We start from the raw sequence: 230,686 nt of genomic DNA, 5'->3' as shown, positions 1-230,686 counted from the left end.
CATTCTGATCTTTGAAATGACGGACCGGCATTCAGCGCTGTTTCCCATGATGCTAAGTTCAGCCATTGCGGTGGGAACATCGCGAATCTTCCATAAGAAATCGTTCTATGATCTGGTGAAAGAGGATTTCCTGCATCAGCATCACAAAGCTTCAAAGTAGAGGACCTGAAGAAATAAAAAAAGGGCCCCTTAACGGAAGCCCTTTCAAGTTTCATTTTTATTTCCATTAGAAGATAAATCCAACTGTCAGCATCGGGAAGGTCTCTGTGACCTTATAGCTGTCCAGGGCCGGATTCGTGTCGCTCTTTTTATAGTCAATGCTTCTGTAAGTCAGCTCCACGCCGACAAAGAAGGAACTGGTCACATTGGTCATGTACCCAAAGTCAGCCTGAATTCCCGTGCCCTCTTTCAGCTCGTCGTATTCAGCTGACAGAAGATAGTGACCCTTCACATAAAAGCCGCTGGCTCCCACATACCCGATGGAGGCCCCGAGCGCATTTCCGTCCACAGATCCTGAATCTGTTTCTGTCTTGCGAAGAGTGTAAATACCCCCCAGATACAAACCATTGCCGCCGACATATCCCAGCTTGATATCATATATGCTGTTATTCGATTTACTTTCACCACCCGGGGAAGCCTCAGTGTTATTGTTGTACATGAAGATATTTGCATTCACCAACACCCCATTGGATGTCGCCGCCTGCGACTGCCAAGAAAGCACACTGCCTGTCATGAATACGGCCAAAGCCAGAATCATCTTGTTCATTCAACACTCCTTGTTTTCGGTTTATGCAGGAACGCCTTTGATTATATCGCCATTAATCAACTTCCTTGATTATATCGTCACCGACCAGTGATAAAAACTTTTTTTCAAGTGTCTCGGATGATGGTTGGGGTGTGGCTTTTAAGCTGATCGCGGCCATTTCCAGCAGTTGTTTTTTTGAATACTTCCTATCTTCCTGTAACAAGTCGATGAATAGCGAATCCACCACGTCCAGTGGTCTTTCCACCACAGTATTCTTTGCACCACTATAAACAAAAGCGTACATACCTTTGTCCCGATTCAAGACGAGATTGTCTCGGGATAATATCACCACCTGCAGACTGGGATTCAGTGCCAGCACACCGGGTTCTTCCGAACTGTCGCCGTCAAATGGCTGAACCTCAATCCATGCCTGCACCCATTCCCAGTGAGCCAGCTCCAGAATATCGGCCTGCCCCGGAAACTTCTGTCGCAAGTACCCGACAAAGTAGCGCCAGTGATCCTGTAAAAGCCAACTGCTCCACTCCATGTTTTCCAGATACTCATCACGCAGTCGATTCGCCGCCACACCCAAATGCTTTCGTGTGCGCGGGAAAAGACTTTCAAACAGGCGCTCTTGTTCTGCGCGCAGATTCAAACGCTCGCCTTCTTCAACGCGAAAGGGGCGAAGCCATTCCAGCGTGCGCAAAAGCTCTGCCTGATAGATGGAACTGACTTGTTCGGGAATCTGCATGCCGTGGGTTTGCACAATCAGATTCTTGTTCTTCGACAGAATCTCAAGCTGATGCCTTCGGAAAGCCCCCACCCCCACAATATCGATATCACGCAGGGCGATCGCGTCCGCATCGGGAAGGACTCCGTTCCATGGAAAAACAAGCTGAGGGGTTCTGGTAGTGTCGGACATTTCATTCCATCCTACGGGTGGTGTTTGGAGGGAGCAAGCTTCGCCCCCACAAATCCCGAGCATTACTCTGGAGATACCCATAAATTGCTGATTTCTTTGGCAATTGACTCGCGCAGTCAAAAAATGGAGTCGGAATACTATTGACCGGAATTTCACCTCATGGAAAAAGGTGGGGCATGAGAATTCTGCTTTTCGTCCTCATTCTGATTTCAGGCTTCGCCGCGCATTCTGCTCGTCCGATTTCCGGCACAGTAGAACGTGATGCTTCTGGCGTTTATCTGAGAGCTGATTCCTCTTGCGTAAGATACTTGATCGACACCAAATCCACGGACGCTGAAATCAGCGTGCGCAAACTTTCCACGGGTGACACTTTGACGGCTTCGGGCGCGCTGGATTCCAGCACCTGCACAGCGGTTATTGAAAGTGTTGATTATGTGGGTTTGAGAAAAATGCTGGGTTACTGGCACAGCGCTGACGGCTTGATCACCGTTCGTGATTTCAATTCTTTAAGTTTTTACCCGATCACTTTGAATGACTTCCAAAATGGACAGTCTTACAGTGAAGTGGATCCGATCGTTTACCGTTACAGCATGACTCCTTCTGATGGCAAAGACTGGGTGCTTTTCCTGTCTGATTCCACCAGCACCACGTTCGCGACGATTCGTTTTAACAAATCCCGCGCGACCATGAAGATCTATGATTCTGACACGGGCAACGTGACTCGCACTCTTTACCTTAATAAGTGGGGCAACCTGAAATAATGAGCTGGTTTCATTCCATCGACAAACATCTTCTTTTCACCAAAAACGACAAAGAGGATCCGCGTCTTGGAGAATGCGTCCAGCTCCTTCATAAAGGTGACCTGAACACTCTTTCTGATCACACTTTCGACTTTGCTATTCTGGGTTTTCCGGACGACGAAGGCATTGGCCTGAACGGCGGTCGTGTCGGGGCTCAAGTCGCTCCGCGCGAGATTCGCACCTACCTGTACAAAATGACTCCGCACCTGCAAAGCACCCGTCTGCCACGAATTCTGGACATCGGAGATCTGGTCGATAAAGAAAAACCCCTGGCTGAACGCCATGAAAAAGCCCGCGAGGCGACACGCATGCTGGCCTCCAGTGGTCAGCACTGGATTTCCCTGGGTGGGGGCCACGACTATGGCTACTGCGACGGTGCGGGCTTTCTGGATGTCTTTAAAAACGATGCTGTTCTGATCAACTTCGATGCACATATGGACGTGCGCCCGACCGACAAGGGTTTTAATTCCGGCACTCCTTTCCACCGTGTTTTGTCCGAGTTCAAAGGTCAGGTGGATTTTGCTGAAGTCGGCATTCAAAACCAATGCAACAGCCAAGCCCACATTCAATGGGCCAAAAATCACGGCGCCGATGTTTTCACTTTGGATGACGTCAACGAGCACGGTCTTCAGTCCGTCCTTGCCGGCTATCTTAAAGGCAAAGAAAAGAAAAAGATTTTCCTGAGCATCGACATTGATGCCTTCATCTCCAGCGAAGCGCCGGGCTGCAGTCAGTCCTGGACAACCGGCCTTTTCACGAAAGAATTCCTGGCAAGCTTCCTGTGGATGATTGAAAAGTTTGACGTGCGCGGGATTGGTATCTACGAGGTGTCACCGCCTCTGGATCAGGACAACCGCACCAGCAAACTGGCGGCCTTGATCTGTCATAACTTTATCTTCGCCACTCTTAAAAAAGGCTAAGACATGAAACGCGGGTTTGGCAGCGACAATCATGCCGGTGTCCATCCACGGATTCTGCAATCAATCCTTGATGCCAACACCGAGCACGCTCCGGCCTATGGGACCGACGAATGGACCGAGCGCGCGGTGACTGAATTCAAAAATCAGTTCGGCAAAGAAGCTCAGGTCTTCTTTGTTTTCAATGGCACCGCCGCGAACGTCACCGCTTTACGAGCTATGGCTCGACCCTGGCAGTCGGTCTTCTGTTCGGACGTCGCTCACATCAATGTGGATGAATGCGGTTCACCTGAGTTTTTGAGTGGCTGCAAACTGCTGCCCCTGCCTTCCCACAACGGAAAGCTTTCGGTTGATGAACTTGAAAAAGCCTTCATCCGCCGTGGTGATCAGCATTACTCCCAGACGCAGGTGCTCAGCCTGACTCAACCCACAGAACTGGGAACTGCTTATTCTGTGGATGAAATGAAAAGCCTGATCGCCTGGGCGAAGTCGAAAAAACTGCTGGTGCATATCGACGGTGCCAGACTTAGCAACGCGGCCCTGTACCTGAAAAAGACCTTCAAAGAAATCACCACCGACCTGGGCGTGGACGTGGTTTCTTTCGGCGGCACCAAAAATGGTCTGATGATGGGTGAAGCGGTTGTGATCCTGAACAAGGACCTGGCTCAGGACTTTAAATACATCCGCAAACAAAGCGCCCAGCTTCCTTCCAAGACCCGCTTTATCGCCTGCCAGTTCGAAGCCTACTTCAAGGATGGTCTGTGGCAGCAGATCGCTGAGCATTCCCACCACATGGCGCTGTACCTTTATGACCAGTGCAAGGGCCTTGCGGGTGTGACCGTGCGTGAAGTTCCACAAAGCAATGCCGTCTTTGCGACCATTCCCAGCCACTGGGTGAAACCACTGCGGGAACATTATTTTTTCTATGTCTGGGACGAAAACACCTTTGAATGTCGCTGGATGACCTCCTGGGACACGCAAAAATCGGATATCGATGGTTTCGTCGCACTTTTAAAGGAGCAACGTCTATGAAATACCCTCCGGTTCACTATCACGACTATCTGGGCCTGAACCCACTTTTGAATGCCCAGCACCCGAAAAGCACCGAGTACGGAAAACCCGCTCACGACGAACTGCTATTCATTATCGTGCACCAGACTTATGAACTTTGGTTCAAACAGATTCTTTTTGAATTGGACTCCGTTCTTGCCACGTTCCAAAAGCCCACTGTGGCGGAATCCGAAATGGGCATTGCCAGCGCGCGCCTAGAGCGCATCGTCAGCATCCTGAAACTGATCATTGGTCAGGTGGATGTGCTTGAGACCATGACCCCTCTGGACTTCCTGGATTTCCGCGACATGCTTTACCCGGCCTCCGGTTTCCAAAGCTTCCAATGGCGTTTGATTGAAACCAAACTGGGTCTTCGCATCGGAGATCGTCTGGCTTACAACCAGTCCCCGTTTTATAAATCCTTGAGCGAATCCCAACAGGGCGAAATGATGAACATCATGAATCAGCCTTCCTTGCATGATTCCGTTGAAAAATGGCTGGAGCGCACACCGTTCCTGCAGGGTGAAAACTTCAACTTCTGGGATTCCTACAAAGAAGCCGTGAACAAAATGTTCCAGGACGACATCAACACTGTGAAAAACAATCCTCGTTTGCCAGACGAGGAAAAAACCCGCACGGTTGCCGGTCTTGAACAAACTCTGAAAAGCTTTGATGCCTTGTTTGACGAACAGGCGTTCAACAAACTTCGCGCCGAAGGTCAGTTCCGTCTGAGCTATAAGGCCATGCACGCAGCCCTGCTGATCCAGTTGCACCGGGACCAGCCGATTTTACAGACTCCGTTCCGTATCATCCGTGCACTTTTGGATATCGATGAAACGATGACAACCTGGCGTTACCGCCACGCTTTGATGGCGATGCGCATGCTGGGCCAGAAAATCGGCACCGGCGGATCCAGCGGTCACAAGTATCTGGCCGATGCGACCGCGAAGCACAAAATCTTTGGAGACTTCTTCAACCTGACCACGTTCTTCATTCCACGTTCTCAGGTTCCGCCCCTGCCGAAAGCGATCGCCGACCGCATGAGCTTCCATTACTGACTTGCCCTCCGGAGAAGCCGGAGTAGCTTACGCTGGCTTTAATTTCGGCGGCTGCCGAAATTAGCCGCTACGGCGACTTCTGCTTCTTTAGGTCTTTGGGGGAAATGGAGTGCTCAAGGCTTTGTTTGATCGCTTCGAAGAAACCGTTTTGAACGGACGACCAAAAGGCGCCCCATTTATCGATGCTGGGCGCTTTGGAAGCGCCCTCAAATTCGATCCGGGCGCCCAGTGTCTTACTGTCCCCATCCCGTAAAATCAGATTCACCAGGGCCAGCCCCACTTCGTTAAAAGCACGTCCCATGCTTTTAAAGGACTCTTTGTCATCAATGACATCCAGGTCTTTGATAAAAGGCTTTGCATAACCCTTGATCCGTCCATCACGACTGACACTTTCAACATACAAACTGAATTGCCCCTTGGTGAAGGTGAAAGGTCCATAGGCCATAAAAAACTCGTTCAAGGTTTGCAGCTTCAGATTCTGCAACTGGGCATCGGTATCAAAGCTGGGAACTTTGGAAAGCAGATTCAGACGGGCCTTGCCTTTCAAATCCGCATGTCCCTGCATGCGCGCGACCACCGCAGCCCGTGTCGGCAAAGGGTCTTTATTGTCTTCGGTATTGCGGATGTTGTCGATACGCCCTTCGATGCGGTCCACTTTCACATCCACGGGGACTTTAAAATCCCGGTTCAGAAAACGAAAAGAGCTGTCGGCAATTTTCACGGACTCCAGCGTGATGGGAATCAGTTTCTTAAAGACCGTTCGCCAGTCCTGCCCCTGACCAAGATCCTCTTTCTTTTCGTCTTTACTGTCACTCAGGCTGATCCTTGCACCGTGAACGGACAAATCCCCCAGAAACTCTTTTTTAAGAATCCCCCGCCAGGCAATAGACAAATCCAACTGATCCGCGGCAATCAATGCCTGGTCAGGACTGGCGCCTTTTTTCCAGATCTTCAGACCTTCGATCTGATAAGCTCCGCGGTATAAGGCCAGATCAAAATCCTCGATGCGGCCTTCATAGTTTTCCATTTTATTTCCCAGATACCAGTTGATGGCATACTTCATTCCCGTGGGCAGAAATATCCGCACCACAATCAGCACTAACACAACCCCCAGAATCACTTTCCCCGTCGGACCCAATCTGTTGATATACTTCATCGCCGCCTCCCAATCCCGGGACCAAGACCCAAAACATCATTATGACTTCCCCCGTCCCAATGCGAAAGAATCCGGTCCCGTTTTTGAGCATTGACACTACTTCCTGTCGCGAATTTCACTCTGCAACAGGGACAGCAATTCTTCAGACGACACACTTTGCGACGACTGCCCCCGTCGCTGCAGACTGAAGTGACCTGACTGCAGTTCCTTATCGCCGATCACCACGACGGAATGCACCTTCGCCTGCCAGCATTCGGCCACTTTGCGTGACAGGGCTTCGGCGCGATTGTCGACACTGACCCGCACAAAAGAATTATGTAACAGCAAGCGAAGACTTTCAGCCGCCTCCTGATGACGATCTGCCAGGGGCACAATGCGAACTTGCTCCGGTGACAGCCACAACGGAAAGGCTCCCTGATACTGCTCAATCAGCAAGGCCGCCATGCGCTCGTGAGAACCCAGCGGCGCCCGGTGTAAAATCACCGGGCGCTCTTTGTGGCCTTCTTCATTTATGAAGGACAAATCAAAGCGCTCGGCACTGATAAAGTCGACTTGCACAGTCGAGGCAGTTTCCTCTTTGCCATGCACGGACATAATCTGCACATCAATCTTGGGCCCATAAAACGCAGCTTCTCCCGGAGCCTCGAAAAACGACAGACCGCTTTCAAGCAAAACCTCTCGCAAAATCCCCTCGGCCCAATCCCATTGGGGATCGGCGACATATTTTTCCGAGGCCTCGCCCGCCTGCACTCCGCGCGACAGGCGCAGACGATAATTCGAGATGCCCAAAATCCGGTAGGCCTGCTGATACATGACAAGAACCTTGTGAATTTCTTCTTTCACCTGATTTTTTCGCACGTAAAGATGGGCATCATTCTGACAAAGCCCGCGCACGCGCATAAGACCGGACAGTGCGCCCGAGCCTTCGTAACGATACACCTGACCGTATTCAGCCAGTCGCAGCGGCAGATCACGATAACTGCGCAGTTTCGCAGAAAAGATTTTGTGGTGGTGCGGGCAGCACATGGGCCTCAGGCGATAGCGCACATTTTCAAGGTCCATGGACGGATACATGGAGTCTTCATAGTAAGGCAGATGCCCCGACTGATGATACAGATCCTCTTTGGCCAGATGCGGGCTGACCACGCGCTGATACCCGGCCAAAAACTCCATTTCCCGCGCCAGCTTTTCAAGTTCATCGCGAATCACCACCCCGGCGGGCAGCCACAAAGGAAGCCCCGCTCCGATAGATTCGTCACTGTGAAAATAGGAAAGTTCCTGGTTTAACTCACGATGATCTTTTTGGACATGACAGGCCCCGGCCTGTCCTTTTTTAAAGGAAGACATAAATAAATCTCTCTCCGCTTCTGCGGATTTTAAAATTTTAAAATAAATAAGGAAAAATGCGTCGGGGCCGCAAGTTGGGCGGCCAATAGAATATAGACCCCTACGGGGTGGTCACCGTGGTGGCGAAAGCAGAAATGAGGTTGAAAGACTGGTCAAAACTCATAAAAACGACGATAACACAAAGCTTCCTGGCCGGACCAATCGAACTTTTTTAGATTTCCCATAAGAAATACCCGCACCTGACCTTGCCAAACCCGCTTCTCGGCCCCAAATTGAGTGCATTATTAAGGAGAAACCATGGCCAAGCAGGTTCAAAACTTTAACGCAGAAATCAAACAACTTCTGGATATCGTGATCCACTCCCTTTATTCGCATAAAGAGATCTTCTTGCGCGAACTTCTGTCCAACGCATCTGATGCGATCGACAAACTGAAATTCAACTCTTTGACTCACCCGACTCTGCTACCGGAAAACTGGCAGCCCGCGATCCGTCTGGAACCAAACACCGAAAGCAAAACCCTGAAGATCATCGATAACGGTATCGGCATGACTCAGGAAGAAGTTGTCGAGTTCATCGGCACTATCGCGCGTTCGGGCGCAAAAGCCTTCATGCAGATGAATGCGGAAATGAAAACCAAACCGGAACTGATCGGTCAGTTCGGTGTGGGCTTCTATTCTGCTTTTATGGTCGCGGACCGCGTGACCCTGCACACTCAAAAAGCCGGCAGCAATGACGGCACCGTGTGGGAGTCCATGGGTGATGGCACTTATTCTTTGGACAACGTACCGCGCCCGGAAGGCACAGGCACAACCATCACTTTGCACATGAAAAACTTCAAAGAGGAAGACGAAGTTCAGGATTTCACCGACAAATGGATTCTAAAATCCCTGGTGAAAAAATATTCTGACTTTATCGCTCACCCGATCAAGATGATGGGCGAAACCGAGGAAGAAACCCTGAATTCGCAAAAAGCTCTGTGGTTGAAATCCCCTTCTGAAGTGAGCAAAGAGGAATACAAAGAATTCTATCAGCACCTGACTCACGACTGGAACGAGCCTCTGCGCACGGTTCACTATCGCGCCGAAGGCACGATGGAGTTCAATGCATTGTTGTACATCCCGGGCAAAAAACCATGGAACTACAACATGCGCGACATGGAATACGGCCTGAGCCTTTACATCAAGCGCGTGTTCATCATGGCTGACTGCAAAGACCTGCTGCCGCCTTACTTACGCTTTGTAAAAGGCCTGGTGGACAGCAGTGACCTGTCTTTGAACGTATCCCGCGAATTGCTGCAGCAGGACCGTCAGGTCACGCAGATCCGCAAGAACGTGACGAACAAAGCTCTTTCCACTTTGAAAGACCTTTTAAGCAAAGAGCGTTCTGCTTACGAAGACTTCTGGACTGAATTTGGTGCGACCCTGAAAGAAGGTCTGCCATCCGATGCGGCTAACAAAGAAAAACTGCAGGATCTGCTGCTGTTCCATTCCACGTCCTCTGACAAGATGACGACTTTGGATGAATACGTGTCGCGCATGAAAGAAGCGCAGAAAGACATTTACTACATCACGGGTGATTCCCTGTCCCAGGTTTCAAACAGCCCTTACCTTGAGAAGCTGAAAGAAAAAGGCTTTGAGGTGCTGTTGCTGGTCGACCCGGTGGATGAATGGGTTGTGGATGCTTTGAGCGAATTCAAAGGCAAAAAGTTGCAATCGATCATGCGTGAAGGTCTGGACCTGGACACGGCTGAAGAAAAACAGCAGAAAGAACAGGAAAAGAAACAGGCCGAAGTCACTTTGAAGCCGGTTTTGGAATCCATGAAAAAGACTTTGGAAAGCGACGTGAAAGACGTCGTACTTTCTGATCGCCTGACCAACACCCCGGCGTGCCTGGTGGCATCGTCCGCTGACCCTTCTGCGCACATGCAGAAACTGATGGCGCAAATGGGGAAAGAATACGCTGGCCAGCAGGTCAAACGCATCATGGAAATCAATCCGAACCACCCTGTGTTTGAAAAGATGCTGAAAGCTTCTCCGGAACAACAGACCAAATGGGCAGAAATTCTTTATGCTCAGGCTTTGTTGACCGAAGGCTCCAACCTTCCCGACCCAGTGAAGTTTTCTCAGCAAATCGCGGAGCTGATGGTGCAGGCCGCAGACAGCACGAAACACTAGCCCGCCAGGGGCAGAGCTGGAACGCCGCTACTCCGGCGAAGCCGGAGTGTAGATGGCCGCGCAAGCTGAAGTAACTAAAAGGGCTCCGTCAGGAGCCCTTTTTCATTTATGGATTTACAAATCTTTGATGAACTTCAGCATCTCGGCCGCGTGGCCTTGTGCTTTGATTTTACGAAACTCCCCGACAAGCTTCTGGTCCTCGTCGATAACAAAAGTGCTGCGCTCAATGCCCATTACTTTCTTGCCGTACATGTTCTTTTCTTTGATCACATCAAACAACTGACAAAGCTCTTCGTCTTCATCAGACAATAGTTCAAACTTAAAGTCATACTTGCAGATAAACTTGTCATGGGATTTCAAACTGTCGCGGGAAACACCAAAGACCACGGCATTTTGCTTTTTAAACTGCGCCAGCAGGTCATTAAACTCAATGCCTTCGGTCGTACAGCCCGGCGTGCTGTCTTTCGGATAAAAATACAGCACAACCTTTTTGCCTTTCAAAGAAGACAGACTCAACGTTTCTCCGCTGGAGGATGGGATTTTAAAGTTAGGGACTTTTTTACCAAGTTCAATTTTAGCGGCCATTCGGAATTCCTTGTGGTTGTTCTTGCGGTGGTAATTGTTGTTGCTGTGATTCATCCTGCGGCTCCGGCACCGGCGGATTGTTGGGATCATATCCTTCCGGGAAGCCTTCATTCGAAGGATCGGTGTTTTCCGGCACTTCAATCATGTCCATTCCTGGATTCTGACTGCGCTGACGCTGCAATAACACGTCTGGATCGACATCACGTCCTGCGGGCATTCCAAGTTCTGGATTTCCCGGATGCAGAGGTTCACTGCCAACCGGCGCCGGGCCTGACGGCATTGGCACGGGCCCACCCGCCTTTGGCGCCCCCGGAGCGGGAGAAGATCCCGGTGCTGGCGCTGGAGCCACAGGCGGCTCTTCCGGAGCGTACAGCTCTGTTTCCGTGACGGTGATCTTTCCTTCCATCGGAACATCAGCTTCAATCTTGCGGATGTCGGTCAGATTCTCATAAACTTTTCCGCGCAATTTGATCAGATTTTTACCGGACTTTTGGTAGTCGTAAACATCCAGGCGGATCATCTGTTCTTTGCTGCGATCCTGCGCCCAGTCTTTACAATTCAAGCTTTCCAGCTTTTCCTTCCCCTTCAGGGAACAGTGAATCTGCCTGTTCAGAATGCCGGCCCCCAGCCCCAGGACCTCCTGCAAATTTTCGGGATAGAAAACCAGATTCATTTCGCCCTCTTTCGGGACATCAAAGCTGGCAATGCGCTTGGCCTCGGCTTTGTCGCTGCATTTTTCAAAAACCTCGCCCTTTTGCGGGTAACCCAAAAGACCCAAAATATCACGCTTTACGACGTAGCGGTCGCAGCGAAACATTGATTTGTTCGTCAACTTGATGTTTTGTGAGGCCAACAAAGCTCTTTGAACTTTCCCGAAGGGGGATTTACTGATCGGTGGGCGCGCTGCGGTCAAAACCCACCACGCCTCACGGTGAATACCGTCGGCCTCAGCCAGATAGCGCACCAGAACATCCAGACTTTTATCTCTGTGCGAGGTGTCTTCTGCCTTCGGAGTAAGCACTTTGACGACTTTTTCTTTCTCGACAGGCGCTTCTTCTTTCTTCCCAAAACAGGAGGAAAGCCCCAATGCGGCAATAAGCGCGGCAGACAGAAGAATAATCAGGCGGCAAAGCTTCATATCTAGAGTCTTGCAAATAGGCCCTGTGAAAACAAGAATTTACTTTACCTCGTTTGAATCTTTACTCTAAACTTTCTAAGAATCAAATTGAAGCACTTTTGCAGGAGGTTCTCATGGAAAGAATTTGGCTTAAGAATTACCCGAAAGGCGTTCCCCACGAGGTGGATCTTTCCAAATATGGATCACTGGTGGATGTCTATGAAGAAGCCATCGGCAAATTCCAGTCCAAAAAAGCTTTCACCAGCATGGGAGTCAGCCTCACCTTCAGCGACCTGGATCGCAAAGTGGATCAGTTTGCCTCTTTCCTGCAAAACGAACTGAAGTTGAAAAAAGGCGATCGCATCGCCATTCAAATGCCGAATCTTCTGCAATTCCCGATCGTGGCCTTTGCAGCTTTGCGTTCGGGCCTGACCATTGTAAACACCAATCCGCTGTACACGGCCAAAGAAATGCGTCACCAGTTCAAGGACTCGGGCGCCAAAGCCATCGTGATTCTGGCAAACTATGCTCACCTGCTTCAGGAAATCCTGAAAGAGACAGACATTGAAAGCGTTGTGATCACTGAAGTGGCCGACCTGTTCCCGACTCCGAAAAGAATCCTGGTGAACTCGGTTGTGAAGTACATCAAGAAAATGGTTCCAGCTTATCACCTGCCACAAGCTTACACCTTCCGTCAGGCTTTGGAATTGGGCGCGATGAAGCCTTCTTCCAAAGTTCCGACAAACCTTGAAGACATCGCCTTCCTTCAGTACACCGGCGGCACAACGGGCGTTGCCAAAGGTGCGATGCTGACACACAGAAACGTCGCGGCGAACATGCTGCAGATCTGTGACTGGATGAAGCCCAAACTGCGTGAAGGTGAAGAAGTCGCGATTGCAGCCTTGCCGATGTATCACATCTTTGCTTTGACTCTGAACTGTCTGGGGCTTTTGCGCTACGGAAGCGAGAACGTGCTGATCCTGAATCCGCGCGACATTCCTGGCTTCATCAAAGAACTTAAAAACACTCCATTCACCGTGATGGCTGGCGTGAACACTTTGTTCAATGCATTGATGAACAATCCGGCCTTCACCACGATTGACTTCTCTCGCGTGAAAGTCAGCGTCGCCGGCGCGATGACCCTGCAAAAACCGGTGGCTGAAAAGTGGATGGAGCTGACCAAATCCGTGATCGTGGAAGGTTACGGCCTGACGGAAGCTTCTCCGGTTGTGTGCTGCAACCCGATTGACGGCACCGACCGCGTGGGCACGATCGGCCTGCCGTTCCCAAGCACTGACATCATGCTGATTGATGATGATGGCAAAGAGGTCCCGATGGGCGAACCGGGTGAACTGGTGTGCCGCGGTCCTCAGGTGATGGCGGGTTACTGGAACCGTCCGGATGAAACAGCGCAGGTTCTGAATGATGGCTGGCTGAAAACGGGTGACGTGGCTGTGGCTGACAATGATGGGTTCTTTAAGATCGTGGATCGCAAAAAAGACATGATCCTTGTCTCGGGCTTTAACGTTTATCCGAACGAAGTGGAAGAAGCGATTGCATCCCACCCTGGAGTTCTGGAAGTGGCGGCGATCGGTGTGCCGGATCAGCACTCTGGTGAAATCGTGAAAGCGGTTGTTGTGAAAAAAGATCCAAACCTGACTGCGGAAGATGTGATTGCTCACGCCCGCAAGAGCCTGACAAACTATAAAGTTCCACGCCTGGTGGAGTTCCGCACAGAACTTCCGAAAACGAATGTCGGAAAAATCCTGCGCCGTGCTTTGCGCGATAATGCAAAATAGATTCTGACGAAATTAAAAAAGAAAAAGCCTGATAAGGAAACTTATCAGGCTTTTTTTATTTTAAGCTGCTTCAGCTGAAGTGCCTGCTGGCACCTCAGCTCTGCCGGGCCAAGCCCGCTTACGCCTTTTTATTCCAGGATGCGCACCAAGCGTCGCCAAGAACCAATTTGCCAGCGAAGATGGTGCAAGTGCCGGCTTCTTTGCCGTTGCGAACTTCTTTTTTAGCGTAGAAACCGCAAGTCACACAGTGATTGCCTTTGGCTTCTGGAGCTTTTTTGTAGTCTTCAACGTACTTTACTGCTTTTGCTACAGAGTCGTTAGGATCAACCAATGCCATGCCACCAGCGGCCGCGCCACCTGCTGCAGGAGCTCCACGTTTTTTTTGAGCTTCAGCGGAAGAAGAGAAAATAGCGTTCAACATTGTTGGCGCAACTACAGCCACACCGGTGATTTTCGCAAGAGTCGTGAAGAAACCACGGCGATTCATATTCGTCTCAGTCATTGATGCCTCCATCATTTGGTTTTCAACTAGACACTACCTGAAATCACTTGGTTTTCAATTGGAAAGAAGGCAAATGACAGCCTTGCAGCGAAAAAATCTGACCTAAGTTATGAAAATCGCAACGAAATGCTGCATGGTCTGCCACAAATAGTGGCATTGACAGGGGCGACTTTGGACCATCGCCCGGTGAATGATTAAGCGTGCTTATGGCAAAGGCAGGCGCGACGATTCAGCACGTGCGCTGTGATCAAAACAAAGCTTCCGATGATGGTGACCGCATCGTGCTCCATCACTTCCACCCACTCATGCGGCAGAACCGAGGCCGCACAAATCATCGCCAAACCCAGCACTCCCAACGAAAGCACCTTCACCTGGCGGTGATGCTTGTAACCACTCCAGAACGCAAAAAGGCCCACTGGCAAAATCACCACCGCCATCAGGATGTGCACCCACTCTGCGTGAAAGACCTCTCCCATGACAGGCAAAAGCAGAATCAACAACGGCGTGGCCAGACAGTGAATCGCACACAATGAAGACAGCACAATCCCGATACGGTCCCAGGTCAGCGTCTTTTCTTCAAAGACCTCGTGCTGAGTGTGATCCACCTCGCAGCAGGAATCATGTGATTTGCCGGAGTTTACAGAATTTGGATTCAGGATTGTTTCGTCCACGGATACCGCCTTTGGAACCCCAGTTGTCTCCTAAATGCAAGTTACTGTCAACTAGATTACCTTTTGCGTTTCCCCTTGGAAAAGAAGATAAGGAACAGGTGAGCAATCCATTCATTCCTCCTATTTACGAACTGGGGCCTGATTTCTACGATGAAGTCCGCCCTGCCGCATTTCCCAAGGCCATACTGCGATATCGCAACCAGGACGCTGCTGAAAGCGTAGGATTGGGCCTGCTGACACCGCAGGAGTGGCAAAAGCACTTCTGGGCCTTTGAGAGCCTTCCTCAGAATATAAAAACACCGCTGGCTTTGCGGTACCATGGTCATCAATTCCGCAGCTACAATCCGGATCTGGGCGATGGACGGGGCTTTCTTTTTGCGCAAGTGCGCGATGACCATCGACTGCTGGATCTGGGAACCAAAGGCAGCGGCACAACCCCGTATTCCCGCCGGGGTGACGGACGTCTGACCCTGAAGGGCGCCTTCCGCGAAATCCTGGCGACAGAGCTTCTTCAGTCCTATGGAGTCAACACCAGCAAAACCTTCTCGGTCTTTGAAACCGGAGAAAGCCTGGAACGGCATGATGAACCGTCCCCCACACGCGCCGGCGTTTTGGTTCGACTCAGCCACAGCCATGTCCGCTTCGGAACTTTCCAGCGTCTGGCCTTTTTCAATCAGACCGACAACATCAAAAAATTAATTCAATATTGCGTGCGCCATTACTATCCAAGTCTTGCCGGCTTCAGCGAAGCCGAGCTTGCCGCAGAATTCCTGCGTGCTGTTTCCCAAAAAACCGCTGAAACAGTCGCCGCCTGGATGATGGCGGGTTTTGTTCACGGCGTATTAAACACCGACAACATGAACATCACCGGGGAAAGTTTCGATTATGGTCCGTACCGCTTCCTGCCGGTTTATGATCCGGCGTTCACGGCAGCGTACTTTGATCAAAGCGGCCTTTATTGCTTTGGCCGTCAGCCCTCGGCTGTCCTGTGGAATCTGCATCAACTGGGTGGCGCCCTGAAAGTCGCCTATCCTGAACTCCCCGTCCCGGAGCTTCTGGAGGAGTTCGGTGATGCCTTTAACGTTGAAGTGCAAAATCGGCTGTTGAAAAGACTGAACCTGAAAAATCCATTGCAGGAAATCACCGCCATTCACGAACTGAATGCGGAGCTTGTTTCAGGCGTTTTCCAGTTTATGGATACAGAAAAATGCGCCTTTGAACAGACCCTTTATGACCTGCATTCCGGGGCTTTACCGGAGCGTCTGCAAAGATCCGTGCAAAAAGACCTTTACCAGAAAGAGTCCTTTAAAAAATTAAGCGAAACCCTGTCGTGCTTTGAAATTGATGATGAAGACAAAGCCTGCCACAGCTACCTGCAAACCGGCAAAGCGTGTGCACTCGTCATTGATGAGCTGGAGGCTTTGTGGGCCCCCATCGCCACCCAAGACGACTGGGGACCGTTTGAACAGAAGCTGCTTGAAATACGCAGCTTCCGGGGACTTTACGGCTGATAGCCTGCCAGCTTAGCCAGCTTGGCGCGGAACCACGCTTTAAAGTCTTCCACGAAACCAAAGGCCGCAGGAACAATCAACAACGTCAGCAATGTTGAACTGATCAAACCACCGATGATGGCAACACCCATGGATGTTCTCATCGCCGAAGCTTCATTCAGTCCGATCGCAATTGGAATCATCCCGGCGATCAACGCCAAAGACGTCATCAGAATCGGACGAAGACGCGTGCGACAGGCCTTCAGGATCGCCGTATTACGCTCCATCCCCTCATGAATAAGTTGATTGGTGTAATCCACAAGCAGGATCGAGTTCTTCGCCACAACCCCCAGCAGTAACACAATCCCGATAAGCGAGAAGATGTCGATGGTCTTGCCAAAGATCAGCAACGCCAGGAAGGCACCGGTCATCGCCAGCGGCAATGCCAGCAAGATCGTGAATGGCGTGATGAAGCTTTCATACAAGCTCGCCAAAACCAGATAGATGAATGTCACACCCAGGATGATTGCCAGAAGCATGTTTTCAATCAGCTCTTTAAAGTCATCCGCCTGACCTTTGAAGGCAAAGTCCACACCCGGAGGTGGCGGCATTTCCTTTTTGATGATTCTTTCAACTTCCGCCGACACGTTCCCCAGCGCCCCGCCCTTGGCAAGGTTTCCGGAAATCTGGATGTAACGACCTTTGTTCATACGATTGATCTGAGAGAAGCCTGAAGCATTCTCCCCTTGAGCAATGCGTGAAAGCGGAATCATGTTGTAGTTCGCATTCGGCACCAGGGTCGTGTTGAACTGGCTGCGCAGATCACGGAACAACTCCTCGAAACGCACGCGGATTTTATAGTCGATACCGTTTTCACGATAGATCGCCTGCTCGTTACCCTCGGTGCGGTTGCGCAATTCGGCCCCCGCCGTCACCGTGGAAACACCCAAAGCCTCAGATTTCTTACGGTCAAACACCACATGGAATTCCGGCTTGCCGGAACGGAAATTCGTATCAACATCCACCAGGCCGGGGATCTTTTTCATGCGCTCAACCAATTTCGTGGCATAGGCATTCAACTGATCCAGATCCTCACCCTGAATATTCACATTCAGAGGTTTTTCACCCGAGTTCACCGCATCGATATCACCAATGGATACATTGGCGTCTTTTTCAAACTGCGGGAACTTTTTGCGCAGGGACTCTTTATAGTCTGTCGTGTTCATGCTGCGCTGTTTGCGCTCGACCAGTCTGATGAACATCATGGATTTGTTGGATTCGTTATTGGAGTTACCAACAATCGTCATCACCATGTCCACTGCCGGGTCATTTTCTAAGATCTTCTCCACTTTTTCCGTGAACGTGCTTGTCGCCATCAAAGAGCTTCCCACCGGAAGCTCCACATTCACCACGAACTCTCCGTTATCCGCCGCCGGAAGGAACGTCGCCGGGATGAAGGCCAACGTGCCCAAAGAGGCCACAAAGATAATCACACCTCCGGCCAGAATCTTTTTCGGATTCCCCAGGGTGTATTTCAAAGCTTTTTCATACCAGTCCTCTAACCAGGTCTGGAACTTGTCAAAGGCCGTCAGCATGCGGCCGACAATGCCGGTGCCTTTGACGTGTTCATTCGGGTGCGCCATATATGCCGACAACATCGGCGCCACCGTGAAGGCATCAAACAGGGAAATCAACATCGTAAAGACAACCGTCAAACCAAACTGCTTGAAGAACTGCCCTACGATCCCCTGCAGGAAGGAAATCGGACCAAACACCGCGATAACAACCAGAGTGGTTGCAATAACGGCCATCGCAACCTCTTTGGTTCCATCCAAAGCGGCATCTTTCGGCTTTTTGCCCATTTCCAGGTGTCGGAAGATATTTTCCCGCACCACGATCGCATCATCGATCAAAAGACCCACGGCCAAAGAAAGCGCCAGCAAAGTCATCAGGTTGATGGAAAAACCCATAGCCCACATAATGACAAAACCACCCAGCAGGGAGTTTGGCAATGCCATGGCCGTAATAAAGGTCGAACGCGCCGACCCCAGGAAGAAGAACACCACGATCACGCACAGAATGATACCGATGATGATGGATTCCTTCACGTCATACACGTTCATCTGAATTGGACGGGACGTGTCGCGCACCATCGTCACAGTGCCCTTCAGGCCTTTTTCCTTTAGCATCGCATTGACGGTTTCAATGTTCTTTTTTACCGCCTCAGCCACCGCCACCGTGTTGGCACCGCGCTGTTTGTACACGTTCATCAACAGGGCGCGCTTTCCTTTCACGCGACCCATGGTTTTCTGGTCTTCCAGACTTTTCACAACACGACCGACGTCCTTCACCAGGATGGCTTTGTCTGAACCCACAAAATTGACGTTCACCTCTTCAATTTGCTTCAGGGATTCAAACTCCCCGTTGGTTCTCAGGGTGGTTTCGTCTTTCGGGTTTTCAATTTTACCAATTGGAATGTCTTTGGAGGTGTCGATCACACGCTGGGACACCTGCAACATTGAGATCTTGCGATCCTGCAGTTTGTTCTTGTCCACCAGAACGTGAATCTCCTGCTTGCGACCACCGAAGATGTCCACCTGCCCCACGTCTTTGATACGCTCAAAACGCGGCTTGATGACTTCGTTGGCAAGATCATAGGCCGCGCCTTCATCCAGCTCCGTGGTCACAGCCAAAGTCACAATCGGCTGATCGGCCGGGTCAAATCGTCGGATCACAGGTTCATAGATCTCTGAAGGCAGGTCACGGCGGATATTGCCGATGCGGTTCCGCACCTCCTGCTCGACCTCTTTGATGTCTGTCCCCAACTGGAATTCCAGAACGATGACGGCAACACTGTCCAGATTGTTGGATCTGAGATTTTTCAGACCCGAGATGCTGCCGACTTCATCTTCAATAAGTTTTGAAACCTGCTTTTCCAGATCCAAAGGCGAAGCCCCTGGATAAGTCACCTGCACGAACAAAATCGGGAAGGTCACATCCGGGAACATATCCACCGGCATTTTGCGCAGCGAGAACGCCCCCAGAATCAGCATCAGGATCACAATACAGGAAATAAAAATAGGTCGTTTGATCGACAGACCAGGCAAATTCATATTATTTCTCCTCCCGGTTGTTTTCATCCAAAGTGACGAACAAGCGGGCCTGAGCTTCCATTTTTCTCTGCTCAGATTTCAGTTTGGTCAAAGTCAGTTCCGCATCGGCGGCATCTTCTTCGGCATTGATCACATTGGCTGTGATCGAACGGCCTTTGTTGAACAGATCAGCCTGCGCTTTGGCGGCATCCGTCTGCAGGCGCGCGATTTGTCCCGCGGACTCAATGCGTTTGTTCATTTCAGAATAACGACGATTCAGCTCGATCCACGCACTTTCGCTGTCCAGAATTTTTCTTTCACTCTGCAACTGGGCAGCCAAGGCATCCTTGCGCGCAGCGGATTTTGCCGAGCCCTTCACGTCCGTGTCGAACATATAAATCAGGTTCAACCCCACCTTCCAGGTCGGAAGCTTGTTGTCTGTCCATTTCGAGGTTGCATCCGGAATGCTCTTGTCCGGCTGAAAGTTGTTGGTGTTGTAGGCACCTGAAAGCACCAGATCCGGACGATAGACGTCCTCGGTCTCTTTTGCCACCAGGGACATCGCCTTGGCATTCAGGGAAGCCAGATAAGCTTCCAGCGCCACGACCTTGCCCCCGTTGCCATCCACCATGGAATTCAAAGAGCGCAAACGGGAAATATCACCGGAGATTTCCGGCATCGCTTCGTCATCACGAAGCTCAAGGTAGTCACGGATCTGTCTTTTTGCCGCTGCCAGATCATCTTCCGCAGACACAAGCTGCAACTGACGTGCAGCCACCAGGGCCTGGGCCGACAACAGGTCCGCACGGTCACTGATACCATCGTTCACACGGCGACGAGTCCAGGATTCAATGCGACGGGCGCGCTCCAACGAAGCCCGGCCGATACGCAGGTTTTCAGACTGATAGACGTAATCCCAATAAGCCGCTTCCGCACTGACCAGCAGAACTTTTTTCTGCAGGTCAAACTTGCCGACCTCCGCCGTCGCGACCGCTTCCTGGCGATCCTGGCGCAGCCGAGTGGCATTACCAAAAGAGTTCTTCCACAGCGACTGACTTAAACCCAAACCCAATGACCCATAAGAGAACTTCTGGAAATTCGGATTTAGCAGCGCCCCTTCATTTTCAACTTCCGTGGCGTTGGCCGTCAGGGCCACATCAGTGCCCGAAGAGAATCTTTTCGCCAGACCCAGTTTCAGATCTGTTGCGGTGGTCTGGGTTCCCCCCAACTGCGCGAACTGACCCAGCGGGCTTTTGTCATTCAGATAGCCCACGCCCGCAGTGAAAACAGGCACCAGCTCAATGTCACCGGAAACACGGCGGTCTTCCGCCGCCTCTTTGGAAACATCAAAAGCCTGAATGGATTTGTTTTTATTAACGACAGCCTGAAGATAATCCTGAAGATTCATCGCCAGTGCTTGCGGTTGCCACAGTCCGAGCAGAAGTCCTACAAGGGCGCCCTTTTTCATTTTTCAAATTCCTTCCGAAATACAAACTACGAAAGAAAACCTAATTTAGGGGCCTATCCAAATCAAAACATTTCATTATTTGGTTTCAATCCGACGGGGGTGCGTAAATTCATGGGCCTGAAAATGAAAAACCCCGCTACCAGCGGGGTTTTGAAAGCAAATTGAGATTTGAGCTTTCACTGCACTATTTTGCTGCAGCAGCCTCTTCCTTTTTTGCACAATCAGCACATCCACCTTTTTTCGTAGCGCACTCCGTGCCCGAGCAAGCGGACTTTTCAGCTTTCGCCCCACCACAGCCACAATTTTCGTGGTTGTGTGCTTTGTGAGCACAAGAAGCCAAACCCAAAACCAAAACAGATGACAGCAAAAGCATTTTCATGGAACCGATCCTCCAAAATAGTGAGCCTTAAGCTTAGCGAGAGCCTTCATCACAGGGCAAGCAAACACCCCGGCTTCTGGCCCTCAAACCGCAAAAACAGTGACAATTTGCGCCAAGTTTTTTCCATTTTTACCGCCTATTCAGACGAAAATTCCTTTAAAAATGCGCAAACTTACGGCATTTAAACGTCCCATCGGGAACTTAATGCAAGGTGGCTAGATTGAACCAAATCCTGACAAAATGAATTGTTGAAACTACCTCCGATCTGGGGCTTAATGGGTCCGATTCGCGGAGGGGGAACCGAGAATGAAACACTTAAAACTGAAGACAGTCAGCTTGCAGTTTGTGACCATGGTAATGGTCGCAATGTCCGCAGCACCTGTTTATGCAGCCCCCGCAACCGCCGCTCCCGCCCACGAATTCTTCACAGTGGATGAGGACAACCTGGAATCAGACACCACTCGCAGAAACGAATACTCTTTTATGGAGTACTCCCCTGAATTCGGACCTCAACAGTTCATTCAGGGCCTGAAAAAAGTGGTCATCAACCTTCTGAAATGGACTCTTCACGAAGAAGCTCCACCGGCTCCAGAAGAAAAGTACATGCGCAAACTTCACTTCGGCCGCTGGATCAATGATCCCACGGACGACACGTGCATGAACACCCGCGCAAAAGTTCTGGTTCGCGATTCCAATCAGGAAGTCACCTACCGCGGCAACAGGCAGTGTGTGGTGGACGCCGGCCACTGGAACGATCCTTACGCAGGCAAAGAAGTTGTCGTCGCCAAAGAAATTCAAATTGATCACATGGTTCCTTTGAAAAACGCCTACATATCCGGAGCGTGGCAATGGGATTACAAAACCCGCTGCCTGTATGCGAACTATATGGGCTACAAAAACCATCTGATTGCCGCAGACGCCAGCGCCAATATGTCCAAGGGTGACCGTGCTCCAGACAAATACCTGCCATCCAATCTTGCTTACCGCTGTCAGTACGTCCGTGACTGGCTGGCTGTAAAGCTGATCTGGAAACTGAATATGACCATGGATGAAGTTCAGGCGATCCACGACGTGGTGACCAACTATGGCTGCAAGGCCTCTGACTTCAAATTCAGCAAAGCCGAACTTGAGAGCCAGCGTGAATACATCAATGGCAATCTTGATTTCTGCATGATCAACAAAAGATGATCGAGATCCTTTTCGAAGACGATTACTTTCTTGCCGCCGCCAAGCCGGCAGGCATGCCTTCCCAAGCCACTGTTGATAAAAGCCGCTTGGACTTCTTTACGTCCCTGAAAAACCAGTTGCGCAGCGAACGAGGCAATGACTTCTATCTGGCCCTGCACCACCGTCTGGACCGGGACACTTCCGGGGTGATGATCTTTGCCAAATCCAAAGAGGCCAACGAACCTCTGGCAGATCTGTTCAAAACTCACAAGATTCAAAAAACCTATCTTTGCCTGACCAAAAGAACCCAAAAGGCGGCGGACGCATGGGAAGTCGACAATCATCTGGAGGAGATGAAGGACAACAAACTAAAAAAAACCAAGATGGTTCGCACCCAGTCCGGAGGCGATCGTGCCTACACCAAGTTCCGCAAGCTTGAGGTCTTTCCCGAAGCTTTACTGATCGAGGCGCAACCTTTAACTGGACGCATGCACCAGATCCGAGTGCACCTCGCTGATCGTGGCATGGGCATCTATGGGGACGACATCTATCAGGCACCGAAAAATCCCGTGGCGCCGCGACTGATGCTGCATGCTCATGCACTGGAATTCACTCACCCGTTCACCCAAGAATTTGTGCGTATAGAATGTGCAATGCCTGCGGATATGGCGCAATTCATGAAGACATTGACGTTTCACTCCAAAAATGATTGAGTTGACCCTTGTGCCCCGGTGGCGAAATCGGTAGACGCACAGGACTTAAAATCCTGGGCTTCGTTTAAACGGGCGTGCCGGTTCAAGTCCGGCCCGGGGCACCATTCCCTCTCCAAATTTCTTCGGACAGTCCTCGTTCTTTTTGTCTTCCGTTTCATTTTGTTTATTGATTGCTTCAATGATTTTTCATTGGCTTCGTGTTGGCTACAAAGGCCTGCGGAACTTGAAATTTGGAGAGGGAATGGCGCTTCCACTCAAGTTGCGAGTGGAAGGCGTGATGCTTGGTTACTTTGGGGAAGAGCTGCGCTTATAGAAATACATTGGCAGGGCTAGTGACAGGCCTACCATCAAATTAGCTGCCAGAATCATCCACCAGCCGTTGATATTGTTTTTCTTGGAATCAAAGAATGACCATAGCAGGAATGCTGCTGACGAGATGACCAGGTCAACTGCGAAAAATCTGGATACGCTGTTTGCAAATAATTGTTCTAGAAAAAGAGAAACGCTTGCTCCCGGCTCCATAAAGAACGGAACCAGATAGTAAAATGGAAGTACAGTCCCCAACACAGCAAAGAAAATCCATATTTTGCGCATACCTCATGCTATGGGGTTAACAATTCACAAACAAGATTAAAATCCGACATCACAGGCCAGACGTAATTTTAAACTCAACAAACTAAAGAATCGCATCCATGATAAGTTCTTAAAGAGGTCTTTGGGTGAATCTTAGGTTTTTGAATACTCAGAATATTTTCTTGATGGATGCACTCGGCGCTTTATTAAGCCTGGCTCTAACGGCGGGTTTTTTGCCGTTCTTGTCTAGCTGGACAGGGCTTCAGCCGAATGTTCTTTATTTCTTAGCGACGTTCCCGCTTATTTACTGTGTATTTTCGTTTAGATGCTACAAACTGCGAAGCCGAAAACCGTGGATGCTTTTAACCATCCTGTTTGCCAATGCTCTTTATATTCTTGTTTCAGGGGCTGTGATGATGACGGTGCAGGGAATCACCGTTTGGGGTTATTTATTCCTGTTGGCAGAAATTCTGGTCCTGCTTGCAGTCATCCTGATCGAGTGGTCGGTGTACCGCAGTTTCTTTGGAAAAACTGCAGTCTCGGCTAAGGCATCTTATAAATCATAAAATTCAAACGCGGATCCCGACTGCTCACAAAACCAAGGCTGTAACTTCCCGCCTTGGTGAACTCAAAGCGCAGTGCTTTACTCAAAGTGCCGCAATCGCGGATTTTGCCAAAATCCACTGGATTAAAAGAAGTTCCCGACGCCAGTTCGGTCACATCCATGCGTGGATAGGCATCCGATACAATGATATAGAAACCCGGCACAGAGACTTCGAATTTAACAAAACCACCAGAGCTGGCCTCGCCAGAGACCAACGACAAATCAATACGCTGACCGGTACCGACAGTGGGAGCCCCCGCCACGTCCTTGCTTGCTGCGGCCTTGATGCCACTGCTGATCCAGACTTTATAAGCTTCAGCGGAAAAATTACGGGAAGATGTGCAGCCCGCGGGAACATCTGCGGCCACAGCGCCGCCTCCCAACAACAAAGAAAAAACCAATGCAACCATACCTTGTATCCTCAACCAGCGCCAAGCTTATGCCCTGCATTTTCCCGACACAAGTGGTTGCTCAATGCCCCATCCTTTGCCTATAGTTTTAGACAGGGAGACCAACATGAAGACACAACACCTGCTGCTGATCGCGGCTCTGGCTCTAACTGCTTGCACCAAGGCTGAAGAAGAAGTCCCGTCCATCAAGGCTGAATTCCAGCAAAAGTATGAATTCGTCATGGCCACATTTGATTCCACCATTCGCACCCACGACCGCGAAAGCACTTTATCCCCAACCCAGCAGGAGTTCCTCAACCGCCAGTTGAACGAGCTTAAAGCCATCATCCCTTTGCGTGGCATGACGGAAGCCCACCGCTATGACTCTTTGACAGAAAACCAGACTCTGCGTGCTGACAGCTCGCAAGTGGGACTGGTGATCAACCGTGTGAACGTCTGGCAGATCTGCCGTCAGATGAGCTCTTTGGGTGTTGGAACTTTACAGATGGGCGGATACTCTTTGGCGATCAACGCCAACCCGAGTTCAGCCTATACAGTGAACTCCGATTACTTTAACTACGACACCTTTGCAGCCCAGTACCAGGCGCAACCGCAAAAGACGATCTCGGCTCCGGCTGTCATGCTGTGGGAAAACACGGTCAGCAATCCCGGGCAGTGTTACAGCGCCCGCGTGCTGGTGGAATACGGTCTGCCTCATGAAACCGTAAAAAAATCCCTGCTTGAATGGCGACAGAACATCGCAGGCATCCAGGGACGTCTGGAACAACTGACCCGCGAAAGATCTCCGGCGAACTATCCCCTCAGCCATCAGTTGATGGTGGAATCCCAGAAGCTGAAAGAAGCCTTCGACAAATTGCCTTAACAATAAAAGCCGCTTCAACAGCGGCTTTTTCTTTTTCAATCTCCGCCACCCACTCCCATTACAACAATCGCTGGAAAGCAAGTTTTCAGCCCGTTGCCCTTTTTGTCCTCCCCGCAAAAATCACCCTCTCAGATGCTGCTAAATGCAAAGCAGTTGGCCCAAAGCTTGAATATTTATCGCATTGGCAGAGAGAGCCCTCGTTCGTCTCATTTCGAGACAGAGAAAATAAGAACCTTAAAAAGGAGAGAAACCCATGAAAAGAACAATCACCCTGTCCGTCGCCGCGGTTATGATTTCCCAAAGCGTTGCATTCGCTCAGGTGGATCGTACAGCCGAAATTACCGGTCAAGCCATCAGTCAGGCGCAACAAAATATTTCGGCATTAAGAACGAATCTTGTTCAATTGGACACGGCTTTGGAGCAGACAGCAAAAACCATTGATGCCCGCGACAACTCTGGCGGTATCACCAATGCTTTGACCATTGCTGGTGCGGCTGCCGGCCTGGGTCTTTCTGTGATCTCTTACTTCTCTGTGAAATCCCGCACTGCTGGATCCGGACTGCTGGGAATGTTCACCGTGGCGGGCTCCCTGGTCGCTTCGATGACCTCCATCGTTACGGGCACAGGCAGCTCTCTGCTTAAAAAAGATGTCGACACCAAAGCGCTTGCGGACCAGTTGGATGCCATCGAAAAAGAAATTGCTGCAAACAAGGCCGGCCAAAGCAAAGAGGCGTCTGCAATTCTAAATCAGTTGTCTGATTCAGTCTCTGGCATGAAAGCCTCTCTGAAAGACTATCAACAGGACGAAAACAGCACCGACCGCACAAAGCTGCTGGCACACCTGTCTCAAGGTATCGGAACGGCTCTGCTGTTCTACTCCCTGACTCAAAAAGACAGCAACAAAGCTGTCGTCATCGGCGGACTTTTGCTGAGCGCCGGGAACCTGACCCGCATCGTGGCAGGCTTGAGCGATTCTCAGGCTGAATCCGTTTTGAAAGAAATTGAAGCAACCCGTATGAGTCTGCGCACGGCCGCCGCAGTTCTGGAATAATCCTGATGCTGAAGCGGACTCTGTGCTTTTTGCTGACGCTGTCTCTGGGCCTTCCGGTGAAGGCTCAAGGCGCAGCTATGCGTTGCGAGTCCGTTTTCATTCCCAGTCTTAAAGAGGTTCTGGAGACCCTTGACCGCGAAAATTCACAGTATTTATTCAATGGAAAATCCATTCAAGAACACACTTCCACACTGTCGTGGAGCCGTAAAAGAAAGATTCGCAAGATTCTGAATCAACTGGAAATCGAAAACATCCCGTCCCAGGCCACCCTGGAAAGACAGGCCGTGGAATTGGGCACCCTGTTATTTGGCGCCAAAGACGCCCCCTCCCGCTGGATAAAAAAGAACGGTCAGGAACGAATGGAAGAATCCGCTGTTCTGATCGTTAAAGAACAGATCCTGAAAGAAGGCCTGGTGAAAACCTGGGGTCAGACTCACGACCCGGCCACGTTAAGTACCCTTTCCAAAGTCATGGACCGGGTCTGGCGCTTTCAGCACAGCCGCCTCATGGAATTTGCCGGCATTCCGTACTGGTTGCCGAAAATGCCCAACAAAGCCATCAGCAAAGAACTGATGTTCAAGGTCATCCGGGATGGCTACACCACTCATCAAAAAGAAGTCGCCGTGGCTCTAAGATCCCAGAACTACCGGGACGCCTACAACACTTTTGCAAAGATCTATAAACCCGTGGTCTTTGCCTTGATTTTTATTTTTATTATCGAACGCTCTTACGACCAGTATCAGGACGAGATCAACAAGACGGTCGACACCATGATCAAGGATCTGCAACAACAGCGAGAGTCTCTGGATGAAGTCATGCCCCAGGTAAAACTGGAAGAAGGTAAAAATGCCTTCCGTCAGGCACTGGAAGGATTTAAGATGAAGTGGGGCGAAGAGCCCACGTCCGCAGAGCGCGCCCTGATGCAAACCCGCATCGAAAGCGCCCTGGGACTTCCACAAGGCAGTATCGGAGAATAAATGTCAGCTGGGGACTGGAAAGAAATGTACAACGCCGCCGCCACCGGCAATATGGAACTGGTTCAATACCATATCAAAAATGGTGTGGATCCCAACTATCAGCATCCTGAAATCCTTTCCACCGCTCTGGTCGCCAGCATTACCTATGGTCATCTGGAAATCGCCAAGTTCCTGCTTCAGAATGGAGCCAGCCCCACCTTGCTGTCCGAGTTTGATAACATGACCCCACTGCAGGCCGCCAAAGCCTTCAATCGACAGGAAATTATCGACATTCTTGTGAAATTCTCGCCTTCTGATACTTTGCTGGAACGCTTTCTTCGATTTCTGCGCCTGCGCTAGGGACCTTCTTCATAATTTCATAATCGTAATAGTCTCTCCCCCGAAAAAGGCAGTGACAACAGTCCGTGGCTGTATGACCTTAGCTTCATGAACGCATTGATGGCCTTGGCCTTCATTCTGATCCCGACATGTTCTTTGGCAAAATCTCCAGGGCCAAAGGCCGTTCGCTATGGCATCAACTCCAATTACGCCATGCCTTTGATTAATGTAGAGCGAGTTCAGAATACTCCGAAGCTTGAGGGCGGAGTGCTGCGGGACCTGGGATTGGCGATCTTCAAGGAACTTCATCTCAGCCCCACGTGGATACTTTTACCCAAAAGCCGGGTGGCTTCAAACCTGACCTCGGGGAACGTCCATCTGGTCTGTCACCTCAATGAAGTCTGGCAGCCGGCGATCCGGGAGGCCGTTGACTGGAGCCACGATCTTTATCACAGCTCCAATCTGATTGTGTACATCGGGGGAAAACCCATCGCGAAAGCCAAGGACCTTTACGGCAAACGTGTCGGCGGGGTTTTGAATTTCATTTACCAGTCCATGGACGACTATTTCAAAAAAGGTCTGATTCTGCGCGAGGACGGGCCCAACAATGAAAGCAATATCCAAAAGCTGCTGAATGGGCGCATCGACTACATCATCATGTCGAACCTGGAGTTCGACTACTACAAGAAGATCTATCCCAGCCTTGAATCCGCCGACCTGGGAATGGATGAAGTTATCACCAAGTGCGCTCTTTCCCGCAAAGCCCCCATCACTCTGGAAGAGCTGAACCGGGCCATCGACACCATCAAGAAAAACGGAACCTTGGAAAAAATCCTCAAATCCTACAATTAAACCCGGCACCCCCCGCCCCTTCTTGACTCATATGGAGCTTCCTGCGATCTAGGTCCCATGAAAGCCCTTTTGCTCCTGACAGCCCTCGTTCTGACCGTCGCCGGATCCGCCCGCGCCGAGGAGCTGAATTGGTGGGCTGCCACAGCCGAAGACGTGGAAAAAGCCCCCTGCAAAACACCAGGAGCCCCTTCGGCGCACGCCATGGAGTCCGCGCTGAGCCTGCCTGGCCCCGGGGTTTCCAGGACCCTTCACGGCATCAGCTTTAAGAATGAAAAGCCCGCACTGTTGGAGCTTTTCTCGGATCTGCACAAACTCGATATCAGCCTGCGGGGCCGTCCCGAGCTGACCTTCACCATTGCCTGCGACAAGGTTCTTTGCGCTGTTAAAAAAATCTATGGCGATAACGAAGGGGTGCAACTGCTGTATCTGCTAAAGACCTTTGGTTTTAACGGTTCGCACCTGCGCACCAAGCTGGCCTCGCCCTGGCGCTCTGATGAGCTGAACGAGATCCTGCAGGCTTTGGCCGACTATCCCTTGCATCTTTATCCGGTGGAATACAACAAACGCCTGATCCACTTCACGCGTGGCGCACGCTATGGCTTCGGTCAGGACGTGGTGGCCAACGCCAGTATGGAAGTCTTTGACCTGTGGAATGAACTTTCCGCCCCGGAACGGCAGCAGACCTTTTTGCATGAACTGGGACACACGCTGGCCTATCGTGGAAAGCTTGATACTTCGGCTGAATGGCTGCGCCTGGGAGGCTGGCAGGAAACCAACCGCACCGTGAAAGGCGTCCTTTACCGTGAATACACACTGCGGGATCCCTCCAAAGCTGTTTCTGAATACGGGAAGCTGAACCCGTCCGAAGACTTTGCGGAATCCGTGGTGGCCTATCGATTTACGGGGCGCCGATTGAAAGAGCTTCAGCCGCAAAAATACGAATTCCTGAAAAAACAGGTGTTTGCCTCCCAGGAATATTTGTCGCAAGATCAATGCAGTTCCTCACCTTAGGAGTTCCCGATGAAAGACAGCATTGAATTATCCATTAAGCTTAAAGCCAGCAGCGGCTGGATCTGGAATGCCCTGACGGATCGCGGGGAACTTGAAAACTGGTGGAGCGAATCTGTTGTGCTGGAGCCCAAAGTCGGCGGTGCCTTTAAAGAGCCGTGGATGGATGATGAAGGCGATAAACAAATGGCCTCCGGCAAAGTGGTTAAACTCAAGAAAGAGCAGTTCATCACCTTCACCTGGCGGGAAAAAAGCTGGCCCAAAACCGCCATCACTGAGTGCACTTTCACCATTGAAGACACAGGCAAAGAACGTGTTCTGTCACTGGAACACTCCGGCTGGGACACTCTGCCGGCAGAAATCCGCACCAAAACCATCAAGGACTTCAAGGTTGGCTGGGGTTATCACCTGAAAGAGCTTAAATCGTACCTGGATGATTGAAGAAAATTTTGAAACGTTTTCCAAACAAAATCCTAACTGGTAAATGGCCCCAAGGCCTCTTATAAAAGCCCCGAAACCAAGTCACTGCAAACAAGTAACAAGGGGCTTTTCATGAAGACTTTCGCCGTTATCGCAACTGTTTTGCTATCCTCTGTCTCTTTCGCAAAATCGAAATCCTGTTCCTGGCAGGTGGAAAATCACTTCCGTCAACAGGGATATCAGGTGCGTCTGATACAGTTCCAAAAAGAACTGGAGACCGGCGACAAGGTTTACCATGTGCGCACAAACTATTACGGTGGCGACGCGGCCTCTGAAGTGACCACCAGTCCAAAATGTGAAATCCTGGATGTTCGCGAACTTTGGTCAGAGTAATCCTTCCTGGGGCTCGGGTAAAACCCAGGCCTTTTTCATATCCTCGCAGAACTCTTCAAAGCTGCGAGGATCGTGTCCCAGAATCTTTCTCAGCACTCCGGACACTTCCGCCACAGCCCCTTCCCGGGCGGCTCTGTGCAGGCTCATCTGCGCCTCCATCATCCACGACGACTCTTCGCGATTGAAAGTCTTTCTGGCGGCCTCTTCGGTCACCGGAACATAGGACACCCGTCGTCGCGCATAGTGGGAAATGATCGACACGGCCTCGGCATTGGAAAGGGCTCGTTCCCCGGTCAGCACCAGCTCCCTTTTTTGATAGCGCCACGGGTCCTGCAACAGGAACGCCGCCACATCGGCCACATCACGGGCATCCACATAGGACGTTCGCCCTTCCCCTTGAGGCAGATAAAGCGTGCCGGCCATCAGGGATTCATAGTGCGATTTCAGGAAGCATTGCATGTAGATGTTGGGTTTCAGCAAACAATAGCGCAGCCCACTTTGAATCAGGATCTCGTCAGCTTCGCCCTGAATTCGCTGATACAAATACCGGGACACCGGGGATGCCCCCAAACCCGAGACTTTTAAGACAAACTGCACTCCGGAGGCTTTGGCAGCCCCGACGACATTTTCGGCCTGCTGAATCATATTTTCACAAAGAGGCTGGATAAACACCAAGACATCGACATCGCGGAAGGCCTGCTCCAAAAGATAGCGGTTCTCAAGTGGGACCTGCATCCCCTTGATATCCTTTGGCAAGCGTTCCAGATCCCGGCTGACAGCGACCACCTCTCGGCCCATGGAATGCAGTTGGCGAACCAACTCCGTCCCCATGGTTCCGGTGGCACCGGTCACCATAATTCGCAGTTCCATAAAGCCTCCCAGAGTCTTTATTATGACAAATTCTTGGGCCTGAACGTCATCTGTTTCTTAGCAAGAGTCCGCTTGACTCAAACAGGCTTTAGGGATGTAAATACTTAAGTGAATTTTTTTGCCGAGAACCTGAAGGTCTTTAAAAAAGTTTTCTTGCCCCTGTTCGCGCTGGTCGTTCTGTCGAGCAACATAGACCAGTATCTAAACCTCAAAATGGAAACCGCCCTTCGTGACCCCTTGGGAGTTCAAGCCCAGGTGATTTACTATGGCTTTTTCTCGATCTTAAGCAGCATCCTGTTCCCGGTTCTGCTGGTCAGCATCGCCCTGTACGCACTGAACAATCTGGATTCCTCCACCAAAACGCTTCAGGATTTCTGGGCGAAGAATCTGAATCAAATGTATATCGAAACCCTGCGCGCCTGGGGAAAGACCCTGCAGTGGACACTGCTGCTGATTCTTCCGGGAATCTGGAAATATGTGGAGCTTTCGATGGTGCCGTTTGTGGTGACCTCAAGCCCGCAATACGATGAGGGGAAAGTCGATGCCCTGAAGGGCTCAGCCCTTATTGTTCGTCGCCGCTGGTTTGTGATTTTGTCGATTCTGATTTTGTTCCATCTGTTTATTCCGGGAATTCTGACCACCATTTTTGATGCCTACCGCCTGCTGTGGAAAACCCCGGTGCAAAGCCTGATTCTTTCAGCGCTGGATACGTATTTGCTTTTGGTTTCAACTCACATTCTGTTCAATATTTTTAGAAGCGAGGTAAGACGTCATGACGCTCATGTTTAACTGGAAAGATATCAAGAATCGCGGCAAAGGCCTGACCTTCGATGACGTGCTGATCATCCCGGCAAGATCTGACGTGCGTTCCCGCCGTGATCCGCGCCTGACCTCCAAAGTGACCAAGAACTTCACAATTGAAACTCCGATCGTGAGTGCCAACATGGATATGGTCACTGAATATGACATGGCCTACGCGATGAACCAACTGGGTGGCTTGGGGATTCTTCACCGCTTCCTGGACATCGAAGAACAAGCTGCCCAAGCCCGCCGCCTGAAAGAAAACGGCGTGAAAGTGATTTCTGGCAGTGTTGGTGTGGGTGAAGAATTCAAGACTCGTGCAAAAGCCTTGGTCGAAGCCGGTGTGAACATCATCACTATCGACATCGCTCACGGTCACTCTGTGCAAATGATGGAAACCATGAAGTGGCTGAAGGACCAATACCCGCAGGTCGATCTGATCGCCGGAAATCTGGCAACTCCGGATGCGGCTCGTGATCTGATCGAAGCTGGTGCAGACGCCATCAAAGTGGGCATCGGACCGGGTTCGATGTGCACCACGCGTATCATCACCGGCTGTGGTGTGCCGCAACTGACTGCAATTGGCCTGTGCGCAGAGATCGGTGAATCTTACGGCGTTCCAGTGATTGCTGACGGTGGTATCCGCACTTCCGGCGACATGGTGAAAGCCTTCGCGGCGGGTGCAAGCACTGTGATGCTTGGTAGCATGCTGTCTGGCACGATTGAAACTCCGGGGGAAATCAAAAACGGTAAAAAACAATACCGTGGCATGGCCTCCAGATCCGCTCAGGATTCCTGGCGCGGTGGCGTGCCTGAGGGCATGGCTCCTGAAGGGGAATCGACTCAAGTGACCGTCAAAGGCCACGTTAAAGACGTGATCCTGGAAGTCACTGGCGGCATCCGCAGCGGCATGAGCTATATCAATGCGACAAGCATTGCTGAAATTAAAGACAAAGCCCTCTTTATGGAAATGTCTTCCAATGGTATTGCTGAGTCTCGCGCACACGGAGTGAAAAACTAAGAATGGCAGACCAGGATTCCCGTCCCATAGGTGTTTTCGATTCAGGCATCGGCGGCTTGACAGTTCTAAAAGAGCTGGCGCTGCAGTTTCCTCATGAAAGTTTCTTATATGTAGGCGACACCGCTCGCCTTCCCTATGGCTCGAAATCCCCACAAACCATTCGCAAGTATTCAGAACAGATCATCCAGTTCCTGGAAAAACAAAACGTCAAAGCCATCGTGATTGCCTGCAACACGGCTTCAAGCCAAGTGCCCGAACGCGAGATCGATGGCCTGCCGATTTACAATGTGATTGAACCTGGATCTCAGCGCGCACTGGAGCTTTCCTCCGGCAAACGCATCGGCGTGCTGGCCACCCGTGCCACCGTCAACAGCCAGGCTTACACTCACAAAATTCATTCCCTGGATCCGCAGGCGCAGGTCTTTGACCAGGCCTGCCCGCTGTTCGTTCCGCTGGCGGAAGAAGGCTGGGACGCAGATCCCGTCACCAATCTGATTGTCTTCCGTTATTTAAGCCCGCTGTTGCAGAACCATATCGACACGTTGATCTTGGGCTGCACTCATTATCCGATTTTGAAAAATTCCATTGCCCGGGTGACTGGAAGCTCGATTGAACTGGTGGATTCCGGCGAAGCGATTGCGCAGTGGCTGTCGCGCGATTTCAAGAGTGGCCGACTGGGCCCGAATAAAAGCAATGAACCCCGTCGCATTGACATCATGACGACGGATTCTTCCGCGCACTTCACTGAAATGGCCCAGCGGATATTAAAACCCGCCAAAGCCGATCAGTACGCGGTCGTCGACGTTTAAATACAAATCTCCAAAGGCAGCTCCTGCAGGTTATAGACGCTGGCCATGGAATAGCCGTAGGCCCCGGAATCCATAATCGCCACAAAGTCGCCTTCTTGCACTTTTGTCAGTGAAATTTCTTTCGCAAAGAAATCCGAAGACTCACAGATCGGTCCCACAACATCCACCACAAAGGCCGCGTCCGTTCTTTTCAGCGGTTCAATACGGTGAGTGGCTTCGTACAATGATGGACGAATCAGATGATTCATTCCCGCATCCACAATCACAAAAGTTTTCGCACTGGTTTCTTTGATGTACTGCACTTGCGTGATCAAAGCCCCGCAATGAGCCACCAGCCAGCGGCCAGGCTCGGCCTGCAGTTCACAATTCAGATCAGATAGATTTTCCAGAGTGATTTGCGCGTACTTCTGCAACAGGGATTCTTCCAGTTGAAGATCCACGCGATCGTAGAAAATACCCAAGCCCCCGCCGAAGTCGAATTTTTTCAAAGTGGGGAATTCTGCCTTTAACTCAAGGTACACGTTCTTCAGTCTTTTCAGGGCCTCATCGTAACCGGAGAATTCCAGCATTTGCGATCCCAGATGCAGACTGACGCCCACCAGATCAATTGAATCCGAATAGTTTTTTAGGCATTTCACCAGGGCCGGCACCATCGAGCGCTCCATGCCGAATTTATTGTCTTTCAACCCTGTCGCAATATAGGGGTGCGTATTGATATCCACATCCGGATTCAGGCGCAAAGCCACCTGAGCCTTCTTTTTCAGTTCACGACCCAGCATTCCGATGCGTTCAAGCTCCGGCAGGCTTTCCACGTTGATCTGATAAATGCCGAGCTTCAGTGCCTCGGTCAGTTCAAATTTGGTTTTCCCCACACCACTATAGACAATGTCCTGCGGAGAAAAGCCGCATTCCAGGGCGCGCTTGATCTCGCCCAAAGAAACTACGTCGGCTCCGGCGCCAAGGCTTTTCAGTTTTTGCAGAACACCAGGATTGGGGTTGGACTTCACTGCGAAAAAAAGACGAGTCCCCTTCAAAGCCTGAGACATCGCCTGATACCTTTGGGCGACAGAATCAAGATCGTAGACATAAATGGGGCGCATGTAATTGGCCACCAGGGGCAAAAGTGGCTTTTTTAACGGACCAAGACACAATTCATTATTGATGTATTCCACGAAAACCTCGTGCTAGTATGATGGCCCATGAAGGATGATTTGTCATGAAAACTTCTATTTTTACTTACACTTCCAAAGGTTTGCCGGTACCGGCCTGGCACTTCAACAACAACGGCCCTGAGGTTCTGATTCTGGGCGGCGTTCATGGCGACGAGGTCGAAGGTGTTATCGCCGCGCAAGAGCTGCTGAAGCACTTCATGAACTCCAATCCATACAAACTCAACATCACCCTGGTGCCGCAGTTCAACCTTGAAGGTGTGATCTTCAAAACCCGCGGCAACGGCAATGGTGTGGATCTGAACCGCAACCTGCCAACGAAGGACTGGTCACCGGAAGTGAAAACTCCGCGCTATCACCCGGGACCGTTTGCCGGCAGCGAAAAAGAAAACCACGGCCTGATGACTTATCTGGATGAAAAAAAGCCGGTGTATGTTTTGTCACTGCACTCGTGGCACCCGGTGCTGAATGTGAATGGCGACTGTCGCCCGGTGGCGGAAGTTTTGTCCCGTCTGACGGGTTACAAGATCGACGACGACATCGGGTATCCAACCCCCGGCTGCCTGGGCACTTACGCGGGCCTTGAAAGAAACTGCCCGACCCTGACTTACGAAATCGAACGCGGTCTTTCGGCTGAAAAAATCATCGAAATCCACGTCCCGGCAATCCTGGAATCTTTGAAAGTACTGGAATAAGGAAGGAACACCATGCAAGAACAAGTCTCAAAACTTTGGACCGAAATTCAAGGCGGAAAAACGATCGATCAACTTTCAACTGCCGAGTTGAAAACCGTTTTTGAAACCATCGAAGGCCTGGATTCCGGCACATTGCGCGTTTGCCAAAAGCAAGACGGCAAATGGATCACCAACGAATGGATCAAAAAGGCCATCCTGCTTTATTTCCGTATTCAGAAAATGGAACCAATGAATGCGGGCGACATTGCCTTTTTTGACAAAATTCCATTGAAACGCTGGTCGGAAGAAGACGGCGTGCGCGTGGTGCCACCGGCCGTGGCGCGCAAGGGCTGCTTCATTGAAAAAGGTGCGATCCTGATGCCCTCTTACGTGAACATCGGAGCTTATGTGGGTTCCGGCACCATGGTGGACACCTGGGCCACAGTGGGATCTTGCGCTCAGATCGGTAAAAATGTGCACCTTTCTGGCGGCGTGGGAATCGGCGGCGTACTGGAGCCGATTCAAGCCTCCCCGGTGATTGTCGAAGACAATGCCTTTATCGGCAGCCGTTGCATCGTGGTTGAAGGGGCTGTCATTGAAGAAGGCGCCGTTCTGGGTGCGGGTGTGACCATCACGGCCAGCACTAAAATCATCGATGTGACCGGCTCAACACCTGTGGAATACAAAGGCCGCGTGCCATCCAATTCCGTGGTGATCCCAGGCACCCAGATGAAAGACTTCGCAGCAGGCTCTTACGGAGTCCCTTGCGCGCTGATCATCGGTAAACGCAAAGCCAGCACAGACCTTAAGACCTCCCTGACCGATGCTCTTCGCGACCATCAGGTGAGCGTTTAGTTTTTAAATTATTTCATTCTTAAAGCATCGGACGGCTGCACTTCTGCAGCCGTTCTTGCTGGGATATAAGAGCCCAGCAGGGCAATCAATCCACTGACAATCAGAACCCCAAAGACCAGGCCATAGTTGACCAGCGCCGGGATGGAAGAGTCATAGTAGACATCCGAAGGCAGGAACTGAATCGGATTGGCCTGAATATAAAGACTCAACCCCGTCCCCAGCACAACGCCGCCCACAACACCTATGCCGGCCAGGAAAAAGCCGATCTGTGTGAACGTGCGCACTGTCTGCCGGGATGAAAAACCAATCGTGCGCAAAATCGCGATGTCGCGTTTTTTCTGCGACAACAACAGGGCCAACACCGTCAGAATGGAGCTTCCCGCAATCATACCGGCCAGCCCCAGGAAAATCCCAATGGTCAGCTTTTCAAGCTTCAGCGCATACAGCAATGCGGAATTGCGATCCATCCAGGTCTCGACACTGACACCTTCAAACTTCATCAGATCTTCTTTGACAGATTCGATGCGCCCCTCGTCCGGCAACCACACTTCGATCCCGTTTTTGCGCAAGCCCTCATTCACCAGGGCATTCAAAGCTTCACCGCGCTGATAGAAAATATACTGCCCATCCAGATCCGGCAAACTGGTGGTGACAATGCGCTTGATGCGCACCCTTTCAAACTTTGGAGTTTCCCCCGGAGGCAACAACAATCCCGAAGGCGACACCACGGTCAGGAAATCCCCTTCAAAGACACCCAGGGACTGAGCCAGATCCACACCCATCACCACTTCGCCACGCCCCGGAACATCCTGGGGATCCCAGAAGTAAGCAGGGGAACTCGTGTCGCTGGCTTTACGATCAATGCGCTGAAGCTGCTCAATGAAGTGCTCAAGACTTTCCCGGGTCACCCCACGTGCGATGCCACCGCGGAACTGTCCGTCCTGACTGCGAATGATGACATCCATGGTTTCATACACATAAGCGCGGTTGGCAGGATCTTCCTGCAGGCGCTGAAATGCGGGACTGGATTCAAGGCTTTGTGCAGTGTCGGCTCCGGCCACCTGCACATACAAGTGCGGCTCCAGACCCAGAATGCGTTTATGAATGCTGGCATTCATGCCATTCATGACAAATAAAACCACCAGGAACGCCGTCACACTGATTGTGATCCCAATCATGGACAACCAGGCGATGCGCTTCACCAAAGAACCTGCTCGCGGAGAAAAAATGAAATGACGGAAAAGGTGGCCGACTAACATTCCCCCATCATAGAGCCTGGGGACCTGGATTCAAGCGTCAATGGGCCTTGGGACCACTTTTAAGCATGGCGGCAAGGCGTTCACCCACGTAAATCCGCACAATACTGTCGTATTCCCCGCTTTGGCGCAGACGTTCAAGCTCTTTATCGAAAGCCGATCGCAACTTGGCATCCCTAAAGGCCACATAACTGTGATTCACCTCCGGGAATAAATCAAAGACATCAACATCCACACCCGTGTTTACCTGGGAGGACAAAGTCATTCGGAACCAGCCAAAAATATAGCGATCCATCACCAGAGCATCAATCTCTCCACTCCACAAGGCTCTGACCTGTTCCTCCTGGCGAACAAATTCGCGATAGTTATCAGGCAGTCGTCCGTTGGCTTTCGGAGAAAACACCCGGGAAAAATCTTTTCCCAGATCCTTCCAGGCATTATGCCAGGCCCCCACGCGCACGCCGGCCAAATCAGATATTTTCTTAGCTGCCATTTTTCGGGACCTTAAGGCAATCAGATAGTTTTCGTAAGCCACAAAAGGCTTGGAATAGTAATGACCGGCCCCGTCCCCATTTATCGGAACACCGACCACAACATCAAAAGTGTTGCCATGTTTGGCCTCAGCCTCGATACGATAAGGCGACATCACCTGAGGTTTCACCTTATATCCCAGACGCTTCAGAATCTCCATGGCCAGATCCACTTCAATCCCCCGGGTGTTGCCGCGTTCTGAAAAAGAATAAGGAGGACGACCCTTGCCAAAAGCCACCGACAATGTTTTGGAATCTTCAGCCACCGCGCCGGAGCAGAAAAACAAAAGCGCAAGAATCAATTTCATTTTTTACCCAACCCCGCCAGACGTTCTCCGGTATAGGCCTTTACCATGCGTGCATAATCCCCGCTGTCGCGCAAACGCTTCAGCTCACGATTGAAAGCATCACGGATCTTGTCATCACGGAAGGACACATAAGCCGGAATATTTTCGGGGAAGATCTCATGCACCTTCACGTCCTGCGTGAAGTGATTTCCCTCCTGCGGTATCAGGCGATACCACTCAAAGATAAAGCGGTCCATGACCAGAACATCAACTTCCCCCTTGTACAGGCTGGCGAAGCGGTCTTTGGTCTGCGGGTACTCCACAAGATTTACCGGCACCTTGCCGTTGAATCCCGGCTCAAAAATTCTTTTAAAGTCCGACCCCAGATCCTTCCAGGCTCCGCGCCACACCGCCACTTTCAGCGACTGCAAATCCCGGGGGCTTTTAATGGACATCTTGCGCGATTTCAGGCTGAAGGCACAGACTTCATGATCCATAAAGGCTTGAGAATAATAGCGACCACCCTCGCGGTTGCGAACCCCGACAACTATATCAAAGATGTCGCCGTGGTTGGCTTCGGTTTCAAGACGCAAATAAGACAGACTTTTGAATTCATGGGGCGTCTTCAGATTCTTTAAAATCTCCCGAACCAGGTCCACTTCTATTCCATGAACCACGCCGTTTTCCTCATAAATATATGGAGGCTTGCTTCTTCCAAAAGCAACCTTCAAAGTCTTGGCGTCCATTTGTACCGGCAATACGTTCAGAAGTAAGATTGTCAGGAAGCGAAAAACATTTCGCATGATCAACCATCCCCATGCTCAACATTGTGAGCAAAGGTATTATCGTGCGAATTGGAATATTACTGAAGAGTAATAAAGAATTTTTGATATGTTGTAATGTGCCTCAAAGTGAGACACATCACAACCCTGCGGAAACTACTTGCTGGCAGGAAGTCGATCTTGAGTTTCCTCGTCTTTGACTTCTTTAACACTGCTTCTCATAAAGAAGCTTTTTTGCATGGCCTTTAAAACAACGACGGTCTCATCCAAGGCCTGAACCAGGCGCACGCTGGCTCCTGGAAGCTCACCTTCAACCTGTTTCACCGCCGGTCCCAGTGCCTTGGTCATCACAGCCAGGTTCTGAGTCATCACCGCAAGGTCTTTGGCCATTTCGGGATTTTGTTCGTTCAGCTCTGGCAGAATCTTGTTGATCTCACGAGTGGTCACCGCAAGATTTCCAACCAGTTTCTGAACACCATCATCATGTGTGGCCTGCTTGGAAAGTTTGATCACTTCCACAGACATCGTGTTCAGGTTTTTCACCAGCGGATCCAGACGGTCAATCACACGAACCAGACTTTCTGCACGGCTTTTATCCGCAAACGCATCCACCAGAACCTGCACGCTTTCCAGAATACCGCCCAGTTTGCTCAGATAAGAATTCAGATGTTTGCCGCTCATCAAAGTCATCAAATCCACTGTTTCAATGGATTTCACGGCACTGTGATCCGGGATCATTTCAAACTCTTCGTTACCAACCGTCAGTTCCAGCACCCGCTCACCGATGATGAACGGACGAATCAACTGCACTGTGCTGTTTTCACGAATGCGGTTTTGGAATTTCCCCAGAACGTAAAAACCCACGCGAATACGGTTGTCACTTTCCAGCTCCACAGTTTCAACCGCTCCGGCCCGAAGACCCGCCATCTGCACCAGGGTTCCCTGATGAATACCGTCGGCATTCTCAAAGGTCGTGGTAAAGCGCACCTTTGGCTCGAACCATCCTTGCTTTACTGCCGCACTGATGGCCGTGACAATCACACCCACAATGGCCAGAACCACAAAAAGGCCGGCAATTCTTTCAAATTTATTGAACTTCACTTTCATCATAGATGAACAACTCTTTTCTCGGGATCCACAGCCTGGAAGTAAATCTGACCGTCATCCAGGTGGATGATCTGATAATTGAAAAGGTTCATGAACTTTTCATCATAGGAACTGATAAAGATGTGTTTCAGGTGTCCCTCTTTGCGCAGGCGGTGGATGTGATCGGCAAAGATATAAACGCTGTCCTGCCCCAGACCCACGCTTGGATCGTCCAGCAAAAGCATTTCCGGCTGCATCACCACCGCACGCATCAGACAGGTCAGTTTGCGGATGCGACCCGGAACATGGGCCGGTCTTTCATGCGCAAACTTCTCGATGCCAAATTCCTTGATCATCGCCTCGACGCGGGCCTTGCATTCATCCGGCGTCATGACCTTATGGTACAAAAGCGGCAGCATCAAATTGTCATACAAGGTGCGGTTGTTGATAAGACCGCCATAATCGAAGGAATATCCGATCTTCAGTCGGAACGGCAAAAACTCTTCAAAGGACATGTCCACCACGTTTTCACCGTTGATCAGATATTTCCCGGACTGGGGGATCTGCAGGCCTGCCAGAATCTGCAGCAGGGAGCTTTTCCCCGCGCCTTCATCGGCTTTCACCCACAGGATTTCATTCATGGGAAAATCAAACTCCACATTCTGAACTATTGGCTCCTGCCCTTCATGAGTGAAAGACACGCCTTCAAATTTTAGATTTTCGATTTTCATCACACCACCCCTAAACTGCGAAGTTGATTTAGATAAAACAAAGCTGTCACAATCAAATTAAACACGACCACAAAGATGATACTGTTCACCACGGCCTGGGTCGTGACCTGGGGAACCTCATGCGGGCTGCGCTTCACGGAAAGCCCCTGATAGCAGCACACCACAAAAATAATCATCCCGCTGAAACCGTTCTTCAGCAGGAAGATCAGCACGTCCTCTTTGGCAAAGGCGCGCATCAGTGAATCCGTATAAAAAGTCAGCGGCAGATCCTGCACGAATTTTGTGACCAGGAAACCACCAATCAAAGCAATGAAATTGAAATAAAATGCCAGTCCCAAGACGCTGATGATTCCACCCAGCACACGCGGGAACACGATAAAGCTCAGCGGGTTGATGCCCATGCTTTCCAGGGCCTCGATTTCACGATTGGCGCGCATGTTCCCGACTTCCGATGCCACAGCCGTCCCCGAGCGCGCAATCACCACCAGCGCCACCAGCAACGGACCGGCTTCACGCACGATCATGACAATCAGGAAGTTCCCGATCATCTGGGTTCCCCCCAAAAGGGACAGATTGGACAGTGATTGAAGCAGAATGATCGAGCCGGTTCCCAGAGCCAGAACCGAAATCAGCGGCAGCGCCTGCCAGCCCGTGAAATAGATTTGTGCAGAAATGACACCCACGATCTGGCGGAAGCCCTGAGCGCGGTCCAACATCGTTGCACGCAGAGAAAGGTAAACCATCAAGAGAACACGCGCCGTGTACTCCAGATTCTTTGTTACTGATCTTCCTAGCGAGTCAATTTGCGCCAGTAAAGAAGTCATGATTCACCCTCGATTTCTCAAGGATTTATCGGTTCATTTGCCTGAAATATGTCTTGGTCAAAGGTCTGGTTTTAGTAGGCCCAGATAGAGTAAAACAGCGATTTCAGAGCCTCAAACCCCGACTCCCAGACGGAAGACTCAAAACGCCCCCCGATAATCGCATGCTTTTCGATATAGATGTTTTCCGGGAACGTGGCCCGGAAGGTCCGGTACGACCGGTACATGTGAAGCCTTGATGTCACCAGCAGGATGTCCCGGCATTTCAAAGCCTCGACAATCGGAAGACTTTGCTGGGCATTTCCATAGGTGGTTTCTGAGCGGCGATCCAGAACCACGTCGTTTTCGCTCAGGTTCCCGTAAAAGGGCCACACGGGCATGATCTCACGCAGACGCGCGTTGGAATACACACCCGAAATAACGAGCTTCTTGACGTTCTGATTCGCCAACAGGTCAAAGCCCTCCCGCACCCTGCCCGCGCCGCCCGTCAGGACAACCGCGCAGTCAGCGGAAGGGGTTTTCGTCCAGGATTGAATCCGCTCTTTCTGCACTTTCTGATATTCGTCGGCGAAGCGGTAAAGCACCACCGCGCTCAGGAATGCCAGAGCCCAGAACGAGCGGGATTTCAACAGGGACTTAGCGATGCGCAATGACTTCGATCTCCACGTTCACGCCTTTAGGCAAAGCAGCAACCGCCACTGTCGAACGCGCCGGAGGAGCGTCAGTGAAGGCCTTGGCGTAGATCTCGTTCACAGTTGCAAAGTCCGACATGCTGGTCAGGAAGATCGTGGTTTTCACGATATTGCTGTATTTCATATTGGAAGCTGCCAGGACCGCTTCGATGTTTTTCAAAACCATTTCAGTCTGGGTTTTGATATCGCCTGTGAAAACTTCGTTTGTTTTTGGATCGATGGAAATCTGACCGGAGCAGAACAACATGTCGCCGATCTGAATTGCCTGAGAATAAGGACCAACAGCTTTAGGTGCGTTGTCTGTGTGAATAACTTTTTTCATAAATATCCTTTTTCGAGATTGGGAAATTGGTTGAGGATTAGAAGTAGAAAATGATTCCGGCGCTGAACGGACCATCACCGATGGTTCTGAAGCGCACGTTGTCGCCAGAGATCACACCCACGCCGCCTTCAAAAGTAAACGCCAGGGAATCCAGACCGGTGAAGAAAAATTCACCACCGAACAACGCATTCAGTTCGAAACCGGATTCTTTGTCGCCAGCCACTTCGTTATTCAGGATGCCCAATGTACCACCCATATAGAAGTTCATGTTGTCTTCTTTGAAAACGATGCGACGAATGCCTGCGTTGAATGCAAACTTGGAATAGTCTTCCTGAGTATCAATACCCAAGCCGCCCGCGATGGAAACATCCGGAGCAATATAGTAAACAGCAGCCAACTGAGCCAGATCCAGAGCAGAGTGACTTTTAACACCCACACCCAAACGGTTGGTCAATTCCTTGGCTTCACCTTGAGCTGCAAAAATAACTGTTACCAAGCATAGCGCCAACGCCACATTTTTAAGCACTTTGATCTCCTTGTGATCGATTTTTTAAGCCCTCTTATTAAAGGCAAAAGCTGGGAATGGGGCAAAGGATTTTCCTTCTTACGGACAGTGTCAAAGCTGCCAAAAGGCCCCTTGCGCAGAGCCGGCCTTCATGGGAAATCAGGGACATGAAATTCCTCTGGCTCGTACTTGTGATTCTTGCTCCCATGACTTCTTCTGCCATCATCAAGGGCGATGGGTTTGAAATGCTCAGCCCTGATGAAAGCCGCATGCTGGAAGTGGGCCTTGAATCCTCCGAACTTCCCAGCCTGTGCCCGCACACCAAGGATTTCGCCGAAAAGGCCCGCTGGGACCACGCCCCGATTTCACAAAAGCTGGATTTCGTTCTGGTGGATAAAAAGCGCCGCCTGTTGCATGTGATGCGCCACGGGCAGGTGCTTGCCACTTATGCCGTCGCCCTGGGTGGAAACCCGCAAGGACATAAAAAAACTGAAGGCGATCAGCGCACTCCGGAAGGACGTTATTTCTTTGATCTGAAAAAAGAAAAAAGTGAATACCATCTGGGTCTTCGCATCAACTATCCCAACGCCAAAGATCTTGCGGAGGCCAAAAAAAATGGCATCAAAAATCCTGGCGACAGCATTTTGATTCATGGTCTTCCCAACAGTTGGGTGAAACGCAAAATCATCCGCCATCCGCGCGATTGGACCAAGGGATGCATGGCCGTTCGTGATTATGAAATAGAGGAAATTTACGCCAACATGGATCTGGGCGGAATGATCGAGATCTGCCCTTAAAGCAGGGATTCTGCAATCGCCGCCAGGAACGCCGGAGGAAAAGCATCGGCCGAGTTGTTTTCAGCCTCCCAGATTTTTTCCTTCAGGAAGCGGAAACCCACACCATTTTTTTTCATGGTGGTCAAAACACCCTGATCAATTTTCTCAGCAAACTGCAAAATAAAAGCCTCTACCGGAATCTTGTCCGCCGGGACCTGATTCGGAAAGCCCTTCTCATCGAAGCGCTCATGGGTGCAGACCATCACGGCTTTGATCTCTTCTGACAGGGGCAGCCCTTTGATCAGACAGCGGTTCAACGACAGAATCGGATGGTTGCTGAACTCGCGCTGCTGCTCTTCCCGGACAGTTCTGCTTTCAGACGTCAGAAACTCGCGACTGACTTTATCGTCGATATCAAACAGCCCCACATCGGTCAGCAGGCCCGCCATCAAGACCGTCAATGGATCGCCCTGACCACTTTTCTTCGCAATCATGGCGCCATAAACGGCAATCCAAGGGGCGCGCCACTGTTCATAAAACTCGCCCTTTAAAACCTCGCGGAAAAGATCCCAAAGATCCTCTTCGGTCCCGAGAAGCTGCAACAGATCCGAGGCCGTTTTTTGCACAACCTCATAACGGGAACGGAAAGTCTCCGGTTCGGGAGATTTAAAATCAAACAGCAGAATTTCGTTCAAATGCAAAGCCCCGTGGCACAACGACAGAAAAAGCGCACGGGCGCGTTTCTTCAGACCGTGCCCGGAGGTGTCGTAATAGGTGGCGATGTAATCCAGATATTTTTCACTGTCACGATTCTGGATGTAGGTGCTTTCGGCCTTTCCAACCCGCTGGAAGCGCTCATCACTCAGGACCGAGTTGCTGTACACCACCGCCAGATAACGCTGATTCAGCGGCATGCGCACAAACACCGGGAAGGTCATGGTGGTCATCGGAAACAGATCCCCGATCTGAATTTCAAAGTACTGCGCCCGGCAACGATAAAGACAAATGTATTCAAATTTTAAAGTGCGGTTGAACTCACTTTGAGAAAGCGGCGTGACCCGCTGGTTCTGGGTTCCTTCCAGATTCTCCCGCGACAATGAGGCCGCCATAACGGTCACAATTCTGGAGCGCGGAAAAAGATTCAGGACCTGATCCACCCGCCCTGCGAATGAGGACAGCTCTTCATTTTCCTCCTGCACCATCAACACCATCTGGGCCCGCATCAAGTCCATGCGGGAGCCTTTATCCAACTCAGAGTACGGCATTTGTTTGAAAGTCAGAAAGTGGCGGGAGATGATCTCTTTGGCGCGGTTTAAAATCGCCTCATCCCCGGACAGGATCAGAAGTTCCAATTTTTGTCTGAATAAGGTCTGCGTCCGGGTGTCAGTCATTGCTCTAAAAATTCTAAACTTCCGCACGGGAGCTGCCAACAAAACTTTTCCCGGTTGACAATTAATCCCCCTCAACCAATCCTATCTGGACCAATACGAGAAAGGACCTGTATGAAACACCTTATCGCAGCCCTTGCGACTGTTCTTTTGTCTGTAAACTCCATGGCGGCCCTGCTGACTCCGGAAGGAACCGGCGAAAAAGTGGAAAAAGTAACCCTGTCCACTTCCGCCACCGCCAATGTGGAATCTGAATCCCTGAAGCTGACTTCCGTGGGTGCCGGCCTTCGCGCAAAAAAAGTGGTCTTTGTGAATGTGAAAGTATACGTGGGACAGCTTTTCGTAAGCTCCCCTGAAACTTTCAAAAAAACCGATGCCGAGGCTTTGACATCCCTGAAGGATCAGCAGGCCGTTGCGATCCAAATGCACTTCCTGCGCAGTGTGGATGCAGACAACGTGCAAAAGTCCTTCAAAGAAGCTTTGAAAGCCAATGGCGTCAGCTCTGATGAAGCGTCTGTAAAACAATTCCTGGATTCTGTTTCCAAAGGCGGCGAAGCCAAGGAAGGCAAGGCACTGACTGTTCTGGGTGCCAAACTGAAAGACGGCACTGAGGCTGTTCTTTACGAAACAACTTCCGGCAACGTTTCTGAAATCAAAGGCCCGGCGGGATTCATCGAAAAGATCTTCTCCATCTGGCTGGGCAAACCATCTGACGATGGCGTGGCCTCTTTGAAAAAATCCATCCTTAAAAAGTAGTAGTCTACAGATCCAAAAGCCGGTATCCAACGCCGGCTTCTGTGGCAATGATCTCGGGCAGATCCTCGCGCACATGAAGTTTTTTACGAAGCCCCCCGACATAAACCCGCAGATAGTGGGTGTGCTCCACCGAGTTCGGACCCCAAACTTCATTCAGCAGCATCCGATGGGTCACGACCTTTCCTTTGTTTTTGATAAGCACTTTTAGAATATTAAACTCTGTGACGGTCAGCTTCACCAGCTCCCCGTTCACGGTCACTGTGTGTCCGGGCACATCCACCCGCACAGGCCCGCTGATCAACTCTGATTTTTCCTGAAGACTCTGCCCCGCGTGGCGCAATGCCACTCGCATCCGCACCAGCAGCTCCGGCACACTGAAAGGCTTGGTGACATAGTCGTCGGCACCGCCATCAAGGGCTGAAATTTTATCCTGATCAGAGTCCTGCACCGTAAGGACAATCACCGGCACCTGCGACCAGCTGCGAACTTCAGACAGCACCGCCAGGCCGGTCATATCCGGAAGCCCCAAATCCAGCAGCAGCAGATCCGGCCTTTGTGATGCCGTTTCCACCAGACCTTCGCGCCCATTGACGGCCTCGACCACCTCATAACCATTGGCCTCAAGACTGACACGCAAAAGTTTACGGATTGAAGCTTCATCGTCAATCACCAGAACTTTTCTCAATCCCTCTTTCATTGCACACCTTCCAGCTCCACTGGCGGATTCACATAAGGAAGCTCAATGACGAACTCCGCCCCGGACATGTCCTTACGGTTCTGAGCATAAACCCGCCCCCCGTGAGCTTCAACCAATGCCTTCACAATGGCAAGCCCCAGTCCCACGCCCCCCGTGACACTGCCAGGGACGCGGTAAAAGGCATCAAAGATCCGCTGCAGATTTTCCTGGGGTATTCCCGGCCCCTCATCCAGCACACGCAACACCACCCGGTCCCCAGCCCTCTCCAGCCGCAGTTGAATTTCTGATTCCACCGGAGCATAACGAGCGGCATTTCCAATCAGATTCAACAACACATGCAAAAACAGCTTCTCATCAATCTGCACAAAGCAGGAACCCGCCTCATTCACGGTTGTCAAACGATGGTACGCCACCAGACGCCCCAGCTTCCCGGAAAGACCCGAAAGCACATCCTCCAGATCCACCCACTCTTTGTTCAGGCGAAGGACGCCGGAATTCAGGCGGGACATATCCAGCAGATTTTCAACCACCTGATTCAATCTCAGGGAGGCATCAACAATTTCCTGCGCGAGCTGATCCCGGACATCTTTTCTTTCCGAAACCTTTTCATCCAGCACCGCCGAAGCCGATCCAATGATCGCCGTCAAAGGTGTGCGCAGCTCATGGGAAACAGAATTGAGCAGCGCCTGATGCAGGGACTCTGAAGCCTCCAGCACCTTCACCTGTTCGGATTGTTTTTGCAGCCGCAGACGATCCAGAGCCAGACCCGTTTGAGCACAGATGTTTTCAAGCAGCGTCTGCTGATCCAAAGACAGAACGGTTTTTTCCCGCGGATAAAACAAAAGAACTCCCGCCAGAGCATCTTTCGTTTTCAGCGGCACACTTAATGCCCTTGACTGTGACAGAGTCTCGGTTCTCCATCCGGCATTTTTTGAATTTTCAAAAGTCCAGAGTGCCTGCGCCAGATCCTTTTCATCGAGCCGGCTTTCGTTGTACGGCTTTCTTTCCAGCCGCCCGTCTTTATCAACTCTCAGTATTTTCACCTTGCCGTTCAGAAGGCCCTCAAGGGCCTGCGAAGCCGCTTGGCAAACCTCCCACGGAGTGAGCGAAGAGGAAAACTCCCGAACCAATTCATACAAAGCACGCGTGCGTTTTTCCCGGCCCTCCAGATCACGATCCCGCGCACGGATTCGCGCTGCCAGCACTCCGCTGGCCAATGCCACCAGAAAATAGGCCACACACATCATCACATCTTCAGGAGCCGAAATCGCAAATGTCATGATCGGGGGAATGAAAAAGTAGTTCCAGATCAGGGCGCTGAGCCCCGCCGCAAACAAAATCGGCCCCTGCGTGGTCACAAGGCCGGTTAAAAGCATCGCGATCAAAAAGACAAAACCCACCGCACGATAACCAATCAAAGGCAGCAAAAGCCGGCTGACAAAACTGACACCCATCACAAACCAGAAGGTATTCCAATAAGCAGCTGCGCCCGCATCAAAGCCCGGCGGCACCCACCTCCAACGGGAGGTGCGGCGCACTTCCTCCTGACGAATGATGTGCACATCCACGGCACTGCTTTTGCGGACCAGCTGATCCAGTAAGGACCCCTGCCCGGAAAGACGCTCCCACCACCGGCGCTCCGGTCGCCCCATCACGATCTGTGTGATGTTTCGCTCATGCGATACCTGGTGGATGGATTCAGCAATGGCAGAACCGCGCACCGAGACCACCTCCGCCCCCAGTTCCCGAGCCAGGGACAGATTCTTCAGCAACATGCTTTTGTCTTCATCAGACAAAATTTCGCCGGTGTCGACATGCAAGGCGATCCACGGAGCTTCCAGCCCCGCCGCCATCCGCCGGGTGGCCCGGATCAGACGTCCGGAAAAAGGACTGTGACTGACAGCCACCAGCAGTCTTTCCTGCGTGTTCCACGGCCCTTGAATCTGCTGCACCACCATCTGGTTCTGCAGATCCTGATCGACCCGTTCGGCCGTATAGCGCAAAGCCAGCTCACGCAAAGCCGTCAGATGAGCCTCGCGGAAAAAGTTTTCTTCAGCTCGAACCGCCCGATCCCCCTGATAGACTTTCCCCTCTTTCATGCGCTTTAAAAGACCTTGAGCCGTCATATCCACCAGCTCTATCTGCGAAGCCAGATCCAGAATCGAATCCGGAATGCGTTCCTGAACTCTCACTCCGGTGATCTGCTGAACCAGATCCGCACGGCTTTCCAGGTGCTGAACATTGACCGTGGAATACACATCAATGCCAGCCTCCAAAATCTCGATCACATCCTGATAACGTTTGGGATGCCGCGAGCCGGGAGCATTGGTGTGCGCCAATTCATCCACCAGCACAACAGCCGGTCGGCGTTGTAAAATCGCATCCAGATCCATTTCAAGAAGGACTGTGTCTTTGTATTGGATGGCTTTTCGGGGTACAACCGCAAGATCGGCAAGAAGCTCTTCAGTTTCACGACGGCCATGGGTTTCAACAACACCAACGACAAGATCCGCCCCCTGACGGATTTGTTCCTGCGCAGCCTTCAGCATGGCATAGGTCTTACCGACTCCGGGGCACATGCCGAAGAAAACACGAAAGTGCCCTCGCTCTTGTTTGCCGGATTCCTTTTTCAGACTTTCTAAAATCCGATCCGGATCAGGTCGATGTTCGTCGCTCATAGATTTTTATCCAAGGCCAAGTTGAGTCTTAAGACATTGACTCGTTTCTCACCCAGGAGGCCTCCTTGACGGTCCTCAGTGTACTCCTGGATAAGACGATCAACCAGCGCTGTCTTTTCTGCTGACAAGGTGCGAGCCGCAACAATGCGGCGCATCTGATCTTTGGCAGCCTCCGGCGAAATATGCGGATCCAATCCACTGCCTGATGCAAACAGCATTTCTCCGCTCAACCCGTGTGCCTGCCGCTCTGCCACCGCTTTCTTCAGTACCACGCTGGTCGGAGCCACATTGGAGGCCCCGGACGCCACCGTCGCATAGTCCCCGGCTGAGGGTCTTGGCCAGAAGTATTTATCACTGACAAACCTCTGCGCGATCAACTCCGACCCCACAAGCACACCGTCTTTTTCAATCAAAGAGCCTGCCGCCTTTTTGGCAAACAGTCCCTGCCCCACCACGGTGACCGCCAAAGGATATAAAATCCCGGTCAGCAAACTCATGAACAAAAACATCTTCACGGCGACAATAAAATTTTTCATGACTACACCAACCCCAATCCAACAATCAGCCAATCAATAAGTTTAATTCCCGCAAACGGCACCAGAATACCGCCACCGCCGTACACCAGCAGATTTCTCTGCAGGATTTTATTTGCTCCCATAGCGCGATACTTCACACCCTTCAACGCCAGCGGAATCAACACAACGATAATCAGGGCATTAAAGATCACCGCACTCAACACTGCACTTTGCGGGGATGAAAGTCCCATCACATTCAGCGCCGCCAAAGGACCCTCTTGTCCCTGCAGGGCATACAGTCCGCCAAACAGTGCCGGGATGATGGCAAAATACTTGGCAATGTCATTGGCGATACTGAAGGTTGTTAAGGACCCACGGGTCATCAGCAGTTGTTTGCCCGTTTCCACAATTTCAATCAGCTTTGTCGGATTTGAATCCAGATCCACCATGTTCCCCGCTTCTCTCGCCGCCTGTGTTCCGGTGTTCATCGCCACACCGACATCCGCCTGGGCCAGAGCCGGAGCATCGTTTGTTCCGTCCCCGGTCATCGCAACCAAATGCCCTTTTTGCTGTTCTTCGCGGATCCGCTGCAGTTTCATTTCCGGGGTGGCCTGAGCCATGTAATCATCCACCCCGGCTTCGGCCGCGATGGCCGCCGCTGTCAGCGGATTGTCCCCGGTGACCATCACCGTGCGAATACCCATGCGACGAAGCTCCGCAAAACGCTCGCGGATGCCGCCTTTAACAATATCCTTAAGGAAGATAACCCCCATCACACGGTTTCCCTCACTGACAACCAGCGGAGTCCCCCCCTGGCGAGCGACCGCCTCAACAGTCGCCTGCACTTCCAGAGGGAAATGCCCCTGCTGGGATTCCACATGCTTGCGAACGGAATCCCCTGCTCCCTTTCTTAAGATCCGAACACCCTGAGGATATTTGATATCCACACCGCTCATGCGCGTCTGAGCCGTGAATGGAACAAACACCGCGTGATGCGGATCAAGGCTTGTCGCCCGCAAAGAGAACAACTGCTTTGCCAGCACCACAATCGACCGGCCTTCCGGAGTTTCATCACTGAGGGACGCCAACTGAGAAACCTCTGCCAATGCTTGAGCACTGACTCCCGGTGCGGGAAAAAACTCACTTGCCATCCGATTTCCCAGCGTGATCGTGCCCGTTTTATCCAGCATCAGAACATCGATATCCCCGGCGGCCTCAACCGCCCGGCCACTTTTGGCAATGACATTCTTGCGAATCAGACGATCCATCCCACTGATACCAATGGCGCTTAAAAGCCCGCCGATGGTGGTCGGGATCAGACACACAATCAAGGCAATCAATACCGGCAGTGTCACCACTCCGGAAAGATTCTGACCCGCACCTTCAGCAGCAAAGTCAGCAAAAAACTTCAGCGTGACCACGGCCAGAATAAAGACTCCAGTCAGGGCAACCAGCAAAATTCCCAAAGCAATTTCATTGGGAGTTCTCTGGCGCTTCGCCCCCTCGACCAGACTGATCATCCGATCCAGAAAGCTGGAGCCCGGATCTGCCGTGATACGCACCATAATCCGGTCACTGATCACCCGGGTGCCACCGGTCACAGCACTGCGATCACCACCGGCTTCACGCACCACCGGCGCGGACTCCCCGGTTATTGCGGATTCATCCACGGTGGCAATACCGTCCAGAACCTCTCCGTCCCCGGGTATCACGTCTCCGGTTTCACAAACCACGACATCACCTTTACGCAGGCCCACAGAGGCCACGGACTCTTCCCGGCCATTTTGAATCCGGCGGGCCATCGTGTGCGCACGGGTCTTTTTCATGGCATCGGCCTGGGCTTTGCCACGTCCCTCAGCCAGAGCCTCGGAAAAGTTCGCGAACAAAACCGTGAACCACAACCACAAAGCAATCTGCATTTCAAAAACAAAGCTTTCCCCCTGACCGGCGCGCCCAAAGGTCACCCCCGTCACAACCACGGCACCAAGCCAGGTGATAAACATCACAGGATTCTTCCACTGCACCCGCGGATCCAGTTTGACAAAGCTCTCAGCCAACGCCTGCTTCAAAATATTTTTGTCGGAAAATGTTGAAGTTGAATTCATAAAGTACTCCTAAAATCCACGCATCATCAAAAGATGCTCAAGAACCGGCCCCAATGACAGTGCCGGGAAGAACGTCAGCGCACCGACGATAAAGATCACCGCGATCAAAACTGCCGCAAACAAAGCACTGTCCGTGCGGAAGGTGCCGGGCCCCACGGGTGCTGTTTTCTTCCCCGCAAGACTTCCAGCCACAATCAGCACCGGAAAAATGATGGCAAAACGACCGATCAGCATCGCCAGACTCAAAAGCACATTATAAAAAGGTGTATTCACAGTCAGACTGCCAAAGGCGCTGCCGTTATTGGCCGCCGTGGAAGTGAAAGCGTACAAAACCTCACTCAGACCATGAGGTCCCTGGTGCCCCAACCCGGCAAGTCCTGCGGGCAAACGCAAAGCCAGCGCACTGAACACCAGGATGCTCACACACGGTGCAAGCACTCCGACCACCACCCAAACAATCTCGCGGGCCTCAATTTTTTTACCCAGATATTCGGGGGTCCGGCCCACCATCAGACCCGAGATGAACACCGTCAGAATGACAAACAAAAGCATCCCATACATGCCCGCTCCCACTCCGCCGAAGATCACCTCTCCCAACATCATGTTGACCATGGCAATCCCCCCGGAAAGAGGCGACAGGGAACTGTGCATGGCATTGACGGAGCCATTGGAGGCCGACGTCGTCAGCACCGACCACAGAACGCTGTTGGTGACACCAAAACGGGTCTCTTTTCCCTCCATCATGACTGGCTGGCCGATGGTGGCATTCGGAGTATATTCAGACCACAGTGAAAGACTTAGCATAACCACCAGCATGGCCATCATGGCGGAAAACAGAACCCACCCCTGACGTCGCGATCCCACCATCACCCCGAAAACACTGGTGCAGGCGGCCGCCAGTAAAACCAAAGAAATCATCTGCAGGAAGTTGCTCCAAGGAGTTGGATTTTCATAGGGGTGGGCACTGTTCAGGCCATAGAATCCACCGCCATTGGAACCCAGCTGCTTGATCGCGATCTGCGAAGCCGCCGGCCCCTGAGGAAGGATTTGCTCGGCTCCCTCGAGCGTCGTCACTTTGACATACGGGGAGAAGTTCTGCACCACTCCCTCACCAACCAGGACCACTGCCAGAACAAAAGAAAGTGGCAGCAAAACATAAAGGGTCGAACGGGTCAGATCGACCCAGAAATTTCCCAGGCCCGACACCTGCTTGCGCGCGATTCCGCGCGTGAATGCGAGAAAAACAGCAAAGCCCGTCGCCGCACTGACAAAGTTTTGCACTCCCAATCCCAGCATTTGAGTCAGATAGCTCAGAGTGCTTTCACCCGAGTATGACTGCCAGTTGGTATTGGTGACGAAACTCACGGCCGTATTCAAAGCCAGATGCCAACTGGTACCGGCAAACCCCTGAGGATTCAGCGGCAATACACCCTGCAACAGTTGCAGTAACCCCACGGCAACCAAGCCCAGCAGATTGAACCACAACAAGGCCAGGGAATAATCCTTCCAGTTCATCTCCTCTTCGGCCCGGACTCCGGCCAGTCGATAAGTCAGGCGCTCCAGCGGAAGAAGCACCGGCGTCAGCCAATTTCTTTCCCCTTGAAAGACCTTCGCCATGTAATGGCCCAGAATCGGTGTGGCCAGGGTGATAACACTCAATGTAAGAAGGATCTGAAGCAGATCCGCAGAACTAAATTCCATAATCACTGTCCTTTGCATGACAACAATTTAGAAGTTCCCGCCTCAAGACCGCATAAAATCGGCTCCGGTTCGCATAAAGAAAAAGTAAAAATCTGTATTTTGGAACATTCTTCGCAATTTCGTCGGCCCCCACTGGACAGAATGAGACACTGCTTTGGTCAGCGAGGTGCCAAATGAAGGTCTTTATGTTCGCGGCGTCTTTGCGCCAGGGCTCGTACAACAAAAAACTTATTCGCGTGGCGGCCGAGATGGTTCAGGATCTGCCTTTTTGTGAAGTGGACCTTTGTGAATTCAATGAGTTCCCTTTACCCATGTACGATGCAGACCTTGAAACCTCCAAAGGTGTCCCTCAAGGCGCCAAAGAGCTGGGAACGAAGTTCAGCGAAGCTGACGCCATTATCATTTCAAGCCCCGAGTACAATGGCAGCATTCCGGGCACCTTTAAAAACGCCATCGACTGGCTGTCGCGATTAAAACCTGTGCCCCTCGAAAAAAAGCACATTCTGCTGCTGGGGGCATCCCCGGGTGCCTTGGGGGCCGTGCGCGGCAACCTGCACGCCCGAGTGCCATTGCATGTGCTCAAGTCCTATGTTTATCCCGAATACTTTGGAGTGGCGAAAGCCGACGAGGCCTTTGATAAAGAGGGGAAGTTAAAAGATGAAAAGCAGATTGAAAAGCTACGGACTATGATTGCGGACTTTATCCACTTTGCAGCAAGAAAAGAAACTCCCTTTGAAAAGCTCACCGAGTTTGTGGATGAAAAAATCCACGAACGACACAACTAAAACTCTGACAGCAGGCGCGGCTGTGTCGCACAAACCGAAAGGGATGATCACCACATCCCTTTTTAATTCAACTCGACAAAAACTACTGACAGATAAAGATGCGCGGAGCGGTTCTCAACTGACCATCAGCCAAAGAAGCCGTGATCGGAGTTGAGGGAACAAACTCCCTGGTATTTCCTGGGGCCCCATGCTTCCACAAACCAAACAGAACCTCGCCCTTTTCACAGTTGGCTTCGCTGGAAGGCCATTCCCCAGCTACGACCACATAGTTATAAAGTTTGGAGTGACCATCATCATTGTTTTCAGTTCCGGCAGGCAGAATAACATGGGGGAAGCGAACACCCTCAGAGCCGCCACGCGCTTCAAATTTCAAATCATCAAAGATGGCCTGGCCGTATTCGCTGTACTCATCAGCCAGACCACTTTGGTCATTCAGAGCACGGAAGTAGTTTAAATCATAGCGCATCCCCAGTGGATACTGCTTGATGAAAGAAATCGGACTGGAGGCGCCCGTGGTGGTCGGAAAAATCCCCTTGGTGCAGACATAATAGGAAAAAGTCAGAGCGTCGACCGTCACATCCTTGATCAAAGGAAAAGCAAAGGTTCTAACCCCATCTCCGCCGAATTTATTTCCATACAGAGAGAACAAAGTGACGTTACTCATTAATTCAATGACGTGACCATCCGCCTTGGCCCACTTCTCAGAATTGGGCTGCACGGTGGACACGAAGGCTTTCACTTCCCCCAGATCACACTCATTGCGAAACACATCACTCCAGGCAAAAGAAACAGAAGACACCAGTTGCAAAAGAAGAAGTCCAGAGACAGTCAGAAATTTTGTTTTCATAAACACACCTTTGTGATGATTGGTATTGTCTAACTGAATTGCACAGCCGGTGCCAGTCAAATTACGGTCTCAAAACCATCACAATCCTTCTGAAGGCCCTGCTGCCGATTTCCCGACAGCCCCTTCTGCCGCCATTCCCGCACCTGCCGAAACCCCGACATAAAATAAAAAAGGAGTGGTCTTCGCCACTCCTTTGCATTTTTTAGAATGTAATTGCTGAAAAAACCTAACCCGCGTTGCGCGGAGCTGCCGAGGCAACGGGCGCTGCTGGCACCGGCACAACCACGGCCGACGGAATCGGCTCAATGTGTGTGGCTTCAACCTTGGCTACTTGCTCTTCGGTTTTTTTGCCTTCACCCAGGTTCAAAATAACGACACCAGCAATGATCAATGTTGTCGCCACCACTTTCTGCAGAGGCAAAGGCTCATTGAAAATAACCAGTCCCAGGAATGCCATCAAGGCTGTTCCCACTCCCGCCCAGATCGCATACACGTTACTGACCGGAAGATATTTAAGCGCCACAGTGAGGCTTATAAAGCAGATTCCATGACATGCTACTGTGAGCACGGATGGGAGCACCTTTGTAAACCCCTCTGAGTACTTCATCGTGATCGTACCGAAAACCTCGAATATAATTGCTGCTGCAAGATACACGTATGCCATAAGACACCCTGTCGCATCTCGACCCTTTCTATCGTATTAAATTGTGTTTACCCCGTGTCTCGGATGAACCTCCGAGAGATCTTTTTTTGAACCAGTCGACAAAAAAGACTTAAAAAGCGAACAGGAGAAAGCTCCTGTATTTGATATAACTAGAATACCACAGCCCTTTAAAAAAAGCTCTCATGACTCGACTCCAATGAGATTACGCAGTCATTTCATGGATTTAGTGGTGAGACACAGCGAATATTTTTAGTCCAAATTTTGTTTGATTACACATTTCTGTGTTTATAGAAATTCCCCTTTTGAAACAAAAAAGGACCTCCAAAGGGCAAGCTCAACGTCTCTGAATGATGTGAAAATGAAAGAAAAGATCCGAGCCGCTTCGCCAGCGGTCGCACTCGCCAACCCTGGTAAGCACCTTCACCAGTAAACTTTTGCATCTGATTGAGGCGATAAAGAGATTCAAGGGGCCATTGAAATGCCAGGAAAGCATTTCGAAGGGAAGTCCACGAAGTGGGTTTGCCGCAGTCTACTTCCAGATTTTAGACACAAAAAAACCCGGATTACTTTCGTAACCCGGGTTCAAGTAAAATAGAGCTGGCGTCGTGCTACTCTCCCACATGGTCGCCCATGCAATACCATCGCCGCAAGAGGACTTAACTTCTGAGTTCGGAATGGGATCAGGTGTGGCCCCTCTGCTATAAACACCAGCAAAGCGTTTATTAATCAAAGTGGTTAGCTTCTTACACTAACCTTCGTTCTTTGCGCAACTTACTTCCAATCCAAATGGAGAAGTTACTTTCTTTATTTAACAATCGAATGATTGATTTAATTGATTTTTAGCGAGTCGCTGTTAGTTCCACATTTCACTCTCTTACTTATTCAGAGAGCTAGTCTCTCGTTCCTGTTAAGGAAGTCTCTGAGACGAAATCTTCGTAACTTAAAAGTTAGAAGAATGTTTTTTAAAAAAGCCTCACGACCTATTAGTACTGATCAGCTCAATACATTGCTGTACTTACACCTTCAGCCTATCAACCTCGTAGTCTCCAAGGGGTCTTTAGGGGGCCGAAGCCCCAGTGAGATCTAATCTTGTAGTTTGCTTCCCGCTTAGATGCTTTCAGCGGTTATCAATTCCGAACATAGCTACCCTGCATTGCTCTTGGCAGAACAACAGGAACACCAGAGGTTCGTCCATCCCGGTCCTCTCGTACTAAGGACAGGTCTACTCAAATCTCATACGCCCACAGAAGATAAGGACCAAACTGTCTCACGACGTTCTGAACCCAGCTCGCGTACCACTTTAATTAGCGAACAGCTAAACCCTTGGGACCTGCTCCAGCCCCAGGATGTGATGAGCCGACATCGAGGTGCCAAACTCCATCGTCGATATGGACTCTTGGATGGAATAAGCCTGTTATCCCCGGAGTACCTTTTATCCGTTGAGCGATGGCCCTTCCACGCGGGACCACCGGATCACTTTGGCCTGCTTTCGCACCTGCTCGACTTGTAGGTCTCGCAGTCAAGCCCCCTTATGCCAATGCACTCGACGCCTGGTTTCCAATCAGGCTGAGGGGACCATCGCGCGCCTCCGTTACTTTTTGGGAGGCGACCGCCCCAGTCAAACTGCCCACCAGACAGTGTCCCTCTCCTCGTAAAGAGGAGCAGGTTAGATTTCAAAGGTGCCAAGGGTGGTATTTCAAGGTTGACTCCACAATGGCTAGCGCCACTGCTTCAAAGTCTCCCACCTATCCTACACATGCCAACTCTAAAATCACTGCCAAGCTACAGTAAAGGTTCACGGGGTCTTTCCGTCTTTCTGCGGGTACTCGGCATTTTCACCGAGAATTCAATTTCGCGAGGCATTTGGTCGAGACACCGGAGAAGTCGTTACGCCATTCGTGCAGGTCGGAACTTACCCGACAAGGAATTTCGCTACCTTAGGACCGTTATAGTTACGGCCGCCGTTTACTGGGGCTTCGATTCTCAGCTTCGCTTACGCTAACTAATCCTCTTAACCTTCCAGCACCGGGCAGGCGTCAGTATGTATACTTCGTCTTGAGACTTTGCACATACCTGTGTTTTTGATAAACAGTCGCTACTCCCATTTCTCTGCGACCCGAAAAAGCTTGGGGAGTAAATCCTTACACTCTCGCGGGCACACCTTTTCCCGAAGTTACGGTGTTAAGTTGCCGAGTTCCTTGACCAAAATTCACCCCATCGCCTTAGGATATTCACCCCACTCACCTGAGTCGGTTTACGGTACGAGCTAACAAAACTAAATTTACGAAACTTTTCTTGGATGCATGGCTTTTCACACTTCCGGGACAAGTCCCTCGCATTCACACCTCAGAGTTACGACCAGCGGATTTGCCTACTGATCCTCCTACATGCTTACACCTCAATCCAATAAGAGGCTGTGATATCCTACACCGTCATTCCTTAAACACATTTTGCTAGGTAACGGAATATTAACCGTTTTGCCATCGACTACGCCACTTGGCCTCGTCTTAGGGCTCGACTAACCCTGGGAAGATTATCTTTACCCAGGAATCCTTGAGTTTTCGGCGCCCGGGTTTTTCACCCGAGTTCAACGCTACTTATGTCAGCATGATCACTTCTAGTTCGTCCAGCTGTCCTACCGGTCAACCTTCATCCTACACTAGAACGCTCCCCTACCACTAAAATATAAAATATCTTAATCCAAAGCTTCGGTAACACGCTTAGCCCCGTTGTATCTTCCGCGCAGAGTCACTAGACTAGTGAGCTATTACGCTTTCTTTAAAGGATTGCTGCTTCTAAGCCAACCTCCTAGTTGTCAAAGTAACTCCACAACGTTCTCCACTGAGCGTGCATTTAGGGACCTTAGCTGTTGGTCTGGGCTCTTTCCCTCTCGACTCATGACCTTATCACCCTGAGTCTGCCTGCCAGGGAACATATCAATGGCATTCGGAGTTTATTTGGGTTTGGTAATCCGGTAAAGACCCCTAGCCCATTCAGTGCTCTACCTCCATGATATTTTTTACCTGACGCTATACCTAAATATATTTCGGGGAGAACCAGCTATCACCCAGTTTGATTGGCCTTTCACCCCTAATCACAGATCATCAAAAGAGTTTTCAACCTCAACTTGTTCGGTCCTCCACGAGGTGTTACCCTCGCTTCAACCTGTCCATGATTAGATCACCGGGTTTCGGGTCTATGCCTGCATACTAAATCGCCCTATTCAGACTCGCTTTCGCTACGGCTCCACCTGCAACGGCTTAACCTCGCATGCAAACATAACTCGCTGACTCATTATGCAAAAGGTACGCTATCGACCACTTAAGGGTCTCTAACTGCTTGTAGACTTACGGTTTCAGGTTCTATTTCACTCCCCTCTCGGGGTTCTTTTCACCTTTCCCTCACGGTACTTGTTCACTATCGGTCACTAAGGAATATTTAGCCTTATGAGGTGGTCCTCACAGATTCCCACAAGATTTCACGTGTCTTGTGGTACTCGGGATGCCGCTAGGGCCTTCGAAGTTTTCGAGTACGGGGCTATCACCCTATCTTGCCAGACTTTCCAGACTGTTACTCTAACTTCTCCGGTCCCACATTGCGGTCCCACGACCCCTCATTCAAATTAATGAATAAGGTTTAGGCTGTTCCCCGTTCGCTCGCCACTACTGGGGGAATCTCGGAATTGATTTCTCTTCCTGAGGGTACTGAGATGTTTCACTTCCCCTCGTTCGCTTCAAACAACTATGTATTCATTGAGTGATACCATAAATGGTGGGTTTCCCCATTCGGAAATCTCCGGATCAAAGTGTGTGTGCCACTCCCCGAAGCTTATCGCAGCTTACCACGTCCTTCATCGCTTCTTAGTGCCAAAGGCATCCACCGTAAGCCCTTTGTAGCTTAAAAAAATGGAACTAACCTCGCTAAAAATCAACTAAATCAATCTATTCAATTGTCAAAGAACGAAAACCGTTCAGCAAAACTCTAACTTACACCGCATTCCAGTACAGTAGAACTTGGTGGGCCTGGGAAGACTCGAACTTCCGACCCCACGCTTATCAAGCGTGTGCTCTAACCAACTGAGCTACAGGCCCGTTAGGCTTCACTCTCTCAAAACTAAACAGCTAGATAGATTTTTGGGACTCACTTACTCGGGAAGAGTAAGTTGACCTAAGATTGGGTCATTTTAACTTATCAAGAACAAGTCTTGATGAAGATTGACCGGATAATCCTTAGAAAGGAGGTGATCCAGCCGCAGGTTCCCCTACGGCTACCTTGTTACGACTTCACCCCAATCATCGACCATACCTTGGGCGCCTGCCTCCTTACGGTTAGCGCAGCGACTTCTGGTACAGCCGACTTTCATGGTGTGACGGGCGGTGTGTACAAGGCCCGGGAACGTATTCACCGCGGCATTCTGATCCGCGATTACTAGCGATTCCAACTTCATGATCTCGAGTTGCAGAGATCAATCTGAACTTAGATAGCTTTTAAGCGATTTGCTCTACCTCGCGGCTTAGCTTCGCTCTGTGACTACCATTGTAGCACGTGTGTAGCCCTAGGCATAAGGGCCATGAGGACTTGACGTCATCCCCACCTTCCTCCGGTTTAACACCGGCAGTCCATCTAGAGTGCCCAACTGAATGCTGGCAACTAAATGCAGGGGTTGCGCTCGTTGCGGGACTTAACCCAACATCTCACGACACGAGCTGACGACAGCCATGCAGCACCTGTGTACCGACCCTTGCGGGCGACGACATTTCTGCCAATCTTCCAGTACATGTCAAGCCTAGGTAAGGTTCTTCGCGTTGCATCGAATTAAACCACATGCTCCACCGCTTGTGCGGGCCCCCGTCAATTTCTTTGAGTTTTAATCTTGCGACCGTACTCCCCAGGCGGGATACTTAACGCGTTAGCTTCGTCACTGAAGGGGTCAATACCTCCAACAACAAGTATCCATCGTTTACGGCGTGGACTACCAGGGTATCTAATCCTGTTTGATCCCCACGCTTTCGGATCTCAGTGTCAGTGTTCGGCCAGTTACCCGCCTTCGCCTCCGGTATTCCTGTTGATATCTACGTATTTCACCACTACACCAACAATTCTAGTAACCTCTCCGACACTCAAGCTTCGCAGTATCAAATGCACTTCCAGGGTTGAGCCCTGGGCTTTCACATCTGACTTACAAAGCCACCTACATCCGCTTTACGCCCAATAATTCCGAACAACGCTAGGATCCCTCGTCTTACCGCGGCTGCTGGCACGAAGTTAGCCGATCCTTTCTTACAGGGTACATTCATTGTGTTATTCCCCTGCGACAGAGCTTTACGACCCGAAGGCCTTCATCACTCACGCGGCGTCGCTGCATCAGAGTTTCCTCCATTGTGCAATATTCCCTACTGCTGCCTCCCGTAGGAGTCTGGACCGTGTCTCAGTTCCAGTGTGACTGATCATCCTCTCAGACCAGTTAAAGATCGTCGCCTTGGTGAGCCGTTACCTCACCAACTAGCTAATCTTACGCGGACTCATCTTAGAGCGAAAAACCTTTGACCCCTTGAGCCGCAGCTCCTGTGGTCTTATGCGGTATTAGCTAATCTTTCGACTAGTTATCCCCCACTCTAAGGCAGATTATCCACGCGTTCCTCACCCGTGCGCCACTAGTACTCACCCGAAAGCTTTCCCCGTTCGACTTGCATGTATTAGGCACGCCGCCAGCGTTTGTTCTGAGCCAGAATCAAACTCTCCAGTTTAAATTCTGTTTAGAAGCAAACAGCTAGCTTTTACGCTATTGTTTGTTCGAATATTTTTTGAAATTGTGAATGATAATTACTCATCATTCAAAGAGCCCAAAAATCTATTTTATCTAGCTATTCAGTTTTCAAAGAGCGAATCTTGCTCGCCGTTAATCTTACTTAGCGGCGAGGTAGAGGTTTTATCGAAGAGCTAAGCTCTTGTCAACACCCTCTCAAACATTTTTTCGAAAATTTTCAAAAGAACTTTTTCGAAAAAATATTTGATCCTCAATCAACGTTCAAACGCGCCAAAAATAATTGAATTCAAATCAACTACTTAAGAACCCTGTCTGTGTTTGGAATCAAACATAACGTCGGTGAGGTCCTGATTTATAGGCCTATTGCCCTTTACTGGCAAGGCCTTTTTTAAATAAATAAAAGTGTAGAAAAATAGGGCAAAAATTGCGCTTTATGCCGTCTTAATGGGCACAAACCGGCTCCGCAGCGCTTCATGCCCGAAAAAGAGGAGCCCATTTATAGCGCATTTCAGAGGAAATCTCTGGATACTATCGCCTTTGGCACCCTCCAAAAACGAAAAAAGCCCCTTCTATATAAGAAAGGGCCTTTAAAAGCGCTCTTCTAAGTACGGCGGGACTTCTTATTGTCGTTCATGTGCTCAATCTTATCCCCCAGATCATGAATGGCCTGACCGGTTTTAGGGGCTTTTTCAGAGATCTTCTGACCGACCTTCTCAATTTTGTCCCCCACCTTATGGGAGAGGCTTTCTTTTTCACCCTGTTTTGAAGCCATAAAGAACCTCCTGGTTCGTTTTCTCTATTCTATTACTTAAAGAGACGGCTTCAGAAAGAATCCACCAACAGTGCCAGCTTACATTCAACAATCCATCACCTTGGTTTGGCGCCGATGAATTTAGACATAAAAAAAGCCGCCCCTAAGGACGGCTTCATTGTTTAGATCACTGTCTCATCATGTCCGAAGACTTTGCGATACTTCGCCATGAACCAGTTCTGGAATCTATCGACATACAGATGCACGGCGGGAATCACATACAAAGTCAGCAAAGTGGAACTGATCGTCCCGCCAATGACGACAATCCCCAGGCTTGTGCGGGATTTTGAAGCTTCATTCAACCCGATCGCGACTGGCACCATACCCGCAATCAATGCAAGACTGGTCATGATGATCGGACGAAGGCGGGTTTCCCCGGCTTTCAGCAACGCCTCCGTCGGAGAAGTGCCCTGCTTTTGTTGTTCCGCCGCTGAATCAATCAACAAGATGGAGTTCTTGGTTGCAAGACCCATCAACATCACACACCCGATCATCGAAAACAGATCGAAACTGGAGCGTGTAATAAATAACGACAAGAAAGCCCCGCAGGCTGCCAGTGGAATCACCGACATGATCGTCACCGGAGTGATGAAAGAGCCATACAAGCTTGCCAGCACCAGATAAATGAACATAACCCCCAAGCCCAACGACACCAGGATGTTGGTCATTAGTTCGGCGAAACGCTCCGCCTCGCCCACGAAGCTGAATGTCACCCCTGGTGGCGGCTTGAGCTCTGTCTTGGACAGGCTGTTGATTTCCGCAATCACCCCACCAAGGCCTTTGCCACCCGGAGTGATATCCGCAGAAAGCTGGATGTAACGGTTGCGGTTTTCACGCAGGATCACAGACGGCCCCTGAGCCTCTTTCAAATGAGCCACGTTGGCCAGAGGCACCAATCGCTGGCTTAAGTTCGGAACCTTCAGACTGGGGTACTGCTCCCGCAAATCGCGCTGATCCGGTTGCAGGCGCACGCGCACATCATAGTTCACGCCATTTTCACGATAGATGGCCGGTGTCTGACCTTCGATCAAAGTACGAAGCTCCATTCCCACACCCACCAGGGACACTCCGGAAGCCTGGGCATTTTCACGCTTTAGCTGCACCTGAAATTCAGGCTTGCCCGCACGGTAACTTGTATCCGGCTGGGACAGACCGGGTTCGGCCTTCAGCTTGGCCAGCACTTTTTCGGAATACTGAATCAGATCGTTCATGTTCTGACCCACGATATTTAAGTTGAACTGACGGCTGTTCTGCTGTCCCGGGTTGTCCGTCACGATGATGTTGTATTTTTCAAGGCCCTTATAGGCTTCACGCAAAGCCGCTTTGGTCTGTGTGGTGTTCAGGCTGCGCTTTTTAGACGGCACAAGACGGATATACAGGCTTCCTTTGTGAGGTTCGCCATTACCCGTACCCACGAAGGTCAGAATATCCTCAATCTCAGGGAACTTGCGGGTGCGATTTTCGATCTCTTTGGCGATCACATCAGTGCCATCAAGACTGGCTCCCGGAGAAAGCTCAAACTGCACATAGAATTCACCATTGTCCTGCGCGGGCAGGAATGTGAAGGGCACACGCGTGGCGATAAAGAGCGAGAACACGAAGATTCCCACCGAAGCCAGGATGGTTTTTGCTGGATGTGCCAGGGCCCAGCCAAGGGTTTTTACGTACCACTGCTCCAGACGGGTCTGGAAGCGGTCAAAGGCCTTAAGAGCTCTTTGATTCCAGATGCCGAACCGCGAGGTTGGGGGTTTGTGAGAATGCTCCCCTGCAACATACGCTGACAGAGTCGGCGCCACAAAAAGCCCGTCAAACAAACTGACAATCATGGCAAAGCAGATCGTCAGGCCAAACTGCTTGAAGAACTGTCCCACGATCCCCTGCAGATTTCCGATCGGACCGAACACCGCTAGAATGGTCAAAGTCGTGGCCACAACTGCAAGTGTCACTTCGTTGGTGCCAACCACTGCGGCCTTTTTCGGTGACATGCCGATTTCAAGTTTGCGGAAAATATTTTCCCGCACCACGATGGCATCATCCACCAGAAGACCCACGACCAAACTCATTGCCAGCAGACTCATGATATTGATGGAGAATCCAAAGATACCCATCATGATACACGCCCCTAACAAAGAATTGGGCAACGCAAATCCCGTAATAAGCGTGGATTTCATACTGCCCAGGAAGAAGTAGACCACAAGAATGGTCAGTATCACCCCGAAGATAATGGATTCATATACGTCATAGACGTTGGCGCGGATCTTGTTGCTGGTATCCTGGACGATCTTCATCCGGGCGTCCACACCCTGGGCTTTGAAGTCCTCGTTGATCTTGGCCACTTTTCTGGCGATGTCGTCGGCGACTTTGACCGAGTTGGCTCCGGACTGGCGATAGATGCTAAAATTAATAGCCTTTTTCCCATTCAGACGACTGCGTGAACTTTCGTCCTGCAAGGTGTCTTCAATCTTCGCCACCGTGCCAATGGTGATCGGGTGATATACGTCCGCCAGACGAAGCACTGTAGAGCCGATTTCATGCACGGACTGATACTGCCCCAGAGTCCGGAATGAAAACTGAGTCTCACCGACGTCGATTTTACCGGCAGGAATATTTCGTCCCCCACTGCGCAGGGCTTCGGCCACCGTGCTTGCAGAAATGTCCGTGCCATTCAGGCGGTCCCGATTCAGGCTGACATGAATTTCACGCTTGCGCCCGCCGAGGATCTCAACCTGCCCGACCTGATAAACCTGTTCAAACTGGGGGGAAATGATTTCCTTGGCCAGATCGTAAAGCTTCCCGTCCTCCATATCAGCCTGCAGGGAAATATACATGATGGGTGCATCCGAGGGACCGACCTTTCGAATAACAGGCTCATCCACATCCTCTGGCAGTTCGCGCATGGAGTTTTGCACTTTGGCGCGGACTTCCTGCTCAGCAAAGTTCAGGTTCGTCTTTAAAGAGAACTCGATACTGAGAATACTGACCCCCTCCATATTCTGGGAAGAGACCTTCTGAACCCCAGAGATGGTGGAAACCTGATCTTCCAGTACTTTGGTGATTTCAGTTTCAACTTCCTGAGGACCGGCACCGGCATACGAAGTCACAACCACGACTGTGGGAAGCGTGACATCGGGATACAGATCGATGGGAAGATTTTTTAAAGAGATGCCTCCGAGAGTCAGCATAAGGATGACAAGAGACATGATAAGAACCGGTTGGCGTACTGATAGTAAAGCTGGTGACATAGTGGCGGGAAATTAGCAGCTAGGCTGAAACCGGACAACTGGAGAGATATTCGAGGGGCGAAGGAGTCTTTTCGTAGGGATCTTTATACGATACTATGACCTTTTTATGAGCCATTTAGTGGCATTTTGGATCATTTTTTGATACCATCAGGATGATGATTGAGACTCCGAACCAAATGCTGCAATCTGGTTTCAGAAAGCAATGGGGCTTTCTGAAAAAGGCAGGTATCAAATGAAAAAAATCTTTTATGTGATGTGTGCACTGCTTGGTTTTGACAGTCTGGATGTGGATTACAGTCACATTTTGGAGCGCGAGTTCCGCAAAAACTTTAAAAGGTAGGATCTGATGAACGAGTTTAAGTCCCAGAAAATAAAAGCAGTTCTTAAAGTTCTTTTGAAAAAGAAAGGTCTTACCTACGAAGCCCTGGCCGAGCAGATGGAGTGCTCTGTTCCCACAATCAAAAGAATTCTGGGGCCCGAAGAACTTACCCTGAACCGACTTCTTCATCTGTGTGAAATTTTGGACACCAATCTTGCAGAGATTGAAACCCTGACTGCAGAAGAAGAAACCGGCAGCCCGTCGTTCACCGAAGAGCAGGACGCTTTTCTGGCGAAGAACAAGAATTACTTCGCCTACCTGATGAAGCTGTTTGACGGAATGACCCCAAAACAAATTGCTGACGAGTATCAACTCACCGCCAGAAGCACGGACAAGTACCTGATCGGCCTTGAAAAGCACGATCTGATCCGCGTGACCGGAAAACAAAAAGTCAAACCGGCCTTCAAAACGGTTCCAAATCTGGGGAACGGAGCCCTGGCGCGGGCCCATTCAGAGTCCTTCATCAAAAGCATCGCCTATTTCTTTATCGATCTGGTGCGTGAAGGTCTTTATTCACAAAAGAAAAAAGAAGAGCGCAACCAGGCAACATTTTCAACCCAGGTCGTGAAAGTCTCCAAAGCCAGCTATCTGGCCTGGATTGAAGAGCAGCAAAAGTCCATGCGCAGTTTTGAAAAACTGGCCACTTATGAAGAAAAAACCAAAGCCCCCGAAGAACTGATGTCAGCGGTGATTGTTTCTGCGCACACCCTTCTGAAGCACGACTACGAGGGTTTGAAAAAGATCAGCTCCACTTTCGGCGAAATCACCAACTTCTAAAAAGGACGGGGTGATTGCTTTTTGTCAATCACCTCGCTTGCTTCCAGCTCTCTTGACTGCTGTCATCGCAACCAGTTTTCCCTGTCCCTTGTTTGTGCGCATAAGGATAATGAACGCTTACGGAGGTCCTATGCCAGAGATTGCCGAAGTCGAAACCGTACGCCGTCATCTTGACAAAGCCCTGCGCGGCAAAAGAATCAAGGAAGTCATCTATGAAGAAAAAGACCGACACCTGTTTGCTTTTGTCTCCGCAAAAGCTGTGAAAAAAGCCCTGGAAGGAGCACGCATCACCGGGACCGGCAGAAAAGGAAAGTATTTCTGGCTGGAGCTGGATCGCAAACCCTGGCCTTTATTTCATCTGGGCATGAGCGGAAACGTCTCGCTGCTGACCGATCCGTCAGACGCCAAACATCGCAACATCTGGGGCGGCAAGAGACTGTGGAGTCTTGAGGATGAAAGTGAGCACAGCATGATCTGGTTTTGCCGCTTACTGCTTCGCTTGGAGAGAAAAATCGAGATGGCATTCAGCGATCCCCGCCGCTTTGGCCGGATGTGGCTGACGGAAGATCCCTGGCAGCACCCGCGCATCGCCAAGCTGGGCTTTGATCCTTTATTGGATTTTCCCACGGGAAAAGATCTTTACGCGCGTCTGCACAAACGAAAAAAATCCATCAAAGCGGTGATGCTAGATCAAGGCCTTTTTGCCGGCATCGGAAACTGGCTGGGAGATGAAATTCTGTTCCAGGCAAGAATATCCCCGCATCGCCTGGCCTCGGAACTGAGCCCCGCCGAAGTGGCGACATTACGCAAGGTGACCCTGGCGGTTGTTAAAAAAGCTGTGGCCGTCGACGCGGACTATGAACGCTTTCCCAAAACCTGGCTGTTTCATGAACGCTGGGGCAAATCGAAAACTGCCAAAACCCACAAAGGACACAAAATAAAACACGAAGAAATTGCCGGACGCACGACTGCCTGGGTTCCTGACTGGCAAAGTTAGGACCTTGGCCAAAGCCGCAGCTTGTTTTAAATCAGCAGGCAGGGGTTTTAATTTCCGTTCCTGTCGCCGCATCGGAAAATATCCAGACGACAGGAGGATCTTATGACTGAGAAGAAAAATAAATCGGTGCGGGGCCCGGATCTGCGAAAGAAAATCATCGACTCTCAGGAAAAGGGCGAGAACTACCGCTCCGAACATCAGGGAACGGACCTGATTGACACGAACACCGTTCACGAGGACCAGACCACACGAAATCGCAGCTCGTCCGAGCACAGCTCGAAAAAATAGCCCGGGAGTGACCATGATCCCTGATCACATTGACGTACTGAAGCGGCGCCAGACTCCCCTGCTTAAACACGGGGACTTGCAGGATGTGATTCTGCACATCAAGGATCGCAAAGTGGTGATGCTTGGGGAAGCCTCCCATGGGACTCACGAATATTATCACTGGCGCGCACAAATCACGCAGGAACTTATCAGTAAACACGGCTTTCATTTTGTCGCGGTGGAAGGCGACTGGCCTTCGTGTCAGTATCTGGATCGCTATGTCCGCTCCAGCACTCTGGACAAACTTCCTTTTGTTCATTTTGCACGCTGGCCGGCCTGGATGTGGGCCAATGAAGAGGTGCGTGATTTCACGACTTGGCTTAAATCGCACAATCATCTGAAAAATGAAAAGCCCGTGGGCTTTCATGGGCTGGATGTGTATTCGTTGTTTGAATCCATTGATGCTATTTTTAAAACGGTCGGAGAAATCGAACCGGATCTGCTGGCGCCCCTGAAGGAGTATTACAGCTGCTTTGCATCTTACCGGCACGATGAAAAGAAATACGTGAAGGACCTGATGCGAAACTATAAAGGCTGCCGGGACGAGGCCGTGTCGGCCCTGGAGGAATTGCTTGAAAAAAACATGACCCGTCCGGACAACTCTCTTTTTGATGCGATTCAAAATGCCCGGGTCATCAAGAATGCCGAAAGCTACTACAGGGCCATGACGGACTTTGAGGACAGTTCATGGAATGTGCGGGATCGCCACATGCTGGAAACTCTGGAGGCTCTGCTTCACCATTACGGACCCGATGCTAAAGCGATCGTGTGGGCTCATAACACCCATATCGGCGACTATCGCGCGACGGACATGGTGCTGGAAGGAAGCGTCAACATCGGCGGACTTGCCCGGGAGATCTTTGGCGAAAGGAACGTCGCCTTGGTGGGGTTTGGCAGCTATCAGGGAAGTGTTATTGCCTCTCCGGCATGGGCCGGCCCGGTGCGGGTGATGAATCTGCCGCGAGCGCAGAGTGGCAGTTATGAAGACCTGTTTCATCAAGTGGCCTATGCTTCAGGATACAAAAATTTTTCTTTGAATTTCTTCAAGGAGGATCGCTCCAAACTCTGGGCTCAATCCCGCGGTCACCGCGCAGTGGGTGTGGTTTACAATCCCCATCATGAACGCGGCAACTATGTTTCAACCAAAATTGCCGAGCGCTATGACAGCTTTCTGTTCTTCGATGAGTCGCGGGCTTTAAGCCCTCTCAAACAGGAGATTGATCGATCGGAAATACCCGAAACGTATCCTTCGGGCTTATAGCCCGAGGATCGAGTGCTTGAGTGCCTCGATGACAAGTTTTTCTGCCGGGATCTTGCCAAACTCGGGACGATAAACCAGAGAAATCTGATCCTTGAAGCTGGGAAGCTGGGGCAGAGACTTTAACGACAGACCCGACATCTCGACGGCACGGCCCGGGATGATTCCGTAACCAATACGTTCATGCACCATTTTACAAATCAGCTCCAGACTGTCGGTCGAGATCACCTTTTCCGGGCGGTCCTTCCATTTTTTCAAAATAGACTGAGTCTGGAACAGGTTCAGATTGCAGATAATGGTGTCGTGAGCTTCGTTTTTGGCCGACCAAACACCGACAGTGTCCTGAGCCATTTTATGAATCACCAAGTCCGGTACTTCGGCAGGATTGATGACCACTCCGATATCAATATTTCCCTTTTGAATCTCCATCTGAATACTGCGCGACAGATCATGACGAAGTTCGATTTTATAGTCCGGAGCTTTTTCCTTCAAATAGGTGACGGCCCTGGGAATCGAGTACTGGGCCACCGTCATGTGGCAGCCAATCGTCACTGTGCGACCCGCGAACACACGCTCATGATCAGCATCAAAATCAAGCTCTTGCAAAGACTGCAGGGCTCTTTGCGCCTTCCCCAGAAACACCCGGCCACTTGGAGTGAGCTGAATCCCGGAACGGGAGCGGTAGAAAAGCACAGTCCCCAGATCTGATTCCAGGCGCTTCAAGCTTTCAGAAAGAGCCGGCTGACTGATCTCCAGTTTCTGCGCGGCCTGAATAATCGTGGTGCAGGTGCTGGTGTGAACAAAGTTTTCGATATCGCGAATCTTGCATTTCATAAGCAAATACTTATCACAATTCAGCACACAATCCACATTTAACTATGTATTAGCGGCCTGACCTGCAAATTCTTTTCACTTAAGAACTGCGGATTAAAGACCTTTGATTGATAGCGAAGTGCAGAATCCCCCATCACCGTCGCAATTCGCAGACCCTGCCCCTGATTTTGCAAAGCATACTGATAAGCCGCAAAGATGTTCAACGCTGCAGAGGTTCCCACCAGCAACCCTTCGTGCTGAGCCAGGTAATAGAGCATGGAAAGCATCTGTTCATCTGTCACCTGAACGGCCTCATCGACGCGGGCTTTTTTGAAGTTTTCCGTCAGGCGCATAATTCCGATGCCTTCCGTGATCGAACTGCCCTGGGATTCAAACTTCCCGGTTTTCACAAATGAATAAAGGCCGGAGCCCATCGGGTCCGCCAATAAAGTGAAGATTTTTGCATCTTGCTCTTTCAGATAGGATGACACACCTGCCAGCGTCCCGCCTGTCCCTACAGAGGAAACAAATGCATCCACCCTGCGATCCATCTGAGTCCAGATCTCCGGGCCCGTGGTCTGAAAATGAATTTCAAAATTGGCGGCATTTTCAAACTGATTGGCCCAAAAACTATTGGGGCGGGCTTCAGCCAACGTGCGCGCTGTATGATAAAAATGATTGGGATTGGCGAACGGACAAGGTGGCACCTTTACCAGTTCCACCCCCAGAGCCTGAAGTGCATCATACTTTTCCTTGGCCTGATTATCGGGCATCACAATCACGCAGTGATATCCGCGTTGTGCAGCCAGCGTGGCAAGTCCGATGCCGGTGTTGCCTGCTGTGCCTTCCACAATGGTATAACCCGGTTTCAGCAGGCCCGATTTTTCAGCGTTTAAAATGATCCCCAGAGCCGTGCGATCCTTGACACTGCCTCCGGGGTTCAGATACTCAGCCTTGGCAAAGATCTCACACCCGGTGATTTGGGAAAGAGACTGAAGTTTGATCAAGGGCGTGTGACCCACAACATCTGAAACTGAACCCGCCTGCATAAGCACCTCGCAATTCAGCCTGAACTATATCAATGAAAAAGAAAAAAGCCAGGTCCTGAAAAGGGGGCCTTTCAGATCATTCCTCATTCTGACACCCGGCCATTCCGGAATAATCACCAGGATAATTCAACACCCGAGTGTAACCCCAGGTGAAGATTTGCCGGGCGATATCCGGAGCTCCCCCGCCTTGACTGCATACGACGATGATTATTGACTCCGGAGTCATGCCCTTGGCCGCGATCACTTTTGTTGCTTCTTCCGCCGCCAGGGGTTTTAACGTCGACGCCGGAATATTACTGACTGGCATTTTGGTGATGGGGTCCATACTCATGTTGAATTGGACAAAATCCGCTTCCCTGCGCACATCCAACACATGAGCTTTGAGTTTAGCCTGGCTAAATGGCATTCCGAAAGTGGGGGCCAATTGCTGACTGGGTGCCCGCCCCCCGAGGGAGCTCATTCTCGCCTTGGTGCTCCACTGGGCAACTTCATTTTTTTGGGACAAATAAGATTTCAATTGCGGCAAATCAATCTGAATGGGCCCCGGCCGGGTTTGGCATCCACAAGACAAGACAACCGTCAGCAGCATTAATAATTTTAATTTCATAAAATCATCTTATCGCGACTGCGGCGCCCTTACATATAGTCATTTCGAGGTCTCACAAATCACAAATCTGCCGAATTGCAAGGGGGCGCCCGGGATTCATCAGGTGTTATCTTAAAATACCCGTTGAAGTCATTGAATCAATGTCATCGATGTACATCAGCCGGAGGGTGAAGAGGTCTCCGGCGCTTAAACCACGGTCGTCCCATCTGCGGGTGTTACAATAACTCATGATCGAGTCTGCATCGTATTCTGTGTAGCCGAAGCCCCACTTCATACCTTCTTTCGTTTTGCCACCGATGGCGCAGGTGGAGTGAGGATGATCGTGTTCGTGATACAGACCTGCGATATGACCAAACTCGTGTACGACCGTGGACTTATTTAAGCCTCCGGCAAAGAAGTGCACGACCCCCGAAGCTCCCGGAAAGTCCTTGGATTGATAAATAAGCTGAACCCCCACCGATGCGGAGGCCCGCGTGCCACCCAACCACTTCAAAGCATTCTTCGGGCGATAGTTGATGACGACTTTACTTTTGTCACCCAAAACGCAGTCCTCAAATCCGACAAAATGAATGCCCGTGCGGGATGCGGTGAACTCATCCTCGATCCAACGACGAACTTGCTCTTTGTCTTGGGACTTCCAGGCGGATCGACGGTAGTCTTCTTTCGAGTTTTGCACTGGATTGGCAAAGCAAACTTTCACAGCTTCAGGGCGCCAACGACGCCAAGTAAACATGCCAGCCTTTGCCTGCAAAGCGGAGCTCAGAATAAGGAATACAAGCAAAACTCTATTTTTCACTGAACACCTGCCTGACCTAATCCATAAGAGCGATGCAAGGTCTTCGCCTCTCTGGGACGCAAATAGACTGGCCGAGGCGTCAGCCCGGAGCTTAGATCCTAGACAATAGGTTCCAAATCGCGTCAGCATACAGGGATCTGTTTGTTTTGAATGGAATATTAAAGAGAAGAAAATTGGGGTGAACGTCGTGAATCTTGTGAAATCAATACCTTACACCCACATTCAGCCTGTTATAGCCAAAAATCAAAATAGCTTAGAAAAACTCCCTATTCATCCCTTAGAGTCTTACTTCTTGTGACTCTAAAATCGTTCAAATTGACCAACTGTTTAACCTCCGATTCAGGACGGATAAAATTCAATTTCTCCGTTGCTCCTGACACATCGACACCCGCCAAGCGAATGTATCTGGTCATTACCTTCTCGTCGGTCCATCCACAAATCTTCTTCACCACTGGCGACGTTATACCTGCGTTTAGCAGGTGGGTCGCAAAGCAAGCTCGCAGAGCATGGAAATTCACTGACGTAATGCCAATACCTTCACAAAACTCTCGAAGTATTCTTGCCGCTTCTCCCCGTCTCCACTGATTGATTCGTGGAAGTACATGTTGATCCGTCGCGGTCGCACGAAGCTTTACTAAAAGCGCCTCGCACTCGCTGTTGATCGGAACCTTCCTCCAGTAGCCCGCTTTCGTGGACTTCACGAGTTTCATTCTCCCATTGTAGGATTTCGAAACCGTGAGGAGATTGTTCTCCATATCAACATCGTTCCACTCCAAAGCCATTAACTCCCCGGACCTCATTCCGGTACAAAGAGCCATAGCCCAAACTGGATACCACTCGTGATCCATTCCCCTCGCTATATCCAAGAGCTTTTGGATTTCCACCAAAGACAAAATCTGCGGTGGCTTTTCATTGACCATACGGCCAAGCTCAATTCCTACGGAAGGTGAATGGTGAACTCCTCTGATGATTCCTTCTTCGATTCCCCACTTAAACACGACGTTGACAGCCGACTTAACTGTCCTTAGGCGACCTTTAGAATAACCTTCATTCTGCATCGTCAACAGCGCATTACGAATGTCTGCGGGCGAAATTTCTTGGCAGGTCTTATCCAAAAGTTTTTCAGTAAACTTTCGTAAAGCTGCCACATTATCCCAAATTGTCGTTGCCTGTAGCTTTCGGGAACCAAGAATTCCTTTTTTATGGGCGAGTTCCCATTTTTCAATTGCCTCGCCCCAAGTGATCCCGGAACCTTCGCGTCTAGCCAACTCTGCCGAACATTCAATGAGTAGCTCCCGCTCAATAGCTTGAGCCTCTCGCATTGTCCTAATCCGGTTTCGCATCTTCTGAACGCGAAGTTCAGGAACGAGTTTACTTCTGATATTTACTGATACTTCATAGTAAGTTTTGCCATCTAGTTCTTTTGCTCTTATCGCCATCTTATCCTCCGTTTATCTGGATTGGAGGCTTCAATAAGACCGTCGATTTCCTCGCGGCTGAAGTAATTACGTCCGCAATACTTCCTTGCCTTCAATTGCCCCCGGTGTGCCATCACACGGACGGCACCTGGGGTGATTCCTAGATACAAACCAACTTCATCAGTTCTAAGCCATCTTTTAATTATCAAAGATCTAAGTTTAAACTCGGCATCGTCTCTCTGTATTTCCAGAGGAAGAGCCATAGCTTGGTCTAATATATTCATACATCTCTCCTGGGGTTCGGGCAACCTATGAACCCTGTTTTTTGCATTTCACTCTGCGAGTCAAAGATGCAAATTAAATGGGTGATCTTAGTTCCTATTAGCCGACACTTCTCCCTTGAGAAGCTTGCCAATAAATTGATCCATTGTAATTTTCCCATTTGTCTTCTGATACTCATCGTGAGCCATGTGAAGACGGTCCTTTTCACTCAAAGTTTGATTCTGTAAGTTTTGAATATGGTCCACACTGATGAGGGACAACCCAAGACTAATTACCTCCGAATCTCGCACCTTTCGTCCAAATGTCTTCTTGTTAGCTTTGTCCTTTAAAGCCTGAAGAAGCTTTGCAGCGTCAGCGTCGAGTTTTTTAAGAACATTCTTACGCTTTGCTTGGGATGATTTCTTCTCGGATGTCCTTTCTACTGTTTTTTGTTCTTCCATCTTAACCTCCTTTTGTTAGTTCACTGATTTTACTTGATCTAAAATAAGTACTTTTAAATTGAAGGGTCCCTTGATCTCTGAAAACTCGGGAACCTTTTTTAGCTTTTGTCGAAATCTGTCGGCGGTACTCAAGGCACCACTTGCAAGACCCTTTTTCACTGCGGTATCAACAGACGGATCTTCCACTACTTGCCCAAAGACATTTGTCTTTCTCGGAACAAGGCCATCAAAGTAACCGGCAGCGAAACTCGCAATGAAGTCACCCGTAAAATACTCCACCTCACGAGAGTGATACTCACCGCTAATCCCGGGTTGCCCGTTACTTGCTACACCGACACCTTTTACAGAGAAAATGTGATCCCCTTGGACGACCCTATTAAAATTGATAAATATTCTTCGACTATTGGGTTCCAGATAGGACTCACCAATAAATTTGAGTCCCCGCACTGATCCCGATTGGGCCTGCGCAACCACTGGGGCCTTTTCGTCTGGAAACGCGATCACTGAGTGATCTACATAAAGGTCAAAGCTATCGCCGACCTTTATACCCCTAAAGACTTCAACCGATCCTTTAACCGGAACAACCAACTCAGATGCTGTTGATTGTCTTCCAAAACTAATCTGATATTCCGAAGGAAGATTACCTGTTGTAACTTGAGGTTTAAGGCGCAAACCCCGAGCTTTAATTGGAGGCTTCACCAATTCGTTTTGTGGTTTACTCTCTTCGACTCTTGGAGCTACGAAAACCTCTTCACCGGGAAGATCTGCTGCAAGTACTGAGGAAACTAGAAATAGAAAAATCATTTGGAACTCCCTCTATCTATAAGGACGGGACTCTTCAAAACAAGACGTACTTTTACCTGCTCATTTTTAGATACTTCCGTTGGTTTACGATCCATCATTGATGGCCTCCCAAAAACATTTCGAATATCTACAAGGTCTTGATGCTGGCTCTTTGACGGAATCACATCGAAAACAAAAATGTTTCTCTCAGGTTCACACTTGGCGATCATATTTGTCGGAAGTGAGGAGTTGAGCTTTAAGTTCAAAAATAGAGTCTTCTTATCACTTGGTGATATCTGAGCCTTCAGATCTTCCCCACGACCTACGAAAACCTCCACTAGCGCACACGGGAAAAGCACTAGAGACCCCAACCCTGGCGCGAGATAGATTCGCATGACCCGGCTGCGATCAAATCTAGTGGATTGGATGCGCTCCACTTGACCCAATGCCGGCACGAAGAATAGCAAATTAGTTACGAATAGGAGCTTCTTCATAGGAGTCCACCTCCAGTCCGTAGGGGTTATCTTGAGTTCGCGGAACATTTTTGATTTTTATCGACACCTCAATACGATGATCTTGTTCATTCATACGAGAACGTTCTTTCACCAGAACCAAACCGTGATAAATGCCAGCATCATCGAGGGTTATTTTTTGAATCTGACCGCTGATTTGAATGCTATCGCGCTCCACTTTATTTTTAAGATCCAAAATTTCTGATCTTTTGGCCTTCCAGAGATCTTCGCTCATCATGGTAGTCGTTAGGCCGATTCGCTTCATAAAGTTTTCTGAATCAAAGTTGTAGACGTTAAAAATAAACTCTTGGATAAATGCGACAGCTTCGGTCTTATAGATTGGATCAGCTTGGTCCGTGACAATACGGGTTCCATTAGCATCAATCCCGATAATCATCGGACGACTTGATTTGGACAAAACTCTCAGGTTCACGACAACCGAGAACAGGCAAAGCGTTGCCGTGGCAATAAATAGAATAAACTGCGTATTACGCTTGAATATTTCGCGACTGTGGATTTTCATTTTTCTTTAATCCTTTCTTCTGAGATTGATATCGGGCTTTGTTAAGACGATCAGATTTTCCACCCCACCCATTTTTGCTAGTTGAGTTTCGGCTGTACTTAGATCGATTTCTTTCAAGATATGATGTTGAAGATGATTTCTTAGACCGAGCAAATGGCATCACTGAGGATGCTCCACCTAGTGCCGCACCACCGGTCCACTTAGCCACCGTGATCGCACCACTTGCAGCCTGACTGATAGCTCTCCCCGCCGGACTTTTTACAGCAAGACTGGCAAAACTCACGGGAGCAAGCCCCTTAAATAGAGTCACCAGAAGCTCAAGACATTTCGCTCCAAACGCATCTGTCTGGGCACTCACTAGGCTTGCATGAACTTGATCAAATCCATACCAAATGATCGGCCACGAACTTCCAACGATCAAAAGGCCCATAAAAATCTCAAGCCCCAGTCCCACACCCAAAAGAGCACTTAGTAAAAAGACAATCGGAGCCATGGAGCACATTAACAGCATGAAGAAGACGTGAAGGTAATATACGACCCAGTAAAGGCACGCCAAAATTACTTCGACAATTCGATCAAGGCTAAATGGAATTGAACTCAACTCCCACCCTGGGGCGCCATCAGTTAATGCTGCCATCGAATCAAACTTAGGCAGATAGGTCTCGGGAATAGAGAACAGCACTTCCACAATCAGAGGAAAGGCCGCAATCAACACGAAGTAGATCAGAGCACCTTTCAATGCTGTGAAAGCCTTAGATCCATCACCCATAATATTAGAAAAGACCACCCGCCCCAGAAACAGCGGCAGAATAAAAACTGTCGTGGTTCCCGCGACAGCCTCAAACACCTTTACGCAAATATTATGTAACTCGCTAAAGCTTTCCATTTACCGACTCACTCTTGCGAATACGACGTTGGCGATCTGAAAACTCTGCCCATTGGCGGGACTCTTCACTTTCTTTTTCTAACTGGCGCAGTCTTGCATCTTCATTCTGCAAAATGAGGGTCTGCTGATTCCTTTGCACCTCATTCAGAGCAACATTGGTTTCTGTAGTGTTAAGAGCAATCGCTCCTTCATTTCCCAAAATAGCGATGCGACCGATCAGACGTTTAAAGCGTCTAATATAGTCCGTAGTACTGCGGATATTTGTTTCAAGCCGCCGTGACGACCAATCAGGTCCATTAAGAACCGACTGAGTACTCCGACTGACGTAGCGAAGATTGGCACTTTCCCGACGGACAGCTTCAGATCTTTTCTGAATATCTTTAGCACCCGTCTGAATATCCTCATCTGGAGCAAGCTCTTGTGAAAGTTCAGATACGGCATCGGCATAAGCGGCCACCTCAGTCGCCTTCTTTGCCTGTTCTCCAATGAAATCTAAAAATGCATAACTTTTTGAGGAAAATAGAAGAATCACTACAAAGAAAGGCATCTTACAATCTCCTCAAGTCGAAGACTTGGACACGCTTTGCGAAGTTCTTGGTATTTCCTTCGATCTTCATCCTTAGAAGTGTATGACCAGTATTCCTCAGCACTGAGACGAACCTTCACCACCCGTTCGCCATGACAGTCTTTAAATAGAGCTTCGGAAAATTCACCCTGCTGCCGTCGAAGTGTTTTAATCTTTTCCACACTGGCGGGATTCAACTGCGTGCGGGCCATAAAAGATTCCTCATCACCGTCCAAGGAGAAGAATACCTTATTAGGAGAGTTGTCTAAAATACCGGTATCACCGTCTATTACAACGTGAGCTGACTTTTGCGCGACCGTTACAAAGCCGTGCCCCTCTTTACGAACATTGGCGATGGACAGATTAAAGAATGAAAAACACTTTTTAATGAAGAATGGTGTTTCGTCCGCGATAAACACAAGTCTCTTTCGATGCTCTGATGTTTTCAGCATCTCAAGATTGAATTGGGCCATCACAGCCGCAAGTCCACCTTGGGCATAATCCGGATCTAATGCCTGGCTAATTTTAGAGAAATTAAAGTACAAAAGCTTTGAATCCATCCAGTTTCGACTGCCCTCTAAATCTTTTGCTGCAAAAGCATTTCCGTAGACACCAGATCCAACCCAACGATTGAATAATTCTTTTCGCGGAAGATCTGCTGTCTTTGCGACAAAATCTTGAAGTGAATATTCACGTCGTTCTTTTTCGGCATAAATGCCGATAAGTCTCTCTAAATCAGACTTCATCGTTTTGGATAGTTTTGATTCCCCTTCCTCAAGAATTAGAACCTCGAGAAATCCCGCCATAATTTGCAAGGCCTCTTTTGTCGGTCCTAACTCTTTGATAACGTCAAACGGATTGATGCCCGTCGGCTCATTCAACAGAAGTGTCTTTTCGATGCCTCCCAACATTTCTGTCTCTCTGGAATGGCTGCCGCCGACGTCGATCTTGATAACCTTGATATTGGGATCGTTGATCAGCGCTCTAGTCAAAGCGTTGGTTAAAACAGACTTACCTGTGCCAGGCCGTCCGAAGATACACCACGAGAACGATTCATAGCTTGAATCAAAAACATCCAGAAATGTTAAGGATTCATCTTTACGATGAAGCGCAAGTGACCTTGTGCTCACTTTCACCTGTGACAGCGAGTCCCCTCTGCTAATAAGAGGCACATAAGTTACCAAGACCGAGTCTTTCTCCAAAAGAGTAAAATGCGGATTACTTCCCGGATAAAGACTTTTAAAGCTTTCAAGGGCGCCAACACTCTCAATATAGATTTCGCCCAATGGTTCCAGTCTTCGTTTAAGCTCTTCACGATCTGCGCGTAAATAGTCTTCAGAATTACGAGCAACTAAACACTGCCATTCAAATCTAAAGAGCTTTGAACCATTAAGGCTAATATCTTCTAAATCTATTTGTGCCTCTTCAAACTTACGGGCCTCCTGAAGATCACCACCGTTTACATTCTGCTTGGACCGACGGCGAAGAAATGTCTCTGCCGAACTATGAGGTACGGCCTCAATGGAGCAACAAATTGTATAAGGTAAAGCCAAGCCATCTTTGATATGCGATAGTGTTGAAAGGTCCATTCCGAATGCTGACTGACGGACCAACCTTAAAACACTCACCACCTCACTACCCAGGTCAAGAGTCTGAAATGAATGATTCACCTCTTCCCCAATTTTGGGCAAAATATCTTCGATAGCAGTTTGAGGCATAGGTCGAACTTGTACGCCATTGGACTTCAAAATTTGAAAATCTGTTAGAATAGCATTTTCGGATGGTGTTTTCTTTCTAAAGAGGAGCGAAAGATCAGTCTTAGCAGGCTTCTCTAAAAACACAAATGCACGGTTTTTGATAAAGCCGATAGATTTTAGAGCCTCACGGCGGGAGTGCTCAACATCTTGATCGATGGAGTACTCCGACTTAAAGTAAATGCGAAGAATTCGTCCTTCCGGCAAATCTCGCAATATGCTCTGAAGCATCGCCTCTGATTTCTCTAAACTATAAATCTCTTCATCTAAAAGATCGACTTCAAACCCAGCGATCAACGATCCATTTTCCAAAGTGTGAATTATCAAATCCTTAAGATGACTTGTTTCTACGATTTTTTGAAACATGATTTACTCCATTTGCGAAAATGTACTTAAGACTGTCGCGCAGAATTTTACGACGAAAATTCAGACGTATCGGAATTAGCATTACTAAAGATGTGATGGTCGCCATAAGGGCCCACAGCATCGACTTGATTCCAAGAACCTTACTCAGCAGAAGCAAGCCCAACAAAAGCAACCCCGCCCCTGTAATGTCGTTGTATGAAAGACCCAAAAAGTAAGACTCATCGTTTAGAACCCGGGAGGTTTTACGATCTCTCATCGAAAAACCTCTTTCAGCATATCAATGATTGCGGGACCTCCGAATGTAGCGGCCGCGCCAATCACCCCACTCATCAGAACCATGCGACCGAGGTTTGCCATCCCGATGGACATGGCAATGCCTCCTAGAACAATTCCAATAACCGCAGTGACTTGTCCGATTGAAATCACAATGCTTTGACCGCGTTGGGCCGCCTCTTCAAGGCGAGATGCCACTGCTGGATGACTCAGGAAAACGATCAAGGCCGAGCAAAGAACGTAATAAAAATATTTGAAACGATTCATACTTTTCTCCATTTCTACTTGCTAACTGGCGGGATGATCTCGAACATCTCAACTTGGCGATACCAAGTGTTGGATTGGTTAGGATCTTGAACCCATTGGTCCATTTTGTAGCGTTTCCATTCCCCAGGTTCGACCAGCCCCGCCATTTCCTTCGGCAAGGGCGAAGAAAATAAAGAACTTCCCTGCTGCACCAGTTGCGGCTGTAATTGCTTCTGGAAGTGATCAAGCTTTGTCTTCAATTGCTGATTTTCCATTTGCAAACCATCATCTTTCGAAACATTCACATACGTACTCACGGCACCAGCAATCGCCGCCCCGGCCCCGGCATACATTGCTGTATAGGTCATTCGATAATCGGTCTTGGTTTGAGCAACTAGAGCACCCGCCGCCGCACCAATCGCCATATCTCTAAGAACTCTATTTCTTGTCGACGTAGCACACCCGACCGTTAGTGTGAGGGCGGAAAGCCAAACGCTCACCGCCGTAATTAGTTTCAAGGTGTTCACTATTTGGCTTGGCATTTTCCTTCTCCTTGGCCGATGGAGATGCAAAGCGATTCAATATTTCCATCCAGCGCATTTGCGCCATCTGTTCCTTTGTCGCCAGCTTTGCCTTCAGGTCCTTGTCTTGAACCTGAACATTCTGAAGATGTTGGGTCGCCTCCTGGCCCACCGATTCCACCTAGCTGCCCAGGCCCACCTTTACCCGGATTGCCGGCAAGACCTACTGTCTGGAATGGCTCAACAACAAACTCGGTTTTCTCTTGAATCTCGACTAACAATGCTCCGGAGTTTCCGCCTCTACCTGCTCTTGTGCCATCACGTCCCTTGGCGCCAACTGCTCCCGCGCCACCATTATCGGGGTTGCGCGTACACCAGCACTTCAAAGGACCGCCAATGCCAATGCCTCCGACGCTCGCTCTTGCGCAGTCATGCGCGCCACCGCGCCCTCCGCCACCGGTAGCGGCTCTAATATCCCAAACTTTACCATCAACACCATCGCCGCCATTCTGACCTCGCAGATTAACGCGTAGATGTCCGATCGCTTCTTTGGCTTTAATTTCAACAGCGCCACCCGGAGCTCCATCAGTTTCGAGAGGAGCTTTCGCACCGATCATGAATGAATAGATTTCGGCATTATCAGAATAAAATTTGTCAGCTTTAACAGTAAGATTATAGCCATTGGTTTGAATCTTAGATTCGTTAGTAAAAAAGACGCGAGACGCTTCGATGACCAAGTCCTGCTTTAGATCTGTTGATGCTTCGATGGAATAGTCTCGAGGAGTAAGTCCCACGTACTCGCCAATCAACACCGGCTTATCACCATCGTATGAAAAAACGCGAAAGTTGAACTTAGTATTGTCTTTAATCGGATGCGTGTATTGACGAACGGAATCCGAATCAAAAATTCTTTTCCCTGAGTCTTCGATAACTACTTTCGTTACTTCAGCTGGCCATGAAACCAAAATTTGGTACTGGTGGGGAATGTCCAACTCTTGCAAACTGAACTTTGCATTTCCATCAGCCTGGCTGTGAGTGGATTTTTCAACCACAGGAGTGTTCTGTGTATTAGTCTCTTGTTGAATATCACCGCAGCCAACTTGGCTGGCGATAATTGTAGCTGCCAGGATTTTAAGTCCTGAAATTCTTTTTTTGGGCAAAGCACAGCCCTTGGCGATTGCGAATAGCATCGTCCCCTCCTCATAGTGGGTATTTTGGTTTATTTACGAACCCATCCCTTGAAGAGAGACTGCAAAGCGTGCTAAGAACCGTCCTAGCCATTCACGTGGCGCCTTGCCTGTCCTTGTCTTCCATTGCCGTGGAATCCTTCAAGGATGGGCTTTTTCTTTTCTGACGCATGAAATACCCAGCGTTAAAATCTTTGTAAATCTATTTTTCAGATTAATTACATATAGTTACGCTATACGTATTCATAAAATTCTATGCTTGGTTATAGAATTCTATGTTTTTAACTTGAAACTTATGTGCTTAAAAAGTAATCAAACGAACAAATTATGAGAAAAACGCTCAGCCTTGCAGAAAAGATCGCCCTTCTAGCAAAGCACTCTGGTGTAAGCCAGGCTGCTATTGCAGATGAAGTAGGAGTTCCCGCAAGCCACGTGAATCACTTTTTCCGTGGCAAGGGTGACGTGCGCTCTGAACTCTTCATTGAAATTTTGAAGACTCTGAATATTGATGTCGAAGCAATCATCAACAAAGAAGTAGCTCGAATTAATGATTTGGATCTTGAAGAAAAGAAGAGCGCTGGAGACACATTCGAAAGATTAGTTAAATCTTTCGACAAGACCGAGCGCGAAGCCATCGTCGAATATCTTGATGGCTTTGCGGTTGCTCACCTTGGCGCTAAGGCCAAGAAGCAAACTAAAATTTTGAGAGAGTTAATTTAACTGGGGGATACTTTGGAGATTCAAACGCAAGTCATCACAAGTGACGAAGCTCTAAAGCTCAAGTTCAGGAAGGATTACAAGTTCCTTCGCTTTTACCTCCTGCCCTTTCTATCAGACTTCTCAGCGGACGTTCGCTGGATGGCAGAAAAGGTAGGAGTTAATGTTGAACAAGCTTTTGAATATCAAGATTTGCTGATCGAGTCAGGCTATTGGGTACGCTCACCTAATGGCGGCATTTCTGCGAAAGAAAACTACGCAAGGTTCAAGGCGAACTTTGACGAGTTCTTAAATACAGCAGAATTCATGACCCTTAGTGCAAACATCAGCACCCGCATCACCGATAACGGTCAATGCTGGTACGAGACATTTACTATTGCGACAACAAAAGAGCTTGAAACGGAATTCATCGGAAAACTAGACTCTCTTTTGAAAGACTTCAGATCTAAGTCAGAACAAGTTCCTGGCGACATCATGATCTCTTGGTCACAGATCTACACTCACGCCCTGAATGGCACGAACGCCAACAAGGAGGTTCAACAATGAAATTCACTTTAATTATCCTTACAGTATTGGCACCATTCTTCGCCCATGCTGGCGGCGGCGGCGGACTTCGTCCTGGGATGCAGACTATGATGATGCAAAAATCTCCTGAGTTTATTTTTGCTCTAGGAGAAAAAAACGGCCTGGTAGAGTTTGTACGCGGCCAATACCATGGACAGACATGGATGGTTGAAAATGTATCGCTTCCAGTTGACGAATTACAGCTTGATCCCTCAACATCTTATGCACTCGATTCTTCGAAAATTCTGAATTCATGGATAGAATTGAAGTAGAAGATCACATATAAATATTAATTTTAGAATTGAAGGTCTCGAGGAGACAAAACCCGACACCTTCAATCGCCGCAATTAATAAGCATTCTTAAACTCATTAAAGTGGTTTTCCTCGCCTAACGTACCATTGTATAAGATCAACATTGAAAGTCCGAAAAAATCTAACATATCGATAGTACATTATCAATGTTACAAAAAGCCCAGCCAAACCAGCATATAAATCATTGTTAATACCATCCACACAAAAATTATAGATTTGATGAGCAGCGATGAGCAAGGCCACGAGGCAAATATTTCTGGAGAAGCCAAGTAGTCGACTCCAATGATTAAGTCTTTCCCCTTGACCAGACTCCAACCGAGCCTCTGTGAAAATGGTTGTATAAGTGAGCTTTAACATTTCGTCGTCATCTTTCGCCCCCAAATAACTTTTGTAAATTTTTATACTCTCTTCATGGAGAGATTCAAAATAACCAGGGAAGAAAAAACGTGTAATACAATTCCCTTTATACCGCCCCAACAAAACTAGTGCCGGCTCCCCCAAAAACCACTTTGTCCATCGCTCGATAGTCCATAATGATGTTTGGCCAACTATCTGCCCGACAATGTACGCAGCAGCGAGCAAAAACAAAGAGTGCATTGTATTATCAAGATTAAGGTTGGGAAACTGACCGTGAGAAATCACAGTAAACATTGTTAAAAGAAAACCAGGGACCAATATCGCTAAAAACTCATAAAAGGAAAGAGGCAGATCCTTCATTTGCATCCTCGCGTCAAAGTATTAAATCTAAACATGATGTAGTATAACATTCTTTTTCCCATCTGGAGGATGTTTTGTCTGAAGTACCCACATATTTTTCAAATTTCTTAGGCAGAATCAGACTGAGCGTGTCAGAGCAGGCTGAACTGAAGAGTGCACACACCAACCTAACAACAAAGATACAGGAAGATCCTCACTTAAAAGACCTCATAATTGGCACTTTTTTGCAGGGAAGCTACAAACGATCTACAATCGTTAAGCCAGCGAATGGCAAGCGATCAGATGTTGACGTAGTTGTTGTTACCAAGATAGGCCCTGATGTAACCCCTAAGAAGGCACTCGAACATTTTGTTCCATTTGTTCGTAAGCACTACAAAGACAACTACGAACCACAAAGTCGCTCCATTGGTATAGTAGATGGAAATGTAGATTTGGATTTAGTAATTACATCTGCCCCATCTGAAGCGCAAGTAGGACTAATAAAAGCATTTTCAATCGAAACAAATGACTCACTGGAAGAGTTTACATCAATTCGTTTATCTAAAGGCGAAAGGCGCAATGACGCGTACAATGATTTTTTGGAACCACTACTGAAATCATGGAAAGATGATCCGCTTCAAATCCCAGATCGTGACGCAAATAAATGGGAGCCAACTCATCCTATCGCACAAATAAAGTGGACCACCGAGAAAAATAAGGCATGCAATGATCACTATATTAACGTCGTAAAAGCAATTAAGTGGTGGCATCGTCAACAAAAAGATCTCCCAAAGTATCCAAAAGGCTACCCCGTAGAACATATGATTGGGCATTGCTGCCCCGATGGAATCACCAGTATTGCTCAAGGTGTAACACTGACTCTTGAGAATTTTGAAAAGGTTTTCTTAACTAATTTCCAATCCGGAACTCCTCCATATCTTAAAGACCATGGCGTGAACCAAAATGTTTTACATCGCATGGAGTATCCTGACTTTAAAAAATTTTACGAAAGGGTCCGGGAAGCAAATAAAATAGCACGACGTGCTTTAGATGCAGCTGGCGTTGAAGAAAGTGTAAACCTATGGCGCTCGTTATTTGGCTCAGAATTTGATCCGGAACCAGAAGACTCTGAAAAAAAGGGGGGATTTGTTCCTCCCATTCGTTCATCTGATCCAGTCGGTGGAAGATTTGGGTAACTGAATGCTCCCCGGCTTGCCAGAGCTTATACAAAAAGACCAATTAGCTGTTGAACACTTCACTGAAATACGAGTTCTGCTGGATTTTCAATGGTTCGCGGATGGAGAATGTTGGGCTCAACTAATTCAAATTAATCTTAACAATTCAGTAAATGATGACTTTCCAAAAGTATCAAATTGGTATGTCGTTCTAACAGAAAGCTACCCGTTAGGGCCGATGTATGTCTTTCCAGCTTCAGATGATGGAATCGAATATACAATGCCCCATCAGGAACTTATTGAACCCTATCGAAACAAGAAGGTTCCATGGAAACGCGGACACATATGCCTAAGTGGAGAATTTGACTCACTCACCAGATCTGAATTCACTATAGAACCTAAAGGAATCGGACGCCTCGCCTGGGTTTATGCAAGAGCAATAGAATGGGCTATTCAAGCTAGTCAAAACATGTTGCTAAAAGAGGGTGATCGGTTTGAACTTCCAAGTGTACGATCCAACGAACTCGATGGGCCTTTTGTTCTCACACAAGAAACAAATGAGACCTTTTTGAAGTGGGGATCAACTAGCGATCAAGACGGTCTCATTTATGGAGGGACTGGCTCCATAGATAATGCATTTTATATAACTTCTTTCCGCAACAAAAAAGATGAAGTTCTTGTTCACTACAAATGGAAGGATCTCGAAGATAAAAGATCTCTTCCATTGGGTATTTGGTTTAAAGTCCCTAATCTGCCAACTTTTCGGGCCTGGCACACGCCTCAAGATTGGTCCCAACTCATCAAAACACTGGAAGATTTTGGAATAGATCTGCCTACAAAAATCAGGCAGAAAATAAATAAACTTCATTGGAACAAATCTTTTATTTTAGGCATTGGCTTTCCTATACCTGAAACAATGGGTGATAAAGAAGTTAAAACTCATTGGTACTTTGCGAACATACCACAACTTTCCAAATCAGAATCTAATGGCTTTCGAAAGCAAAGCCTTAGAAAAGTCGCCTTACAGAATCTAATTTACCTAACGCAGCAATCACAAAAAGTTCATTGGCTCTCTACAAAAAACATTGACCAAGACAAAATGCTTTCGCGTGGTGCATATTCGGAATCACTACGTAAAAAAAAGATTCTGCTAATTGGGTGTGGTGCCCTCGGTTCTTGTGTGGCCGAACTATTAGCACGAGGCGGATGCCTCGATTTAAGCCTTGTAGACTTTGACAGAATGGATGTTGGAAACTTAGCCAGACACACACTTCTAATGAATGATCTTTTTAAGCATAAGTCCAAATCTCTTGCTATCCGCTTAAATAATATTAATCCTTTTTTAGAAGTTCGTTACCTTCCAGATATTTTCAACGGAAGCAATCACCAAATTATCGAGGATTGTGATCTTATCATCGATTGCACTGCAGAGGATGATGTGATCCGCGCACTTACTAGATACAAAAAAGAAGGAAGAATTATTGCATCAATATCACTTGGGTTTGAGGCTGAAAAGTCTTACCTCAATATTTCCAACCTCTGGGATCCGGAAGTTTTCCACATAACATTTAGAGATCTTATTTTGGAAGATTCTGACAAATTGAAACAGTTTTCGAGATCAGAGGGCATTGGATGCTGGCACTATGCCTTTCCTGCGTCATCCGGAGATATTTGGGCCCAGGCGTCTTCTTGTGTAGAGCTTCTTGACGATGCTTTAAAAAAAGGCAACCTTGATACTTCAATCGTCGTGGAAAAACATAGAGATCATTCTGGATATCATATGTTAAAGAAGCGAGTTCTTCGATGACACCAAAATTTTTCACCTCTTCGGACGGGCAGTTTGCAGTCCAATTTGAACAATTTTTACTAGATCATATTAAATCTATTTGCATAAAAAATCTTGAGCTAGAAACAGGGGGAATACTTGTAGGTAAGTATAGTTCAGATTTAACTACTGCAATTGTGCTACATATTGATGGACCCACCGAAGATTCAAAATCCGGATCCACCTGGTTTTTTCGTGGAGTAAAAGGCTTAAAGAAAAAATTAGAGATCTTCTGGAGGAAGGAGCAACTTTATTACTTAGGTGAATGGCACTATCACCCGCTCAGCTCTCCACAACCAAGCAAAACCGATGAGCAACATATGAAATCTATCACAAAAAATGAAAATACGAGTTGTGAAAATCCTATTTTACTAATCATAGGTGGAAACCCGAGAACTGAAGAAGTATTTTCTATTACCATCTACAGACGCGAGAAAGACCCAATATATATTTGTTAAAAAATTTGAATCTTTACTTTACACCCTTCCATGGCTCCCCTGGAATTCGAGCAATCAATCTCTGTAAAAGATCATCAAAGGCTTTATCTGGATCAAAAGCATTTCTATCACCCGCGAGAAGCGGCTCAATATCATCTCTAAAAGCTGAATCCTTTCGTTTCTCATGAATCGCCTTTTCAAACTCCGCGCGCGAAACTTTAACTCCCCCATGCTCCATGTACTTCAAAAAGCACTCGACAACTTTCGCATCATCTATTTTTTGAAAATGCTCAAAAGCTTTGGCAAAGTCATAGAGATCTCTGCCTTTTCTTCGCTGATACAAAGCGCGGAGCTTTGTACCCATGATTTCTTCCACATAAAATGTCGTAATCTCACAACTTCCCGTAAACCACTCTGAGTCCATCTTAAACGGAGTCTTTTGATAACCCATGACCGAGAAATGCTCGCCAGTATTGGTTTCAATTTTTAACTTCATGGATACCACTGGCTCTATCTCGGATTGATACCGATACCTCATCGTCAAGCGCCCCGTTTTTCTATCAATCTGAGGTTTGCCTAACCACGAATCCAATTTAGAACGGATCAGATCGATCATGTCCCCAAATGCTTCTTTTGGAATTTGCACCAGATCAATATCTTCTGAATACCTTGTGGGCTTATCGAAAAATATCTTTTGAAGTGCAGTGCCTCCTCGAAATGCTAATGCCTCTTGAATCTTTGGCTCGCTATAAAGCTCACAAAGAGCTCGTCCAATAATTAAATCCTGTTCAACCTGACTCGGTTGCGGCCATGGTGCTTGAGTTTTCCATGCTTGAATATACTTTTGACTGATCATACTTCGTCAGGCTCCACCGCTACATCGCAAATAATCATCCACTTATCATTAATCTCGATTTCGGGGCCATTGCGTTTTCCCGAAAGACGTTTGTACGAGCACCTTTGAAACTTTAGCCACCCGTGCAATGTCGCCAACCGCACACCTTCCACGAACTTATCGAGCAAATAACCGACCCTTTGAACTAAAGGTGCATCTCGATAAATCTCGGCGACTTTTACCAAGTCACCTGTTTCAATTCTTTTCCCCATCTCAACAAAGACAGTTGCGATATGAGAAAATCCTCCAGACTTTTTTCGAAAACGAACCAGATCCATCGCGGTAGCTCCAGCTGTTGAAATCGGCACAGGTCCTTGAGGTGTTTTTACTTGGGTCGTTGGAATCTTCTTGGTGTATTTATTCACGATAAATCGGATTCGACTTTTACCAACTCTAAGCAACTTCAGAGGTTTAGTTGTAACAACTTGAAGCTCCATCACAGCCTGATGTGTGGCCCCATGATATGCCGCTGCGGACAACAGCCCTACGTAATAGGGCTGCTCAAGAAACTTCATCAGAGCATCTATATACCAAATTGCAGGTGGCCCCCCTGAAGATCTATACTCAGGAGCAACAATCACATAGAAGCCCGAGAATGGCTTTAAAAGGGCCTGCTTCTTAATCAGCCTTAGAGCACTATTTAAAAATGCATTTTCCGTTATACCAAGATCTCTCACCGCCTGATCCTTGGTAAAAGTCAGCTCTCCTCTGGCCTGAAGACTGCCTATGTAATCTCGCAACTTTTCATGCTTATCTGTACTTACTTGCATTTTAATATTTTAGCACTTTTTGCTAAAAAATAACAATACATGCATTTTGATATTTTAGCATTTTTTGCTAATTTTAAATAATACGTGTTATCCTATGTATTTGATTTTACTATGTTATAGCTACTTATCCTCGGAAAGATGCTCTCAGCTATACTTAGGAAGACCTAAGTATAGCTGAAGATTTCAGCATATTCAAATATTTTCAAGTATGACGCTCCAGACATTTCAAAAGTAGGAGGCAGATTTTCCTGACATATCAACACCTTAAACGCCCCTCATTTTTGCTATTTTCAAACATTCTAAAATACGTTAGAATGTTAGTATGAAAAGAAAAGTCAAAGACCTTATTTACGATCAATTTTCTCGATGCCCCAAAGCCCTTTCCAATCCAAAACGCTTGGAAATCCTTGATTTATTAACCCAAGGAGAAAAAACGGTCGAGACTATTGCTGAGCAAGCCGACCTGGGAGTGAAAAACGCGAGTGCACAACTAAAAGAGCTTAGATCCGCTCTTTTAGTGAGTTCTCGAAGAGACGGAAAAAACATTTACTACTCCATCGCTAATGAAGGTATAAAAACGTTCCTTCTTCAACTTCGTAGGTTTAATGAGTTCCATTTTTCAGAAGTTCAAAAGATAGCATCGGACTATCTTGGCGAGGAAGTTAACTTAAAATCAACCTCTCGAAAACAATTGCTGGCAAAAGTAAAGAAGGGAGATGTCATTCTCCTTGATGTACGCCCTCCTGATGAATACGCTTACGGACACCTTCCTTATGCGGTTTCAGTTCCTATTTCAAAGCTCAGTAAAGAGCTAAAACTTCTACCGAAAGATAAAGAAATAGTCGCCTACTGTCGCGGTCCATACTGCTTCTTTGCAACAGAAGCAGTCGAACTATTACGCAAGAAAGGTTACAAGGTATCTAGATTAAGCGACAGCCTTATGGATTGGGCGGCCGAAGGCCTTCCAATAGAAAGTTCTAAAGTGTCACTATGAAAAATCAATCGCACACACGAACTCTTGGATTAAAAGAAAATTGGCAGCAATTCTCGTTGCTTGTCATCGTAAATGCTTTTGTAGGCGCAATGATTGGCCTAGAAAGATCTATACTACCAGAACTAGCTGAAAAAGAGTTCAACCTTGCCGCAAAATCCGCCATATTATCGTTCATCATGGTATTCGGCTTCACGAAAGCATTTCTGAACTACTTCGCAGGAAGGCTTTCAGATACGTTCGGAAGAAAAAAAGTGCTTATTGCTGGCTGGCTGATTGCAATACCCGTCCCATTTCTTCTAATGTGGGCTCCATCTTGGACTTGGATTTTAATTGCCAATGTCTTTTTAGGCGCCAGCCAAGGACTTACCTGGTCCACGACAGTCATTATGAAAATTGACCTCGTAGGCAGCAAACAACGGGGTCTAGCTATGGGACTCAACGAATTCGCCGGGTACTTTGCCGTAGCCGGCTCAGCCCTACTTACGGGGCTCATAGCTGCTGACTATGGCGTTCGTCCCGAACCATTCTTTCTGGGGGTCGTTTACATCATCGCTGGGCTTATCCTCAGTATATTCTTCATTCATGAAACCCGTCATCACGTTGCCATTGAATTAAAAGACCACCAGCATGAAGATCTTTCTCAAAAAGATATATTTCTGAAGACTACTTTTAAAGACCGCAATCTCTCCTCCGTCACTCAAGCCGGCTTTGTTAACAATTTAAACGACGGAATGGCCTGGGGTCTCTTTCCGATTCTTTTTGCATCGGCTGGAATGAGCCTTCGGGAAATTGGTTGGCTCGCAGCTATTTACCCCGCATCCTGGGGGCTTCTACAACTCTGGACAGGACATCTCTCAGATAAAGTTGGTCGAAAGTGGCTCATAGTTTTGGGTATGTGGACCCAAGCAATTGGCATTATCGTAACAGTAAGTTTTTTAAATAAATTTGGTTTTTCTGTCGGAGCACTTCTCTTGGGAACTGGAACTGCAATGGTCTACCCAACACTGCTCGCCGCAATCGGTGATGTTGCCCATCCGGCATGGCGAGCATCCTCTGTTGGAATATACAGACTATGGCGTGACTCAGGCTACGCCATCGGTGCGCTTATCTCTGGAGTCGTTGCAGACTACTTTGGAATTAATTCTGCAATATGGCTGATTGCAATGATCACATTTGCCAGTGGAGTGATCACAGCACTTCGACAGAGTGAAACCGCGCCCGACAAACTTCCTCTGCGGATCTCCGTCGAAGACCTCAATTCACTCATAGAAAAACAAAAAGTCATTGTCATCGATGTTCGCTCAAAAGAAGAGTTTGAGGATGGCCATATCTCGATAGCAATTCATAGAGAGAAGGCAACACTCCCTGACTCAATCTCTCAATTACCTAAAACAGCGCATATCGTAACAAACTGCGGAAAAGGTGGTGGCAGATCCATAGAAGCTGCAGAGTATCTCCGCAAAAATGGATGGACAAAAGCGCAATGGCTTGAGGGAGGTTACATTGCTTGGAAAGAAAGTTCAGATCGGAAAACAAAAGGCATTCAGATGACCTAGAATGCCCTTCTTTTTCAGTGATGGCTTCCTTGAACCACTTTCACCTTCATCAATTGCTGCAGAATAACCTCTACATCCTTAAGCGCAGACTCACTACCTGGCTTCAATGCCGGAGTGATACAAGAGGTGATATGGTCTTTAACAACGATCTGTTGGCATTCAGCAATTCGCGTTTGAACTCCCGCTAGTTGCTCGACCACATCAGTGCATGATCTTTGCTCATTGAGCATCGTTCTTACAAACTCAAGATGCTCAATAGCCGCACGCAATTTAACCATAACTTCTTCTGTACGATGATGAATGTGTTTCATATAAATATCCTTTCCTTAGACTTTAAAGTCTCAAATCAATAATAACTTCAATATTTCAACTGGAATAATCTATTTTATTGGCCAACCTCGCGATTCTCTTGACGCAGCCAAACCGTGAACGTCGCGAAAGAAACGCACACACAACCAATTGACAACAACACAAGATACTTGAAGTCAGCCGTCGACGGCAAGACAGCACCAAGAGCGAACAGAGCAAGCGTTGCAATTCCCGTTAAGGCATTTGCAAATCCATTCACCGCACCTCTAACAGTTGGATGAATTCCCTCTTGTCTAATTTGCATCTCTCCAAGACTAAATCCATAAAGACCAACTCGAGAAAGCAAAATTAACACCAGAAACCCAGTCTGCCCCCATTTGCCACCAATGACGAAGAACACCCCACCAATAAGCACCATCAACGCTTGAAATCCCAAAAAATAATGACTTGCAGACTTAACATCGAGACGCCTCAATGAAAGCGGGAATAACACCGTCGCGATTAGACCAAAAAATGCACCTGAGCCTCTAAAGATGCCGATAATCCACTCCGGCAACTTCCATCCATCCTGAAGAAAGCCTGTCAAAAGAACTCCATGAGGACTCAAAACCGAAAACCACAACAAAGCATAAGCAATCATTGAAAGCGCAACAGATTCCTTAAAGAAGGCCCTCCAACCAGAATGCAACTGCTCCCAAAAGGATTTTTTAGAATCAGCACCGGCTTGAATCGGTTTCATGTTTAAGTCAGGTCTTTCATTAAAGACAGACCTCAAAATTCCATACTCTGGAAAAAAGGATAGTAGATTCCAGAGGACGACAATAAAAAATCCGATAAGAGGATTATAATTGTCGCTCAAGGCAAGAAGTAAACCCGCAACAACAGGTGACCCGACCTCTGTCGCCAAATCAACCTGCCTGAAGCGACTATTGAAAGACGCTAACTCTTGCCCCTGGAAAACAGATGGAGCCAAATCACTGGCAATCGCAATATCCATAAGGCTTGCGCCTAAACTCCCCAAAACACCGCTAAGTGAAAGAAAAACAAAATAGATTAAAAACGTCGGATCACCGAATGACGGACTCATCAACTTCAAAGACCATATCAAATAAATACTAACTCCACCAAAAAGAACTCCCAGAAACTGAAGTCCCAATCCAATTGTAGTCGCTGTTCTTCTGTCCTTAGAGTCAATCAAAGATGCCAGCTTCGGTAACAAGAAAACGCCCGCTAGGCGTATCACCAAATAGTATATTGCCGCAATTCTCAGATGGTTTGGCAATATCTTAAGTAGGACAATTGGTACCGCAAAATCCCAGGCCTGATCACCTGATCTTGTCAAAAGTCTTCCCAACAATAATTTGAATGAAAGGGACATCTAGTACCCTTCCTCTTTCGTAGTCAGACTTTGCAGATCGGCGTGGAGCTTCATAATATTATAGTTAAGATCTATCGAACGCTCCAAAGTCTCATAATACTGCCTCACTGCACCCAACAAGTCCGGACCATTTTTGAGACCCCGAGCATACTCACTCTGAGTTAACTTTAATAGGTCTTGGGCTTTCGCCACACTCTTTTCATTCTCAACCAACAATCTTGTCGAGACATCAATTCCACGCCTAAGTTCTTTATCTAAAAGCAAGACTTCTCGTTCTTTCTGATCCGCTTTAAACTCAAGACCCTTGGCCTCAAATCTCTTTGCACTCGCCTCAGATTGCGAAGCCAACCCCTTTCCCAAATCAATACTCAATTTGATACCAAGGACAGCTTCTTTTTCATTCAAAAGAGCTATAGCCTCATCGTCGCTCAATGCTGGAATACCATAGCTGGCGTATAGGTCCAGTTGAGGAGTCCACCAGCGCCCCTCATGCTTGGCCTTAAGACTCTCTACAACTTGGGCCGTCCTCATACTTTTCAAATCCAGCTGTTCTTCTAGATTCAACTCGACACTTGTCACCGGCATCTCTTTAGGAAAGTCATCACCAACAATCAACTTATGTGAGGCTTCAATCGCCAAGATTGCCGCCAAACGACTTTTGGACTGATCAACTTTAAGGTGTATCTGCTCAATCTCTAGATCAATCTTGGATTTATTTAACTCAAATTGAACGGCATCGGCATTAGTGGAGATCCCAGCTCCAGCTCTTCTTTTCGCCGAAAGAAAGTTTTCATGATTGTTCTTCAGTTCTTCTTTTCGAAGCTCAATAACTTTTTCCAGAGCCACAATTTCCCAGTATGTCGATTGCGCTAGTAGCAGTCCCTGGGAGAAACTAAGAGCAAATTCAGTTTTTGATAAATTCAACTGCTTATCACTAATTTCACTGATCAATTGGTCTTTCCCGCCTCGGTACAGGTTAAGGGATGCTCCAACATTCCAATACCCTTGATACTTGGAACTACGACTCTCTACTTTATAATTTTCCTGTCCAATAGAGCCATATATCTGAGGCAAGAAAGAACGAGTCAAATGACCCGTTCTTTCTTCATTTGCTGAAATATTCATTTGTGCGGCTTTAACATTGCCACTTTTCTCTTTAAGCAATTTCGGTAAATCAGAAAACTGAATAGCAACTGAATCATTCTCTTTTGCCACTACTTTCTTCGTGTCCTTGGCGACCTCACCAAGGGCACTAAAACAGAACAATGGAGATACTATAGCAATCAAAAAACTCAGCACAAATTTCATAAGTCCTCTTTTAATCTAAGTTATCAAATGCCGTAAGAAGCTCACGGCCATTTTCTTTGACAGTGACGTCAATGTTGTATGGCTTACCTTCAGGCTTTGGCATTGTACCAATGAATGCGTTTTCTTTAACATTCAAAGCAAACACAGACTCTTTGTGCTTGCCTTTAACTTTTGCCGCCATCACCGCAGATCCTTTTGCCTCGAATTTCTTCAAATCAAGAGGAATCATTTTGGTATCGTAGAGGTATACACGTACCGTACCGTCCGCAGATCTAACAAGCTCAGCTTTATGAGTAAGATCAGCTTTTGAACCTTTTTTAGCATCTGCTTTCAATACAACACCAGATACGATACCGCCAAATTTTCCAGTATCCGAAAGTTTGGGGCCGTGCCCTTCATCGTGTGCAAAAGCAGCGCTAGACAACGCAAAAGCCAGTGCAAAAATTAATTTCTTCATTTCCATTCTCCTTTGTTTTGTTGTTGTTCCCGTTCCAAATACTTTTGAACGCCTTTTTTTCCAAATCTATAAAACACTGTCGGTGTGACAATCAGATCAAGAAGAGTCGATGAAATCAAACCGCCAACGATTACCACCGCCACTGGGTAAAGAATTTCTTTCCCCGGCTCTCCTCTTGAAAGAAGTAAAGGCACTAGCGCCAGTGCCGCCGTAGATGCCGTCATTAACACCGGCACCAATCTTTCCAAGGAGCCACGTATCACCATACTCTTATCGAAGTTCTCGCCTTCCTCTTTCATCAAATGCAGATAGTGGCTAATAAGCAAGATACCATTGCGAGTTGCAATACCGCACAATGTGATAAACGCAACCAAGGTAGCGACAGAAAGGGTCTTCTCAGTGATATAGATAGCAACGATACTTCCGATGAGGGCCAATGGGACATTTAACATCACCTGAATACTTAACCAGAAAGATCTAAAGTGAATGTACAGCACACAGAAAATCCCAACCAGCGAGAGAATACCGAGCCATAGGATTCGTTTCGAGGCCGTTTGTTGACTCTCGAACTGCCCACCAAGCTTAATAAAGTATCCTTCGGGAAGCTTCACTTTTTCCGCGATACGGTTCTGTATATCGAGGACAACCCCACCGAGATCTCTTCCTTGAGTATTCGCAGAAACGACAATTCGTCTCTGCATATCCTCACGATTGATCATATTCGGCCCTGTTCCCGAATACACACTAGCAACTTCACCAAGACGAATTCCCTGACCCGTCGGAAGGATCTTAACCAACGTCGACTCTATCTTTTCTGGCGTCTCGCGAGAGTTATCGTCCAGACGCATGAATACCTCATGCATCCTTTGGTTTTCCAGTAGTTTTGTCACCGACTCACCGTTAAGGGCAATTTCAAGGTCTTCCGCCAAAGTACCTGTTCGCATACCAAATTGAGCACTGGCCTCACGATCAATAGCAATTTTCAACTGTGGAATAAGCACCAAAGGTTCGGTCTGAAGATCCACCACTCCATTGACATCCTTAAGCACGTCATAGATTTCTCCGCCCAACCGTCGAAGCTCACCCAGGTCCGGACCAAAAACCTTTACCGCAATCTGTGCACGGACTCCCGAAAGTAAGTGATCAAGCCTATGACTGATTGGTTGTCCTAGATTTACATATACATCGCCTGTTTGTTCAATTTTGGTGCGAATCTCCTGAAGAACGATGTCTCGAGGGCGTCCTCCCTCTTTAAAATCCACGTCAATCTCATGCCAGTGCACACCCTCTGCATGCTCATCCATTTCAGCTCTTCCCGTTCTGCGAACGGTAGACTTTACTTCAGGAACAGACAGTATTGCTTCCTCTACTTTTTTACCTAGAGCGTCCGACGCCGGCAGAGAGATGCCTGGCGCACCCGCGACACCGATTGTCGCAGTCCCTTCATTAAAATCTGGCAGGAAGTTCCTTCCCATCAATGGCAATAGCAACAAACTCAAGACCAGCAAAACCCCTGCCGCACTCAAAACAGAAATTGGTCTTGGCAAGGTATATTCCAAAACCTTAAGTCCCTGTTTTTTTAGGTAGCGAACAAATGCTCCATCTTCTTCGTGATCAACAGCTTTAGAGCTCGGCAGAAGATACGAACAAAGAATTGGAGTCACGGTCAGCGACACCACTAAAGAGGCCAAAATTGAGATAATATAAGCCACACCAAGCGGAACAAAAAGACGTCCCTCAATACCACCAAGTGCAAACAGTGGGATAAATACCAAAACAACAATAATCGTGGACAGGACAATGGAGTTACGAACTTCGCTTGAAGCTTCGTAGATCACTCTCATATATCCCTTTGGCGATCCCCCAGCCTTGTTTTCCCGCAGCCGCCTGAAAACGTTCTCAACGTCGACGATCGCGTCATCAACAAGCTCACCGATAGCAATGGCAAGCCCACCTAAAGTCATGGTGTTGATACTTAGGCCAAAGACATGGAACACAATCACTGTTATGAGTAAACTTAATGGAATCGCAACAAGAGTGATCGAAGTTGTCCTAAAGTTCATCAAGAACAAGAAGAGAATCACCATAACCATGATAATTCCATCTCTCAATGCTTCTTCAACATTACCGATAGATGCTTCGATAAAGTGGGATTGTTTAAACAGATCGGTCTCGAGTTTCACACCTTCCGGCAGAACTTTCTCCATGTCTGCCACCTCACGCTCGACCGCTCGGGTCAGATCAGAAGTACTTGCATTTGGCTGCTTCTGAATCGTCAAAATAACAGAATGCTTACCATTGATGCTTCCCTCTCCACGTTTAATCCTGGCGCCGATACGTACCTCGGCAACATCCTTAACTAAAACGGGGTTCCCCAAATGCATGCCAACAAGTGAGTTCTCAATATCTTCTAGACTTGCAACTCGACCCATTGGGCGGATCAAATACTCTTTTTCACTGACATTGATAAAGCCGCCCGTTGTATTTTCACTTATTTCAGACAGAGCCTGCTTCAAATCGGACAACGACACAGACTTCTTTTGCAGCTTTTCACTGGAAACCAGGATTTGATACTGCTTAACCTCACCGCCCATAACCACAACTTGGCTGATTCCAGGAATTGTCATAAGACGCGGACGAATCGTCCAATCCGCAAGAGTTCTCAATTCCATGGGAGACACTTTTCCGTCAGGACTGGTCAGCCCAAGGAATTGAATTTCCCCCATGATAGAGGTCACAGGTCCCATCATGGGCTTCATTTCAGGAGGTAAAACCCCCTCCAACAACTGTAGTCGCTCTGCAATTAGCTGACGATTACGAAATATTTCCGTATCCCAATCAAACTCAACATAGATAATTGAAATGCCGATGCCACTACTGGAACGAAGCCGCAAAACCCCAGGAGTCCCATTTAAAACGGACTCAACAGGAAGAGTCACAAGCGTTTCGACCTCTTCGGGAGCAAGCCCATGTGCCTCTGTTAAAACAGTTACGGTTGGACGATTTAGATTTGGAAAAACATCCACCGGAATACCGGGCAATAGCCAAGCACCGTAAATACATATTGCTAAAGACGCAATTCCAATAAGAATACGCTTTTTCAACGAAAACTTAATCAAGTAATCGAGCATAGATTCCTTTCGACTCACGCGAACAAACAAAGACTCAGAAGGCCGCGTAAGCTTTCAAACACATTTCAAATAAATATTATTTTCAGGAACTATGCGAAGATCGGTGGCCTAAAGATAGACCCCAAGAATGGATCGACAGGAGGCTGAGCCTCACCACTAAAAAACTGAATTTCCAGATACTTAGGAACTAGCACACTAGATAGCACTTGCGGAACAACAACAGCAGCCTGAGCCACGACAACAATCGTGTGCGTATGAGTGTGACTGTCTTGAGATGATGCCGCTTGGCTTTCCGGAACAGCTTCATGATGCGACTCTGATTCCTCATGGGAATGGTCATCATGAGAATGCTCATGGCTGTGAGAAACTTCAACTTTACTTACTTTAGGAAAGGCCGACAGCCCACCTAACCCTAGGCAGGCAGAGACTAGCAGAATTACAACCATCAAAAAAGAAAGCATTCTCACTCTTTGAGGTCACCACATTTTAAAAATTCAGGCAAGAAAAAATCTTACTACTTCTTCTCCGGCGAAGCCATTTCCATATTCTTCATCATTTTTTGACAATCACCCTGCCCCATCATCTCCTTACACTTTCCCATGACCTCCGAGTTACACATTTTCCCATCCTTATGCATGGACATGCAATCCTGCATCATCGCATGCATTTCATGCTTATCCATTTTGCCCATCATCTCTTTCTGAGTTTTTTCCATGGGTGCTGGAGCCTGCGCCCCAGCAAAGATCGCCATAGAAAAGAAAGAAAACAAACCCAGGGCTAAGAGTCTTGCACTCATAAATCCTCCTATGAAATGAAGATACGCACCTAAGCTTGAACCCATCTATTCAGTACGCAACCGAAAAATCACTGATCCTCAGCAAAACTAAAATCCAAAGACCACTTTCATCTCCGCTAATTCAAGTATCCAGATCAATTTGAAGAAAAGAAAGAGTCTTGCCCCAAAAGCCTCAATGAATTCAAGATGACGAGTAATGTAGCACCAGTATCTGCCGCTATAGCCATCCACATACTCGAGTATCCACTTAGCGCCAAAAGTAAAAACACAGCTTTTAAAACCAAAGCAAATGCAATGTTAAAACGAATAATACCCAGAACCCTTTTCCCTAGAGCAATAGCCTTTGCGAGCTGACTGAGGTCATCATTCATCAAGGCAACATCTGCGGTTTCTATTGCCGCATCTGTACCAATAGCCCCCATTGCAATTCCAACGGAAGATCTAGCCAATGCCGGAGCATCATTGATTCCGTCGCCAACCATTCCAACGTGCTTATACCGCTCAACAAGCTCTCCGATCTTTTCGACCTTACCATCCGGCAAAAGCTCTCCATAAGCCTCGTCTATTCCAACTCTATCTGAAATTGCACGAACCGTTTTTGCATTATCACCACTAAGCATGACAACTGCTCGGCAACCAACCCGATGAAGACTCTCGATAGAATCCTTTGCATTCTCACGAATACGATCTCCAACACCCAAAATGGCCAACACCTCACCCTCGCAACCAGCATGTGGTTTGTGCCCCACAATAACGACAGAAAGTGCCTGCTCTTCTAATGATTGCAAATAACTTTCAACCTCTGGACTGCAAACCCCAAGCTCGTGAGCAAACTTATGATTTCCCAAGAAGTAGTCATGCCCTTCGATTGTGGCGAAAATTCCACGGGCAACAACCGTTTGAACATTCTCAATAGTCTTCAGCTCTATTCCCATCCCTTGAGCCTGAGTGACAATTGCCTTTGCCAATGGATGAGTCGATACCGTCTCAATAGAAGCCGCAATTTGTAATGCCTCAAATTCACTGACAGAGTCAGCCCAGTGCTTGACGGACACCACCCGAGGAACTCCCTCTGTGATAGTCCCCGTCTTATCAACAGCAACTGCCTGCAACTTGCCGAGTGCCTCCAGATACAGACCGCCTTTTACCAAAACACCGTTACGGGCCATGGCTGTTAAACCCGATACAATGGAAACAGGAGTTGAAATAACCAAAGCACAAGGGCAGGCAATAACTAACAAAACAAGAGCCTTGTAGATCCAGACATCCCAGGCGCCGGCAAATAAGACCGGAGGCACCACCATTATCAAAATCGCAAAAATAAAGACTACTGGCGTATAGATCCTGGCAAATTGATCAACAAAGGATTGAGAGGGAGCTTTTGACTTTTGCGCATCCTCAACCATACGGATAATCTGTGAAACCTTTGATTCCTGAATCGTGTGATTAGCGCGAACTTCCAATAAACCTGATAAATTTATCGTACCGGCAAACACCGAGTCGCCAACAGCCTTATCCACCGGTTTTGACTCGCCCGTCAGAGGCGCCTGATTAACCTTGGAATCACCAGTAATGACAATCCCATCGATAGGCAGAAGGTCACCAGCCCTGACAACCACGACATCGCCAGCTTTCAGGTCAGATACTTCAACTGATTCCAATTCTCCTGAGGCATTCTTTTTAAAAGCCGTTTTTGGAGTAAGATTCAAAACCTCTTGAATAGCGCGTCTTGCTCTCACAACACTAAAAGCTTCAAGAAGTTCAGAAAGTGCAAATAGGAAAACAACCGTTGCCGCTTCGGAATACTCCCGCAAATACAAGGCACCTAAAACAGCTACCGACATGAGTACGTTCATCTCGAGACTAAGCTTTTTCAAGGCTCTAAATGCTTTTGGGTAAATCAACACGCCGCCAAGCAAAATAGCACCCACAAAAGCTGCGTTAGAATATTCAAGCAGCGATGAGAAACCGTACTGCAAAACAAAACCTAGCGTAACTAATATTCCTGACAAAGATACAAGCACAATCCGACTGAGAGGAACTGCAGAAGACTTCTTTCCATCTTCAACAACCCTGACTCCGGATTTATTAATTTTCCCTGCAATTTGTTGTTTGGAAATAGTATCGGCATGAGCCACCTGTACGGTGGAGGCCATCAAATTGGCCTCCACTGAATATACACCATCTATTGCAAGAGAACTCTGAATGGCGGCAATTTCATCCGCACAATCCATCCCACTGACTTTAAACAGGGACATCGTCGCATCCAAGGGAACTTCTTTAGTTACCTTGACGCTCGTCTTCGAACTACAGCCATGATCTGAACACGCATGCGGCTTGTGACCACTTTTATGCATAATATACCACCCTAATGAGCAACTCTTCCTTTAAACTTATTCTCAAAAATTGAATAAAGAGTCGGCAAAACAATCAATGTCAGTAATGTTGAGGAAACTATGCCTCCGATAACAACCGAGGCCAATGGTCGTTGCACCTCTGCGCCAATACCTGTTGAAAGCATCATTGGCAAAAATCCGAAGATAGCCACCAAAGCAGTCATCAAGACCGGGCGAAGACGTATCAAAGTTCCTTTAATCACTAGCTCTCGACCACTCATTCCGCCTTGCTTAAGTTGATTGAAGTAGTTCACAAGAACAACCCCGTTCAACACAGCAATACCAGAAAGAGCAATAAACCCTACACCTGCCGAAATACTGAAAGGAAGTCCATTGGCAATCAATCCAACAACTCCACCAACCAACGCCATAGGAATGCAGGAGAAAATCAACAAAGTCTGCCCAAAACTGCGGAAGGCAAAGTAAATCATCATCAACACGAGGATCAACGCCAGTGGGGTCACGACCATGAGTCTATTTCTCGCCTCCTGAAGATTTTTAAAGTTCCCGCCCCATTGCAGATAGTATCCTTGTGGGATCTTTAACGACTTCTCAACCACCTGCTGAGCCTCATTTACAAAACTCTCCGTATCCCGACCGCGTAAATTAATCAGCACGGCCGAACGTCTGTTCGAATCCTCACGGTTGATCGAGCCAAAAGTTTCAGAGAATTTCGAGGTCGCCAGATTTGACAATGAGGTTGTTGTATTTGTGCCAATCCCAACTGGCAATGAGCGAATGGTTGCAAGATCTCCGCGCTCTTCTTCACCCAAACGAACTACAATTGGATATTTTCTTTCATTCTCATACAAGTGCCCCGCTTCCTGCCCGCCCAAAGCGATAGAAATAGTGCTTAAAACTTCAGAGATATCTGCGCCGTACCTTTCAACCGCTTCTGGCTTCGACTCAACGCGAAGAACCGGACTTGTTCCCGCCAGATCCACCTCAACGTCCCCTGCGCCAGGAACTTTAGAAACCAGCTCTTGCACTTGTTTTGCAAGATCCATGTTGGTCTGCAATTCTGGTCCGAATACCTTCACGGACACATCAGCTCTAGTTCCTTCCAGAAGCTCATTAAATCTCATCTGGATTGGTTGAGATGCCAGATAATTTTGACCCGGAAGCTCCTTCTCCAGACGTGCAACAAGTGCATTTACCAGAGATTCATAAGTATGGCGTCGGCCCTCGTTGGACTTCGGCCATTGATCACGATCTTTTAGCATTATGTATGTGTCGGAAATATTCACACCCATCGGATCAGTTGCTACTTCACTTGTTCCTATTCGAGAGAAAACATTTTCAACCTCAGGGAACTCTTTAACAATTTTTTCCGCTTTCAGCTGAAAACCAAGAGACTGATCCAGACTGATGTTCACTGGACGAATCATGTGGAAAGCAAATGAGCCTTCGCTTAATTGAGGTAAAAACTCGGCTCCTCTAGTCATGAAAAGTCCCACTCCCACCACCACAGCGGCAATGGCTGTACCGATAGTTACTTTTCTGTGAGTTAAAGTCAGCTCCAAGAATGGTTTATAGATATTTCTGATCCACACCATAAAGCGAGGCTCTTTGTCTTCGGCATTTCCCGCTAAAATCAGAGAAGCAAGGGCTGGGGCCATTGTGAAAGACAGTACCAATGCTACAGCGACCGCAATTGCGAAGGTACCCGCCATTGGTTTAAACATCTTTCCTTCAACTCCAACTAGAGCAAAAATAGGAAGGAATACAACGACAACAATCAACTCGCCAAAGCCAGCGGCGACACGAACCTCCACAGAGGCGTCGTATACTGCTTTCTTTAATTCCTCTTTCGAAAGCCGGCGCCCCAATAATTTACTTTTGTCATGAATAAAGCGCACGCAGTTATCAATTAGAATGACTGTACCGTCCACAATAATCCCAAAATCCAGAGCACCTAAACTCATCAAATTTCCGGACATACCGAGAGGCTTCATCACTAAAAACGTCACCAACAAGGTCAACGGGATTGTAATTGCAGTAATCACCGCCGCTCGAATATTGCCGATAAGCATGAACAAAATTACAATAACCAACCCCGCACCCATTGCTAGATTGTGTTCAACAGTCCCTAGAGTTGCATTTACAAGATCAGACCTGTTGTAAACAGTCGTCATGCGAACACCAGCGGGAAGTGTCTTTTGAATCTCGTCCACCTTATCTTTTACTCTCGTAGAAACTGTCCTACTATTCTCTCCTAGCAGCATCATCACAGTCCCTAAAACAGTTTCCTGACCGTTAAAAGTCGCTGCCCCAGTGCGAAGCTCACGTCCCAGACGAACTTTGGCAATATCTCCTATCTTAACAATTCGGAAGGAATCCAACTGCTTCACAGCAACTTTTTCAATATCAGCTGTTGATTTGAAGAGCCCGACACCCTGAACTAAAAATTGCTCTGCCGTTTGCGCAATATACCCGCCGCCGACGTTCTTATTGACCTTTTCAAGAGCTTCGACAATTTCTCCAAAGTGAATACCATAGGAAGCCATCTTTTTAAGATCTGGTTGGACGTGAAACTGCTTTTCATATCCACCCGTAGTATTGATTTCAGCTACCCCCTCTACCGTCAGAAGACGGGGCTTCACGAACCAGTCCTGCAAGGCCTTGATTTCCATCAATTGTTTGAGGCGTTCGGCACCATTTACAGCAGGCTTTTCAAAATCCAATGTGTATTGAAAGATCTCTCCTAGACCAGTCGAAACGGGTCCCAAACTTGCCTCTGCACCCTTTGGTAAGTCAGCAAGAACCCCTTGCAGTCTTTCCGTCACCATTTGTCGAGCTCGGTAAATATCAACCGCATCCTTAAACACAATAGTTACCTGGGAAAGACCAAAACGAGTAATTGAACGAACTTGTTCAACTCCTGCCAATCCTCGCATCGAAGATTCCACTGGAAAGGTAATAGTTCTCTCAATCTCTTCCGGCGCCAAACCTTCAATGGTTGTGTTAATTTGAACTTGATTGTTGGTAATGTCCGGAACGGCATCGATCGGCAAATACTGAAATGAAAACAGTCCTGCCACAGCCAAAATCCCGGTAAACAACAACACCAGCGCACGATTATATACTGAAAAATGTATTAATTTGTTAATCATATAAGAATCCTATATTCGAGTTAGTGTGAATGCCCCTCAGGAGCACCGCCAAAAGCGACCAACTCCGCAGTTCTCAAAAAACCGACACCATGAACAACAACTTCGTCTCCACCAGCAAGTTCTTTACCTTTGACCAAAACTGATCCGGATTCCTTGCTAAGGAGTATGAAATCGATACGTTTATAAAAACCGTCGCGAAGACGATAGATGTTAATTTCTTCGCCTGAATAGAGAATAGCATTTGGAGAGATAGTCCACGGTCCGGCACCTTGAAGCTTCACCGTCTTTAACTCAAAATTTCTGATTGCTTCAGCTGATAGTTTGATACCATTCACTTCGTCAGCAGCGGCAATACCCTTATCTATACCTACGCTGGAATTTTCTTCTTCACCATGACCATGCTCATCTCCATGTTCATCTTCTTTATGAACCTGTTCGTCAGCATGTCCCTCTTCGTCATGATTATGCTTATCTTCGTGCTCATGATCATGCTTACTATTTTCTTGATCGTGCATTTCCTCTTTATGATCATGACCTTTCTCACCTTCATGCGAATGATCAGACTCAGACGATTTATCATGATGATCTGATTCTGCTGGACTTTCAGCCACCTTAGCAGACCTACTCTCCTTGATTTGAAGAGAAACAACGGCAGCGGCTGCCAACAATGATGTTACTACTAATAGTTTACTTACTTTCATAAACTGAACTCCACGGTTTTTCCATCTATCAACTGAACACTCATATAGGATTCAATCGCCTTCAGTTCTCTCTCATTGCGAACTTTCTCCAACTCAACCAAAGATCGATGAGCTTCGATGACTAATGAACTTGGAACCAATCCTCTAACAAAAAGACTTTCTACTTTTTTGTGCTTATCTTCCAATAGGTGACCATTAGGCGCTTCCTTCAATGACGACACAGACTTAGTATAAGAACGCACTAATGCCTCTCGCTCCGCAAGAAGCTCCTTTAAAGCTAACTCCCGACGAACCTCAGCGGATTGCACAGCCGCCGCCGCGGCAGTACGCCCACCACGGTTCAAACTAAGTAGTGGAATCGGCAAACTGACATTTACTCCCCATAACTGAGAATTCTGATCTCCATCCTTGAAAAGCTTAACGGAAGGTCCTACTTTCACAGTTGGCCACGATTCACCTTTGGCTTGTTCCAAACCACCGCGAGCAATATCAATATCCGCACGATAAAGAGAAAGAATCGGAGACTTCTCTACAGAATCAGCTCCCTCGTTGATAGTTGGGAACTTAAGAAATTTAGGCGGCAAAGATTTTTTCACATCCGCCAGGGTTAAACCTGTCGCCACTTTAAAATACGACTCCATTTGTCCCAATTCTTCATCGTAATTCATTTTTCTAAGAGTATACTCGCCTTTTGTGGCCTTAAACACAGTCAAAGTGACTTCCTGCTCAGGAGACAAAGCTGGTCTGCGCTCATATTGATTTACCAACTTGGAAAAAGTCTCCAGCGACTCATCAACTAGATCCAACTCTTCATACATCTGCCTTAGACGAACCAAGTTCATCGTCATTAGCTTTCTTGCTGAACTCTTTGCTTGATAAAGATCCAATTCGGCTTTTGAAATTTCGGCATCAGCAATCTGCTTACGTGCCGCTCTCTTCCCGCCAAGTTCAATAGGAAATGCCAAGGCCAAATCTGTTTCAGTTTTATCTTGAGAATCAACAGATCCCGCAACCGACTCAGCCATCAACTCAGGATTCTGCAACTGCCCAGCCGCCTCACGCTCCGCTCTTTTTTGCTTTAAAGCGGCTTCGGCTTTCAGCACCTCTGGCGAACGTTGTTCAGCACATGTCACTAGGCCTTGATAACTACCATTACTAACACAGGACTCACTTTGAGCCATTGCCCATAGAGGACAAGCTAAGGCGAGCACAAACACAATCTTTTTAAAAGACATGGTTACACCTTCAATTTTACAAATTTAAATTTAAGAACGAAAAGATACGATTTTAGATAGACTTAGGTGGCTGGAAGGGACCTTCCAAAAAACGACTCACTATACTTTGTTCAAATCGAATATAAGATATATGCTGTTCACTCGCGAAAGTAAGGACAATCCAGGACGGAACAACGACAGAGGCACAATGACCCAAATGACAAAACCCTTGCGCGCAAGAGTCATCATGATCGCCATGGCCATCTTCCGCCTGACTAACATCCGCATGGAATTTAACAACATCACATTGAGTCAAGTGAGATCCGGTTGCCGCATTGTCCACATGAAAAGAGAAATAACTGCCCACCAGCACTGTGCCAAGTGACAGTATTAAGATCCAAAAAATAAAGAATCTATGCAGCTTTCTCACAGCCCCAATATAAGCTTTTTGGCAAGAATTAAACAACAAAATAATAAATCTCAAATAATGAAATTATCCAAATGCAAAAAGTTTGCTTTTGTTGTCACAAACTCGCCTCTGGCATCCTATTATGGGGCAACAAAGCCAGTCAGGCCGCCTGCCGGTATTCTTTTTTTTTAAAAAATGACTCTTTTTATCTATCCCGGACTGACACTAACAAGATAGGACCTCGCTTGCGGATACTTTTTCACACAAACACATCGCCCTACCTGCAATGATTTAATTACATTTGGATGAATCACGAACTCTTCAACTTCTCTAAGAGATTTATTACCCGTAGGGACATCCAACCACAGTATCTTTGAAGACTGCATTGTTTCCTTCCATGCTTTCCGAGTCCCCGCAATCGCGGAGATCATTTCCGCACTCTCTGGTCTCTTCTGAAGAAACGCATACAAAGTTGAGGTATTCCCCATCAGTCGACCTGCAAACTCCGGACTAATTCGCAACAAATCGCAAATCTCTTGGTGTGCAACGATCACGGACATTTTCGAACTTCTCGCGCGATCAAGGAAACCAATGAAATCTTCCTGAGCTAAATCAGCGAACTCATCCACGATCACAGTGAACGGGCGACGTTGCTCCTTGGGAACTTCAGCATCAACCCTTGCCGAGACCATTTTTAAATCTTGTAGAATAAAACGACCAACCGACTTTGCGGTCTCTCCATACCGGCGGGAGTCCAAAAATACAAAAGCGATCTTCCCATTGGATACTGTATCGTACAAATTAATTCCCGGCTCGTCGGAAGTAATCATATCGCCGAAATCAGAAAGAACCAGCGACTCAATTTGAGTTCGTAAACCTTGAAGTGACTTATAGTTATCCTGCGAATTGAGAAAATTAAAACAATCTTCCAGCGCAGATTTCACCCTACGCTCACTTTCGGGAACTTTTAAAGACAACCCCTCCAAAAATTCCGCATTATTGGCGGCCTCTAAAACAGTTCCCAAGTGAATTCTGAAATCCTGTTTATCCCGAAGATAACAAAGACCGATCAGCACCTTCAAAAGAAAACTAGCCGACTGATTTTTATAAAATTCTTCGGACCAATTCAGCGCCAGCATGATTTTGTCACGCAACTGCGTCGGCGTCCCGTCTTCAATCAAATTATAGGGAATCGACAACCTTTGGTCCGACAGAGAGAATATCTGAAGATCCTCAATTCGATCACTATCCGCGACGAACTTTGAAAACTTCATGATTGTCTCGATATCACCTTTCAGATCAATGAAAAGCAACCCCTTCCCCTGCTGAACTCGCTGCTTGATGATATGGGAAAGTAAAACCGTCTTCCCATAACCAGAGGCTCCGACAATATGAACATGATGATTAAGCTGACCTTCCGTCAACTCCTCTTTACGCCACAAGGAACCCCTGACTTTACCAAGAACGACACGATCACCAGGAACAGGTTTTCTTCCCGTAGTCTTTGAAGGTCTAAGATTGCCGCCGCCACCAGATACCAACTCTTGAGCAGAATTAAACTTTTCCATCATAAACCTCCCCCTTCTTTGCAAAGAAGTCCCCAACTGTCACGACTTCAAAAAGCTCCCCGTAAATCCGAGTCTCTTTACTTAAAAACTTCGCAACAGTATCCTTCGCGCAGACAAACTGAACACGATCAAAAACCTTTTGTTGCATATTCGCCGAACGCATAAGTTGAACATATTTTTTGATTTTGTCTTGATAGCGACTCTTCGCCTTCACTGCGATTTCAAGTTCAAAGGCAACTCTCACCCCGGCCGGAGTTACATAGATGGCGTCGGGAATATATTGAACCGACAGACCACCGACCAACTCCGTCGAAGACTTCAGTTTACGATCTGACAGCCAACTATTAACCAATCGCAAAGACTCTAGGTGCAACCGCGCACGCAAAACACCACGATCGTGCAAGAAGGTCCGTTGATCAAATCCCCCGCTTGGTTTACTCACAAATTTCTCGGGGTTAAATTGGGTCAATGCATAGTACGCCTTGAAAGTCGTGACGTAGTATCTTGTGCTCTCCGAAAAGGATCGCACCGATTTCAAGAAATTTGCCTTTTCAAGCTGACAAAGTCGTTTCCTCGCCCACTCCGAACTCTTCGCCGATTCATTGGACATGGTTATCTTGAAAAACCTTTCGAATACCTCTTCAATACCTGCGAATTTCATATCCATGATGAATTCTAAAATTTCGAAATCTCTCTCGGTTAATACAACCTTCGCTTCTAAAGTTCGTTTTACTGGGACTTCTGGAAATATCCCGCTAAATGCTGTTTGCACTCATTCCTCCCTAAAAAGTTTAAATCTGCCCGCCCTGTTGATAGCCATTCCTTGGCTATTGGTTTTGCTTGCCTTGCGAGCTCCGCTGCTGACCACCTGATCTCGTAGAGAGCGGGTGGTCAGCAGGAATAAGGAGCGAGCAAGGCAGGCTAAACCAAGTCACCTCGCTGACTTACAGGGCGGGCCTTGTAACGCGGGCAACTTGGTCTTGGGATGTGCTTAGGGATGAGTGGTTTGCATCAAAAAAAATCGTATAGCCAACGTATAGCCAGATATAGCCAAACAGGGTAATTCCCCGTAATTCGCTGTAACGGTACACGCGCGAAGAGACCCGTAACTTATTGAAACCACTTGATTTGAATTTTCAGCTATTTATGATTTTTGGAGGACCTTATTCAATTTCCTAGGAAAGGAAATTGGGGTGAGTAACGGGGCTTGAACCCGCGACACTCGGAATCACAATCCGATGCTCTACCAACTGAGCTATACCCACCACAAAGGAAGATCTTTTATAGGGCCTTGCCAAAGAAAGTGCAAGCAAGAAAATGGCCCCGAAATACAGATTTTAAAAAGTCCTAGTAATCACAAGGGCCTACGACCACCTGCGCCTTACAGGCACTGCCCCCTTTTTCGGCATCAAGGACAGTTTCCTCAGCCCATTCGCCATTGGCGTTACAGCGATGGCGAACACAGGAAACCCCCGGCACCGCCACGAGACAGGCTTTCTTTTCTTTCTTCGGGTTGTTGAAGCATGTCCAGGAACACTCGTTAAAACGGCCGGCCGGTTTTTCACAGATAGCGCCAGCCTTCTTGCTGTCCGCCTTGGCCTTGGCGGCCCGCGCCTGCTCAGAGGCCTGTTTTTTCAGGCGCATTTTCTCGGCCTCACTGGCTTTGGACAGCTCTTTCAAATCAATGGCCGTGACCGTGGTCAAACGACCGCGGGGGATTTTTCGGCCCTGCAGAAGGATGTCATAGGCAATTTCACCACCCTCGATCACACCTTGAAAACCGACCTGCTGACCGCTTTGAACTTTTGCCGAGTCTTCGCCGTTCAATGCCGAAAACTCCATGGAGCCCTCAAACATCTTCACTCCGGCAAAGGCTTTCCCCGGATCGATGCTTAAGACATAGTCGCCGGCAGGAGCGATAAACTCGAAAAGATCCGAACGCACAGCCACATTGTAGGGACCCTTGTCCTTCAGGGACTGGCGCCAGTGAACATGGCCCGACTTCAGATTCAGTACAGGGGCCTCGCCCCCTTCCCAACTGATCACAGGAATAACAAGTTCACTTCCACCCAGAACAGTGAAGCTGCGCTTTTCATCAAGTTGTACTTTAACTTCCCCATCCAATGAGGTTTCCAGAGTCGCTTTTTCCCGCAGAGTCGTTGGACCACGAAGAGACAGGCGCTTGCCGTCTTTCCCCGTCAACCAGACCTGACCACGAACTTCGCGCACCGCTGGGTATTTGGGGACTGTAGCCAAAGCATGGGAATCCACCCAAGTGATTCCCGCCAGCAGCAAAATCGCAAACAGAATGTTAAGGCTTTTTGTGAACACGTTCCATCTCCCACTGTTTGGCGAACTTCAAGAACAGCGAATAGGCGGCGCCGACTGCAATCACAAAACCCGGCATCCCGTCCATGAAGCCGCGCTTTACGAAATAGGTCTCAATGAACTTACCCCAGGGCTTAAAGATCAGCTTTAAGTAAGAGAATTTCTTGCCCGAAGCGGCAAGCTGCTTGGCGCCCAGCGTGGAATAGCGGTCGTTGGTGATAACCTGATCACTCAGGCCATCAAACACCCAGTGCAGCAGATCCCGCTTCATTTTCAGCATGCGCTTAACTTCCACTTTCTCGTGTACATCTGCGGAATTCCACTGGGAACGGGATTTATTAAACAATCTCAGTTGATAGTCAGGATACCAGCCACCGTATTTAATCCAGCGCCCCAGATGATAGGACTTGCGCGGAAACAGGTAACCCGCCTCCGGATCCAAAGAATGGAAACTTTCGTAAAGCTCGGAAGCAAGTTCGGGACTGAGAGCCTCGTCGGCATCCAAAGACAAGACCCAGTCATTTTTGGCCTGGGCGGCGGCAAAGGCCTTCTGAGGACCAAAACCCTTCCATTTTTCCTGGAACACCCGGGCGCCGCACTTTTGAGCAATCTCAACGGTGCGATCCGTCGAAAAGCTGTCGACCACGACAACATCGTCTACAAAGGCGGCAGAGCGAATGCAGCGCTCAATGTGCGCCTCTTCGTTCAAGGTAATGATCACGAGGGAAATGGGAAGTTTCGTCACGGAATCAGATTCTCTTTGGATCAAGGTCTTGTCAAACGATTCACGACTCGATACCATTTTTTGAATCGAAAGGCTTTTATCCATGAATTTTGCTAAATACTTCGTTTTAGGTCTGTTTCTAACCTCTCAAGCGCATGCTTACCTGAGCATCGCGGAATCCGGCGAATTGCTGGCTCCGGGCAAATATCAAGTGGGTGTTGAGCCTCAGCTTTTGACCAACAAAGGCAATGGTGCCAACTTCAACGTGTTCTTTGATACCGCACTGAGTGATTCTTCCAGCGCACGTATCAGTATGGGTGCCGGCGCGGTGGACTTTAACACTTTTGCCAGTGTTAAGTGGATTCCGATCCCTGACGTGGACAATCAGCCTGCAATGGGCCTTCGTGCCGGCGCGGGCATTGCCCGTGATGAAGATGAAAATCTGATCCAACTGCAATTTGCTCCGCTGGTCAGCAAACGTTTTGACACAGAATACGGATTGACCGTGCCTTATCTGGCGGTGCCGTTTACATTCCTGAATACCAAAGACGAGAACTTCGTTGCCTCCAATCTGGCATTGGGAAGCGAGTTCCACTATGTTGACTGGAAAGAGGTCAACATGGGGGCGGAAGTAGGTATCGACCTGAACAAGTCTTATTCCTACATCTCTCTTTATCTGACATTCCCTTTTGAAAGCCACAAAGGATTCGGGAAATAATATGTTTTCATGGTTCTTTAAGGACGAAACCGGAACAGCCGCAGATCTTTACGTAGATTTGGGGACTGCCAATACACTCATCGCAGCTCGCGGCAAAGGGATCATCCTGAATGAACCCTCGCTGATTGCCTACCAGCAGACCAGCCCCGGCAAAAAACGCGTGATCGCTGTGGGAAATGACGCCAAAGAAAAACTGGCAAACAATCCCGGCAGCATCTTTGCTCAAAAGCCGATTCGCGATGGCGTGATCGCCGACTTTGAAACCTCTGAAGTGATGCTGAAGCACTTCCTAAGTCAGCCAGGAGTCAAAGGCGCCTTTTCCCGCCCGCGTGTGGTGGTGTCACTTCCCTACGGTGTGACTGAGGTTGAAAAGAAAGCCGTGATTGAATCCTGTAAAGCGGCGGGCGCAAAAGAGGTTTATCTGATCGATGAGCCGATGGCGGCCGCGATTGGATCAGGCCTGAACGTAAAATCCGCAGAAGGCAACATGATCATCGACATCGGCGGCGGGACCACGGAAGTGGCCGTGATCGCTTTGGCCGACATCGTTTACTGTGAGGCCGCCCGCGTGGGTGGTCACCGTTTGGACGATGCAATCATCGATTACTTCAAGAAATACAAAAAACTGATCATCTCTGACACAACGGCGGAATACCTGAAGGTCACCATCGGAACTGCGGTTCCGAAAAAAGACATTCGCAGTGTCACCATTTCCGGGCGTGATGCCGATACCGGCATGAATCGCACTATGGAAGTCAGCTCTGAAGATGTCGGCCTGGCGATGAACGGTTGTATTCAAGAGGTCATCAATGCGATTCACCGTGCATTGGAACACACCCCGCCAGAGTTGGTTTCTGATATCATCGAAAGAGGTATCACGCTGGCTGGCGGTGGCGCTTTGATTCGCGACTTTGATCTGCGCATTCAGAATGAGGTTCGCCTGCAGGTTCGCATCGCGGAAGATCCGCTGACAGCGATCGCCAAGGGCGGCGAAGCAGTTCTGAGTGATCCAGAACTGCTCGATAAAATCCAACTGGAAGTTTAGAGTTTCGCTAGAATTTCACAGGGGTCGTTTTCGGCCCCTTTTTCATATCCTCACGCAAAAGCTGCAAAAGCTTAAACGCCAGCGGACCTTGTTTGCCCTCGCCGATCTGCTGACCTTCGTATTCAGTCACCGGCAACACATCCAAAGTGGTTCCGATCATCATCGCTTCCGAAGCACTTAGGATGTCCTGCTCGGTCAGATCCTTTTCCTGAATCGACTTTAACTCCCCGGCGGCCAGCAGACTTTCTGCCAGATCAAAGGTGCGCATCATGGTTGTGCCCTTTAGAATCTGACGCAATTTTGGACGAATCAGGTTTTTATCCTTATCAATCAGCACGATATTTTCTGTACTGCCTTCCGTGATAAACCCTTGCGGATCAATACCGATGGTGAAATCGATTTTACGATCCACACTTTCTTTTTTCATCATCACATTCGGAAGATAGTTGCAGGTTTTAATCCGCGCCAGCCACGGGTCCTTTGGAATGACCTGGCTGCGCCCGACCTTCACGCCCTTTAAGTATTTTTCATCAGTGAACGGTGTGAACGACGTCACGATCAAATACATTTGGGAACTGATGGAATCGTAAGGATTTGTCGTAAAATATCCCGGCCCCCGAGAGATATAAAGTCGCAAGACTGCATAGGGCGCCCCCGCAATGCGGGTGGTTTCCAGAATGATCTTTTTCATGTCTTCCAGACTGTGCGGCAGACTGATGCCGATCTGCTGAGCCGAGGACTGCAGACGCTCCAAATGCTCCTGCATCAAAAAGACCTGACCATCCACGACTTTGATCGCCTCAAAGACCCCATCCCCGCGGTGCACCAGGTGATCATCCACCGGAACCATCATCAACCCCGGATCCTTGATAACCCCTCCATACCAACTGCTGTACATGGCAAGATAGCTGCCTTGCGCCGGGTATTGGCGTTTTAAAAGTTGGGCCTGAACATCCGCAGAAGAAAGAATGGGTAGATTCATAAACGTCCTTAATAAAAAATCACCGTTTTATTCTAGATTCATGGCCTTATCAGAGTGAAGTTTTTTTTGTTTTTAATTTGACCATCCCCAAGGGAGGTCCTGACAATAAGACATCACGGAGGACGTCAATGCAATCCAATCTCATCATCGGGCTTCTTGCTCTGAACCTTACAGCCTGTGCATCTTTCACCAGCCATCGCGAACCCAATCAGGAAACGAAAGTAACCCTGAAAGACGGCAAAGGTGGCGTTAAAGAAGCCCCTGCTCAAGCCACCAGCACTGGCGGCGAAAAAGAAATGACCCGCGTTGAGGTTGGCAGCGATGCTGAAGCACAAGCCCACGCCACGGAAGTGAAAGAGGCCGTAGCCGCTGCTGCCCAACACATTCAAGACACCCATGGAAAAGCACCCCGTGAGGCCGGACCAGTGCCTGCGGAAAAAGCATATGGCTGGCTTAAAAACGGCAACACCCGTTTTGTGCGCGGCACCTTCCGTAATGACGGTGCCTCGGCTGCCGACCGCCGCCGCGTGAGCGCATTGCAGCGCCCGCATTCGGCTATTTACACTTGCAGCGATTCCCGCGTTTCGCCTGAAATCGTATTTGACCAGAAATTGGGGGAAATCTATGTCGTTCGCACGGGCGAGCTGATTCTGGATAAAAACGTTCAGGAAAGTCTTGAATATTCCGTAGGCACACTGGGCACGAATCTGGTGGTGATCATGGGCTCGGACTCTTGCGGTGACCTGACAGCAGCGGAAGGCCTTGCCAATGAACTGCTAGAACGCTCTGCAATCCTGCGTGACGCTGTGGCCTCGGGTGATGTAAAGGTAGTGAAGGCTGTCTACCATCTGGAAGCTGGAAATGTGGAGTTTCGATAAATGAACGACAAACGCAAGATTCTGATCACCTGTGCTCTTCCCTACGCAAACGGATACATTCACCTGGGTCACCTGGTGGAGTATCTTCAGGCCGACTTCTGGGCCCGTTTTCAGAATATGCGTGGCAATGAATGCGTCTTCATTTGTGCGGATGACACTCACGGCACCCCGATCATGGTGAAAGCCCGCGAACTGGGTATCACTCCGGAAGCACTGATCGCTCAAAGCTATAAAGAACACACACAGGACTTTGCGGATTTCCAGGTTCAGTTCTCGCACTTTGGTTCGACCAATTCAGAAGAAAACCGTCTGCTTTGTGAGTACTTCTATAAAAAAATGCAGGAAGGCAATCACACCCGCAGTCAGCCAATCCAGCAGATGTATTGCAATCACGACAAGATGTTCCTGCCGGACCGTTTTGTAAAAGGCACGTGCCCTAAGTGCGGCGCCAAAGAACAGTACGGTGATTCCTGCGATGTGTGCGCTTCAACTTATTCTCCGAGCGACATGAAAGATGTGCACTGTTCTCTTTGCGGGACGGCTCCGGTCATGAAAGATTCTGAGAGCATCTTCTTCAAACTGAACGACTTCAAACAGTACCTTGAAGAATGGATCCCCAAACACTGCTCCCCTGAAATTTCCAAAAAGATGCTGGAATGGTTCAACGAGGACCTGAAGGATCTGGATATTTCCCGCGATGAGCCTTATTTCGGTTTCGCAATTCCAGGCACGAACAATAAAAAATTCTTCTATGTGTGGGTGGATGCTCCGATGGGTTATATGTCCACCACCGAGCAATGGGCGAAATCCCAGGGTAAAACCCTGAAGGACATCTGGCAGGATCCAAACCGTGAAATTTACCATTTCATCGGTAAAGACATCGCAAGATTCCATACGATCTTCTGGCCGGCATTCCTGAAGGCTGCGGAATTCCGCTCGCCTAATCAGGTGTTCGTGCACGGTCACTTGATGGTCAATGGTGAAAAGATGTCCAAGTCCAAAGGGACCTTCATTGCCGCAAGAACGTATCTGAACCATCTGAACCCGGAATATCTTCGCTATTACTACTCCACGAAACTCAGCAGCTCTGTGGATGATATCGATTTGAATCTGGAAGATTTCACCAACCGCGTGAATTCTGAGCTTGTGGGTAAAATCACAAACCTGGGCTCCCGTGGCGGCCAGATGCTGAAAAAGAAAATGGACGGCAAAATGAGCGTGCCGGATGCGGAAGGTAAAAAGCTGATTGAGCACGCCCAGAAAACGGCTGAATCCATCGCCGCTCATTATGAAGCCCGCGACTTTGCCAAAGCACTGGGTGAAATCCGTGGCTTGGCTGATGACGCCAACAAGTACTTTGACGAAAAAGCCCCTTGGAAAACCCTGGAAGCTGATCCAGAGGGTACCAAGCAGGTGATCACCACCACTCTGAACATGTTCCGTTTGCTGGCGATCTACCTGAAGCCAATCTTGCCTTTCTATAGCCAGAAAGTGGCAAAACTTTTGGGCGAAAAAGACTATGTGTGGTCTGATCTGAACACGGTTCTTACCAACCGTGAGATCAATGACTATGAACATCTGGCAACTCGTATCGAGGCTGACAAAGTCAAAGCCATGGTCGAGGAAGGTCGCAAGATCAACGAAGAAATCCAGGCCGCAAAGAAAGCAGCCTCCACCGCTAAACCGGCGGCCGCCCCTGCGGCGACGGCGCCAACCGCAGCCGATCGTCCGGCTGAAATTGAGTTTGCGGATTTCGACAAAGTGGATCTGCGTATCGGTCAGGTCATTGAAGCTGAAGAAATCAAAGAAGCTGACAAGCTTTTGCGCCTGAAAATCGATATCGGAGAAGGCCAGATCCGTCAGATCATTTCCGGCATCAAAGCGGCTTATAAACCGGAACAACTGGTGGGACGAAAAGTCCTGGTTTGCGTGAACTTGAAACCGCGCAAAATGAAGTTCGGAATGTCTGAGGGCATGGTGCTGGCAGCCGGAACCGGCGGCAGCGATCTGTTCGTACTTTCTGCCGACGACGGTGCCCAGGTCGGCCAGAGAGTGAAATAATGAATCTTTCCATTCAGGATAAAAAATCCCTCGAAGAAATCCATCAGCTTTTTCTGAAGCTGGAGAAATCCTCGGGGGATTTTTCTTTTTCCGAGACAGAACTAAAAAAACTGAAAACTCTAATTTCGGCTTTGTCTGTTTGTGAGAATCCTGATGTTTCCCGTTTGGCGGCTTTGGAAAAGCACCTGACCCCGGGCATGACACTGAAACACTTTGTCAGCTATGCCATCCCTTTTGAGCGCCTTTTACATAAAAACCTGCAGGACGATGAATTCTTAGTGGTTGAAAACGACCGCGAACAGGCTGAAAGCAAATTACCGCTGGTGTTTGTTCTGGATAACATCCGCTCCGCCTTCAATGTTGGATCGATCTTCCGCACCGCCGAGTGCCTGGGGGCTGAAAAGATTTATCTTTGTGGCTACACCCCGCTTCCGACCCAATGGAAGGTCGAAAAGACCGCCATGGGGACTCAAAAGTATCTATCTTGGGAAGAAGCTCCCAAACTGCTGGAGTGCTTGGAAGAGCTGAAAGACGAAGGCTACCGGATCGTCGCTTTAGAGACCGCGGCCAGCGCTTCAGATCTGTTTGAAAAGTTTGAATCTGAACCCACAGCCTTTGTTTTGGGAAATGAACGCTTCGGTCTTGATCCGGAAGTTTTAAAGATCATCGACGAAGTCCGTATCATCCCTTTGCGTGGGCGCAAAAACTCCCTGAACGTCGGTGTCACTGCGGCGGTGGCAGGCTTTGAATGGATGAGACAATGGCGACTGAAATAAAACTCACAGCCATTGGCACCTTCAAAAGTCCCCAGGTGCATCCTTACGAAGCCGGACGCCAGCCTGATGAGTTTCACTCGCAAGGTGTGATTGAACTTGAAGCCGGTCACAACTTTGAACAGGCGCTGACCGGACTTGAGGGCTGTGAGCGCATCTGGGTGGTGTTCTTGTTTCATCATAACGACCACTGGAGTCCGATGGTGCTGCCCCCGCGCGGTGGCAATACCAAACAAGGCGTCTTTGCGACCCGGTCCCCCTATCGGCCCAATCCCGTGGGTATGAGCTGCGTAAAGGTGAAGTCCATCGATAAGCTGAAGATTCATGTCGAGGGCGCGGACCTTTTGCATGGCAGTCCGATTTTGGATATCAAACCTTATGTGGCCTATGCGGATTCATTCCCCGGTGTGGAGCCGGCGTGGCTGAAAAATGCCGAACGCTTCACGATTGATTATTCGCTGGAAGCCAAACAGGAACTGGAATGGCTGGAGCTGCATAATCTTCATCAACTGCGCGGATTTTTGCAGCATCAACTGGAATTCGAACCGGACAACTCCCGAAAGAAGCGCGTAAAACCCGAAGGCACTGGCTTTGTGATTGCCTATCGGACATGGCGCGCGCAGTTTGAAATTCAAGGACAGCACGTAAGCATCCTGAAAATCTTTTCCGGATACAGCGCTGAAGATCTTGCCACACCTGAAGATGTCTATCAGGACAAAGCCCTGCACCGTAATTTTCAAAAGAATTTTCCGGGAAAAACTTAAGTCCTGCTAGAAAAGACTTTTAAGCGCACGCCATACAGAGACCGGCGGCTTTCCACACAAGATACGCAGTTGATCACCGCGATGCAGCCGCCCCTGATAGAAGCGCTCGATCAAGGGCTCTGAAAACTGGTAAAATCTTTCAAGAATCACATATCTTTTTTCTGGCTCCGCCGCCAGGAACATCATCCGATTCAGAACACGAAGATAACGGGCCTGTTGATTGTACCTTTGTTGAATTTGCGAAAGCACCGCTCCCCAATTATCCAAAGAACTTTCAGCCAAAGCCTGCACACATGCCACAGTCTGTGGAAATGTGTATCCCGTCACCGGCTGATAAACACCGGAGGCCGCCCCCAACTGCAAAGGCCCGTTCCCCGTCATGGAAACGGCAGAGCCGTATAAATCCAGTGGTAAACAACCGATCTCCCGGCGTATCACCGATTCAACTTTCCACCCCTTGGTGGCAATGTACTTCATGATTTCCTGTTGAAGCTGATCCACATTCAAATCCGGAGAATTTGAATAATAGGTGTCTTCCACAAGCAGCTCGGTCTGACTCCACGGCAGAGTGTAGAAAAAACGGTAACCATCCGTCTGGGGAACCAAGGCATCCTTCAGAATCACATGATCAAGCCCATGAGGCTTTGCCAACTTCACATCCAGGCCCACGAACTTCTGGTAACCGCGAAGGGCTTCCTTCTTGGGCCAGCCTCGAGCATCGATGACTTGTCGGGCTTTAAAAACCCTGCCGTCCTGCAGGGTCACGGAATCTCGCCGAACCTCCTGAACAGAGGTTCCAAGACGAATTTGATCTGCATGGTGCCGCAGCAGTCGTTGATCGAAGTCTTCCGCCCTGATGGAGCAATAGACACTTTCTATTTTTCTTTTATATTTTGGAAAACGGACTTCATAAGCCGGCCAGGATTTCGATACCAAGGGCGTAAGCCATTTTGCCTGGGGTGGAACATCGGAGCCATGGAAGCTCCAGGTATGATTTCCTCCCAAACTGGTGCCCCGCTCCAGCAGCAAGACTTTCAATGCTGGTTGCTCTGTACGCAATGCTTGCAACAGCAAACCACCGGCCAGACCTCCGCCTACGATAAGGCAATCCCAAATATTATCTTCTGTCTGACCAAACATGTTTTACAAATATCGTGCTTTAAGATAGCAATCAATTATGAACCACTTTGAGAAGTATGAATCCTACATCCCCTTCGATCTTCTGGTGCCACAAAATTTCCTGATTGCCACGTTGGCACTGACATTGGTGGTTTTGGTTCGATATCTGGCTTTGACAGCCTGCTTCTATGCAGCCTTTTACAAGAAAAACTGGCCGTGGGCACAGCGTCGCCAGATCTATCCCGTTTTGCCCGATAAAAAGATGCAACTTTTTGAAATCAAATGGTCCATCATAAGCTCGGGGATATTCGGACTGGGCGGAGTTCTACTGGGCGTATTATGGCAAAGCGGATGGGCTCGCTTCTATCTGCCGCTCAATGAATACGGCTGGACCTATCTGGTGATCAGTGGTTTCCTGCTTTCGCTGCTGCATGACTTTTACTTTTATGTGACCCACAGGCTTTTGCATATCCCATGGCTGTACCGTCGCTTCCACTCTGTTCACCATGCTTCGTTGCAGCCTTCTCCCTGGGCTTCTTTTTCGTTCCATCCCGTGGAGTCCATCATCGAAGCCCTGCCGCTGCCTTTGATTCTGCTTTTCCTGCCGCTGCATCCCTTGGTTTTGCTGGTTTATCTGACCCTGATGACAGTATCGGCCATCATCAATCATCTGGGCTTTGAAGTTCTGCCGCGCGGGTCGGCCGTTCATCCCGTTGGCAAATGGCTGATCTCAGGGACTCATCATTCTGCCCACCACCGTTATTACAAATACAACTTTGGCCTTTTTTACACTTTTTGGGATCACCTGTTGAAGACCCAGCATCCCGCCTATGAAACTCAGTTTCGCAAAAATACAGGCGAATGGGATCAAAGCAAATGACCTCTCCTCTGCTGTCTATAACGAACCTTCGTAAAAGTTACGGCGCCAAGGTCGCCTTGCACAATGTGGGTTTTTCTGTCGAGCCCGCTCAGATTGTCGCTCTTTTGGGGCCTAATGGTGCTGGCAAAAGCACGACATTAAAGATTCTGCTGGGCCTAAGAAGCGCTGATCAAGGCGTCATCGAAAAGCCTGACAAGTCCCTGATCGGTTACTCGGGGCAGGAAATTTCCTTTCCCGCCCATTTAAAAACTGTCGAAGTCCTTCGTCTGGTAAAGGCGCACTATGACCGAGGCCCCTCGGTTGAGCACATGGCAACCCACTTCAATCTGCATTCATTCCTGCATCGTCAGATGGGGGGCCTGAGCGGCGGGGAAAAGCGCCGGGTTTCTTTGGCCTGTGCCCTGCTGGGAGCCCCCCATTTGCTTGTGCTGGATGAACCCACCACAGGGCTGGATGTGGAGTCCCGCATTCACCTGTGGCAGGAGATCCGTGATTTCGCCGCAGATGGCGGCGCCGTCCTGCTTTCCACCCACGACCTGAATGAAGTCTCTCAAGTCGCGCACCGGGTCGTCATCATCGATCACGGAACCGTGCTGTTTGATGGCCCCACCAATGAAATCACGCGCAGCCTGAAATTCAGAACCATCAAGTTTCGCAGTCCCAGAAAACCGCTGTCCTCTTTGATCGAGGATTGCACCACCGAAGGTGACAACCATCGTATTCTGACCCAGCACCCTGAAGAGCTTTTAAAAGAGTTCTTTGAAACCAGCTTCCCGCTTGAGGATCTGGAAGTGTCAACGGCGACCTTGGAAGAGGCCTTCATTCACTTAAGAAAGAAGCATCATGAAAAGACACCTTAAACTGACGCTGCTTCACACTTATTACCAGTTTTTGGAACTGATTCGTCAGCCCATGTACCTGCTGTCGACCCTGGTGTTTCCCGCGATGTTCTTCTGGTTCTTTGGAGTTCCAAACGCACAAACCGAGGCTGCCGCCGCCATGCTGACAGGCTCGTTTGCCTGCTTTGGCGTATTGGGAGTTGTACTTTTTCAATTTGCCATCGGCATCGCACAGGAAAAGGGCACGGCCTGGTCCCACTATCTGCACATTCTGCCTTTGCCTCATGTTCTGACTTTTTTACCCAGGGTTTTAAACGCCCTTTTTGTTTCGCTGCTATCCATTTTAACGGTGATTCTTGTCGCCGTGATCACGACACCTCTGAAGTGGCCGGAGATTCCGTGGCTGCACTTCTTCATCACTTTAATGCTGTCCTCGATCCCGTTTGCGCTACTGGGCGCCTGCCTTGGATATTCTGCCAGCGGCAAGTCGGTGGTCCCCCTGGCCAATCTGGTTTATCTGCCACTTTCTTTCGCTGGCGGACTTTGGATGCCACCGCAGGCATTACCAAAAGTCGTTCAGGAAATATCTCAGTATCTGCCGACACGTTTTATGGGAGAAGTGGTCTGGGCTGCTTTGCTGAAGCAGGACACAAACAGCAAGTATGTCTGGGGTCTTGCTATTTATGCCGTGTTGTTTTTTGCGGCCTCTTTGCTGTTATTTAGAAAAACCCAAGAGCAAGAGTTTCGTTAACCCCCTGATAGCCCTCGCTGTACCACTGCCACCAGGCAAGAATCATAATCAGATGACCCACGAAAATGAAAAAATGACTCCACATTTCGACCCGGTCAGAATGCTGGGCCAGATAGCGATACCAGTGCAACCCCTCATCGATCAGTGAATAAACGATGCTCAAAGCCACCAGCACCAGAGCTGGAATGCGCAGGAAGACCGGGAAATGGTACGCCAGACACAACACAAGCACACTGGTGATACCGGCAAAAATCGTGATGTGATGAACCAGGGCCTCGGCTTTTTGCAGGAACTCTTTATAAACCGTGCGGTGCCCGATAGTGTCGAAAGCAATCGCAGATGAAAAAATGAAAATCCCCAATGGAATGTTGTAAACATAGGCCGGGAACTGAACTCCGTTGAAATGCCCCACGCCGATAAACAGAGTGACCACGGCAAAGAGCCCGTACATCATCCCCACCCAAAGCACGTACACGATCCAGTCTTTCAGACTAAACTCACGAACACGGCTGGCATAAATCCATGTTTCTTTGACAAAGCTGGTACTCACTTTACACTCCAAACTCTTAGTGGCAAACGCACACTTTCCCTCGACCTCAACGCCCACCAGACCTGGGGGCCCAGATATTTTACGGTCGAAACGATCAAAATTATCTTCTTCCAAACACTCACATAAATTCGCCGGGTCAGACCGCGGTCAGAATCCCTGCGTATCAGCTCGCCAATATGAGAGTACACTTTAGCCGCAATCAAAACCGCCCAGCAAGAACGGAGTGATAAAAAACGAAGTCCCGCAAACCCTTCGCGGTACAGCTCATCGGCCCTTTGCAGCAGGCGCTCCTGAATACCCACCAGAGAGTTGCGGTGCTCAGGCAGGAACATTGTCGACTCGGTGATACCGGCCTGCTGCAACCAATCCTGAGGCAGATAACAGCGTCCGCGTTCAGCATCCTCGCGAATGTCGCGACAGATGTTCGTCAACTGCATGGCGTTCCCCATAGAGACTGCATATTTCAAAGCCTGGTCAGAACGAACCCCCATGATGTGACACATCATCAGGCCCACAACTCCGGCAACGCAGTAGCAGTAATCTTCCAACTCCTGCAAGTTACGGTAACGGCGGTTCTTCACATCCATTTCCATTCCCCGCAACAAATCCAAAGGGTACTGAACAGGAATGTTATTGCCGGACAGGATTTCGGCCAGCCCACGAAACTGAAAAGGCAGTCCCGCTTTGATCGCCGGCAGGGATTTTGTCAGACAAAGCAGCTCCTCCAGCCGCCGCGGAGCCTGATCCACCGAGGCCTCATCAATCTGGTCATCACAATACCGGCACCAGGAATAAAGCTTCCACGCGGCAATTTTTTGCTGTTTGGAAAAAAACAGCGAGGCCACCGCAAAACTTTTGGAGCCTTTTTGAATCGACTCCCTGTGCAGATCCAAATCAGAGGCCTGCTCCATCAATTAAGATCCTCGACGACCAGGCCCGCAGTGGCTTTGCCAGAGTTCACAACCCCCGGCACCCCTGCCCCCGGATGAGTTCCCGCCCCCACAAAGTACAATCCCTGAATCTGGGAGTCTTTGTTGTGCTGGCGGAAGTACGCACTTTGAGTCAGCTTCGGCTCCAGAGAAAACGCCGAACCATGGAAGGAATTCAGTTCGGTTGAGAAGTCTTCAGGTGTGAAAATTCTCTGGGTGACAATATTTTCTCTTAGACCCGGCATGTATTTTTCTTCCATGTATTTCAGGATCTTTTCTGCGTAAACCGGCCCTTCCTTTTTCCAGTCGATGTTCATTTTACCCAGGTGAGCCACCGGAGCCAGAACATAGAAACACTCATGCCCTTCCGGAGCCAGATTCGGATCCGTCAGGCTGGGCACATGCAAATACAGCGAAAAATCATCCGGAAGTGTGCCGTTACTGAAAATATCCTCAAGAAGACCTTTATAGCGAGGACCGAATAAAACGTTATGATGCGCCAGATTCGGATACTTTTTTCTGGTCCCGAAGTAGATCAGGAAAAGACTCATGCTGAAGTCTTTGTTTTGCATTTCCTTTGATTTCTTTGCCGCCAGGGGCTCCTTCCCCAGCAGGTCACGGTAGGTGTGAACAATATCGCCATTGCTGACCACGGCATCACAGTTCCAGACTTCGCCCTGAACCGTTTGCACCCCGGTCACTCTGCCACGGGTGGTGAGGATTTGTGCGATCTCGCTTTGGCAACGGATTTCTCCGCCCATTTCGGTGAAGTACTGAACCAAAGCCTGCACCAGAGCCCCGGTTCCGCCGCGTGGAAAGAAAACACCCCAATTGCGTTCCAGGAAGTGAATCAAGGTGTAAATGGCAGACGTGCTATAGGGGTTTCCGCCCACCAGCAAAGAGTGAAAAGAAAACGCCTGGCGCAAATGATCATCTTTGACGTACTTTGAAACCACGGAATAGACGCTGCGATAAGCCCCCAGGCGCAGAAGCTGCGGGGAAACTTTCACCATGCTCCAAAGATGCAAAAAAGGTGTCGCCACCAGTTTCGTGTACCCCTCGTTAAAGACCTCTTCTGAATACTTCAGAAATTTTTCATAGCCTTTGGCGTCTTCGGGGGACTTCTTTTTAATTTGGGAGTACAGCTCCTGGGTGTTGTTGCTGTAGTCGAACTTATACCCGTCATCCCAGAGCAGACGATAAAAAGGCGATACGGGGATCATCTCGACATAGTCGGACATCTTTTTATTTTTTAGGGCAAAAAGCTCTTCCAGACACTCGGGGGCTGTGATCACCGTGGGGCCGGCATCAAAGGTGAAACCTTTGTCCCGATAAACATAAGCCCGTCCCCCCGGCATATCGCGCTTTTCAAAAATTCGAACTTGAAAACCTGCAGCCTGAAGTCGAATGGCAGCACTCAATCCGCCGAATCCACTTCCGATCACGGCAACTTTTTTATTCATAGGCATGGACAATTCTCTCTGTCAGATTTTTTATAAGACCCAGGGTTTGAACATTTTCAAAACCGGCAAAAGACTTTTTCATTTTTTCTTCCATGTTCCGGTGAAGCCTCAAGGCCTCGGCATGGGCGCGCTTTTTCAGATCCGTGCTCTGCACGAAGGCCTCCAGAGCATGGGTTTCAGGAAGGAACTCCAGCGCCTCCTTGAAGCCTTGAATCTGGCTGCTGTCACCGCAAGTGGCCAAATACATCCAGATCCACGAGGGACGGCCAAGCTTGAGGTCTTCCAGGGCCTTGCTGTCAGCACAGTGGAACTTCAAATTCCCAAGATCATCAAAGCGCTGCAATGACGAGCCCAATTGCGTGCCGAGTTCCTGCAAAAGCAACAGATCCGGCTTTGGCTCTGCGACCAAGGCCCCCACTTGCAGAGCCAAAGCCACCAGGGCCCCGCTTTTAAGGCAATGACTTTTATGCACGACTTCCTGAATCTGACCGGCGTTGAGAGTCTTCATGCTGGCCCCCAGATCAAGCGCCTGGCCCAGATGGGCCTGGTGCATGGCCTCGTGAGTGCAGGAGATAATTTTAAGTTTCACCCCGTCATCCACCGCCAAACCATGCAAAGCTTTTAACGCTTCAAAATACATCCAATTTCCCAGATTCAGCGCCGGCCCGACACCATAAAGGCGATGGACGGTGGGGCCCCCACGGCGCTCCAGGCTGTCATCCTGGATATCGTCAACAATCAGGGAGCCGGCGTGGATCCACTCCAGCACCCGGGAAAGCTCTGCTATGATTGATTTTTGTTTTTCGCTGAACGGAACACCCTTCAGATACAGTCGGCAGCCAATGGACACAAGCTCCGCCCGAAATTCTTTTTTGGGGCGGGACATGAATTCCTGGGCCGGACCGTGCAAAAAGGCACCCCAACATTGCTCGACACTGGAAGGTGAGCTGACCTGAAGAGCTGGAGAGAGAACTAAATTCACGACTATGAACTCCTCAAAACTTGACCCGGGGCCAAAACGTTATTTGAAATAACTCACTGATGTTGTCATTAAAATCAATGTCCGCACTAGAATTGGAATTACGGACTGCCAAATGACATACTCTTATTCTTTAAGCAGACCTTTCAGTTGGGATTGCCACTGCTTGAAAAGACGCTGGCTGATCTTGTCAGATCGAACCGAGAGATAGATTCGCGACTCTATGGGATCCAATCCCCGGATTTTCAGACTGCGTATCAATCCGGCCTCTTCGGCTTTTCGTGCAATGATGTTCGGGATCAGTGCCACGTTGTTGGAATGTTGCACGATCTCGATGGCCGTCAGAGCCGTTTGCATTTCATGTCCCATGATCCGCTCGCTGCGCGGTATCGGCAAATGATCTGCCGCTTGCGCGATCGCACGTCCATTCCAATAAGCCGACCGGGCAAATGGAAATTTCAACAGCTCCTCTTTGGAAACAGATCCCTTTAAGGGGTGATTCTTTCCGACATACAGATTCCAGCGCATGGAACCCACTTCGGCCGCGCTCCAGGTTTGGGGCCATTGGATCTCTTCCAGATGAAGAGCCACATCCAAAACCCCTTCGGTGGCGGTCTGGCGCAGTTCTTCCGGCGAAAGATCCATAAAACGCAGCAGCGCCGTCACCCCGGCCGCCTGAAGACTTTCAATCATCGCCCCGGAAAAGAAAACATTCATGAAGCCCCGGCCACCCACAGTGTAGGTGACCGATGGTGCCAGAAGCTGGGATTTGCGGGGAATGAATTCCTCGGCCTTTCTTAGCAGTTCTTTGGCCTGAAGGCTGACGTGGGAACCCTCGGCCGTCATGATATAACCGTGAGAGGACGTCTTGATTATCTCAAACTGCAGTTGATGCCGCACGGACTGCAAAACCTTGGTCAAACGCGGAGGCTCAATCCCCAGGGAACGCGACAGCGAACGCAGGGATTTATGATCCGGCAGCTCTGCCAGCAACAACAAATCAAAAAATGAGATTTTGGAAAGACGTTTATCCATCCGACTATTTCACATACTCGCAAAGGGGAATTCGCTGACTAAGGCCGCCCGACTGCACGGACGTCAAAACCGTGCATGTGTCATAACCCAAAGATCTGAGTTTAAGTTCTGCTGACACCCATGTTTCACGCGTCAAGAATGGATTGCGGGACAGAATCCACGCATACTGCAGCGTCGGATCGCCGACCACCGCATACGAATAATCTGATGCCAGATCCAAGACCCAGTAATCGCCGCCAAAGCCAAACACCCAGTCAATGATCTTCACGAAAGTGACCTTCAGGCGTGAGTTGCTTTCTTTATCAAGAACCTTGGCTCGCCCCTCGGCCACCGAGCGTTCACCACTTTGTGTGTCACAGGAATTCACCACCGCGATCAGACCATCTTCGGCAGAGGCATACTCGGCCGTCGTGTTTCCAATACATTGTTTTTGAAAGACCATTGGGATGCTGGCGACTTCAAACCACTTACCCAGATACTTATTCAGATCCACAAAAGGCACTGTCGCCGGCGCTGCCACAGACGTTGAAACAAACCCCAGAACAAAAATTGAAAGAATCAGTTTTTTCATAAGAGCTCCTTTTTCTGTTAAAATTGTTATAAACAGAAATGAGGAAGGCGCCTATTACAAATAGGAACACGCCTGTTTCCATACTGGAAACACCATTGAAAGGCGCAATTCAAGAGCCTTTGCGGCATGTCAGAATCAGGAGGCTTTTTCGGGGGAAAGATCTTCCCGAAGACGGTCGGAGACATTCAAGTGGCTGCGAACATACCTGTAAAGCGGATAGAACCCTGCGCCACGAACAAGGGATCCCAATATAAATACGGCGTAATAGCTGCTGACTTTTTCACCCATCACCCACAGGACTTTACCGCCGATGTAAGTTCCCAAAATGATCGCCAGTGAATTCAAAAGATTATAAACCGTGAGCATCGGAACTTTTTCGTCGTGTTTGATGTCTTTAAAGAAGATCAAGGACAGCCCCACTTCCACAAACGCCCAGGCCATACCGCTGATGAATTGCAGGAAGAAGATAAAGTACATATCACTGCTGACCGCCCACATCGCCGGCAACGGCACAATGGCCCCGGCGCCAAACACCAGCAAATTAAAGCCCGAGGCATTCTGACGGAACCGATCAATCAAAGTCAGAGTCAGAATCTTACCAATGAATAAAACCCCGATGGCTGTCATATAGGCGCCATAATCCATTTTCACCTGCGCCAGCATATAAGGGGTCACAAAGGGTGAAGATACAAAGACTGCGGCCTGGAAAGGCGCCAGATAAAAGAAAAACTGACGCTTGGATTTGTTGGCCCAAAAGACTTTCCAGGATGCGCGGAATCCCAGCTTTGGCTCTTTGTTCCAGGCCGGATCAAAATACTGAGAAGAAAGAATAAAGGACGAAACCAGACGGCAGGCAAACGCAAAAACAAAGAGCATGGTGAAAACGGAAGAGAACGGTCCGATTTCAACATTGTTATGCAGGGCCACCCCGCCTCCGATAAGGCCCAGCAGAATACCGATCTGGGACACGCGTGCCCGTTTGGCAAAATAGCGGCTGCCCTCTTCGACCTGCACCAGGCGACCCATCCAGTAATTCCACGCCGGTCCCGCGGCAAAGCCCGAACCCCAGTACAGGGATAAAATCAAAAACAGCATCCAGAAGTTCGGCGCTTTCGTGGCCGAGAAATAAATCAAAGGAATAAAGGTCAACGCCTGCAGCGTGGCTGAGGCCACCACCCAGTTTTTATGAGATCGAATGCGCTGCAAGCCGCGCGGAGTGATCAGTTGCAGGAACGCGCCGCTGACAATAGGGAGCGTTGAAAGAATACCGGCAAAGATTTCACCCATGCCGATGGATAAAGAATAAGCCGGCAAATAAGTTTCGCCGGCTCCAATCATCAGTGAACAAAGAAAAGCGTCGAAAAGACTAAGTCTCAGACTTCTTTCGCGCATAAGGTTCGTTATTTTCCTTTTCTCATTTTCTTGTGCGCATCTTTCATGTTTTCCATCTGCGCTTTGCAGTCTGCAGACAGTTCATCCTTGTGTTCCATCATGCATTTCATTTTTTTACCTTTGCCCATGGAAACATTCGCACAGAATTTTTCATGGTCCTCGTGACAAGCGTCTTTCATCTCGGCCGCGTGATCTTTCATCTTTTCAAACTTTGCCTTACAGTCGGCGGAAAGTTTGTCTTTGTTGTCCATCATGCACTTCAAAACACGGCCTTCACCGCGCTCAACGGTCCCGCAAAGTGTTTCACGATCCTTGGCGCAGACGTCGTTCGGGCCTTTTGCCAATGCCCCATTTGCAAAGCAGACAACCAACACAGCTGCTAATAGTTTTCCCATAAAGTACCCCCTATAGATACTCATGTTAGAGCAGCTGCCGGAAGCACACAAAGAGCTTGAGGTCTTGTTGGTCCTTTCTGTGAGACTGGACCTAAGGGAAGTCAGACAAGTTTGATCGCCCCCAGGGCCAGTGTTGCAAAGAACGATGCAACTATCAGACACCACAGGTAGCTAAAAAGGATAAAAACACCGTCTTTTTCCATATGGCCAATGGCGCACAGAATGATCCCAACGGCGGGAACGGTGTTGGAAAAAGGAATGGGTAAAGGCAAAGACAGAAGAACCGCATTCCCGACGAAAACAATCAGATTCAGGATGCGGAAAAACCACATGTCGTGGAAGAAGGTCAGCCGCTCTTTGACGATCCGGGAAACATAGGTCCAGATCTTTTCGGCCACTTCCGAGACCTTGATCACCACTTCAGAGGACAGCTTCACATTTTCAAAACGTTTGGGAAGCCACGGAGGTCGTTGCAGGTACAGAAAAAAAGCCACCACACAGATCATCATCCCCAGGGGCGTTGAAAGCCCAGGAATGGGAATAGGCTGCATAAAAGGCAGACAGAAGAACAGCACCAGCATGGCGTGGCCTTCTTCTCCCAATAAATGGAAAACTCTTCGCAAAGTGAGGTGTCCTTTGGAAGCTTCTTCCTGCAAAAGATCCATGGCGGAAATAAATCGACTTTTCAAACTTGCCTTCCCTCACCTATCCTTTTATCACTAGGTTTTCATTTTTCGAACAAAGGACCCATGATGGATTGGAAGATTTTTGCCAGCACGTTTATCACTATATTTTTGGCTGAAATGGGAGACAAGACCCAATTTGCCGCGTTGGCTGCATCTTCACAAACAAAGTCGACCATGACAGTGATGCTGGCCGTTGTATTGGCCTTGGGTCTTGCCGGGGCACTGGGAGTGATCTTTGGAAAGTTCCTGGGGACTATGTTAAGCCCCCAAATCATGAAATACGTTTCTGGCAGTTTGTTTATTCTGGTCGGTATCTGGGTTCTGGCAGCCAAGTCCTAGAACAGAGAATAGCCGCAATACTCGGCACGATCCGTGTCGAGTCCCGTCATTGAATTCATAATTCGAAAGCGCGCCGTCTTCCCCACAAGCTCTGGCGAATTCACCGCCTGAGTGAACTGCAACTGCAAATAACGGCGTCCGTTGTCCTGAATCACAAATCCTTCACCGACACCATTTAATTTCACGCGCCCACTGTGGCCGTCGATGCTGAAACGCGACTGCAATCTCGTATCAAAAGCCACATCATCCAAAGTGAACTCACGATAGCGCATATCAAAAGTGTGATTTGAGTGCAGGTAAAGCTCCTGCTGCGAATGCAGCACCGCAGACGGGTCCGTCCACATTTGGGTGCCCGCGGCCACCAGCACACTGAATGACAAGTCCCCTTGAGCGCAGTCACCCTTGGTTTGATAAAACATTTCAGATGGAATTTCGTGAAGAATTTCAGACGGTCCAATCAGAGCTTCGACACCGCCACAGGATGAAAGCATAAGAGCCATTAACGATACAAAAAGTACAAACTGTGGTTTAGGCATACTTGTTTATACGGCCTGCAAAGCCGGCTTGTCACAAGTTTGGTGTCAGAATAGGCGGAAGTCCTGTGGACAAAAAAGAAAACCCCACAAGTGTTCGCTTGCGGGGTTTGAATTGCAACCAAGAAGAAAGTCCAGCCTTCGCGCCTTCCGGCGCTACGGCCTCCTGCGCTGCCGCGCCTTAGCCGCCGATAGTAGCGATCAGTTGAGCGATCAACAAAGATACGACGGACATAACTTTGATAAGAATCGCAACACCTGGACCGGAAGTGTCTTTGAACGGGTCACCGACAGTGTCACCAACAACCGCTGCTTTGTGAGCATCGGAACCTTTTGGATGACCTGGAAGGCCGCCTTTTTCGATGTATTTTTTAGCGTTATCCCATGCACCACCCGCGTTCGCCATGAACAGGGACATAGTTGCACCGACAGCCAAACCACCAGCAAGTAGACCTGCCAAAGCCTGAGGCCCCAACAAGAAACCAACTGCCACTGGAGCAAGGATCGCGATCATACCTGGCAGGATCATTTCGAACAATGCAGCCTGAGTTGCAATGTCCACGATCTTAGCTGGTTGTGGTTCCGCTTTACCTTCACGAAGACCTGGGATTTCTTTGAATTGACGAGCGATCTCTTGAACGATTTTCTGAGCCGCTTTACCAACCGCAGTCATTGTTGTCGCACCCACCAGGAATGGAAGGATAGAGCCCAACAAGATACCGATCAGAACGCCGGAAGAAGTCAGATCCAAAGACATTTTAGCAAGACCCGCGCCCTCACGAACGTGGTTTACTTCCATGTTGAATGCAGAGAATAGTGCCACAACTGTCAGGATCGCAGAACCGATCGCGAAACCTTTACCGATAGCTGCCGTTGTATTACCAACCGCATCCAATTCGTCAGTGATTGCACGAACGTCTTTGCCCAGACCGGACATTTCAGAGATACCACCCGCGTTGTCAGCGATTGGACCGTAAGCATCCACAGTCATTACAACTGCAGTACCAGCCAACATACCCACTGCCGCCATTGCGATACCGTACAGACCCAAAGCCTGGTCAGCCACGTAAGCTGCGATAACAACGATCAACATCGGGATAGCTGTGGATTCCATACCCACTGCCAAACCACGGATCACACCAGTGCCCGCACCAGTCAAAGCTGCTTCCGCAACCAGACGGATTGGACGAGCCGCTGTATAGTACTCAGTGATCAAACCGATCAAAGCACCACCGAACGCACCCGCAGCCAAAGCCACAGTCACACCCTGGTTGATGCCGAACATCGGAAGGATGATGTAAGCAGCGATCGTCAAAAGAATTGGAGGGAAGATCAAAGCATTACGCAATACAGTTGCAGGCTTGCCGTTTTTGAACGCGCGAGCAGCAAAGATCACGATGATAGAGATCACCAGACCCAAAGTGGACAACAGGATCGGCAATGCAACACCGGCAATACGCACAGTTTCAGCATCCGCACCCGTCATCAAAGCAGACAGACCTTCTGCAGGGATTGTCAAAGCAATCGCCATAGCAGAAACGATCGCAGCAACCATGGACTCATAGATGTCTGCGCCCATACCAGCAACGTCACCCACGTTGTCACCAACGTTATCGGCAATGACACCAGGGTTACGAGGGTCGTCTTCAGGGATGTTTTCTACAACTTTACCAGCGATGTCGGCACCAACGTCCGCCGCTTTCGTGTAGATACCACCACCGATACGCGCAAATAGAGCGATAGAGGAAGCACCCACTGCGAAGGAGTGAAGGATTGTGCCAAGGTGAGCATCACCCTGGAAAGCAACATACAAACCACCAAGACCGATCAAACCAAGACCTGCAACGGAAAGACCCATTACAGCGCCGCCGTCCAAAGCAACCAGCAAAGCCGCCGCTTTAGAGCCGCCAGCTGCGGCTTGAGAGGTACGAACGTTGGCATAAGTTGCCGCCTTCATACCGAAGAAGCCCGCAAGCAAAGACAGGAACGCACCCAGGATGAAGGATCCTGCTGCGATACCGCCCAAGGCGAACCAAAGAGCCAAGCCTACGACAATTGCGTAGACGAAAAGTACCTTGTACTCACGCACAAGGAACGCCATAGAACCTTCGCGCACGTAGGACGCGATACGATTCATTGTCTCATTGCCCGCTGGTTGTGCCTTCACGCGAAGGTACAGAGCCAAAGCAACGATCAAACCAACGACCCCTGCAATTGCAGGAGAGATCAGCAAAGATTCACTAAACATGTTGCACTCCGTTTATGATTTCTCGTTTTAATTACGAAGGCTTAGAGTTACCGCGTCTCATTACACCGAGTCAATCTGGGAGGGGGCCGTAGCAGTTGAATTTGCGCCGCATTATGCCCAACGATTAGGCACAATTCGCTTTCGCCGCTCTTTTAACGATGCATTGCTTTCCTAAAAAGCTCAGCGTACCTTCAGGGAACATGAATGACTTGAGTGACGAGGATCTATTAATAAAACTTTCCGAGGGCGAACGAAAAGCCCTGGATATCCTCTATCTAAGACATTCGGGCCGCGTCCTCAGTTATGCCCTGAAAAGACGCCTGTCTCAGGAACGCGCCGAGGACCTGTTGCAAATCGTATTCTTGCAGATTTACCGCAAAAAGCACCTGTACGACCCCAAGCACTCGGCCCTGGCCTGGATCTATGTCATCACCCGAAGTGAGCTAAAAGACTATAGAAATCGCGAAATCAAAGATTTCCTCGAGTGGGACGATTCCCTGTCACAAACCGAAGGGTCCGCTCCTATCATCGAAGAGAAGGACGAGGCCGAAGCCCTGTTGCAGGACCTGAAGCCCCGGGAGCAGGAAATCCTGCGCCTTCGCTATCTGGACGAGATGGAATACAATGAAATCGCGGCCCTGCTGCAGGAGTCCGAAAGCAACATCCGCCAGATTGTTTCGCGCAGTCTGAAATTCTTAAGAGGCCAAAAACCGAAAGGAGCGTCGAAATGACAGATATCAAAAAAGACTTCGAATCATTTGCTGAAGACAACTCCCCGGCTGGCTCCTCTTTTGTCTTGAATAAAATCAACAGCACTCTGCAAGCCGAACTGCCCTCACCATGGAAAGTCGCAGGGAAACTGGGTATCGCCCACACGGTGGCAACCTCCCTGACGCTAGCTTCCTGTTCGCAGTTTGGGGTGACGCTGTTTAACACCGGTCATGATCTGATGCATTCGTTTATGAATATCAGCGAGACTTTCTGTCACAGCTTGTGTGGTGCCTACTATCTGGCGGCCACTTTCCTGCTGGCGCGAATGATTTTGAACCGTGAAGAGTGGCTGGTGCTTTTGAAAAACCGCACTCTGAGCATTGCCAGTCTGGCTTTGGTATCTTTGGGAGTGTTCTCGTCTCTTAGCCACGAAGTCACTTGGGAAAGTGCGCTGTTATGGTTCTTTGGCGCCGCCTTGGGGGCCGAACTAATGACCGTACGCAAGCAGGCACTCAAAAGACTCCTTCACGATATTTAGTTCAATTAACGAGTCAGGAGCTTATTTTTGCTCCCCCACCTGGGGGAAAAGTGCGTCTCATACCTGAACGTCATTCTTAAAAATCTGAAATTACTGTAGTTTCCTGTCAAGAAGCCGATAAGAGGGGCATGAGCAAACGAACGTTAATGGTGCTCTGTTTGACCCTGTTAATCTGTACTCTCTGGCTCCAGTCTGGTTATGCAGCGCCTTCCAATCTGACTTATCAAGGGCGAATCCTTAAAGCCGATGGCACTCCTTTGGAGTACGGCAACACCAGTTTCCTATTTGAAATCACCAGCCCCAACGGCAACTGCGTGATCTATCGCGAACAGCGCGATGGCGTCAGCATGGTGAACTCCAAAGGGGTCTTCGATGTTCCGATCGGCTCGGGCACGAAACTTTTCCCGGCAGATCCTTTGTTTACACTTTTGGATTCTTTCAACAACTCTCTGGTGCACAACTGCTTTGGTGGCGCCACTTACACTGCGGGCACGGGCGACGTACGTTTGTTGAAAGTACAATTCCATGACGGCTCGGGCTGGAAAGTGATTTCGCCGGCCAATGAAATTCGCTCTGTTCCCTACTCGGCCTACGCCTTGTCGGCAGAAAAACTGGGAAGCAAAGTTGAAAGTGATTTCGTCCTGAAAGCCTCCGTGCCGACTTGTTCGGCCAACGAATTCCTTTCCTGGAATGGTACGGCGATGGTGTGTGCTCCGGTCAGCGGGGCTGCTGGGGGCACGGTCACGGACGTGACTTCAAGCAATTCCTATATCACGGTTGCAAACTCCACTTCGACCCCGGCATTGACGCTGAACGTGGGCTCCACCGCAGGCACAGTGGCGGCCGGCAATGACCCGCGCCTGTCTGATTCCCGCACGCCCACGGGCTCTGCGGGAGGAGACCTTGGTGGTTCCTATCCAAGCCCTTCCGTTGTAAAAATTCAGGGCGTGGCTGTTTCAAACACAGCTCCCACCAGCGGCAAGTTCTTTAAACACGACGGTGCTCAGTGGGTGCCTTCGACTATTGAAATCACCGACGTGAATAATCTGTCGACGAATCTCGCGAGCTATCACACGACGGCCGCATTTAATGCGGCGGTGGGAAGTGCTAACTGCGCGGCTTATGAAACTCCGTATTGGAGTTCCGTGTCTGGATCGTTCCAGTGTCAGGCCATCAACGTTTCAGTCGCAGGCGATGTCAGCGGCAGTATTGGTGCCGTGACTGTCAATAAAATCAAAGGCGTGAACGTGGACACCACCGGACTGACCTCCGGGCAGGTTCTGAAATATGACGGCACGAAGTGGGCTCCGGCCAACGATAGCAATGCGGGCGGCACAGTCACGAATATCGCCACGGGCACAGGTCTTTCTGGAGGGCCGATTACTTCCACCGGGACTATTTCTCTGGCGAACACATCGGTTACAGCGGGCTCTTACGGTTCCGGCACTCAGGTGCCAAGCTTCACCGTGGATGCGCAAGGTCGCTTGACTGCGGCTGGCAACGTTTCCATCCCCACAGCCAGCGGTTCCACAACAGGTCTTTTAACTTCGGCCGACTGGACTAACTTTAACAACAAACTCGGCACGGCTTCGACGTTTGCGGGCGATGTCAGCGGCACATCGGCTGCGATGAGTGTTGATAAAATCAAAGGCACGGCCGTCAGTGCCACGGCGCCAACGTCCGCGCAGATTCTGATTTACAATGGCACTCAGTACAGCCCCTCTTCAGTCAGCGGCGATGCCACGATGTCGACAACCGGCGCGGTGACTTTGAAAAACACCGGCACGGCGGGAACTTACACGAAAGTCACTACCGATGCCCAGGGCCGCGTGACATCTGGGACGACACTGTCTGCGTCCGATGTTCCAACACTGGATTGGAGCAAAATCACAACCGGCAAACCAACGACTTTGTCGGGTTATGGCATCACCGATTCAATTCAAAATGCCGGTGGTACACCGAGTGTGCAATCCGGGACCGTCGCCAGCCGTCCAGCGGCAGCCACGGCAGGACGTCTTTATATTGGCACGGATGACAACTCCCTTTACCGCGACACCGGAAGTGCGTGGGTCAAAGTCGGCGATGGCGCCGGATCAAATGGTGTGACAAGTGTCACAGCGAGTGCCCCTTTGGCTTCCAGTGGTGGCGCGACTCCGAATATCACGATCACTCAGGCCAACACCACTACCAATGGGTATTTAAGTTCGACAGACTGGAATACGTTTAACAACAAACTGGGCACGGCTTCGACGTTCTCTGGTGATGTGAGTGGCACCTCCAGTACGACCAGTGTTGATAAAATCAAGGGTAAAGCCGTCACTCCGGCGGCCTATGCAACAGGCCAAACTTTGCGCTATAACGGTACGGACTGGGTGAATGCTCTTTTAGGTTTTGCCGACATCAGCGGCACGATTGCCACGTCTCAGTTGCCGGTGGTGCCGGTTTCCAAAGGTGGTACGGGTTTATCTTCTGGCACGGCCAATGGCGTTTTGTATTTTGATTCTTCATCGACGATGGCCGCCACAGCGGCTGGAACAGCCAATCAGGTGTTGCGAATTCCTGGAGCTGGTGGTGCACCTTCATTTGGCGCCATCAATCTGGCTCAGTCTGCGGCGGTGACTGGAACATTGGCCGTGGCAAATGGTGGTACCGGAGTCAGTTCATTGACCGCCAATCGCCTGCTGGCTAGTGACGGTACCGGAGCCACCGTGACCGCCTTTACGTGCGCTGTAGGTCAACTGGTAACCTTTGATGCTGCGGGAGTGATGGGCTGCACGAGTTACGCTTCTTCGGGCCTTTTTGCCAATGGCGGGAATAGTTTTGGTGCTGCGGCGACTTTGGGTACTAACGATGCTCAGGCGTTGAATCTTGAAACCAATAATGCCACACGCATGACAATCCTAAGTTCGGGTGATGTGGGGATCGGAACCGCCTCCCCGACAACACAACTTGAAGTTGTGGGCTCGGCAACAACCAGCAAAGGTATTCAGGTCAATAACACAAATAGCTCGGGCGGCGCGTACTTTAGCGCCAAAGCCGGAACTAACAGTCTCAGTCTCGGCACCTGGGGTCAGGGCAGCGGCACCACCTTGACATACCTTGAATCAAACTCCAGTTGGAATTTCAAAATCAGTACGATGACGAACACAGCCATTACCTTTGCCACCAATACCAGCGGTGGCGCGAACGAAAGAATGCGTATTGATAATGCAGGGAATGTCGGTATCGGTACAGCTTCTCCATCCTCCCTCCTGCATGTGACCACCTCTGCTGCATCACCTCCGGCCGTGCTCGTGCGTAACTCTTTGTCTCCGGCTCCGACGGCGACGGTAACTCAGAACTTGCACGCGATTTGGAATACAATCGTGGTCGGATCTGCACAGCCATTTACCGGAGCGCTTTACGGGGCCGTAAATCGTATCGAAGATTCAGCCGGGCAAACAGGCAACATCAGTAATGCTATTGGCTCGGTTAACGACGTTCACCACAAATCAGCCTCCACGATGTCCAATGCAACGGGTCTGCAGGCCAATGTGCAAAACACTTCCACTGGTACAGTGACTCTGGCCAAAGCGGCCTATCTGACGGTTGCCAACACCGGCGGCGGAACTATCGATACCGGTTATGGCCTGCATATCGGATCTATTGCGGGAACCACAAAGTACGGCATCTATCAGGATGACACGGCTTCAACGAACGTCTTCACCGGTAATACCGGTATTGGGACCAATTCGCCCAACACCAAACTGCATGTCGAGGGAAATACCTTTATCAAAGACAAACTGTACGTTTATAACAACTCGGGCTGGGGTGCTACGACTCCGGGTATTGCGCTGGCGATTGGTGATCAGGACACGGGCCTGGACTGGGTGTCTGACGGGGTTTTACAGATCTATTCCAACAATGCCGCTCGAATGCATTTTGCCATCAATGGCAACGTGGGGATTGGAACCACGACCCCGGGATACAGACTGGATGTGAATGGAACGTTGCGAGGATTTGGAATCACGGATTCTTCAGATATCCGCCTGAAACGTGACATTGCTTCGCTGTCTTCTTCAGAGGCCTTGCAACGCATTCTGAAGATTCAAGGTGTCAGCTACAACTGGAAAAATCCAGAACATGGCAAGCGCCCGCAACTGGGCTTTATCGCCCAAGAGCTTGAAAAGATTTATCCAGAGCTTGTTGAAACCGATCCCCAGGGAATGAAGTCGGTGAATTACTCGCACTTAGTGTCCCCGTTGGTGGAAGCTATCAAGGCGCTGTATGATGAAGTCAGTGCCTTGAAAGACTCGCTGGCCGACAAAGATCAGCGTATTCTAGCTCTTGAGCAGGACAAAGCCCAAAAAGACAAAGAGCTGGCAGAACTGAAAGCCCGGATGGATCGATTGGAAAAAGCTGTGCTTAACAGCAAATAAAGCTGACGCAGTGGAGACCCGAAAAAGAACCGGGAACCTTTTTAGAGTTTCAGGGTGATTTCCAGAGGGAAGTGATCAGAGCTTACGATGGTGTGGTGAACTTTGGCTTTCACCACATCAAAGCCCCGCACAAAGACGTGATCCAGTTTCAGGATGCGCCCGTCATCTTCCAAATCCAGATGTTCAAGCCCCAGATCCCGGAAAATAGATTTCATGATCATATAGCGTTTGAAGTTCCAGGTGTTGAAATCCCCTGCCAGGACGACCGGCCCGTCAAAGCGCGCGATCTTTTCGGCGATTTCATACAGCGAATACGTGAAAGCCTTTAAGGTCACAAAGTTCAGCACATGGGTGCAGACAAACAGGGCTTTCTTTTCACCGAAACTGTATTCACTGAACAAGGTTAATTTTGGGGTCAGCCAGAATAGCTCGCGGGTTTTTGCCCGGATAAAATCGACCGAGTGAGGCGTCAGCCTGGAGCCAATGGCCACCCCCGTGCTGGAAAGATCTTTTTTATAGTGAAAACTTTGCGCCAGATGCCACTCATAGGCGGCGAAATCAGATCTCCACATGGCGGGCATGCGCTGATCCAACAGAGCTTCCTGCAGGAAGATGAAATCCTTGTTTTCCCCCAGGCGTTTGAAGTCTTGTTCAAACAGATGAGCTTTTTGTCCTTTGTAAACGTTCCAGACAAAGATATCAAACTGCGAAGGTGCTTCGGGAAGCTTTGGGGCCTCCCCGATCTTCAGCAGCACTTTTTCTTTGGCCGGAACGATAAAAGGAACCATTTTTTACTTCACTTTACTCAGGTAATTTTCATCCACGGTCGCAACTGGAAGACTGAGAGCTTCGGCTCTTTCCTGTTCTGCCAGCAGGGTCGACAAATAGCGTTCGGTGGTGCTTGGAATGATCACAACGATGTTCTTGCCGCGATTTTCCTCTTTCGCCGCCTGGCGAAGGCCTGCGCTGATTGCAGCCCCTGACGAGATCCCCACAGGAATCCCCTCTTTTTTGATCACTTCGCGCGCCACTTTCATGGACTCTTCAGACGACACTTGCTCAACGCCATCAACGACGGATCTATCCATCACGCTAGGAATAAACCCCGCGCCCAGGCCTTGAATCTTGTGCGGGCCTGGTTTGCCCCCGGAAAGTACGGGACTTTCTGCAGGCTCGACCGCGATGATTTTGATGTTTTTGTTTTTTGCTTTTAGCACCGTCCCCACACCGGTGATCGTACCCGAAGTTCCAACGCCGCTAATCACCATGTCGACTTTGCCGTCGGTGTCGTTCCAGATTTCAAGAGCGGTGGTTTCTTTGTGAATTGCGGGATTCGCGGGATTGTCAAACTGACGAGGCATCCAGGCATTGGGTGTGTTTTCCAGTAGCTCCATGGCTTTGGCGATAGCACCCTTCATACCCAAAGGCCCCGGAGTCAGAACGATTTTCGCCCCCAGCATCAGCAACAGCGTACGACGCTCTTGAGACATGGTTTCTGGCATTGTCAAAGTGATGTCATAGCCTTTGGCGGCTGCCACAAAGGCCAGAGCAATCCCGGTATTGCCACTTGTCGGTTCGATAATTTTCATTCCGGGTTTAAGCTGGCCTGAGCGTTCAGCGTCTTCGATCATGGCAAGGCCGATGCGATCTTTGACGGACCCCAGAGGATTAAAGAACTCAAGCTTCAACAACAGCCTGCCCGGCAAATCCTTGCCGATTCTTTGCATTTCGATTAACGGGGTTTGACCAATGGTTTTCGTGATATCAGAATATATTCTCATAAGATGCCGATCTCCGTTCCTCCATGATACTCCCGTTGCGGGACCGGACAAAGATGAAGTTTATAAATTTTTGTTTTCATTTCGTTAATAAGGGGAAATCCTATGGCAACTGAACCTTTTTCCAGCTCCAACACCAGCTATTGTTTCCGTTTGAGACCGGGGCAGGACCTTAAAAAAGAACTCTTGTTCTATTGCCAGAAATACCACCTGCATGCGGCCTGTGTGGTAAGCGCGGTTGGCAGCGTTGAGAAAGCGCACTTAAGAATGTCTGGCGGCAAGGATGTCGTCGAATTCCAAGGGCCTTTTGAAATCGTGTCTTTGTCAGGAACACTGGGGCCTGATGGAGCTCACTTGCACATGTCCATCAGCAATTTTGAAGGACAAGTGATTGGCGGCCACCTGATGGATGGCTCCCTCATTTACACAACGGCTGAAATCGTCTTGATGGAAAATCATGAGCTGGTATTCCACCGGGAAGTGGATGGTCACACGCAATACAAGGAACTGGTGATTAAGAAGCGCTGACTCAAGCCTCTTTTTTAAATTTTATAGCAGGAAATACTTTACGAATCTCTTCGACATCAACGAGGTGCCCTTGCACATAGGCATGAATCACAAACCCCAAAAGAGTTTGATAGGGAATGCCTTTTCTTTCCGCAACTGCCTTAAAGCCTTCAAAATCCGCATAAGTTAGTCGAGCTGTAAACTTTGCTTCTTTCTTTTCTTTTTCCCGTTTTAAAACGTCGTTCCGAGCGACGACAGCTGCCACTTTTTCTCTACCGACGGGCTTCCAGCTCGAAAAATTATCTTCCAGCTCTTTCTGAGTGGGAATTCGTTTTCTTTTCATAGTCCATACTCCTTCTTAAGTTTACGACTCTTATACATGGTTATATATCTTTCCGGATTATCTGCGGTCACAACGGCCCATACATAATCCTTAAAAAGATAAATCTCCACAAACTGCCTCGGGTATGCCGGGTTCTCTCGCACATCCAGCAAAATCCCTTCCGTCACCACTTCTTCGATGGAATGCCCTCGTTCACGCAAGATTATACTGTTCTTGTCGGGATTTATCCGCTTCATAGATTATACCTATTTGTATGGCAAATAGCCATACTTTTAATATCTGTGTAATTCCATAGGGATAAGCAATGATTATGCAGCAACGAAATGCTGAGCAATGCAGGCTGACGGGACAAAGTCTCCGAATCTCGCCCGATAAGATTTTAGCTTTTGGCAAAATTTAACAGAGGCCCATAGTCACCCGATGCGTCCGCCAACTTCAGGCAACGAATATATTCTTTACGCAATTGCCCTAACAGGGCCAAACTAGCGCGCCCCCAGGTGAAACCAGAATACCCGTGCTGCTTTAAAAACAGATCTGTTGCCAATCGCGCGCAGCGCCCATTGCCATTGGGAAATGGGTGAATATAAACCAGGCGATGATGAAAACGAATGGCGATTTCTTCGACTGAAAAAGTCTGATTCTTAAGCCAGTAACCGACGTCACCCAGCAAGATCGCCATATCACTCTGAATCGTCTGAGGGGGCACACCAATGTTGGTCTGACGGACCCTTAAGTCCCCGGCCCAGCTCCAGGTGTCTTCAAACATCTTCTGATGCAAAAGCTTCAGCCCGGTCATGCTCAGCAGATCTTTCTTCAGTGATCGACTGGATTCTGCCCACAACATGGCTCGCGCGATATTGGCCGCCTCAAATTCATCCAGCTCCCCGTGAGTCGTCAAACCCGGGATCAGACCGCGCAGGGTCTCATCATCCAATGGCGTGGCTCCGGGAATGGACGGGATCTTCATTTCTTCAGACTCCAGATACGGCGGTCTTCATTACGCAAAAGTTCAAATGCAATTTCCTCCACCAGAGCTTTCTGTGCGGCCTTGGAGGTGCCTTGCAGTTCAAGGCTCATCGAGTGCTCGCTGGATTTGACAATCTCTTCGGCCACTTTGTTTGCCTGGGACTCTAACGTCTTTTGCAACCCTTGCTTCGGGACAAAGTGATAAACAAAATCACAGTTCATGGCCTCTGCCGCCTTTCTTAAGGATTCAATAGTCACGGTTCCAGCCACTTCGTTTTTCTCAAGCCCCTCGATACGCTGCTTGATCACCCCCAGCCGCGTGGCAAGGTCATTCATCGACATCCCCAGGGCCGTACGCACTTCGCGCACCCAACCTGTTTTGGGGGTTTTAACGGAACGAAGCCCCTGAGCCGCTTCAAACTGCCGATCCAGTTGCGCTCGTCTGAGTTTAGCTGTTTTTGATTTCACAAAGCCCCCTATCGTCTATCTATAGATAGAAATAATATACCATATCGTCTATTTATAGATAGACCTATAGATATATTTTATCTACTTATAGATAGACGATTATTTGGGCTTTCGAGGGAAAACTCCCCTTGGGACTTTTCAACTGTATTTAAAGAAGCTGACCTTGGTCAATAGATATGTAAATTATATGTAAATACTGGACCTTTTTAAAAACTCTCGCTGCGCCGCAGACAGGAAAACAACCCGAGATCTCTTATATGTTTGCAAGGCTACTTCGGCCCCCGATAGATTGCACGGATGCAATTTAATCATCCGATCGTAATTCAAGGTGGTATGGGGATCGCAGTCTCTGACTGGCGTTTGGCAAAGACAGTTTCACAAACAGGCCAACTGGGCGTTGTTTCTGGCACCGCGATTAATTCAGTTCTAGTTCGTCGTTTGCAAGACGGCGATGTTGCCGGCGACTGCCGTCGTGCTTTGAAGGCCTTCCCTTCCCAGGAAATCGCTCAGAAAATTCTGGACACCTATTTCATTGAAGGGGGTCGTCAGGCTCATCAACCTTACAAACGCCCTCCGATGTTCAATCTGGAATCTCCGAAAGCGTTGCTGCAACTGACTGTCGCAGCAAGCTTTGTTGAAGTGTGGCTGGCGCGCGAAGGTCACAATGGCTTGATCGGTTTGAACCTTTTGGAAAAAGTGGTTTTGCCGAATCTGGCGTGCCTTTACGGTGGTCTGCTGGCGGGTGTGGATTACGTGATCATGGGCGCGGGTATTCCGCGTGAAATCCCGGGCGCTTTGGATCTGCTTGCGCAGAACCAAAAAGCAACTTTGAAAGTTCCGGTCGCGGGTGCGGCGGAAGATGGCATCACATCTTTTGATCCACAGTCTGTGATGGAGGGCACTGAGCTTGTCCCACTGAAACGCCCTTACTTCTTCCCGATCGTTTCTTCTGCAATTCTAGCTGCGAATCTGAAAAAGAAATCCACGGGCCGTGTCGACGGCTTTATCGTGGAAGGCCCTTTGGCGGGTGGCCACAACGCGCCTCCGCGCGGGCCGATGAAGCTGAATGAGCGCGGCGAGCCGGTTTATGGAACTCGCGACGAAGTGTGCTTAAAAGAAATGGCGGCTTTGGAGCTTCCGTTTTGGATGGCGGGTTATTATGCGACTCCGGAAAAGCTGGCGGAAGTTCGCGCGCAAGGTGCTCACGGCGTTCAGGTGGGAACTTTGTTTGCCTTCTCGGAAGAATCCGGAGTGAAGGAAGAACACAAAGCCCAGGCTTTGAAGAAAATCACAACCGAAACGGCTCCTGAAGGCGGCTGGATCTTTACCGATCCTCGCTCTTCACCAACAGGTTTTCCGTTTAAGGCGGCTCGCCTTTCTGGAACTATTTCTGAAGAGGCTTTGTATCTTTCCCGCAAACGTATTTGCGATCTGGGTTATTTGCGCCATGCTTATCAAAAGCCAGACGGCACTGTGGGCCAACGCTGCCCTGCTGAACCGGTGAATGATTATGTTAAAAAAGGCGGCTTGGAAGAAGACACGGTCGGACGCAAATGTCTGTGCAATGCTTTGATGGCCGACGTGGGCATGGGGCAGATCCAGGCCGGGGGTACGGAAGAGCAGCCTTTGTTGACGGCGGGTGATGATTTGAACAATGTCGCTCGTATGTTGCGTGGGAAAAGTTCTTACAGCGCTAAAGACGTTGTGGCTTATCTGCTGGGCCTTGATGGCACGGCACACGTGGCCGTTCAATCTGAGGCCCCGCTGACAGTTTAAGTTTAATAAACTGTCGATATTTTTGACTGTTGCCACTCAGCTTGAAACAGGCTGATTTTTTCGATGGAATTATTAATCCCAATGCGGATAATGAACTTCAGCGGAGGACTTCATGAAGAAGTTAATGGCAGCAGCGACGTTGTCTCTATCAATGATGATTACCACCTCTAACGCCCTTGCCGACAATGCCATCGGGATTGTGCTGGGCGATCCAACAGGGATCTCAGGACGAGCTTCCCTGGATGGACAGCATTCTATCGAGGGGGCCCTTGCCTATGCCACGGGCGACCATTCCGGCCTGCACATTCATGCTACATATCTTTGGGATCGCGCCCGGACTTTTGCTGTGCAAGGTGGAGGTCCGATTGAGATGTATTATGGTCTTGGGGTGCGATTGATTAATTTCAACAAGGGCGAGCACGATGGCGAGCTGGCCATCGGACCGCGTGCGCCGCTGGGGCTGCTTTACAATATCAATAATCCCGACATTGAATTCTTTGGGGAGGTGTCCGTCGCGGTGGATTTAACGCCCGAGACGGATGTGGATCTGGATTTGGGGATTGGGGTGCGGTTGAGGTTTTAATGCGTCCGCGCAACGCATCGCAAGCCATGATTCCCCAATCAGCCCCTTGAGTTTTGGGCCAATTATCGACAAGATACTAGTCCTATCCAAAAGGACTATGTCGTGGAATTTATTGATCTAAAGTCTCAGCAAAAAAGAATTCAAAAACAGATTCAAGAAAGAATTAACACTGTTCTTACGAACGGTCAGTACATCATGGGTCCTGAGGTTTTCGAACTTGAAGAACGTCTTGCAAAGTATACTGGCTCCAAACATTGTATTTCGAATGCCAATGGCACCGATGCTCTAATGCTGGCTTTGATGGCGATTGGGATCAAACCGGGCGACGAAGTCATCACAACTCCATTCAGTTTCTTTGCAACATCTGAAGTCATCAGCTTCTTTGGCGCTGTCCCAGTCTTTGTGGATATCGACAGAGAAACTTACAACATTGATGCAAACCTTATCGAAGCAAAGATCACCAAGAAAACCAAGGCGATCATTCCGGTCAGCCTGTATGGTCAGTGCGCGGACTATGATGCTATTGAAGCTATCGCTGCAAAGCACGGTATTGTGACCATTGAAGATGCGGCGCAAAGCTTTGGTGCGACTTACAAAGGAAGAAAGTCCTGTAACCTGACGACGATCTCCTGCACAAGTTTCTTCCCGTCCAAGCCGCTGGGCTGTTACGGTGACGGTGGCGCTTGCTTCACTAACGACGACAAGATTGCTGAAAAAATCAAGGTTCTAAGAACACACGGACAGGCGAAAAGATATTATCACACCGATATCGGCATGAATGCCCGTCTTGACACTCTTCAAGCGGCGATCCTTTTGGCTAAGATGGAAATCTTTGATGATGAGATTCAACTTCGCCATAAAATCGGCGCACGCTATTCCAAGCTTCTTGAAGGTGTTGCTCCAACGCAAAAAATCCTTCCAGAGAACACTTCCGCGTATGCGCAATATACTATTGAGGTCGACAACCGTGAGAGCTTCATTGAGAAAATGAAGGAACTAGGTGTTCCAACTGCGGTTCACTACCCGATTCCTCTGCATTTGCAGCCGGTTTATGCGGGTCAGTATCATAAGGGTACTTATCCTCTTTCTGAAGCGGCGGCCAGCCGCGTGGTGAGTTTGCCGATGCATCCGTATTTGGATGAGGAGACGCAGGATGAGGTTGTTAGGGCGGTGAAAAAGGCGATTTCTTAAAACTCTTGCTATCACCTGCCGTCACATTGAAGTTACGGCAGGTGAGATATTCAGCTTATCACTGAGGACACTGATACTCTGGCACCAGTTGCTTCAGCATTATCCGAACTGTCTTTTCATCACCGGCGCCGCATGCTTCACGCATATTATCCAGAGATACAATCAACTTGCTATACTCAATTGATGCCTCTTCCGCCGTCATGATTCGCGGGTGGGAGGTCCAGGAAACATTGTCTCCGATCAGAAGCTCTTCATACAGCTTTTCACCCGGTCTTAACCCCGTAAACTCAATGCTGATGTCTCCTTGACCTGTTTCAGAATTTCGCACTTCCAGCCCACTGAGCTCAATCATTTTACGGGCGAGATCAACAATCTTCACCGACTCACCCATATCCAGAACAAATACATCCCCACCTTTACCCATGGCGCCGGCCTGCAAAACCAATTGGGCTGCCTCGGGAATTGTCATAAAATAACGGGTAACTTCCGGATGGGTCACGGTGACAGGTCCGCCATTGCGAATCTGCTCCTTGAATAAAGGAACGACAGAACCCGACGAGCCCAAAACATTCCCAAATCGAACCATGCAGAAACGTGTGGAATGAGTTTTGTCCTGAGACAAACCCTGCAAAACAAGCTCAGCAAGGCGCTTCGAGGCCCCCATAATATTGGTAGGCCTTACGGCCTTGTCAGTCGAAATCAAAACGAAAGTCTCTACTTTTCCTTTTGTTGCCGCCCGCGAAGCAGACAGCGTACCGAAGACATTATTCATAACACCCGCAACCACATTCCCCTCAACCAGCGGAACGTGCTTATAAGCGGCTGCATGATATACAGTCTGAACTCCGTATTTCGAAATGACTTTCTCCAAATGTTCTGAATTCAAAACATCGCCAAGAATTGGCACGACTTCAAAATTGATTCGGTGACGACCAATATCCTGTTCAATCTTGTAAAGTGCGTACTCTGCCTGCTCGAACAGGATCAGCTTACGTGGCGTATTGAGTAGGATCTGACGACAAAGCTCAGATCCGATTGATCCTCCGGCACCCGTCACCAAAACCACTTTATCACGAATACAAGACTTAATTAGCTCCTCGTAGGGTGGAACCGGGTCCCGGCCCAACAAATCCTCAACGCCGACCTCACGAATGTCTTCGATCCGAACACGACCATCTACGAGTTCGCCCATGCCGGGAAGCGTTTTAAGAACAACACCTTCACGCTCAAATTTTTGGATGATCTCTTTGCGGCGGGAGCGGCTTGCAGAGGGCATCGCAATAAGCAACTGCCTGCATTCTTTGGCCTTCATAACGGCCATAGCCTCAGATGGATCAAATACACGCACGCCAACAACGTTCGTTCCCTGAACCTCGCGGTTATCATCGAAGAAAGCCACCGGACGAAACTCAGGACCTGACATCAAAGCCAGCGCGGTCTGCAACCCTGCTCTTCCCGCTCCATAAATCGCAACAGGCTGTCGTCGATCCTCAAACCTCTCAAGACTGCGCATCAGTCCACGAGCCAGGAATCGGCTTGAGGCAATATATGCAATTGCCATAATCCAGTAGATAACCAAAGAAGATCGAGGCAATGCGGACACACGTCCCATGACGATAACTGCTGTCAGCAGAAGAACTGAAAGAGTAACTCCGTAGAAAACTGTATAAATAATCTTATCATCCAGATATCGAATGACTGCACGATAAAGACCAATTCGGATGAAGATAGGAATCGTCACAAAAGGAAGTACAAAAAACAGCCAGATGTAGGTGGTGACATCTGGATTCCACGTTCCCATACGCAAAGCAACTGAAGACCACAGTGCCAATGGCAGAAGAACCAAATCACTGAACAACATCAGCAAAATTTTAATTCTTCTAGGTAATCCAGCCAGTCGCATAAACATACAAAAACCGCGTCCCTTGCCTAACCTGCCGCCACTTTCATCACTTTCGTGATGGCGCTCACCAGATCTTTCACATATTCAATATCCAATGTTGGATGCACCAGGAACATCAGACTCTCTTCGCCCATACGCTGAGCATTCCCAAAACGCTCTGCTGGCCCCAGACCTGCCTTTTTAAAGGCCTGTTCCAGATAAATCTCACTGCAGCTGCCCGAAAAGCAAGGAAGGCCTTCCGCATTAACGGCCGCCATGATTCGATCACGACTCCAGCCAGGCTTCAATGCAGAGCTGTCAACCATTGCATAAAACTTATAATAAGAATGATAGATAGAGTCTTCCGGCTTATGCACGACCAAACCCGGCACCCCGGCGATGCCTTCTCTAAGCGCCTCTGACAAAGAACGTCTTTTCAAAATCCAGTCATTGAGCTTTCTAAGCTGGATACGTCCCACGGCCCCTTGAATTTCAGTCATTCTCCAATTGGTGCCAAAACTTTCATGCAACCAACGGAAACCCGGAGGATGAGAGCGTCTGAAAACCGCATCAAAACTTTTACCATGATCTTTAAAGGCCCAGAGTTTTTCATACAGTTCTGTGTCGTTCAAAAGAAGAATCCCCCCCTCGCCGGTGGTAGACATAATCTTATCCTGACAGAACGAGAACGCGGACATGTCTCCCCAAGAGCCGGCAAACCGTCCCTTGTACTTGGCCCCGTGACTCTGGGCACAGTCTTCGATAACCTTCAGATCATGTTTTTTCGCGATCGCAAGAATTGAATCCATATCACAAGGCCATCCAGCCAAATGAACAGCGATAATAGCCTTGGTCTGCGGGGTGATAGCTTTTTCAATTTCCGAAGGCATCAGATTCTGTGATTTCGGATCGACATCAACCAGGACGGGAGTTGCGCCAACTCGAACGACACAGCTGGCTGAGGCAATAAAGGTACGACAGGTGGTGATCACTTCATCACCAAGACCAATCCCGTAACCGATTAGCGCAAGCTCCAAAGCAAGCGTACCATTTGCAAGTGCAATCCCATGTTTCATTCCATGGAAGTTCGCAAACTCCTCTTCGAACAACTTGGTCTCTGTACCGGTCCAATAGTTAACCTTGCCGGAGGCAAGTATCGATGAAGTTTTGTCGATTTCATCTTTATCGTAAAAAGGCCATGGAGCGATAGCCGCTGTTCTGACCGGGACTCCGCCATCAATTGCCAATAGGCTATTCATCACTTTTCCTCTTCAAATCCAAACCAAAGCAGCATAGTTTAAAAAGACCCTTCAGTCCTCAAAATATCGGCATCGCGCTCTGTAAGATGCGCTGCGCGAGAGCACTTGTGAGACAATATTTTTTCCGCTAGCCTGTGGGTCATTTTCACTCAGGGAGATCTATGAAAAGAGGCTTCGACCTCATTCTGGCTGTATTGTGTTGCCTCATCTTTGCCATCCCAATGGCGCTCATTTATTGGGGAGTGATTTTCTTCCTTGGAAAACCCGCGATTTTCTGCCAGGTACGCCCCGGCAAGCATGGCAAGCCGTTTAAAATGTACAAATTCAGAACCATGACGGACGCAAGGGACAAAGACGGAGCTCTATTACCCGACTCACAGCGCCTGACCAAATTCGGGCTTTTTCTTCGTCGCTCCAGTCTTGATGAACTGCCAGAGATTTTCAATGTGCTTAAAGGCGAAATGAGCTTCGTCGGCCCCCGCCCTCTTTTGATGCAGTATATTCCTCACTACTCCCCCCACCAAGCCAGACGTCATGAGGCCCTCCCGGGAATAACCGGCTGGGCACAGGTGAATGGACGGAATCTGCTAAACTGGGAAGACCGCTTCAACCTGGATGTGTGGTATGTAGACAACCAAACACTGGCTTTGGATATCAAAATCATTTTTATGACAGCATGGAAGGTATTCCGACGAGAGGGCATTGCCGCAAAGGACTCGCCAACCATGGAACCTTTTGCGGATGCAAACACTAAACCTGCTAAAAAATCGGATCTCACATGAAGAAAATAGTCCTATTCGGCTGCGGTGGCCACTCAAAGGTCATCGTCGATATTATTCAAGCGGCTTCAGAATACTCAATTGCTGCTTTTTTCGACAACAATCCCAGACAAGCCGACTTTTTTGGCTTGCCTGTGATTTCTGACATTCAGAAACTAAAAAACTACACCAACGAGAATAACATTGCTCATGCTGTGATAGCAGTCGGCAACAATTCTGCACGAAAAAAGCTGCAACAGGAAGCAACTGGCTTAGGCCTGAAAATGGCCACTCTGATTCACCCCTCAGCCCTCATTGCGAGAACTGCAACACTAGGTGCCGGGACCGTGGCAATGCCGGGTGTTATAGTAAACGCCGGCACGACCATCGAAGACGGCTGCATTCTCAATTCTGGAGCAATTGTTGAGCATGACTGCTCAATTGGCGCGTTCACTCACATCGCCCCTGGAACTGTCCTCTGCGGCGGAGTGTCAGTCGGTGCCGAGACCCTTATCGGGGCTCGTTCGGTTGTTATCCCGATGATACAAGTCGGCTCCCATGTGACGTTGGGTGCCGGATCGGTCGTGATCAGAAATATTCCCGACGCAGTTTGCGCTATTGGAAATCCAGCAAGAATAAAAAATAAATAAGACACTCTTTCAGACTGAGGACCAAGCGTGGCAATGAACCTGTGGTATGTTACTAAATACTTTGCACCTCAAACTGCGACTTCATTCGGAGGACGCGGACACTCCTTGATGACCGAGCTGAGCAAGCTCGGATACAACGTCACAGTCATTTCGTCGGACTCAAACAATCTTTGCGAAATCCCCTCATTTGAAGGCAAAAGCCACACAGAAAACAAATACGGCTACAGGCTGATTTTCCTGAAAACACTCAAATATACGGTGGCAAAATCAATCAAACGAATCCTCAGTTGGTTTCATTTCGAGTGGAATCTCTTTACTTTCAAAATAAAAGATCTTCCTAAACCTGACGTCGTGATTGTTTCAAGCCTTTCACTGCTGACAATTTTCTACGGCTTGTATCTAAAACGAAAATTCAAAGCCAAGTTGATCTTTGAAGTCAGAGACATCTGGCCTCTGACCATCATCGAAGAGGGCGGATTTAGCAGGAAAAATCCGTTCGTATTTTTCCTCAGCCTGATTGAGAAGCTGGCCTATACAAAATCAGATTGCATCGTAGGGACCATGCCCAATCTGGCGAGCCACGTCCAAGCCATCGTTAAAAATCATCCTCCTGTTGCCTGTGTACCAATGGGAATTGATATGGAAGTTTTCAAAGACGCCATTCCACTTCCTGAAAACTATAAAACATCCTACCTTGACCGGAATTATTTTAATGTCGTTTACGCAGGAACCATCGGAATCACTAACGCGCTGGAACCTTTTCTGGATGCTGCCAAAGAAATGCAGTCAAACAAAGACATTCGTTTCGTCATTATAGGAGATGGAGCACTTCGAAACGAATACATCCAAAAATACCCCCTGCCCAACCTGATCTTCGCCCCGAAGATTCCAAGAAATATGGTTCAAAATGCTTTGGAACAGGCTGATCTTCTTTACTTTTCCACATACAACACAAAAGTGTGGGAGTACGGCTTGTCACTAAACAAGATGATCGACTACATGAAAGCGGGAAAACCAATCATCGCCTCTTACTCGGGATTTCCATCAATGATCAACGAATCCGGCTGCGGCGAGTTTGTACCCGCTTTCGACACCAAAGCCTTGATCGACGTCATTTTAAAGTATAAAGGACTCTCCCAGGAAGAGCTCAAAACAATTGGCGAAAAAGGACAGCAATGGGTCCTGAAAGAACGTAACTATACCAGATTGGCAAAAACCTACGCCGAAGTCATTGCCAACCTGGAAAGACCATCAAAGGCTTTGATAAAGTCTTAATAACTTTTCCTCTTGAGCCTTCCAACTCAAGGGATACAGAGCATCTGTTGAATACGCTTTCATGCTATCGCTGCTCTGAAGATCGATGACCTTTTCTCTGATAGAATCCTTACTCAAGGTGCAGTAAGTCCCGATCTTGTATTGATCTATTACGGACTTGATATCGGGAAACTCGGACGCCAACACTGGAATACCGGAAAACGTGTATTCAAAGAGTTTGTTCGGCAATGAAAAATAATCACTTAAGGAAACGTTTTCAATCAAACACAAACCGAAATCCGCCGAACTTGCTATCGGCACCACATCTTCATGAGGTACAGCATCATGCACATAGATATTGCCAGCCTTGGACGAAATTTCCCTTAGTCTCTCAGCCATTTTTCCATATCCCAGAAAAACAAGAGACGATCGAACCTCTGAAGAATTAAATGCATCAAGAATAAGATCCAACCCTCTCCCCTTATCCAAGATGCCAATATAAAGGAATATTTTCGAATCGACTGAAATACCAAATTTCTTCCGCAAATAATCACTGCTCTCGACAAGCTTTCCGGAAAGTACCGGAGAGTTCAGAATCACTTCACTTTTTTTCGGACCAATATTTTTTTTATACCAGGCTTCGATAGAGGGACTGACTACGATGAGAGCGTCCACCCATATCCACAAAAACCTTTCAGCCTTTAGAGTCAGCACAGATAACGTTTTACTTAGACCATTTCTGTTGGACTCCAACTCGTGCGCATCATACACAACCTGAGCGCCAGTAAACAACTTGACCAGAACTCCCAAAGGAAGAACCAAAGTGTCATTACAGTGAACAACAGCAGGTCTGAATCTCAGACAGACAGCAAGCATCTTAATGGTCAACTCTAATAACGTGATACTGTGGCGAATCAACTTTGGTAAAAACGTAAGCTTCCTGGACCACAGGTGAACAAGTCGTGTTTCAAAACTTCTAGTGAGGTTGGTTTTGCTTGTCCCCTCTTTATCCCAGACTCCAACTCCAAAAACGGAGAATCCATTACTACCCAAACAACCCATTTGCTTCAAGATTCTGGAGTCTTCATCAATGTTTGTATGGGTTAAAAAAAGTATTTTCTTTTGTTTCATGATTCTTTCACGCCTGACTTTTAAGGTAGTAATTAAAGTTTCTCTTGGAAGCACTTTTAAGCAAATAACCAACTCCATCAAGAGAAACATAGACCATTGGAAGCAAGAGCAACCCAGAAGCCTCGTCTGTAGACAATCTTAGCAGCATGGCAAGCAGAGCGAGCAAAGCCACATACTTTCCATTTATTGTGTATTTCACCAAAGACAACAGCACCCCTAGAAACAGCAGAACAGCAACAACGCCGAGAGCCCCATGCAGACCAATAAAGGCATTATGTGGGTTATTACTAAAGCTTGCAATATATGGAAGACTTGAAAAATCGACTCCAAAAATGAAGACTGAAGAATCATAGTTGGCAACAAACTCTTTAATCATGTTCAGTCTATAGCTATCTGTAATGCCTTTTTCTTCCAGATACCCAAAGTAAGTAAATATCTTGTCCCTGAAATACAAACACAATGCCGCAGAAACCAGGCAGAGATAAAAAATCTTTCGCTTCTTGACGGCGCTGACCGTATACAAGCCAAATGCTCCAAAAAGCATTAATGAGGTGATTATTCCTGACCTACCAATGGACATGATACTCACGACAACTATCAGAGAGTAAAACAATGGCTTAAACCTAAGAAGCCGCAAAACACGCCCATTAATCAGGAAGATTGCACCCAGAACAACAAATACTTCACTGGTGGTGTTTCGACTGGACTGCGGCCACAGCTTGCCCGGATCAACGCCCGCAACAAGCGCGAAAAATACCAACACTAGGAAAACAAAAAGGAAGTAATACAACGTCTTGAGGATTAGCAGCTTAGGGTCATATTGCAGCATGAGGATACTAAGGAACGTGCAGGCGATGATACTAACGTAGAAACCCAGCCCGACATTACCAGTAACAAAGCTGGACACAAACATAAAGCAAAACAAAGAAAATGCCAGCACCAGCAATGCGACAAGGTTCTTGTGCGAAACCCCACACAACAAGCAACAGCCGAACACAGCACCACCAATAACCGCGAAACTAACGTAATTAAGAAGTGGGTTCGAAAGCATTTGCAGACCAAACGCAGCAAACACAATGAGTGCAGTAAAGGATTTAACATTTATAAAAAATCGTTCCCTGTACAACTGACACCCTTCAACTCAAAGACTTACGTTCAATATCAATTCCGTGTCCTCCCCGGAAAATCGAACTTAGAACCTCAATATCCGCTTCAAAAAACGCTTTATTGCTCTCATAGTATTCAATCGCCCGTCCCAATTTGGATAATCCAAATAATGATGTATTGGAGACTGCATCAGCTTATCGAACTCTTCCCGGGTAATTCGCAACTTTTTACATAGGTAAGTAATATCAATTTGCAGCTCTTCAGGAGAATAAAGAGACTCTTCCAACTTCTGCAGGGCCACTTCACGTGTTATTTGCCCGGATACTATCGTGCTTGAAAGATGAGGGCGACGCTTGTCCATCCCGAATTTTGTAGGAAGATAGTAGTTTTGAAAGAACTTTGTGAAGATCGATTCACCATGCTTGCGAGCATAAGGTGTATAGCCAACTGTCTTTTCCAGCTCTTTCACTGCAGCGGCCTTATCATAAGGCATATAGTTCAACGGATTCACCGTACGCATTTTTTTAACAAACGGATACCAGATATAGTACTTAAAGAAGCTGATGGTCTTGTAGTTGACCAATTCCCGTTTGCCGTATTTTTTATGGATCGCTTTAAGATTTATAGCGTCCATCGCACTGTGGTGCCAGGCCGATGGAAAAACACCTTCCGTAGCGAAATTACTGCCAGAAAGGATATACCTGATGTTATTGCTTGTCGCAAAATGATAGAGGCTGGCAAAGAAAATGTGATCCTGTGGCACATCCTGATTCGCCACGGACGCCTGAAGATATGAAAGATGCAAGTCTCGCATATCCTCCCAATCTACAACATGCGTGTGCAAATCATAACCGCAGTATTTAACGATTTTTTCGATATTGGCCACCGCCAATTCGCTATTCCATCCCGCATCCACGTGCATAACAAGTGGTCTGAGGCCCCACTCACGGACTTTAAGTGCCAGGTAGGAACTGTCCACTCCTCCACTCAATCCAAGAATACAGTCATACTCTTTCCCCTGACCATCAGCTTTGATTTGTTCAACAATGGCCTTCAGGCGATCTGCCCCCTCTTGATTGGGGAACCATTCCAAACTTGTGTGCTTATCGAACTGATGACAGTGGTTGCAAACACCCTGATCATCAAAAACAATCTCAGGATCTGTAGTATCCATAACGCAACGACTGCAGCATCTATAATTTTCTACTTTGGTCACTTACAATAATTCCAATCTATTGTTTAAGCTGGGATAATTGATCAATACAGCTCGATGTTTTCCGTAGAAAACAAACATGCTTCCTGCGGCAACCGCGGAAGCCCCTTCGTCAAGCGCTTGCTTTAGATGCTCCAGCGTCCCCGCTCCACCGCATACAATCACAGGGACAGTAGATTTAACCACCTTCCGCACCAATGCAAGGTCATATCCAGCCATAGTTCCATCTCGATCAACATCATTGACCAAAAGCTCCCCGACCCCAGCTTGCACAAGATTTTCCAAATGCTTTTCCAACTCAAGCTTCGTCTCTAAAGTCGCAGAGCGAGAGACCACTGAATACCCGCCAAGAAACTTACGCCGCGCATCAACAGAGCCCACAATAGCCTGACTGCCAAACATATCGACAGCTTTACGGATAAGATCCGTGGATTCCGTCGCCATGGTATTAATGATCACTTTTTCAACGCCCGAGCGAATCAATCGCCGAATTTGGTCAAGATTACGCACCCCCCCGCCATAAGAAACTGGCATAAAGGCTTCACCTGCCATTTCGGCAATTAGATCATAATTGGGCTCGTTCCCTAGGCGAGACGCATCAATATCCAGAATAGCAATCTCATCAGCTTCTTTTTCGCTAAAGATCCGGACAGCATTGACAGGGTCACCGATGTAAACAGGATCTTTAAATTTTTTTGTTTTTACCAGGCCATTCCCACGCAACAACAAGCATGGGATTACGCGCGCGTACTTCATGCTTTCCACCTTGCAAAAGCCGAGAGCAATTGTTTGCCAAATCTGTGACTCTTTTCAGGATGAAACTGGACACCCACTATATTTCCGTGCACAACGGCTGCAGAAAAATCTATTCCATAGTGAGACTGCAAAAGAGTAATGCCTGAACCGCGCGGGTCCATATAGTAGCTATGGACAAAATAAAATCGAGCGTCGTCACTTAAGCCATCCAGTACCGGGTGTCCCTGTTTCACCGGCACAACGTTGTTCCAACCCATCTGCGGAATTCGCAAGTCAGGCATAGTCGGAAATCGCTTTACGTCCATATCGATCCATCCGAGGCCGGGTTCAACACCTTCTTCACTGCTATGGCCTAGCATTTGCGCGCCAACACAAATTCCCAACAGAGGAATGCCCCGCTCAAGCGCACACTTCTCAAGAACCGGAATCAAACCACTTGATTTTAGGTTTTTCATACAAGCATCAAAGGCACCATTCCCAGGAAGAATTATTCGGTCTGCCTTTTCAATTTGCTCATAGTTACTTGTGATAATTGATGGAACACCAAGGCGGTTGAACATATTGGCAACTGCAGCCACATTTCCAATGTCATAGTCAACAATTGCAACCATAGTTCCTTTTAGGATTACGCTCGTAACTCATACGGCGGAATCTTCCAGCTTTCCCCATGAAAATTTGAATTTGGGTTTACGTCACATTTATCCAAACCCATATCATAGTCAACCGATGTTTGCTCGAGGCAGAACGATCGAAGAACAACAAAATTCCCAGCAACAGAATCTATACCAACCGCACCCATAATTCAATTTTCAGATCAGACAAACCACCCGTTTTGTTCATTGAAAAAGCGCCACCGGCAATACCTAAAGGACACGCCGAATGTTCTGCCCAGCCCCCTCAGCACAGCTCCACCCAAAAACTCTAAGTGCCCAAAAAACTTAATTAAATTCCTTAAAATATGTTGACTATAATTGAGCCCCGAAAGAACTTAAAGCGGCTAAAATTCGCTGAGGTTGCATTATGTGTGGAATTTTTGGGATTATTTCTAAGGGTGGAGTCAAAACTAAGGAGCTTGCATTGCTGGCCAAGCATGCCGAACAGAGGGGCCGCGATTCATCCGGGTTGTATTTCTCCTCCGACTCTGATTACAAGCTCTACAGAGCAGATTTCCCAATCTCAAAACTACTGAAAAAGGTGACATTCAACGAAAGCAAATTCGTCATGGGTCACAGCCGCCTTATCACGAATGGTCTTGAAGATAATCAGCCAGTGTATAGAGACGGCGTCTGTGTCATTCATAACGGCATTATCGTTAACTACACAGACTTATGGAAACAGACAAAACGCCCACGCAAACAAGAAATCGATACGGAGATTATCACCGCTCTGATCGCCGACCACATTGAAGCCGGAAAAAGTGTCGAGGGCATCGGCAAAGATGTATTGGAGTCATGCAAAGGGGTGGTTTCAGTTGCGATTGGCCTACCGAAACTGGGCAAGCTTTACCTGTACTCAAACAATGGCAGTCTCTATGTCGGCAATAACGCTGGGGATACATACTTCGCCTCAGAACGTTTCCCGTTGAGCGAACTTCATTGCGAAAACATCGAGCAGATATTGAACAAGGGCATCGTGATTGATGTTCCTAAAAGCGCCAACGAAGCCAAAATTGAGAATTTCGAAGGAATCGCAAGAAACCTGATCCCCTCAATTGGCACCATTCAGGAAGAAGAGAACCTGTTGGAATATAAACAGTATAAGCTGCGTCGATGCACGAAGTGTATTCTTCCAGAGACAATGCCATTTATTCGTTTCGATCAGAATGGCGTCTGTAATTACTGCCATAACTACAAAACCAGAAATAAGCCTCGCCCAGTAGAAGAGCTGCTTAACCTTATGGAGCCGTACCGCCGAGAACACGGACAGGACTGCATCATTCCTTTTTCAGGAGGACGAGACAGCTGTTACGGGCTTCACCTGGTGGTTAAAGAATTAAAGATGAAACCCCTTGCCTACACCTATGACTGGGGGATGGTCACAGATCTGGGCAGAAGAAATATCAGCAGAATGTGCTCCCAACTTGGAGTTGAGAATATCATCGTCGCCGATGACATTTCCCTGAAACGTCGAAATATTGCCCGAAACCTGACAGCATGGCTGAAATCCCCTCATCTGGGCATGGTCAGCATTTTGACTGCCGGAGATAAGCATTTCTTCCGCCATGTAGAGACCGTAAAAAAACAAACTGGTATTTCTTTAAACCTATGGGGCGTGAATCCTCTGGAAGTAACGCACTTTAAAGCCGGCTTCCTTGGCATCCCACCTGATTTCGACGAAACTCGTGTCTACATGAGCAGCTGGAAGAAGCAGGTCGAATACCAAAAACTTCGGTTTAAAGCAATGCTTGAAAGCCCGGGATACTTCAACTCTTCACTATGGGACACTCTTTCCGGAGAGTATTACCGCAGTTTCGCGTCCAAGACCGACTACTACCATATTTTTGATTACTGGCGCTGGGATGAAAAAATCATCGATTCAACTCTGTTGAATGAATACGATTGGGAAAAAGCACCAGACACCAGCACTACTTGGAGAATTGGTGACGGCACAGCTGCAATCTATAACTATATCTACTATACTGTCGCGGGCTTCTCTGAACACGATACCTTCAGAAGCAATCAGGTGCGCGAAGGCGACATCACCCGAGAAGAGGCACTGGCATTGGTAGCGGACGAGAATCGCCCCCGTTATCCTAATATCAAGTGGTATCTTGATGCCGTTGGCATGGACTTCAAAGAAGTTATCAAGGTGATTAACAGTATTCCAAAATTGGCTTCCGAGTAGCCAACAAAAACAACCCTTAGGAGAGACGTTGAATCGTCTCTCCTAAGCTTTATTTTGCTGATTTTCTGAATTTATAAATGCAATCCAGGGTTTTTTTGAAAGAAGCTCAGCCACATCTTTAAGACCAAAATCTGGCTTCTGATCGTACAGTTCTTCATAAATTTTACACGCCATCGCATAGTCGCTCAAAAAATCAACTGTCAACCGAGGCAATGCCCCACTGAAGGCATTTCCAAACTTCAATTCGGCTACTTTGAAAATATTCGGATTCTTCCAAACATAGGTCGTAACGTGCTCGCGATCCCCGGCAAAAGTACTGTCGTGAAAAGCTCGCTCCAAGCTCTTGAAATCAACCACCTCAATGTTCGTACCCAAGGGCAAATCCCTAGTGACTGAGTAGTCTGCCCCTTTGCTCAAATGGAACTCGACAATTTCATCAATTGTCTCTGAACAAATGAATGGATTATCGCCAGTCAATCTGACTATCACATCAAGGCCACTTTCTTTAGCGGCAAAATAAAACCTACTCAGGACATCGTCTTCGTCCCCACGAAAGACCTTCGCACCAAACTTCTGGACGACAGGGACAATTTCGTCATTCAATTCTTGAGTTGATGTGGCGACAATAACTTCACTCAGCGTCTTTGCCTTTTGCACACGGCTGATGATCTGGCCGATCAAGGGTATTCCCTTATCATACGGCAAAGGCATCAGAACCTTGCCCGGCAGCCTGCTGGACCCCATGCGTGCCTGAAGAATTGCTCCTACTTTTTTTACCACGACGTCCATCCGCCATCGACGACAAAATTCTGCCCCGTGATATAGGAAGAAGCATCGGAACAAAGAAGGACAAAAACTCCCGCCAGTTCTTCTGGTTTGCCAATACGACCAAGAGGATTTCTGCTGCTTAAAGCCTGAATAAATTTCTCATCCTTCTGAACTTGTTCAGAAGGAAATGGGCCCGGCGACACTGCATTAACTAGGATATTATTTTTCCCCAGCAAACAGGCGAAATATTTTGTCACCTGAAGAACCGCGGCTTTGGCAGCCCCATAGTGCGGAGGGTTCGCACTTAAAAGATCTGGATATACTCTGAAATCCGGAGACACCATTCCATACATCGAAGAAAGATTTATAATCCTGCCGTGACCTTGTTTCTTGAAAAACGGAAGTATCTCACGAATGCATCTGTGAAGTGTCCCCAAGGTCCCCTCCAGACTATAGGCCCACTGCTCGTCCGTGACATGCTCAGGATCATTGCCTTTCATGAAGTAGGCATTGTTGATCAAAGCATCTATCCGTTGGAATTTTGAATAGACTTTTGCAAAGGCCTCAGCCACTTGCTGAGTAGAAGAAATATCAACGTTTTCAAAAAAAATATTGCCGTGGTCGCGGAACTTGCTTTCAAACTTGTCTTGATCGCGCCCCAGCACAACAACCTTACTCCCCGCTTCAAGCAGACCCAATGAGATCGCAGCCCCTAGATGTCCGTGGCCTCCGGTAATCACAATCACTTTTTCATTTAAAGACAAACTTTTCATAATTACTTCCATAAATAAGGAAGAATAAACTCTTCCCTCTGTTCTTTGAACTGCTTCAATTGCTCAAGATAAGGACTCAGCTCGTCGAGATACGTCTCTACGGCCAAGTTTAGCCTTAGATTCTTAATTGAGTCGACTCCGATAACGACATAGTCAATATTCGGATTAAGCACCGCGAAACCCAACAACAAAGCATACAAGGGTATCCCTGTTGTTTCAGAAAACATTCCGACAGCAGTCAGCTTATCTTTCAGATCATCAAAAAACGGAGATAAAGACGGCGGTTCTCTGAAGAATAGCCCCTGCAAGAACGCACTTCGGGCATGCACTTCAACCCGCGCTGACTTCAAACGAGCCAGCACTGAATCAAATCTTTGATCAAAAATATTATAAGGAATCTGGACAAGATCAAAGTCGACACCTTGATTCAGAAGCAATTCCGCCTGATCCGGATGATACAGAGAGAACCCGATCTTTTGGACCAGGTTCTTGTTCTTTAGCTCCCGCAGCCGATCCCACACTTCGGGGGCATCAACAAAGGTATTAAAGTCATGAAGGATATAACCGTAAATTGACTTGCGTTTCAAACGCGCAAGGGTCTCATGAAAGAACTCATCGACCCGCTGAACATCTTGTTTGGGAAACTTCGATATGACTTTGAAGTCAATTTTTTCAGCATCCAGGGCATCGCCCAATACCAGCTCGCTGTTACCATAGGCATACGCCGTATCCAGGACATTCCCACCGCGTTCGCAAAATAGCCTCAGGATATCCCTGACCTCGTCAAGGGGTACTTGCCCTCGGCTATTGTTGATCCCGTAAGCCATCCCAAACTGCGCAGATCCCAAAGCGAGTTTCAAAAAAGAGATCCTTCTAAACTTGGAAGTCAGGAGCAACGTGCAGCTTGATCTGCTGACGCAACTGCTCAACTGTTAACCAATCCGTGTTCTCGCCGGAATTATAACGGAAACCCTCAGGGACTTTATGAGCTTTAAAGTGCTCCATCCATTGCTGCATGTTCCACAACTGCACCATTGGAGCAATTACATAGTATCTGCCGCAGTCATACGTATTGAGAGAGTCAGTTTCTGTGATCATTTCCTCATGAATTTTTTCACCAGGACGAACCCCGACGAAATCCAACTTACAATTAGGAGCCACAGCTTCTGCCACATCCAGGATTCTATAAGAAGGAATTTTAGGAACGAAAAGCTCGCCACCCCAAGCGTTTTCGATCGCGTAAAGAACCATATCAACCCCTTCATCTAGAGTAATATTGAAGCGCGTCATTTTCTTATCCGTGATCGGCAAAACCCCTGTTTTCTTTTTATCCAAGAAGAAAGGAATCACGCTGCCTCTAGAACCCAAAACATTTCCGTAGCGAACCACAGAAAACTTTAAGTTTCTGCTACCCTTGATGTTGTTGGCGGCAACGAACAGCTTATCGGAACAAAGCTTGGTCGCACCATAAAGATTGATGGGGGCAGCAGCTTTATCTGTAGACAAAGCAACAACATTGGAAACGCCGCAGTCCAGAGCCGCATTAATGACATTTTCAGCCCCAAGGATATTAGTCTGAATACACTCCATTGGATTATACTCAGCAACCGGAACCTGCTTAAGGGCAGCCGCATGGACGATAATGTCGATACCTTCGCAGGCTCTTTTCAAACGCGCACCATCTCGCACATCACCAATAAAGAATCTCAAATTGGGGTACTTGTCTCTTGGATAAAGCTGCGACATCTCAAACTGCTTCAGTTCATCACGAGAGTAAATGACCAAACGTTTGATATCCGGGTATTTTTTCAAAGCATTTTCAACAAATCTTTTGCCGTAGGACCCAGTCCCACCTGTGACAAGAATTCTTTTACCGTTGAGCACATCTCCCCCTAATTCACCCAAAAAGACTTATCATGAGAACACCCAATAGGTACATTTTTAAAAACCCCAGTTTACACACAGCTTCATTAGTATTCCCTAGTCAAAAAAAACCTCTCTGTGGCAGAAAATAAGAATGACATCAAAAAGAGTATTTATTTCCGGCGCGCATGGACTCCTCGGCACAACTTTGACCAGAGAGTTAAAGAAAAAGAAGTACGAAGTCTTAACCGCACCCCAAACCACCGACCTTGCATCGGCTCTTACTTGTCATGAGATTCTTGACGAAACTCAGCCACAGCTCATCGTGAATCTAGCTGCATTGACCAATGTGGATGCCTGCGAGGATTTTCCGGAAAAGGCGCTGCAAGTTAATGCAATTGTAGTAAAAAACATCGCTGACTGGATTAAGAAAAACCCCGGCTGCCATCTAATCCAAATATCCACCGACATGGTCTATAATTCCCCGGGCTACAACAAGGAAGAGCAGATCTCCTGCCTCAACGAGTATGCAAAGTCCAAACTCAAAGGGGAGGAGTTTGCCATTGAGGTCGACGGAACCATTCTGAGAACGAACTTCTTCGGCCATTCCCTGGTTTCTCACCGCAAGAGCTTCAGCGACTGGCTCCTTCAGAGCTTTCAGGACCGAATCCCGCTAAAACTGCTGACCGATGTGGAATTTTCGCCTCTGAATATTGCCACCCTCTGCGATCAAATCGAAATCGTTCTGCAAAATCCGGTTTCTGGAGTTTTCAACCTCGGGGCCAGGACTGCTCTTTCCAAAAGAGACTTCGCGTATAAAATCGCGGAAGTTTACGGTTATGATATACAGAACCACAGTACAGATGTAACAATGGAATCTCTTATCTTTAAAGCGCCGAGACCCCACCATATGGCGATGGATGTATCAAAGTATGAAAGAACTTTCGGGGTCCAGCTGCCCACCCTTGAAGACGAGATTCAAAAACTAAAATCTGAAGAATGGAGATCTTCCTAAATGAAACAGTTTTCACCGCAAATAAAAATCAATGACAGCGTCATCAGCGCTGAGCATCCGACTTATTTCATCGCGGACATTGCGGCCAATCACGATGGAGATCTTGGTAAAGCCAAAGAATTAATTCACATGTGCGCGGAAGCGGGAGCCAACGCTGCTAAGTTTCAACATTTCACGGCAAAAACCATCGTTAGTGACAAAGGTTTTAAAGACCTGGGTGCGCAAAGCTCACACCAAGCAAGCTGGAAAAAATCCGTTTTTGAAGTCTACGCTGACGCATCTTTGAATCAGGATTGGACCCCCGCTCTTGTTGAAACCTGCAAAAAGGCCAAAATTGATTTCTTTACAAGCCCCTATTCATTTGACCTCGTGGATTATGTTGATCCATTTGTACCAGCCTTCAAAGTTGGCTCTGGGGATGTGACCTGGCTTGAGATCATCGAGCACATGGCGAAGAAGAATAAGCCTATGCTTTTGGCTTGTGGTGCCTCCACGGCCGATGAAATTCATACTGCTGTAATGGCATGCAGCAAGCACAACAAAGACATCGTGCTCATGCAATGCAATACAAACTACACAGCAAGCCTTGAGAACTTCAAATATATCCAGCTCAATGTTCTAAACACCTTCAAGAGCATGTACCCGGGATTGATTCTAGGCTTGAGCGACCATACACCAGGCCATGCAACTGTCCTGGGAGCTGTTGCCCTGGGGGCAAAAGTTATTGAAAAACACTTTACAGACAGCAATTCGCGCCCTGGCCCGGATCATAAATTCTCAATGAATCCGCAATCATGGCGTGAAATGGTTGAACGCACTCGCGAACTTGAAAATGCACTGGGCACAGGTGTTAAAAAAGTTGAAGAAAACGAGAAGGAAACAGTTATTCTTCAACGTCGATCTATTCGCCTCAAAAAGAATCTTAAGCAAGGCCATATCCTGACCAGAGATGACCTTGAAGTCTTACGCCCATGCCCTCATGATGCTCTCCCTCCTTATTTGCTGGAAAAAGTAGTGGGCAAATCTCTAAGTAAGGATCTTGGCGAAGGAGAGCACATTACGTGGGCATCTCTGAACGGGTAGTCATTGTTCCCGCCTATAACGAGGCGCGAACCATCGGCAAAGTAGTCTCCCAGCTTCAGCCCTTCGCCAAAGTCATTGTGGTAAATGACTGCTCTGCAGATCAAACTGCAGAGCTCGCGCGGGCTGCAGGAGCCGAAGTCGTAACCCATACATCAAACAAAGGCTACGAAGGCTCCTTGAATTCTGGATTTGAACGAGCTGCAGAAAAAGGCTTTCTTTACGCTCTCACCTTTGATGCCGATGGACAACATGAGGCTTCAATCGTTAATTCTTTTTTTGAGCCTTTGGAAAGCAACAGATGTGATCTCGTTTGCGGCGTCCGGCCTCATTATGCCCGTTTTGCAGAGCTCGTAATTGGCCAATACTTTAACTTGTTCTTTAAAGTTAAAGATCCTCTGTGCGGCATGAAGTCCTATAAGCTGGAAAGCTATCATCGAATTGGTTTTTTTGACAGCAAGAGGCTGGTAGGAGCAGAGCTTCTCTTGCGCTGTTTGAAAATGGGGGATCGGGTTATTCAAGTACCGGTTCCTATACATGAACGCGAAGACAAGCCTCGCTTCGGCAGCACGTGGAAAGCAAATATCAAAATCCTGAAGGCGCTTATTAAGGCAATATCAATTTAGAAGAAAATCAAGAAATCGGGTCATCGTGATTGATGACCCGACAGCTATTCGTCAATCAGCTTTCAACTTTCGCACATCGCGAACCCAGTTCAAAATATATTCCTCTTGAATAACACCTTTGACCAAATAACCCTTTTCAACAAGATCACTAAAGGAATTTTCGGAAACACCGCCAACAAGCAACGTTGGACATAAGGTTAAAGAGGGAACTCCCATATAGGCAGCTTCATAACTAACCATAGACATCATGGTTATATGTCCATCGCAACGACTTACCACGCTTGAAGCTGGTTTAAACGTCGATTCTTCCCATTCGCAGTTTGGAAATCTCTCTACGAGACTTTTCACAAGCGAAAAGTGTTTCTTGTACTTTTCCATATTGCGAATTTGAACGGGATGAAATCTGAAGCGCCATAGAACTTCATTCTGAGTTCGCGCTATGACATTAATCAATTCTTCAGGAATCAAGCCATTGGGCAAAATCCCCTTTAACTTACCAAGACAGTCAATTCCTTCGGCATATCCCCATTGCAGGGATACCAGAATCTCTTTCCCAAAAATTCTATCCGTATTTACTTTCCACTCTTCAGGCAGACTCTCTATTCTTTCAGAACTAAATCTGCCCAGGAATGGATGCTCTATCTGCCTGATTTTCACTCCCTGTGCCTCTAAAGGCTTAAAGGTGGCAGTGGATACATCATCCAAAGAAAGTATCTCCTGCGGCAGACACAACCGGTCCTTGTCGCCCCATCCCCAGGGCAAAGGACTATAGCCTATACCATGCAACAGTTCGGAATGCTTGATTCCAAGCTCATGGGCCGCCATACACAACTCATCTGTGCAACCGATAGTCACAATCCATTGGGGCTTTGCACGGGTGAAAATGTCTTTATAAAGTCTTTTTACCGAATCAAACTTGAATATCCTTTCGGCAATAACAGCAAACAAATAACTGCGATTCACGGCAATGGGATTTCCAAAACCTTTTTTGCCAACTAATTTGGACCAGGGATGCGCGACAGTAAGTGTCTTATAACCTTGAGACTCCAAGTTCTCTTTAAAGGAATCCAAAATAGGAGAATAAGCTTTTCCCTCTAAACTGAGACCGCGGTCATCATCATGGCACAACAGCAAAACATCGCATTTTTGAATAGCTCTTTTTGAATCTTTTAAGTTAATCACTTTAAAGACTTTAAGTTTTTGAGCAATTTGACCCAATTTACTCAGCATCACGCTTCCTCAAAAAATACAGCCATGGCATAGGATGCACTTTGTTTGCCAAAACCCAGGTCAAAACAAAGAAAACAATCTGCACAATCAAGAATGCTAACGCCGCCCCTTCGATCCCATATTTCAGAATCAAAAAATATGTCAAGGGAATACTTACAACTGCTGAAGAGAATGTTATCAAAGCTAAAAACTTGGTTTTTTCACTATAGAAAATATAGTTCGTCACAATATAGTAAAGGGCCGTAAACGAGTGACCCAGGCACATATAAAGAATCACACTCTTTGCAGAAGCAAACTCTTTACCCACCAACAAGGGCAGAACAGTTATCGCAACCACTCCCCACACCGCACCTAATAGCAAAAACAAGATCATCGCAATATACGATTTTTGTACCAGTTTGATCTTATCAATATTTTTATCCGACAGATTCTTCATCATCCACGGCGCATAAACCTTATTGAAAGACTCTGAAAGAAGAGCCATCGCCTGACCAAGCTGAAGACCCACGGTGTACACACCGACAGCAGCGACATCCACTATCTTGGAAATCATAATCCTGTCAGTGTTGTATATCACGAAAGCACCGACCGCATGAGGTATCAGCGGCACCCCGAACATCAAAGCATTCTTAATGTCGATTTTGGTGTTGGAAGGCCTGACCACATAACCGGACCTCCGCAGTAAATACAACGAAACCACTCCGAAAACACCAATAGAGGTGATTAATCCCAGCAGACGTCCGTCCCATGTCAAACCGGCCATAAAAATAAAGAACAGTGACAATCCGCAGTTGATAAAGGTTTGCGAAATCTGGAGGGCGCCGTACTCAACAGCGGAGCCCGAAACCATCCAAATCGCCAATCTTATGGTAATCAAAAACTGAAAAAAGGAAGCCCCTACAGCGACCAGCATCCACTTGTGTGGAAGGCCCAATGTCTCTTCAACAAACCCGCCAGCCAGCAGAACTACCAAAAAACTGACCACCGCGCTGGCCACCAGCAACAACAAACAATTGGACACATACTCGGCGAATCTACCGGGACTTAACTTAAAGTACTGAACATTGATAGCGCCATGCACACTGAGACCGACAAACGTATTTGTAAAAGAAAGAAACGTAGAGAACATGGCTACAATGCCGTAGTCAGTGGGCGAAAGAACCCTTGTTAGAATAGGCAGTAGCAAAAATGGGATTGCAGCATTAAGTATATTGGCAACTAAAAAAATGCTGCCTTTTCCGATCAATCTATTACTTAAAGCTAGCTTCATTGGAAAATGCCTTAACTATTTTTAAGTACAACCGGGCTCCTTGGTGATATTTTGGCCTTTAAGAATATACTTCGCACCGGTATGTATACAGACGGCTTGCCCCTCACCCTGCAGGGGAAGATCAAGCTGTTCACCAAACTCACTCATCCAGCCAATCTGTTTTGCTGGAACCCCAACCATCAATGCATAGGCTGGGACATCTTTGTTCACAACCGCACCAGCTCCAATAAACGCGTACTCGCCAATGGTAACGCCACACACGATGGTACAATTAGCCCCTAAAGTCGCGCCCTTCTTAACGTAGGTATTACGATACTCATCTTTTCGTTCAATCAAGGATCTTGGGTTGTAAACATTTGTGAAAACCATACTGGGGCCACAGAAAACACCCTCTTCCAGGTAAACATTGTCATAGACTGAAACGTTATTCTGGATTTTGCATCTATCCCCAATGCTGACTTTATTGCCTACAAAAACGTTTTGCCCCAATGAAACAGCTTTACCGATCTTTGCTCCGGAGCAAACATGCACAAAATGCCAAATTCGAGAGCCTTCACCAATTTGTGCACCCTGATCAACGATTGCTGATTCATGTTGATAAAAACCCATTATTTTACCTTTGCTAAAAACGGATGTGCCCAAGTTGGATCTGCAGTAACTGCAGCAGTTCGCAGCTTTTCAACTGTCTCAATTGCCGTGCGATTTTCCTGAAGTCCATAGCCTTTTCCAGCTAAGATGTTTTTATAACTTTCAGTGTGCAAATCGGTGAAACCATCCGAGAACTCAAGCTGTTCACCTTCGATAGTGATGCTACGATAAGTCAGTTTTTCACCCTGTACGGCATTATCAGGCAAATGTTTCGCATCAATTGAAAGGAACCAACGCACCCTTGCGCGTTCAAATTCCAAATAGCCCGCGCTGGTTTTATCATCGCGATAGTGCACTTCACTATTCAACACTTTTCCAAAGATGAAGTGAAGCATGTCATAGAAGTGAACACCAATGTTGGTAGCAACTCCTCCAGACTTTTCGTCAAACCCTTTCCAGGATTTCAGGTACCACTTCCCACGTGACGTAAGATATGTCAGGTCCACATCGAATACTTTGCCTTGTGGCGCTGCCGCCACTTTCTCTCGCAAAGCAATGATGGATTTATGAAGGCGCAGCTGCAGAATGGAATTAACCTTAGCGCCGTACTTCACCTCATACTCTGCAAGCTTGTTGATATCCTCTGCGTTCAGAACCAGCGGTTTTTCACAAATCACATCTATTCCATTCATCAGCGCAAATTTCATGTGTGGTGCATGGAGATAGTTGGGCGAACAAATAGATACGTAATCAAGCTTATTGCCCTTGAGCATTTGATCTTCGACGTAGGCTGCGAACTCTTCAAACTCGGTAAAAAACTCAGCTTCCGGGAAATGACTGTCCATGATCCCAACAGAATCATTTACGTCCATTGCAACAACCAGGTTATTGCCCGTCTCTTTGATCGCCTTAAGATGTCTTGGAGCGATATATCCAGCAGCTCCAATCAATGCAAATTTCTTCATATCCTACTTCTTCTTTTACAAACGGAATACGGTGAATCCGTATTCACTTAGTTCGTTGCGATCATAGATACTTTTAACATCAGCGATCACGGGCTTTTGAACTCGCACAAACTGGCGTAGTTCTTTGGCTGTCAGAGCTCTGAACTCCTCATGTCCAACTGCAACGACCAAACTGTCCACGGGGTTATTAGCATCGACATTTTCTAAAGAGATGCCATACTCATGCCTCACCTCTCGCACATCAGCCCAAGGATCGCAGACTGCAACTTCAATATTCCAATTCTTAAATTCTTTGACTAGATCAGCCACTTTGCTGTTACGAATGTCCGGACAGTTCTCTTTGAAAGTAATACCCAAAATGCCAACTTTGGCCTTGGTAATGTCGATCCCGTTCTGCACCATACGTTTAATCGTGGCCCGCGCCGTATAGCGCGCCATGTTGTCATTGATTCTACGCCCTGCCAAGATGATTTGTGGGTGATAACCCAACTCTTCAGCTTTGTGGGTCAAATAGTAAGGATCAACACCGATACAATGCCCACCGACCAAACCAGGACGGAACGGCAGGAAGTTCCATTTACTTCCAGCGGCTTCCAGTACATCCAAGGTATCAATCCCAAGTCGATCAAAGATCACGGAAAGTTCGTTGATCAACGCGATATTCAGATCGCGCTGGGTATTTTCGATTACCTTGGCAGCTTCCGCAACCTTAAGTGAGGCAGCCTTATGAGTGCCCGCGGTAATGATACTGCGGTAAAGCGCATCGACTACGTCCGCCACTTCCTCAGTGCTACCGCTGGTGATTTTTTTGATTTTCGTAAGAGTATTGACCTTATCGCCAGGATTGATTCGCTCAGGGCTATATCCCGCAAAGAAATCAACATTGAACTTAAGACCGGAAAGACGTTCCAGGATAGGAACACATACTTCTTCAGTGGCACCCGGATAAACAGTCGATTCGTAAATAACGATGTCGTTCTTTTTCAGGAACTTCCCCACTGTCTCGCTGGCCTTCTGCAATGGCGTCAGATCGGGACGATTCACATGATCTACAGGAGTGGGAACGGTCACAATAAAAATGCTGCAGTTTTTCAAATCTTCGGGGTTGCAGCTATAGGCAAGTTTTTTTGCCTCGACCAAACTGTCGCTTGTGACCTCCAGAGTGGAGTCCTTTCCCTCTTTAAGTTCACTAATTCGGGCAGCATTAATATCGAAGCCCAAAACGTCCCGCTTTTTTCCAAATTCCACAGCAAGGGGCAAGCCCACATAGCCTAGGCCGACAATGGCAATTCTTGCACTTTCATAGTTTGGCACGATTGTTCCTTTTTAGATACAAATGCGAACAAACTTATCAAAGTCTCTTTTGTAGTCAATAACTGTTTGCTGGAGCTGCCCCTGCGAAGACGGATCAATCCCCTCGCTATCCAAGACATTTTCAACTGCAAATTTCGAAGCAAACAACGAACCGATCAGCAGATCGGACCACCTTCGCTTACTCATCCAAATCACGACAAACACCCAGCTCGAAGCATCCTTGCAGGGCGTACATTCCCTACCAAATTGCACTATAAATAGGCTGACAAGGCTTTACGGTGCCGCATCAAGACGGCAGACCACCCTCTTTAATAAAGATCCTGCCACCTGTAAACGTTGACAATATGCTGACGAACGCCCAAGAATTCTACGTAAGAAAAATCACTTTTCCTGGAAAGACCTTATGCGCCAAGTTCAGCTTCAAGACGACGAGATTGACCTGTTTGACCTAATTCTGATTCTTTGGAAAAGAAAACTACTAATCTCCGTGGTCACACTACTGATTACCGCAATCGGCACTGCGTATGTTTATTCCAAAACACCGATATACGAAGCCAAAGCTCTGATTGAGATGGGCACTTACACTTCGGACAAAGGAGACACCGCAGCCATTGCAGATGCGACAGCCCTGGAGAAAAGACTTCACCTGCTTTTTATCGAAATTGATGGAACACTGGACAACAGGACCGCCGACATCACAAGCATATCTGCAGTGCAGGGCTTAAAGACATTTTTAGAAATTAAAAGCGAATCAACATCCAATGAATACGCCAAAGGCAAAATCATGGAAGTTCTGACCTACATTCAGGAAAAGCACAAAAAGAGTCTTGATTTGATTCTTTCAAACAGACAGGTTGAGTACAATAGCATCAGCGCTCAACTTGCAAAAATTGGGTTCAAGACAGATCAGCAGGCGACTCTGCTATACAAACTCTTAGAACGCAAAAATCAACTCGAAACACTGTTGCTTCCTCAGAACTACAGGAACACCGATTTGGTGGGAGACGTTCTTCTTCACAAGTCTCCGACTAGGCCCAAAAAAAATCTGGGCATTGCGGTCTCTTTCGCTATAGGTCTAATGACTTCAATAGTTCTGGCACTTCTGCTGAACCTTATCAAGGGCGCCAAACAGCAAACAAAATAGCAATTAGAAATTCAAATGAGGGAGCACAGCTCTGCTCCCTGTTAAAATGGCGCATTGCCGATTCTCTCTGAAATTACCCAGTGACACCTATTCATAAAAAATCTAAGCTATATCAATGTCCGCAACCAGATCGTCCATAATTTTAGCTCTCCTCGCATGTTTTGTGCCTCTTTCATTAGCACTTAATTTGTTTAATTTTTTTTGGATGGACGGTGTTTTTGCAATTGTCACGATCATTGCCTTCTCATTTTCTGATAAATCCTGGGTTGGCATCCGATCTACCTTTGGCTTCAACAATAAATTCATACTGGTTTGCCTTGGCGCATATCTTGGCTCTGGGGTCTTGGGTTACTTTTTCAACAGTCCCATGCAGCTACATGAGTGGAATAAGATCGCAAGTCTCCGTTGGATTTGGGGATTTTTTGCCTGCTATGCCGTAGGACACTTGCTCTCAACCCATGCCAAAAAATTGAATTGGTCTTTTTCAGCTTTAATCGTCATTTTGGCTTGGATTATTTATCGCCAGTACAATCTAACTGCGGGCGAATTCATCACACCCGATCACAGACTCCAGGGTTTTTACAGCAATCCCAATTATTTCGCCCTGGCACTAGTCCTAGTATGGGCAATGGTGCTTTCCTTTGTGCTTTATTCTAAGGATTGCCCCTCAAGAACCTCCGCCACTCTTGTGCTAATCATGGCGACTATTGCACTTATCGCCACTTACACTCGAACATCCTGGATCGGGATGATCTGCACATTGATGGTGGCACTTTTCTATACCAGAAATAAGAAAGCGATCACAATTTCCGGGATTACATTTGCCCTGTTCGCAGCGGCAGTTGTTTTTAACGTGTTTGAGCTTAAAGATCGGATTCTATACACTTTTGATTTTTCAGGGGTTAACTCCCAAATAGCGCGTCTTACGATCTGGAAAGTCTCTTGGCAGGTTTTCTTGGATCATCCACTATTCGGCGTTGGCTTTGAAAACGCGGCAAAATTGTTCCCCGCCTACTATGTAAAACTTGGCCACGCTAACGAATATGTTGTCGGCCATGCTCACAATCAGTTTTTGGATATTCTAGCTGGCGCAGGTATTTTTGGACTGGCAGGATATCTTGGGGCGTTTGGTGGGGGATTGGTTTTCTTCTACCATCGTTTCAAGAACACAGCGGAGCTTCATAAAAAACAAATATCTTTTGGATCTCTGCTTTGCATTGTGGCGCTATTTGCCTGTTCTTGGACTGAAACACCGTTCGTTCAGCACGAGGTGCGTAACTTCATCCTGATCCTGCTTGGCTTCTCGTACGGCTACCTTAACGGCAGCCCTAAAAAACAGTCCACCCCAAACGAACCGGTTTAACTAATCAAACAACCGGTCCCCGTAAATTTCCTCAGTAAAGTATTTCTTTAAGATCTCCGGATCGACCAGGTCTTCCGGAGATTTACGACAGGTATCCACCAGGTAGTTGTAATACGCATTCTGAATCCCAATCCGCTCAGACAAAATCCCCGGCAGACAGAAGATTGGACGCTGCTCGGTCTCGTTGGCAATCGCCTCTGCCACCCCTGCTTCTTTCAACCCATAACCCTTCACGTACATCGGCACTTTGCCGTAGACAATCTGCTGGGTGCGGTTCAAGGTCGAAAACTGGAAGGACTCGTTCCGTGAGCCACGGGCACTGAAATAATCATCATCGAATTCATGATGTTTATAGAATGAAATCGTCATCGCCGGCTTATGATCGCCAAAGATCACAAAGATCACCGGGCGGTTGTTCCTTTGCGCCAGATCCGCCGCCGCCCTTTGGAACTCCAAGAACTGCGTCACAGTTTTACCAAGCTTTTCCTTGTAAACCGCCTCGCCCCCGTCCCCGTCCGTATCAGCGTAGGGCCCATGAGTGTAAACCGAGATCAGGAAGGCAAAAGTTTTCTTCCCGGCCTTCAGGCTGTCAGCGTACTTGGTCAAAGCCAGATCAAACAGGACTTTGTCCTCTGGGTACTTGCTGCCATCAGACCAGCTCATGGAATCAGCAAAGAAGGATCTTTCAAAACCAAACTTCGGATGAACAATGTCGCGCTTCCAGAAAAACCCGTCATTGGCATGCGCCGACCACGTGTCATAGCCGTTTTCAGCAAAAATCCGCGGAACAGCGTCCGCCTTGGCAGCATACCTTTCTGCAAAGTACTGGAAATCGATCCCTTTGTACCGACGACTGGGAAGTCCGGTAAGAACTTCGAATTCCGCCTCGGCCGTCATCCCCCCATAAACTGGAGAAATCACCGTGGAATGAGCAAAGCCGTCTTTTTCAAGATCCGCGATCGGCGTGACAAAGCTGTCGTTGCTGCTGGTGTAGCAGGATTCACACAAAATCAGGAACACATCCGGTTCATTCTTGGCTTTCTTTGGATCAATCACAGCATTGAGGTCATCATAGGGAAGCTTTCCCTTGGCCGGAATCTGCCCCGTTGGCAGCGTCAGGAAGATGTGATTCAGAATGCCGTTTTCTTTCACGTTCGTGGCAAAGTTCCAGTCCACGTAAGTCACGCGCGCAAGCTTAAACAATGAACTGACTGGATTTGCCTGGGATTCCGTCGGATGACGCTCCTGTACGATGGACATCGCCACCATGAAAAAGACCGGCAAAAACAATAATTGTTTTTTCTTGAAGGAAATACCCTTCCAAATACAGAGCAAAAGTCCGATCACAATCGCGGGAATCACATAGTCAGTATAGCTTTTCAGGAAGAGCGCCTGCTTCCAGGCAAAGATATCTGAAGCCTCAAACGGAGAGTTCGTCAAAGCCATCTTCATCAGATGAATCCGAACCCCCAAGCACTCGATCAGGAAAATGAAAAAAGCCGCCGGATACGGACGCAGGAACGCCAGCACCGAAAAATACAGCAGCCACGGCATCAACAGCTTTACGATCAGAAGATATTTGAAGGCATAAAGCTGCAAAAGTGCGCTCAGCACACTCAAAATCAGCAATCCCCATAAAACCTGTTTATTCTGTGGCAATCTGAAGCGCATCGCGAACAAGCCCTATGACAAAAGCAGCTTTGAATACTTGGCCTGATGGTCCTGCACGTACTTTGGCAGACGTTCCACCCCGACCGGCTTAAACTTCATCGGGCGATTGAAGATGTCCTTTCCGGATCGCACTTGAGTTTCCACCCACTGGGGGTTGAACATATCTTCAGTCATGTATTCTGTATGGCTGTAGGCGCGCATTTTCTTAAGAATCATCTCGGTTCCACCCATGAACGAGAAATGCCATCCCCCGTCCATCACCATGGTGTGCTCGCTGTCTTTTTTACTGCGATAGGTGCGCATGTTATTGCAGCCATATTTCTTAAAGAAAGAATAGTTCGCCATCACCGTTCCATGCCAAGGAATATAGTCCTTGTACATGGCGTTGGGCTCGGTGTGCTCATAGGCCAGATTGTTCAGGTAATAGTAGTAAAGCTCCTGATAGAAGGTCTTGATCCCTGGTTTGTGAAGGTATTCAGTCACCTTCTCTGGAGTCGGAATTTCATCCACGTCAGAGAAAATGATCACGTCATCCGGCGCGCAATTCACCAATGCTTTCGCCAGAGCGTTACGTTGATAATCTTCACGGTCCCAGTTGCTGAAAGGTCTTAGCTTCTTCCAATTAACTTTCGGGAAATCTTCGACCACCACATGAATGATCTTGGATTCAAACTGGGCGTAGCGTTGCTTGTTTTCGATATAAAAAAGCGGCTTGTCAGTCCCGCGGAAGGTCTTTTTGGATTCGATAATAACAAATTTATCGACGACCTTATCCAGAACGTTCAGGCGAATATCCAATAGATCCAACTCATCATAAAATACAAAGCAATCGTATACCATGGGCCTAAAATACCGAATATGCTGGTAAAAATGTACCAGTAAGTCTTCAAAGGGTTTGCGTCAATTCATAAGACACAGCCTGTCGAAATGGATGTACAGCCCAAGGCCGCTCGTAGTATGAAAAAAACATGAGATTCCTGTTTTCTTCCCTGGGCTTCCTTCTTCGCATCACCATCATTGGCGCGGTCTTTCGTGCCATCGTAGCCATCTATCTGCAGATCTGGGACCTGATGGATTTCACCACCATCAAAACCACCTTTGCGGCCTTCCTGCACGGCTGGCACTTTGACTTGGCGATTGGCTCGGTTTTCTACCTTTTGCTGTACTGGATGATTCTGCTGTTCAAGCTGTCGCCCAAGGCGGCTAAACGCTGGAACTTCCTGTTTCTGTGGTTCTACATTGTGATGATCGTCACTGACTCTCTTTACGCCAAAGAGACTGGCCGCCATCTTTCTTACGAGATTTACTCGCTCTTCACGATTGAAGGATCGATGCTGAGTCTTTTTGGACGCTACTGGATTGCCGTGCTTGTTTCATTGGCAGCCGCCGCCAGTTTGAATCTTTGGGTGTCACCCAACTATAAAACCACTTCCGGTCCCGTTGGTCGCATCTTTGCCATGCTGATGGCAGCGATTTTGGCCGTCATGGGTTTCCGCGGCTTTGAAGGCATCCCCCAAGATCCTTCCTGGGCCTATCGTGCCGGCGGCGGCCCGCAAGGCGCATTCCTTGCCCTGAACGGAGCTTATGGAATCTTCTGGGCGGCAGTGGGCGAGAAAAAATCCAGCAAAGAAAACGTCGCATCCCCCAAAGACATCGACACCGCAAAAATCTTTGCCGCCTGGAAAGCCCAGCGTGGTATTCACACACCTATCGGTGGTTTTGACGGCAATATCGTGATCGTTTTCCTGGAAAGCTGGTGGGGTTCCGAGGTTGACCGCATTCAAGACGGCGTCGAGATCCTGCCGTTCTTCAATAAACTTCGCCGCGAGTCCCTGCACACTGATCTGTTCCTGGCCGGAGGACATCGCACCACCGAGGGGATCTTCGCCAGCATGTGCAGCCTTCCCAACCCATTGGGAAAAAGCATCATGTACTCGGAAATTGAAAACAAAGACTTCGTCTGCCTTCCCCGCTTGCTCAGCGAAAAAGGCTATAGCTCGGCCTTCTTCCAAGGGTCTGATCAGTACACCAGCGGCACGGGGTTGCTAGTGCTGAAAACTGGCTTCCAAAGCTCGTATGGAAAACGCGATATCCCCGATTACGAAAAACTGGAACAAAATGCCTGGGGTGTTTACGACACGGATTTGTACAAATTTGCGCTGGATAAAATGACCAGCCTGCGTGAACCGTTCCTGGTGGGTATCAACACCAACACCACGCACGACAATCTGTTCCCGGCTCGAGCGGATCGCCAAAAGTATAAGACCATTCGTCAGTGGGCGGACACTGAACTTCAGGAGTTCCATAAGCTGTTACAAAGTCGCAAATGGGAAAAAGACTGGTTGCTGGTCTTGGTGGCCGATCACACCACCTACGGCGGATCGAGCATCTTTGATCACTACGCGATTCCGTTTTTGATGAAACACTACACCAAAGACGGCAAGGAAAGCCGCGTGCTTCCGAACAAGCTTTTGCCAGGAGCCTTCTCGCAACCTGATATCGCAGCCACTTTAGCTGACATCACAGGCGTGAAAGCACCGACCTTCCTTGGAAGATCCTTGGCGCGCCCGGAGGCCTTCAGTCCCGGAGCAAGTATCTTCCATTTGGGGCAGTCAGCATGGTTTGAAAACGACTGGGCGGTGGTCTTTAACATCCGCAACCCCGGCGAAGAAAGATGCTTTAAGTGGAAAGAGGACATGAGCTTCACCAAAGAATCCCCATGTCCTGCCAATGGTAAGAAAATGCACGAAGAAGGCTTAAGCTATATTAAAGAGTCGCAGGAGATTTTGTTTAAGTAGCTTACTGAATCCATCCTCAAAGAGTTGCCGAAGCCAAAGGCTTAGGAACTCTTTTTACCATCGGCTCTCGACGTTTTCTTTCCAGAGTACTGCAATTATCTGCTGTGGACAGCAAGATCCAAAGGTCGTTCCAAGCACAGATATGTTCAGATATCTGAAAAACAGAGTCGTTTTTCAGATTACGGGACAGCAGAATACCGTCGTCATTGGTCAAATTTGACAGCACCCTTGGCATATCTTCAGAATTGAACATCACTGGCACCCGGTCCCAATACCAGGCCACGTAAGAGCTAGTCATTTCTCCGCGAAGGCGATCTTCTTCTGTCGCTTCAAAATAGATGTTCTTGATCGGCGTCCACTTCACATCGTTTGAAAGAGCGAAGATTCCGGCACTCCCCACATTATGAACAGTTATTGGCAAAAAACTAACCAAGAAGAAATAGACAACCCCCAAATAGAAAAGGCCTCGACTCCAGTTCAGAATGTTCACTTTTATTCTTTGAGAAATCAGGAATGCAGCCCCCAGAGCGATCCAAGGGAAAATCGGTAACAAATACTGCCTGTTGTGGCGGTGACTGAATCCATACACAGCGAAGTGAACTGCAAACTCCAGAGCCACGACACAAGCAAGCGTCCGATAGTTTCGTCTCCACATCAGCACCAATCCCGGAATAAAAAGAAGAGCCACCAGATGAGCGTGCGTCAATGTGTCTCTTAGATACCAAATAGCTCCGACCGGATCCGTCGCCGCTTCTTGAACGTCGTTATGAACTATGAACTGGCGATACCAGTAAGACTTCCAGAAAAGAAATCCTTGGGAAGAATAGTGACCCCAGGTAAAAAGGCCGAACGGAACTAAAAACCCAATCAACGCCAGACTCATAGCCCTGATTTTCCATCCACTTCTCATCAGGAAAAAAATCGCCACCGGAAATACACCTACAGCCGCAGCGCCTTTGACAAGAACCGCCAAACTTAGAAAGAACCCGGTCGCCACACTGTCCAGTGTTGAGCCCTCAGAGTCCACCCTGCTTGAAAAATAGAACGCCACCAGTATAAAAGAAATCATCGGCATATCGAGCCAGCCGCTGGACATAAAGTTCATATAGACATTTATAGCTAGAAGACACAGCGTTGCAAATAAGGCCGTATTTTCGTCCACCAACCGTCGAATGGCCGAGAAGAATGCCAGCACCCCTACGATTCCCAAGACGGAAGCAGAAAAATGAATTCCTTGGGCAGTCGCTCCCAACAATTTGATGGAAATAGCATTGAGCCATAAGCCCAAATAAGGATGCTCTATAAAAGGATCGAAAATACCCGGGGCCAGTTTGGGGCGAAACCAATCTCCGCTTTCTAAAAGCCCTCGCGCGATAGCTCCGTAAGTCGCCGTGTCCAAGCCAACTCCCGGCTCCCAGCTGTTAGCAAAAACAAATAAAATGAAAGAAAGTCCGATCCAAAGGACACTCGTCCCACGCATGATGTCGCCCCGTTATGATGTAAACAAAGATTACAACACCATAACAAAACAAACAACTGTTGGTTTTCTATAAAAATCGCGAGCTTTATCTCACCACCGCGCCTAGACCTCTACCCGGCTCTTACTTTCCGCCCCCTACAGGTCCGCTAAGCGCAGGCTTCAGCATCAACATCATGGCCTTGCACGTGGCATGAGATCCATCGTCCCAGAAAGAAGGCCCGGCATCATCCCCGGGCACCCCGTCCCAGTACGACTGCACGTGAACCTTGTCGGACTCGAGGCCCTTGATCATCTCTAGCCAATTTTGGTGAGACTTCGCCGCTTCCGGGTGGTCTTTCGCGTGTCTGCGAACGAATTCAGGATGGAACGGCGGAACCAGAATCAGGACTTCCACACCCTGTTCAGCCGTGGCTTTGATCTGCTTTTTGAATAACTCGACAAATTTGGGATTCAGTGGCGCCTTCATCGGACCACCGAAGGTGGAATAGCTGACGTCGATTTCTTTGGCCAAAACATCCGGCGTGGCTTTTCCGGCATAATCAGCCGCCGCGCACTTTTGATAATCAATGCCACTGCCGCTGCCTTTGGGCGCAAACATGCCGTCAGCTTTTTTCTGATTCAACTGATGAATAGCCGCTTCCAACGTGTTGTGACTGATCAGACTTTGCAGGTGCTCTAGATAGTACTTCATCCCATCAAGGCCTTCGACGTCTGCCAAAAGCTTTTCACGCAACACTGGGGTCTGACGAACCTTTACGTCCGTCACTTCCCCCGCAAGTTCGAAATAGTCGGCAATCCAGATGACTTTTTTCAAAGGCAGCTTTTGATCCAAAGCGGTTCTTAACAGCGACACTTTCAAAAGAAGGCCTGCGCCGCCCTTGGAAAGATTGATCGTTTTTAGCCCGGTGACTTCTTCCACCCACAATGCGGAAGTCGTTTCACCACGAGAAGACCCCAAAATCACAACTTCAGCATTGAGATTAGCCCCCACAATCTGGGCCGCCTGATAATAGACGTTCTGGCTTTGTCTGTTGGTATCAATAACGTCACAGCGATAATAACACATCGGATCCACAGCAAAGTTAAACCCCGCCACCAGCCCCATAAGTCCGATGATGAAAGCTGCAAGGAAAAGAATCATTTTCAAAGTATTGCTTTTCATACGCCCCACCTAGAATTGGAAGTAAAGGAACGGAGATTCCTCACCCATATACATCAGACACACCACGAACATGAATGCCATCAAAGCCGCACGCCAAAGCGTCGGTTTGAATTCGCGCTCCCATGTGTTTTTAGCCAAGAAGGCCACCAAGATCCCCACACCCAAAGCGGCAAAGAAGCGGTCTTTATGTTTAAGCGGAATCAAAGTGATATCCCAGTTAATGTCGCCATTAAGCATGAACACCTTCTGCAGCCAGAACAGAGCCTGCTCAACAGAATGCGCGCGGAAGAACACCCACCCCACACAGACCAGGAAGAAGGTGAAGGTCCACTTTATGTACTTGTTTTTAACCGTGTACCAGCCACGATCCTTAAACAGTCTTTCAATCGCCAGAATCCCGCCATGGAAACAGCCCCAGACCAGATAGGTCCAATTCGCCCCGTGCCACAGGCCCCCGATCGCCATAGTCAGGAAAAGATTGCGGTAGGTTTTCAAAACCCCGGCGCGATTTCCACCCAAGGAGATATAAAGGTAATCCTTTAACCACGAAGACAGCGTGATATGCCAACGTTGCCAGAACTCTGTGATCGACAACGACTTGTACGGAGAATTAAAGTTCTGCGGGAACTGGATGTTCATCATCAGCCCGAGCCCCACGGCCATGTCAGAATATCCGCTGAAATCAAAATACAGCTGCATGGTGTAGCCGATCATGGCAATCCAAGCCTCAGCCGTAGAAGCCCCGGCCATATTCATCACCAGAGGGTCCACGACTGCCGCGATACGATCAGCGATCATCATCTTTTTGGCCAGGCCGAAGACGAAGAAATAACACCCCTTCCAGAAGTTCTCTGGATTGAAGAAGTAGGTTTTGGAATCTTCCAGCTGGGGAACGATATAGTTGTGACGAACCAGTGGACCCGAGATCTGGTGCGGGAACAAAGTCACATAACCCGCAAACTCCAAAAGATGCGCGTGCGCGCTGGAGGTCCTGCGATAAACATCAATCACGTAAGACAACGACTGGAACGTGTAAAAGGAAATACCGATAGGCAATACCAGATTCAGTATCGGCAAAGGCGCCGCCAGCCCCGTCACCTGCAAGGCTCCGTTCAAAGAGTCCGCAAAGAAGTTGTAGTATTTAAAGAATCCAAGAATCCCGAGATTGGCGATCACCGAAATCAGCAGGAAGGTCTTTCGACGCGCCTGTGAGGTCGTCATCGATATGGCTTTGGCTAAATAGAAATCCAGCACCACAGTGAACAACAGCAGGAACACATACACCGTGCTCCAATAACAATAGAAAAACACACTTGAAAGGAACAAGAACCACAGTTGCAGGTTCTTTTTTGTGATCCAGTAATAGCCCAGCAACGTGAATGGTAAAAATAGGAATAAAAAGGCGTAGGAGTTAAAAAGCATGGGCACACAGTACCCAATAAATGGCTCAGAAAAAAGGTTCTGGCACCGTTTCGGGCCACGGTGCGTCTAACGCAACATGGGCCCGAAAAAGAACCAGGAACCTTTCTATTTTAGGCCTAGCAGGAAGTCGAAGTCCTCTTTGGTCAGGGCGCCACCGGCGCCGGTCAGGTCCGTGCTGGCTTCCGCTTCCGAGAACAGGCTTTGGAACTTGCGGTTTTTGCGCTCTTTCAAAAGCTCCATTTTTTCTTCCAGGGATTCGTGCATGATATAGCGGAAGACCTGAACGGCCTTACGCTGCCCCAAACGGTGCGCACGGTCTGTGGCCTGATTTTCCACTGACGGATTCCACCATGGCTCCAAGTGGAAGACATAGCTGGCCTTGGTCAAATTCAAACCCACCCCGCCCGTTTTCAAGGTCATCACCAGAACGGCTCCGCCCTTGGTTTCGTTGAAGTCCTTTAGGATCTTCTGACGTTGTTTGGTCGGAATCGCCCCGTGCAGGACAAAGACCGGGATGCCGACTGCTTTCAGAAGCTTTTCGGTGCGCTCCAAGGTCTGCAGGAACTGAGTAAAGACCAGCGCACTTTCACCGGACTCGATGATCTCTTGCAAAGAGTCCATCAGGGCCTCAAGCTTCGGCGGAGTCTTTTCGTACTTCACTTCCGGCAAGGCCCCCGGATCAGAACAAGCCTGACGAAGGCGCAGAAGCGCGGTTAACATCTGCAACTGGGACTGAGCTTCCCCCGCCTCACGGATGGTGTCTTGAATGCGCTGATTATACGCAATCGCAATGTCGCGATAGATCTGCTTTTGCTTGTCTTCAAAGGCGATGCTGACCTTGGTTTCCTGCTTTTCAGGAAGCTGATCCAGGATTTCTTTTTTAGTTCTGCGCATGATCAAAGGCTTGGTTTTAAGCTTCAGATCCTCGACGTCTTCAAGTAACACCACTTCAGTGTTCACGAAGTGACGGCGGAAATCATCGTACTTGCCAAGACATCCCGGCACCACCAGATCCAACAACGAATAGAACTCACCAAAGTGATTTTCCATCGGCGTACCGGTCAGACACATTTTAAATCGGGCGTTGAGCATACGCGCCGAGCTGGTTCTTTTTGCCGTGATATTTTTTAGATTCTGGGCCTCGTCAAAGATCAGCACATTCCAGTTGTACTGACTTAGGAACTCGTCGTTTTCCATCAAAAGACCATAGGTCGTAACCACCACCAACGGTTCTTTGGCCTCAAGCCTTTTACCGATGCGATCATGGTCTTTACTGGTAAAGATCTCAAACGGCAGTTCCGGAGTGAACTTTGCCACTTCGCTTTCCCAGTTGTACACCAGACTTGAAGGCACGACGACCAACACCTGCCCCAGTTGCTCGCGCGTGCGAAGCAGATCCAGGAAGGACAGCGCTTGCAGAGTTTTCCCCAGACCCATGTCATCCGCCAGCAGTGCGCCCATGCGCAGAGTGAAGAGATCCAGCAACCACTGCACGCCTTCGTGCTGATAAGTCTTTAGCTCCGCTTTCACAGAACCCGGCAGCTTCACCAAATCCGTGCGTGATCCCAAACCATCATAAAATGCACAGATGCGCTTCCATTCATCATCCCCGCGGAAGGCATAACCTGACGCCCGCAAGGCCAGCAATTCAAGCGCTTGATGCTTTGGCAGTTGATAGTACTTGTCAGTCCAGGCTTTTTTCGACGAATCTTTTTTACCCGCCTGAAGCTTTTGCCAGAAACCTTCCAAACGGCGCAGTGAAGGGATTTCCTTGCGCGGCACCAGGAAGAACTTTCCGTCGTATTCAACCACGCCACCGCTTCCCATACTTTTTAACTGGGTGGCATCGATTTCTTTGCCTTGCAGGAAGAAACGAGGATTCAATTCAAACCAGTTCAGCATGCCTTCATCAAGTTTGCTGACGATCTGGAAGTCGACAACGAATTCGTTCTGCCCCAGCTCTTGCAACAACTGACCACGCACGTAAAGGCGAATGCCATGATCCACCAGGGGCTGCAACAACCCCAAAGACTGCGTCGGCGTGACGTCTTCTTTACCCCATGACGGCATAAAGAAATGACCTTGCTCCAACATTGGATCTTCTTCGATCTTTCCATCCCAGGTCTTGGTCAGAAGACCTGTGCGGGCCCGCTTAAAGGCACTGCCTTGAGTGGAAAAAGCCATGTATTTTAGAATTTCATAAAGAACGCGGAACTCCCGTTCAACAGATCCCGAGAACAGGTATTCACCCTTGGAACTGTAGATGGCTTCACGCTCGCCCACCGATTTCAGGACCTTGGCGACATAGTCGGCAAAGATACCTAAAACGCCTTTAGAACACAGTTCATCCAACGGCTGAGTCTTGGTAAGACTAGTTCCGTCACCAGTCACTAAAAGGCTGTGGACTCGGGTGTGCAACGCCGGGAAGATATTCGCCGGATCACAAGTCGTTCCATCAGTCAGTTGACCTTCAAAGTGATAAGTCAGGGCTTCCAAAGTCAGATACTGCAAGACGCCCAGATGCTTTAGGATCTTCAAATCCCATTCGCGCTTTTTAAAACTGCTGGAGGCCAGAGTTTTAACCTCCGTCTGCAGCAAAAAGCCCAAGCCCTCTTGCAAAGTGCGCATGATCAACACAACCGGAGTGCTAAAGCCCCTTTTGCTGACGGATTCTTTTTCGTTTAGCGTGAAGACTTTTTCCGGAACAAAGCCCGCATCGTCCTGATGGTGTAGATTCAGGACACTCGCAATCGCGCCCATGTCATGACTGCCACCTTGAACCCGCACCGGAAGTGAGCGACCGCGCAGGAACTTCATAAAGGCCGCGGTTTCGCCTTTACCTTCCACATGCAGGTGCGAAAACGTCCTTGGACGGTCCACTTTCAACTGGCGGGAGTAAAACTGATCTAGAGCTTCGCTTTCTTTCTTCCACGCAAAAGCGACCACCGCTCCGCTTGAAAAATCCACGGCGAAGTTATCAAAGAAAATGTATTTTTGACGGTCTTTTTGCGCCGTCAGCAGTGCCGAGGTCTTTACTTCCTCAGAACCGCTGAATTCAACCTTCCATTCAAAGGCGTATTCGGCTTCAACGCTGATATTGGAAACCTGGAAGGCCTTGCCAAGATCCTTTTGATCCTGCAAATAAAACTTCAGGTCCCCTTTGTTCACCCGACGCGTGATACGGGAAAGAAGCTCCTGCATGACGGATTCAATATCCAAAAGATCCCGGCTAAAGAAGCGATGTGGATCGCTTGGCAACAGCGGCCAGTAAACCTCAAAGGTCTCTTTGCGCGCCGGGCCTGGCAATAGATCGCGGGGCACAACAGAACGATAAGCATGACGAAGAATATCTCGGCTGCTGATCTGCACACCGTCACTGAAATTATATCTTAAAAGCCCGGCCAACTGATCCTGATGGCGCACATCCGCCCAATAAACGGTTTCTTTTTGCAAAGAGCCGCGGAAGGCCTGGGGAAGACCCCATACCGCCCCCGTGCTGGCATCATCCCCCTCAGGCACGCGGGTCAGCTCATAGACCTTATTCCAATCTGGCAGATATTCTTCCAAGGCACGATCGTCGTCCAAAGACAGGGTTTCAGAAACCAGACTGATGGATTCAAGTTTTAAGTTGTCAGGCAGGCCTTTGCCATCCCCTTCACCCCGACGGGCTTTTTGGGTCTCCGTCAGATCCCAGAAATCCTCACAGAAGTTACTGACTTGAAAACTGTGATTGCGCAGGAATCCGCGATCCACCGACAGGGCCCACCAAATCAGAATCAACGACGCCCACTCATGAACACAGATGTCTTCTTTGTCCTTGCGGCTTTCAGCACACTGGGCACAGTGGAATGTCAGATCCCCGCCCTCGCCGTCTTCTTCGACCTGCACATAGGATTTGCGCAAAGAGGATTCTTCCGCATAAACGAACTGAATTTCCAGTCCGCCGTCTTCCTTCTTTTGGATGTTGTGACCATCCAGGGACATTTTTTTAAGAATGCGAAATGCATTTTCAGCAACAGGCATTTGCTCCAGGGTCGCAAGATCCTTGGGGCTGACTAAATGAGAAATTTTTTGAAGACTTAATCCGGAAAAGGCCATCCCTACAAGGTAGCAGAAGTCCTTGAAGAATAAAATTCTTTATACCAGTGAATTGTTTCTTTCAGAGCATCTGTGAGATTTCTTTGAACTTTCCAGTTCAGATCGCTCTGAGCGAGCTTTGAATCCAAATTCGCATGAACTGACAAAGAGGACTTCGACCCCTCGCCCAAATTCACCCGGGCATTTTCTCCCCAAGCCACAGCCAAAGCTTGCGCAACTTCGCCGACTGTGCTAGTATCTTTCGCCGCAAAATTATAGGTGGGCGCCAGCTTCGGCCCGCGCTCATACAAGGCTTCGGCAAGACACATCAACCCCGCCACCTGATCCTGCACATGAATCCACGGACGCACGGACTGCGGGTTCTTTAAATCAAAACTGTTCCCCGCAACGAAGGCCTGCACGGCCTGCGGAACCAACGCGTGCTCGGTAAAATCCCCACCGCCGATAGCAGAACCCATGCGGGCCGTGGCAACGGCGATTTTATGCTTGTTGTATTTTTCAGGAGCAAAAAAACTCTGACGATAAGAAAGCGCAATCATCTCAGCGCACAACTTGGCTGTCGGCAAAATCGCGGACGGCGCCACGGCGTCTGTTTCAGCCAGATCCACTCCGGAGCTTTTCCGTGCATAGACCTTATCTGAACTGACCACCACCAACGAACGAACTGACGCTGTTTCCCGCATCAGCTCCATCAGGGTGGCTGTCCCTAATGCCGCTTTGGCAAAGGTTTCCAAAGGTCTTTTGCCAAGATCTGAAATCAGACCGCTTTCACCCAAATGCAGAACCACGTCGGCTTGCGCAAACTGCAAAGCTTCGCGCAAAGCGGACTCATCCCGCATGTCCCCGTAGGTCATCGAGATTTTCTGTCCAAGATTTTTCAGGTCAAAAAGATTGGGAGAAGTGCTGGCTGGCTCACCAAAACCAAACACCTGAGACCCGGAATCCAGCAGCGTTTGCACCAACCACGCCCCCAGAAAACCCGTGGGGCACGTGATGAAAACTCTTTTGCCGTTCCAGAAATGAGTCACGGCTTAAGCACCGCCAAGAAGGTTTTGCTCAACACCCTGACCGCGATGATCCGGATGCACCCAGTGCGCCAGAACCTTGCCTTCATAGTTCCAGTAAAAGCCCACAGGATCGGTTTCAAAGATTGCCACACGCAGTTGGCCGTTCTTTTCAGTCGCTTTCATTTTCAAAAGGGTCTGAGCCAGGGATTCAGGGCTGATCTTCCCACTGGATGCAGACGGCGTGCAGTGCGCCTCATAAAGACGGGCCAGCAAAGAAAGCTCAACAAGATTGAACATGCTTTCACGAATAAAGTACTTATCAGTCTGAAGTGATGTCATCCCCATAGCCTAACGACTCCGCCCGACTGAGGCAATGCCAAAGCAGGAGGGCCTCTTTAATGACCTAGCCCAAAGGCGATAACCCCACGAGGCTGAGCCCTGGATTCCATAAACCGCGCCAGAACCTCGGCCATCATCAGGTTCATGTGACCGGCTTCAATCTCGGGCACATCGGCCACGTAGAAACGATTTTTGGACTGCACGATATAGGGGACGATTTCACGGGTGATCGAATTTCGCGATTCAGCCAGCATGGAAAACTTGCTCATGTCCGAAGGTAACAGCTCCACCTGCTCCGTCAGGGTTTTGCTGTTTTTCTTGAAGAAACCACCTTCATACAGAACCTCATCAAAGAAACCTGTAAATTCCTGGCGCGCCATTCTTAAGAACCGCAAACCCATTTCGCTTTCCAGGCGCGGACCCACCTGCCAGATGTTATAACCAAACCACGCGACGCTCCCCTTGGTATTCATAAAGTCTTCGACAAACACCCGGGGAACGCGATGGTCAAAATGAGTTCCAACATAAATATTCTTATCACAGCGGTGCACTTCTCCGCTTTGATAGCCAGCAATCCCTGACGTATGAACGGAATACCCCACATAGGGTGCCAAAAGCCCGCGCAACTGCCCGGCAAAAACCTTCCCCGAGGCCAATTGGTCCCGCGACTCTGCATCGAAGTAAATCTGCACACAGTTTGTGGTCTCGTTCGTCGACAATCCGCGAAAAGCGGCGATGCCAAGACTGCCGATAGCCACCAGGCCCAAGAGCACAAACAAGCCTCTTTGACGTCTCATTCTTCACCTACTTGAAAGGGATAACCAAGGCTAACGAGGTCTTTTTGAAAACTCGAGTTAAGTTGATGTAAAGATCGTCAGATTTAAATACTTCGAACCCCTCAAAGAATAGCTGTTGTCCGCGAGCAAAGAGGGTTTTAAGCTGTGAGATATGACAAAGTTATTGATCACGGTTCTGTCAGTTTTGGGCGTTTCCACCTCTGCAATGGCCTTTGAGTTGGCTCAAGGCTTGACCCCGCCGGGCCGTCAGCGCACCACTTTCAACTATCTGGGCTTTTTCTATGACAAAGCGGAGTTCCCGCAAGAGCGCGCCAACATGCGCTATCAACTGGTGGACTTAAGCTCCCCGGTTTACAAAACTGAAACGCAGTCCGTGGGCTTAAGCTTTTCCGGCAGCCAAATGAGCGTGGACCCCGCACAGAACGGTCATTCCGAGCTTTACGACATCAAATTCGGCGCAAGCTACACGGAAGTCATCGGCGAAAAACGTATGTGGTCGGTCATGGTGAACTACGGTTCTGCCAGCGACAAACCCTTCTATGACCCGACGGTTTCCACTTTGGGGATCACCGCCTTTTACTCTTACCCGAGTGATGAAAAAAGCAGTTGGCTGCTACTGGCGAACTATTCCAACAACCGCCCGATCCTGAACAACATTCCCCTGCCGGGTTTTGCGTGGTTCTATTACCCGTCCCGCGAATTGAATCTGGTACTGGGCGCCCCGTTTGCATCCATCAACTGGCAGTTTGCCGACAAGTTTGGCCTGACCTTCTTCACGCTGGTTCCATGGGTGATCAAAAGCACGGTCTATTATAAGCTGAACGACTTTGCGCAACTGTATGCGGGAATGGATTTCAGCCAGGTGACTTATTTGCCTTACGGCCGCGAAAACCGCGAAGACAGATTGTTCTATGATGAAAAGAAATTCCTGATGGGCATCAAGTCACCTCTGTCGAAGTCCATCTTTGCCGACTTCGAAGTGGGCCACGCCTTTGACCGCCGCTTCTTCGTAGCCGAAAACTACGAAATCAACCCCGGCAACCAAGTCGACATCGGAAACGCCTACTACGCCAAACTAGCCCTGAAAGTCGCCTTCCAATAAACAACGCAACGCTTCGGAAAAAGTAAGCAGGTACCTTTTAGACGGTTTTACCCGAAGCGGCCGGTGATGTAGTTTTCGGTTCTTTGATCCTTGGGGTTCGTGAAGATCTGGTCGCTGGCGCCGAATTCGATCAGGTCGCCCAGATACATGAAGGCGGTGAAATCAGACACGCGGGCTGCTTGGTGCAAGCTGTGGGTGACGATCGCGATGGTCACGTCTTTACGAAGCTCTTGAATCAGTTCTTCGATGTGACGAGTGGAAATCGGATCCAGTGCGGATGTTGGTTCATCGAGCAGCAGGATTTCAGGTTCGGTCGCAAGGGCGCGTGCGATGCACAGACGCTGCTGCTGACCGCCGGAAAGCGCTGTCGCTGAGGAATGCAAACGGTCTTTAACTTCATTCCAAAGGCTCGCCTGCTGCAGGGACTTTTCAACCTGTTCTTCGATGAAGCTTTTCTTTTTCACTCCGCGAACCGTCAGACCGTAAGCGACGTTGTCATAGATGCTTTTCGGGAATGGATTTGGCTTTTGGAAAACCATCCCGATACGCATGCGCACTTCCATCGGGTCGATGTCTTTACCCAGGATGTTGCTTTGATTTGGATAAAGCAGAATCTCGCCCTGGTACTGGGCATTGGCATAAAGGTCATGCATGCGGTTGAAACAACGAAGCAACGTGGTCTTGCCGCAGCCGGAAGGACCAATCAAAGCCGTCACGCGGTTTTCGTAGATCGGCAAAGTGATGCCGTTCAGAACCTTTTTATCACCGTAAGAGAAAACCAGATTTTTAACTTCAGCGCGCAAATTCAACTGCATAAATTACCACTTCATCTTTTTACGGAAACGAGAGCGCAGGTAAATCGCCCCACCGTTCATAATCAAAGTCATCACAAGCAACACCACACCCGTGGCGGCCGCATTCACATGGAACTCCGGCTGAGGTCGTGACAACCAGTTAAACATCTGAATCGGCATCACGGTGAATGGATCCATGAGCCAGTTAAAGTTCACATAAGGGAACTGCCCGTCAATCGGCGGTGTTGGCAAGAAGGCGATGAACGTCAAGGCACCGATCGTGATCAGCGGAGCGGTCTCGCCGATCGCACGGGACAACGAGATGATCACACCCGTCAGAATACCACCGGAAGAATAAGGCAGAATATGATAGCGGATGGTCTGCCACTTGCTGGCCCCCATGGCATAACTTGCCTCACGAATGGTGTTCGGGATCGCACGAATGGCCTCACGTGTGGTCACGATGATGATGGGCAGAACCAACAAACCCAGGGTCAAACCTGCCGTCAGAATACTCTGACCCAGCTTCAGCTTGTAAACGAAAAGACCCAGCGCCATCAGACCGTAAGTGATCGACGGAATCCCCGCCAGATTGATGATGTTCAATTCAATGATCTGAGAAACCCAGTTTTTCTTAGAGTATTCTTCCAGATAAACCCCGGCGGCAATCCCCAACGGAATGGCACAAAACGCCGTGGTCAGCATGATCAGGAAAGACCCCACCCAAGCCGACAAGATCCCCGCTTTTTCAGCAAAGCGCGACGGGAAGTTCACAAAGAATTCGGCATTGATACGCGGAACCCCGGTCATTCCCAGATCCACAATCAGGGTTAACAAAGTCACCAAAGCAAAAAGCAGAGACAACAAACCCATCAGGGCAAAAGCAAAATCCCACATCTGACGGCGCTTGATATTCGCCAAAAGTTCCTGACGTGATTCCATTTACTCTTTCTCCTGGAACTTTTTGCGCAGCCACAGGCCCACGATATTGAAACACAAGGTCAGCACCAAAAGACTTAAGCCCGCCACGTAGATACTCTGATACCCGATCGAACCGTGAGGCAAATCCCCCAAGCTGACTTGAACGATAAAGGCTGTGATGGTCGCTGCAGGTTCCGTGGGGTTGATGGTCAAATTCGGCTGCATACCGGCAGCGATCGCCACAACCATGGTTTCACCCAAAGCACGGGAAATGCCCAGAATATAGGCAGAAGTGATCCCCGAAAACGCCGCCGGAATCACAACCCGGAAGGCCGTCTGCATGCGCGACGCCCCCACCGCAAAGGAAGCCTCACGCAGATGATTAGGCACCGAGCGCATGGCATCTTCACTCAGACTTGAAACGTAAGGAACGATCATCACCCCGATCACAATCCCGGCACTCAGGACATTGAACCCACCAAGATTAGGAATAATCTTTTGCAAAAGAGGTGTCACAAATAACAATGCAAAATAACCGTACACGACAGTCGGTACAGCGGCGAGAAGCTCGAGGATAGGTTTTAAAATTTCGCGCGCCGAAGGACGAACGTACTCACTTAAGAATGCCGCTGCCACCGTCCCCAGTGGAATTGCCACCGACAAGGCGATCACCGTGGAAAGCAAAGTTCCACTGAGCAGAGGCAAAATGCCATAGCGGGCATTTTCAAAAAGCGGAGTCCACTGCGTGTCGGTTAAAAAGTCCTTCAGGGAAACATGTGCAAAGAACGGCATGCTTTCCGTCACCAGAATACCGACAATGCCGATGGTGACCAGAACCGAGGAAGCCGCCGCCAGGAACAGAACCGTTTCGATGGCTCGCTCCCTTAAACGACGCATCCGCCGGACCGGGTGGTCGGCGGATGTGAATTCAGAAAGTTTTCTAAGTTGGCTTTTACTCACGTGGCTAAACTACAACGAACCTTCACGTTTCATCAACTCTTCAATTTTCAAACCCACTTCAGAGTGGCCGCCAAAGACGGTTCCAAGCTTATTCTTTTTAACGTGCTCTTTAACCATGTCATAAGCCTTGGCTGGAAGTGGAACGTATTTCACCTGAGGAACGATTTCGAAGGACTTGCTGATATAGAAGTTCACGAACTCTTTCACTTCGGCTTTCGCCATGGACTTTTCGCTGACGTAGATGAAGATCGGACGAGACAATGGGAAGTAAGAACCGTTCTCAACAGTTTCACGCGCTGGAAGCACCGCTTCGTTTTTCTTAGGCGCTTTGTCGCCACCCACGATGGCTACGACTTTCAGCTTACCTTTGTTCTCTTCATAGTACGCCAGTGGAACATAGCCCAAAGCGTAAAGATCGTTGGAAACACCGGTTACCAGGGTGTTGTCATCTTCAGACGCTGTATAGTCACCGCGGGAAGACTTGGATTTACCAACAACCGCTTCAGTGAAGTAGTCAAAGGTGCCGGAGTCAGAACCAGCGCCGTAAAGCTTCAGCTTTTCTTTTGGCCAAGCTGGGTTTACGTCAGCCCAGGTGTTGATTTTACCTTGAGCGCCCGGTTCCCACATTTTTTTAAGTTCCGCCACGGTGATGGACTTCAACCACGTGTTCTTAGGGTTTACCACCACAGCAGTAGCGTCATAAGCGATTGGCAGTTCCAGGAACTTGATACCCGCTTTACGGCAAGCTTCGATTTCAGAGGCTTGAATTGGACGGGACGCATTTTGAACGTCTGTTTCACCACGGCAGAACTTTTTGAAGCCGCCGCCTGTTCCCGAGATACCCACGGTCACGCGCACTTTGCCACGCTGGGAGGTTTGGAACTCTTCCGCCATCGCTTCGGTGATTGGGAACACGGTGGAGGAACCATCGATTTTGATTACTGGAGCTTGTGCGTGCGCCAAAGCCGCACCCATAACAACAGACAAAGACACTACAAAGTTGGTCAACATAAAATCTCCCTATGGATTTATGGGACAAACTCTAGCACTATGATATTGCGCTGTATTGTTAAGGTTTTATTATGATTTTAGCCGTTTCGCGTTACCAAAACCTAGGATAGACTAAATAAATCTATGATTACAGACCTTCTGAAAGACCAAAATACTCTGCTCGAGAAGATCAATAAAACGATCCCCAACAGCGTCTATATCTTCGACCTGAACGAGGTCAATATGGTGTGGTTCAACGACCGGGTGAAGGATCTGTACGGTTACACTCTGGCTGAGCTTCGCGCCCTGGGCCCGGAATACTACGCAAGATCCATGCATCCGGACGACATTCCGGTTTTGAATGCCGCCATCGAAAAGTCCCGCACTTTGAAAGAGGGCGAGGTTATTTCCATTGAATACCGCTTCAAAGATCACAACGGCCAGTACCATTGGATCAACGATCGCATCACGCCGTTTTCCCGGGATGCTGATGGCAACGTCGCCACTATTTTAGGCATCGCCACCGATGTGGATGACCGCAAGAGCTATGAAGAAACCCTGAAAAAAACCATCGAAAAAATGAACCTGTCCCTGTCGGCCGCCAATATGGGAACCTGGGAGTGGGATATCGAAAAAAACCGCCTGCAGTGGGACACGAAAATGTATGAGATGCATGACGTGCCGGTGCTGCCGGGCTTAAACCCGCTGGATGAAGTCTGGAAACGCGCCATTCGCGAAGACATGGAAAGCGTCAATCGCCGCATTCAGGAAGCCGTTGAAAACCGCCAGGATTTCTATGTCACTTACCGGGTGACCCATTCCAATCAGCAGATTCATCATATCAAGTGTTATGGCAAGTTCATGACCAACACCGGAAGCCCGCGCATGTACGGTGTGGCTTGGGATTCCACCGAAGAATTCCAGACCGAGCGGGAAATGGCTGAAGCCAAAGCCAAGCTGATTTCCTCCACCAAAATGGCCGCCTTGGGGGAAATGTCCGGCGGTATCGCACACGAGATTAACAATCCCCTGACCGTCATCCAGGCCCGCGCCTTTCAGTTGCAGCAGATGGTGGATGCCGGCAAAATGGACCCCGCAAAAATCAAACAGGCCGCAGAAAGCATCAGCCGCACCGCTGACAAAATTGCCCGCATCATCAAGTCCCTGCGCTCGTTTGCACGGGAAGGAACTTACGATCCGTTTGAAGTGGTCCCCTTAAAACAAATCATCGAAGAAACTTTGGAATTCTGCCGCACGCGGTTTTACAACCACGGCGTTGAAGTCGAAGTCGGTGAAATCGATCCGGAACTGGAAGTGGAATGCCGCCTGATTCAGCTTGAACAGGTGCTGCTGAATCTGCTGAATAATTCCTTTGATGCCATCAGCGATTTGCAGGATAAATGGATTCGCATCAAGGTGACAGAGCAAGTCGACAGCATCGAAATCCGAGTGATTGATTCAGGCAACGGAATTCCGGAAGCCATCGCAGAACAGATCATGCTGCCCTTCTTTACAACCAAGGAAGTCGGCAAAGGCACAGGCCTGGGTTTAAGTATTTCGGCAGGGATTGTGAAGAGTCACAAGGGGGAACTTATTTTGGACCGCCAGGCCCCGAACACGACTTTTGTAATTCGTCTGCCGCGCTGGCAGGAAGAAGAAGCTCTCAGCTATTGACAGCGCGAGCACACACCAAAGAAATCCAGGCGGTGGGCCACTTGTTTGTACCCCATCGCTTCGACCATTTTGATGTGCTGATCCAGATCGCAGATATGCAAAGGCTCGACCCGCTGACAGTGGCGGCAGATTACGTGATGGTGATGGTGACCGGATTCCAGCGTCAGCTCAAAGCGCGCCACGCCATCGCCAAATTCCAAACGGGAAACAAGTCCCGCTTCTTCGAACTTTTTCAGGATACGATAGATGGTCACCAGATCCATGCCATCGGATTTATCGTCGATCTTTTTAAAGATCTCGTCAGCGGAAATAGGCTCTGGATGATGCAAAAGGATCTTCAGCAATTGACTGCGCTGCTGGGTCAGTTTCATCCCCGCTTTGCGCACTCTCTCGTTCAGAGAGTCGATATCAATATTCTTCCGATCATGGCTGCACTTGGTCATACCCTAGGAGATACACCAAATGCGGCCCAAAATCCACTTTCCGGGCAGGAAAATTCACTTTCGGCGCTCTTTCAGGGCGTTTAAGCCGTAATAGGTGTAGCTCAAAGCCGATATAATGGGGACGAAGAAGAAAGCCAGGGGAATATATGAGAGGAGTCCTAATAAAAGCCCCATCAGGTACAGGGAGCCGGACTCTTCAGCTTCGATGCTTTTACGCTCGTCTTTGGAGGCATAATCCTGAAGAACGTCGTACAAAAAGACCTTCTTATTCAGCCACGCCGTCAACACCAGAGGCACCACCAACTGGCAGCCCGGAATCAGCCACAACGGCAAAGTCACCATAAAGGCCCCGACAAACAAGATCGTGGCTTTCACCGTGTTCCAAACACTGCCCGCGATGGTTCCGCCACGGCGCTTTTCAAGGTTGCGGAAGTCCTGATCCCCGACCCATTTCAGCACGATCGGCATCACAAACACCGACACAATCAAAACCGAAATCACGTAGGCCAACGGAATAAAAACCATCACCAAAAACAGCATCGCCAGCCACAGCGACAACTCGGTCAGGCCGGTGACCTGCTGCACCCACTGAAAGCCCCACAAATTGCCGATGACGCCGGCAATCCCCACAGTCCACGCACTCCAGTAAACAATAAAAAGTACCAACAGCACGAAGACAGTGGCCACCGGAGGCCCCAGAATCAAAAGAAACATCCGCAGTCGCAAGAGAGATTCAAAAGCCTGTTTCAGAGCGCGAAAAATGTTTTTCATATTCTGATTTTTTCTCTTTCCGATGCCACTGGCAAGTGCTTCAATAGAGCCACTATGCGAAAAACCATCCATCTTTTCCGTCATGGACTCACCGACTGGAACTCGCAGCTTCGCCTGCAGGGACACACAGATATTCCTCTGAACGAAGAAGGCCGCCAGCAGGCCCTGAGTCTGCAATCATTTTTCCGTGACAACCCGGTTGAATTCTTTGTCAGCAGTGATTTACAGCGCGCTCAGCAAACCGCCCACATTGCCAATCATCATCTGGCAAAGCCGATGCTGCTGCAACCGGGCTTCCGTGAAGTGAACATGGGGAAAATTGAAGGCATGACCCGTGAAGCGGTAGCGCAAGAGTACGGACCTCACGCGTGGGAAAAATGGGTGTCGGTCGATCGCAAGCATTTTGATTTTGCATTCCCGGATGCCGAAAACACCTGGGCCACGGTAGAGCGTTTTTCCGCTGCCTTGACGGCCCTGTGCGAGCAGCATGACTTTGACAGCATTGGCCTTTGCACGCATGGCCTGGCGATGCGCCGGTTCCTGCACTCTTTGCGACCGGACATCACCGAAAGCCTGCCCACTCCGAACTGCGTGGTTTACACGGTGGAATGGGACTCTGAAAGCAAAGAGTTTTATTTCAATTCATAGCGGGTCAGATCCAGATAACCGAAGTTAACCGGGTCTGATTTTTTCATGGTGATGTGCATATCATCATAGAAAGACCAGAACTTGGCATTGCTGCGACGAAGGCCGTAGCGACTGACCAGGTTCTGATAATCAGCCGCAGACTTCATTCCGCGCACCTGAATCACAAAGGCTGGCAGTTCATTTTCCTTCACGTTAAAGATCATGTTTGGATAAGAACCCCACACGCCTTCCCGCACCGTCAGAGTGTCGTTCTTCGGATCCATGCGCAAAGACTCTCCCAGAATCCAGGAAATGTTTTCGTGCTCTTTATTGTGAATGAGTGAGTATATTTTCAAACCCTTGGCGGTCTTAACATTAAGAAGAGCCAGATCCGGGAAGAACTGGGAAAACGGCGAAGAAGCCTCCGCTTTCACCGCCGCGATCTTGCGAAGCTCCTTGTTCAGCCCCTGAACTTTCCATTGCGCCTGCATGCTGTCGGGAACTTCCAGATTCTTCCAATTGATAAAGTCCCACTCACCGCGCACGGTCTCGTTCTGATGGAAGAACAGGACCTTTTGCACAAACTGCTTTTTAGTGTGATTGTCTTCGTTGAATTTTACACCCGTCGGCTCCGCGGACCCCACCGTCGGGAAAAGATACGCCATTTTTGCCTGCGCCAACAAACCGCGGTACCATGCGCGACGATAGCTCAGACGCTCTTCGGAAGGCAGGAAGGCCAGGAACAGTTCTTCTGCCTCCATGCGAATCATGTCCATGTAAACCCGGGTCAGCAACTGGTGAGACACATTGCCAAAGACATCAAAGTTCACAACCAGGTTGTACACCAGGCGTTCAAACAGCGGGTAATCCAGCATAAAGACGGTCTTGGAAAGATCCCCCACCGCCCCTTTCATCACCACTGCGTTGTCATCATGGCGAAACACCGTCAGCGTGGCGTTCGGATTCGAACCCGTCCCGTCCCAGACATCTTTCAGCGTGTAGCCTTGCGGACGAAGCTTCGCCAGTTCTTCAGTGCGAAGCTTGCGATAGTTCTCGCGATGGTCGACCAGTTTTTTGTAGAACAACGGTGTCTCTTTCACATCGACATCACTGCCCCACACCCCCGGCATCATCAAAAGACCTGCCGCTTTGTCAGCATATTTCTGCGACAACACCATGTTGTCTGACGACGGATTCAGGAAGAACACATAGAACTGCTCTTGAATGGAGTTCACCGCCATGCTGCCGTTGCAAACCGGGCCTTTGATAAAGGTGCTCACCTGATATTGAGCATCGTCCAGCAGGAACTGATAACGGGCTTTCACCGGAATGTCTTTGAACGCCACGAAAGGATTTTCCGCCACACCCGGTTCGTAGCTTGGCAATGAAGACACCTTCCAGGATTCCGCCAGGAACAGCTCTTTGTAACGCTCTAGTTTGGCCGGGCTCCATTGATACGGGATATGGGTCTTTTTCACCACCGTGCCGGGGAACTTTTTCAGGCAGTACCAGAACTTTGTCGCGCCGGGATTATCATTGGGACGACGGGTGGCGATCTCCTGAACGCCCAGCGTGCAGGCCTGTTTTGAACGCACCAGTCTGAAAAATTCCTCTGACTTTTCCGGGAAATGAATGTGTGCCAGGAAAAGATGCTCGTAAAGATAGCGACTGACCAGCTTCTGGCGAAAATTTTCCTGATTCAGGAAATCCTCCCATTCACGCACCTGTTTTTGCAATTCAACAGAGGGTGTGTTCTGACGTCTTAGTTCTTCGGCATCCGGCCCCGGGGTCCCCGCCTTCACCCAGTCCTTGAGGGTGGCAAGCTCTGTGGCATTGAGGGCTGGAAACCCGTAAGGCATCCCCAGTTCCGGCGATTTTTTAGCCAACTGCTGATAGTCCGTCATGGTCTGCGCGCACACCTGAGACTCAGAAACCTGTTTCGTGACTTTCGCATTTTTCGCTGTGGCGCGTAGCTGAGTCATCTGGAAAAACAGATTTTGGTCAGGATCTTTGCTGGTGCTGACCTCATAAAAACCACGTTTCCGCCATTCATCCGCATGGGCATCGATCCAAATACGTGAGGGCTCAACACTTTTCAGGCGAGTGCCGTCATAGACGTTTAATTTGTTCGCGCCCCTCTGGAAACCCTCAAAGTTCTGCAAATTCAACTGGCAGGGAGCATTAAAACAGCTATGGCAGGCCAGACAGCGATTGTCAAAAAGCGGTTGGATCTTGCGGGAGTAAAGAGTTGCTTCAGCTACGGCGCCAGATGGCGCCTGCGCTCTGCCGGCCATGGCCGAAAAACAAACTACAAGCATCAGAATGAATTGCATAAAATGGGACTCCCTGTGTATTCTGCAAATATAAAACTCTTTCTTGATTAAAGGAAAGATAAAGACGAGGTCGCCTATGCAAAAAATTCCGTTCCAGACAGTGCAAAATTCCATCGATAAAATCTGCAGCATCACGGAAGAAAGCGACCTGGAAAAGGCGTCCCAGCACCTTTTTGAAGTTCAACCGGATCTTGCGGGCTTCTTTATGGAGTTCATCGAGGACATGAGCGAAGGCGCTCAGGATCTGGGCTTTATGATGGCATTGATCCTGAACCGTTCTTTTGAAGAGCAGTATCAGAATCTTCGCGCAATGAACGAAGATGAAGTTATTGAACGCTTTGAAAAGAATGAAGCTGAATTTGAAAAGTATCTGCAAATCAATGACGACATGATCGCAGATCTTCAGGACAAAGCTGCACAAGCAGGCCAGCCTGAAATTCTGAACTACATCATCGAAGAGCTGTTCATGTCTCCTGAACTGGAGCCGGCTTTGGAAGCCAATGAGCAGGTTCACCTGTTCATCGTGTGCAAGTTCTTCGTGGACTGCCTGAACGATCTGGCGAACGAAACAGCCCCGGAAATGATCCGTCACTAGTGGCTCACCACTAAGGCTTTGAATTCCCAAGGCGTCTCACTTTGAGACGCCTTTTTTTTGGCTTGTGCCTTGCACCCTTAAGCCACATGAAGTTCCTCTTGTCGCTGTTATTTGTTTTCAGCTTATGGAGCCTGCCTGTTCTGGCTGGCGGTGCCCCTTTGTGCGCCGAAGTCTTCCAAATACAGGCACCGGCAGAAATCCTCTGGGGCAGCTTACGCAAAGACTTCAAACACCACACCCGCTACACCGTGGATCTGAAACAAAGCACTGCCATCAAAAACCAGTGCAACCTGGGCACCTGCCACCTGCATTCCTGGATGTCACACCTTGAAAGAAGCTATGAACAAAAAACCGGACAGACTTTGACCCTTTCCAACGAATACCTCAGCGCCCGCCACTGGCTGGAGCGCAGTCTGCAGCGACTGGAAAAGTCCTCGAAAGAAGTCGACGTCAAACTGGGGGCGGGTCCGCTGTTTTCCCGGGAAAGCATTCTGGAGTACGGCCTGATGCCGGAAGGCGCATGGAAACCAAAATCAGATTTCATGCTGAACCCACAAGCAAAAAAAATGTCTGAGTTCATTGAAAACATTCTGGTGCGCACCCAGTGGCAGGCCGAAAAAACCGCGGAAGGCCCGGCTCGTGATGCTGTCCTTCAGCAGGGACGAAATCAAATCAAAGACCTGTTCCGCCAAATGGTGGGAGAAATGCCGGCACGATTTGAATTCCAGGGAAAAACCTGGACACCGAAAGAATTTGCCAAAGCCTACTTCGAGTCCTTTGAAGGTCCGATGCTGCAGATGGTGATCAACAACAACCGCAAGGCCGCCACCGAGTTCACCAGCACCAAACAAGGCGACAAGCTGACAACCTCTGTCGACCTGGTTGAAAGCACCGCACGGGAGCTTTTGGATAACGGCCAATCCGTGTACCTATCCTACGACCATCACGCCGAGTACGTGGATGCGACCACAGGGATCATGTCCATTCGGGCCTTCCACATACCGCCTTACGCCCGCCCCGCCACTCGCCAGATGCGCGAGGCCTTTGACACAAACAGCGGCGGCCATGCTGTGCAGATCGTGGGCTACGAACTGGATCCCCGCACCGGCCGCGTGGTCAAATGGAAGATTCGCAACAGCTGGGGCCTCAACAAAGGTGATGAAGGTCACTACCACATGTATGACGATTACTTCCGCGCTTTTGCAAAGTCCATCACTGTCCCGGAAGCGGTTCTAACAAATATCCAAATGTAATATGCCAAACCCGGCGGTGATATTTGATTTTCCTGACCTTCAAGGTTGCCATGAAGGAATCCAGGAGGATCCGCCATGACACCAACAACCGATCTGACCAAGACACTTTTAAGCGTTCTTTTTATGGGGCTATTGGCGGCGATTTCCCTGTGGGTGCTGCTGCCTTTTCTGCCCGCGATGATCTGGGCGGCGATGATTGTTATTGCGACCTGGTCGACACTGCTAAAGCTGCAGGGCAAATTTAACAACAAACGTTTTCCTGCGGTCCTGACCATGGCACTGCTGATGACCGCCATCGTGATCATTCCTCTGACGGCAGCGCTGTTTTCGCTTATCACCAACCGACATGTGATTGTTTCGGGCCTGCAGGATCTGGCCAACACCCAACTGCCCCCGGCTCCGGCATGGATTGAAAATCTGCCCTTGGGCGGGGCCCGCCTTGCCGCCCGATGGAACGAACTGGCCGCCACCGCGCCTCAGGATCTGATCGAAAAAGCCCGCCCCTACATCCATCAGGCCTTCGAATGGATTGTCGGCAGCGTGGGCAGCATCACCATGCTGGTGGTTCATTGCATTCTGACGATCATCGTCGCATCGATATTTTACTCCAACGGAGAAAAAATCGCTCAATCCTGCCGCACGTTCACCCGCAGGCTGGCCGGAATTCGCGGCGAAGAAGCGCTGACCCTGGCCGCGCAATCTGTGAAGGCGGTGGCCATGGGTATTATCGGCACCGCCCTTATTCAGACCGCTCTTGGCGGTTTAGGAGCCTGGCTTGCCGGGGTTCCCAAAGCAGGACTGCTAACGGCAGTCATCCTGATTTTTTGCGTGATACAACTGGGCCCGCTCTTGCCTCTGCTGGGGGCTGTGGCCTGGCTCTATTCCCAGGATCACAACACGGCTGGAACAATTCTTTTAGGATGGGCTGTCGCCGTGGGATTGATGGATGGATTTGTCCGCCCTATCCTGATCAAGCGCGGAGCCGACCTGCCCGCCGTGGTGATCACCGTAGGCGTTTTAGGTGGAATGATTTCATTTGGTATCGTCGGACTTTTCATTGGGCCGGTCATCTTAGCCGTCACTCTGCGACTTTTAAGTGCGTGGGTGACAGAAGACCCCGAACCCACCGTATTTAAGCGGGTCATCGACAAACCTGCAGAGCCCACTCCGCCGCCGGAGATCAGTCACTGATCCCCAACAGCAAAGAAGAAGCAGTCTACAGTCGAGCAGACATCTGAGAAGGCTTCACCCGCACCGTCATTCCAGCCATGCCCCGGCAGTGCTCGGCACACTTGCGACAGATGTCGGCGCACTTGATCACCATCGGATCTTCCGGGAACTTTTCACATTCCAGCGCGGTGCGATTGCAGATCTGAAAACACAACTCGGCCGCCTGAGGGGCAAATTCCGCCTCAGCCATTTCCATTCGCGCATGCAGATCGCAGGTGTCAGCACAAAGCTGCAACAACGACGTCAGTTCGGTCTGAGCAAAGCGCATCCCCTGCTCCTGAACGTGATTGAGCGTCTCCAGACAGACCCTGTAGGTTGTAAAACAAAAATTGATACACTTCGCCGTATCGCTGTCCTGCAAAGGATTCATTTTCATAAAGCCCCCTTAAGCTCGTGGATTCTTTTTGGATGTAGACACGTTCTGAGACTCACGGCTTTCGGATTCTTCCTCGCGGTGATCGGCAGAGTGGTCCATCTGTTTGCTGCGACTGCGCTGGTGTTGAGCCTTCAAAGCCCCATCAAAGCGCTTGCTTGTTTGACTAAAACCTTTGTTTTTATGATGACCAGACATGCTAGCCTCCTTGTTGCAAAAGTTCCCTTCTAGGATAACAAAGTCATTGGATCCTCGCGTAGCTCAACCCCAAATTTGGCGAAGGAAGTGATAAGAATCAGATGCCCCTTCAAACAAATTTGCTGGCTGACAAATGGAAAAAATATACAGCCCAAGGACAAACACCGGGTTGTCCAGGCCAAATCCGGACACAAAGAAACTTGTCCGGGAAACTTCAATCCCGCCCGCAATTCTGATTGAATCGTCGCGGAATCTGGTGGAATCAGGATTCATCAAACAAACCAAAAGGAGAATTTATGAAAAATGTATTCGCAATGATCGCTTTGTTGATTTCTGCTTCCGTGGCATCCGCTCACACAGCTGATACTTCCTGGGAAGTTCTAATGGCCGACACCAACCTGAAAATCGACGCACCGGTTGTTTTCATGGGTCACGCTGTGGACTACACTTTCGTTTGCGTTGACGGAAACATGCTAAGAACCAAAAAGGCCGTTGCTCAAAAAGAAACTATCTTCATCGGTAAAAATCGCTCCAAAGAAGTCATCACGGGCTACAAATACCTTTACACTCCAATCAACTACACTCGCACAGTTTCTGACTGCAAATACATCGGCAAAAACCGTGAAGTTTGCACAGACAAAGTTGTCTCTGGCACTTACCCACTGACTGTGAATGTGAAAGTTTCCAAAAAAATGAGCTCTCGCAATGACACTTACAAATTCTTGTTCAACAAGGCTTTGACTGTTCCTTCCTGCCACTAGGCTGCATTTTTCACCCGAGGCTCTTCAACCGAGCCTCGGGTTTCACTTTTGAAACTTGCCAAATACCGTCGGCACCAATACGTCATCGGGAAACAAGCGAGGTCGTCAATGCAGGAATCCACCGCATCGATTCAGGATCAAGTCAGCCAGGACATTGGCCGGTTTTTGCAACGTCACAAAGACCCCCGCAAGGGCCTGCAGCAACTGTCGGCAAAGACCCGTATTCATACAAAGACCCTGCGACGACTGGTTTTGAAAGAACACAACCCCACTTATCAAACTTTGTACAAGCTGTACTCCTGCCTGATGGGAACCACCGATCTGGGGCAAATGCTGAATTCGGCCCCGGTTCTGATTCAAGAAAAAATGAAGCGCACCGATCCCCAGCTAAAATCCTCCCCGCTGTACAAATACAACGTCAGCATCGAACAGGAACTGATCAAGGATCCCTGCTTTTCAGAACTCTATGTACTTGCTGACACCAGGCCTTTTGACCTTAAGTTTGTCCGAAGCCGCTTTGGTGAGTACGGCCTGGATATTCTGCAGAAAATGTTGCAGATGAACGTGCTGCGCCAGCTTGAAAATGGACGGTATGCCTTGGGCAGCAATCGTTCGACATTTTCCGCCGAAGCAATCAAGGCTGTGGGCCTGCGCCTGACAGAAAAGTATTCCAAACCCGCGCGGACGGATGAAAATTACGCGAACTATATGAATTTGTTTTTTGAATCCATCAACGAAGCCACCTATCGCAAGTGGCTCGATATCGACGTGCAGGCCTTTAAGGATAAAATGCGCCTGCTGGAAGATCCTTCGTCCCGAGGATCTTTGCCCATTTTTATGTTCAATGTTATCGACACTCTTCAGGAGCCCTCATGAAGCAATTTATCAGCGTTCTTTTACTGATCCTTTTAGCGGCCTCACAAGGCTCTGCCCGCGGCGGCGGTTCGGCCGGCGGCTCAGGGAATTCCTCCCCGAAAAATGGCAGCAACAAATAACCATGACGAACTCCAAAGGCGTTTTTGATCACACCACCCACTGGGCGGTTTTATGTTTTGAGGCGCTGAAGATTTCGATGCGATGTAAGCTGAAAATGGCAACTCAAAAGTGGTCTGCGCGACTGGATTTGAACCAGCGACCTCTTGCACCCCAAGCAAGTGCTCTACCAAGCTGAGCCACGCGCAGACGACCCCAATATCGTACAAAGCCATTTAACTTTACGGCAAGCAGCTTTTGGGACCTTCCACGCATAACAAACAGGAACCGTCTAAAACAAAAAAGGCCTCGTAAGAGGCCTTTTTTTAAAACTATTTGAAAATCTGACGGACTCTGCGGATGTCGAGGATCAGATCCTCCACCGCTTCGTTGATGCCCTCAAGTTTGTGGTACACTTGAGTCATGTCTTTTTCTTTCTTCACGTGAGCTTTCAGCTCTTTCATCGCATTGCGTGCACCCTCGATAGAGAAGCGGTCACGGTGCAAAAGCTTTCTGATCAACAAAGCATTTTCCACGTCTTTACGAGTGTACATGCGCTGATTATTGGAAGCTTTTTTAGGACGAAGAACTTCAAACTCTGTTTCCCAGTAACGAAGAACATATTGTTTGATGCCCAGGATTTCGGCCACGTCGCCGATCTTGAAACCCATTTTGTCCGGAATGGCATTGATTTCTTCCAGAAGCTTCTCATCACACAGCATCGCTGGGATGGAAATTGGAGTCGCCACCGTCACAGGAACGGAAGTGGCTTTTTCGGTCTCTTCGACAAAATCAATATGATGATCCCCTAGCGACAGCTCGGAGCTGTCAGCCTCCAGGGACGGATTACTCATTGTCGTCGTAGTCATCATCATCGTCCTCATCTTTTAAGTGAGCGTACTCTTCACCGTTCAACATCGCCTTCAAAACCTGAGACGGACGGAAAGTAAGAACACGGCGTGCAGAGATCTTGATCTGCTCCCCTGTTTGCGGGTTGCGACCAATACGCTCGTTCTTGCCACGAACAACGAAATTACCGAAACCAGAAATCTTAACTTTTTCACCATCTTGAAGAACAGTCTTCAAGGTGTCGAAAACAAGTTCCACCAATTCAGAAGCCTCTTTCTTGGAGAAACCGATCTTCTGATATACGTTCTCGACGATATCGGCCTTAGTCACAGTTGATTTACCTAAGTTCTGGCCTGCCATAATAGTCATTCACTCCATTAAAATTCTTCAAGTGCTACATAAGCTGATCCAGCTTTCGCCCCTGCCGGGGCTGCAGCACTTCCGGCTGAAGCCGATACATAAAGCCTAACAACTAACTGAAAACAATCAAGAATTTATCTCACAGAAAGATCAAAATTCTTCTTCAAACTCTCTAGAATCTTGGTTGTTGTCTCGTTAATCTGGGTTTCTTGCAGTGTGGCATTTTTATCCTGCAGCCAAATACGAATCGCCACGGACTTCTTGCCCGCTTCCATCTTTTCGCCTTCATACAGGTCAAAGACGTCCACATTCAGAAGCAAACCAGCTCCAGCCTTCCGAATGTCTTTCAGGACATCGCCGACTTTCAGGGTTTTTGGCATCACAAAGGCGAAGTCACGCTCCACAATCGGGAACTTGGACACGCTTTGGATACGATATGGACGAGGCTGGCCTTTATAAAGCTGATCCAGATCCAATTCAGCCAAAGCCGCAGGAACACGGATCTTATTGTCCTCAAGCAGAAGCGGATGAAGTGTCCCGATGAAGCCCACTTTCTTACCTTCCACCAAAAGCTGCGCGAACTGCCCTTGATGCAAGAACTCTGGAACTTCGGACTTATTCGCAGGAGTCACCCACGTGTAAGAAGAGATATTCAAAGACTTCAAAAGAACTTCAACTGCCGCTTTAAGTTCGTAAACAACCGGATAATCCAGGGATTTGTTCCAAAGGTTGCTTGCGCGACCCCAGATAGCCATCCCGGCACGGCTGCCTTCCGCAAAACTGCCGTCATCCTTAACAAAGAACGTGCTGCCGATCTCAAACAGTCGACCCTGCATGTTGCCAGCGTGGAAGTTATGGTTCAGGTTTCTGAACAGACCAAAGCTCAGGGAACTTCTCATCACATCCATTTCCTCATTCAGAGGATTCAGGATGCGGATTTCCTTTTCAGTGGCTGCCAGACCCGTCGCTTTCAAAGCCTCCAAAGAACCCAAGAATGCTTTTTGAGCTTTGGAACCAACAAAGGCAAAGTTCACCGCTTGCTGGAAGCCCTCACCACGCAACAGTTCGCTGGTGGTACGGTTCAACATGAAAGTCTTATCCTGGAAGCTTGGAGCTGCCGCCAAAGCCGGCAACGCCTCTGGAATATGCTCATACCCGTTCAGGCGAGCGTATTCTTCCACCAGGTCCATGTCCTGTTCGATATCGAAACGGAAGGTCGGCGGCAGAATCGTGAAAGTTTCGCCGTTTTTGTTGATTTCACAACCCAGACGTTTCATGAAGTCGACGAACTTGTGTTCTTCAGCCTCATAACCCAAACGATCAGAAACCGTTTTGATGGTGATATCCACCGGCGCTTTTTTCACCGGATTTGGATAGAAGTCATGATGATCTGCATAAGCTTCGCCACCCGCCACTTCCAAAATCAAAGCGGCTGCACGGTTCAAGCCGCGCAAAGTTCCATCCGGATCCACACCACGGGCAAAGCGGTAAGAAGAATCCGTGTCGATACCGTGAGATCGTGAAGTTTTACGCGCACTCATCGGCAGGAAGTAAGCCGCTTCCAGGAACACTTCGGTCGTGGAATCAGAAACGCCCGAGTTTTTGCCACCCACAACACCCGCCAGACACACCGGATGATTCACATCACGAATGGTCAGTTCAGCGCCGTTCAGAGCGATTTCAGTTCCGTCCAGTGTGATGAATTTTTCACCAGCAACGGCACGGTCCACGATGATTTTTTTACCGTTGATGAAGGCCGCATCAAAGGCGTGCAATGGCTGACCCAGCTCCAACATCACGTAGTTTGTCACGTCCACGATGTTGTTGATGGAATTCATGCCTACGCTTTCAAGACGCGCTTTCAACCAAGCAGGACTTGGTCCCACTTTCACACCCTTCAAGAAACGACCCGCATAACGAGGGCACAGATCGAAGGCTTTGACGTCCAAAGCAATTTCAGACTTGGTGGATTTGCCGTTGGTTTTGATTTCAGAGGAAGGCACTTTCAGTTCTTTACCGAACAAAGTGGAAACCTCACGCGCCAAACCGAAGTGCGACAGACAGTCTGCACGGTTCGCCGTCACTTTCAGTTCGAAAGTCACGTCGTCATAACCGCCGTATTCCGCATAAGCTTTACCCACCGGAGCATCCGCTGGCAAAATCGCGATGCCTTCCGATTCCGTCGCCAGGCCCAGCTCTTTCAAAGAGCACAGCATGCCGGCAGAATCCACACCACGAACCGCTGATTTTTTAATCGCAAAATTGCCCGGCAGTACTGCCCCCGGCAAAGCCACGATCACACGGTCCCCCGCTTTGTGGTTTTGTGCGCCACACACGATTTGATGAACCACACCCTCGCCCGTGGAAACACGGCACAGGGAAAGCTTATCCGCATTCGGGTGTTTGTCTTTTTCAAGGATGTGACCAATCACCACGTGATTGAAGTCTTTTGCGCGATTGGTGATTTCTTCAACCTCCAAACCGCCACGGGTCAAAGCTTCCGCCAGCACTTCCGGCTTTTGGAAGAATTCGGTCACATCAACATAATCATGGAGCCATTTTAAACTGATCTTCATTTTACAAACTGCCTTAAGAATCTTACGTCGTTTTCAGGGAACAAACGGATGTCTTCGATGCCGTACTTGATGATGGCCATACGCTCAACACCAAAGCCGAAGGCAAAGCCCTGCCACTTAGGATATTCAATTTTTGCCGCCTGGAACACTTTCGGGTTCACCAGACCGCAACCGCCGATTTCAATCCAGCCGCTTTGTTTGCACAAAGAACAGCCTTTGCCTTTACAGATCGGGCAAGAGCAATCCACTTCCGCAGATGGCTCGGTAAACGGAAAATAGCTTGGACGGAAACGGGTTTTCAGACCCGGACCGAAGAACTCACGCACGAAGAAGCTGATGGTCCCTTTCAGGTCCGCCATCGAGATTTTCTCATCCACGCACAAAGCTTCAATCTGATGGAAGTTCGGCAAGTGAGAAATATCGCTGTCGCAACGGAACACCGGACCCGTCCCGATCACACGCAGAGGAAGCTCTTCATTTTCCAAAGAATGGATTTGAATCGGTGAAGTGTGAGTTCTCAAAACGTGGGTTTTGTCGACGAAGAAGGTGTCGGCCATGTCACGCGCCGGGTGATCCGCCGGAATGTTCAGGGCTTCAAAGTTATAATAATCCTTCTCGATCATCGGACCCGTGCGGATGCTGTAACCCAAGCGGGACATCACGGTGAAGATTTCTTCCACCACGATATTCACCGGGTGCGCGGTCCCCTTTGGCTGGGAGAACGCCGGCAAGGTCATGTCGATTTCCTCGGCCGCCATTTTGGCAGAGATCTCTTTCTTTTTCAGAGCGTCTTCTGCTTCGGTGTATGCGGCTTCCAGAAGCTGCTTCACTTCATTTACTTTTTTACCAAACAGAGGCTTTTCCTCTTTTGGCAAAGAAGCCATTTCTTTCATGATTTCAGTCAGGGACCCGCTTTTACCCAGGTACTGAACTTTCAGATCATAGAGGTCTTTGGAGCTGGGGGCCGCTTTAAAGGCCGCCAGGGCGTTATCTTTGATGGAATCAAGTTTGGTCGTCGACATAGGTTCTCAATATCCCCCCGGAGGCCCGTATTTTCAAGCATTTAGCTTTTACACACGGCGCAGAAAAGACTTGAGGTTTAAGGGCTTTAGACCTATGTTCCCCCGACTGCTATGGCCCATAAGAACAAGACCAACTACAGTCCGTATAAAGCCCGCCAAGAAGCCCGTCATGGGTCCAAAGGCGCTGGCGCACCTCCTGCGACCTCCAACATGGGCCGCCATAAGAAACCAGAGACGATCTATGACATCCATGAGGCCAATGACCGCCTTGCTGATGTCTTCCGCAATCACGGATTTGATCTGGTCAGCCACAGCCAAAGACAGCAACTGGCGCACTTTTACCGCCTTTTGATGCTGAATCAGGAAAAAGAGAACTTCACAAGACTTCTGAAATTGCGTGACGTGGCCATCAAGCACTTCATCGACAGCATCATTATCACAAAATATACAAACCTGCAGTTCCCACTGCTGGACGTGGGCACGGGCCCCGGCTTCCCGGGGATTCCCCTTAAAATCATGTACCCGGATCAACAGATCCTGTTGGGCGAAGGCGTTCAGCGCCGTGTGGAATTCCTCAAGCATGTCCGCAGCGAAATGAACCTGCCAAAACTCGACATTCTGGGCCGCAATATCAACAAACATTGCGTGTACCCTGTTCGCGGCGCCATCACCCGCGCGGTGGAAGATATCGGCAACACTCTGGGGAACGTGATGAGCTGCCTTGAAGTCGGCGGCCGCGTTTACTTCATGAAAGGCCCCGGCGTGGGACCTGAAATTGAAGCCGCCAAAAAGGACTGGAGCGAGTACTACAAACTGGTTCAGGACGTGGCGTATTCCCTGCCGCAAACTCCGCATGAACGCCGTCTGGTCGTTTATGAAAAAATCAAAAACATGCCTTTGCCGGAAGAAGATGAAGGCGAAGAGCTGTTGATGGACGAGCTTTCCAACGAAGAAAAAAGACGCTGGGCTAAATACTGATGTCAAACTCCACCCAGAACACTTCATTGCAACTGGCACGTTTGCAGCACCGTAAAGGGGCGCTGCACGAGGCCCGTTTATTGAGTGAAGAAGCCATGGTGGAGGCTTCAGCCCAAGGACTTTCCCAGGACTGGATCGAATCTGCCCGTCTGTACTTCCAATGCTGTCATGAGCTGGAAGAACTTTCTGAAGCCCAGTCCGTGATCGATCAGACTCTCACTTTAAGTCGCAACACAAGCGATGAGCGCCTGCAGGCCATGGCTGAAAACCTGATCGGTTCCTGGCTTTTGGCGAACGGCAAATTGCAGGAATCCGAAGACTACATCAATTCTGCTATCGCCAAAGCCACTCAAACTGGTGACTTGGACACTCTGGTGCGCGCCCTGTTCACCAACGCGATGACTCGCGCTTTTGAACCGGCCCAGTTTGCGCAAAGCCTGTTGCAACTAAACAAGCTCGACACCATTTTGGCTGAAATGGACAACGCCGAAATGCAGTTGACCTCCCGCCTGCTCCGCACCCACATCTTCACCCAAACCGGGAAACTGGAAGCGGCGAATGATCTTTTGTGGGACTGCTATGAACAAGCCAAACTGCACGGCTTTCATCTGCTGATTTCCCGTATTCTGGCGCAAATGGCCCATGTGAACCGCGAGCTCGGTAACAAAGAAGCTTATCGCATTTACGCAGAGCTGGCATTGCGTGGAACTGACAAAACCCGTCTGCCGCGCGTTTATAAGTTCATCCGCCAAATGTGCCCGGAGGACATTGTTAAGAATGCGCCTCAGTTTGACTTCCAGATCGACGAGGCCGCGCGCAGTGTTCAAGAGCGCAACAAGGGTCTGATCGACTTCCGCAATCAGCACATTCTCTTTGACCTGGCTTTGTTGTTCATTAAAAAGGCCGGCACCCGTTATTCCAAGGAAGATTTGATCGAGATCATTTGGCAGCAGGCTTACGACCCTGAACTGCATGACAATCTGATTTACGTTTCGATCAAACGACTGCGCGCGCTGCTTGAGCCTGACATGGAAAGTCCAAGGTACATCCTGCGCGACCGCAAAGGTTATTACTTTAATCCGCAATCATCTGTGCATTTCAGACAATCGGAGGAAGCCACTTTATGAAAACACTCCTGTTAGTTCTTCTCGCTGTTTTCAGTATTTCAGCCCATGCCCGCGGCCCGGGTGGTGACCCCGTCATTCCATGGCCAACGGTTGTTTCACTGACTCCGGTCACTTGCGAACAACTTCAGGGCGACTGGGTGGCTTACGATCACAACTCCATCTGGTTTGTGAATCTGGAAATGCGTGAAGGCGATGCCCTTTCCACTTTACGAATTAAGTCCAATGCCCTGTTCACTCATAAAGCCACAGGCTGGCTGGAAGCCAGTGGTCCGATGTTCTATGGCAAGATCGCCATGGATCTGACCCACTTCTATGACGTGATTGTCTTTAGAGACCTGGACGGCACCAAGATTCGTATTATCAAAGGTCCGCAGAAGTACTTCGACCTGAAACTTTACCGCCGCGAGTAGGATCAGCCGTGATTGAAATCAGCTCTAAAACCAACGACCATTTCCGCCGCTGGAGCGATCTAAGCTCTGCGCGCGGAATTAAAAAACATTCTGAATTTATTCTGATGGGCGAAAAGCTGATCGAAGAGTTTTTGGAAAACCCGAACTTCCGGATCAAGGGCGAAATCGTGCACGAGGATCTGAAATCCGTGACGCTGACCGCACCTAAATTAAAAGGCCAGCGCATCCCGGTTTTCAAACTGCCCAAAGCACTGTTTAACGAAATTGACGTTGTGGGCACACACTACAATCTTTTGGTTCTGGAACCGAAAGAGATCGCTCCGCTTACAACTGCAAAAGCGGAAGGTCTGGAAGTGATTTCCCCCTTGGGTGATCCTTCCAATTTGGGAGCTTTGGCGCGCTCGTCTTTGGCTTTTGGGGCAAGCAAAATGATTCTGACAGAAGAAAGCTGCTCTCCGTACCACCCGAAAGCGATCAAGGCTTCTGCGGGGGCTTTGCTGAAACTGCCTTTGTTTAAAATCGGCAAGTTCGCTGACTTTGTTTCCAACAACGATCAGATCTATGCTTTGGACATGAAGGGCGAAAGTGTCGCGAACTTCAAATGGCCAAAAAATGTGCGTATTGCCTTGGGCGAAGAAGGCCCCGGCTTTAGTGGGATTAAGAACCTGCAGCGTCTGTCTGTGGCCACTCAAAGCGTGGAATCCTTAAATGCCACCGTGGCTGGCAGCATCGCGCTGTACAGCTATTCTTGTCAGCATCGCTGATTGATTCGATCATGGCGCAGGTATGATCTGCGCCTGTTTTATTTGCTCATGTAGTGTTTGCGCTTTTCTGCCGGCAGTTTTTCCAAAGAATAGCGCAGCATCGTTCTGGGCATCTTGGCCGCATGTTGATCCAGAAACTTCAGCAGTTTTTCTTCGCTGACCTTTTTACCCATTTCTCGCAGCATCCAGCCCACCGCCTTGTGAATCAGGTCGTGCTCGTCCTTCAACAGAAGCTTTGCGATCTTAAGTGTGTCAGCGGATTCGCCATTATAGATAAAATGAAACGTCGCCAACATGGCAATCCGGCGCTGCCACAGGTTCTTGGATGTCGCGAGTTTCTTCAGAACCGAACGATCTCGATTTAGCAGATAGCCACCGACGATGGCCGGAGCGGAAGTGTCCACCAGGTCCCAGTTGTTCACGTACTTTGAATTCTTGATATAAAGCTTAAAGATACGGGTTTGTTCTTTTTCAGAGGCCTCTTGAAACTGAGACACCAAAATCAGCAGAGCTATTAGACGCTCTTCGTGATTTGGGGATTTCATCAGTGTATCAATCTCTTTCAAATTAAGAGCTGAAGCATATTTTTTCGCGATCTTACGGCTTTGCGGAACGGTCAGGCCAAGAAAGACATCACCCTCGGCATACTCGCCTTTTCCGGTTTTAAAGAATCTTTGCAAAATGACGGCTCTACTGGCATCCGCCTGACTTTGAACGTCCTTTTGCAACTGCGATACCGCTGACAATGCTTGCGAAATGCCTGACTCTTTCTTCATGCTCGCCGCCTTCAACCAGGCACCTTTTAGCAGGGGATTAGTTGAGATTGGATTTCTGCTGGAGGCAGTGAGGTCCACAAGGACAGGACATAGCCGCCACCGCCAGAGCCGGTTGGTTTTACGGCCAGGGCGCCTTGTTCTTTGAGCCAGGCGATGTGCTTTGCGGGTTCGCCTTCGTTCAGGTCCCACTTTTCAAAACAATCACCCGCCAAAGTCAGGGCTTTTGCCAAAACTGGCAGGCCTGTTTTTTCATCCATCTTCAGGGCTGTTTCCAAGATCCCCACGGCTTCAGCCATCTGCTGGTCGATTTGTTCGCCCACCGTTGGGTTTTTCAGAAGCAGGTCTTTCACTTTGTTCACAGCATCCACGGTGACACCGCGTTTGCCGGAATAAGAGATATACCAGTGCGGTTTCCATGCCGGGGTCAAAGGTTTCTTTTCGCCGTTACGGACAAAGCGCAAGCCTTCACCACTTAAGGCAACGGCAATATCAACACCACTGGATTCACCATGGAAAAGGTTTTCCAGGTTGCGCGCGAACTCATAATAGTCCTCTTCAACAACGTACCCCAGATACCCCAACCAGCGAGTCAGGGCCACACAAAGAGCGGCCGAAGCGCCCATGCCCGCCCCCACTGGAATGGAGGATTCAAGCAACAGGGTGCCTTTTAAATCTGTGCGTTTGATGCCTTTAAGCTCGCAAGCCTTTTCAAGCACGCCCCACACCAGTAATTGCAATTCTTTGCCGTGATCACCCACCAGACGAAGCTCCAACGGTTGCTCGCCGCGGGAATAACTTAAATCCAGATTGCGGGACTGGATGGGGAACACCACCGCCGGCACACCACGCAAAACCGCGTGCTCACCAGCTATGATGCATTTACCAAAGGCTTTGCAGGTGAAATCAATGGACATTGTCTTTCACACCTTCAAAGGCCATGACCTTGAAGTCCTTTTCAAAATGCTCACGATATTGTGCGAACTGCTTCTTTTGATCGTGGCGGAACAACAAATGCACGTTGGCCCCGGCATCCATGGTCACCAAAGGGCCATCTTGCCATTTGTTCCAAAAGGCCTGGCAATCCTCCAGAACCTTTTTGGATCCGTCATTCATGTAAGTGAAAGACGGCGTGCTGGTTTCAAACAGACGGTGCATGTCGATGAACTCATCCCAGACAATCTGGCGTGCGATATGCCAGTCGTTAAACTGCAGGGCCATGCTGAGGTCCTTCAGGCGCAGTTCTGCACGCTCGGGACGCCCCGTGAAGCGCGGGCTTGTGGTCACAAGCTTATGCGCTTCAGAACTGGAAACCTCTTTTTTAGAGTCTTCGACAATCACCACCATGTGGTGCAGGTTTTTGACTTCAAACCCCATTGGCTCAGCGTATTCGTGCTGCCACAGAGCCCACGGTGTGAACAACGAACGGCAGGAAGAACCCGAACCCTGGCGGGAAAGCTCGGAAAGATATTTTTTATCCGCGCCCCACGGCTGCGGGTTGATCTGCTGAAACATTTCCGCCGCTGCCAAAGTCAAAGCCGCAAAGCTTGATGCCGAGCTAGCCAAACCGCAGTCTGATGGGAAGTTGTTTGCGGATTCAATCAGGAAGTTTTGTTTTACGCCCCACTTGTCTTTCAAGTTTTGCAGGTGCTTGATGAAGCGCTGCTGGCCTTTTTCAGACAATTCGATTTTTTGAAGGTCTTCACGAACCAAGGGTTTCCACTGGTCTTCGGACGCTTCGATTTCGGTCAATCGAACATAGGTGCGCAGGTTTTCCAAAGTATAGGACAAAGAACCGTTGGTCGGTTTATTGCCCGTGCCCTCGATCTTACCCATATACTTGATAAGAGCGATATTGGATGGAGCAGATACAGTCACTTGTTTCATAGGCTACCTCGGACCTGAAGTCCGGACGAGATTTTATCAGAGGAAGAAAGCACGGACAGGCCCTTGCTTTCACAGTAGGCTTTAACACCTGCGGTTTGACCTTTGGCGGTGACAATTGCCATCACATCAACCCCCAAGGCGCCACAACCTTTGGCGGCTTTAACCCCCGGGATTTGATTGATGTCCGCCAAAAGTTTCAGCGTTGGTTCACAGGTGAAATTCAATTTTAACAGTTCCTGGGCGTAGGCTTTGACCCCTTCAACAAAACGAGCGCTGTCGATTTTGTCGAAAGCATCACGGATCGTCAGCATGGCACTTTCAAGGCCTGCCGTCGGGAACACCGGCAAAGTGCGCAGGTGTTCGTGGGTCGCAAGCTTGTTGCCGGTATGAACCAGCAACAATTCCAGATCATCAAACGGCCAGTTGGACACAGAGATCATCCCCCGGCGTTTTTCAAAGAAGGTCATGGATCCTTTAAGTTGTGCCACCAGGTCCGCACCACTTGGGCGCTGCCCCTGCCCGTTCCAGGCAACATGGTAATACACTTCAAGCATGTGCTTGAAATCGAGATACTTTTCCATGTCCATTTGATGGGCCTCTTTATAAAGCCACATTGCATAGACTGAAAGGAACTGCGCCGTCGAAGCGCCAAAGCCGCCTTTGCCGGAATAAGCATCGCGGAAAGCGATATCAAAGTTTCTGAAATAACCCCGGTGTTTGCTCATGAAAACCCCGGCCGGGCTTTCCGGGTGAATGCCGAGAACATCGCCCTTGCCGCGGGAGATTTCCGTTTCAAAGCACGGCTGCGAAAGGAAGAACAGTGTCGGTCCTTCCGCCAGAGCCAGGTATTCACCTGCAATAAATGTTTTTCCGGGAACGGAGAAGACCAGAGACAAGGTCTGCTCCTAGGAATGATGTTGAGTCGTGGACGCTGGAGCTTTCTGAGCCGCACGAAGTTCTTTCAGAACGTCGATGGCGTTGCTCAGGGATATACGCTTGCGAATCGCCAGAATCTCTTCCAGTTTCTTCTGAACCAAAGGAATCTCTTTTTCCTCGGCCCCCGCACCCAAAGCCAGGTTTTTGGTGTGAAGCTTCATGTGACCTTCGATGATGCCCACCGTGGTCAAGGCCTTCAAAGCACCCAGGTTCTGCACCAAGCCCACCGCTGCAATAATACGCGACAGTTCATTGGCGGATTTGGTGTCCAGCATTTTCATGGAAAGCATCGCGGTTGGATGCAAAGTCGTCACCCCACCCACGGTGCCCACAACCAGAGGCGCTTCAAACACGCCCACCAGGCTTTTGCCTTCACGGTACCAGCGAGTGATCGAACGGTACTGCCCATCACGGCAAGCGTAAGCATGAATGCCCGCTTCCACCGCGCGCCAGTCATTACCCGTCGCAATCAGAATCGGATCAATACCATTGAGCACACCTTTGTTGTTGGTGGCCGCACGGTACGGGTCCATTTGCGCGAACAAGGAAGCTTCTTCAATTTTTTCAGCCAGTTCCGGCTCGATGTCATCAATGCGCACAACTGCGCGAGTGACTTTGGAATCCACCAGATTGGACAGAATGCACATGGTGACTCTTTCACCGGTGAACTGTTCAATCGGTTCTTTCAGATATTCACACACCTGATTGATGATGTTGGCCCCCATGGCGTCGCAAGGGTCCATCAGAATGTGGATCACGGCCATATCACTGCCGTCACCGCGAGGCACGCGGCGCACTTGCAAGTCACGAACCCCACCACCACGACGAACCAGGCCGAAGGCCACTTCGCGGTTGGCGGCTTCAATCAGATAGTTTTTCTGAGCCAGGATCTGCTTTTCAAATTCAGCAAAGCTGCGGATTTTTGCCAGTTGGATCTGACCGATGATTTCGTTCCCCACAACTTCTGTTGTGATTGAGCCGGATTCACGGATCCATTTGGCCGTTTTAGAGCACGCAGCCACGATGGAAGTTTCTTCCACCGCCATGGGAACAACAAAGTCTTTCCCGTCCACGCGCATATTGGTGACAACTCCCAGTGGAAGCTGGAAGTAACCAATCACGTTTTCAATAAACTTTTCACCCAAAGAAGTGTCTTTCAACCCACCCTTGGCAAGATAGTCCGCTTCGGCTTCGTTCAATGCACCGACTTCTTTAAGTGCTTTCAGACGTTCTTCACGAGACAGTTTGGAGAAACCTTTAAAGATATCCTGAAGTTGTTTTGTCATTGAATCACCTTCTTGCTTTGGAGGTCTTTCAGATTGCGGCTGCCTGTGCAGAACATAGTTACTTTCAACTCTGTTTCCAACTGGGTCAGCAGTTTCTCAAGAGCCTCATCGCCCTGAAGAGCCGCTTCGAGGAAAGGTTTTGCAACCCCCACCTTTGAAGCTCCCAACGCCATAAGTTTACCAATTTCCAATCCATTTCTCACGCCGCCCGATGCCCAGAGCTGATACTCTACCCGGGCTTCAATGGCATTCAGCATGCTTTGCTTCGTGCTGATGCCCCAATTGGCGAAAGTTTGGGCCACGTGATAAAGCAGGTCGGATTCTTCCGAACGATAGCCTTCCACACGACCCCAGTGCGTCCCACCCTTGCCGCTGACATCCACACCGTAAATGCCGGTGCTGGAAAGACGTTTCAGGGTGTCGACAGAAAACCCACAGCCGGTTTCCTTCACAATCACCGGCACCCCGGCCAGCTTGACCAGATTTTCAATTGCGGCCAGGCCGTTTTTGAAATCTGTCGTGCCTTCGGGCTGCAAAGCCTCTTGCAAGGGATTTAAGTGAACGAACAAAGCCACGGCTTCCGTGGAATCAATCAGTCGGCGGATTTTATCAATCGGCGACTTGATGAGCTGAGCGATTCCAATATTGCCAAGCAAACGGGCCTTCGGAGCTTGTTTGCGAACACGTGCCCATTCTTCGGCAGCATTGGAATCTTCCAGTTCACGACGTTGAGAACCAACTCCCATCAGAATCTGACGGCGGTCACTCAGACGCGCCAAAGCTTCATTGATCTCCCGGCCTTTTTCGTGGCCCGCAGTCATTGAAGAGATAAAGATCGGAGATGAAAGTGGGATGGACTCCCCGGAAAAAAAGAAAGAGGTCGAAATGTCGACCTCTTTAAAGTTCAGATCAGGCAAAGCCTCATGAATCAAAGTGATCGAGTCCAATCCGTTTTGTCCATCGGTCTGGGACCTAGGATCCAGCGCAATCCTGATATGATCGCGCTTTCTTTTTTCAAACTGACTATTGGACTCGTCCATGGGGCTAAGGCTCCTTTAACAGAGCTTTGCTGTACTTTTTAGCTTTGGCTTATGCCAAAGCGTGTTTGCAAAGTGCAGAGAATGCTGCTGCGTCGTTGATAGCAAGGTCAGCCAAGATTTTACGGTCAACTTGGATGCCAGCTTTAATCAAGCCACCGATCAAACGAGAGTATGTAGTCCCGTTCAAACGAGCTGCTGCATTGATACGTTGATTCCACAAAGTGCGGAAGTTACGTTTGTTAACTTTGCGATCGCGGTAAGCGAAAGCCATACCACGGTCATTTTTCTCTACCGCGTGGATGTACGCGCGAGAACCCGCAGAGTAGTAACCTTTTGCTCTTTTAAGAACTTTTTTGTGACGAGCACGATTTGTTTTACCAGATTTTACACGAGCCATTTTGAACCTCTATTACGCCACGGACTTTGCCGGGCACCGAAAGACAATTTTTAAAATTAAAATTAGAATACCAAGCAACGACGAACTTGAAGCATGTTCGCGTCTTCAACGTATGATGTTTTGCCTAGTTGTCTTTTCGTCTTAGAGCTCATGTGAGAGTTCAAGTGACGCATGCGAGTGCTTTTTTTCTTAACTTTACCGCTTGAAAGAACTTTCAAACGCTTCTTCGCGCCAGAGTGAGTGCGCATTTTCATATAGATACCTTCCACCGATAAGGCGTTCTTCCCGAAAGGGAGGACTCTTAACCATTGCCTTAGACAGTCGTAAATACGGACTCACTGTTTTAGGGTGAAAGGTGTGGGAAATCAAGCTTTTTGAGGACTTAGTGGTTTTGACTCTAATTGAGAGGTATTCTCACATTAAAAGCGCAGTTTCGCGGCCATTACCACATCTTAATTGCCCCCGGAAAAGGCCCTATTTCCGCAGGAGCCCAGTGGAAAGGCTGGTGTTTCCAAGAGTTTAATGAACGCTTTCCCCCAAACCGGGGATTTAGTTTCATTCATGGAAACCCGAAGAACTTTTCATGAATTGTACGTTTCTTCACACCACCTATCTAACCCAACAGGCGAAAAGGCTTTTTCTTTCCTTTTTGCTGATGGCTGTGGTCGGGTGTTCGCTGGAACTGCAAATCGCGGCTGAAGACTCCACCCCCACCACCCTGAAATGGAATGCCGACACCCTGGGGCAACAAGGGATTCTGAAGGCGGAATGGAACCTTCCGGAAAAAGCCGACATCAAAGAACAACAGGTTCTCTATTTCCGAGGTGGCTCCTGCGTCACCCCGATTCTGCCCGTGGCCAATGTCGGTCCTGCGGAAACATCCCACATGCCAACCTTCACACCGGAGGACGGCATCGAGTACACATTCAAGGTCTTCGTTCTTTCCAAAGACGGCAGCGTCGCTTCCTCTTCGTGTTCCAATCCGGTCACCTACTTTGGCGCGTTTTCCATCGAAAGCCTTTCCCAGTCTATCATCAATGAAGGCAACGTGACGGCCGCCCCTTTCAAAGGCACTTGCCTGCTGGGATCCTCAATCGAGTTTTCTGCGGCCGCGACGCCTTTGCTGACTTTCACCTGCAGTGCCCGTCAGTGGACACAAAATCTGGATCTCAGCGCTTTGCCAAGCATGTACAGCGGCGACTTGATCGCCACTGTCACGGCCCCTGGTGGCACACCGAAGGAATACCGTCTGGCGATCACCAAAGACGTGGTGCCTCCGACGATCACTCTGAATGCCCTGACCACCATCACCTCGGTGAATCAAAATGCTGACACGGTCAGCGGCACCTGCTCTGAAACAGGCCGAAGTGTTACCGTGACCGCAGGATCCGTGAGCACCGAAGTCGCCTGCTCTGGCGGAACCTATTCAACGTCAATGAACCTTAACTCGCTATCTGGCACTTCGGTTGTGGTATCAGCAACTCACACGGACGCGGTCGCAAATACGCGCACAGCCACATCCACCGTCAACCGCGATGTCACGGGGCCTACGGTGAACTCCTTGGCTCTGAATAACGGCGATGCGGCAACGAATTCGCTGAGTGCAACTCTGAACAGCTCGGTCACTGATGCCGCAGAAATGTATCTGAGTTCGGTGGCTGCCTGTACCGGAGGAAGTTGGGTTGCCTACAATGCTGCTGCCCCGTGGACTCTGACAAACAGCAATGCCACGAACACCGTGTATGCGAAATTCCGCGACAGCCTGGGTAACGAATCCCCGTGTGTCAGCGATGATATTCTTCATGACAATGTCGCTCCGACTCTGGCTTTCACACTTCCTGTTTCCGGCACTATCATCAATTCCGACAATGTGAACGCGTTCACGGTCAGTGGCACCTGTTCTGAAAACAACCGATCTGTGAACTTTTCTGGTCCGGGTGGATTCACCGGAACGACAATCTGTACAGGCTCAGCCTTTTCCGCGATCCTGGATCTGAGCGCCCTTCCACAGGGAACATTCCAACTGACGGCTTCCTTGAATGACGTTGCAGGAAACTCCAACACCGCAAATTCTCCGACCTACAATAAAGACACTCAGGCACCAACAGGAACCCTGAGCATTAATTCCGGTGCGGCAACAACGAATGACCTGGCTGTTTCCCTGGGACTGACAAGTGCGGATGCGGCGGAGATGTATGTCACCAACACCGCAGGTTGCGCCACGGGCGGTACTTGGGAATCTTTTGTCACTGGCAAATCATGGACGCTGCCAACGGCGGATGCCCTGAACACTGTCTATGTTAAATTCAGAGATGCCGCTGGCAATTCATCTGTCTGTTACGATGACAGCATCACTCACAACAGCACGGTGCCGTCACTTTCTTTGGCCTCCCCGGCCGATGGCAGCTTTGTGAATCTTGCCAATGTTTCAGCCTTTGTGATTTCCGGCGCCTGTTCTGAGGACGGCCGCCCGGTTGAAATTTCTGTGACCGGTCAGTCGGCCACAACAGCAACATGTTCCAGTGGTGCCTGGACTAAAACTCTGGATCTGAGCACTTCGGCCCAAGGGGATCTGACGTTCACTCTGAATCACTCGCGTGCCAGCGGCGCGGTGGCCCCGACAGTGACGAAAGTCTTTGCCAAGGACACGGTGGTTCCGACAGTGAACAGCTTTGTCATTAACAATAATGATGCCTATGCCACCAGTCTCAGCGCCACACTTACAAGCACCACCACTGACGGCGTTCAGATGTATGCCACAAACACGGCTCTGTGCCTGAATGGCGGCTCCTGGGAAACCTACAATGCCAGTAAGTCCTGGACACTGCCGACAGCCAACAATACCAATACGATTTATTTCAAAGTCCGCGATGTCGCCGGGAATGAATCTGACTGCGCGTTTGATTCCATCATTCATGATTCCGTTTCACCGACGGTCACGCTGACTTCCCCGGTGGCCGGGACCTTTATCAATTCTTTGAATCAGACAGCATTGAACCTTTCCGGCGCCTGCTCTGAAAACGGTCGTTTGGTCAACCTGACCGTCACTGGTCACGCCGGAGTGACTGGATCTGCAACTTGCACCACAGGTTCGTGGACAGCTTCTTTGGACTTCAGTTCTTTGGCCGATACTTCTGGCACTCCATTCACAGTGGTCGCCTCTCACAGCCGAGTCAGCGGCAACAATGCCACAGGATCATCAACTTATCCGAAAGACACCCAATCCCCGGGAGCTGCGACAATCACGGGGGCTCCGACAGGAACCAACTCCACCAGCACACTAAACATCACGGTCGGCGGCACGGATATCACTCACTATCGTTACTTTATTGTTGCTCCGGGTGGCACTGAGGTCTGTACGAACAGTGCCGCTTACACCGGAAGCGATATTGCCGTAGCCACAAAAATCACCGATACACTGACCGAGCAAGGGGCCTACAAGCTCTGCGTCTTTGGTCGCGACACTGCAGGCAACTGGTCCACGGCCACATCCCAAGCGACTTGGACAAGGGATTCTCAAGGCCCTGTCATTCTGACTGTGGATGCCACCACCGCTGATGGCGTGTATGGCCCGGGTCAGTCCGTGCAGGTTCGTGTGACGTTTGATGAAAACGTGACGGTCACAGGGACTCCGCAGCTAACGCTTGAAACCGGCACGACAGACCGCGTGGCCACCTACGCCAGCGGATCAGGCTCTGCCCAGATTCTATTTAGCTATGTCATTCAACCCAATGATGAGAATCCGGATCTGGATTACACCAGCACCACCGCCCTTGCACTGAACGGCGGCACGATGAGGGATGCTCTGTCCAACAACGCCACCCTGACACTTCCGGCCCCGGGGACCGCAAACTCACTGGCAGGAACCAAAAACATTGCGGTCGAAGCTTACTCAAGTCCTCTGGCCAAAGCCATCCTGAGCAACACACCGATGGGAGCGGACTCCAGCGACACACTTAACATCACTGTGTCGGGTTTGGATGTCGTTTCTTATAAATACAAACTGGGTCTGTCCGGATCTCTGGACTGCTCGACTTACACGGGCTATTCAAGTGAAATTCCGGTGGCGACCCACATTACGGACACCATCAGTGCGCATCCGAAGTATTCGTTCCTGAAAATCTGCGTGCTGGGTAAAGACAGCGCCGGAAACTGGCAAAAGGCTTTCGCCGTCACCCAGGCGCAATGGCACTATGTGGAAAACCTGCCATCCTTCAATCTGTGCGGAGCGGTCAAGTCCTCCACCGCTCCCAAAGGGCGTCTGTATGACTCCGGCGGGCCGACCGCCAATTACAGCGACAATGAAACTATTGCCAACTGCTATTTCTCGATCAATACAGGTGCGGCGATTTCTGCCTCTGTTAGCTACGACACTGAAAACAACATCAGCTATGATTTCCTGAGACTGCGCGAAACAGGAGCTGCTGGAGCAGTGATTTTGGGCCCGGTGGCTGGCACCGTCACCAACACGGCTGTCAACTCGACCTCCGGCACTCTTTATGCTGAATTCAAGAGTGACGGCTCCGTGGTGGGTGCTGGTGTGATTCTGGTATGGGGAGGAGCCCCAAATCTGACGCCCACCATGACCCTTACCAACGTAACAAATGCGACGGTGAATACCGTTTACAGCCGTGTTGCGGCTGCCTATGGCCTTAGCACAGCCACTGTGTTCTCGGTTTCAGGTTATGACTCGGAAATCCGCAATGTAACAACCTCTTCCGACTTCTCAAGCTCTGTGCTTGTGAATCCAGGAGATGCCGTTGAAGTCCGCATGACTTCACCAAATGCGACCGACCAATACCGACTGGCCCATGTTCGCGCCGGCGATGCCAGCTATTACTGGATGGTGGCGACTCCACTGCTGCCAACCACCGTGACTCATGTTACAGCCACAAATCCTGATGGAACTTATAAGCCGGGCGACACCATCGACATTCAAGTGGTCTTCACCAAACCAGTCACCGTTCAAGGCGCAAACCCGGTCATGAGCCTGGCCTCCGGTTCGGGCGTGACAGCCACGTATCTGAGCGGCAGTGGTTCCACAGAGCTGATCTTCCGTTATACGGTGGCCTATGAACACAGCGCTGCGGATCTGGACTATTCATCAACCACATTAACCAATGCCGCTTCCATCAAAGATGCCATGGGCAGCAATGCCACCGCCACGCTACCAGCTATTGGTTCGGCTAATTCCCTGGCCGGAAGAAAAAATCTGGTTGTGGAAGGTTATCCGTTTGTAGTCGCCACTGCCAGCAACGTGCCAGCTTCCAATAACAGCACAAACACCCTGGACGCCACGGTGGGCGGCACCAATGTCGTATCTTACAAATACAAACTTGGAACATCCGCAACCACGGACTGTACTGTTGCAACCGGATATGGATCTGAAACAGCCATTTCATCGAATATCACTGCGGACCTTAGCGTCTTTACAACGGAAAGACTGAAACTTTGTATTCTGGGCAAACACACCAATGGAACCTGGCAGGCCAACTGGCACCCGACAGAATATCAATGGGACCGCTACAACGTACAAAACTTCTACTCGCTGTGTTCGGCAACTGCCTCGACGGCAACAACCGGATTCATTTATGACTCCGGCGGCGCCAACGGCATGTATCAGAACAACGAAAACTGTCAGTTCGAGATCAACACTGGCGCCCCTATCACTCTGACCTTCACGTCCTTCAATACTGAAGCAGCCTGGGACAAGGTCAGCGTCTATGACGGAACAACAGCGGGAACTCTGTTGTTGAATCAGGTCAGCGGAACTTCTATTCCAGCAACACAAACTGCCAACTCTGGAAAAATGACGATCAAGTTCACCAGTGATGGCAGCGCGATTCGTGATGGCTGGGTTGCATATTGGGGAAATCCAGGCCCTATCATGACGAGCCCGCCAAGTTTTGCAAAAATTCATAATGCGGCTTTGAACACCCGCTACGCCACAGCCAATACAACCATCAGTTCCCTGAATCAAACCGCCATTGCCACCATCACGGGGGCGGATGCGCAGATTCGCAATATCACCACGGGAAGCTACTGGGGTGGGTCTGTTGCAGTTTCTAACGGTCAAGTCATTCAGTTGCGCATGACCTCCCCTACCGCCAATGCCCAAACCAACACAGCCACCGTCACCATCGGTAACGCGGTCAGTACGTGGGAAATCAGCACGCCATATCCACCTCCGACTCCAACGCTGACAGGATATCCGGTCGGCATTTCAACAACGTCGACTTTGAATGTGACTGTCTCTGGGTTCCGTGTGACTCAATATAAAAAGGCGATCATCACTTCCGGCACTTGTGCTGCTGCAACATACTCGGCGGCTTACAACACTTCCACCAACATCACCGACAATATTTCGGCTTTGCCAAATGGTCCGGTGACGTTGTGTGTGCTTGGTGGTGATGCCACAAACTTGTTCCAGACAGCGGCCGATGCGGTTTCTGTCAGCTGGACCAAGGATTCCATTTCAGCAGTGAATATCACCAGCACAAGAATGAACCGCGTTCAGGAAGGTTCGGGCTCCCAGACTATCAACGTCAGCCTGACCCCCGCAAAAAGCTACGATGTGACCGCGTACTACAAGGTCACCGGCGATGCCGTGAATCCGGACCACCATGACCTGAGTTCAGGTTTCATCACTTTCCCGGCGGGCTCCACGACCGCCACAATCACTGTCAACTTCCCTGACAACAGCCTGGTGGAAGGCGAAAAATTACTGAATCTGCACTTCACCCACACGAACGCGCCACTGGCGACCATGGGCGACAACTATCAGACTCAGTATTTTATTGCGGATGATGAAAAGAATCTGAAAGCCTCCCAGCTTTCCATGGCCCGCGGCCACCAGTGCGCGATCATGGAAGATTCGTCCCTTCGATGCTGGGGTACAAACATGTATCGCCAGATTGATGGTTCGGTGAACGACTTTAAGGTTTCTCCGTTTGTCATCACCATTGCGGGTGTCACTGGTTATAGAAGCATTTCAACAGGTGAATTCCATACTTGCACCGTCACTCTGGACAACCGCCTGTTCTGCTGGGGCGACAGCACTGAAGGCCAGGCTGGCGGCGGCACCACGGGGACTCAATGGTCACCACTGCACGTGGACAACGCGACGACCTATCTGTCAGTCACTTCCGGGGACTATCATTCTTGCGCCATCACTACGGCCAACAAGCTGAAGTGTTGGGGTAAAAACGACTATGGCCAGTTGGGCCTGAACGATACAACCCGACGCACGTCGCCGACTGATGTGGATAATGCCAACTCTTACAAATTTGTCCATGCCGGTTCCCGTTCGACCTGCGCCATTCGTAGTGACGACAAGCTGTTCTGCTGGGGCAGCAACGTCAACTATCAGCTGGGTGATGGGTCAGCAACAGCCCGTGGAGTTCCGACGGCCATTGACGCCGCCGAATCCTACAAGTCCGTGGCTATCGGCTCAAAACATGCCTGCGGCATCACTCTGACCAACAACCTGAAGTGCTGGGGTACCAACAACTATGGCCAGGTTGGCGACAACGGTGTCACAACAAGGACAACTCCGGTTGCCGTCTCGGGTTCAGAAACTTATAAAACTGTTGCCGTGAATGACGATGGCAACATCGCAACAGCACGTGGTTTCACCTGCGCCATCACATCCAATGATGTTTTGCAATGCTGGGGCGTCAATTCACTGATACAACTAGGTAACGGAACTTCCAACATGCAGTACGTCCCGGGCACCTCGGATGCGGGAACAACCTATGCCGCAATTCAGATTTCTGCGGCCCGTGCCTGCGGCATCACTCTGACCGGAGCTCTGAAGTGCTGGGGAAATCTGCTGGGCGACAGCTCCCCGCAAAGTTCTTACAGCTATGGAAGTGGTAATGCCCGCCATCAGTATGCAGAGAAAATGACCAAAGCGTCCGAGTGGACCTTTGACACGCTTTCCGTCTTTGGCGCTGATGCCATTGACGACCACTATTCAGGAACTTGTGGAATATCCTCCAACAAACTTTACTGCTGGGGCTCGATGAAAGCGACGGAAGGTCCTTTTGGCGACGGCTCTCAAACCGATGCACGTCGCCCAGCCCCGGTTATGATTGATCCAAGCACGAATTACAGCTACATCCACACCCGGAGATCTCATGACTTCTGCGCCATCACCAGCGCGGGACAGATGAAGTGCTGGGGCATCAACAACTACGGCGAACTGGGCGAAGCCGCAGCCGTCAGTGCGACTGTTTATTCTCCGACCGTGGCAGACAGCACCACCACCTATACGAAAGTGGTTTCATTTAATCATGCAACCTGCGGCATCACTACCACCGGAGTCCTGAAATGCGCCGGCAACAATGACAACGGCCGTCTGGGACTGGGAGACACCACGGCCCGCACCAGCTTCACTGTCGTCGACAGTGGCGTCAGTTATAGCGACATCGAAATGGGCATGTCTCACACCTGTGGGCGAACGACCACGGGTGTTTTGAAGTGCTGGGGCACCAATTCTCAGGGTCAGATCGCCAAAGCCAGCAGCACCTCTGCATCTTATCTTCCAGATGTGGTGGATTCTGGCGTCACTTATACGAAGATCGCCACGGGGTCTTTCAACAGTTGCGGTATCACTTCTGCCAACAAGCTGAAATGCTGGGGAGCCAACTTCCTTGGGCAGCTCGGAGATGGAACAACCACGGGCCGTTACACCCCGACTGCGATTGATGCTTCGGCTGATTATTCGGATATTTCCATGGGGGCGGGCCATACTTGTGGCATCACCGCCGGACAAATCAAATGCTGGGGTAATGCGACCTATTCCGGACTGGCTACACCTCAATATCCGGGAGGCCACTCGGTCTTTTCGAGTCCACTGGTGGTGGATGGTGCCAATACATACACCAAAGTGTGGGCTGCGAACTCATCCACATGCGCCAAAGCCACATCTGGCGAAGTGCGCTGCGTGGGTCGCGCTTACGGCGGAAACTTCGGCTATGTAGATTCTGCCGTTTTGATGACTATTGGCAGCGGAATTACCAAGATCATCTACACGCCAACCTTCATACACAAGTGGCAAGGGTATTGACCTGACTTGTGAACGTGGCAGAATTTCATTCATGATCAATCATGAAGTTCTGCCCAATTATCGCTCCTATGAAACCCCACAATTCAAAATCGAGACTTTAAAAATCGAAAGCTCGATTCTGCGCTTAAATCCCCTGCAGGATCCTGCCACCCGCTTCAACCCGGTGCTGGTCCCGCATGTGCCAGGCCCGTGGCCGGTGGTGGTGGTTTTAAGCGGCTTTACCAGCAATGCTCCTTTCAATTTCAACGGCAAATTCAACGAAAAGAACCCGGTGCAGATCATCAATGAAGCTGCGGCCCGTGGCGAAGCTCCGCAGGCGCTCTATGTCTTTGTCGATGCCCTGACCACCTGGGGTGGCTCGCAGTTCATCAATTCCAGCGCGGTGGGAAATTACGAAGATTATATTATGACGGAGCTGATCCCGGCCGTGAAAAGCCACTTCCAGGTTTCTGACAAAAAATCAGACTGGTGCGTGACCGGTGGATCCAGCGGCGGCTATGGCGCCCTTCACTTGGGATCGAAGTATCCCGAGGTCTTTGGAGTCATTGCGGCGATTGCGCCAGATTCGTTCTTTGAAGCCAGCCTGCTTTCGGAGTTCTATCAAACTGCACCTCTGTGGGAAAAATATCAGTCCGGCTTAAAAGCCCTGGAGGAACTGCGCAGTGGCAGACTGACAAAAATGCGCAACTGGCACACGCTTTTGAATGCCTTTGGCATGGCCGCTTGTTACGCACCCAAAGGTGAACATGGCGATTTCCACTTCCCACTTGAAAAGGATGGCACGAAGAATCAGGCCGTGTGGGAAACAATACTGGAAAAAGATCCGCTGCACTTTCTGCCAAAACGTGCACAGGCGCTTAAAGACAAGCAGATCTATCTGGATGTGGGGAACAAAGACAATTTCCATCTCCAGTATGGCTGCCGTCAGATTTCGGCGATGCTCAAAAAGAATGGCATCAGCCATGACTATGTTGAATTCGACGGGACTCACTTCGACATTGGCGAACGTCGCGTGGAAGTCTGGCGCTGGTTGACGACGCTGTGGCGCCGTTGATTAAACCTCCAAAAGCAACGTCACCGGGCCGTCATTTAAAAGACTGACTTTCATGTCGGCCCCGAAAATACCGCCTTGGGTTTTTACGCCTTGAGATTCACTGAGCACCAGAGCCTTTTCATAAAGTTCTTTGGCGCGATCCGGAAGTTCTGCTCCGATGAAGCTGGGACGATTGCCTTTGGAGGCATCCCCCAGCAAAGTGAACTGCGACACGATCAGGTGCTCCCC

General features: G+C 49.0%; 214 protein-coding genes, 4 tRNA genes and 3 rRNA genes (2 of these 221 running past the window's edge). 83 read left to right on the top strand and 138 right to left on the bottom strand.

Translation table 11 applies throughout. The features are described 5' to 3' along the window. On the top strand, positions 1 to 160 hold the 3' end of the coding sequence (locus tag ACZ520_RS08555; RefSeq protein WP_464128171.1) for a chloride channel protein. It extends 1,169 nt beyond the left edge of the window; only the last 160 of its 1,329 coding nucleotides appear in the window; its start codon lies beyond the left edge, outside the window; it ends in the stop codon at positions 158 to 160. Positions 161 to 226: 66 nt separating this feature from the next. Here ACZ520_RS08555 and ACZ520_RS08550 read toward each other — a convergent pair whose 3' ends face one another. Then, positions 227 to 766 (bottom strand): hypothetical protein, encoded by a 540-nt coding sequence (locus ACZ520_RS08550; protein ID WP_464128168.1) that lies wholly within the window; start codon positions 764 to 766, stop codon positions 227 to 229. Positions 767 to 818: 52 nt separating this feature from the next. After that, positions 819 to 1,667, bottom strand: a complete 849-nt coding sequence (locus tag ACZ520_RS08545) for a hypothetical protein (RefSeq protein ID WP_464128165.1) — start codon at positions 1,665 to 1,667, stop codon at positions 819 to 821. 176 nt (positions 1,668 to 1,843) lie between these two features. Here ACZ520_RS08545 and ACZ520_RS08540 point away from each other — a divergent pair, with 176 nt between their 5' ends. The 4 genes from ACZ520_RS08540 to ACZ520_RS08525 are packed head-to-tail and all read left to right on the top strand — an operon-like array spanning position 1,844 to position 5,492. Next, complete coding sequence (locus ACZ520_RS08540; RefSeq protein ID WP_232468550.1) at positions 1,844 to 2,428, top strand: hypothetical protein; 585 nt, start codon at positions 1,844 to 1,846, stop codon at positions 2,426 to 2,428. Next, positions 2,428 to 3,387 carry a formimidoylglutamase gene (locus ACZ520_RS08535; protein WP_464128161.1) on the top strand — a complete coding sequence of 320 codons (960 nt, stop codon included), beginning with the start codon at positions 2,428 to 2,430 and terminating at the stop codon, positions 3,385 to 3,387. Before ACZ520_RS08540 ends, ACZ520_RS08535 begins: the two co-directional genes overlap by 1 nt. Positions 3,388 to 3,390: 3 nt before the next feature. Beyond that, the gene (locus ACZ520_RS08530) at positions 3,391 to 4,416 is read left to right on the top strand and encodes a threonine aldolase family protein (RefSeq protein ID WP_464128159.1); all 1,026 of its coding nucleotides are present in this window, start codon (positions 3,391 to 3,393) and stop codon (positions 4,414 to 4,416) included. Further along, entirely contained in the window at positions 4,413 to 5,492 is a 1,080-nt protein-coding gene (locus tag ACZ520_RS08525) for a tryptophan 2,3-dioxygenase family protein (RefSeq protein ID WP_374032819.1), read from the top strand. Before ACZ520_RS08530 ends, ACZ520_RS08525 begins: the two co-directional genes overlap by 4 nt. 67 nt (positions 5,493 to 5,559) lie before the next feature. Here the strand turns inward: ACZ520_RS08525 and ACZ520_RS08520 are convergent, their stop codons facing one another. Then, entirely contained in the window at positions 5,560 to 6,648 is a 1,089-nt protein-coding gene (locus ACZ520_RS08520) for a DUF748 domain-containing protein (protein WP_464128156.1), read from the bottom strand. Between the two features lie 96 nt (positions 6,649 to 6,744). Beyond that, entirely contained in the window at positions 6,745 to 7,995 is a 1,251-nt protein-coding gene (thrS, locus tag ACZ520_RS08515) for a threonine--tRNA ligase (RefSeq protein ID WP_464128152.1), read from the bottom strand. A 297-nt stretch (positions 7,996 to 8,292) separates the two neighbouring features. Here thrS and htpG point away from each other — a divergent pair, with 297 nt between their 5' ends. Next, positions 8,293 to 10,170: a molecular chaperone HtpG gene (gene htpG / locus ACZ520_RS08510; RefSeq protein ID WP_464128149.1), complete on the top strand. Its 1,878-nt coding sequence runs from the start codon at positions 8,293 to 8,295 to the stop codon at positions 10,168 to 10,170. Between the two features lie 114 nt (positions 10,171 to 10,284). Here htpG and ACZ520_RS08505 read toward each other — a convergent pair whose 3' ends face one another. Together ACZ520_RS08505 and ACZ520_RS08500 are read right to left on the bottom strand one after the other, a co-directional pair. Then, a complete protein-coding gene (locus ACZ520_RS08505) occupies positions 10,285 to 10,755 on the bottom strand; it encodes a peroxiredoxin (protein WP_038449085.1) in 471 nt (156 codons plus the stop codon). Further along, entirely contained in the window at positions 10,745 to 11,893 is a 1,149-nt protein-coding gene (locus tag ACZ520_RS08500; protein WP_464128145.1) for a hypothetical protein, read from the bottom strand. The genes ACZ520_RS08505 and ACZ520_RS08500 overlap by 11 nt, the downstream gene beginning before the upstream one ends. A gap of 113 nt (positions 11,894 to 12,006) precedes the next feature. On the opposite strand from ACZ520_RS08500, the gene ACZ520_RS08495 reads away from it, so the two are divergent. Further along, positions 12,007 to 13,671, top strand: a complete 1,665-nt coding sequence (locus ACZ520_RS08495) for an AMP-binding protein (RefSeq protein WP_464128142.1) — start codon at positions 12,007 to 12,009, stop codon at positions 13,669 to 13,671. Between the two features lie 118 nt (positions 13,672 to 13,789). Here ACZ520_RS08495 and ACZ520_RS08490 read toward each other — a convergent pair whose 3' ends face one another. Both ACZ520_RS08490 and ACZ520_RS08485 read right to left on the bottom strand, forming a co-directional pair. Beyond that, positions 13,790 to 14,173 carry a high-potential iron-sulfur protein gene (locus ACZ520_RS08490; protein ID WP_374032815.1) on the bottom strand — a complete coding sequence of 128 codons (384 nt, stop codon included), beginning with the start codon at positions 14,171 to 14,173 and terminating at the stop codon, positions 13,790 to 13,792. Between the two features lie 194 nt (positions 14,174 to 14,367). Beyond that, entirely contained in the window at positions 14,368 to 14,844 is a 477-nt protein-coding gene (locus tag ACZ520_RS08485) for a MerC domain-containing protein (RefSeq protein ID WP_464128139.1), read from the bottom strand. A 98-nt stretch (positions 14,845 to 14,942) separates the two neighbouring features. Here ACZ520_RS08485 and ACZ520_RS08480 point away from each other — a divergent pair, with 98 nt between their 5' ends. Further along, complete coding sequence (locus ACZ520_RS08480) at positions 14,943 to 16,355, top strand: protein adenylyltransferase SelO (protein ID WP_464128136.1); 1,413 nt, start codon at positions 14,943 to 14,945, stop codon at positions 16,353 to 16,355. Here ACZ520_RS08480 and ACZ520_RS08475 read toward each other — a convergent pair. The 3 genes from ACZ520_RS08475 to ACZ520_RS08465 form a co-directional block, all read right to left on the bottom strand. Next, positions 16,346 to 19,447 carry an efflux RND transporter permease subunit gene (locus ACZ520_RS08475; RefSeq protein ID WP_464128133.1) on the bottom strand — a complete coding sequence of 1,034 codons (3,102 nt, stop codon included), beginning with the start codon at positions 19,445 to 19,447 and terminating at the stop codon, positions 16,346 to 16,348. The two genes, ACZ520_RS08480 and ACZ520_RS08475, sit on opposite strands and share 10 nt — an antisense overlap. Position 19,448: 1 nt before the next feature. Continuing rightward, positions 19,449 to 20,894 carry a TolC family protein gene (locus tag ACZ520_RS08470; protein WP_088565391.1) on the bottom strand — a complete coding sequence of 482 codons (1,446 nt, stop codon included), beginning with the start codon at positions 20,892 to 20,894 and terminating at the stop codon, positions 19,449 to 19,451. Positions 20,895 to 21,078: 184 nt separating this feature from the next. Then, positions 21,079 to 21,273, bottom strand: a complete 195-nt coding sequence (locus ACZ520_RS08465) for a hypothetical protein (protein WP_011164259.1) — start codon at positions 21,271 to 21,273, stop codon at positions 21,079 to 21,081. Between the two features lie 306 nt (positions 21,274 to 21,579). Here ACZ520_RS08465 and ACZ520_RS08460 point away from each other — a divergent pair, with 306 nt between their 5' ends. From ACZ520_RS08460 to ACZ520_RS08450, 3 genes are all read left to right on the top strand, one after another. After that, the gene (locus ACZ520_RS08460) at positions 21,580 to 22,461 is read left to right on the top strand and encodes an HNH endonuclease family protein (protein ID WP_416480745.1); all 882 of its coding nucleotides are present in this window, start codon (positions 21,580 to 21,582) and stop codon (positions 22,459 to 22,461) included. After that, positions 22,458 to 23,153, top strand: a complete 696-nt coding sequence (locus tag ACZ520_RS08455; protein WP_464128129.1) for an RluA family pseudouridine synthase — start codon at positions 22,458 to 22,460, stop codon at positions 23,151 to 23,153. Before ACZ520_RS08460 ends, ACZ520_RS08455 begins: the two co-directional genes overlap by 4 nt. A gap of 12 nt (positions 23,154 to 23,165) precedes the next feature. Beyond that, positions 23,166 to 23,257: transfer RNA gene (locus ACZ520_RS08450), tRNA-Leu, on the top strand. A 181-nt stretch (positions 23,258 to 23,438) separates the two neighbouring features. On the opposite strand, the gene ACZ520_RS08445 is transcribed toward ACZ520_RS08450, so the two are convergent. After that, positions 23,439 to 23,747, bottom strand: coding sequence for a DUF2834 domain-containing protein (locus ACZ520_RS08445; RefSeq protein ID WP_464128126.1), 309 nt, complete (start codon positions 23,745 to 23,747; stop codon positions 23,439 to 23,441). A gap of 164 nt (positions 23,748 to 23,911) precedes the next feature. Between ACZ520_RS08445 and ACZ520_RS08440 the strand changes: the two genes are divergently transcribed. Next, the gene (locus ACZ520_RS08440) at positions 23,912 to 24,292 is read left to right on the top strand and encodes a hypothetical protein (RefSeq protein WP_464128405.1); all 381 of its coding nucleotides are present in this window, start codon (positions 23,912 to 23,914) and stop codon (positions 24,290 to 24,292) included. Here ACZ520_RS08440 and ACZ520_RS08435 read toward each other — a convergent pair. Then, entirely contained in the window at positions 24,270 to 24,740 is a 471-nt protein-coding gene (locus ACZ520_RS08435; protein ID WP_464128123.1) for a hypothetical protein, read from the bottom strand. The two genes, ACZ520_RS08440 and ACZ520_RS08435, sit on opposite strands and share 23 nt — an antisense overlap. A gap of 106 nt (positions 24,741 to 24,846) precedes the next feature. Here ACZ520_RS08435 and ACZ520_RS08430 point away from each other — a divergent pair, with 106 nt between their 5' ends. From ACZ520_RS08430 to ACZ520_RS08395, 8 genes are all read left to right on the top strand, one after another. After that, positions 24,847 to 25,602 (top strand): hypothetical protein, encoded by a 756-nt coding sequence (locus tag ACZ520_RS08430; RefSeq protein ID WP_464128120.1) that lies wholly within the window; start codon positions 24,847 to 24,849, stop codon positions 25,600 to 25,602. A 253-nt stretch (positions 25,603 to 25,855) separates the two neighbouring features. Next, positions 25,856 to 26,653, top strand: coding sequence for a hypothetical protein (locus tag ACZ520_RS08425; RefSeq protein ID WP_374032807.1), 798 nt, complete (start codon positions 25,856 to 25,858; stop codon positions 26,651 to 26,653). A gap of 5 nt (positions 26,654 to 26,658) precedes the next feature. Beyond that, entirely contained in the window at positions 26,659 to 27,630 is a 972-nt protein-coding gene (locus ACZ520_RS08420; protein WP_464128117.1) for a hypothetical protein, read from the top strand. Then, positions 27,631 to 27,969 carry an ankyrin repeat domain-containing protein gene (locus ACZ520_RS08415; protein ID WP_374032805.1) on the top strand — a complete coding sequence of 113 codons (339 nt, stop codon included), beginning with the start codon at positions 27,631 to 27,633 and terminating at the stop codon, positions 27,967 to 27,969. 87 nt (positions 27,970 to 28,056) lie between these two features. Beyond that, positions 28,057 to 28,800: a substrate-binding periplasmic protein gene (locus ACZ520_RS08410; RefSeq protein ID WP_464128113.1), complete on the top strand. Its 744-nt coding sequence runs from the start codon at positions 28,057 to 28,059 to the stop codon at positions 28,798 to 28,800. A 57-nt stretch (positions 28,801 to 28,857) separates the two neighbouring features. Continuing rightward, the gene (locus tag ACZ520_RS08405; RefSeq protein ID WP_417869408.1) at positions 28,858 to 29,811 is read left to right on the top strand and encodes a hypothetical protein; all 954 of its coding nucleotides are present in this window, start codon (positions 28,858 to 28,860) and stop codon (positions 29,809 to 29,811) included. Between the two features lie 9 nt (positions 29,812 to 29,820). Further along, complete coding sequence (locus ACZ520_RS08400; RefSeq protein WP_088565402.1) at positions 29,821 to 30,249, top strand: SRPBCC family protein; 429 nt, start codon at positions 29,821 to 29,823, stop codon at positions 30,247 to 30,249. Between the two features lie 111 nt (positions 30,250 to 30,360). Next, complete coding sequence (locus tag ACZ520_RS08395) at positions 30,361 to 30,621, top strand: hypothetical protein (protein ID WP_088565403.1); 261 nt, start codon at positions 30,361 to 30,363, stop codon at positions 30,619 to 30,621. Here the strand turns inward: ACZ520_RS08395 and ACZ520_RS08390 are convergent. Continuing rightward, positions 30,613 to 31,491, bottom strand: a complete 879-nt coding sequence (locus tag ACZ520_RS08390; protein ID WP_088565404.1) for an SDR family oxidoreductase — start codon at positions 31,489 to 31,491, stop codon at positions 30,613 to 30,615. The genes ACZ520_RS08395 and ACZ520_RS08390 overlap by 9 nt on opposite strands. A 213-nt stretch (positions 31,492 to 31,704) precedes the next feature. Between ACZ520_RS08390 and ACZ520_RS08385 the strand changes: the two genes are divergently transcribed. From ACZ520_RS08385 to murI, 3 genes are read left to right on the top strand one after another with little or no spacing between them, the layout of a single operon-like run. Next, positions 31,705 to 32,280: a hypothetical protein gene (locus ACZ520_RS08385; protein ID WP_374032802.1), complete on the top strand. Its 576-nt coding sequence runs from the start codon at positions 31,705 to 31,707 to the stop codon at positions 32,278 to 32,280. After that, the gene (locus ACZ520_RS08380; RefSeq protein WP_464128108.1) at positions 32,264 to 33,313 is read left to right on the top strand and encodes a guanosine monophosphate reductase; all 1,050 of its coding nucleotides are present in this window, start codon (positions 32,264 to 32,266) and stop codon (positions 33,311 to 33,313) included. Before ACZ520_RS08385 ends, ACZ520_RS08380 begins: the two co-directional genes overlap by 17 nt. Positions 33,314 to 33,315: 2 nt before the next feature. After that, positions 33,316 to 34,122 carry a glutamate racemase gene (gene murI / locus ACZ520_RS08375; RefSeq protein WP_374035658.1) on the top strand — a complete coding sequence of 269 codons (807 nt, stop codon included), beginning with the start codon at positions 33,316 to 33,318 and terminating at the stop codon, positions 34,120 to 34,122. On the opposite strand, the gene lysA is transcribed toward murI, so the two are convergent. After that, the gene (gene lysA / locus ACZ520_RS08370; protein ID WP_416480757.1) at positions 34,119 to 35,294 is read right to left on the bottom strand and encodes a diaminopimelate decarboxylase; all 1,176 of its coding nucleotides are present in this window, start codon (positions 35,292 to 35,294) and stop codon (positions 34,119 to 34,121) included. The two genes, murI and lysA, sit on opposite strands and share 4 nt — an antisense overlap. Before the next feature lie 44 nt (positions 35,295 to 35,338). On the opposite strand from lysA, the gene ACZ520_RS08365 reads away from it, so the two are divergent. Continuing rightward, complete coding sequence (locus ACZ520_RS08365; RefSeq protein WP_011164240.1) at positions 35,339 to 35,986, top strand: M14 family zinc carboxypeptidase; 648 nt, start codon at positions 35,339 to 35,341, stop codon at positions 35,984 to 35,986. 12 nt (positions 35,987 to 35,998) lie between these two features. After that, positions 35,999 to 36,820: a 2,3,4,5-tetrahydropyridine-2,6-dicarboxylate N-succinyltransferase gene (locus ACZ520_RS08360; RefSeq protein ID WP_464128102.1), complete on the top strand. Its 822-nt coding sequence runs from the start codon at positions 35,999 to 36,001 to the stop codon at positions 36,818 to 36,820. An 8-nt stretch (positions 36,821 to 36,828) separates the two neighbouring features. On the opposite strand, the gene ACZ520_RS08355 is transcribed toward ACZ520_RS08360, so the two are convergent. From ACZ520_RS08355 to ACZ520_RS08315, 9 genes are all read right to left on the bottom strand, one after another. After that, positions 36,829 to 38,079 (bottom strand): FtsX-like permease family protein, encoded by a 1,251-nt coding sequence (locus ACZ520_RS08355; RefSeq protein ID WP_464128099.1) that lies wholly within the window; start codon positions 38,077 to 38,079, stop codon positions 36,829 to 36,831. 37 nt (positions 38,080 to 38,116) lie between these two features. Next, positions 38,117 to 38,914, bottom strand: a complete 798-nt coding sequence (locus ACZ520_RS08350; RefSeq protein ID WP_464128097.1) for a substrate-binding periplasmic protein — start codon at positions 38,912 to 38,914, stop codon at positions 38,117 to 38,119. Continuing rightward, on the bottom strand, positions 38,911 to 39,696 hold the full coding sequence (locus tag ACZ520_RS08345; protein WP_464128094.1) for a substrate-binding periplasmic protein: 786 nt from the start codon (positions 39,694 to 39,696) through the stop codon (positions 38,911 to 38,913). Before ACZ520_RS08345 ends, ACZ520_RS08350 begins: the two co-directional genes overlap by 4 nt. A 135-nt stretch (positions 39,697 to 39,831) precedes the next feature. Next, positions 39,832 to 40,785 carry an MlaD family protein gene (locus ACZ520_RS08340; protein WP_374035651.1) on the bottom strand — a complete coding sequence of 318 codons (954 nt, stop codon included), beginning with the start codon at positions 40,783 to 40,785 and terminating at the stop codon, positions 39,832 to 39,834. After that, positions 40,782 to 41,492, bottom strand: a complete 711-nt coding sequence (locus tag ACZ520_RS08335) for a cell division ATP-binding protein FtsE (RefSeq protein ID WP_374035650.1) — start codon at positions 41,490 to 41,492, stop codon at positions 40,782 to 40,784. The genes ACZ520_RS08340 and ACZ520_RS08335 overlap by 4 nt, the downstream gene beginning before the upstream one ends. Continuing rightward, a complete protein-coding gene (locus ACZ520_RS08330) occupies positions 41,492 to 42,316 on the bottom strand; it encodes an MlaE family ABC transporter permease (protein ID WP_374035649.1) in 825 nt (274 codons plus the stop codon). Before ACZ520_RS08330 ends, ACZ520_RS08335 begins: the two co-directional genes overlap by 1 nt. A 71-nt stretch (positions 42,317 to 42,387) precedes the next feature. Next, positions 42,388 to 42,963 carry a YdcF family protein gene (locus tag ACZ520_RS08325; RefSeq protein WP_088565412.1) on the bottom strand — a complete coding sequence of 192 codons (576 nt, stop codon included), beginning with the start codon at positions 42,961 to 42,963 and terminating at the stop codon, positions 42,388 to 42,390. Then, entirely contained in the window at positions 42,950 to 43,327 is a 378-nt protein-coding gene (locus tag ACZ520_RS08320; protein ID WP_088565413.1) for a RidA family protein, read from the bottom strand. Before ACZ520_RS08320 ends, ACZ520_RS08325 begins: the two co-directional genes overlap by 14 nt. Positions 43,328 to 43,364: 37 nt before the next feature. Next, entirely contained in the window at positions 43,365 to 43,853 is a 489-nt protein-coding gene (locus ACZ520_RS08315) for an organic solvent tolerance protein (RefSeq protein WP_088565414.1), read from the bottom strand. 146 nt (positions 43,854 to 43,999) lie between these two features. Between ACZ520_RS08315 and ACZ520_RS08310 the strand changes: the two genes are divergently transcribed. Next, positions 44,000 to 44,629, top strand: coding sequence for a L,D-transpeptidase family protein (locus ACZ520_RS08310; protein WP_464128088.1), 630 nt, complete (start codon positions 44,000 to 44,002; stop codon positions 44,627 to 44,629). Here ACZ520_RS08310 and ACZ520_RS08305 read toward each other — a convergent pair. Further along, on the bottom strand, positions 44,626 to 45,999 hold the full coding sequence (locus tag ACZ520_RS08305; protein ID WP_464128085.1) for an HD domain-containing phosphohydrolase: 1,374 nt from the start codon (positions 45,997 to 45,999) through the stop codon (positions 44,626 to 44,628). The genes ACZ520_RS08310 and ACZ520_RS08305 overlap by 4 nt on opposite strands. A gap of 111 nt (positions 46,000 to 46,110) precedes the next feature. Between ACZ520_RS08305 and ACZ520_RS08300 the strand changes: the two genes are divergently transcribed. Next, the gene (locus ACZ520_RS08300) at positions 46,111 to 46,752 is read left to right on the top strand and encodes a chalcone isomerase family protein (protein WP_088565417.1); all 642 of its coding nucleotides are present in this window, start codon (positions 46,111 to 46,113) and stop codon (positions 46,750 to 46,752) included. Between the two features lie 4 nt (positions 46,753 to 46,756). Here the strand turns inward: ACZ520_RS08300 and ACZ520_RS08295 are convergent, their stop codons facing one another. The 5 genes from ACZ520_RS08295 to kdpA are packed head-to-tail and all read right to left on the bottom strand — an operon-like array spanning position 46,757 to position 54,448. After that, on the bottom strand, positions 46,757 to 47,449 hold the full coding sequence (locus tag ACZ520_RS08295) for a response regulator (protein ID WP_464128081.1): 693 nt from the start codon (positions 47,447 to 47,449) through the stop codon (positions 46,757 to 46,759). Then, positions 47,446 to 50,127 (bottom strand): ATP-binding protein, encoded by a 2,682-nt coding sequence (locus ACZ520_RS08290; protein WP_464128078.1) that lies wholly within the window; start codon positions 50,125 to 50,127, stop codon positions 47,446 to 47,448. The genes ACZ520_RS08295 and ACZ520_RS08290 overlap by 4 nt, the downstream gene beginning before the upstream one ends. After that, positions 50,124 to 50,663, bottom strand: coding sequence for a potassium-transporting ATPase subunit KdpC (gene kdpC / locus ACZ520_RS08285; protein ID WP_464128075.1), 540 nt, complete (start codon positions 50,661 to 50,663; stop codon positions 50,124 to 50,126). Before kdpC ends, ACZ520_RS08290 begins: the two co-directional genes overlap by 4 nt. Before the next feature lie 2 nt (positions 50,664 to 50,665). After that, the gene (gene kdpB, locus ACZ520_RS08280; RefSeq protein WP_464128072.1) at positions 50,666 to 52,747 is read right to left on the bottom strand and encodes a potassium-transporting ATPase subunit KdpB; all 2,082 of its coding nucleotides are present in this window, start codon (positions 52,745 to 52,747) and stop codon (positions 50,666 to 50,668) included. A 9-nt stretch (positions 52,748 to 52,756) separates the two neighbouring features. Further along, a complete protein-coding gene (kdpA, locus tag ACZ520_RS08275; protein WP_374032788.1) occupies positions 52,757 to 54,448 on the bottom strand; it encodes a potassium-transporting ATPase subunit KdpA in 1,692 nt (563 codons plus the stop codon). Positions 54,449 to 54,621: 173 nt separating this feature from the next. On the opposite strand from kdpA, the gene ACZ520_RS08270 reads away from it, so the two are divergent. Then, positions 54,622 to 55,233 (top strand): NADPH-dependent FMN reductase, encoded by a 612-nt coding sequence (locus tag ACZ520_RS08270; protein ID WP_464128069.1) that lies wholly within the window; start codon positions 54,622 to 54,624, stop codon positions 55,231 to 55,233. Between the two features lie 82 nt (positions 55,234 to 55,315). Here ACZ520_RS08270 and ACZ520_RS08265 read toward each other — a convergent pair whose 3' ends face one another. The 8 genes from ACZ520_RS08265 to ACZ520_RS08230 form a co-directional block, all read right to left on the bottom strand. After that, on the bottom strand, positions 55,316 to 56,080 hold the full coding sequence (locus ACZ520_RS08265) for a tail fiber protein (protein WP_417869432.1): 765 nt from the start codon (positions 56,078 to 56,080) through the stop codon (positions 55,316 to 55,318). A 226-nt stretch (positions 56,081 to 56,306) separates the two neighbouring features. Continuing rightward, positions 56,307 to 56,744: a DMT family transporter gene (locus tag ACZ520_RS08260; protein ID WP_088565420.1), complete on the bottom strand. Its 438-nt coding sequence runs from the start codon at positions 56,742 to 56,744 to the stop codon at positions 56,307 to 56,309. 595 nt (positions 56,745 to 57,339) lie between these two features. Next, positions 57,340 to 57,456: ribosomal RNA gene (gene rrf / locus ACZ520_RS08255) — 5S ribosomal RNA — on the bottom strand. A 250-nt stretch (positions 57,457 to 57,706) separates the two neighbouring features. Further along, positions 57,707 to 60,647: ribosomal RNA gene (locus ACZ520_RS08250) — 23S ribosomal RNA — on the bottom strand. Between the two features lie 111 nt (positions 60,648 to 60,758). Then, positions 60,759 to 60,835: transfer RNA gene (locus ACZ520_RS08245), tRNA-Ile, on the bottom strand. 142 nt (positions 60,836 to 60,977) lie between these two features. After that, positions 60,978 to 62,491, bottom strand: a 16S ribosomal RNA gene (locus tag ACZ520_RS08240). Together the 16S, 23S and 5S rRNA genes with 1 tRNA gene alongside form the textbook arrangement of a ribosomal RNA operon. Before the next feature lie 621 nt (positions 62,492 to 63,112). Next, positions 63,113 to 63,283 carry a hypothetical protein gene (locus ACZ520_RS08235; RefSeq protein ID WP_198297999.1) on the bottom strand — a complete coding sequence of 57 codons (171 nt, stop codon included), beginning with the start codon at positions 63,281 to 63,283 and terminating at the stop codon, positions 63,113 to 63,115. Between the two features lie 161 nt (positions 63,284 to 63,444). Continuing rightward, a complete protein-coding gene (locus ACZ520_RS08230) occupies positions 63,445 to 66,564 on the bottom strand; it encodes an efflux RND transporter permease subunit (RefSeq protein WP_088565421.1) in 3,120 nt (1,039 codons plus the stop codon). Positions 66,565 to 66,910: 346 nt separating this feature from the next. Between ACZ520_RS08230 and ACZ520_RS08225 the strand changes: the two genes are divergently transcribed. From ACZ520_RS08225 to ACZ520_RS08210, 4 genes are all read left to right on the top strand, one after another. After that, the gene (locus ACZ520_RS08225; protein WP_088565422.1) at positions 66,911 to 67,720 is read left to right on the top strand and encodes a helix-turn-helix domain-containing protein; all 810 of its coding nucleotides are present in this window, start codon (positions 66,911 to 66,913) and stop codon (positions 67,718 to 67,720) included. A 52-nt stretch (positions 67,721 to 67,772) separates the two neighbouring features. After that, on the top strand, positions 67,773 to 68,717 hold the full coding sequence (locus ACZ520_RS08220; protein WP_464128064.1) for an Fpg/Nei family DNA glycosylase: 945 nt from the start codon (positions 67,773 to 67,775) through the stop codon (positions 68,715 to 68,717). A gap of 102 nt (positions 68,718 to 68,819) precedes the next feature. Then, a complete protein-coding gene (locus tag ACZ520_RS08215) occupies positions 68,820 to 69,005 on the top strand; it encodes a hypothetical protein (RefSeq protein WP_088565424.1) in 186 nt (61 codons plus the stop codon). A gap of 13 nt (positions 69,006 to 69,018) precedes the next feature. Then, entirely contained in the window at positions 69,019 to 70,305 is a 1,287-nt protein-coding gene (locus tag ACZ520_RS08210; RefSeq protein ID WP_088565425.1) for an erythromycin esterase family protein, read from the top strand. Here ACZ520_RS08210 and ACZ520_RS08205 read toward each other — a convergent pair. The 15 genes from ACZ520_RS08205 to ACZ520_RS08135 all read right to left on the bottom strand — a co-directional run bounded on the left by ACZ520_RS08205 (position 70,300) and on the right by ACZ520_RS08135 (position 83,326). Then, positions 70,300 to 71,136: a LysR family transcriptional regulator gene (locus ACZ520_RS08205; protein ID WP_464128061.1), complete on the bottom strand. Its 837-nt coding sequence runs from the start codon at positions 71,134 to 71,136 to the stop codon at positions 70,300 to 70,302. The two genes, ACZ520_RS08210 and ACZ520_RS08205, sit on opposite strands and share 6 nt — an antisense overlap. A 38-nt stretch (positions 71,137 to 71,174) precedes the next feature. Further along, a complete protein-coding gene (locus ACZ520_RS08200; protein ID WP_464128058.1) occupies positions 71,175 to 72,164 on the bottom strand; it encodes a cysteine synthase A in 990 nt (329 codons plus the stop codon). A gap of 76 nt (positions 72,165 to 72,240) precedes the next feature. Further along, on the bottom strand, positions 72,241 to 72,771 hold the full coding sequence (locus ACZ520_RS08195; protein ID WP_464128055.1) for a rhodanese-like domain-containing protein: 531 nt from the start codon (positions 72,769 to 72,771) through the stop codon (positions 72,241 to 72,243). 106 nt (positions 72,772 to 72,877) lie between these two features. After that, positions 72,878 to 73,504, bottom strand: coding sequence for a zinc metalloprotease (locus tag ACZ520_RS08190; RefSeq protein ID WP_464128052.1), 627 nt, complete (start codon positions 73,502 to 73,504; stop codon positions 72,878 to 72,880). A 329-nt stretch (positions 73,505 to 73,833) separates the two neighbouring features. Further along, positions 73,834 to 75,006, bottom strand: a complete 1,173-nt coding sequence (locus tag ACZ520_RS08185) for a tyrosine-type recombinase/integrase (protein WP_464128050.1) — start codon at positions 75,004 to 75,006, stop codon at positions 73,834 to 73,836. Next, positions 74,997 to 75,269, bottom strand: coding sequence for a helix-turn-helix domain-containing protein (locus tag ACZ520_RS08180; RefSeq protein WP_464128047.1), 273 nt, complete (start codon positions 75,267 to 75,269; stop codon positions 74,997 to 74,999). Before ACZ520_RS08180 ends, ACZ520_RS08185 begins: the two co-directional genes overlap by 10 nt. A gap of 87 nt (positions 75,270 to 75,356) precedes the next feature. Then, positions 75,357 to 75,707 (bottom strand): hypothetical protein, encoded by a 351-nt coding sequence (locus ACZ520_RS08175; protein WP_464128044.1) that lies wholly within the window; start codon positions 75,705 to 75,707, stop codon positions 75,357 to 75,359. Positions 75,708 to 75,722: 15 nt separating this feature from the next. Continuing rightward, positions 75,723 to 76,511: a TraB/TrbI/VirB10 family type IV secretion system protein gene (locus tag ACZ520_RS08170; protein ID WP_464128041.1), complete on the bottom strand. Its 789-nt coding sequence runs from the start codon at positions 76,509 to 76,511 to the stop codon at positions 75,723 to 75,725. A gap of 447 nt (positions 76,512 to 76,958) precedes the next feature. Further along, entirely contained in the window at positions 76,959 to 77,525 is a 567-nt protein-coding gene (locus ACZ520_RS08165) for a hypothetical protein (protein WP_464128038.1), read from the bottom strand. Continuing rightward, on the bottom strand, positions 77,491 to 78,411 hold the full coding sequence (locus ACZ520_RS08160; protein ID WP_464128036.1) for a hypothetical protein: 921 nt from the start codon (positions 78,409 to 78,411) through the stop codon (positions 77,491 to 77,493). The genes ACZ520_RS08165 and ACZ520_RS08160 overlap by 35 nt, the downstream gene beginning before the upstream one ends. Then, entirely contained in the window at positions 78,398 to 78,958 is a 561-nt protein-coding gene (locus ACZ520_RS08155; protein WP_464128033.1) for a hypothetical protein, read from the bottom strand. Before ACZ520_RS08155 ends, ACZ520_RS08160 begins: the two co-directional genes overlap by 14 nt. After that, positions 78,943 to 81,096, bottom strand: a complete 2,154-nt coding sequence (locus ACZ520_RS08150) for a TraG/VirB4 family ATPase (RefSeq protein WP_464128031.1) — start codon at positions 81,094 to 81,096, stop codon at positions 78,943 to 78,945. Before ACZ520_RS08150 ends, ACZ520_RS08155 begins: the two co-directional genes overlap by 16 nt. Positions 81,097 to 81,348: 252 nt before the next feature. Then, on the bottom strand, positions 81,349 to 81,636 hold the full coding sequence (locus ACZ520_RS08145) for a TrbC/VirB2 family protein (protein ID WP_464128028.1): 288 nt from the start codon (positions 81,634 to 81,636) through the stop codon (positions 81,349 to 81,351). Between the two features lie 14 nt (positions 81,637 to 81,650). Beyond that, positions 81,651 to 82,040: a hypothetical protein gene (locus ACZ520_RS08140; protein ID WP_464128025.1), complete on the bottom strand. Its 390-nt coding sequence runs from the start codon at positions 82,038 to 82,040 to the stop codon at positions 81,651 to 81,653. Between the two features lie 101 nt (positions 82,041 to 82,141). Then, positions 82,142 to 83,326 carry a hypothetical protein gene (locus ACZ520_RS08135; protein ID WP_464128023.1) on the bottom strand — a complete coding sequence of 395 codons (1,185 nt, stop codon included), beginning with the start codon at positions 83,324 to 83,326 and terminating at the stop codon, positions 82,142 to 82,144. Positions 83,327 to 83,650: 324 nt separating this feature from the next. Between ACZ520_RS08135 and ACZ520_RS08130 the strand changes: the two genes are divergently transcribed. From ACZ520_RS08130 to ACZ520_RS08120, 3 genes are read left to right on the top strand one after another with little or no spacing between them, the layout of a single operon-like run. Beyond that, positions 83,651 to 84,043, top strand: coding sequence for a helix-turn-helix domain-containing protein (locus ACZ520_RS08130; protein ID WP_464128020.1), 393 nt, complete (start codon positions 83,651 to 83,653; stop codon positions 84,041 to 84,043). Positions 84,044 to 84,055: 12 nt separating this feature from the next. Then, positions 84,056 to 84,586, top strand: coding sequence for a hypothetical protein (locus ACZ520_RS08125; protein ID WP_464128018.1), 531 nt, complete (start codon positions 84,056 to 84,058; stop codon positions 84,584 to 84,586). Then, positions 84,583 to 84,876 (top strand): hypothetical protein, encoded by a 294-nt coding sequence (locus ACZ520_RS08120; RefSeq protein ID WP_464128015.1) that lies wholly within the window; start codon positions 84,583 to 84,585, stop codon positions 84,874 to 84,876. The genes ACZ520_RS08125 and ACZ520_RS08120 overlap by 4 nt, the downstream gene beginning before the upstream one ends. A gap of 97 nt (positions 84,877 to 84,973) precedes the next feature. Here ACZ520_RS08120 and ACZ520_RS08115 read toward each other — a convergent pair whose 3' ends face one another. Beyond that, positions 84,974 to 85,633 (bottom strand): hypothetical protein, encoded by a 660-nt coding sequence (locus ACZ520_RS08115; RefSeq protein ID WP_464128013.1) that lies wholly within the window; start codon positions 85,631 to 85,633, stop codon positions 84,974 to 84,976. A 74-nt stretch (positions 85,634 to 85,707) separates the two neighbouring features. Between ACZ520_RS08115 and ACZ520_RS08110 the strand changes: the two genes are divergently transcribed. Genes ACZ520_RS08110 through ACZ520_RS08100 form a run of 3 tightly spaced genes read left to right on the top strand, consistent with a single transcriptional unit; the run spans position 85,708 to position 89,070 of the window. Beyond that, positions 85,708 to 86,808, top strand: a complete 1,101-nt coding sequence (locus tag ACZ520_RS08110) for an SMODS domain-containing nucleotidyltransferase (protein WP_464128011.1) — start codon at positions 85,708 to 85,710, stop codon at positions 86,806 to 86,808. A gap of 4 nt (positions 86,809 to 86,812) precedes the next feature. Next, the gene (locus ACZ520_RS08105) at positions 86,813 to 88,594 is read left to right on the top strand and encodes a HesA/MoeB/ThiF family protein (protein WP_464128008.1); all 1,782 of its coding nucleotides are present in this window, start codon (positions 86,813 to 86,815) and stop codon (positions 88,592 to 88,594) included. Further along, a complete protein-coding gene (locus ACZ520_RS08100; protein ID WP_464128005.1) occupies positions 88,591 to 89,070 on the top strand; it encodes a Mov34/MPN/PAD-1 family protein in 480 nt (159 codons plus the stop codon). The genes ACZ520_RS08105 and ACZ520_RS08100 overlap by 4 nt, the downstream gene beginning before the upstream one ends. A gap of 13 nt (positions 89,071 to 89,083) precedes the next feature. Here the strand turns inward: ACZ520_RS08100 and ACZ520_RS08095 are convergent, their stop codons facing one another. Next, entirely contained in the window at positions 89,084 to 89,905 is an 822-nt protein-coding gene (locus ACZ520_RS08095; RefSeq protein WP_464128002.1) for a nucleotidyl transferase AbiEii/AbiGii toxin family protein, read from the bottom strand. Next, complete coding sequence (locus ACZ520_RS08090) at positions 89,902 to 90,714, bottom strand: type IV toxin-antitoxin system AbiEi family antitoxin domain-containing protein (RefSeq protein WP_464128000.1); 813 nt, start codon at positions 90,712 to 90,714, stop codon at positions 89,902 to 89,904. Before ACZ520_RS08090 ends, ACZ520_RS08095 begins: the two co-directional genes overlap by 4 nt. Positions 90,715 to 91,036: 322 nt before the next feature. On the opposite strand from ACZ520_RS08090, the gene ACZ520_RS08085 reads away from it, so the two are divergent. Both ACZ520_RS08085 and ACZ520_RS08080 read left to right on the top strand, forming a co-directional pair. Continuing rightward, positions 91,037 to 91,708, top strand: a complete 672-nt coding sequence (locus ACZ520_RS08085; protein ID WP_464127997.1) for an ArsR/SmtB family transcription factor — start codon at positions 91,037 to 91,039, stop codon at positions 91,706 to 91,708. Then, positions 91,705 to 93,264: an MFS transporter gene (locus tag ACZ520_RS08080; protein ID WP_464127995.1), complete on the top strand. Its 1,560-nt coding sequence runs from the start codon at positions 91,705 to 91,707 to the stop codon at positions 93,262 to 93,264. The genes ACZ520_RS08085 and ACZ520_RS08080 overlap by 4 nt, the downstream gene beginning before the upstream one ends. A gap of 14 nt (positions 93,265 to 93,278) precedes the next feature. Here the strand turns inward: ACZ520_RS08080 and ACZ520_RS08075 are convergent, their stop codons facing one another. The 11 genes from ACZ520_RS08075 to ACZ520_RS08025 all read right to left on the bottom strand — a co-directional run bounded on the left by ACZ520_RS08075 (position 93,279) and on the right by ACZ520_RS08025 (position 108,088). After that, complete coding sequence (locus tag ACZ520_RS08075) at positions 93,279 to 93,575, bottom strand: metal-sensing transcriptional repressor (RefSeq protein WP_464127993.1); 297 nt, start codon at positions 93,573 to 93,575, stop codon at positions 93,279 to 93,281. A 74-nt stretch (positions 93,576 to 93,649) separates the two neighbouring features. Next, positions 93,650 to 94,951 carry an MFS transporter gene (locus ACZ520_RS08070; RefSeq protein WP_464127991.1) on the bottom strand — a complete coding sequence of 434 codons (1,302 nt, stop codon included), beginning with the start codon at positions 94,949 to 94,951 and terminating at the stop codon, positions 93,650 to 93,652. Next, positions 94,952 to 96,259: a TolC family protein gene (locus ACZ520_RS08065; protein WP_464127989.1), complete on the bottom strand. Its 1,308-nt coding sequence runs from the start codon at positions 96,257 to 96,259 to the stop codon at positions 94,952 to 94,954. 10 nt (positions 96,260 to 96,269) lie between these two features. Continuing rightward, positions 96,270 to 96,716: a hypothetical protein gene (locus ACZ520_RS08060; protein ID WP_464127987.1), complete on the bottom strand. Its 447-nt coding sequence runs from the start codon at positions 96,714 to 96,716 to the stop codon at positions 96,270 to 96,272. After that, entirely contained in the window at positions 96,713 to 99,835 is a 3,123-nt protein-coding gene (locus ACZ520_RS08055) for an efflux RND transporter permease subunit (RefSeq protein ID WP_464127985.1), read from the bottom strand. Before ACZ520_RS08055 ends, ACZ520_RS08060 begins: the two co-directional genes overlap by 4 nt. Positions 99,836 to 99,936: 101 nt before the next feature. Next, positions 99,937 to 100,308 carry a hypothetical protein gene (locus tag ACZ520_RS08050; RefSeq protein WP_464127983.1) on the bottom strand — a complete coding sequence of 124 codons (372 nt, stop codon included), beginning with the start codon at positions 100,306 to 100,308 and terminating at the stop codon, positions 99,937 to 99,939. Positions 100,309 to 100,361: 53 nt separating this feature from the next. Further along, positions 100,362 to 100,643, bottom strand: a complete 282-nt coding sequence (locus tag ACZ520_RS08045; RefSeq protein ID WP_464127981.1) for a hypothetical protein — start codon at positions 100,641 to 100,643, stop codon at positions 100,362 to 100,364. A gap of 134 nt (positions 100,644 to 100,777) precedes the next feature. Continuing rightward, positions 100,778 to 102,901: a heavy metal translocating P-type ATPase gene (locus tag ACZ520_RS08040; RefSeq protein WP_464127979.1), complete on the bottom strand. Its 2,124-nt coding sequence runs from the start codon at positions 102,899 to 102,901 to the stop codon at positions 100,778 to 100,780. A 110-nt stretch (positions 102,902 to 103,011) separates the two neighbouring features. Continuing rightward, positions 103,012 to 106,152 carry an efflux RND transporter permease subunit gene (locus tag ACZ520_RS08035; protein WP_464127977.1) on the bottom strand — a complete coding sequence of 1,047 codons (3,141 nt, stop codon included), beginning with the start codon at positions 106,150 to 106,152 and terminating at the stop codon, positions 103,012 to 103,014. 20 nt (positions 106,153 to 106,172) lie between these two features. Next, positions 106,173 to 106,853, bottom strand: a complete 681-nt coding sequence (locus tag ACZ520_RS08030) for a hypothetical protein (RefSeq protein WP_464127975.1) — start codon at positions 106,851 to 106,853, stop codon at positions 106,173 to 106,175. Beyond that, a complete protein-coding gene (locus tag ACZ520_RS08025) occupies positions 106,850 to 108,088 on the bottom strand; it encodes a TolC family protein (RefSeq protein ID WP_464127973.1) in 1,239 nt (412 codons plus the stop codon). Before ACZ520_RS08025 ends, ACZ520_RS08030 begins: the two co-directional genes overlap by 4 nt. Positions 108,089 to 108,284: 196 nt before the next feature. On the opposite strand from ACZ520_RS08025, the gene ACZ520_RS08020 reads away from it, so the two are divergent. After that, positions 108,285 to 108,452: a hypothetical protein gene (locus ACZ520_RS08020; RefSeq protein WP_464127971.1), complete on the top strand. Its 168-nt coding sequence runs from the start codon at positions 108,285 to 108,287 to the stop codon at positions 108,450 to 108,452. 233 nt (positions 108,453 to 108,685) lie between these two features. Here the strand turns inward: ACZ520_RS08020 and ACZ520_RS08015 are convergent, their stop codons facing one another. The 5 genes from ACZ520_RS08015 to ACZ520_RS07995 all read right to left on the bottom strand — a co-directional run bounded on the left by ACZ520_RS08015 (position 108,686) and on the right by ACZ520_RS07995 (position 113,174). After that, complete coding sequence (locus ACZ520_RS08015) at positions 108,686 to 110,047, bottom strand: type IV secretory system conjugative DNA transfer family protein (protein ID WP_464127969.1); 1,362 nt, start codon at positions 110,045 to 110,047, stop codon at positions 108,686 to 108,688. Continuing rightward, the gene (locus tag ACZ520_RS08010) at positions 110,031 to 110,816 is read right to left on the bottom strand and encodes a hypothetical protein (protein WP_464127967.1); all 786 of its coding nucleotides are present in this window, start codon (positions 110,814 to 110,816) and stop codon (positions 110,031 to 110,033) included. The genes ACZ520_RS08015 and ACZ520_RS08010 overlap by 17 nt, the downstream gene beginning before the upstream one ends. Before the next feature lie 417 nt (positions 110,817 to 111,233). Continuing rightward, positions 111,234 to 111,309, bottom strand: a tRNA-His gene (locus ACZ520_RS08005). Between the two features lie 82 nt (positions 111,310 to 111,391). Next, on the bottom strand, positions 111,392 to 112,375 hold the full coding sequence (locus tag ACZ520_RS08000) for a FecR family protein (protein WP_464127965.1): 984 nt from the start codon (positions 112,373 to 112,375) through the stop codon (positions 111,392 to 111,394). Then, positions 112,356 to 113,174 carry a glycosyltransferase family 2 protein gene (locus ACZ520_RS07995; protein WP_416481204.1) on the bottom strand — a complete coding sequence of 273 codons (819 nt, stop codon included), beginning with the start codon at positions 113,172 to 113,174 and terminating at the stop codon, positions 112,356 to 112,358. The genes ACZ520_RS08000 and ACZ520_RS07995 overlap by 20 nt, the downstream gene beginning before the upstream one ends. A gap of 25 nt (positions 113,175 to 113,199) precedes the next feature. Here ACZ520_RS07995 and ACZ520_RS07990 point away from each other — a divergent pair, with 25 nt between their 5' ends. Both ACZ520_RS07990 and mreB read left to right on the top strand, forming a co-directional pair. Beyond that, a complete protein-coding gene (locus ACZ520_RS07990; RefSeq protein ID WP_088565430.1) occupies positions 113,200 to 113,814 on the top strand; it encodes a hypothetical protein in 615 nt (204 codons plus the stop codon). Between the two features lies 1 nt (position 113,815). Beyond that, entirely contained in the window at positions 113,816 to 114,859 is a 1,044-nt protein-coding gene (mreB, locus tag ACZ520_RS07985) for a rod shape-determining protein (RefSeq protein WP_088565431.1), read from the top strand. A 7-nt stretch (positions 114,860 to 114,866) separates the two neighbouring features. Here mreB and ACZ520_RS07980 read toward each other — a convergent pair whose 3' ends face one another. Further along, positions 114,867 to 115,841 carry an aminotransferase class IV gene (locus tag ACZ520_RS07980; protein ID WP_417869443.1) on the bottom strand — a complete coding sequence of 325 codons (975 nt, stop codon included), beginning with the start codon at positions 115,839 to 115,841 and terminating at the stop codon, positions 114,867 to 114,869. Between the two features lie 128 nt (positions 115,842 to 115,969). Between ACZ520_RS07980 and ACZ520_RS07975 the strand changes: the two genes are divergently transcribed. The 4 genes from ACZ520_RS07975 to tsaA are packed head-to-tail and all read left to right on the top strand — an operon-like array spanning position 115,970 to position 120,317. Then, entirely contained in the window at positions 115,970 to 116,719 is a 750-nt protein-coding gene (locus tag ACZ520_RS07975) for a carbonic anhydrase (RefSeq protein ID WP_464127962.1), read from the top strand. Beyond that, positions 116,720 to 118,780, top strand: coding sequence for a methionine--tRNA ligase (gene metG / locus ACZ520_RS07970; protein WP_416481202.1), 2,061 nt, complete (start codon positions 116,720 to 116,722; stop codon positions 118,778 to 118,780). It begins immediately after the preceding gene. Further along, entirely contained in the window at positions 118,780 to 119,556 is a 777-nt protein-coding gene (locus ACZ520_RS07965; protein ID WP_464127959.1) for an RNA methyltransferase, read from the top strand. Before metG ends, ACZ520_RS07965 begins: the two co-directional genes overlap by 1 nt. Then, positions 119,541 to 120,317 carry a tRNA (N6-threonylcarbamoyladenosine(37)-N6)-methyltransferase TrmO gene (tsaA, locus tag ACZ520_RS07960; protein ID WP_464127956.1) on the top strand — a complete coding sequence of 259 codons (777 nt, stop codon included), beginning with the start codon at positions 119,541 to 119,543 and terminating at the stop codon, positions 120,315 to 120,317. The genes ACZ520_RS07965 and tsaA overlap by 16 nt, the downstream gene beginning before the upstream one ends. A 6-nt stretch (positions 120,318 to 120,323) precedes the next feature. On the opposite strand, the gene crtY is transcribed toward tsaA, so the two are convergent. Further along, on the bottom strand, positions 120,324 to 121,457 hold the full coding sequence (crtY, locus tag ACZ520_RS07955; protein ID WP_464127954.1) for a lycopene beta-cyclase CrtY: 1,134 nt from the start codon (positions 121,455 to 121,457) through the stop codon (positions 120,324 to 120,326). Between the two features lie 37 nt (positions 121,458 to 121,494). Between crtY and ACZ520_RS07950 the strand changes: the two genes are divergently transcribed. Genes ACZ520_RS07950 through ACZ520_RS07940 form a run of 3 tightly spaced genes read left to right on the top strand, consistent with a single transcriptional unit; the run spans position 121,495 to position 123,906 of the window. Beyond that, positions 121,495 to 122,316: a sterol desaturase family protein gene (locus tag ACZ520_RS07950; protein ID WP_088565438.1), complete on the top strand. Its 822-nt coding sequence runs from the start codon at positions 121,495 to 121,497 to the stop codon at positions 122,314 to 122,316. Further along, positions 122,313 to 123,176 (top strand): ABC transporter ATP-binding protein, encoded by an 864-nt coding sequence (locus tag ACZ520_RS07945; protein WP_464127952.1) that lies wholly within the window; start codon positions 122,313 to 122,315, stop codon positions 123,174 to 123,176. Before ACZ520_RS07950 ends, ACZ520_RS07945 begins: the two co-directional genes overlap by 4 nt. Then, a complete protein-coding gene (locus ACZ520_RS07940) occupies positions 123,160 to 123,906 on the top strand; it encodes an ABC transporter permease (protein WP_464127950.1) in 747 nt (248 codons plus the stop codon). The genes ACZ520_RS07945 and ACZ520_RS07940 overlap by 17 nt, the downstream gene beginning before the upstream one ends. On the opposite strand, the gene ACZ520_RS07935 is transcribed toward ACZ520_RS07940, so the two are convergent. The 9 genes from ACZ520_RS07935 to ACZ520_RS07895 form a co-directional block, all read right to left on the bottom strand. Continuing rightward, entirely contained in the window at positions 123,875 to 124,456 is a 582-nt protein-coding gene (locus ACZ520_RS07935) for a hypothetical protein (RefSeq protein WP_464127948.1), read from the bottom strand. The two genes, ACZ520_RS07940 and ACZ520_RS07935, sit on opposite strands and share 32 nt — an antisense overlap. Then, entirely contained in the window at positions 124,453 to 125,367 is a 915-nt protein-coding gene (locus ACZ520_RS07930) for a phytoene/squalene synthase family protein (RefSeq protein WP_464127946.1), read from the bottom strand. Before ACZ520_RS07930 ends, ACZ520_RS07935 begins: the two co-directional genes overlap by 4 nt. Further along, on the bottom strand, positions 125,367 to 126,854 hold the full coding sequence (locus tag ACZ520_RS07925) for a phytoene desaturase (RefSeq protein WP_374032765.1): 1,488 nt from the start codon (positions 126,852 to 126,854) through the stop codon (positions 125,367 to 125,369). The genes ACZ520_RS07930 and ACZ520_RS07925 overlap by 1 nt, the downstream gene beginning before the upstream one ends. Continuing rightward, the gene (locus ACZ520_RS07920) at positions 126,841 to 127,830 is read right to left on the bottom strand and encodes a polyprenyl synthetase family protein (RefSeq protein WP_157678770.1); all 990 of its coding nucleotides are present in this window, start codon (positions 127,828 to 127,830) and stop codon (positions 126,841 to 126,843) included. Before ACZ520_RS07920 ends, ACZ520_RS07925 begins: the two co-directional genes overlap by 14 nt. A 123-nt stretch (positions 127,831 to 127,953) precedes the next feature. Continuing rightward, positions 127,954 to 128,862, bottom strand: a complete 909-nt coding sequence (locus ACZ520_RS07915) for a LysR substrate-binding domain-containing protein (RefSeq protein WP_464127943.1) — start codon at positions 128,860 to 128,862, stop codon at positions 127,954 to 127,956. A 4-nt stretch (positions 128,863 to 128,866) separates the two neighbouring features. Beyond that, complete coding sequence (locus tag ACZ520_RS07910; protein WP_464127941.1) at positions 128,867 to 129,433, bottom strand: lipocalin family protein; 567 nt, start codon at positions 129,431 to 129,433, stop codon at positions 128,867 to 128,869. Between the two features lie 135 nt (positions 129,434 to 129,568). Then, positions 129,569 to 130,825: an MFS transporter gene (locus ACZ520_RS07905; RefSeq protein WP_088565447.1), complete on the bottom strand. Its 1,257-nt coding sequence runs from the start codon at positions 130,823 to 130,825 to the stop codon at positions 129,569 to 129,571. Positions 130,826 to 130,833: 8 nt separating this feature from the next. Next, on the bottom strand, positions 130,834 to 131,220 hold the full coding sequence (locus ACZ520_RS07900) for a cysteine rich repeat-containing protein (protein WP_464127939.1): 387 nt from the start codon (positions 131,218 to 131,220) through the stop codon (positions 130,834 to 130,836). A 101-nt stretch (positions 131,221 to 131,321) separates the two neighbouring features. Further along, positions 131,322 to 131,909, bottom strand: coding sequence for an exopolysaccharide biosynthesis protein (locus ACZ520_RS07895; RefSeq protein WP_232468561.1), 588 nt, complete (start codon positions 131,907 to 131,909; stop codon positions 131,322 to 131,324). 60 nt (positions 131,910 to 131,969) lie between these two features. On the opposite strand from ACZ520_RS07895, the gene ACZ520_RS07890 reads away from it, so the two are divergent. Continuing rightward, positions 131,970 to 132,245, top strand: coding sequence for a TMEM165/GDT1 family protein (locus tag ACZ520_RS07890; RefSeq protein ID WP_015090848.1), 276 nt, complete (start codon positions 131,970 to 131,972; stop codon positions 132,243 to 132,245). Here the strand turns inward: ACZ520_RS07890 and ACZ520_RS07885 are convergent. After that, positions 132,242 to 132,736: a hypothetical protein gene (locus tag ACZ520_RS07885; protein ID WP_464127936.1), complete on the bottom strand. Its 495-nt coding sequence runs from the start codon at positions 132,734 to 132,736 to the stop codon at positions 132,242 to 132,244. The genes ACZ520_RS07890 and ACZ520_RS07885 overlap by 4 nt on opposite strands. Positions 132,737 to 132,959: 223 nt before the next feature. Then, on the bottom strand, positions 132,960 to 135,026 hold the full coding sequence (locus ACZ520_RS07880) for a sodium-translocating pyrophosphatase (protein WP_464127934.1): 2,067 nt from the start codon (positions 135,024 to 135,026) through the stop codon (positions 132,960 to 132,962). A 200-nt stretch (positions 135,027 to 135,226) separates the two neighbouring features. Here ACZ520_RS07880 and ACZ520_RS07875 point away from each other — a divergent pair, with 200 nt between their 5' ends. The 3 genes from ACZ520_RS07875 (at position 135,227) to ACZ520_RS07865 (ending at position 140,693) form a co-directional block, all read left to right on the top strand. Further along, positions 135,227 to 135,757, top strand: a complete 531-nt coding sequence (locus ACZ520_RS07875; protein WP_464127932.1) for an RNA polymerase sigma factor — start codon at positions 135,227 to 135,229, stop codon at positions 135,755 to 135,757. After that, positions 135,754 to 136,275, top strand: a complete 522-nt coding sequence (locus ACZ520_RS07870; protein ID WP_464127930.1) for a hypothetical protein — start codon at positions 135,754 to 135,756, stop codon at positions 136,273 to 136,275. Before ACZ520_RS07875 ends, ACZ520_RS07870 begins: the two co-directional genes overlap by 4 nt. A gap of 128 nt (positions 136,276 to 136,403) precedes the next feature. Further along, complete coding sequence (locus ACZ520_RS07865) at positions 136,404 to 140,693, top strand: tail fiber domain-containing protein (protein ID WP_464127928.1); 4,290 nt, start codon at positions 136,404 to 136,406, stop codon at positions 140,691 to 140,693. A 41-nt stretch (positions 140,694 to 140,734) separates the two neighbouring features. Here ACZ520_RS07865 and ACZ520_RS07860 read toward each other — a convergent pair whose 3' ends face one another. Both ACZ520_RS07860 and cysK read right to left on the bottom strand, forming a co-directional pair. Beyond that, the gene (locus tag ACZ520_RS07860; protein ID WP_464127926.1) at positions 140,735 to 141,481 is read right to left on the bottom strand and encodes an endonuclease/exonuclease/phosphatase family protein; all 747 of its coding nucleotides are present in this window, start codon (positions 141,479 to 141,481) and stop codon (positions 140,735 to 140,737) included. A 3-nt stretch (positions 141,482 to 141,484) separates the two neighbouring features. Further along, entirely contained in the window at positions 141,485 to 142,474 is a 990-nt protein-coding gene (gene cysK / locus ACZ520_RS07855; protein ID WP_464127924.1) for a cysteine synthase A, read from the bottom strand. 102 nt (positions 142,475 to 142,576) lie between these two features. On the opposite strand from cysK, the gene ACZ520_RS07850 reads away from it, so the two are divergent. Beyond that, complete coding sequence (locus tag ACZ520_RS07850) at positions 142,577 to 142,999, top strand: PPC domain-containing DNA-binding protein (RefSeq protein WP_417869466.1); 423 nt, start codon at positions 142,577 to 142,579, stop codon at positions 142,997 to 142,999. A gap of 1 nt (position 143,000) precedes the next feature. Here the strand turns inward: ACZ520_RS07850 and ACZ520_RS07845 are convergent, their stop codons facing one another. The 3 genes from ACZ520_RS07845 to ACZ520_RS07835 form a co-directional block, all read right to left on the bottom strand. Continuing rightward, positions 143,001 to 143,321 (bottom strand): hypothetical protein, encoded by a 321-nt coding sequence (locus ACZ520_RS07845; RefSeq protein WP_464127921.1) that lies wholly within the window; start codon positions 143,319 to 143,321, stop codon positions 143,001 to 143,003. Positions 143,322 to 143,700: 379 nt separating this feature from the next. Next, entirely contained in the window at positions 143,701 to 144,288 is a 588-nt protein-coding gene (locus ACZ520_RS07840) for a mobile mystery protein B (protein ID WP_464127919.1), read from the bottom strand. Then, on the bottom strand, positions 144,285 to 144,755 hold the full coding sequence (locus ACZ520_RS07835; RefSeq protein ID WP_464127917.1) for a mobile mystery protein A: 471 nt from the start codon (positions 144,753 to 144,755) through the stop codon (positions 144,285 to 144,287). Before ACZ520_RS07835 ends, ACZ520_RS07840 begins: the two co-directional genes overlap by 4 nt. A gap of 297 nt (positions 144,756 to 145,052) precedes the next feature. Between ACZ520_RS07835 and ACZ520_RS07830 the strand changes: the two genes are divergently transcribed. The 3 genes from ACZ520_RS07830 (at position 145,053) to ACZ520_RS07820 (ending at position 148,305) form a co-directional block, all read left to right on the top strand. Continuing rightward, positions 145,053 to 146,531 (top strand): nitronate monooxygenase, encoded by a 1,479-nt coding sequence (locus tag ACZ520_RS07830; RefSeq protein ID WP_464127915.1) that lies wholly within the window; start codon positions 145,053 to 145,055, stop codon positions 146,529 to 146,531. Between the two features lie 112 nt (positions 146,532 to 146,643). After that, positions 146,644 to 147,114: a hypothetical protein gene (locus ACZ520_RS07825; RefSeq protein ID WP_417869473.1), complete on the top strand. Its 471-nt coding sequence runs from the start codon at positions 146,644 to 146,646 to the stop codon at positions 147,112 to 147,114. Between the two features lie 102 nt (positions 147,115 to 147,216). Continuing rightward, entirely contained in the window at positions 147,217 to 148,305 is a 1,089-nt protein-coding gene (locus ACZ520_RS07820) for a DegT/DnrJ/EryC1/StrS family aminotransferase (protein WP_464127913.1), read from the top strand. A 58-nt stretch (positions 148,306 to 148,363) separates the two neighbouring features. Here ACZ520_RS07820 and ACZ520_RS07815 read toward each other — a convergent pair whose 3' ends face one another. Together ACZ520_RS07815 and ACZ520_RS07810 are read right to left on the bottom strand one after the other, a co-directional pair. Beyond that, positions 148,364 to 150,166: a polysaccharide biosynthesis protein gene (locus ACZ520_RS07815; protein WP_464127911.1), complete on the bottom strand. Its 1,803-nt coding sequence runs from the start codon at positions 150,164 to 150,166 to the stop codon at positions 148,364 to 148,366. Between the two features lie 68 nt (positions 150,167 to 150,234). Beyond that, on the bottom strand, positions 150,235 to 151,446 hold the full coding sequence (locus ACZ520_RS07810; protein ID WP_464127909.1) for a DegT/DnrJ/EryC1/StrS family aminotransferase: 1,212 nt from the start codon (positions 151,444 to 151,446) through the stop codon (positions 150,235 to 150,237). Between the two features lie 161 nt (positions 151,447 to 151,607). Between ACZ520_RS07810 and ACZ520_RS07805 the strand changes: the two genes are divergently transcribed. From ACZ520_RS07805 to ACZ520_RS07795, 3 genes are read left to right on the top strand one after another with little or no spacing between them, the layout of a single operon-like run. Next, entirely contained in the window at positions 151,608 to 152,228 is a 621-nt protein-coding gene (locus ACZ520_RS07805; protein ID WP_464127907.1) for a sugar transferase, read from the top strand. After that, the gene (locus tag ACZ520_RS07800) at positions 152,225 to 152,854 is read left to right on the top strand and encodes an acetyltransferase (RefSeq protein ID WP_464127905.1); all 630 of its coding nucleotides are present in this window, start codon (positions 152,225 to 152,227) and stop codon (positions 152,852 to 152,854) included. Before ACZ520_RS07805 ends, ACZ520_RS07800 begins: the two co-directional genes overlap by 4 nt. A gap of 33 nt (positions 152,855 to 152,887) precedes the next feature. Continuing rightward, positions 152,888 to 154,129 (top strand): glycosyltransferase family 4 protein, encoded by a 1,242-nt coding sequence (locus ACZ520_RS07795; protein WP_464128402.1) that lies wholly within the window; start codon positions 152,888 to 152,890, stop codon positions 154,127 to 154,129. Here ACZ520_RS07795 and ACZ520_RS07790 read toward each other — a convergent pair. The 5 genes from ACZ520_RS07790 to hisH form a co-directional block, all read right to left on the bottom strand. Beyond that, on the bottom strand, positions 154,106 to 155,317 hold the full coding sequence (locus ACZ520_RS07790) for a glycosyltransferase (RefSeq protein ID WP_464127903.1): 1,212 nt from the start codon (positions 155,315 to 155,317) through the stop codon (positions 154,106 to 154,108). The genes ACZ520_RS07795 and ACZ520_RS07790 overlap by 24 nt on opposite strands. Beyond that, positions 155,247 to 156,314: a hypothetical protein gene (locus ACZ520_RS07785; RefSeq protein WP_464127902.1), complete on the bottom strand. Its 1,068-nt coding sequence runs from the start codon at positions 156,312 to 156,314 to the stop codon at positions 155,247 to 155,249. Before ACZ520_RS07785 ends, ACZ520_RS07790 begins: the two co-directional genes overlap by 71 nt. Before the next feature lie 117 nt (positions 156,315 to 156,431). Further along, on the bottom strand, positions 156,432 to 157,562 hold the full coding sequence (locus tag ACZ520_RS07780; protein ID WP_464127901.1) for an N-acetyl sugar amidotransferase: 1,131 nt from the start codon (positions 157,560 to 157,562) through the stop codon (positions 156,432 to 156,434). Then, positions 157,563 to 158,315: an AglZ/HisF2 family acetamidino modification protein gene (locus ACZ520_RS07775; protein WP_464127900.1), complete on the bottom strand. Its 753-nt coding sequence runs from the start codon at positions 158,313 to 158,315 to the stop codon at positions 157,563 to 157,565. Beyond that, positions 158,312 to 158,926, bottom strand: coding sequence for an imidazole glycerol phosphate synthase subunit HisH (gene hisH / locus ACZ520_RS07770; RefSeq protein WP_464127899.1), 615 nt, complete (start codon positions 158,924 to 158,926; stop codon positions 158,312 to 158,314). The genes ACZ520_RS07775 and hisH overlap by 4 nt, the downstream gene beginning before the upstream one ends. Before the next feature lie 409 nt (positions 158,927 to 159,335). Between hisH and ACZ520_RS07765 the strand changes: the two genes are divergently transcribed. Then, positions 159,336 to 161,159, top strand: a complete 1,824-nt coding sequence (locus ACZ520_RS07765; protein WP_464127898.1) for a glucosamine 6-phosphate synthetase — start codon at positions 159,336 to 159,338, stop codon at positions 161,157 to 161,159. Between the two features lie 42 nt (positions 161,160 to 161,201). On the opposite strand, the gene ACZ520_RS07760 is transcribed toward ACZ520_RS07765, so the two are convergent. The 4 genes from ACZ520_RS07760 to pseB are packed head-to-tail and all read right to left on the bottom strand — an operon-like array spanning position 161,202 to position 164,584. Next, on the bottom strand, positions 161,202 to 161,939 hold the full coding sequence (locus tag ACZ520_RS07760) for a cytidylyltransferase domain-containing protein (protein ID WP_464127897.1): 738 nt from the start codon (positions 161,937 to 161,939) through the stop codon (positions 161,202 to 161,204). After that, positions 161,933 to 162,700 (bottom strand): SDR family oxidoreductase, encoded by a 768-nt coding sequence (locus ACZ520_RS07755; protein ID WP_464127896.1) that lies wholly within the window; start codon positions 162,698 to 162,700, stop codon positions 161,933 to 161,935. The genes ACZ520_RS07760 and ACZ520_RS07755 overlap by 7 nt, the downstream gene beginning before the upstream one ends. Positions 162,701 to 162,702: 2 nt before the next feature. After that, complete coding sequence (locus ACZ520_RS07750) at positions 162,703 to 163,560, bottom strand: aldo/keto reductase (protein WP_464127895.1); 858 nt, start codon at positions 163,558 to 163,560, stop codon at positions 162,703 to 162,705. A gap of 13 nt (positions 163,561 to 163,573) precedes the next feature. Then, a complete protein-coding gene (gene pseB, locus ACZ520_RS07745) occupies positions 163,574 to 164,584 on the bottom strand; it encodes a UDP-N-acetylglucosamine 4,6-dehydratase (inverting) (RefSeq protein ID WP_464127894.1) in 1,011 nt (336 codons plus the stop codon). A 133-nt stretch (positions 164,585 to 164,717) separates the two neighbouring features. On the opposite strand from pseB, the gene ACZ520_RS07740 reads away from it, so the two are divergent. From ACZ520_RS07740 to ACZ520_RS07730, 3 genes are read left to right on the top strand one after another with little or no spacing between them, the layout of a single operon-like run. Next, on the top strand, positions 164,718 to 165,578 hold the full coding sequence (locus ACZ520_RS07740; RefSeq protein ID WP_464127893.1) for an SDR family oxidoreductase: 861 nt from the start codon (positions 164,718 to 164,720) through the stop codon (positions 165,576 to 165,578). Continuing rightward, a complete protein-coding gene (locus ACZ520_RS07735) occupies positions 165,579 to 166,661 on the top strand; it encodes an N-acetylneuraminate synthase family protein (protein ID WP_464127892.1) in 1,083 nt (360 codons plus the stop codon). Further along, positions 166,640 to 167,284: a glycosyltransferase family 2 protein gene (locus ACZ520_RS07730; RefSeq protein WP_464127891.1), complete on the top strand. Its 645-nt coding sequence runs from the start codon at positions 166,640 to 166,642 to the stop codon at positions 167,282 to 167,284. Before ACZ520_RS07735 ends, ACZ520_RS07730 begins: the two co-directional genes overlap by 22 nt. A gap of 51 nt (positions 167,285 to 167,335) precedes the next feature. Here the strand turns inward: ACZ520_RS07730 and ACZ520_RS07725 are convergent, their stop codons facing one another. From ACZ520_RS07725 to ACZ520_RS07705, 5 genes are read right to left on the bottom strand one after another with little or no spacing between them, the layout of a single operon-like run. Continuing rightward, positions 167,336 to 168,514 carry a hypothetical protein gene (locus ACZ520_RS07725; protein ID WP_464127890.1) on the bottom strand — a complete coding sequence of 393 codons (1,179 nt, stop codon included), beginning with the start codon at positions 168,512 to 168,514 and terminating at the stop codon, positions 167,336 to 167,338. Next, a complete protein-coding gene (locus tag ACZ520_RS07720) occupies positions 168,504 to 169,784 on the bottom strand; it encodes a lipopolysaccharide biosynthesis protein (RefSeq protein WP_464127889.1) in 1,281 nt (426 codons plus the stop codon). Before ACZ520_RS07720 ends, ACZ520_RS07725 begins: the two co-directional genes overlap by 11 nt. Before the next feature lie 21 nt (positions 169,785 to 169,805). Next, positions 169,806 to 170,393: a UDP-2-acetamido-3-amino-2,3-dideoxy-D-glucuronate N-acetyltransferase gene (wbpD, locus tag ACZ520_RS07715; protein ID WP_464127888.1), complete on the bottom strand. Its 588-nt coding sequence runs from the start codon at positions 170,391 to 170,393 to the stop codon at positions 169,806 to 169,808. Next, a complete protein-coding gene (locus ACZ520_RS07710; RefSeq protein WP_464127887.1) occupies positions 170,393 to 171,337 on the bottom strand; it encodes a Gfo/Idh/MocA family oxidoreductase in 945 nt (314 codons plus the stop codon). Before ACZ520_RS07710 ends, wbpD begins: the two co-directional genes overlap by 1 nt. A gap of 15 nt (positions 171,338 to 171,352) precedes the next feature. Continuing rightward, on the bottom strand, positions 171,353 to 172,651 hold the full coding sequence (locus ACZ520_RS07705; RefSeq protein ID WP_464127886.1) for a nucleotide sugar dehydrogenase: 1,299 nt from the start codon (positions 172,649 to 172,651) through the stop codon (positions 171,353 to 171,355). Positions 172,652 to 173,054: 403 nt separating this feature from the next. On the opposite strand from ACZ520_RS07705, the gene ACZ520_RS07700 reads away from it, so the two are divergent. Together ACZ520_RS07700 and ACZ520_RS07695 are read left to right on the top strand one after the other, a co-directional pair. Then, complete coding sequence (locus ACZ520_RS07700; protein WP_464127885.1) at positions 173,055 to 173,795, top strand: Wzz/FepE/Etk N-terminal domain-containing protein; 741 nt, start codon at positions 173,055 to 173,057, stop codon at positions 173,793 to 173,795. 115 nt (positions 173,796 to 173,910) lie between these two features. Then, positions 173,911 to 175,158, top strand: a complete 1,248-nt coding sequence (locus tag ACZ520_RS07695; protein WP_464127884.1) for an O-antigen ligase family protein — start codon at positions 173,911 to 173,913, stop codon at positions 175,156 to 175,158. Here the strand turns inward: ACZ520_RS07695 and ACZ520_RS07690 are convergent, their stop codons facing one another. Together ACZ520_RS07690 and ACZ520_RS07685 are read right to left on the bottom strand one after the other, a co-directional pair. After that, complete coding sequence (locus ACZ520_RS07690) at positions 175,159 to 176,829, bottom strand: LTA synthase family protein (protein WP_464127883.1); 1,671 nt, start codon at positions 176,827 to 176,829, stop codon at positions 175,159 to 175,161. Between the two features lie 12 nt (positions 176,830 to 176,841). Further along, positions 176,842 to 177,687 (bottom strand): glycosyltransferase family 17 protein, encoded by an 846-nt coding sequence (locus tag ACZ520_RS07685; RefSeq protein WP_464128401.1) that lies wholly within the window; start codon positions 177,685 to 177,687, stop codon positions 176,842 to 176,844. Positions 177,688 to 177,797: 110 nt separating this feature from the next. On the opposite strand from ACZ520_RS07685, the gene ACZ520_RS07680 reads away from it, so the two are divergent. Then, the gene (locus tag ACZ520_RS07680) at positions 177,798 to 179,627 is read left to right on the top strand and encodes an LTA synthase family protein (RefSeq protein ID WP_464127882.1); all 1,830 of its coding nucleotides are present in this window, start codon (positions 177,798 to 177,800) and stop codon (positions 179,625 to 179,627) included. A gap of 16 nt (positions 179,628 to 179,643) precedes the next feature. On the opposite strand, the gene ACZ520_RS07675 is transcribed toward ACZ520_RS07680, so the two are convergent. The 7 genes from ACZ520_RS07675 to ACZ520_RS07645 form a co-directional block, all read right to left on the bottom strand. After that, positions 179,644 to 181,107: an ArnT family glycosyltransferase gene (locus ACZ520_RS07675; protein ID WP_417869515.1), complete on the bottom strand. Its 1,464-nt coding sequence runs from the start codon at positions 181,105 to 181,107 to the stop codon at positions 179,644 to 179,646. Positions 181,108 to 181,228: 121 nt separating this feature from the next. Continuing rightward, the gene (locus ACZ520_RS07670) at positions 181,229 to 182,269 is read right to left on the bottom strand and encodes a hypothetical protein (RefSeq protein ID WP_464127881.1); all 1,041 of its coding nucleotides are present in this window, start codon (positions 182,267 to 182,269) and stop codon (positions 181,229 to 181,231) included. A 9-nt stretch (positions 182,270 to 182,278) separates the two neighbouring features. Continuing rightward, positions 182,279 to 183,691 (bottom strand): MBOAT family O-acyltransferase, encoded by a 1,413-nt coding sequence (locus ACZ520_RS07665; RefSeq protein ID WP_417869519.1) that lies wholly within the window; start codon positions 183,689 to 183,691, stop codon positions 182,279 to 182,281. A 105-nt stretch (positions 183,692 to 183,796) separates the two neighbouring features. Beyond that, entirely contained in the window at positions 183,797 to 187,714 is a 3,918-nt protein-coding gene (locus ACZ520_RS07660; RefSeq protein WP_464127880.1) for a DEAD/DEAH box helicase, read from the bottom strand. Positions 187,715 to 187,791: 77 nt separating this feature from the next. Continuing rightward, positions 187,792 to 188,817 (bottom strand): NAD-dependent epimerase/dehydratase family protein, encoded by a 1,026-nt coding sequence (locus ACZ520_RS07655; RefSeq protein WP_464127879.1) that lies wholly within the window; start codon positions 188,815 to 188,817, stop codon positions 187,792 to 187,794. Between the two features lie 3 nt (positions 188,818 to 188,820). Then, positions 188,821 to 189,135 carry a GNAT family N-acetyltransferase gene (locus ACZ520_RS07650; protein WP_088565484.1) on the bottom strand — a complete coding sequence of 105 codons (315 nt, stop codon included), beginning with the start codon at positions 189,133 to 189,135 and terminating at the stop codon, positions 188,821 to 188,823. A gap of 56 nt (positions 189,136 to 189,191) precedes the next feature. Then, positions 189,192 to 189,932: a hypothetical protein gene (locus tag ACZ520_RS07645; RefSeq protein WP_416481145.1), complete on the bottom strand. Its 741-nt coding sequence runs from the start codon at positions 189,930 to 189,932 to the stop codon at positions 189,192 to 189,194. A 151-nt stretch (positions 189,933 to 190,083) separates the two neighbouring features. On the opposite strand from ACZ520_RS07645, the gene ACZ520_RS07640 reads away from it, so the two are divergent. Further along, a complete protein-coding gene (locus ACZ520_RS07640) occupies positions 190,084 to 191,034 on the top strand; it encodes a hypothetical protein (protein WP_374032710.1) in 951 nt (316 codons plus the stop codon). 47 nt (positions 191,035 to 191,081) lie between these two features. Here ACZ520_RS07640 and pstB read toward each other — a convergent pair whose 3' ends face one another. The 4 genes from pstB to ACZ520_RS07620 form a co-directional block, all read right to left on the bottom strand. Next, the gene (gene pstB / locus ACZ520_RS07635; protein WP_011164136.1) at positions 191,082 to 191,849 is read right to left on the bottom strand and encodes a phosphate ABC transporter ATP-binding protein PstB; all 768 of its coding nucleotides are present in this window, start codon (positions 191,847 to 191,849) and stop codon (positions 191,082 to 191,084) included. A gap of 3 nt (positions 191,850 to 191,852) precedes the next feature. Continuing rightward, positions 191,853 to 192,770 carry a phosphate ABC transporter permease PstA gene (gene pstA / locus ACZ520_RS07630; protein ID WP_416481144.1) on the bottom strand — a complete coding sequence of 306 codons (918 nt, stop codon included), beginning with the start codon at positions 192,768 to 192,770 and terminating at the stop codon, positions 191,853 to 191,855. Then, positions 192,771 to 193,646 (bottom strand): phosphate ABC transporter permease subunit PstC, encoded by an 876-nt coding sequence (gene pstC, locus ACZ520_RS07625; protein WP_374035563.1) that lies wholly within the window; start codon positions 193,644 to 193,646, stop codon positions 192,771 to 192,773. Positions 193,647 to 193,718: 72 nt separating this feature from the next. Continuing rightward, positions 193,719 to 194,720, bottom strand: a complete 1,002-nt coding sequence (locus ACZ520_RS07620) for a PstS family phosphate ABC transporter substrate-binding protein (protein ID WP_416481143.1) — start codon at positions 194,718 to 194,720, stop codon at positions 193,719 to 193,721. Positions 194,721 to 194,843: 123 nt separating this feature from the next. Between ACZ520_RS07620 and ACZ520_RS07615 the strand changes: the two genes are divergently transcribed. Beyond that, positions 194,844 to 196,373 carry a PAS domain-containing sensor histidine kinase gene (locus ACZ520_RS07615; protein WP_374032708.1) on the top strand — a complete coding sequence of 510 codons (1,530 nt, stop codon included), beginning with the start codon at positions 194,844 to 194,846 and terminating at the stop codon, positions 196,371 to 196,373. Here ACZ520_RS07615 and ACZ520_RS07610 read toward each other — a convergent pair. Then, positions 196,367 to 196,816, bottom strand: coding sequence for a Fur family transcriptional regulator (locus tag ACZ520_RS07610; RefSeq protein ID WP_374032707.1), 450 nt, complete (start codon positions 196,814 to 196,816; stop codon positions 196,367 to 196,369). The genes ACZ520_RS07615 and ACZ520_RS07610 overlap by 7 nt on opposite strands. A gap of 54 nt (positions 196,817 to 196,870) precedes the next feature. Next, positions 196,871 to 197,587, bottom strand: coding sequence for an EI24 domain-containing protein (locus ACZ520_RS07605; protein ID WP_464127878.1), 717 nt, complete (start codon positions 197,585 to 197,587; stop codon positions 196,871 to 196,873). A 54-nt stretch (positions 197,588 to 197,641) separates the two neighbouring features. On the opposite strand from ACZ520_RS07605, the gene ACZ520_RS07600 reads away from it, so the two are divergent. After that, on the top strand, positions 197,642 to 198,235 hold the full coding sequence (locus ACZ520_RS07600; RefSeq protein WP_416481141.1) for a histidine phosphatase family protein: 594 nt from the start codon (positions 197,642 to 197,644) through the stop codon (positions 198,233 to 198,235). Here ACZ520_RS07600 and ACZ520_RS07595 read toward each other — a convergent pair. Continuing rightward, the gene (locus ACZ520_RS07595) at positions 198,220 to 200,547 is read right to left on the bottom strand and encodes a fatty acid cis/trans isomerase (RefSeq protein ID WP_464127877.1); all 2,328 of its coding nucleotides are present in this window, start codon (positions 200,545 to 200,547) and stop codon (positions 198,220 to 198,222) included. The two genes, ACZ520_RS07600 and ACZ520_RS07595, sit on opposite strands and share 16 nt — an antisense overlap. Positions 200,548 to 200,623: 76 nt before the next feature. Here ACZ520_RS07595 and ACZ520_RS07590 point away from each other — a divergent pair, with 76 nt between their 5' ends. The 3 genes from ACZ520_RS07590 (at position 200,624) to ydiK (ending at position 203,586) form a co-directional block, all read left to right on the top strand. Beyond that, on the top strand, positions 200,624 to 201,142 hold the full coding sequence (locus tag ACZ520_RS07590; RefSeq protein WP_011164127.1) for a hypothetical protein: 519 nt from the start codon (positions 200,624 to 200,626) through the stop codon (positions 201,140 to 201,142). A gap of 86 nt (positions 201,143 to 201,228) precedes the next feature. Then, positions 201,229 to 202,395, top strand: a complete 1,167-nt coding sequence (locus tag ACZ520_RS07585) for a C1 family peptidase (protein ID WP_417869530.1) — start codon at positions 201,229 to 201,231, stop codon at positions 202,393 to 202,395. 75 nt (positions 202,396 to 202,470) lie between these two features. Continuing rightward, positions 202,471 to 203,586 carry an AI-2E family transporter YdiK gene (ydiK, locus tag ACZ520_RS07580; RefSeq protein WP_464127876.1) on the top strand — a complete coding sequence of 372 codons (1,116 nt, stop codon included), beginning with the start codon at positions 202,471 to 202,473 and terminating at the stop codon, positions 203,584 to 203,586. Positions 203,587 to 203,611: 25 nt separating this feature from the next. On the opposite strand, the gene ACZ520_RS07575 is transcribed toward ydiK, so the two are convergent. Further along, positions 203,612 to 204,001 carry a four-helix bundle copper-binding protein gene (locus tag ACZ520_RS07575; protein ID WP_374032697.1) on the bottom strand — a complete coding sequence of 130 codons (390 nt, stop codon included), beginning with the start codon at positions 203,999 to 204,001 and terminating at the stop codon, positions 203,612 to 203,614. A 9-nt stretch (positions 204,002 to 204,010) separates the two neighbouring features. Next, entirely contained in the window at positions 204,011 to 204,196 is a 186-nt protein-coding gene (locus ACZ520_RS07570; protein ID WP_374032696.1) for a hypothetical protein, read from the bottom strand. A gap of 296 nt (positions 204,197 to 204,492) precedes the next feature. On the opposite strand from ACZ520_RS07570, the gene ACZ520_RS07565 reads away from it, so the two are divergent. The 3 genes from ACZ520_RS07565 to ACZ520_RS07555 all read left to right on the top strand — a co-directional run bounded on the left by ACZ520_RS07565 (position 204,493) and on the right by ACZ520_RS07555 (position 205,952). Continuing rightward, positions 204,493 to 204,957 (top strand): hypothetical protein, encoded by a 465-nt coding sequence (locus tag ACZ520_RS07565; RefSeq protein ID WP_416481136.1) that lies wholly within the window; start codon positions 204,493 to 204,495, stop codon positions 204,955 to 204,957. A gap of 108 nt (positions 204,958 to 205,065) precedes the next feature. Next, a complete protein-coding gene (locus tag ACZ520_RS07560; RefSeq protein ID WP_416481135.1) occupies positions 205,066 to 205,833 on the top strand; it encodes a hypothetical protein in 768 nt (255 codons plus the stop codon). Next, on the top strand, positions 205,830 to 205,952 hold the full coding sequence (locus ACZ520_RS07555) for a hypothetical protein (RefSeq protein WP_374032693.1): 123 nt from the start codon (positions 205,830 to 205,832) through the stop codon (positions 205,950 to 205,952). The genes ACZ520_RS07560 and ACZ520_RS07555 overlap by 4 nt, the downstream gene beginning before the upstream one ends. A gap of 110 nt (positions 205,953 to 206,062) precedes the next feature. Here ACZ520_RS07555 and ACZ520_RS07550 read toward each other — a convergent pair. The 5 genes from ACZ520_RS07550 to pheS all read right to left on the bottom strand — a co-directional run bounded on the left by ACZ520_RS07550 (position 206,063) and on the right by pheS (position 210,736). After that, positions 206,063 to 206,139: transfer RNA gene (locus tag ACZ520_RS07550), tRNA-Pro, on the bottom strand. A 122-nt stretch (positions 206,140 to 206,261) separates the two neighbouring features. Then, complete coding sequence (locus ACZ520_RS07545; protein ID WP_464127875.1) at positions 206,262 to 206,804, bottom strand: MerR family transcriptional regulator; 543 nt, start codon at positions 206,802 to 206,804, stop codon at positions 206,262 to 206,264. Beyond that, the gene (locus ACZ520_RS07540) at positions 206,776 to 207,108 is read right to left on the bottom strand and encodes an integration host factor subunit alpha (protein WP_038451770.1); all 333 of its coding nucleotides are present in this window, start codon (positions 207,106 to 207,108) and stop codon (positions 206,776 to 206,778) included. The genes ACZ520_RS07545 and ACZ520_RS07540 overlap by 29 nt, the downstream gene beginning before the upstream one ends. A 164-nt stretch (positions 207,109 to 207,272) precedes the next feature. After that, positions 207,273 to 209,714, bottom strand: a complete 2,442-nt coding sequence (gene pheT, locus ACZ520_RS07535) for a phenylalanine--tRNA ligase subunit beta (RefSeq protein WP_464127874.1) — start codon at positions 209,712 to 209,714, stop codon at positions 207,273 to 207,275. Further along, positions 209,711 to 210,736: a phenylalanine--tRNA ligase subunit alpha gene (pheS, locus tag ACZ520_RS07530; RefSeq protein WP_011164114.1), complete on the bottom strand. Its 1,026-nt coding sequence runs from the start codon at positions 210,734 to 210,736 to the stop codon at positions 209,711 to 209,713. The genes pheT and pheS overlap by 4 nt, the downstream gene beginning before the upstream one ends. A 111-nt stretch (positions 210,737 to 210,847) precedes the next feature. Here pheS and ACZ520_RS07525 point away from each other — a divergent pair, with 111 nt between their 5' ends. The 4 genes from ACZ520_RS07525 to ACZ520_RS07510 are packed head-to-tail and all read left to right on the top strand — an operon-like array spanning position 210,848 to position 214,015. Beyond that, positions 210,848 to 211,714, top strand: a complete 867-nt coding sequence (locus ACZ520_RS07525) for a 16S rRNA (guanine(527)-N(7))-methyltransferase RsmG (protein ID WP_416481132.1) — start codon at positions 210,848 to 210,850, stop codon at positions 211,712 to 211,714. Further along, the gene (locus ACZ520_RS07520) at positions 211,714 to 212,841 is read left to right on the top strand and encodes a winged helix-turn-helix domain-containing protein (protein WP_374032687.1); all 1,128 of its coding nucleotides are present in this window, start codon (positions 211,714 to 211,716) and stop codon (positions 212,839 to 212,841) included. The genes ACZ520_RS07525 and ACZ520_RS07520 overlap by 1 nt, the downstream gene beginning before the upstream one ends. Next, positions 212,838 to 213,251 carry a hypothetical protein gene (locus ACZ520_RS07515; RefSeq protein ID WP_374032686.1) on the top strand — a complete coding sequence of 138 codons (414 nt, stop codon included), beginning with the start codon at positions 212,838 to 212,840 and terminating at the stop codon, positions 213,249 to 213,251. Before ACZ520_RS07520 ends, ACZ520_RS07515 begins: the two co-directional genes overlap by 4 nt. 8 nt (positions 213,252 to 213,259) lie before the next feature. Then, the gene (locus ACZ520_RS07510; RefSeq protein ID WP_374032685.1) at positions 213,260 to 214,015 is read left to right on the top strand and encodes a TrmH family RNA methyltransferase; all 756 of its coding nucleotides are present in this window, start codon (positions 213,260 to 213,262) and stop codon (positions 214,013 to 214,015) included. A 38-nt stretch (positions 214,016 to 214,053) separates the two neighbouring features. On the opposite strand, the gene ACZ520_RS07505 is transcribed toward ACZ520_RS07510, so the two are convergent. The 8 genes from ACZ520_RS07505 to rpmI all read right to left on the bottom strand — a co-directional run bounded on the left by ACZ520_RS07505 (position 214,054) and on the right by rpmI (position 220,588). Continuing rightward, positions 214,054 to 214,791 carry a DNA alkylation repair protein gene (locus ACZ520_RS07505; protein WP_464127873.1) on the bottom strand — a complete coding sequence of 246 codons (738 nt, stop codon included), beginning with the start codon at positions 214,789 to 214,791 and terminating at the stop codon, positions 214,054 to 214,056. Positions 214,792 to 214,817: 26 nt separating this feature from the next. Next, positions 214,818 to 215,705 carry a mevalonate kinase family protein gene (locus ACZ520_RS07500; RefSeq protein WP_464127872.1) on the bottom strand — a complete coding sequence of 296 codons (888 nt, stop codon included), beginning with the start codon at positions 215,703 to 215,705 and terminating at the stop codon, positions 214,818 to 214,820. Beyond that, on the bottom strand, positions 215,695 to 216,675 hold the full coding sequence (mvaD, locus tag ACZ520_RS07495) for a diphosphomevalonate decarboxylase (RefSeq protein WP_464127871.1): 981 nt from the start codon (positions 216,673 to 216,675) through the stop codon (positions 215,695 to 215,697). The genes ACZ520_RS07500 and mvaD overlap by 11 nt, the downstream gene beginning before the upstream one ends. Then, a complete protein-coding gene (locus ACZ520_RS07490) occupies positions 216,672 to 217,571 on the bottom strand; it encodes a hypothetical protein (RefSeq protein WP_464127870.1) in 900 nt (299 codons plus the stop codon). Before ACZ520_RS07490 ends, mvaD begins: the two co-directional genes overlap by 4 nt. 9 nt (positions 217,572 to 217,580) lie before the next feature. Further along, on the bottom strand, positions 217,581 to 218,897 hold the full coding sequence (locus ACZ520_RS07485) for a hydroxymethylglutaryl-CoA reductase, degradative (protein WP_464127869.1): 1,317 nt from the start codon (positions 218,895 to 218,897) through the stop codon (positions 217,581 to 217,583). Beyond that, positions 218,894 to 219,937 carry a type 2 isopentenyl-diphosphate Delta-isomerase gene (gene fni / locus ACZ520_RS07480; RefSeq protein WP_374035540.1) on the bottom strand — a complete coding sequence of 348 codons (1,044 nt, stop codon included), beginning with the start codon at positions 219,935 to 219,937 and terminating at the stop codon, positions 218,894 to 218,896. The genes ACZ520_RS07485 and fni overlap by 4 nt, the downstream gene beginning before the upstream one ends. A gap of 49 nt (positions 219,938 to 219,986) precedes the next feature. Beyond that, a complete protein-coding gene (gene rplT, locus ACZ520_RS07475) occupies positions 219,987 to 220,334 on the bottom strand; it encodes a 50S ribosomal protein L20 (RefSeq protein ID WP_374035539.1) in 348 nt (115 codons plus the stop codon). Positions 220,335 to 220,396: 62 nt separating this feature from the next. Beyond that, entirely contained in the window at positions 220,397 to 220,588 is a 192-nt protein-coding gene (rpmI, locus tag ACZ520_RS07470; RefSeq protein ID WP_011164102.1) for a 50S ribosomal protein L35, read from the bottom strand. A 329-nt stretch (positions 220,589 to 220,917) separates the two neighbouring features. On the opposite strand from rpmI, the gene ACZ520_RS07465 reads away from it, so the two are divergent. Together ACZ520_RS07465 and ACZ520_RS07460 are read left to right on the top strand one after the other, a co-directional pair. Beyond that, positions 220,918 to 229,404, top strand: a complete 8,487-nt coding sequence (locus tag ACZ520_RS07465; protein WP_464127868.1) for an RCC1 domain-containing protein — start codon at positions 220,918 to 220,920, stop codon at positions 229,402 to 229,404. A gap of 31 nt (positions 229,405 to 229,435) precedes the next feature. Next, positions 229,436 to 230,458 (top strand): alpha/beta hydrolase, encoded by a 1,023-nt coding sequence (locus tag ACZ520_RS07460; RefSeq protein ID WP_464127867.1) that lies wholly within the window; start codon positions 229,436 to 229,438, stop codon positions 230,456 to 230,458. Here the strand turns inward: ACZ520_RS07460 and dtd are convergent, their stop codons facing one another. Further along, positions 230,459 to 230,686, bottom strand: the 3' portion of a protein-coding gene (gene dtd, locus ACZ520_RS07455) for a D-aminoacyl-tRNA deacylase (protein WP_464127866.1). It continues 210 nt past the right edge of the window; only the last 228 of its 438 coding nucleotides appear in the window; its start codon lies off the right edge, out of view — the gene reads right to left on this strand; the stop codon is at positions 230,459 to 230,461. It abuts the gene before it with no gap.

The organism is Bdellovibrio sp. BIS2, assembly GCF_055398295.1.
Note: the sequence above shows the minus strand (reverse complement) of the source record. Positions and strands in the feature narration are given on the sequence as shown.

Excerpts from the sequence above, each read along its gene's own strand:
- ACZ520_RS08070 (WP_464127991.1), bottom strand. The coding sequence starts at position 94,951 with ATGTCCCTTTCATTCAAATTATTGTTGGGAAGACTTTTGACAAGATCA.
- ACZ520_RS07995 (WP_416481204.1), bottom strand. The coding sequence starts at position 113,174 with ATGGTATCGAGTCGTGAATCGTTTGACAAGACCTTGATCCAAAGAGAA.
- ACZ520_RS07485 (WP_464127869.1), bottom strand. The coding sequence starts at position 218,897 with ATGACAAAACAACTTCAGGATATCTTTAAAGGTTTCTCCAAACTGTCT.
- ACZ520_RS08365 (WP_011164240.1), top strand. The coding sequence starts at position 35,339 with ATGAAAACTTCTATTTTTACTTACACTTCCAAAGGTTTGCCGGTACCG.
- ACZ520_RS07545 (WP_464127875.1), bottom strand. The coding sequence starts at position 206,804 with ATGATGATGACTACGACGACAATGAGTAATCCGTCCCTGGAGGCTGAC.
- ACZ520_RS07905 (WP_088565447.1), bottom strand. The coding sequence starts at position 130,825 with ATGCGCGAAAGAAGTCTGAGACTTAGTCTTTTCGACGCTTTTCTTTGT.
- ACZ520_RS08100 (WP_464128005.1), top strand. The coding sequence starts at position 88,591 with ATGACACCAAAATTTTTCACCTCTTCGGACGGGCAGTTTGCAGTCCAA.
- rplT (WP_374035539.1), bottom strand. The coding sequence starts at position 220,334 with ATGGCTCGTGTAAAATCTGGTAAAACAAATCGTGCTCGTCACAAAAAA.
- ACZ520_RS07925 (WP_374032765.1), bottom strand. The coding sequence starts at position 126,854 with ATGCCTATGAATAAAAAAGTTGCCGTGATCGGAAGTGGATTCGGCGGA.
- ACZ520_RS07520 (WP_374032687.1), top strand. The coding sequence starts at position 211,714 with ATGTCAAACTCCACCCAGAACACTTCATTGCAACTGGCACGTTTGCAG.
- kdpA (WP_374032788.1), bottom strand. The coding sequence starts at position 54,448 with ATGGAATTTAGTTCTGCGGATCTGCTTCAGATCCTTCTTACATTGAGT.
- pheS (WP_011164114.1), bottom strand. The coding sequence starts at position 210,736 with ATGTCGACGACCAAACTTGATTCCATCAAAGATAACGCCCTGGCGGCC.
- ACZ520_RS08505 (WP_038449085.1), bottom strand. The coding sequence starts at position 10,755 with ATGGCCGCTAAAATTGAACTTGGTAAAAAAGTCCCTAACTTTAAAATC.
- ACZ520_RS07800 (WP_464127905.1), top strand. The coding sequence starts at position 152,225 with ATGAAGAAAATAGTCCTATTCGGCTGCGGTGGCCACTCAAAGGTCATC.
- ACZ520_RS08080 (WP_464127995.1), top strand. The coding sequence starts at position 91,705 with ATGAAAAATCAATCGCACACACGAACTCTTGGATTAAAAGAAAATTGG.
- pstA (WP_416481144.1), bottom strand. The coding sequence starts at position 192,770 with ATGGAATCACGTCAGGAACTTTTGGCGAATATCAAGCGCCGTCAGATG.
- ACZ520_RS07650 (WP_088565484.1), bottom strand. The coding sequence starts at position 189,135 with ATGACATCACTTCAGACTGATAAGTACTTTATTCGTGAAAGCATGTTC.
- ACZ520_RS08215 (WP_088565424.1), top strand. The coding sequence starts at position 68,820 with ATGACTGAGAAGAAAAATAAATCGGTGCGGGGCCCGGATCTGCGAAAG.
- ACZ520_RS08180 (WP_464128047.1), bottom strand. The coding sequence starts at position 75,269 with ATGAATATATTAGACCAAGCTATGGCTCTTCCTCTGGAAATACAGAGA.
- ACZ520_RS08415 (WP_374032805.1), top strand. The coding sequence starts at position 27,631 with ATGTCAGCTGGGGACTGGAAAGAAATGTACAACGCCGCCGCCACCGGC.
- ACZ520_RS08535 (WP_464128161.1), top strand. The coding sequence starts at position 2,428 with ATGAGCTGGTTTCATTCCATCGACAAACATCTTCTTTTCACCAAAAAC.
- ACZ520_RS07605 (WP_464127878.1), bottom strand. The coding sequence starts at position 197,587 with ATGAAAAACATTTTTCGCGCTCTGAAACAGGCTTTTGAATCTCTCTTG.
- cysK (WP_464127924.1), bottom strand. The coding sequence starts at position 142,474 with ATGAGAATATATTCTGATATCACGAAAACCATTGGTCAAACCCCGTTA.
- ACZ520_RS08320 (WP_088565413.1), bottom strand. The coding sequence starts at position 43,327 with ATGAAAAAAGTTATTCACACAGACAACGCACCTAAAGCTGTTGGTCCT.
- ACZ520_RS08115 (WP_464128013.1), bottom strand. The coding sequence starts at position 85,633 with ATGAAGGATCTGCCTCTTTCCTTTTATGAGTTTTTAGCGATATTGGTC.
- ACZ520_RS08430 (WP_464128120.1), top strand. The coding sequence starts at position 24,847 with ATGAAGACACAACACCTGCTGCTGATCGCGGCTCTGGCTCTAACTGCT.
- ACZ520_RS07610 (WP_374032707.1), bottom strand. The coding sequence starts at position 196,816 with ATGACCAAGTGCAGCCATGATCGGAAGAATATTGATATCGACTCTCTG.
- ACZ520_RS08385 (WP_374032802.1), top strand. The coding sequence starts at position 31,705 with ATGGAAACCGCCCTTCGTGACCCCTTGGGAGTTCAAGCCCAGGTGATT.
- ACZ520_RS07600 (WP_416481141.1), top strand. The coding sequence starts at position 197,642 with ATGCGAAAAACCATCCATCTTTTCCGTCATGGACTCACCGACTGGAAC.
- ACZ520_RS08340 (WP_374035651.1), bottom strand. The coding sequence starts at position 40,785 with ATGATGAAAGTGAAGTTCAATAAATTTGAAAGAATTGCCGGCCTTTTT.
- ACZ520_RS07595 (WP_464127877.1), bottom strand. The coding sequence starts at position 200,547 with ATGCAATTCATTCTGATGCTTGTAGTTTGTTTTTCGGCCATGGCCGGC.
- ACZ520_RS07875 (WP_464127932.1), top strand. The coding sequence starts at position 135,227 with ATGAATGACTTGAGTGACGAGGATCTATTAATAAAACTTTCCGAGGGC.
- ACZ520_RS08290 (WP_464128078.1), bottom strand. The coding sequence starts at position 50,127 with ATGAGCGACGAACATCGACCTGATCCGGATCGGATTTTAGAAAGTCTG.
- ACZ520_RS07675 (WP_417869515.1), bottom strand. The coding sequence starts at position 181,107 with ATGCGTGGGACGAGTGTCCTTTGGATCGGACTTTCTTTCATTTTATTT.
- ACZ520_RS07795 (WP_464128402.1), top strand. The coding sequence starts at position 152,888 with ATGAACCTGTGGTATGTTACTAAATACTTTGCACCTCAAACTGCGACT.
- ACZ520_RS07640 (WP_374032710.1), top strand. The coding sequence starts at position 190,084 with ATGACAAAGTTATTGATCACGGTTCTGTCAGTTTTGGGCGTTTCCACC.
- ACZ520_RS07695 (WP_464127884.1), top strand. The coding sequence starts at position 173,911 with ATGTCCGCAACCAGATCGTCCATAATTTTAGCTCTCCTCGCATGTTTT.
- ACZ520_RS08380 (WP_464128108.1), top strand. The coding sequence starts at position 32,264 with ATGACGCTCATGTTTAACTGGAAAGATATCAAGAATCGCGGCAAAGGC.
- ACZ520_RS08140 (WP_464128025.1), bottom strand. The coding sequence starts at position 82,040 with ATGGCGATTGGTGCGGCGGCGGGTGCTCTAGTTGCTCAAACCAAGACC.
- ACZ520_RS08390 (WP_088565404.1), bottom strand. The coding sequence starts at position 31,491 with ATGGAACTGCGAATTATGGTGACCGGTGCCACCGGAACCATGGGGACG.
- ACZ520_RS07565 (WP_416481136.1), top strand. The coding sequence starts at position 204,493 with ATGAAAAATGTATTCGCAATGATCGCTTTGTTGATTTCTGCTTCCGTG.
- ACZ520_RS08230 (WP_088565421.1), bottom strand. The coding sequence starts at position 66,564 with ATGTCACCAGCTTTACTATCAGTACGCCAACCGGTTCTTATCATGTCT.
- ydiK (WP_464127876.1), top strand. The coding sequence starts at position 202,471 with ATGACACCAACAACCGATCTGACCAAGACACTTTTAAGCGTTCTTTTT.
- ACZ520_RS08350 (WP_464128097.1), bottom strand. The coding sequence starts at position 38,914 with ATGAAATTGATTCTTGCGCTTTTGTTTTTCTGCTCCGGCGCGGTGGCT.
- ACZ520_RS07810 (WP_464127909.1), bottom strand. The coding sequence starts at position 151,446 with ATGAATAGCCTATTGGCAATTGATGGCGGAGTCCCGGTCAGAACAGCG.
- pstB (WP_011164136.1), bottom strand. The coding sequence starts at position 191,849 with ATGCAGTTGAATTTGCGCGCTGAAGTTAAAAATCTGGTTTTCTCTTAC.
- ACZ520_RS07990 (WP_088565430.1), top strand. The coding sequence starts at position 113,200 with ATGAATTTTGCTAAATACTTCGTTTTAGGTCTGTTTCTAACCTCTCAA.
- ACZ520_RS07690 (WP_464127883.1), bottom strand. The coding sequence starts at position 176,829 with ATGCGCTTCAGATTGCCACAGAATAAACAGGTTTTATGGGGATTGCTG.
- ACZ520_RS07885 (WP_464127936.1), bottom strand. The coding sequence starts at position 132,736 with ATGCTTTCATCCTGTGGCGGTGTCGAAGCTCTGATTGGACCGTCTGAA.
- ACZ520_RS07950 (WP_088565438.1), top strand. The coding sequence starts at position 121,495 with ATGAACCACTTTGAGAAGTATGAATCCTACATCCCCTTCGATCTTCTG.
- ACZ520_RS07815 (WP_464127911.1), bottom strand. The coding sequence starts at position 150,166 with ATGTTGTTCAGTGATTTGGTTCTTCTGCCATTGGCACTGTGGTCTTCA.
- ACZ520_RS08060 (WP_464127987.1), bottom strand. The coding sequence starts at position 96,716 with ATGAAGAAATTAATTTTTGCACTGGCTTTTGCGTTGTCTAGCGCTGCT.
- ACZ520_RS08155 (WP_464128033.1), bottom strand. The coding sequence starts at position 78,958 with ATGCCTTTCTTTGTAGTGATTCTTCTATTTTCCTCAAAAAGTTATGCA.
- ACZ520_RS08235 (WP_198297999.1), bottom strand. The coding sequence starts at position 63,283 with ATGGCTTCAAAACAGGGTGAAAAAGAAAGCCTCTCCCATAAGGTGGGG.
- ACZ520_RS07880 (WP_464127934.1), bottom strand. The coding sequence starts at position 135,026 with ATGTTTAGTGAATCTTTGCTGATCTCTCCTGCAATTGCAGGGGTCGTT.
- ACZ520_RS07515 (WP_374032686.1), top strand. The coding sequence starts at position 212,838 with ATGAAAACACTCCTGTTAGTTCTTCTCGCTGTTTTCAGTATTTCAGCC.
- ACZ520_RS08530 (WP_464128159.1), top strand. The coding sequence starts at position 3,391 with ATGAAACGCGGGTTTGGCAGCGACAATCATGCCGGTGTCCATCCACGG.
- ACZ520_RS08190 (WP_464128052.1), bottom strand. The coding sequence starts at position 73,504 with ATGTTTACTTGGCGTCGTTGGCGCCCTGAAGCTGTGAAAGTTTGCTTT.
- ACZ520_RS08035 (WP_464127977.1), bottom strand. The coding sequence starts at position 106,152 with ATGATTAACAAATTAATACATTTTTCAGTATATAATCGTGCGCTGGTG.
- ACZ520_RS08400 (WP_088565402.1), top strand. The coding sequence starts at position 29,821 with ATGAAAGACAGCATTGAATTATCCATTAAGCTTAAAGCCAGCAGCGGC.
- ACZ520_RS08295 (WP_464128081.1), bottom strand. The coding sequence starts at position 47,449 with ATGAAAGAGGGATTGAGAAAAGTTCTGGTGATTGACGATGAAGCTTCA.
- ACZ520_RS08420 (WP_464128117.1), top strand. The coding sequence starts at position 26,659 with ATGCTGAAGCGGACTCTGTGCTTTTTGCTGACGCTGTCTCTGGGCCTT.
- ACZ520_RS07645 (WP_416481145.1), bottom strand. The coding sequence starts at position 189,932 with ATGAGACGTCAAAGAGGCTTGTTTGTGCTCTTGGGCCTGGTGGCTATC.
- ACZ520_RS08130 (WP_464128020.1), top strand. The coding sequence starts at position 83,651 with ATGAGAAAAACGCTCAGCCTTGCAGAAAAGATCGCCCTTCTAGCAAAG.
- ACZ520_RS08045 (WP_464127981.1), bottom strand. The coding sequence starts at position 100,643 with ATGAGTGCAAGACTCTTAGCCCTGGGTTTGTTTTCTTTCTTTTCTATG.
- ACZ520_RS07740 (WP_464127893.1), top strand. The coding sequence starts at position 164,718 with ATGACATCAAAAAGAGTATTTATTTCCGGCGCGCATGGACTCCTCGGC.
- ACZ520_RS07710 (WP_464127887.1), bottom strand. The coding sequence starts at position 171,337 with ATGAAGAAATTTGCATTGATTGGAGCTGCTGGATATATCGCTCCAAGA.
- ACZ520_RS07805 (WP_464127907.1), top strand. The coding sequence starts at position 151,608 with ATGAAAAGAGGCTTCGACCTCATTCTGGCTGTATTGTGTTGCCTCATC.
- ACZ520_RS07465 (WP_464127868.1), top strand. The coding sequence starts at position 220,918 with ATGAATTGTACGTTTCTTCACACCACCTATCTAACCCAACAGGCGAAA.
- ACZ520_RS08050 (WP_464127983.1), bottom strand. The coding sequence starts at position 100,308 with ATGCTTTCTTTTTTGATGGTTGTAATTCTGCTAGTCTCTGCCTGCCTA.
- ACZ520_RS08170 (WP_464128041.1), bottom strand. The coding sequence starts at position 76,511 with ATGATTTTTCTATTTCTAGTTTCCTCAGTACTTGCAGCAGATCTTCCC.
- ACZ520_RS07660 (WP_464127880.1), bottom strand. The coding sequence starts at position 187,714 with ATGCCTGTTGCTGAAAATGCATTTCGCATTCTTAAAAAAATGTCCCTG.
- ACZ520_RS07525 (WP_416481132.1), top strand. The coding sequence starts at position 210,848 with ATGGCCCATAAGAACAAGACCAACTACAGTCCGTATAAAGCCCGCCAA.
- ACZ520_RS08150 (WP_464128031.1), bottom strand. The coding sequence starts at position 81,096 with ATGTTTCAAAAAATCGTAGAAACAAGTCATCTTAAGGATTTGATAATT.
- wbpD (WP_464127888.1), bottom strand. The coding sequence starts at position 170,393 with ATGGGTTTTTATCAACATGAATCAGCAATCGTTGATCAGGGTGCACAA.
- ACZ520_RS08175 (WP_464128044.1), bottom strand. The coding sequence starts at position 75,707 with ATGGAAGAACAAAAAACAGTAGAAAGGACATCCGAGAAGAAATCATCC.
- ACZ520_RS07830 (WP_464127915.1), top strand. The coding sequence starts at position 145,053 with ATGCAATTTAATCATCCGATCGTAATTCAAGGTGGTATGGGGATCGCA.
- ACZ520_RS08435 (WP_464128123.1), bottom strand. The coding sequence starts at position 24,740 with ATGGTTGCATTGGTTTTTTCTTTGTTGTTGGGAGGCGGCGCTGTGGCC.
- ACZ520_RS07775 (WP_464127900.1), bottom strand. The coding sequence starts at position 158,315 with ATGAAGTACGCGCGCGTAATCCCATGCTTGTTGTTGCGTGGGAATGGC.
- ACZ520_RS07850 (WP_417869466.1), top strand. The coding sequence starts at position 142,577 with ATGGCAACTGAACCTTTTTCCAGCTCCAACACCAGCTATTGTTTCCGT.
- ACZ520_RS08265 (WP_417869432.1), bottom strand. The coding sequence starts at position 56,080 with ATGAAAACAAAATTTCTGACTGTCTCTGGACTTCTTCTTTTGCAACTG.
- ACZ520_RS08205 (WP_464128061.1), bottom strand. The coding sequence starts at position 71,136 with ATGAAATGCAAGATTCGCGATATCGAAAACTTTGTTCACACCAGCACC.
- ACZ520_RS07615 (WP_374032708.1), top strand. The coding sequence starts at position 194,844 with ATGATTACAGACCTTCTGAAAGACCAAAATACTCTGCTCGAGAAGATC.
- ACZ520_RS08195 (WP_464128055.1), bottom strand. The coding sequence starts at position 72,771 with ATGAAATTAAAATTATTAATGCTGCTGACGGTTGTCTTGTCTTGTGGA.
- ACZ520_RS07585 (WP_417869530.1), top strand. The coding sequence starts at position 201,229 with ATGAAGTTCCTCTTGTCGCTGTTATTTGTTTTCAGCTTATGGAGCCTG.
- ACZ520_RS08355 (WP_464128099.1), bottom strand. The coding sequence starts at position 38,079 with ATGTTAGTCGGCCACCTTTTCCGTCATTTCATTTTTTCTCCGCGAGCA.
- ACZ520_RS08465 (WP_011164259.1), bottom strand. The coding sequence starts at position 21,273 with ATGAAAATGCTTTTGCTGTCATCTGTTTTGGTTTTGGGTTTGGCTTCT.
- ACZ520_RS08200 (WP_464128058.1), bottom strand. The coding sequence starts at position 72,164 with ATGCAGGCGGGTTCAGTTTCAGATGTTGTGGGTCACACGCCCTTGATC.
- ACZ520_RS07460 (WP_464127867.1), top strand. The coding sequence starts at position 229,436 with ATGATCAATCATGAAGTTCTGCCCAATTATCGCTCCTATGAAACCCCA.
- kdpC (WP_464128075.1), bottom strand. The coding sequence starts at position 50,663 with ATGAAAAATTTTATTGTCGCCGTGAAGATGTTTTTGTTCATGAGTTTG.
- ACZ520_RS08495 (WP_464128142.1), top strand. The coding sequence starts at position 12,007 with ATGGAAAGAATTTGGCTTAAGAATTACCCGAAAGGCGTTCCCCACGAG.
- ACZ520_RS07940 (WP_464127950.1), top strand. The coding sequence starts at position 123,160 with ATGAAAAGACACCTTAAACTGACGCTGCTTCACACTTATTACCAGTTT.
- ACZ520_RS08135 (WP_464128023.1), bottom strand. The coding sequence starts at position 83,326 with ATGCTATTCGCAATCGCCAAGGGCTGTGCTTTGCCCAAAAAAAGAATT.
- ACZ520_RS07840 (WP_464127919.1), bottom strand. The coding sequence starts at position 144,288 with ATGAAGATCCCGTCCATTCCCGGAGCCACGCCATTGGATGATGAGACC.
- ACZ520_RS07890 (WP_015090848.1), top strand. The coding sequence starts at position 131,970 with ATGATGGATTGGAAGATTTTTGCCAGCACGTTTATCACTATATTTTTG.
- ACZ520_RS07910 (WP_464127941.1), bottom strand. The coding sequence starts at position 129,433 with ATGAAAAAACTGATTCTTTCAATTTTTGTTCTGGGGTTTGTTTCAACG.
- ACZ520_RS07505 (WP_464127873.1), bottom strand. The coding sequence starts at position 214,791 with ATGAAGAAAGAGTCAGGCATTTCGCAAGCATTGTCAGCGGTATCGCAG.
- ACZ520_RS08015 (WP_464127969.1), bottom strand. The coding sequence starts at position 110,047 with ATGATGGAAAAGTTTAATTCTGCTCAAGAGTTGGTATCTGGTGGCGGC.
- ACZ520_RS08025 (WP_464127973.1), bottom strand. The coding sequence starts at position 108,088 with ATGTCTTTTAAAAAGATTGTGTTTGTGCTCGCCTTAGCTTGTCCTCTA.
- ACZ520_RS07570 (WP_374032696.1), bottom strand. The coding sequence starts at position 204,196 with ATGTCTGGTCATCATAAAAACAAAGGTTTTAGTCAAACAAGCAAGCGC.
- ACZ520_RS07900 (WP_464127939.1), bottom strand. The coding sequence starts at position 131,220 with ATGGGAAAACTATTAGCAGCTGTGTTGGTTGTCTGCTTTGCAAATGGG.
- rpmI (WP_011164102.1), bottom strand. The coding sequence starts at position 220,588 with ATGAAAATGCGCACTCACTCTGGCGCGAAGAAGCGTTTGAAAGTTCTT.
- ACZ520_RS07825 (WP_417869473.1), top strand. The coding sequence starts at position 146,644 with ATGAAGAAGTTAATGGCAGCAGCGACGTTGTCTCTATCAATGATGATT.
- ACZ520_RS07930 (WP_464127946.1), bottom strand. The coding sequence starts at position 125,367 with ATGGAGCAGGCCTCTGATTTGGATCTGCACAGGGAGTCGATTCAAAAA.
- ACZ520_RS07755 (WP_464127896.1), bottom strand. The coding sequence starts at position 162,700 with ATGAAAAGTTTGTCTTTAAATGAAAAAGTGATTGTGATTACCGGAGGC.
- ACZ520_RS07860 (WP_464127926.1), bottom strand. The coding sequence starts at position 141,481 with ATGGTTCCTTTTATCGTTCCGGCCAAAGAAAAAGTGCTGCTGAAGATC.
- ACZ520_RS07845 (WP_464127921.1), bottom strand. The coding sequence starts at position 143,321 with ATGAAAAGAAAACGAATTCCCACTCAGAAAGAGCTGGAAGATAATTTT.
- ACZ520_RS08425 (WP_374032807.1), top strand. The coding sequence starts at position 25,856 with ATGAAAAGAACAATCACCCTGTCCGTCGCCGCGGTTATGATTTCCCAA.
- ACZ520_RS08395 (WP_088565403.1), top strand. The coding sequence starts at position 30,361 with ATGAAGACTTTCGCCGTTATCGCAACTGTTTTGCTATCCTCTGTCTCT.
- ACZ520_RS08345 (WP_464128094.1), bottom strand. The coding sequence starts at position 39,696 with ATGCGAAATGTTTTTCGCTTCCTGACAATCTTACTTCTGAACGTATTG.
- ACZ520_RS08165 (WP_464128038.1), bottom strand. The coding sequence starts at position 77,525 with ATGAAAATCCACAGTCGCGAAATATTCAAGCGTAATACGCAGTTTATT.
- ACZ520_RS07870 (WP_464127930.1), top strand. The coding sequence starts at position 135,754 with ATGACAGATATCAAAAAAGACTTCGAATCATTTGCTGAAGACAACTCC.
- ACZ520_RS07665 (WP_417869519.1), bottom strand. The coding sequence starts at position 183,691 with ATGCTTTTTAACTCCTACGCCTTTTTATTCCTATTTTTACCATTCACG.
- ACZ520_RS08065 (WP_464127989.1), bottom strand. The coding sequence starts at position 96,259 with ATGAAATTTGTGCTGAGTTTTTTGATTGCTATAGTATCTCCATTGTTC.
- ACZ520_RS08260 (WP_088565420.1), bottom strand. The coding sequence starts at position 56,744 with ATGGCATACGTGTATCTTGCAGCAGCAATTATATTCGAGGTTTTCGGT.
- ACZ520_RS08210 (WP_088565425.1), top strand. The coding sequence starts at position 69,019 with ATGATCCCTGATCACATTGACGTACTGAAGCGGCGCCAGACTCCCCTG.
- ACZ520_RS08020 (WP_464127971.1), top strand. The coding sequence starts at position 108,285 with ATGACAAAACCCTTGCGCGCAAGAGTCATCATGATCGCCATGGCCATC.
- ACZ520_RS07915 (WP_464127943.1), bottom strand. The coding sequence starts at position 128,862 with ATGGATAAACGTCTTTCCAAAATCTCATTTTTTGATTTGTTGTTGCTG.
- ACZ520_RS08105 (WP_464128008.1), top strand. The coding sequence starts at position 86,813 with ATGCTCCCCGGCTTGCCAGAGCTTATACAAAAAGACCAATTAGCTGTT.
- ACZ520_RS08270 (WP_464128069.1), top strand. The coding sequence starts at position 54,622 with ATGAAGGTCTTTATGTTCGCGGCGTCTTTGCGCCAGGGCTCGTACAAC.
- pheT (WP_464127874.1), bottom strand. The coding sequence starts at position 209,714 with ATGAAGATCAGTTTAAAATGGCTCCATGATTATGTTGATGTGACCGAA.
- ACZ520_RS08520 (WP_464128156.1), bottom strand. The coding sequence starts at position 6,648 with ATGAAGTATATCAACAGATTGGGTCCGACGGGGAAAGTGATTCTGGGG.
- ACZ520_RS07765 (WP_464127898.1), top strand. The coding sequence starts at position 159,336 with ATGTGTGGAATTTTTGGGATTATTTCTAAGGGTGGAGTCAAAACTAAG.
- ACZ520_RS08145 (WP_464128028.1), bottom strand. The coding sequence starts at position 81,636 with ATGAATCGTTTCAAATATTTTTATTACGTTCTTTGCTCGGCCTTGATC.
- ACZ520_RS08075 (WP_464127993.1), bottom strand. The coding sequence starts at position 93,575 with ATGAAACACATTCATCATCGTACAGAAGAAGTTATGGTTAAATTGCGT.
- ACZ520_RS07735 (WP_464127892.1), top strand. The coding sequence starts at position 165,579 with ATGAAACAGTTTTCACCGCAAATAAAAATCAATGACAGCGTCATCAGC.
- ACZ520_RS07975 (WP_464127962.1), top strand. The coding sequence starts at position 115,970 with ATGCAATCCAATCTCATCATCGGGCTTCTTGCTCTGAACCTTACAGCC.
- kdpB (WP_464128072.1), bottom strand. The coding sequence starts at position 52,747 with ATGAATTCAACTTCAACATTTTCCGACAAAAATATTTTGAAGCAGGCG.
- ACZ520_RS08550 (WP_464128168.1), bottom strand. The coding sequence starts at position 766 with ATGAACAAGATGATTCTGGCTTTGGCCGTATTCATGACAGGCAGTGTG.
- ACZ520_RS08440 (WP_464128405.1), top strand. The coding sequence starts at position 23,912 with ATGGATGCACTCGGCGCTTTATTAAGCCTGGCTCTAACGGCGGGTTTT.
- ACZ520_RS08475 (WP_464128133.1), bottom strand. The coding sequence starts at position 19,447 with ATGAATTTGCCTGGTCTGTCGATCAAACGACCTATTTTTATTTCCTGT.
- ACZ520_RS07680 (WP_464127882.1), top strand. The coding sequence starts at position 177,798 with ATGAGATTCCTGTTTTCTTCCCTGGGCTTCCTTCTTCGCATCACCATC.
- tsaA (WP_464127956.1), top strand. The coding sequence starts at position 119,541 with ATGGCGACTGAAATAAAACTCACAGCCATTGGCACCTTCAAAAGTCCC.
- mvaD (WP_464127871.1), bottom strand. The coding sequence starts at position 216,675 with ATGAAACAAGTGACTGTATCTGCTCCATCCAATATCGCTCTTATCAAG.
- pstC (WP_374035563.1), bottom strand. The coding sequence starts at position 193,646 with ATGCGTCGTTTAAGGGAGCGAGCCATCGAAACGGTTCTGTTCCTGGCG.
- ACZ520_RS07725 (WP_464127890.1), bottom strand. The coding sequence starts at position 168,514 with ATGCTGAGTAAATTGGGTCAAATTGCTCAAAAACTTAAAGTCTTTAAA.
- ACZ520_RS08500 (WP_464128145.1), bottom strand. The coding sequence starts at position 11,893 with ATGAAGCTTTGCCGCCTGATTATTCTTCTGTCTGCCGCGCTTATTGCC.
- ACZ520_RS08085 (WP_464127997.1), top strand. The coding sequence starts at position 91,037 with ATGAAAAGAAAAGTCAAAGACCTTATTTACGATCAATTTTCTCGATGC.
- ACZ520_RS08360 (WP_464128102.1), top strand. The coding sequence starts at position 35,999 with ATGCAAGAACAAGTCTCAAAACTTTGGACCGAAATTCAAGGCGGAAAA.
- ACZ520_RS08095 (WP_464128002.1), bottom strand. The coding sequence starts at position 89,905 with ATGATCAGTCAAAAGTATATTCAAGCATGGAAAACTCAAGCACCATGG.
- ACZ520_RS08455 (WP_464128129.1), top strand. The coding sequence starts at position 22,458 with ATGATCGAGATCCTTTTCGAAGACGATTACTTTCTTGCCGCCGCCAAG.
- ACZ520_RS07945 (WP_464127952.1), top strand. The coding sequence starts at position 122,313 with ATGACCTCTCCTCTGCTGTCTATAACGAACCTTCGTAAAAGTTACGGC.
- ACZ520_RS08490 (WP_374032815.1), bottom strand. The coding sequence starts at position 14,173 with ATGACTGAGACGAATATGAATCGCCGTGGTTTCTTCACGACTCTTGCG.
- ACZ520_RS08335 (WP_374035650.1), bottom strand. The coding sequence starts at position 41,492 with ATGAAAATCGAAAATCTAAAATTTGAAGGCGTGTCTTTCACTCATGAA.
- ACZ520_RS07980 (WP_417869443.1), bottom strand. The coding sequence starts at position 115,841 with ATGAATCTACCCATTCTTTCTTCTGCGGATGTTCAGGCCCAACTTTTA.
- ACZ520_RS07555 (WP_374032693.1), top strand. The coding sequence starts at position 205,830 with ATGAAGCAATTTATCAGCGTTCTTTTACTGATCCTTTTAGCGGCCTCA.
- ACZ520_RS08030 (WP_464127975.1), bottom strand. The coding sequence starts at position 106,853 with ATGAAAGTAAGTAAACTATTAGTAGTAACATCATTGTTGGCAGCCGCT.
- metG (WP_416481202.1), top strand. The coding sequence starts at position 116,720 with ATGAACGACAAACGCAAGATTCTGATCACCTGTGCTCTTCCCTACGCA.
- hisH (WP_464127899.1), bottom strand. The coding sequence starts at position 158,926 with ATGGTTGCAATTGTTGACTATGACATTGGAAATGTGGCTGCAGTTGCC.
- crtY (WP_464127954.1), bottom strand. The coding sequence starts at position 121,457 with ATGTTTGGTCAGACAGAAGATAATATTTGGGATTGCCTTATCGTAGGC.
- ACZ520_RS08185 (WP_464128050.1), bottom strand. The coding sequence starts at position 75,006 with ATGGCGATAAGAGCAAAAGAACTAGATGGCAAAACTTACTATGAAGTA.
- ACZ520_RS07500 (WP_464127872.1), bottom strand. The coding sequence starts at position 215,705 with ATGTCCATTGATTTCACCTGCAAAGCCTTTGGTAAATGCATCATAGCT.
- htpG (WP_464128149.1), top strand. The coding sequence starts at position 8,293 with ATGGCCAAGCAGGTTCAAAACTTTAACGCAGAAATCAAACAACTTCTG.
- thrS (WP_464128152.1), bottom strand. The coding sequence starts at position 7,995 with ATGTCTTCCTTTAAAAAAGGACAGGCCGGGGCCTGTCATGTCCAAAAA.
- ACZ520_RS08305 (WP_464128085.1), bottom strand. The coding sequence starts at position 45,999 with ATGACTGACACCCGGACGCAGACCTTATTCAGACAAAAATTGGAACTT.
- ACZ520_RS08040 (WP_464127979.1), bottom strand. The coding sequence starts at position 102,901 with ATGTCCCTGTTTAAAGTCAGTGGGATGGATTGTGCGGATGAAATTGCC.
- ACZ520_RS08300 (WP_088565417.1), top strand. The coding sequence starts at position 46,111 with ATGAAACACCTTATCGCAGCCCTTGCGACTGTTCTTTTGTCTGTAAAC.
- ACZ520_RS08405 (WP_417869408.1), top strand. The coding sequence starts at position 28,858 with ATGAAAGCCCTTTTGCTCCTGACAGCCCTCGTTCTGACCGTCGCCGGA.
- ACZ520_RS07790 (WP_464127903.1), bottom strand. The coding sequence starts at position 155,317 with ATGGAGTTGGTTATTTGCTTAAAAGTGCTTCCAAGAGAAACTTTAATT.
- ACZ520_RS08460 (WP_416480745.1), top strand. The coding sequence starts at position 21,580 with ATGAAACACTTAAAACTGAAGACAGTCAGCTTGCAGTTTGTGACCATG.
- ACZ520_RS07965 (WP_464127959.1), top strand. The coding sequence starts at position 118,780 with ATGAATCTTTCCATTCAGGATAAAAAATCCCTCGAAGAAATCCATCAG.
- ACZ520_RS08545 (WP_464128165.1), bottom strand. The coding sequence starts at position 1,667 with ATGTCCGACACTACCAGAACCCCTCAGCTTGTTTTTCCATGGAACGGA.
- ACZ520_RS07590 (WP_011164127.1), top strand. The coding sequence starts at position 200,624 with ATGCAAAAAATTCCGTTCCAGACAGTGCAAAATTCCATCGATAAAATC.
- ACZ520_RS07700 (WP_464127885.1), top strand. The coding sequence starts at position 173,055 with ATGCGCCAAGTTCAGCTTCAAGACGACGAGATTGACCTGTTTGACCTA.
- fni (WP_374035540.1), bottom strand. The coding sequence starts at position 219,937 with ATGGACGAGTCCAATAGTCAGTTTGAAAAAAGAAAGCGCGATCATATC.
- ACZ520_RS08445 (WP_464128126.1), bottom strand. The coding sequence starts at position 23,747 with ATGCGCAAAATATGGATTTTCTTTGCTGTGTTGGGGACTGTACTTCCA.
- ACZ520_RS07560 (WP_416481135.1), top strand. The coding sequence starts at position 205,066 with ATGCAGGAATCCACCGCATCGATTCAGGATCAAGTCAGCCAGGACATT.
- ACZ520_RS07720 (WP_464127889.1), bottom strand. The coding sequence starts at position 169,784 with ATGAAGCTAGCTTTAAGTAATAGATTGATCGGAAAAGGCAGCATTTTT.
- ACZ520_RS07620 (WP_416481143.1), bottom strand. The coding sequence starts at position 194,720 with ATGTTGACCAACTTTGTAGTGTCTTTGTCTGTTGTTATGGGTGCGGCT.
- ACZ520_RS08160 (WP_464128036.1), bottom strand. The coding sequence starts at position 78,411 with ATGGAAAGCTTTAGCGAGTTACATAATATTTGCGTAAAGGTGTTTGAG.
- ACZ520_RS08525 (WP_374032819.1), top strand. The coding sequence starts at position 4,413 with ATGAAATACCCTCCGGTTCACTATCACGACTATCTGGGCCTGAACCCA.
- mreB (WP_088565431.1), top strand. The coding sequence starts at position 113,816 with ATGTTTTCATGGTTCTTTAAGGACGAAACCGGAACAGCCGCAGATCTT.
- ACZ520_RS08540 (WP_232468550.1), top strand. The coding sequence starts at position 1,844 with ATGAGAATTCTGCTTTTCGTCCTCATTCTGATTTCAGGCTTCGCCGCG.
- ACZ520_RS07670 (WP_464127881.1), bottom strand. The coding sequence starts at position 182,269 with ATGAAAAGCAATACTTTGAAAATGATTCTTTTCCTTGCAGCTTTCATC.
- ACZ520_RS07575 (WP_374032697.1), bottom strand. The coding sequence starts at position 204,001 with ATGAAAATGAATCCTTTGCAGGACAGCGATACGGCGAAGTGTATCAAT.
- ACZ520_RS08225 (WP_088565422.1), top strand. The coding sequence starts at position 66,911 with ATGAACGAGTTTAAGTCCCAGAAAATAAAAGCAGTTCTTAAAGTTCTT.
- ACZ520_RS08090 (WP_464128000.1), bottom strand. The coding sequence starts at position 90,714 with ATGCAAGTAAGTACAGATAAGCATGAAAAGTTGCGAGATTACATAGGC.
- ACZ520_RS08330 (WP_374035649.1), bottom strand. The coding sequence starts at position 42,316 with ATGACTTCTTTACTGGCGCAAATTGACTCGCTAGGAAGATCAGTAACA.
- ACZ520_RS08310 (WP_464128088.1), top strand. The coding sequence starts at position 44,000 with ATGAAATTCCTCTGGCTCGTACTTGTGATTCTTGCTCCCATGACTTCT.
- ACZ520_RS08410 (WP_464128113.1), top strand. The coding sequence starts at position 28,057 with ATGAACGCATTGATGGCCTTGGCCTTCATTCTGATCCCGACATGTTCT.
- ACZ520_RS08120 (WP_464128015.1), top strand. The coding sequence starts at position 84,583 with ATGAAATTCACTTTAATTATCCTTACAGTATTGGCACCATTCTTCGCC.
- ACZ520_RS07865 (WP_464127928.1), top strand. The coding sequence starts at position 136,404 with ATGAGCAAACGAACGTTAATGGTGCTCTGTTTGACCCTGTTAATCTGT.
- ACZ520_RS08470 (WP_088565391.1), bottom strand. The coding sequence starts at position 20,894 with ATGAAAAAGGGCGCCCTTGTAGGACTTCTGCTCGGACTGTGGCAACCG.
- murI (WP_374035658.1), top strand. The coding sequence starts at position 33,316 with ATGGCAGACCAGGATTCCCGTCCCATAGGTGTTTTCGATTCAGGCATC.